Genomic DNA, 230,686 nt, shown 5'->3' with positions numbered 1-230,686 from the left:
CGAGAGCCCGCTGGATGTCGACGAGGTCCATCTGGTCGGTTCGCGGCAGCACGGCAGCGCTCACCGAGGCGACTCCCCTGATCTCCTTGTCGAAAAGCACCTTGCAGTCGATGGTTTCGTACGCATGGACCTTCGGGACCCAGGTACGGCGAACGGCCACGTTCGCCTCCGGGTACTTTCGAATCGCCAGCGCCGCCGCCTTGGCGATGAAGGAGGTCGTGCTGATGTGGTGACCGCGTTCCCGGTAGGTCCGCTGTGCCTCCCTGACCCGGGCCATGTCGACCCGGGCGAGGCAACTGCAGGGCGCCAGCTGCCTGGACTGCCGCACGAAGTAGTAGATGTGGCTCCGCCCCTTCGGAAAGCCACGCGAGGGTGCGGCGGGAGATGTCTTCTCCGAATGGCTCATCACGCTGATGTCACGTCGGGTACCCAATAGATGTCCTGCGGCCCGCCCCGGGCGCCCCGCCCTCATCAGGCGGCGGCCCGGTATCGCAGGACGGACTGGTTCTGGCGATACAGCACGGACTTCGGCACCCAGCGGAAGTAGGCGTCGCGCAGCGCGCGCGGCAGGGGGCGCTCGAACTGCTCGATCAGACTCAGGGTGCGCGACTTCTGCACCAGCTGCCGGGTGCGCTCGCGGCGCCTGCTCTCGTAGCGGCGGAGCGCGGACGGCACGTCCGCCACGGTGGCGAGGCTCTCCGCCAGGACGACGGCGTCCTCCACCGCCATGCCCGCCCCTTGCCCGAGGCTGGTCAGCATCGGATGTGCCGCGTCCCCCAGGAGCGTCACCCGTCCCTGGCCCCACCGGTCGAGGAACCGCCGATCCTGTGCCGGTACGCTGATGATCGCCTGTTGGGGTGTGGCCCGGATCGCTGCCTGCACCTCGTCCGCCCAGTCCACGAAGGCCAGGGCGATATCCCGCCTGTCCCCCTGCCAACCGCGTGCCGCGGCAGGCGACATGTTCTTCGTCCCCCACCAGTAGGTACGGCCATGGCCGATGTCGATGAGGCCGAAACGCTGCCCCGGCCCCCAGTAGTGACGGACAGAGCCGCCGGGCTCTTGCGGACAGGCAGCGGTCGCCAGCCAGCAGATGTACCCCGCTTCGCGCGCCTTCTCCGGCCCCGCCACCTGCCGTCGGATCACCGAATGGAAACCGTCGGCGCCCAGCAGCACATCGCCCCTGGCTTCGCGGCCGTCCGCGAAGTGGACCCGGACACCGTCCGCGGTGGTCTCGAAACCGGAGGCGGCAGCGCCCAGTGTGATCGGGCGGTCCCCGAGCGCGTCGAGCAACGCGTGCTGGAGGTCGGCGCGGTGGATGTTGACGCTGGGCGCCCCGAGACGGTCACCGATCTGTTTGAGCGGGAGCGTTCTGATCGGACGGCCGTCACTGGTCAGCAACTGGAAGGACTCGATGGCCCGGCCGCGCCGGTCGAGCCCGAGGTCGATCCCCAGGGTGCCCAGGGCGGAGAGCGCGTTGCTCATGATCGACAGTCCGGTCCCGGCGGTGCGAAGGGCCCGCGCACGCTCGTAGACCTCGACGTGGATCCCGATTCGGCGCAGCGCGACGGCGGCGGTCAACCCACCGATGCCGGCACCGATAATGATCACTTTGGGGGTACGGTTCGGAGCCATGTCACTCTCCCGGCATCGGAACAGGTCGGGGCCTGCGGAAACCTCAACGGGCCGTGGTGGCCGGGTCATGTGGTCAGCTCGGCGATGCGCTGGGCGACGGCTGCTATGTGCGGCTCCGCCATGATCTGGAGGTGGTCGCCCGGTACGCCGACGGTCTCGATGCGTCCGGTCGTCCAGGCGCGCCAGCCGTTCGCCGGGTCCAGGTGCGAGCTGCCGACCGCACGGTGTGCCGACTCCAGCACCTCCGGCAGCGGCGCTGTCGCGCGCAGCAGGGTGAGGTCCTGGTCGATCGCCTCCGGGTGGTAGTCCAGCAGCGCTTGCCAGTTCGCCTCGAACACGCGGAACAGGCGGCGCACACAGGTGCTCGGAGAGCCGGGCGGGAGGACGCCCGCGTCCACCGCTCGCTGGAGGATCAGATCGAAGGCCGCGTCCTCGTCCAGCCCCTGGGGAAGGGCCTCGGCCGGGGCGTCCGCGCCACGATTCAGCCAGAGCAGCTCCCACATGAACCAGGTCAGCAGGGAGTCCGGTGCGGTATCCCGGCCCGCCCCCGCCGTCGGGGTGATGGCATCGAGCAGGACGAGGTGGTCCACCTCCGCTCCGGACTGCCTCAGCTGCCGTGCCATCTCGAAGGCCACGATGCCGCCGAAGGACCAGCCACCGACGCTGTAGGGACCGTGTGGCTGAACCCGCCGGATGGCTTGCACATAGCTTCGCGCGAGTTCGGGAACGCTGCGCAGCGGCTGGGTTCCCAGCTCGCTCCCGGCTGCCTGCAACGCGTAGAACGGCCTGTCGCGGGGGAGGTGTTTGGCCAGCTGTACGTAGCACAGCACGTTGCCGCCGATGGGATGGACGAAGAACAGCGGCGGGCGCGAGCCGGTGGCACGGATCGGCACCATGGGGTCGAAGACGGTCTCGGCGCTCTCCGCGCGCAGGCACCGCGCGAGCTTGGCGACCGTGGGCGCCTTGACGAAGGTCGCGAGCGGCATGCTCACCGAAAAGCGCTTTTCGATCATCACCACGAGCCGCATCGCGCTGAGCGAGGTGCCGCCGAGATCGAAGAAGTCGTCGTGCACGGCGGGTGTGGGGATCTCCAGCAGCTCGGAGACCATGTCGGCCAGGTCCCGCTCGTAGTCGTCGCGCGGCGGCGTACCGTGGACCCGGGCGGGCCTCGGGGCCAGCGGTATCTCGCGCAGCGCCGCGTCGTCCCGCTTGCCGCTCGGTGTCAGCGGGAGGCTCGGAAGCCAGAGGTAGTGCGACGGCACCAGATGCTCCGGCAAGGACGAGCGCAGGCCCGACCTGACCTCCTCCAGATCGGTCGACGACGCGTCACCGACCAGGAACGCGGCCAGGACCGCCTCGCCGTTCTCGCGTTGCCGGGGCACCACGGCGACCTGGCGGATACCCGGATGCCGCCCGCCCAGGAGGGCCAGTTCCACCTCGCCGGGCTCCACTCGGAATCCACGGATCTTCACCTGCGTGTCCGCGCGGTCCAGGCACACGATGTCCCCGCTGGGAAGCGCCCGGCCCAGGTCGCCCGTGCGGTACAGGCGCGCCTTGAGCGGACGGCGCGGATGGGGGACGAAGCGTTCCCGGGTCAGTGCGGGCAGGCCCTCATAGCCGTGCGCCAGACAGGCGCCGCCGAGGTAGATCTCCCCCTTCGCGCCGTCGGGCACCGGACGCATCCGGGAGTCCAGCACCTGGATCTCCACACCGTCGATCGGGGTGCCGATGGGGGGCAGCGTCGGGAATCCGCTGGGATCCCCGCTCATCGAGTAGCTCGTCACCACATGCGTCTCGGTGGGCCCGTACTGGTTCTCCAGGAGCACACCGGGCAGCGCGTGGCACAGCCGGCGGATGTCCTCGGTCACCCGGAGCTGCTCCCCGGAGGAGATCAGGACCCGGAGTCGGCGCGGATGAATCCCCAGCGATCCCGCGGTTTCGGCGAGCTGCTGCAGTGCGACATAGGGGAGGAAGACCCGCTCGACGTCCTCCCTGTCGAGCATGCGCAGCAGTGAGGGCATATCGCGTCGCTCCGCTTCGGATATCAGACGCAACGTTCCGCCGCCGCACAGAGTGGAGAAGATCTCCTGGAAGGAAACGTCGAAGCTGAGCGGGGCGAACTGCAGCGTCGTCCCACCGACGGCTCCGCTTGGCACGCGGTTCTGCCAGGCCACGAGGTTGGCCAGCGCGCGGTGCGGCATGGCCACGCCCTTGGGCCGGCCCGTGGAGCCGGAGGTGAACAGCAGATAGGCGGTGCTCTCCGGAGAGATGGCCGGCAGCGGTGGTGCGTCGCCGGGGGCATCGTGGTCCGCGAGGGCCGCTTCGGCCGACAGCAGGAGTGAGGTGTCCGCCACGAGGTGGGCGTGGGGCGGGTGCGCGATGACACGGAAGGGCCGGGCCTGTTCGAGCATCGCGGCCAGCCGCTCGCGCGGGTAGCTGATGTCGAGCGGTACGCAGACCGCGCCCGCCTTGGCGATGCCCACGACCGCGGCGATCATCTCCGGCGAGCGGTCCATGGCGATGCCGACACGGGCACCGGGCCGTGCGCCGAGGCCCAGCAGCCGCCGGGCGACCCGGTCGGCCGCCCGGTCGAGCTGTTCGTACGTCCACGGCCGGCCGGAGGAGGCGACCGCGGCCGCCCGCGGCCTGAGCAGCGCCTGGCGCTCGATCAGGCGTACCACGTCGCCCGGGTCGTCGGCGAGAAAGGCGAAGTCGATCGGGTCCAGCGGACGCTGGACCATCCTGTGCAGGATCTCGGCATAGCGGCGCCCGAACAGATCGGCCTGCGAGGCGCCGAACACGCGGCTGTCGCAGTCGATCCGCAGCTCCACGCTCCCGTTGCGGGGATCGGTGACCGCGTTGACCAGGAGCGGGAAGTTGGTCCTCTCCCACACCTGGAAGCCGGACAGTCCCACATCCGCTGTATTGGTCAATGGCGCGAACACATGGAAGTTGACGTAGTTGAACGCGGTCTCCACCAGGGGGGTGCCCCCGCGATCCTCCTGCATGGCGCCGAGCGGGTAATGCCGGTGCGGGTGGCTGTCCTGTTCCTCCTGGAACACCGCGCGGACGGCGTCGAGCCAGGTCGCCGAAGCGGTCCCGGGCCGTATCGGAAGTGTGTTGAGGAACAGGCCCGCGACCTGTTCCGTCTCGGCCTGCTCGGGGCGGCCGTGGGTGACCAGGCCCGTGGTGATGTCGTCCGTGCCCAGCATCAGCCGGAGGGTCAGCCAGTGCGCCGCGAAGAGCACGGACTTCAGCGGAAGCCGGTGGGTGTAGACGAACTGGTGAACCGCCTCGGTCAGCCGCTGGGGCAGGGCCACCGTGCGGACGATGAACGCGTCCTCGGCCGGAGGCTCATGTGGCCGGAAGGACTCGATCGGGGCGGGCGCGGCATCGCGGAGCTTGTCCCGCCAGTAGGTTCGCGTGGCCTCACTGGACAGGGCGCGCCGCTCCTCGCGTACGTAGTGCGCGAAGGACGGCAGCACGGTGGCCGGTACCGGTGCGCTGTCCGCACCCAGGTGGTGGAGATAGCTCTGGAGCAGTTCCGCTATGAGGTTTGCCACGCTCCATCCGTCCAACAGCGCGTGGTGGAAGCTGAAGACCAGATCGACCGTGGAAGCGCGCACATGCGCGCGGAAGAAATGGAGCGGCGGTTGGCCGAACGCGTAACGGTGGTGGCTCCGCTCGGCCACGTGCGCACGCACCTCGGCCTCGGCCTCCTGGGCGGACACCGAGCGCAGATCGACGATGTCGAGGTAGTCCGTGGCCTGTGGGTGAACGATCTGGAGGGGCTGTGAGAAGCCCGCCAGGTCGAACGACGAGCGCAGCACCGGATGACGGGCGACAAGGTCCGCCGCGGCACGGCGGAACGCCGACTCCTGCCAGCGCAGCGTGAGCGTGTAGCGGAAGACGTCGCGATAGACGGCCGACTCCTCGTGCTCATGGCTGTGGTACAGCATGCCCAGCTGGAGGCGCGTGAGCGGGTAGGCGTCCTCGGCCGTGGCCAGACCCATCCGGTCCACGCCCGACACCAGCGCGAAGGGCTCAAGGGCGGGCGGGTCGCCGGCCGGCGGGCCGGCGGAGACACAGGTGCCCAGCTCCGCGATGGTGGGGTGGCTGACCAGGTCCGTGAGCGAGAAGTGCAGCCCGCGGTCCGCGGCCCGCGCGCGGATCGTGAGCATCAGGATCGAGTCGCCGCCCAGCGCGAAGTAGTTGTCGTGGATGCCGACCGGTGTCACCTCCAGCACGTCGCTCCAGATCGCCGCGAGCGTCGCTTCGGTCCGGGTGCGGGGTGCGGTCTTCGCGGGGGTGCCGGATCCGCGGGACCCAAAGGACGGTGCGGGCAGGGCCTTCCGATCGGTTTTTCCGTTCGGTGTCAGCGGAATGTGGTCGATGCGCAGGAAGTGCGCGGGGATCATGAACTCCGGCAGGGTGGCGCCGAGGTGTGCGCGCAGACGCGCGGGATCGATGGGGTCGTCGGCGACGTAGTACCCGACCAGGTGCACTCCGCGAGCGGCCGAGGTGCGGTCGATCACGACGGCGCCGCGCACACCGGGGAACGCGGACAGGCAGTTCTGCACCTCTCCCGGCTCGACGCGGTTGCCCCGGATCTTCACCTGCTGGTCGATGCGCCCGAGGTATTCGAGGGTGCCGTCGGCGAGCCACCGGGCGAGATCGCCCGTGCGGTACATGCGCTCGCCCATACAGAACGGATCGTCCACGAACTTCTCGCGGGTCAGCTGGGGACGGTCGAGGTATCCGCGGGCGAGGCCGGCACCCGTCACGCACAGCTCACCCGGAAGGCCGACGGGCTGGAGCTCCCCGTGCGGGCCGAGCACATAGAGCCGGTGGTTGTCGATGGGCCGGCCGATCGGGACGCGCTGGACGGGCCGCGCCGGATCGGCGGGGCACTCGAAGTACGTCACATCGACGGTGGCCTCGGTCGGGCCGTAGAGGTTGACCAGCCGGGGCGCTGAGGCGCCGCGCGAGGAGAAGAGGCGGTTGAACCGGTCGACGAGACCGGGTGGCAGTGCCTCACCGCTGCAGAAGACCAGCCGCAGGGAGGCGGCGTGACCGAGCGCGTCGGGTGAGCTCTCCAGCAGGTCCAGGAACGGGCCGAACATCGAGGGCACGAAGTGCAGGACGCTCACGCCCTGTTCGGCCACCGTACGCAGGATCTCCCGGGGCTCCTTTTCGCCGCCCGCCGGCAGGAGCGCCACGCGCGCGCCCGCGATGGCCCACCAAAAGAGCTCCCACACCGAGACATCGAACGAACTGGGTGTCTTGTGGAGCACCACATCCGTGTCGCCCAGAGGGTAGCGCTTGTCCATCCACACCAAGCGATTGATCACTGAATGGTGTTCGACCATCACACCCTTGGGCTGTCCGGTCGAGCCGGAGGTGTAGATGACATAGGCAAGGTGGCGCGCGGTGGCCTCCTCGCCGCTGTGCTCCGGCGGTGCGGCCGACTGGTGCTGTACGGCCTCGGAGTCCACGCGGAGCACGTGGGTGGCGGCGTCACAGGACGGCTGCTGTGCTCCGCTGCCGGTCAGGACGGCCTTGGCGCCGCTGTCCTGGAGCAGGAACCGGATGCGGTCCGCCGGGTAGGAGGGGGCGATGGGCACATACGCGCCGCCGGCCTTGAGCACCCCGAAGAGCGCGATGAGCATCTCTGGGCTGCGCTCGATCAGGACGGCCACGCGGTCATCTGGCCCTACCCCCAGATCACGCAGCGCCCGGGCGACCTGGTTGGCACGCGCGTCGAGCGCGGCGTAGGTGAGCGGCTGGTCCGTTCCGTCCGCCATGACGGCGACCCGGCCGGGCGTCCTCGCAACCTGCTGGGCGAACAAGCCGTGCAGCGTCTGGTCCTCGGGGTAGTCCGACGCTGTCGCGTTCCGGCCTCGGACCATCTCCTCGTACTCGTCGGGGGTAAGAACCGGAAGGTCGGCCACCGGCTCATGGGTACGATCGATGCCCGCCTTCAACAGGGCCTGGAGATGACGGGCCGCCGACTCGATCGGAAAGTCCTCGTCGAACACGTCGAGGGCGTAGTCGAGATCGACCCGGACATCACCGAAGTCGTCGTACTCGCGGATGTAGACGGTCAGTGCGTCCTGGTCATGGCCGTGCGGAAGCGCGACCTTCTCGACGAGGACTCCGGGAACACTCTCCTCGTTCGGCAGGCGCAGATAGGAAACGGTCACATCGAACAGGCGACGCGGGCCGTCCGTGCGCGACGGCAGCGCACGGAGCACGTCACCGAGCGACAGACGCTCATGGCGCTTTGCCGCGATGGTCGCCTTCTCGAGTTGGCGTGTGATGTCGTGCAGTGACCTCTTGCCGTGCGCCGTCGCACGCAGTGGAAGCATATTGACGAAGTGTCCGACCGTCCGCTTCTCCGTAAGCCCCCGCCGGTTGAGGAAAGGGGCGCCGAGCACGACATCGTCGGCGCGGTGAACGCGGGACAGATAGGCCGCTAACGCAGCCGTAACGAACGCAAACACGGAGTACTCGCGCTCGCGGATCCTCCGGATGAGCTTTCGGTCGAGCATGAAGGTGTGGCGGGCACTCCGCCGTCCCTCATCCGTGGCACCACGTACCGCCTTCGCGGGGAAGAGCGGTGGGGAGATGTTCCCGAATTCCTGGCGGTAGAACTCCCGGTCCTGCTCCCAGCGGGACGAGCCGTGATAGCGGCCCTCTTGCTCCGCACACGCGAGGTACGAAGGCGCGTTGATCTCCAGGGGGGCGCCCGCCCGAATGACGTGTGCGTAGTCGGAGAGCACCTGCCGCAGAAACTGGTCCGCCCCCCACCCGTCCACGATGATGTGATGCATCGTCCCGTAGAGGTATGTGACGGAATCACTTTCCCGAAGCATGGCGATATCAAACAACCGACCGCCCGTGAGGGGGAAGGGCCGGCGTGCGGAACGCTGCATCCAAGACAGGCAGGCCGCTCGAGGGTCGGCTGACTCCCGGAAATCGAGAACCTCGATGACAGGTGGCTCGAGTTCTGCCCACTGGCATGGGGTACCGTCCCGCTCGGCGAAACGCAGATGGAGGGCGTCGTTGCGCTGGACGGCTCGGGAGCAGCAATCCTTCAGAACATTGAGATCGACATCCCCGGAGAGCTGGACCGAGGCGCCGATGTTGAATTTGGGACTGTTCGGCATTTGAGCACTCGCGGTCCAGATATCCCGCTGGCAGGCGGTCAGTGAAGTCGGCGAGCTGGTCATGTACATCCTTCCAGGTGGCACGGCTGCAAGAGGGGGATTACCGGACCCGGCGGTCCATTCGACAGCCGCGGTGTTTCTGCCATCAACTAATCGCTCCGTGGCTTCCGTTGGGCTTGCGAGAAAAGAAAATCACGCCCGGAATGGCAGGTGCAAATCTCAAAGGAAAATGTGTGGTCGGTACGAGACTTCTGTTCGGTGCCCGTAACGACCAGGCCCGAAGGGACTGCGACCATTCGGTGACAGCGGTCACACCGCCATGCGCCATGAGCCGACCGATCAGGAGGCTGTGCGCGCCGAAGCCTGTCGCGAGAAGCCGCGGCAAGCGTGCGTCACCTGGGTTTCAGCACCTCGGCCAGTGCGCTGCGTCCGTTGACACCGAGCTTGCGGTAGACACTCGTCAGATGGCGCTCCACCGCCCGGGCGGTGACATGCAATTCCGCCGCGATCTCCCGGTTGCGCGCGCCGGCGGCGGCCAGCCGGGCCACCCGGAGCTCCCCGGGGGTGAGGGAGGACAACCTGTCACTTCCCGAACGGCGCGGACGGGCCCCGGTCTTGGACAGCTCGGTCGAGGCCTGCTCGACCAGCTTGGACGCACCGCACAGGCGCGCCAGGTCCACCGCGCGGCGCAGGTTCATCCGCGCATGGCGCAACTGACCCGCCCGGGACTCGGCCACGCCGTAGTCGATCAGCGTCCGGGTCAGCTCCAGCCTCGCGCCGGCCTGCTCCTGGTGCGTGACCGCGGCCGCCAGCAGACGACGACCCTCGTCACCGCCCCTGGCGATACCCTCGGTCCACAGCGCACGTCCGATCACCCGCGGTGTGCCCCACCGCTCAGCGAGGCGCATCTCCTCCTCGGCCAGGCGGCGGGCACGCTCCCGCTCCCCCAGCCGGGTGTGCAGGATCACCGCGTCGGGCCGCCATGACAGCAGTCCCGGATTCTCCGACCCGTAGCTGTGCAGTCGGCGCCCGCAGTCCAGGAACTGAGCGAGCGCACCGTCGACATCATCGGTCGCCGCGCGCAGCCGGCCGCGGACCAGGCTGAGCATCGCGCTCTCCCAGCCGTCACCGTGGGATCCGTTCATCCGGCATCCGAGGGCGTGTGCCTCCTCCAGCCGGCCGTCGTCGAGCAGCAGCGTGACCATATGGGCGACCGCGCTGCCCCGAAAGCAGCTGGGTGGTAACGCGAAGAGTTCGTCCACCACGCTCTCGCCCAAGCCCAACGCCTCGCGCAGTTCCCCACGACGGCGATGCACCATCGAACGGCCGAGCCCGGCCGCCGCCTGTAAAATGCGGGCCCCCGAACGTTTCGAGCCGGTCCAGATCTCGCCGAGGGCCCGTTCCGCCTCATCCAGTCCGTCGGTGCAGATCAGGCTGAACGCCACAAAGAGCGAAAGCTCGGCAGAGCCTTCGTGCGTCTGCAGGCCGGAGCGGAACGCCTCGGTGGCCGCCTCGCGCGTCTGCGCCGCCGAGCCACCGGTGAGCATGGTCTCCAGTGCCTGGACGCCCAGTCGCCACGCCGCATCGCTGCGTGTCCTGGCCGCCGCGGCACGGTCGGCGGTGGGCCGCTCCGCCGTCGTCGGTTCCCGGCCCCATGGCCCGATCACCCTGGCCAGCGTCCGCTGGACGTTCAGATGCAGCTCGATCTCGTGGCGCGCCTGGACGGCGATGTCCTCATCGCTGGACCCCAAAGCCGCCGCGGCGTTGACGAGCACACTGATGGCAGCGTCCGGCCGTCCGCTCAGCCGATGGGCGGTGGACAGCCGGATCGCCGCCTGTGCGCGCCGGCCGAGCCCGTCGGCTGTGGCCATGACCTCGCTGAGGTGCCGGCAAGCGGCGGCCGGATTGCGGTAGAGCAGGGCGGAACCGAGTTCCATGAGCAACTGCTCACGGATTGGGCCGGACAGCGGCTGGCGCAGCGCACGACGAAGGTAGGCGGCGGCGTCCTCGGGGGCACGGCGCCGGAGAGCGTCGTGGGCCGCTGCGTGCAACGCGTGCGTCACCCATTCCTGAGCAATCGGTTCGGCGGTCTGCAGCAGGTACTGGGCCACTTGCTCGTTGCCGGCGCCGGCATCGTGGCTGATCCGGGCAGCCCGGGCCAGGAGCACGGTCCGCTCCTCCGCGGTGATGTCGCTCCCCAGCGCCTCGCGCAGACGGGGGTCGGCGAAGACGACGCCCGGCCCGCCGCGCCGCAGCACACCCATGTCTCGCAGGACCTGGACCGCCAGCACGGCGGTGCGCTCGTCCAGACCGGCCACGACGGCGGTCAGTTGCAGGTCGGCTCCCTCCGCGAGGACCGCCGCGATCCGTGCCAGCGTGGCGACCTCGGTCGCCTCCCGCTGTACTCGGGCGTGGATGGTGCGTACGCGAAGCCTGCGCACCAGATCGGTGATGTCGTCGGCCGAACGGGACCGCACGCCCGGCCGCGGGCCGCGTAACGCAGTCAGGACTTCCTGCAGCAGCTGTGGATTGCCCCCGGTGGCCGACCAGCAGGCCTGGGTCACAGCGGGCTGGGGGGTGTGTCCCAGACCCTGTTGCAGGAACTGGCCGACACCCTCCGCGGTCAAGGCAGGCAGCCCCACCCGCCGACAGCGAGGATGATCGACGATCTCGGGGACGACCCGCCGCCCGAGCGTCGGCGTGGCAGGGGTGGTCATGGGAGAGGTGGCGGCGAGCAGGACGGGCAGCCCGCTCAGCCGCCGGACGAGATAGCCCAGCCACTGGGCGGACTGCGCGTCGCACCAGTGGAGATCATCCACGGTGAGCAGCACCGCCTGCTCCGTGCACAGCGCTCGGACCGCCTGGTGCAGGGCGTCGAAGATCTCGAACAGCGCCGAACCGGACGGCTGTGAACGAGGCGCCGGGACATGGACGGCACCGGGTGTCCCGTCGAAGAGCTGACGCACCGCACCGAAGGGCAGGTCGGACTCGGCGGCGGAGCACCACCCCTCCACGATCTTCATTCCCCGGCCGCGCTCCCGCGCGGCCCACGTGGCCAAAAGGGCCGTCTTGCCCGAACCAACGGCCCCCTCGATGAGGACGACCCCGCTCACGCCCCCTCGGGCGCGGGACGCCATGAACTCAAGTTCTGCCAGCTGATCGACACGCTCGACCAGTTTCACCGAGGACATCTTCTTCCTTCCCAGGGGACCCACAGCCACAATTCCCCCATAGAGAAGACGATGACGATGGAACTTTGTTCACTGCTCGGGCGGGATTATCCACTTGCGCGTCTTCTGCCCCGCGCCGAGTTGTCTTTTGTGTGGCCGGTGTCCAGTCTCCGGCGCCGGAGGAAATGTGGAACGATCTTCGGTCGCCGACCGCCTAGGGCTGAACTTCACCAGGCGATTTCTCGGCGAGCGCGATGGCTCGGGGGATGGCGTCGCGGCGGAGGGCGAACCGCTCGGTGACATAGCGGAGTACGCCCGGTGCCATCGCCTGCTGTGGGGATCTTCGGGACCACGAGCATGTCCGCACGGCGTTCGACGCCCCAGCTGGGCGGCTTTCCTCCGCGCCGCCTCCGCTCAAGGTCGGGGAGAGCGAGTCCGGCCCCCTTGCCGCGCAGCGCCGCAGCGAGCGTCGAGCCCAGCCCGCCGAGCCCGTGATCAAAACGACGCGTCCATGCACCGCAGTGCCGGACATGACAGTTCCTTCGCTGACTTGACGATGAACGGCGCGACACGACGAAGGGCCTGGCGGCGCCCTTCGGACGGACACCGGCTAGACGGACACCGACAGCACGTCCAGGCCCCGGAGGTTCATCCGGCCGTTCTGCCGCGCCTCCTCCAGGGCGAGGCCCGGGAAGCGCCTCACGACAGCGGAGATCGCCACCCGTCCCTCCAGCCGGGCCAGCGCAGCCCCGAGGCAGTGGTGCATCCCCACGCTGAAGCCCACGTGCTGCTGGGCGTTGGCTCGGTCCAGACGCAGTTCGTGGGCATCGGCCCCCCAGAAGGACTCGTCCCGGTTGGCGGAGGCCAGGCTCAAGATCACCATGGCCCCTCGCGGGATCACCTTGTCGCCCACGCACACGGGCTCAAGGGTGATGCGCTTGGCCATATGACTCGGACCGTCGTACCGGAGAAACTCCTCGACCGCGTTGGCGATGAGGTCCGGCCGCTTCCGCAGCACGGCCAGCTGGCCGGGATGGTTCAGCAGCGCGAGGAGTCCGTTGGAGATGAGGCCCACCGTCGTCTCATGGCCGGCCATGTAGAGCAGCATCACCTGCGCGGCCAGCTCCGCGTCGCTGAGGACGTCGCCGTCCTCCTCCGCGGCGATGAGTGCGGTGAGCAGGTCCTCGCCGGGCCGGTTCCGCTTCCAGGCGATCGCTTCGTGCGCCATGGCGAGCAGTTCGTCTTCGGCTGCGGCGACCTCGGCCAGGAGCTGGGGATCGACGGTGAGCTCTACCGCCCGCATCATGACGCTGGTGAGCTCTCGCAGCCGGATCTGGTCGATCGGCGGCATGCCCAGTAATTCGGAAATGACCAAAGACGGCAGGGGGAAGGCCAGCTCGGCGACGAGATCGGCTCGCCCCGCCTCGGCGACCCGGTCCAGTGCCTCCCCCACACGTGCCGCCACCCGGGGTTCCAGCGCGCTGACCGAGCGCGCGGTGAACGCCTTGGAGACCAGGCGGCGGAGCCGTGTGTGGTGGGGCGGGTCCTGGTCCAGCATGGACAGGCCGTTCATGCGCGGGGCCTTGTCCCCGTATACCGACTGGATGATGTCGGCCATCGGGCCCGGTGCCAGGTGCCGGTCATCCACGGAGAGCTTGGACCGCAGCAGCCCGCATACATCCTGATACCTGGACACGACCCAGAAGCCGATCGGATGCTCGTGGACGGGGTCCTTGGCACGAAGCTCCGCATATTGAGGGTAGGGGTCCTCACTGAAGCCATCAGCAAACGGATTGAAAACGTATTCAGAAGCCGCGCTCACCTTGCCAGATGCCATTTCCATGGATACCTCTATTCCCTCGGTGTGGGGCTCGAATGGTGCGGCCGGCCCCGATATGGGGGGTGTCTATTTCACGCTCCGACCGGTACCGTATTGTTGTCGAGATCGAGGAAACACGTTCGAAAACTGAAAATCAAATCGAGGGGGAAAGTGTGTGGTTCGGAAAACCACAGTGTTCGGTACCGCGAATCAGGCACGCCGGTACGCCGAACAACCACGCGCGTCCGCACAGGCACAAGAGGTACGGTGACCGGCCCCGCCGGCCAGTCATCGGCACAACAAACGAGCCCCCGCCCCCCGCTACCGCACACACGCGCGCGGGCGCGCACGCGCAACTGCGCGCACACGCCCGCGGAACCTAGCGGAACCTACTGGTCGGAAGAGAACCGGACCGCCCCCGGCGGGATGTCCACACCGCACCAGACCCGTACGCCGTCGCGCAGTTCGTTGTCCGCGCCCACCAGCGCGCCGTCGCCGACCACGGCGCCCTGCAACACCGTGCGCGCCCCGATCCGGGCGCCCGCGCCGACGAGGGAGTCGCGCACCTGCGCGCCCTCCTCGACGATCGCGCCCTCCAGCACCGCGCTGCCCTCGATCCGCGCCCCCGCGCCCACCCGGGCCCGGGGGCCGATCACCGTGCCGCCGGACAGCTTGGCGTCGACCGCCACCGACGCGCTCTCCAGGACCAGCCGGTCGCCGCAGCGTCCCGGCACGGCCGGGGAGGGGGCGCGGCCGAGGACCAGGTCGGCCGAACCGCGGACGAACGCCTGCGGGGTGCCGAGGTCGAGCCAGTACGTGGAGTCGACCATGCCCTGGAGGTGGGCCCCCGCTTCGAGCAGTCCGGGGAAGGTCTCGCGTTCGACGGAGACCGGGCGGTCGGCGGGGATGGCATCGATGACCGAGCGGTTGAAGACGTACGCGCCCGCGTTGATCTGGTCGGTGACGATCTCCTCGGGGGTCTGCGGCTTCTCGAGGAAGGCGGTGACCCGGCCGTCGGCGTCGGTCGGCACCAGTCCGTACGCACGCGGGTCGGTGACCCGGGTGAGGTGGAGGGAGACATCGGCGCCCGCGGTGCGGTGGGTGTCGATGAGGGCGCGGATGTCGAGGCCGGTGAGGATGTCGCCGTTGAAGATGAGCACGGGGTCGTCGGGGCCGGAGTGCAGCCGGGAGGCCACGTTGCGGATGGCCCCGCCGGTGCCGAGCGGCTCCTCCTCGGTGACGTACTCCAGGTGCAGCCCGAGTGAGGACCCGTCACCGAAGTACGGCTCGAAGACCTCGGCGAGGTAGGAGGTGGCGAGCACGATGTGCTCGACCCCGGCGGCACGGGCGCGGGCGAGTTGATGGGTGAGGAACGGCACGCCCGCCGCTGGGACCATCGGTTTGGGGGTGTGCACCGTCATGGGTCGCAACCGGGTCCCCTTGCCGCCGACCAGGAGGATCGCTTCTGGCGTTGATGGCGCTGTGGTCACGTATCGTCTCTGCTTCCTACTGGGGCTCCGGGCCGGGCAAGTGTAGGCAGATCCACGGACCGCGCCTGGTCAGCGCCCCTGGAGCCGGGCCGCTGCCCGGCGCACCGAGCCGAGCTCGTCGTAGAGCCGCTGCCCGGGGCAGTCGGTGGCGAAGCCGTCGCGGTGGCCCGAGATCACGTTGAGCCTCACACTGGTGCCCTCTGTGTACTTGTTCCCGCCACCGGACACCAGGTGGACCACGGCCTTCGGGTTCCTGTTGAAGAGGCCCAGTTTCCACGCGGTGAGCTCGGCGATCGCGTTCACCGCCTTCTTGGACGGCTTCCTGGCGTCGAAGGTTCCGAGAACACCGACGCCCATGCTCTTGGTGTTGAATCCGCGGGTGTGCGCGCCCATGACGGCCCTGGCCACCCCGCCGGAGCGGCCCTCGTAGATGTTTCCGCACTTGTCGACGGTGAAGTTGTAGCCGTAGTCGCGCCATCCCATGCTCTTGACGTGGTAGCGGTAGATACCGCGCAAAAGGGAGGGGACTTGTGAGCACCGGTAGGCGTTGCCCGTCACGGTGTGGTGGATGAAGGCGACCTTGACGGTCTTGCTGTAGACGTGGCCCTTCTCACGGATCGTCTCGTCGGCGCCCCAGGCGGCACGGGTGATGATGCGGGGCTTGGGGGCGGTGTGCGACGTGGCGGTGGCCGTGGGGAGTTGGCGCGTGGGGACCGCGGGCTGCCGGGGTTTCGCGGGCCTCACGGGTTTCAGGGGTTGGGCGGGCTTGGCGAGTTTCGGCTTGACGGACGGGGTGGGGGCGACGGCCGGTCCGCGGGTCGGACGCACGGGGAGGGCCCGGGGGGTGGTGACCGCGGGGGTGCTGGGGGCGGCGCTCGCCGCCTCGCCCGGGTCCACCAGTTGCAGCCGCGTCCCCACCGGCAGCGCCGCAGCGGCCGCTCGCATCGTCGCGGGCCGGACACGTGCCTGCACCCCGTCGGCGTCGCCGACCCACAGCGGTGCCGTGCCGCCGTGCGCGCGGGCGCCGGTGCGGTCGGGCGAGACGGGGTCGGGAGCCTCGTCCCCGTACGGTTCGAGGTCCCGCCAGGGGGACCACAGACCGGTGGCGGTCGCGCGCGTACGGACCTGCACCCGGGCACCGAGTTCCGCGTCGGCGTCGTCCCAGACCACGCCGACCAGCGAGAACGGCCGTACACCCTGGGCGACCACGCCGGGGGCGCCGCCGGGGGCGACCGCGCTCCGCGCGAGTCCGACGCCCGGCGGGCGCAGGGGCAGCGACTGGGTACCGCCCGGCAGGACGCCGCGGGGGTGGGCGGAGGCGGTGTGGAGGGTGAGCGGGAGGGCGAGGGCGACGGTACCTACGACGCCGATCGAGGATGCAAGAAGTGCGCGCATGTGGAAAATCGTGGACATAGCATGACAAAGCTGTCCATTCGGGAGCTCGCCCGGCGCCCGCCCGGTCCGGTGGCCGAACCTTCGCGACCCCGCCCGGGGCCAGGGGCGGCCGCGTACGCTTGCGCGGGTGAATGCCACCGATCGCACCCCTGCCGACCTGCTGCGATCCGCGCTCGCCGCGGATCCGGCCCGCCCGCTTGTGACCTTCTACGACGACGCGACGGGTGAACGCGTCGAACTCTCCGTGGCCACTTTCGCCAATTGGGTGGCGAAGACGGCCAATCTGCTCCAGGACGATCTGTCCGCCGCGCCCGGCGACCGGCTGGCGCTGCTGCTGCCCGCCCACTGGCAGACCGCGGTGTGGCTGCTGGCCTGCTCGTCGGTGGGTGTGGTCGCGGAGGTCGGGGGCGACCCGGGCGCGGCCGATGTGGTCGTCAGCGGCCCGGACACCCTGGAGGAGGCGCGGGCGTGTTCCGGGGAGCGGATGGCGCTGGCGCTGCGCCCGATGGGCGGGCGGTTCCCGCAGCCGCCGCCGGGGTTCGCGGACTACGCGGTGGAGGTGCCGAGCCAGGGCGACCGCTTCACACCGTACGCCCCGGTGGACCCGGACGCGCCCGCGCTGGCCGTCGGCGGGCTGGAGCTGACCGGGGCCGAGCTGGTGGCGCGGGCGCGGGCGGACGCGGACGCGCGGGGGCTGGGGCCCGGCTCCCGGGTGCTGTCCGGGCTGGCGTACGACGGCTGGGAGGGGCTGTCGTACGGACTGTTCGCCCCGTTGGCCTCAGGCGGCTCGGTGGTGCTCTGCCGCCATCTGGACCAGCTCGACGAGCGGGCGCTGGCCGAGCGGCGGGAGAGCGAGCGCGTCACCGAGAGCTTCTAGCTGCGGTCCGGGCGGTCCTCCGCGGCCGCCCGGACCCCCTCTGACCCGTCCGGCGGACTGCGGGCCGAGCCCACGAGCCCCGCCGCCCACCCCGCGCGATGATCGACGGATACGTACAACCATGTGCGGGGTTCGCATGTCTGTCCCAATAATTCGGGACCCCAGCACGCGACGGCAGTCCGCCCGCCGGGGTGGACCACGGGTGGGAGGACGCGGACGTGACGACAGACAGCCCGGACACGGCGCCCAGCGGCGGGCGTCGCTGGCTGCGTGTGCTCGCCCTGGGCGTGGCCGTCCTGGTGCTGTCGATCGCCGGTACGGGCTGGTGGTTCTACGAACGTCTCAACGGCAATATCCGCACCGACACCCGCACCGCGGACGAGCTGCGGAAGTACGAGGCGGAGCGGCCGGTGTCCATGGTGCGGGACGCGCAGAACATCCTGCTGATCGGCTCGGACAACCGCGGCGGGAAGGGCAACGGCAAGTACGGCCGGGACACCGGCACCCAGCGCTCGGACACCACGATCCTGCTGCATCTTCAGGCGAACGGCAGGGGCGCGACGGCCGTGTCGATCCCGCGCGATCTGATGGTGGACACCCCCGGCTGCGACCGGGCGAACGGAAAGCGGATGGCGCCCCGGTTCGTCCAGTTCAACTGGGCGTTCGAATACGGCGGGGCCGCCTGCACGATCCGCACGGTGGAGAAGCTGACCGGTATCCGCGTGGACCACCACATGATCGTGGACTTCGCCGGCTTCAAGAAGCTGGTGAACGCGGTCGGGGGCGTCGAGGTCTGTCTGAAGGAGTCCGTCGACGACCCGGACGCGCATCTGCGGCTGCCCGCGGGTCGTCGCGTCCTCCACGGCGAGCAGGCACTCGGTTACGTACGGGCCCGGTACAGCATCGGTAGCGGAAGCGATACCGAGCGTATCGAGCGCCAGCAGGAGTTCCTCGGCTCGCTTGTGAAGAAAGTGCAGAGCAATGGTGTGCTGCTGAACCCGCGAAAGCTGTATCCCGTACTGAGTGCGGCGACCTCCTCGCTGACCACGGATCCGGGTCTTGATTCGCTCAAGGACCTGTACGACCTGGTCCGGGGCGTCCGGAACATCCCCCGGGAGAAAATCCGTTTCCTTACGATTCCGCGACAGCCCTATACGTACAACAAGAACCGTGATGAGCTCGTCCAGCCCGACGCCGACCGCTTGTTCCGGCAGTTGCGGCTCGACCAGCCGGTCTCGGTGACCCGTTCCGTCACGTCCACGGCGGGGGACGACCCGAAGGCCGTGGACCGCGACCCCTACCGGGGAACGACGGCGGCGCGTGACATCTGCGACTAACCGCACGAAGTGTGGGGGCACGGACTCGTGAAGGACGGCGAAAGGATTGGGCAGAATGCCCAGTTGTAGGGAAGTGGAATTTGTCACCGGCGTCGCTTGGCGCTGAACTGGGCGGATAGTGTGAGCGATCCGGTGCGCTCTACGAGGTGGCCGCGCACTGCAAGGAAGACGGATGGGAGCGCCTTGAGGGGGAGGCGCCGCGTGGCACCAACGGAGGACACAAGCGACCGTGGACGCGCAAGGCCATGGTGCGGGCGATTTCGACCCCGCCGATCAGTGGGTGTTCGACCCGAACACCGGGAGCTACGAGCTGCGGCTGAACCACGCCGGGACACCGGCTGACGCCGCCGAGCCTCCGCAGGCCCCCAGATCCGCGAGCCGTCGTCGCGCACCCGAGTCCGAGCCGCGGGGGCGTCGTCGGGCGGGAGGCAAGCGGGAGCCGGAGGGCCCGTCGGGCCCGGTGAGCCGGCGCAAGCCGAAGCCGAAGAAGTCCAAGGGGAAGAAGATCCTCTACTGGACCAGCGGCACACTGGCGTTTCTGCTGGTCGGCGGGGCGGCGGCGGCGTACTTCGTCTATCAGCACCTGAACAACAACATCAAGAAGGTCGATGTCGGCGAGAACAACGCCGCGGTCTCCGACGGCCCGATGAACATCCTGCTCATCGGCACCGACCGGCGGGACGGCAAGGGGAACGAGGGCTACGGCGACGCGGGCAGCGTCGGCCACGCCGACACCACGCTGCTGTTCCATGTCTCCAAGGACCGGTCGAACGCGACGGTGCTGAGCTTCCCCCGCGACATGATCACCGACATCCCGGACTGCAAGACGAAGCAGGACAACGGCACGTTCAAGAAGATCCCGGGCGAGAAGGAAGTCCGCTTCAACACCAGCCTGGGGCAGGAGGAGCGGGACGCCGGCTGCACCTGGCAGACGGTGGAGAAGATCACCGGCCTGAACATCAACCACTTCATGATGGCCGACTTCAACGCGGTCAAGGAGCTGTCCTCGGCGGTGGGCGGAGTGGATGTCTGCCTCGGCAAGGACATCAACGACCCCAAGTCGCATCTGAATCTGAAGAAGGGCCGGCACACCGTCGAGGGCGAGGAGGCCCTGGCGTTCGTCCGGACCCGGCACGCCGTCGGTTACGGCGGCGATCTGGACCGGATCAAGTTGCAGCAGCAGTTCCTCAGTTCGCTGATGCGCAAGATGAAGTCGAGCGGCTCGCTCAGCAACCCGGGCAAGACCTGGAAACTGGCCCAGTCGGCCACCAAGGCGCTGACGGTGGACACCGGCATCGGAACGGTCAGCAAGCTGGCCGAGCTGGGGAAGAACCTGAGCAAGGTCGATCTGAAGAACATCACCTTCGCGACGGTCCCGGTGGTCGACAACACCGACGGCGCCACGGTGCTGCTCGACAAGACCAAGGCCGAGCCGCTGTTCTCGATGGTCCGGCAGGACGTCTCGCTGACCGAGGTCAAGAAGAAGGAGAAGGCGGCCAAGGACCGGCAGGCGGCCCGGCTCAAGGGCCCCAAGGCCGAGCCCGCCGACGTCCGGGCCAAGGTGCTCAACGGCAGCGGGAAGTTCGGCGCCGCCCAGGAGACCGTCGACTGGATGCAGAACACCGAGGGGATGCTCCGCACCAGCAACGGCGGCAACGCTCCGTCGGAGTTGAAGAAGACCACCCTGGAGTACGCGCCGAACCAGGCCGACCAGGCCCGGCGGCTGGCCGACAGCATGGGACTGCCCGCCTCCGCGATGAAGGAGGGCACCAAGGACGCCGAGCCGATGGCGGAGATGACGCTGACCCTGGGGGCTGACTTCAAGGGGGCCGGTACACCGATCGCCGCCCCGGCGAAGGCGCCGAAGGACATCCAGCGGGTCGAGGCCGACGACAAGAACATCTGCGCCAAGTGACCGTCGCCGGCCGGCGGAGCAGGCTCGCCCCTCGGACCGGCCCACAACTGAAGCAGGAACCGGGGAGGCCCGATGCGGCAGAGCAACGTGCGGGGGGAGAGAGAGCGGCACGCCGCCGTGCCCGAACCCCGCGAACCGGGTGAGGATGACAGCCAGCCGGAAGGGGAGGGCCCCGCGTCGCGTGGCGCGGGGCACCGACGGGGCGGCCCGCGCCGTCCCAAGCGCAGCCGGGGTGTGCGCATACTGCGCTGGACCGCACTGACGCTCGCCGTACTGGTGCTGGGCGCGGCCGGGGCCGGATATCTCTACTACCAGCACCTCAACGGCAATCTGCGGAAGGAGGAGCTGGACCTCGGCGACAGCAAGATCGGCAAGCCCGAGCCCAACGCCGCGGGCCAGACCCCGCTGAACATCCTCCTCATAGGCTCCGACAGCCGTAACAGCGCGGAGAACGTCAAGCTGGGCGGCGCCAAGCAGGACGCCGACCGCAAGCCGCTGGCCGATGTGCAGATGCTGGTGCACGTCTCGGCCGACCGCAGCAACATGTCGGTGGTCAGCATCCCGCGCGACACCCGGGTCACCATCCCCAAGTGCACGGACCCCAAGAGCAAGAAGGTCTACCCGAAGACCGAGGCGGCCATCAACCAGTCGCTCCAGCACGGCGGTCCGGGCTGTACGGTCGCCGCCTGGAAGGAGCTGACCGGGGTCTACATCGATCACTTCATGATGATCGACTTCTCCGGGGTGGTGTCCATGGCGGACGCCGTCGGCGGGGTCCCGGTGTGCGTCCGGAAGAACGTCTACTCCCATGACAGCAAGGGCCATGGCTCGGGTCTGCGGCTGACCAGGGGCACCCACAGCGTCAAGGGCGTCCAGGCCCTCCAGTGGCTGCGCACCCGCTACGGATTCGAGGACAACACCGACATCGGCCGGGCCAAGGCCCAGCACATGTACATGTCCTCGATGATCCGGCAATTGAAGCAGGGCACCAAGCTCACCGACCCGGGCAAGCTGATGGACCTGGCGGAGGCCGCGACTGACGCGCTGACCGTCGACCACGGTCTCGGCACCGTCAAGAAGCTCTACGACCTGGGCAATGACCTCAAGCAGGTGCCGACCAAGCGGACCACCATGGTCACCATGCCCTGGGAGTACGGCGGCGGCGGTGAGTATGTGAAGCCCAAGCCGGACGAGGCGGAGCAGACCTTCTCCCTGCTGCGCAACGACATCGCGATGGACGGCAGGGACAAGAAGAAGCCCGATCACACCCCGGCGCCCACCGCCCCCAAGGGCGAGCTCCCGGTGGTGGTGCAGAACGGTACGTCCAGCACGGTCCTGGGGCCGGTCTCCGGCCGGGCCCGTGTCATCACCTCCGAGCTGATGCGGCTGGGCTACGCCAAGGCCACCGCGAACACCGTCCTCACCTCGCAGGCCGACACCACCGTGCTGTACCCCGGCGAGGCCCGGCAGGGTGACGCGCTGGCCGTGGCCAAGGCGCTGAAGCTGCCGAAGTCCGCGGTGAAGTCGTCGAAGTCGGTACGGGAGGTGACGCTCGTGGTCGGCAACGACTGGCGCGAGGGCACCGTGTATCCGAAGCCGGCGACGCAGGACGACGGCAAGACGCCCGAGAGCGCCGACGCCCTCAACGGCGAGGACAAGAAGGCGTGCATGAAGGTGAACCCGCAGTACACGTTCTGATGCCGCGCGAACAGAAGCGAACAGAAGCGGACAGAAAAGGAAGGGGCTGGACCCAGTCGCTGGGTCCGGCCCCCTCGTTTGCGGTTCGGTCGCGCCCCGAAGGGGCACGGGGCTGTGTCGATGCGCGGCTCCGCCGCGTGGGCGCGACCAGCGCGACGCGGCCGCGGACGAACGACGGCACCCCGCGGCACTTCCCGCGGAGCCGCTCAGCCCTGAGCCATGACCGCCGGGCGGCGGCTGGCGATGACCTTCTTGGCGAGCGACCGCGGGCTGGTCAGAAAGCCCCAGCCCCACGACATGTGCATGGTGGCCAGCGCGACCGGGATCCGCAGCCGGGCCGCGAGCGGCAGCCCCTTGCCCGCGGGGACCGAGCCCGCTGCGATGGCCGCCAGATAGCCGCCGGGGATCACCAGACCCCACGGGGTGACGGCCGCGCCCACGACCAGGCCCGCCGCGATGGCGACAACGGCGATCGGCGGGGCGAGATAGCGCAGATTGATCGAGCCCTGGTGGAAGCGGGCCACGACATGGCGCCAGCGGCCGTAGTCCTTGTACTGCTTGGCCAGCGCCCGCACGCTGGGCCGCGGCCGGTAGGAGACCTTCAGCTCGGGCGAGAACCAGATCAGCCCGCCCGCCTCACGGATCCGGAAGTTCAGCTCCCAGTCCTGGGCGCGGATGAACTCCTCGTTGTAGCCGCCCTGTTGCTCCAGCGCCTCGCGGCGGAAGACGCCCAGATAGACGGTCTCGGCCGGGGCGGCCTCGCCGCCGGTGTGGAACGCGGCGTTGCCGACCCCGATCTTGGAGGTCATGGCCGCGGCGACGGCGTGCTCCCAGTCGTTCTCGCCCTCGGCGTGCATGATGCCGCCGACGTTCTGCGCGCCGGTCTCCTCCAGGAGCCGCACGGCCGTCGCGATGTAGTCCGGGGACAGCATGCCGTGGCCGTCGACCCGGACCACCACCGGATGGCGCGACGCCTTGATCGCGGCGTTGAGCGCGGCGGGGGTACGGCCCGTGGGGTTGGGCACGGTGTGCACCCGGGGGTCCTCGGCGACCAGCTCGGCAGCGATCTGGTCGGTGCGGTCGGTGGACGGGCCGAGGGCGATCACCACCTCCATCTCACCGGCGTACTCCTGCTCCAGGATGTGCCGCACGGAGTTGCGCAGATGGCGTTCCTCATTGAGCACCGGCATGATCACGGAGACGGCCGGGAGCTGATGCGGGGGCATGGCACCTCGGGATACGTGGGGGTCGGCCCCCCAGGAGACTGCGGGTATCGGGCCCACGGTACCGCGTATGGGGGACACCGGAGCGCGCCGCCCGGGTGGCAGCGTGCGGCACCGGCGGCGTGGGGCCGCCGGGGCGCTCATCGTATGGGCCTACGGTGGGGCGATTTCGCCCCCCGCCCGTCCGTCACGGAGGTCTTACGTCAGTGAGAGCACCGGCCCGTCTCCCCCACCCGCCGCGCCCCCGCTCCGGCCGCCGTCCCCGCTGGGGGCTGCGGATCGCCGCCGGGGCCTCCGGTCTGGTGCTGGCCGTCAGCGGTATCGGACATCTGCTGGTCCGGGAGCTGGAATCCGGTATCCACCGGGTCGATGTCTTCGACGACCTGGACAACCGGCCGCAGGGCGGCGGCGGGGGCGTCAACTTCCTGGTGGTCGGCACGGACGGCCGGGACCGGATCACCCCGCAGGAGAAGGCGCTGTACCGGCTGGGCGGCGCGCCCTGCCACTGCACCGACACGATCATGCTGGTGCATCTGTCGGGCGACCGCCACCGCGCCAGCGTGGTCAGTCTGCCCCGGGACTCCTACGCCGAGATCCCCGCGTACACCGACGCCGCCGGCAGACGGCACCCCATGCATCCGCAGAAGCTCAACGCCGCCTACGCCGAGGGCGGCCCCGGTCTGACGGTGCGCACCGTCGAGCAGCTGACCGGTGTCCACGTCGACCACTACCTCGAGGTGGACTTCACCAGCTTCATGAAGACGGTGGACGTGGTGGGCGGAGTGAAGGTCTGTACGGCACGGCCGCTGAAGGACGACCACACCGGTCTTGACCTGCCGGCCGGCAGCCATGTGCTGAACGGCGGCCAGGCGCTGCAATACGTGCGCTCCCGGCATATCGACGGCACCTCCGACCTGGGCCGGATCCAGCGCCAGCAGCGGTTCATGGCGTCGGTGATCCACCAGACCACCGCCGGGGGCATCCTCTTCAACCCGGTGAAGTTCAACAAGGTGGCCTCCACGCTGCTGGGCTCGGTCCGGGCCGACCACGGTTTCGGGGCGGAGGACCTGGTGGAGCTGGGCCGGGCGATGCACGGCTTCACCCCGGCGTCCTCGGAGTTCGCCTCGGTCCCGGTGGATCTGCCCGGCACCCCGGTCAGGGGGGTCGGCTCCACCCTCCGCTGGAACGAGGAGAAGGCCGGCCGGCTGTTCACGGCCATCCGCGAGGACCGGCCGCTGACCGTGCACCGGCCCAGGAAAGCGGGCGGTGTCCCGGTCGATGTGGCTCCCGCCCGGATCAAGGTCCATGTGCTCAACGGCACCACCGAGTCGGGACTCGCCCGGCGCGCGGACCGTGCCCTGCACGCCTCCGGGTTCGCCACCACCGGTTCCCCGGCCGACGCGGCGGTCTCGGACGTCAAGCGCACGGTGATCACCTACGACCCGGTCTGGAACCGTTCGGTGCGCTCACTGGCGGCCGCGCTGCCCGGTGCGGAGCTGCGGCCGGTCGCCAAGCAGGGCGCGGTGATGCAGGTCACGGTGGGCAGGGACTACAAGGGCGTGCGGAAGGTGCGGACCGAGGAGCCGCGTCCGGACAAGAACGGCATCGAGGCGGTCACCGGCGACGAGGTCGCCTGCTCCTAGGCGGCCGGTTGGCCCCCACGACCCGGGCCTGCCGCCCGGACCGGCCGCCGCGGTCGGCGGGCTGGGGCTGGGTCTGGGGCTGGGCCTGGCCGCCGCGGCCCGCGGAGGCCAGCCCGATCAGCGCCGTGGCCAGCCCGATGAGCTGGGTGATCACCCCGATCCAGGTGGTCAGCAGGGCCGGGGCGTTGCCCGTCAGCTGTTCCTGGGCGATGTCCCGCCCGGCCGGGCGGCGCGGTCCGGGCATCCCGGTCGGGCTCTCGCCCGGGGGCGGCGGGCCGGAGGTGACCGGCGAGGTCGGCGGGCTGGTGGGCGGGGACGGGGGTGTGGTGGGCGGGGAGGTGGTCGGCGGGGACGGTGAGGTGGTCCCGGTGTCGGTGACATCGGGCTTGGGGGTGACCGTGCGCACCGGTTTCACCGTCAGTACGGTCAGCCCGCCGGTGGAGAGGAGGGTGCCGGCGATCAGCAGCCCGATGGCTGTCAGCAGCACGGTGGCCTGGATCCTGAGGACGGCGACGGTACCGGGTCGCGGGGGGCGCCACATGGGCCCCACTGTAGGAACGCGGAGCGCCCGGACGATAACCCTCCGTTACGCGTGTCGGGGCACAACGAGCGGCTACAGCTCCTCGCCGCCGTCGGCGGAGCGGCGGGCGCGCAGCTCCCGGATGGCCCGGCGGCGGGCGAGCCGGTGGGTGCGCCGGATCTCGGCCTCCTGGTAGCGCCGCCTGTCGCGTTCGGTCTCGGGTGTCACCGGGGGGACGGGCCGGGGCTTGCCGTCGGCGTCGACCGCGGCGAAGACCAGATAGGCGCTGCCGACCTGGGTGGCGGGGGTGGATTCGTTCCACCGCTCGGCCAGCACCCGCACCCCGACCTCCATGGAGGACCGTCCGGTCCAGTTGACCTGAGCCTTCACATGGACGAGGTCGCCGACCCGGACCGGCTCCAGAAAGGCCATCTCGTCCATCGACGCCGTGACCGCGGGGCCCTCGGAGTGGCGTCCGGCGACCGCTCCCGCCGCGTCGTCCACCAATTTCATGATCACGCCGCCATGTACGGTACCGAGGAGATTGGTGTCACCGTGGGTCATGATGTGTGACAGCGTGGTACGGGATGCGGAAGTCGGCTTGCCCGGAAGCTCCGGTTCCGCGTCCTGGGCCTGAATGGTCATGCCGTCCACCTTATGCGGACCGGGATTCTTATCAGCTCTGCAACAGCCGTGCCCCGATCCCGCACCCTCCCTGTATGGGGACCCGTCCGACCAGGCACACTGCCTTGCATGAGCGATTGGCCCCAGGGATGGACCGGCGACCGGTACGGACGTGGCAGCGGAGGCTCCGAGCCGGAGGGGGCCCGTGCGATGCCGCAGGTCAGGCGTGCGGCGCCGGGTGCGGGCGGCCCGCCGCCGCACAATGAGCCGCCGCTGCCGCCGAGCATGTCTCCGCGCGGCACGGTGCCGCAGCAGTCCCAGGGCCATGACGACTACGACGATGGTTACAACACCGGTCAGGTCTACGGCCGCGGCAGCGGCGGACCGGGGAACGGCGGCCCCGGTGGCGCCCCCCGTCCGGCCAGGCCCAAGAACTGGAAGCGCCGGATAACCATCGGCCTGGTGACCTTTCTCGTCCTGCTGCTGGCCGTCGGGATCGGCACCTACTTCTGGGCCGACTCCAAGCTGCGCCGCGAGGTCGACCTGAGCAAGGTCGAGGACCGGCCCGAAGGCGGCAAGGGCACCAACTACCTGATCGTCGGCTCCGACAGCCGTGAGGGGCTGTCCGCCGAGCAGAAGAAGAAGCTGCACACCGGCTCCGCCGAGGGCCGCCGCACCGACTCCATGATCCTTCTCCATGTCGGTGAGAACGGGAACACCATGATCAGCCTCCCGCGTGACTCCTATGTCACCATCCCGGCCTTCACCGGTTCGGAGAGCGGCAACCGGATCCCGCAGAGCCAGAACAAGCTGAACGCGTCGTACTCCTCCGAGGGCCCCTCGCTGCTGGTCCGCACGATCGAGTACAACACCGGCCTGAAGATCGACCACTACGCGGAGATCGGCTTCGACGGCTTCGCCAAGCTCGTGGACGGGGTCGGCGGTGTGGAGATCGACATCCCGCAGGACATGAAGGAGAAGAACTCCGGGACCGATCTGAAGAAGGGCAAGCAGACGCTGAACGGCAACCAGGCGCTCGCCTTCGTCCGGCAGCGCTACGGCCTGGCGGGCGGCGACCTGGACCGCACCAAGAACCAGCAGAAGTTCCTGTCGGCGCTCGCCAACAAGGCGGCCGCGCCGAGCACGCTGATGAACCCCTTCACGCTCTACCCGACGATGGGCGCCGGGCTGGACAACCTGGTCGTCGACAAGGACATGAGCCTGTGGGACGTGAAGGACATGTTCTTCGCGATGAAGTCCGTCTCCGGCGGTGACGGCAAGCAGATGAACATGCCCATCTCCAACCCGGGCCTCTCCACCCCCAAGGGCAGCGCGGTCCAGTGGGACATGCCCAAGGTCAAGGAGCTGGTGGGGCAGCTGAAGAACGACGAGAAGGTCACCGTCTCCGGCAACTGAGCCACATGACGAAGGCGGGGCATCGCATGCGATGCCCCGCCTTCGTCGTCCTCCCCGCCGGGCGCCCTACGGCAGGTTCCTGGCCATCACGATCCGCTGGACCTGGTTGGTGCCCTCATAGATCTGGGTGCTTTACAGGTCACATGGCGTTGACCTGCACGAACATACCCCTCAGGAGGTACTCCCCCAGCATTTCCCCATGATCACTACCGAGGGGTGCACCGACATCGCTTGTCACGTGAGGGAGGCCACCGCATCCGCTATCAGGGAACGTGCTGCTGCTCCCCTCGCGGCCCCTTGCGACAACCGCTCAAACGCTCGGGCGTACAGCTCGACCTGGCTTGGCTGCGTGAGGGTGGCAGCAGCATCCAGCGTGTCCGCGTGCACCCTGCTGTCGTCGAAGATCGTGAAGGTGGGCATCGGCCACATCGTCCGCTGCGGCGAGAACGGGACGATCCCCACGGCAACGTTCTGGAGATCCATGACCCCGAGCAGATGACCAAGCTGCGCTGCCATCGTCTCTGCGCTGCACAGCCGGTACCGCAACACCGACTCCTCCACTACAAACGAGAACCGGCGTGTGCCATTGCTCAGCACCCCGTTACGCCTCATGCGGGCCGCCACAGCGTCACTCACGTCATCCGGGGTTCCTCGGAAGTCTGCGATGGCTGACAGCAGCGCGGTGGCGTATCCGGGCGTCTGGAGGAATCCGGGAATCACGTCGGAGACGTAGATCCGGAATAGCTTGGTTTGTTGGTACAGATCGCCGGTCGACTCTTGCAGGCGACGTAGGCCGCTCCGCTGGAGCCCTTTCCACTGCACATGAGCATCGGCGGACTGTCTGTTAGCCGCGATCAAGTCGGGGACCTGGTCATCAGCGGCGCAGGCCCGGCACCACGCTCCGATGTCTCTATCGGATGGAGGGGTCTTCGCGTTCTCGATCCGGGATGACTTCGACTCTGACCAACCGCACCTGACGGCCAGCTCCCGCCCGCTGATTCCCGCGTCCTTCCGGATCTCGCGCAGACGGCCGGCCAGCTCTTCGCGGGCCTTCTGAACGCGTGAGGAGGGGTGTGGGGGCACGGAGCTGGCTTTCGTCAGATCTTGTACAGGTGGTGCGGGATCGCTCGCTCCCAGACCGCTTCGAAGGCGGCGGAGCACAGCTTCACGGCTTCGGGGTCCGTCGTAATCTCGTCCTCCACCACCACGCCGTCACCTGAGAAGTGGTGCACCCGGAGCAGCGCACCATCGAACAGCCAGAAGTCATTCCCCGGCAGGGCGATACTCGTGGCCCGTCGCCGTGGCAACCACCGCACTTCCTCACCCGCCGTGATGTTGGCGCGGGTGACGTAGTGCTCCCACCGGATGTAGTCCGATACCGGCTCGGAAACCACCCGGGCCCGACGGATCACCACACCCCGGGCCACAGTGTCCGTGATCAACTGGTCATAGGGGTGCCACCAGGATTCGCGGTCCTCCCACTTGATCCGCTCGCCCCGCTTCCATGCCTCGAACCGATCCGTTGGCGCGTAGGAGTCACGCAGCTCCAGGTGGACGGCGGACCGCTCGCACTGGCCAAGCAGCTCAGCGAAGCTGGGCACGCTCGACGGCATCACACGCCTCCCTGATCATCGGGATCATCCGGGCCGGAATCCTCACGATGGCTTCGCTCTCGGGCACCGGACCGTTCGCGGGGCTGCTTGCCTCGCACTCCGCCTGAGTCTCGGTGCTCGGTTTCCACCCCTGCAACAAGATCTCCTGAGCTTCGGCATCGGCCCACACGGTGGGGCAGTGGTCCCGGTCCGTGTCGGGGTCAATTCCCATGAACTCTACGGCCATGGCTGGCTCCCTGGTCTAGGTGCTTGCTCGGGCTTGCATCAGCTTCGTTGAACTGCGGAGACAGCGTCAATACCGCTACCAGTCATGCCAATTGGCGTGCAAGCTCGTGCAAGTTTGTGGAGCCTGACAGTCGCCACTTCCTACGGTCGGCACATCGACGCGGAATCGATCGGGAGGGCGCGGTGTGATGGGCGACAGCAGAGCGTTGGGCACCGAACCGGCTGATCATCTCGGCAGCAGTGAGGCCCGACAGTTCCTCTCCCGTCTCTCCGGAGCATTCGGCGTAGGGGGCGTGCTCATGGTGCAGAAGAGCGACCCTGGCCCCGGAGGCGCCGACATGGCGCCCAGTTCGGCCTTGCGCTGGCCCCGGTGCGAGTGTGGGAGCCCGAAGTGTCCTGACTACAAGGCCCCACCGAATGGGCCGATAGAGGGACTGAGCAGCAGAGTTGCCGAGGCCAACGCGCGGAGCCGTAGGGGCGGCCTGTGAGCATCAGAACGGCGATGCGGTACGTGATGCACAGGATCACCGAGCACCCGGATACGGACGTGACCTTTGAGGCTGAGTGCCTGCACTGCAAGTGGAAGGCGACACCTTCCACCGAGTCGGCGTCCATCGATGTGGAGTGCATGAGCCACACGGGCCGCTCCGGTCACGCCGGTTTCCGACGCATCAAGACCTCGTTCGCCATGGTCGTTCGCGCCGAGTAGAGCCCCGCCGCAGGTTGTGTGGGGGAACTGGACTCCCGCCCGGTACGGGCGGCGGCGGTCAGTCATGGCCGCGATTAGTTGAGCAGGAAGGTGCAGTGATGCAGAACGGAACCGACCTGTACGCGCTCGACATCAGCGGGGCCTCGTTCGTCCAGGCGTGCGGCGGCCCCTGTACCGAGGGATGCGTGACCCTGGCCCAGATCGGTGATGGCCTCTGGGCGCTCGGTGACAGCAAGCGGCCGGACGCGCAGCCGCTGCGGTTCACCACGGAGGAGCTGGACGCGGCCGGTATCGACCCGGCGCGCTTCGGCCTGAACGTCTGATCCTCCCCCTCCCGCCAGTTGGGCCGGGTCCATCCCCCGTCCCTGGGTCCGGCCCGGCTGGCACTCCTCTGAACGGAACGACTGGTGCACCAGCACAGCTATCTATGGACTGGCCCGAAAGAGCGTTTCGACAATGAGGCCCTACGGCGGCCCCCTCATCCAGATCCGCCCCCGGCAGAGAGCAGGTCGGAACTGATCCTTCGTTACCGCGAGGTGGCCGCAGAGTTCCCTACGTCGGATCTCCCTCCGCTGGAAACGGCGTACTGGCTCGTCAAGCCCCGTTCACTGGTTCGGGGCACGTGGGATGAGGCGAAGGAAGCGGCGGCCTGGCTCGGTGAGCGTCTGTCCGAGTACACCCCCCGTTTCGCATCGGAGAGGGACCGAGACACCACACGCCTGGCCCGACTGGTGAACGCCGCTGCCGAACAACTGCACTCGGGTGCTGATGTGTCGTACGGCTTCTACCTCGAACGTCCCTCGTATCTGTCCCTGGCAGTGGTGACGTGCTCCCCGAATCGTTCGCACCCTGAACTGGCCTGCCCAGTCGCGTAGTCCAAGCAACGAGAGAGAATCGAGTAGGAGGGACGGGTCGCCCGTCCCTCCTCTCACACCACCGGACATGCGGGCCACGCATCCGGCGGTTCATCCAGCTGATCTCAACCGTTGCCAGGTCGGCTTGAGCGTGCGCAGACCAAGATCGTCCCAGTAGGCATTGGGCAGTGCCCGCGCAAGGACGGGAGACCCCGCGACCCGCCAGTAGCCCTTGCTGGTGCCTCCCCATTCACGGGAGAGCCGCTCGCTGATGCCGAGCTTTCGCAGCATGGCCTGGCGCGTCCTGGGACGCTTCCATTCCTTCCAGCGGATCTGCCGCATCCTGCGGCGGAACCACTCGTCCAGGTCCCGGAACGCCCTGGAGGCATCCGAGATCCGGAAGTAGCCCATCCACCCGGTCATGAACCGGTCGATCTTCGCGATCCGTTCGTCCATCGCGATGCTCCACCGGCGTGAGGTCAGCTCCCGGATCTTCGCCTTCCAGCGCGCCAGCGCCTTCGGGTCAATCCGGATCCTGACCCCGTTCCGGGTGAAGTAGAAGCCGAACCCCAGCAGCATGGCGGCGGACGCTCGGACAACTCTTGACTTCTCCCGGTTGACCTTCAGTTTCAACCGCTGCTCGACCACGGCCGTGACCGAGGCAAGCACCCTGTGGGCGGCCCGTTCGCTCCGCACGAAGACGCGCACATCGTCGGCGTAACGCACGAACCGGTGACCGCGCCTGAACAGCTCCCGGTCCAGGTCGTCGAGCATGACGTTCGACAAGACGGGCGAAAGCGGCGACCCCTGCGGGGTTCCCTCCGCACTCGGCATCTTCACGCCGTCCACCATGATCCCGGCTTCCAGGTACCTGCGGATCAACTTCAAGACCCTGCGGTCACTGACTTTCCGCGCGACCCGCGCCATCAGGACATCGTGCTGAACCCGGTCGAAGAACCGGTCCAGATCAAGGTCCACGACCCACCGGTGGCCGTCCTCGATCGCCCGCCTCGCGACCCTGACCGCCTGATGAGCGGACCGGCCGGGACGGAACCCGAAGGACGACCCCGAAAACTGCGGGTCGAAAACGGGCACGAGCACTTGCGCGATAGCCTGCTGGATCAAGCGGTCCAGCACCCGCGGCACCCCCAGCATCCGCTCACCGCCGCCAGGCTTCGGGATGATCACCTGACGGACCGGCGCCGGCCGGTAAGTGCCCGCATCGAGCTCAGCCCGGACAACGGGCCAGTGCACCAGCAACCACGGACGAAGCTCCGCCGTGGTCATCCCGTCCACCCCGGGAGCCCCCCGGTTCGCTTCGACGCGGTTGAGCGCCGCGAGCAGGTTCTCCTTCGAGAGCATCAACTCCCACAAGGCGGGTTCCTGTTCGCGGTGAACGTCTTCCGTGAGACGCGCCGACCGGACACTACGCTCCGCCAGGACATCGCCGGAATGCACCGGTCCCTCCCCGGACGGCACCACTGACGCGGACTTGCTGCGGTCATCGTGCCCGGCACGAGCAGACATCACATCACCCGTTCCACTCGATGTTCGGCCCTTCCCAGCCCGCCGCACTCACGGCCACCCCGGCTGGTACTACGACCTCTGCTGACTTCTGCCCGGTCAGCCCGCACCTTCCAGTGCGGACCGTCGGCGCGGCGGCACCTCAGCACAACCGACACCCGGACAGACCTCCCCGGATAAGAACGATCACTGTCCCTGGACCGCTGCCGCGTTTACGCACTGGCCTTCTTGGCAGTGACGGGCTTCACCCTCGTCGGCGGGCTCACCCGACCAGCACGCCTCATACACGGTTCGTGTTCCTCAGTGCCCAGGTCTCGCCTCGGGCTTCCTCCCGACCCCACCTCACGATGACGCCGTTGCCTCCGGCTCGGGGTTAGCACCACCTCTTCCCCCAGGGGACTTCCACCCCCAAGCAATCGCCCATGCCGGGCATACCGACAAAGGCGCCCCCGGCGTCGCGCCGGGGGCTGTGTTGTTTGTGCAGGTCAGTGGCTGTTTTCAGTCCGGTGTCGGCCCAGCATTCCCCCAGCATGACGCCCAGGAACGGCCCTGATCGGGCCGCAACGAGCAGAAAGCCGAAGGTGTCCCTGCGGACCCTCGAAACAGCTCCTGACCTGCAAAAACCCTGCTAGGGAAGGTTCCTTGCCATCACGATCCGCTGAACTTGGTTCGTGCCCTCATAAATCTGGGTGATCTTGGCGTCGCGCATCATCCGCTCGACCGGGTAGTCACGGGTGTAGCCGTAGCCGCCGAGCAGCTGGACGGCGTCGGTCGTGACCTCCATCGCGACGTCCGAGGCGTAGCACTTGGCGGCGGCGCCGAAGAAGGTGAGATCGCCATCGACGCGCTCGGACTTGGCGGCGGCCGCGTAGGTGAGCTGGCGCGCGGCCTCCAGCTTCATCGCCATGTCGGCCAGCATGAACTGGATCCCCTGGAAGTCGGCGATGGCCTTGCCGAACTGCTTGCGCTCCTGGACGTACCCCTTGGCGTAGTCCAGCGCGCCCTGGGCGATACCGATCGCCTGGGCGGCGATGGTCACGCGGGTGTGGTCCAGGGTCTTCATCGCGGTGGCGAAGCCGGTGCCCTCGGCGCCGATCATGCGGTCGGCGGGGATCCGGACGTTGTCGAGGTAGACCTCGCGGGTCGGGGAGCCCTTGATACCGAGCTTCTTCTCCGGGGCGCCGAAGGAGACACCCTCGTCGGACTTCTCCACGACGAAGGCGGAGATGCCCTTGGAGCGCTTCTCGGGGTCGGTGACGGCCATCACCGTGTAGTACTCGGAGACCCCGGCGTTGGTGATCCAGCGCTTCACACCGTTGAGCACGTAGAAGTCGCCGTCGCGGACGGCCTTGGTCTTCATGCTCGCCGCATCCGAGCCCGCGTCCGGCTCGGAGAGGCAGTACGAGAACATCCCGTCGCCCTTGGCGAGCGGGCCCAGGTACTTCTTCTTCAGCTCCTCGGAGCCGGAGAGGACGACCGGCAGCGAGCCCAGCTTGTTGACCGCGGGGATCAGCGAGGAGGAGGCGCAGACCCGGGCGACCTCCTCGATGACGATCACGGTGGCCAGGGCGTCCGCGCCCGCGCCGCCGTAGGACTCGGGGACATGCACCGCGTGCAGGTCATTGGCGACGAGGGCCTCCAGCGCCTCCTGCGGGAAGCGGCCCTCCTCGTCGATCTCCGTGGCAAAGGGCGCTATTTTCGCCTCGGCGAGGGAGCGGACCGAATCGCGGAGCATGTCGTGCTCCTCGGACGGCCGGTACAGGTCGAAGTCGTTCACCGAGGACGCCAAGGTCTTCCACTCCCCTGAGTGCGCTAACTACCGTTAAGTAACTGAATTCTAGGGGCGCCACCGCGAGAGGTATACGTGAGGTAGCCGACAGACGTGACTCGGACCTGGTCCGCTGCCCGACTATGCTCAGTCACCGCATCTGCGACCGACCGCTCTGGAGCTTCCCAATGCCCCCCAAGATCACAGTGATCGGCACCGGCTATCTCGGCGCCACGCACGCCGCGGCCATGGCCGAGCTGGGGTTCGAGGTGCTGGGTCTTGACATCGTCCCCGAGAAGATCGCGATGCTCTCGGCGGGCACGGTGCCGATGTACGAACCGGGCCTGGAGGAGCTGCTGCGGCGCCATGTCGCGGGCATCGGGGGCGCGACCGGGCGGCTGCGCTTCACCAGCTCCTACGAGGAGGCGGGTGAGTTCGGTGATGTCCACTTCATCTGTGTGAACACCCCGCAGAAGCACGGTGAGTACGCCTGTGACATGAGTTACGTCGACTCCGCGGTGGAGTCGCTCGCCCCGCATCTGCACCGTCCGGCGCTGGTCGTCGGCAAGTCCACGGTGCCGGTGGGCAGCGCGGACCGGCTGGCGGCCCGGCTGGCGGAGCTGGCCCCGGTCGGCGGCGACGCCGAGCTGGCCTGGAACCCGGAGTTCCTGCGCGAGGGCTTCGCCGTCCAGGACACCCTGCACCCGGACCGGATCGTGGTCGGCGTCACCAGCGAACGGGCCGAGAAGCAGCTGCGCGAGGTGTACGCCACACCCATCGCCGAGGGCTCGCCGTTCGTGGTCACCGACTACCCGACCGCCGAGCTGGTGAAGACCTCGGCGAACTCCTTCCTCGCCACCAAGATCTCCTTCATCAACGCCATGGCCGAGGTCTGCGAGGCCGCGGGCGGCGATGTGGTGAAGCTGGCCGAGGCCATCGGCCATGACGAGCGCATCGGAAAGAAGTTCCTGCGTGCCGGGATCGGCTTCGGCGGCGGCTGTCTGCCCAAGGACATCCGGGCGTTCATGGCCCGCGCCGGTGAGCTGGGCGCGGACCAGGCGCTCACCTTCCTGCGCGAGGTGGACTCGATCAACATGCGGCGCCGCGGCCATATGGTCGAGCTGGCCCGCGAGGCCATCGGCGGCAGCTTCCTGGGCAAGCGGGTGGCGGTGCTGGGCGCGACCTTCAAGCCGGACTCGGACGACGTACGGGACTCCCCCGCACTCAACGTCGCCGGGCAGATACAGCTCCAGGGCGCCCAGGTCACCGTCTTCGACCCCAAGGGCATGGACAACGCCCGCGCCCTCTTCCCGACCCTGGCCTACGCGCCCAGCGCGCTGGAGGCGGCGCGCGGCGCCCATGCGGTGCTGCACCTCACCGAGTGGCGCGAGTTCCGTGAGCTGGACCCGGCCGGGCTCGGCGAGGTGGTCGCCGAGCGCCGCGTCCTGGACGGGCGCAACGCCCTGGACCCGGACCGCTGGCGCGAGGCGGGCTGGCACTACCGGGCACTCGGCCGCCCCCTGGCCTGACCTGCTGAACGCGCGGACGGCGCCGCCGGGTTCGATCCCGGCGGCGCCGTCCGGCTATCGGGCCGCGACGCCGTCCAGCTGCTCGATCGTGGCCACCGACGGGCCCCGGGACTCCCGCAGCCCGCGCGCCACGTCCTCCGCCGAGCGCAGCGTACGGACCGCGTTCTGCCAGGTCAGCTTGGCGAGGTCGGCCGGTGACCAGCGGCGGTCCAGCAGTTCGGCGATGAGGTTCGGATAGCCCGCGACATCCGCGAGGTCGTCGGGGGTGAAGGCGGTGCCGTCGAAGTCGCCGCCGATGCCGATGTGGTCGATGCCCGCCAGCTCGCGCATATGGTCCAGATGGTCGGCGACGGTGGCCGCGGTGGCCCTCGGGCGCGGATTGGCCTCCTCGAAGGCGCGGTGGACCGCTATTCCGGCCTCCGACATCTCCAGCGGATGCAGTCCGTGGGCGCGCATGTTCTCGTCCGCCGCCTGGGTCCAGGCGACCGCCTCCGGCAGCACGAACTTGGGCACGAAGGTGACCATCGCCACCCCGCCGTTGCCGGGCAGCAGCTCCAGCACGTCGTCGGGGATGTTGCGCGGATGGTCGCAGACTGCGCGGGCGGAGGAGTGCGAGAAGACCACGGGGGCCTCGGTGACCCGGAGCGCGTCGCGCATGGTGTCGGCCGAGACATGGGAGAGGTCGACGAGCATGCCGAGCCGGTTCATCTCCCGGACGACCTCCTCGCCGAAGCGGGTGAGGCCGTTGGCGCGCGGCTCGTCGGTGGCCGAGTCCGCCCAGGGGACGTTGTCGTTGTGGGTGAGCGTCAGGTAGCGCACCCCGAGGTCGTACAGGGCGCGCAGGGTGGCCAGGGAGCAGTTGATGCTGTGGCCGCCCTCGGCTCCCATGAGGGAGGCGATCCGGCCCTCGGCCCGTGCGGCTTCCACGTCGTCGGCGGTGAGCGCCGGGCGCAGCTGGTCAGGGTGGGCCGCGGTGAAGCGGCGGACCACATCGATCTGTTCGAGGGTGGCGCTGACGGCGGTGTCCCCGCTGAAGTCGGAGCGGACGTAGACCGACCAGAACTGGGCGCCGACGCCTCCCGCGCGCAGCCGCGGGAGGTCGGTGTGGGTGTGGGCGCTCAGATCGGCGGCGATGTCGCGCCGGTCGAGGTCGTAGCGGACCTGCTCACGCAGGGCCCACGGAAGGTCGTTGTGGCCGTCGACCACGGGGTGGGTGGTCAGCAGTTCACGGGCTTGCGCGAGACGATCGGTCATCGTCACATCTTGCAATGTTGAATGACCGAAGTCACGCCCCATCAGATTGATTGCCGTATGGCTCCTGATCGGCCGCTGAGCGGTGTTTGATCAGCGGCCGATCAGCGGCTCATCGGCGGATGCTCACTTGCCGAAGCCGAAGGCGCCCGCCCCGTTCACCTTGGCCCGCAGCCGCTTGCCCTTCTCCGTGGCCTGCTTGTTCAGCTCCTCCTGGAACTCCCGCATCCGGGCCTGGAGCTCGGCGTCGTGGGCGGCCAGGATCCGGACGGCCAGCAGCCCGGCGTTACGGGCGCCGCCGACCGAGACCGTGGCCACCGGCACCCCGGCCGGCATCTGCACGATCGAGAGCAGCGAGTCCATCCCGTCCAGGTACTTCAGCGGCACCGGGACACCGATCACCGGAAGCGGGGTGACCGAGGCGAGCATGCCCGGCAGATGGGCGGCGCCGCCCGCGCCCGCGATGATCGCCTTGAGGCCGCGGGGTGCCGCGTTCTCCCCGTAGGAGACCATCTCGTGCGGCATCCGGTGGGCGGAGACCACATCCACCTCGTAGGGGATCTCGAACTCGTCGAGGGCCTTGGCCGCCTCTTCCATGACGGGCCAGTCGGAGTCCGACCCCATGACGATGCCGATCGCAGGAGCGCTCATTCGGTGATGGTCCCTCTGAGGTAGTCGGCGGCGTGGCGGCCGCGTTCACGCACATCGGCCAGATCGTCGCCATAGGTGTTGACGTGACCGACCTTGCGTCCGGGCTTCACGTCCTTGCCGTACATATGGATCTTCAGCCCTGGATCGCGCGCCATGCAATGGAGGTACGCCCCGTACATGTCGGGGAAGTCACCGCCGAGGACATTGGTCATCACGGTCCATGTCGCGCGCGGGCGCGGATCGCCCAGCGGCAGATCGAGCACGGCGCGCACATGGTTGGCGAACTGCGAGGTGACGGCGCCGTCCTGGGTCCAGTGGCCGGAGTTGTGCGGGCGCATCGCCAGCTCGTTGACCAGCAGCCGCCCGTCCCGGGTCTCGAAGAGCTCCACCGCCAGATGCCCGACGACACCCAGCTCGGACGCGATCCGCAGGGCCAGCTCCTGGGCCTGGGCGGACAGCTCCCCGGACAGCCCGGGGGCGGGGGCGATCACCGTGTCGCACACCCCGTCGACCTGGATGGACTCCACCACGGGGTAGGCCACGGCCTGGCCGTGCGGGGAGCGCACCACATTGGCCGCCAGCTCACGGCTGAAGTCGACCATCTCCTCGGCGAGGACGGGCACCCCGGCGCGGAACGGATCGGCCGCCTGCTCCGCGTCGCGGACCACCCACACGCCCTTGCCGTCGTAGCCGCCGCGCACCGTCTTGAGGACGACGGGGAAGCCGTCGCCCTCCTCGGCGAACCGCGCCACGTCCGTGGGATCCGTCACGATGCGATGGCGGGGGCAGGGCACCCCGGCCGCGCGCAGCCGCTCCCGCATCACGCCCTTGTCCTGGGCGTGCAGCAGGGCCTCGACCCCGGGGCGGATGATCACGCCGTCCGCCTCGAGGGCCCGCAGATGCTCCGCGGGGACATGCTCGTGATCGAAGGTGACCACATCACAGCCTTGTGCGAACGCACGAAGGGTCGCGAGGTCGCGGTAGTCACCGATGACCACATCGCTGACCACCTGGGCCGCCGAGTCCTGGGGGGTGTCACTGAGCAGCTTGAACCTGATACCGAGGGGGATGCCCGCCTCATGGGTCATACGGGCGAGCTGGCCGCCGCCGACCATGCCGACTACCGGGAATGTCACCCTCACAGGGTAACTTCCTCCGTCGGCCACCTCCGACCCTCATTGGAGGATCATCCAGAATTCCGGGTTTGCGCCAAGACTGCGCCTTGCGGGCGGGCGGGCGGGCCGCTGGTTAGCATGGGCCCGATGATGAATGCCGACGGACGGGGCTGAACGATCACCATGAGTGAACGGCGCACACTCGGCGGGCTGCGTGCCCAGGTGGGGCAACTCGCCCGCGAGATCGCGAAGTTCGGGGTGGTCGGCGGTGCCGGCGTCTTCGTCAATCTCGCGGTCTTCAACGTGGTCCGGGAGTTCACCGAGCTGCCGGTGGTGCGGGCGTCCATCGTGGCCACGGTGGTCGCGACCTGCTTCAACTACCTGGGCTACCGGTACTTCACCTACCGGGACCGGGACAAGCAGGGACGTACCAAGGAGCTCAGCCTCTTTCTGCTGTTCAGCGCGATCGGCCTGATCATCGAGAACGGTGTGCTCTACACGGCCACGTACGGCTTCGGCTGGGACAGCCAGCTCCAGAGCAATGCGTTCAAGTTCCTCGGCATCGGAGTGGCCACCCTCTTCCGCTTCTGGTCCTACCGGACCTGGGTGTTCCGGACACTGCCCGCCCGGGAGGCCGTGGTGCGGGCGGAATCCTTTCTCTCCGACGCACCGCCCGCCCAGCCCACCCGTAAGCAGCCGATCCGGAAGTAGCGCGCCCGGGAGCAGCCGGTCCGGGGGCAGCCGGTCCGCACGCGGCCCGGAGCGGCGCTGACCGGCCGGTCAGGAGCCGCCCTGCCCCTCGGCCTCGCGGCTGAGGAAGAGCGCGAAGACCGGCGGATGCTGTTGCAGCAGCTCCAGCCGTCCGCCGTCGGCCTCCGCCAGATCGCGGGCGACCGCGAGCCCGAGCCCGGTGGAGTTGCGTCCGCTGACGGTCCGCTCGAAGACCCGCGCGCCGAGGTCGGGCGAGACGCCCGGACCCTCGTCGGAGACCTCGACCACCGCCTGGTTGCCGGTGACCCGGGTGCGCAGCGCGACCGTGCCGTCCCCGTGCATCAGTGAGTTCTCGATCAGGGTGGCCAGCACCTGGGCGACCGCGCCCGGGGTGCCGACCGCCCGCAGCCCCTTCTTGCCCGAACGCACGATGGCGCGCCCCTCACTGCGGGAGGCCGGGCGCCACTCCTCGATCTGCTGCTTGACCACCTCGTCGAGGTCGAAGGCGACCGCGGAGCCGCTGCGCGGATCACGGGAGTTGGTCAGCAGCCGCTGCACCACATCGGTGAGCCGCTCGACCTGGCCCAGCGCGATGGTGGCCTCCTCCTTGACCGTCTCCGGGTCGTCGGTGAGCGTGATCTCCTCCAGCCGCATGGACAGCGCGGTCAGCGGGGTCCGCAGCTGGTGCGAGGCGTCGGCGGCCAGCCGCCGCTCGGCGGTGAGCATCCGGGCGATGCGCTCGGCGCTGGAGTCCAGCACATCGGCGACCCGGTCCAGCTCCGGCACCCCGTAGCGGCGGTGGCGCGGCCGCGGGTCGCCCGAGCCCAGCCGCTCGGCGGTCTCGGCGAGATCGGTGAGCGGGGCGGAGAGCCGTCGCGCCTGCCGTACGGCGAGGAGGACGGCGGCGAGCACCGCGAGCAGCGCCACCGCCAGGATGATCAGCATGGTGCGGCCGATCTCCCGGCTCACCGTGGAGCGGGACGCCTCGACCCGCACCACTTCGCCCTGCTCACCCTTCTCCTCGGAGGAGATCACACTGCCGCCGGGCCGCTTGCCGATCTCCACCGTGGGGTGGTCGGGGATCCTGATGACGGCGTAGCGGCCGGGCTCGATCTGTTCGCGCAGCACCCTGGCGGTGACACCCTCACCGCCCAGCAGCCTGCTGTCGACGATGCTCACCAGCCGCACCGCGTCGGATCTCACGCTCTCCTGGGCGCTGTTCTCGATGGTCCGCGTCTCCACGACGACCAGCGACAGCCCGAAGACCGCGATGACCACGAGCACCACGGCGAGTGTGGAGTTGATCAGGCGACGGCGCACGGTCCTACCGTCTCAGCCACCGTCAGCTCTTCTCGAAACGGAATCCGACACCCCGGACGGTGGCGATATAGCGGGGGTTGCCGGCGTCGTCCCCGAGCTTCTTGCGCAGCCAGGAGATGTGCATGTCGAGGGTCTTGGTCGAGGACCACCATGTGGTGTCCCACACCTCGCGCATCAGCTGGTCGCGGGTGACGACCCGGCCCGCGTCCCGGACCAGGACGCGCAGCAGGTCGAACTCCTTGGCCGTGAGCTGGAGCTCCTCGTCGCCCATCCAGGCGCGGTGCGACTCCACGTCGATCCGCACCCCGTGGGTGGAGGGCTGCTGGGCCTGGGTCTCGACCGCGCCGCGCCGCAGCAGCGCCCGCACCCGGGCGAGCAGCTCGGCGAGACGGAAGGGCTTGGTCACATAGTCGTCGGCGCCCGCGTCCAGCCCGACCACCGTGTCCACCTCGTCCGCGCGGGCGGTGAGCACCAGTACCGGGAAGCCATGGCCCTCGGTGCGCAGACGGCGGCAGACCTCGAGACCGTCCATCCCCGGCAGGCCGAGATCGAGGACGATCAGGTCGACGCCCCCTTGCAGCCCGGCGTCGAGCGCGGTGGGTCCGTCCTCCCGCACCTCGACCTCGTACCCCTCACGGCGCAGGGCGCGAGCGAGCGGCTCCGAGATGGATGCGTCATCCTCGGCGAGCAGTACTCGGGTCATGGGGTGATGGTAGTCCGCCGAGGTCGGAGCACGGGGCGCGCACGGGACCACGGCCGGGGCTCATATGGTTGTGCGCTTGTGCGCTCCCTCCGTGAGCTATATCTCATCGCCTCCGGAGGGCGGGACAGGCGTGTGTAAAGTGAACATTTGTCTGTAGCTCCTCTCGGGACCTTTGGCCACTACACGCCGCCGAAGGTCTCTGTCGTGTCCGGAGCCGGACAAGGCGACCGAACCAACCACACGAGCGCCACCTGACCACACAAGGAAACCCCCCATGGCGTCCAGCCTCACGAAGGGCGCCACCGCGCAGGCAACCCCTGCGAGCGGTGACGATAGGGCGGCTCCACGATGTCCGCCTTCGCCGAGACCAAGACCGCCGACAACATCTTCGGCGCGCACTTCCCGTCCTCGTGGTTCCAGTCGGTGAACCCGCTGTGGGTGATGGCGCTCGCCCCGGTCTTCGCGTGGCTGTGGCTGTGGCTGGCCCGGCGCGAACGGGAGCCCAACACCACGGTGAAGTTCTCGATGGCCCTGGTCCTGATAGGCGCGTCCTTCTTCGTCTTCGTGGTGCCGATGGCGATGGCGTCGGACGGCAGCACGGTCAGCCCGATGTGGCTGGTGTCGATCTACATGATCCAGACGATGGGTGAGCTGTGTCTGTCCCCGGTCGGTCTGTCGGTGACCACCAAGATGGCTCCGGCGAAGTACGCGAGTCAGATGATGGGCGTGTGGTTCCTCGCCGTGACCGCCGGTGACTGCACCACGGGCCTGCTGTCCATCGCGGGGGTCGACCTGAGCGGTACGGGTGTCATCGCGCTGGAGGCGAGCCTCGCGGCGCTGGCCGGATTCGCGGTCTCCATGTACCGCAGGAAGATCGTGGCTCTCATGGCCGACGTGCGCTGAGGCCGTACACGGCCCCTCATCCGTTCCCGTGGTCGGTTCCCGTGGTCCGTTCCCGGGATCCGGTCAGCCGATCCGGTCAGCGGGTGCCGCGCAGCTTGCGCCACGGGGTGAGGGTGAAGACCGCACCGCCGAGCAGGACCGAGGTACCGGCGATCAGGGCGAGCGCCTTCAGCCCGCCGTGGTCGCTCGCGCCGGTCTCGGCCAGTCCGCCGCCGGTGCCGCCGGACGAACTGCCGCCGGTGCCGCCGGAGGTGCCGCCCGAAGTGCCGCCGGAACCGCCGGAGGTGCCACCGGACGTGCCGCCGGGCTGGGCGGTGGTGTCCAGCTCCAGCGAGGCGCCGGGGTCCTTGGCCGGGGTGCAGGTGGTGGTCGTACCGAGCGCCTTGACCGTCAGCACACCGGGAGTGAGCGTCGCCTTGCCGCTCGCGCCCGGTGTGTAGGTGCCGGTGAGGTCCGGGATCTCGATCGGTTCACCGGACTTGATGGGCCCCTTGTTGGTCGGGCCGGCCACGGCGACCGTGCCCTTGTCGGCGCCGCCGACCTTCACGGCCATGGAGGGCTTGACGGAGTCGGCGGGGATGTCGGCCGGGCTGTCCATCACGGACTTCCCGAACTTCACGGTGAGATCGAAATCGCCGCCCTTCCTGGTCGCGTTGATCTGGACCGGGGAGGTGGCTTCCTTGTCGCCGATGGGGGTCTTGCAGCGGTAGTCGACGTTCACCTGCTGACCGGTCCGGGTGTCACCGCCCCCGCCACCGCCGCCGGTCGTCGAACCACCGGTCGTGGAGCCGCCGGTGGTGGTCCCGCCCGTCGTCGTACCGCCGGTGGTCGTACCCCCCGTGGTCGTACCGCCGGTGGTCGTACCCCCCGTGGTCGTACCGCCGGTGGTCGTACCGCCGGTGGTCGTACCGCCCGTCGTGGTGCCGCCGCCGTCGGTCACCTTGATGGTGGCGGCGGCCTTGACCGTCTCCTTCGCCGAGCACTTGGTGTCCGTGGAGATCGGCTTGCTGACGTTGATGTTGTACGCGCCGGGCGTCAGCGTCACCTCCCCCGCCTTGGTCAGTTTCAGCTTGGCCTTCATGTCGGACAGCTTCATCGGGCTGTCCTTCGGGATCGGCGGGTTCTCCCGCGCCCCCTCCATCACCAGGTCTCCGGTCTGCGCCCCACCCACCGTGATGGTGCCGGTGGGCTTCACGGTGTCCTTCTCCAGATCGAGGATGGGCGGGTTCTTGGAGGCGGCCCGCACCGTCTTCCACACCACCTCGACCTCGTCGCCCACCTTGGCCGTGGCCGGGGCCTGTACGTCCACCGTCGTGGTGCCCTGCACCGGCGGCATTCCGGAGATCGGCGGCGGCAGACACTCGGTCTTGTACGAGACCTCGGCGCCCTGTGCGGTGCCCGCGCCGATCAGCACGCCCGCACCGCCGAGCACCAGCGCGACGGCTGCCGCACCCACTCTTCGTTGCGTACTCACGTCGATCCTTTCGGGGTCGGTCGGTTGTTCTCGGACGGTGCGGAAGGGTGTTGCGTCTGTGGCCCCGGCAGTGTGTCCGGGGTGAACCAGGGCAGGGGCGTAGCGTCGCGGGCGCGGCGGCGGGTAGGGGCGGTACGGGCGGGGGCGGCCGAGACCGCCGGGCGCGGCCGCACCTTGTCCACCACGGCCATGCCGATCCGGAAGACCGCCGCGGGGATCACCACGCACAGCAGGATCCAGAAGAACGTGACCCCCCAGGGCCGGCCGACCGTCCACGGCTGCTCGACCAGCAGCGTGCGGCCGTACTTCAGCGAGACGACATAGTCGCCATGGGCCCCGGCCGACAGCTCGACCGCCAGCTTCACCTGGGCCTTCTTCCCCGGTTCGAGGGTCCCTCGCCACTGCCGCTCCTCCCACGAGGGCGCGAAGACACCGTGCGAGGCGCCCACCCGGAAGACCGGGTCACGGGCCGGGGTCGAGCCGAGATTGGCGACCGTGACCACGAGCGTCCGGCGCGGGGGCGCGCCGAACCAGGTGAGCGGCCCGCTCGAACCGTCGAGCCGTGCCGAGAGCACGCTGAGCCGCTCACCGCCGGTGCGCTCCGTGGGCAGGGGCTTCACCGGATGTCCGGCGACGCGGAACGCCACGTCGGCCGCGGCGGCGTCACCGGTGACGGTCGCGACATGGACGACGCAGGGACAGGGCTTGGGCGGATCGACGACCGGCAGTTTCCGGCGGAACGTTCCGTCAGCTCCGGTGGTGACCGCCCTGCCGTCGGAATTGGCACAGGAGTCGGTGCCGCCGATCATGTTCTGTCCGCAGATGAGCAGGGTGAGCAGCGCCCGCGGCCGCCAGCCGCGGCCGGTCACGGTGGTCGAACCGCCGGTGCCCGCCTCCCGCGGGGAGACCGCGACGGTCGGGCCGTCGGCCGCGGCGGCGCGGCCGGTGAACGGTACGGCGAGGGTGCCCAGGAGCAGGGCGAGGACGAAGAGCGCGGCGGGTGCGGCGGACGGGTGCGCGCTGTGTCGTTTCATTCGTCCGCTCCCGCCTCCGCGACGGCTGTTCGCGGCTCCGGCCCGTCCGCTTCCGGCCCCGCGACGGCCGCTTGCGGTGCGCGGCGCCGCCGCCGCAGCAGCCACGCGCCCGCGCCGGTGCCCGCGCCCAGCACCGCGACCGCCGCCGGGACGAGCGGCCACAGGGGGACGGCGGTGTAGGTGGTGGACGCCGCGTCATGCGCTCCCCCGCCCGCGGTCACCGTGAGCTTCACCGCCACCGTGTCGAGGGCGGGCGGATCGGGCCAGGTCTCGGTGAGCCGCACCCGGCGACCGGGGGCCAGTTCGACCGGCAGGGTGCGGGCGGCGCGGCGCAGCACCGCGCCGTAAGAGCCCGTCGGCGTGTACCGCCAGCCGTGGAGTGAGCACGGTGGTGCCGCGGTTGACGAGGGCGTAGCGGATGGCCGCCCCGTCGCCGTGCCGTTCGACGTGGACGTCCTCGACCGAGAGCGCGGCCAGCACGGGCCCGTTGACCCGCAGATGCGTCCGGACCGCGATCTCGCGCCCGCCGCCGGAGACCCTGACCGCGCCGGAGCGGTCGCCGGGTGGCGCGTCGGCGGGGACGGTGACGGTGAGCGGGACATCGGCGCGGGTGCGGGGCGGCACGGTCACGCTGCGCTCGACGAGCGCGAGCCAGGTGCCGCCGGTGCCGCGCAGCCGGACGGTGCGGGGCCGGGTGCCCTCGTTGGTGACCGCGAGGGTGTCGTGGAGGACGGCACCGGGGGCGCCCTCCAGATAGAAGTACGCCCGGTCGCCCGCGCCCGGCGCGTTTCCGCCACCGGGCGCGGGCTCCGCCGACCAGCTGTGTCCCCCGGGCCCGGCGGGGGCCGCGGTGGCCGCCGCCGTGGGGAAGAGCACGAGGGTCAGCACAGGGGCGGTCAGCAGCGCGACGGCGCGGGCGCGGACGGCGGTGTGGGTACGAGACGGCATCGGCGGCTCCTTGGGGGCTCGTCCTCGTGCGGCCCGGCCGGGGCGGAGGCGGCGCTGGTTGCCGCGTCAGCCAAGGTGTGCCCGGTGGCGAGGCGCCTTGGTGCGTGCGATCGCAAGGCGGCGGGGAAGCACTCGTAGTGGGCGTGCCCGGGCTTTCGGCCAACGCGGCGAGAGGGGGCACCTCCCAGCGGTAGCCGGGGGAGCGTGCCAGGGCGGCGAGCGGGGCGAACCTCGGCTGACGCGGCACTAGGCGGGCTGACCGCGGCGCCGGGTCAGCCAGAGGGCTCCGGCCACTCCGGAGAGGAGCACGGTGCCGCCGAGGGTGCCGAGCGCGAGGGCGGAGTCGGCCGGTCCGGTCTGCGGAAGCTGGGAGCCGCCGCCCTGGGAACCGCCCGTGCCGCTCGTACCGCCCGTGCCCCCGCCGCCTCCCGTACCACCGCCGGAACTGCCGCTTCCGCCGGAGGATCCGCTTCCGCCGCCGGACCCGGAGCCGCCCGCCCCCTTGACGTCCAGCGTCAGCGAGGGCTTCGGGTGGTTACCGGGGGTGCAGGTGGTGGTCGTCCCCAGGGCCTTGATGGTGAGGGTGGAGGCGGTGAAGGTGACCTTGCCGCTCTTCTTCGGCGTGTAGGTGCCCGTCAGATCACGGATCCTGATCGGGGCGTTGGCGGGGATCGCCTTGCCGTTGGCGGGCCCGGAGACCGACACCGTCCCGGTCTCCGCACCGCCCAGCTTGATGAGCGCGCTGGGGTGCATGGCGCCCTTGCCGAGTTCGACCGGACTGGAGGAGACGCCCTTCTCGAAGGACATGGTGAGCCGGTAGCCGCCGCCGCTCTTCACGCTCTTGATGTCGATGGGCGAGACGGCGCTCTTGTCGCCGATCGGCGTCTTGCACCGGTAGTCGACATCGACGGTGATGGCGTGGGCGGACGGGGCGGCGAGGAAGACCGCGGAACCGGCCACGGCCGCGGCGAGCGTGAGGGCGCCGCCACGGCCGGCCGTACGGCGTTGTGCGTGGGACACCACGAGATCCCCTCTCGTCGAGCGCCGCAGCCGGAGAACTGACGGCACATCAGATCGGGCGCCGACAGTACGCCCGGGACCGTGGAGAGGGAAGACAGAAAACACGCCCGATCGGCGTGAAGAAGGTGGAGCTTCCGGGTGAAGCGGATGGTGCGGACGCGGGCGGCGGCGGGCTCGGCGGACCGCGGAGGCGGCTTGCGGAAGCAGGTGACCGCGGGGGCGGCGGGCGGGGGGTGCCGCGGCGGGTCAGCCGGACCCGAGGGCGCGGAGCGCACGGGGGGTGCCGGGCCGGGGCCGTGCTCTTCAGGCCGGAGCGGCGAGATCCGCCCAGACCGTCTTGCCGCTTCCTTCCACGTTCCGCACGACGCCCCAGTCGAGGCACAGCCGCTGCACGATGAACATGCCGTGGCCGCCGGGGCGTCCGGCGCGGTGCGGAGTGCGCGGCGCGGGCGTACCGGTGCCGAGGTCGACCACCTCGAGGCGGAGCACCTTGGCGTTGCGGCTGACGCGCAGTTCCTCGGGACCGTCGGCGTGCAGGCAGGCGTTGGTGACCAGTTCGGAGACGACGAGCAGCACGTCTTCCGCGGCAGCCCGCTGGTCGGCGGTCGCGGCCGGCAGCCAGCCCCAGTCGCGCAGCGCCTCGCGCGTGAAGTCACGGGCCCGGGGGACGGCTCCGCTGGCTCCGATCAGATGGAGCCTGCGGACCTGGCGGCTCCGCCCGGCGGATGGAGCGCCCGGTGGGGTGGCCGGAGCGGCGGGGCCGTCCGAGTCCGGGCTGCGGTCGCCCGGCGGGTACGGCCGGGTGGTGCTCATCAGCGCTTCACCTCACCGATTCGCCGATTCAGGGAGAAGGGTTACCTGATCTCTTCAACAGTTTCAGCCTGTCTCCTGCCCGGCCAAAGCGTGAGAACACCCACTTCTTCGACACCACTGGTGTGACGCGGGCAACGCATGGACGGCCCACTCGGGCCACAGCGGAAACAGGGGTGACGCAGATCACTCGACGAGCGCTGCATCGAGCGAGTCATGCAGCGTGAAGACGGCTTCCGCTCCGGTGATCTCGAACACGCGGGCAACGATGGGCTGCATCCCGGCCAGGTGGACTCCACCACCCTCGGCCTCGGCCTTGAGGCGGGCACCCAGGAGGACATTCAGCCCCGTCGAGTCACAGAACTCCAGCTTGGAGCAGTCCACGACCAGCCGTACGCGCCCCCCTTCCACACACCTCTCCAGCGGCTCGCGCAGCACTTCGGCGGTGTGGTGATCCAACTCACCCGCCGGTGTGACGACCGCACTCGCCCCGTGGTGCCGAACCTCGACCTGGAGCCGGCCCTTGCTGGCGCTGCCGACCATCCCGCGGTCCATGTGCGCACCTCTTCTGGCGTCTCGTTGCTTTCGATTGCGCGCGTCGAAGCCTACGCCTTTTACCCGGTCCTCCGGTAGCCGAACATTTCGCATACTTCGGCAAATATGGACAACGTGGACTTGCCACGCGGTGGCCAATACGGGTAGGCGTAGTAGTGACCCGCTCGAACACGACCCGGCTTTGGAGGCGCCGCTTCCCGGAGCAGCACGTTATGGCACCGGCAGCCATATGCCGAGAACGACGGAGGAGACTATGTCACCCCAGCTCGACGAATCGCGTACCGACGCTTCTTCGCGTACCGACCCTTCTTGGAGTACCGGCGCCTCGTCGACCACCGTGCCCCAGCAGTTCACCCCTGACACGGACGTCCAGGCTCTTGTCGAGACGTCCTTCGAGGAACTGCCGGAATTGTCCGATCTGCCGGAGATACCCCCGTATGAAACGGTTGGCCCGGTAGACGCAAGGGCTCTCTCGAAGACCCTCTTCGAACGCCTCGAGGTGCTGGACGAAGGCACCCATGAGTACGCGTACGTCCGCAACACGCTCGTCGAGCTGAACCTGGCACTGGTCAAGTTCGCCGCCTCGCGCTTCCGCTCCCGCAGTGAGCCGATGGAGGACATCGTCCAGGTCGGCACCATCGGACTGATCAAGGCGATCGACCGCTTCGAACTCGGCCGCGGCGTCGAGTTCCCCACGTTCGCGATGCCGACCATCGTCGGCGAGATCAAGCGCTTCTTCCGGGACACCAGTTGGTCGGTGCGCGTCCCCAGGCGGCTCCAGGAGCTGCGGCTGGACCTGGCCAAGGCCGGTGACGAACTGGCGCAGCGGCTCGACCGCGCCCCCACCGTCGAGGAGTTGGCCGACCGGCTGGACATATCCACCGCCGAGGTCGTCGAGGGCATGGCCGCGAGCAACGCGTACACCGCCAGCTCGCTGGACGCCCAGCCCGAGGAGGACGACACCGAGGGCACCCTGGCGGACCGGATCGGCTACGAGGACCACGGCCTCGAGGGCATCGAGTACGTGGAGTCCCTGAAGCCGCTGATCGCCGAACTGCCCCCGCGCGATCGGAAGATCCTTTCGCTGCGCTTCGTGGCGAACATGACGCAATCGGAGATCGGTGAGGAGCTGGGCATCTCTCAGATGCATGTCTCCCGGCTGCTGTCGCGCACCCTCCGTCGGCTCCGCAAGGGACTGATGGTCGAGGAGTGAACGCCGCCGCAGACGGATAAGGGCCCGCCCCCGCTCAGCCGGGACGGGTCCTTATTCGCGTCCGCCCCCCGGCCGGGGGCGTCAGCGGCTCGGCGGACGTCAGACGAGGGTGCCGCCCCGCCAGACGGCCGACACCAGCGGAACCCCGGGCCGATAGGCGAGGTGGACATGGGACGGGGCGTCCAGCAGCGCCAGATCGGCGCGGGCGCCCGGCGCGATACGGCCCACATCGGTACGGCGCAGGGCCCGCGCCCCGCCCGCCGTGGCCGCCCAGACCGCCTCGTCCGGGGTCATCCCCATGTCGCGTACGGCCAGCGCGATGCAGAACGGCATCGAACTGGTGAAGGACGAGCCCGGGTTGCAGTCCGGGGAGAGCGCCACGGTGACGCCCGCGTCCAGCAGCCGGCGCGCGTCGGGGTACGGCGAGCGGGTGGAGAACTCGCAGCCCGGCAGCAGGGTGGCCACGGTGTCGCCGTGCGCCAGCGCGTCGATGTCCCCGTCCGTCAGATGGGTGCAGTGGTCGGCGGAGGCGGCGCCCAGCTCGACGGCAAGCTGCACGCCGGGGCCGTGGGAGAGCTGGTTGGCGTGGACCCGCGGGATGAGCCCCGCCCGCTGGCCGGCGGTGAGCACGGCCCGCGCCTGGTCGCCGTCGAAGGCGCCCTTCTCGCAGAAGACGTCCACCCAGCGGGCGTACGGGGCGCACATGTCGAGCATCGGGCCGGTGACCAGGTCCACGTACGCGGCCGGGTCGTCGGCGAACTCGGGGGCGACGACATGCGCGCCCAGGAAGGTCACCTCGTCGGTGTGGGCGGCCGCGATGGACAGGGCGCGCGCCTCGTCCTCGGAGGTCAGCCCGTAGCCGGACTTGATCTCCAGGGTGGTGGTGCCCTGGTGCAGAGCCTCCATCACATAGCGGGCGACATTGGCGTTGAGCACGTTGTTGGAGGCGGCGCGGGTGGCGGCCACGGTGGTGCGGATCCCGCCCGCACTGTAGGGCCGCCCGGACATCCGGGCGTTGAACTCCTCGGTGCGGTCGCCCGCGAAGACCACATGGGAGTGGGAGTCCACGAAGCCGGGGAGAGCGGCCCGCCCGGCCGCGTCGACCCGGTTGTCGGTGGCGGGTGCTTTGCTGGACTCACCGACCCAGGCGATCCGGTCGCCGTCGATGACGACGGCCGCGTCCTGGATCAGACCGAGGGGGCCTTCACCGAGGGAGGGGTCGTTGGTGACAAGTCCGGCGATATGGGTGATGGCGGTCGTCGTGGGCGTGGCGGCCGCGTCCGTCGCGGTGGTCATCGTGGGGGTGTTCTCCTTCGTGGGCCACCGGAGCGGCCCGTTGTCGCTCAGCCGTGCAGGGCTGCGATGGACGCGGCCAGCGCCTCGGGGACGCGCGGGACGAGCTGATGGGCGCCGTCCCGTACGACATGGCGGCCGCCGACCACGGTGTGCCGGACATCGGCGCTGGTCGCCGCGAATACGGCCGTCTCGGCGCCCAGCCGGGGCGGCGGTCCCGCGGTGCGCACCGAGTCCAGCGCGATCGTGGTGAGGTCGGCCAGCGCCCCCACCTCGATGCGGCCCGCGTCCTCGCCCCAGCCGAGCGCCGCATGACCGTCGGCGGTGGCCGCGCGCAGCAGTTGGGGCGCGGTCCAGTGGCCGCGGGCGCGGGTGTGCAGCCGCTCGTCGAGCTCCATGCCGCGGGCCTCTTCGAGGATGTCGATCACGGCGTGGCTGTCGCTGCCCAGCGACAGCGGTGAGCCCGCGCGCTGGAGTTCGGCGGCCGGGCCGATGCCATCGGCCAGGTCCCGTTCGGTGGTCGGGCACATGCACACCCCGGTGGCCGAGTGGCCCAGCAGCCGGATGTCTCCGGGGGTGAGATGGGTGGCGTGCACGGCGGTGGTGCGCGGCCCCAGCACCCCGTGGTCGGAGAGCAGCCGGGCCGGGGTGAAGCCGTGCGCCTCCACACAGGCGTCGTTCTCCGCGGTCTGCTCGGAGAGGTGCACATGGAGCGGGGCCGACCGCTCCTCGGCCCAGCCGGCGACGGTGCCCAGCTGGTCGACGGGGACGGCGCGCACCGAGTGGACGGCCGCGCCGATCCGGGTGTTGCCGTTGCCCTTGAGCGCGGAGACCCGCTCGGCCCAGGCGTCGGCGGTGCCGTCGGAGAAGCGCAGCTGGTGCTCGTCGGGCTCGGCGCCGAAACCGGAGGAGAGATAGCAGGTGTCGAGGAGGGTGATCCGGATCCCGGCCTCGGCCGCGGCCGCGATCAGGGCCTCCCCCATCGCGTTGGGGTCGCCGTAGCGGATGCCGCCGGGTGCGTGGTGGAGGTAGTGGAACTCCCCTACGCAGGTGATGCCCGCCATGGCCATCTCGGCGTAGACGGCGCGGGCGAGTTCGAAGTAGCTCTCCGGGGTGAGCCGGTCGGCCACCTCGTACATCACCTTGCGCCAGGTCCAGAAGGAGTCCGGGGCGCCCTGCCCGTGGTGGTCCGGGTCCGCCGCGCTCCCGGCCTGGACGAAGCCGCGCAGCGCCCGGTGGAAGGCATGGCTGTGCGCGTTGGCCAGACCGGGGACGGTGAGGCCGCGCAGGGTGACCGAACCCGCGGGCGGTACCGGACAGCCGGGCCGCACCGTGGTGATCCTGCCGTCCGTCGCGGCCACGATCACCACGTCCGACCGCACGCTTCCGTCCAGCCAGGCGTACTCCGCCCAGTAGGTCTGCGCCGTCAGCGACACGCCAACCCCTCCAGTACCTGCGCGAGCGCGGCCACACCGGCGAGGCAGTCATCCTCGCCCGCCGTCTCCGCGGGTGAGTGCGAGACGCCGGTGGGGTTCCTTACAAACAGCATGGCGGTCGGAACCGACGCGGACAAAATGCCCGCGTCGTGCCCGGCGCCGGTGGGCAGCACCGGAACCCCGCCGAGCAGGCCCGACAGCCGGTCCCGCAGATCGTGGGCGAATTCCACGACCGGTGTGAAGGACTCCCGGGTGACCCGGACCTCCACCCCGTCGCGCCGCCCCCGCTCCACGGCGGCCCGCTCGATCTCCTCGACGACGGCGGCGAGGGTCTTCTCGTCGGGGGCCCGTGAGTCCAGCCAGCCGCGCACCAGGGAGGCGATGGCGTTGACCCCGTTGGGCTCCACGCCGACCTTGCCGAACGTGGCCAGGGCCCCGGCCAGCCGGGCCTTCTTGCGGGCCGCGAGGACGGTGTTGGCGTAGGTGAGCATCGGATCGCGGCGGTCCTCGATCCGGGTCGTCCCGGCGTGGTTGGCCTCGCCGTGGAAATCGAAGCGCCAGCGGCCGTGCGGCCAGATCGCGGAGGCGACGCCCACCGGGGTGTCGCCCGCGGCGGAGCCGCTGTCGGACAGCGCGGCCAGGGCGCGGCCCTGCTCGACGTGGAGCTCGACGAAGGCGCCGATCCGGGCCAGCCGCTCGGGGTCCGGGCCGATGGCGTCCGGGTCGTACCCGGCACGCTCCATGGCCTGCGGCAGCGAGATCCCGTCGGCGTCACGCAGCGTATGCGCCTGGTCGACGCCGAGCTGTCCGGCGGTGAGCCGGGAGCCGACACAGGCCAGCCCGAACCGGGCGCCCTCCTCGTCGCCGAAGTTCACGATCGCGAGCGGTTTGGCGGGGTGCGCACCGCGGGCGCGGAGCTCGTCGAGGGCGGCGAAGGAGGACACCACGCCCAGCGGGCCGTCGAAGGCGCCGCCGTCGGGCACGGAGTCGAGGTGCGAGCCGGTGACCACGGCGTCCCCGGCGGCCGGGTCGCCGAGCCAGGCCCACTGGTTGCCGTTGCGGTCCACCTCGTAGACGAGGCCGCGGGTCTCCGCCTGGGCCCGGAACCAGGCGCGGCAGTCGGTGTCCGCTCCCGTCCAGGCGTAGCGGCGGTAGCCGTTGGTCGTGGCGTCACGGCCGATGGGGGCCAGGTCGCGCCACATCTCCAGGAACGACGGGGGCCGGTTGGCGGCCGCGGTCACGCCGTCCCTTCCTCGCGCATCGGGACGCGCACATCGCGCTCCTGTGCCACCTCGTCGGCACGGTCGTAGCCCGCGTCGACGTGGCGGATCACGCCCATGCCCGGGTCGTTGGTCAGCACCCGGCGGATCTTCTCGTCCGCCAGCGCGGTGCCGTCGGCCACGGTGACCTGGCCCGCGTGGATCGAGCGGCCCATGCCGACGCCGCCGCCGTGGTGGATGGAGACCCAGGAGGCGCCCGAGGCGACATTGACCATGGCGTTGAGCAGCGGCCAGTCGGCGATGGCGTCCGAGCCGTCGAGCATGGCCTCGGTCTCGCGGTACGGGGAGGCCACCGAGCCGCAGTCGAGGTGGTCACGGCCGATGGCCAGCGGGGCGGCGAGGGTGCCGTCGGCCACCATCTCGTTGAACCGCTCGCCCGCCTTGTCGCGCTCGCCGTAGCCGAGCCAGCAGATACGGGCGGGCAGCCCCTGGAAGTGCACCCGCTCCCCCGCCATCTTGATCCAGCGGGCCAGTGACCCGTTCTCCGGGAACAGCTCCAGGATCGCCTTGTCGGTGGCGGCGATGTCCTTGGGGTCGCCGGACAGCGCAGCCCACCGGAACGGGCCCTTGCCCTCGCAGAACAGCGGGCGGATGTAGGCGGGGACGAAGCCGGGGAAGGCGAAGGCGCGCTCGAAGCCCGCCAGCTTGGCCTCGCCGCGGATGGAGTTGCCGTAGTCGAAGACCTCGGCGCCCGCGTCCATGAAGCCCACCATGGCCTCGACATGCCGGGCCATGGACTCCCGCGCCCGCCGGGTGAAGTCGGCGGGCTTCTCGGCGGCGTACGACGCCATCTCGTCGAAGTCCACGCCGAGCGGCAGATACGCCAGCGGGTCGTGGGCGCTGGTCTGGTCGGTGACGATGTCGATGGGGGCGTTCATCGCGAGGAGCCGCGGGACCAGCTCGGCCGCGTTCCCCAGCACACCGATCGACAGCGGGCGGCGGGCGTCCCGCGCCTCGGTGGCCAGCTGGACGGCGTGGTCCAGGCTGTCGGCCCGGACGTCCAGATAGCGGTGCTCGATCCGGCGCTCGATGGCGCGCGGATCGCAGTCGACGCAGATCGCCACACCGTCGTTCATGGTGACGGCGAGCGGCTGGGCGCCGCCCATGCCGCCCAGGCCCGCGGTGAGCGTGATGGTCCCGGCCAGGGTGCCGTTGAACTTCCTGGCCGCCACGGCCGCGAAGGTCTCGTAGGTGCCCTGGAGGATGCCCTGGGTGCCGATGTAGATCCACGAACCCGCGGTCATCTGGCCGTACATGGTCAGGCCCAGCGCCTCCAGGCGGCGGAACTCCTCCCAGGTGGCCCAGTCGCCGACCAGGTTGGAGTTGGCGATCAGCACCCGCGGCGCCCACTCGTGGGTCTGCATCACCCCGACCGGACGGCCCGACTGGACGAGCATCGTCTCGTCCTGCTTGAGCGTCCGCAGGGTGCGGACCATGGCGTCGAACGAACGCCAGTCGCGGGCCGCCTTGCCGGTGCCGCCGTAGACGACCAGCTTGTCGGGGTGCTCGGCCACCTCCGGGTCGAGGTTGTTCTGGAGCATCCGGAGGGCGGCTTCCTGCTGCCACCCCCGGGCACTGAGCTCCGTACCGCGCGGTGCCCGTACGGGTCGCGGACCTGACATGGGCCGTGCCTCCCTGCCGTCGACTGGATCGAGATATTCACATCTTGGCTTCGATGAATAGAGCTAGTCAATAGCGCCGCGTGCGGTGGCCCGCCGCATGCACCCGGGTGGTTCACCGCGGCTCCGGGCGCGGACGCGTGGCGGCCTCACGTCCGGGGTCCGCGCCGGGGCTTAGCGTCACGGAGTCCCCGCCCGACGGGGTCCCCTCCCGACGGGTCCCCCACGACGGGGTAGCCGCCCGCACCGGGCCTCGTGCCCCGGACCATGCCGAGGAGCCCCCGTGCCGCCATCCGCCGCCGGACCGGTCCCGCCGCCCGCCACCCACCGCGAGGTCCGGCTGGCCGCCCGGTTGTCCGACGGGGCGCTCACCACCGCCCACTTCGAAGTGGTGACCGCCCCGCTGCCCGTCCCCGGCCCCGGCCGGCTGCTGGTGCGCAACCGGCTGATGAGCGTCACCGCCGCGATGCGCCCGCTCCCCCGGACCGGCCTGGCCGCCCTCGGCCTGCCTCGGCCGCTACCGGTGGCCGAACCCGGTGCGCCGATGCGCGGCCCCGCGGTCGGCGAGGTGATCAGCGCGCCGGACGGCGGCCCCGCCCCCGGCACGCTGGTGCGGCACTCCCTCGGCTGGCGCGAGTACGCCGTCGTGGACGCGGCCGACGCCCGGCCGCTCGACGGCGACGGGCTGCCCGACCCCGCCGCCCAGCTCTCCCAGGGCTTCCCCGCCTGGCTGGGGGTGGTGCGCGGGGCGGGCGTACGGCGCGGGGACACCGTCTTCGTCACCGGCGCCGCGGGCGGGGTGGGCTCGCTGGCCGGGCAGTTCGCCCGGCTGCACGGCGCGGTGCGGGTCATCGGCTCCACCGGCTCCCGGGAGAAGGCCGCCCGGCTGGTCGGGGAGCTGGGCTACGACGCGGTGGTGCTGCGCGGCGCCGGGCCGATCGAGGAGCAACTGCGGGCGGCGGCTCCCGACGGCATCGACGTCCTCTTCGACACCGTCGGCGGTGAACAGCTCCAGGCCGCGCTGGCGCTGGCCCGCCGCAAGGCCCGGTTCGCGATCGTCGGCGCGCTGGCCGCCCAGCTGTCCGACGACATCCTGGCCCGCACCGGCATCAGCACCCTGGCCCTGGTCGCCCGCGGGGTCACACTGCGCGGCATCAGCGGCTACGACCACCAGGACGCCCTGCCCGAGTACGCGCGCGAATTCGGCCGCGCGCTGCGCGAGGGCACGGTCGTCTATCCGCACACCCGGCTGACCGGGATCAGCCAAGCGCCGCGCGCGCTGGCCGAGTTGATCGAGGGACGGTACTTCGGTGCGGTGCTGGTGGAGTTGTAGGCGGCTGGCCACGACCATGGCGCTCACCCCGGAAAAGAACCGGAAAAGAACGGAAGGAACGGGACCCATGCGGATCGGGGACGCGGACGCCGCCGGGCCGACGGGGCCCGGACCGACGGGGAGCCCGGCCCGCGCACCCTCCCCAACATGATCGTCCGGCGCCGGCCGGCGTATCCCGACGAGCGCATCGAGCGGCTGACGGAGCTGCGAGACGGGCTCGCACAGCGGATCGGCGGCCCGCTGCACGGCCTCGGCCGCGACCTGGTCGCCGCACACACTCCGACGGCAGACCCGCTGAGAGCCCCGCTCAACGCCTGCCAAAACATTGAACGGGGCCTTGGGGGTGCGGCGACAGGGCCTGGAACCTCTCTTCGAGGTCAGCGATGCGCTCGGCCCGTCGGCCCATCAGGTAGACCCGGTTGTTCGTGCGCTGCACTTCGTGCACCAGGCTGAAGCCCTGGGTCTCGTTGTACCTCACCAATCCGGGGAAGTTGCAGCCACGACGGACCCATGCCTTCCCCTCCCGGGCGGCCCGGTCCACCGCCCACAGTCCCATGACGGCTCCCGGCTTCTTCTCGCAGTGTGCCGGGTCGGTGACCGTGGAGTAGAGGTAGTGGGCCGACTCGTTCAGCTCGTCATGCGTCCAGCCCCAGGGTGGGGTCTGTTCCCGCACGGTGGTGAAGCCGATGATCTGTCCGCCCTCCTCGGCGAGGACCCACACATCACCGTCAGAGTTCTCTGCCTGCTGTGCGAGTTCCGTAGCGTTCTTCCGCCAGCTCGGATGCCCTCGCTCCTCCAGCCACACAGAGCGGGCGAGGATCATGTTCTCTACGGCAGGGATGTCGTCGGCGGTGGCCGGGCGCATGGCGAACACGTTGTCTCCTGGGGTCGGCCGGCGACAAACCGGTGTGGATACCCGCATGGTTCACAGGAAGGCTTGGGCGGCGAAGTGCAGATCCAGCACTTCGAGGAGCTGCGCGTCACCGTCTTCGCGGTAGGGCTCTTCGGCCAGTCGTCGCACGGCCAGGCGCAGGCCGTCACGATCGACCAGCTGTTCATCGAAGAGCGGCGAGCCGTCGATGAGCATCCGGGCGAACAACTGCCTAGCGTGCGTGGTCAATGAGTGTTGGACGACCTCCGCGAAAGACTCCCGCACGCGGGACTCGGTGACGTCCGGGCCCAGCCCAAGTGAAGCGAGGCGTCGCCGCTGAAGTTGCTTCAGCTCGCGCCAGTGCATGGGAAGCCACTCGCCGAGTTGCACCATGCCGGGGTCGGCGAAGGGGTGCAGGGGCCAGATGCCGGCTCGCATCAGCACGGGGGCCGTGGTCTCCAGAGACAGCAAGGTCATGCTGTTGACTGCGGCCGGCGGTGCGATGCCGTCGTCCGCGTAGGCGAGCGCCTCCCGTGCTCGTTGGCCGACCCAGGGAAGGGCGTCGCTGATCTCGCCCATGGACTTGTGTGGGTACTCGTCCTGCGAGAGGGCCACCATTTCATCCCCGCCGAGTCCCGTCACGACCACCCGGGCCCCGTGCTCGGCCAGCACTTCGGTCAGTCGGGTGAACGGGCGGTGCAAGGGTTCCTCGTACGGGCTGATTCGCTCGCCCCGGACACGGGCGCAGTCGGCCGTCAGCGGAGCGTACTCGATGGCGTCGATCAGGTGATCCGGCTCGGCGAACGGGAGGGTCTTGAGGATTTCGGTACGCCGCCGGATCTGGTGAGCACGCCCGGGGCCGCCGATGAGGAGCGCGGCCGTGGGGAACCGGTTCGGGTAGCGCTCCGCGAGACGGGTCCCCACAGTGCCGGAGTCGAACCCGCCCGTCAGATGAAGCGCTGTCTCCACAGAGTCGAGCGGCCGGAGGTCAAGGGCGTCGTCCATTGCGTTGACGAAGGCGCCGAGCACATCGGCATCAGGCCTCAGTTCACGTGGGCCACTGTGCAAGGCGGGTTCGGGGTAGTGCAGGTACAGGTGACCGCCGAAGACCGCCGTCGTGCGCTCGTCACTCGGTGAATGCCTCGGAAAACGGTTTCGGCGCTGTACCGGGGCCGGTAGATCAGCAGCCGCGCGACTTCGCGAGGGCTCAGCCCGACAGCGTATTCGGCGAGGTCGGCCATGTCCCACGACCCGTGCAGGCTCGTACGGTCGTGCGCGACGTAGAGCGGTGCGATGCCTCCGGGGCCTGCGGTGACACGGCAGGGGTCACCGGGGGCGGTCTCCACGAGCACGTAGTCCGTAGGCCACTGTTCGGCCAGCGTGCGGGCCTTGTCGAAGTCTCCCGGGGGGAGGTTGCGGGGGCTCGGATCGGTGGTATCCCGGCCTGCGACGCGGCGCATCGGCGAACTCGGCTTCTCTCAGGCAGAATTAGCGCGTCAGATCAATGCTGAGATCGAACTCCTGACAGGCAAGCCAGGCAACGTCACCGATGCCGACATCCGGCGATGGCTGCGCGGCGAGACCAAGTGGCCGCAGGACCGCATCAGGCTGTGCCTGGAGAAGGTTCTTGGAGCCAGCGCCGAAGACCTGGGGTTCGCGCCCCGCAAGAAGCGCATCGTGCCACCGGAGGAGGATCCCGTGCACCGACGTGCGTTCCTGACCGCCACAAGCGGTACGGCCCTGGCCGTTGCCGCTCCCTACGCACCCGCCCAGGGGCGCCTTGGCGTCAACGACGTCCGACGATTCCATGAGGAATACGTGGCCATCCTCCAACGGGACCAAGCGGTAGGAGGATCACGGAAGGTGGAAAACCTTGCCGTAGCACTGGCTTCGCGAATTCAGTCCACCCTTGCCGTCTCATCACCCTCAACTCGTGTGCGAAATATGCTGCATAGGCTTGCCGCAGATGTCATCAGCTCTGCGGCTTTCGCGGCCATCGACGCAAGCTCTCCGCAGCGTGCACGCGCTCATCTCGACAAGGCTCTGACCCTCGCCGGCCTGTCCCGCGACAGCGAGACGATGTATCACGTCTGGAACCATCTGACTCTTACTTCCAGCCAGGGCGAGAACCACGCCGAGGCCGTCGCCGGGGCAGAGGTGATGAAGCGCTCCTCCATCGCCCGGAGAGACCCGTTGTACGCCTCTCTCGGGCACATCCGGAACGCCAACGGACTTGTGCGCATTCGGCATCGCTCGGAGGCTCTGCGAGCCCTCGCTGACGCGGAGCGTGCCTTCGCCCGTTGCGCCGACGAGCAGCGGCCAGAGTGGATCAAGTTCTTCGACACCAGCGAGATGGACGCTCTGTCCTCGTTCATCTGGTCGGCCCTGGGCGATCATGGCCGGGCAGATTACTGGCTGCATCGCACGCTCGCCGCCATCCCGGACGGCATGGCCCGCAACAAGGCTCTATATACAGCCCATCTGGCGCTGGCTCAGGCCAGGCAGGGAGACCTGGAGCTGGCCTGTGCGACAGGCAGGCAGACTCATGCATTGCTGCCGCCCTCTTCCGGATCGCGGAGAACCGCTCACACTCTGGCCGCCACCCGAAAGCTGATCGTAGCCTCGGGCTCAAAGAGTCCCGAAATCGTCGAGTGGATCGAGGAGTCCAGCCAATGGATCTGAAGTGCTACACGCATGCTGATGCTCGGGATGTCAGGTCCCTGCTGCTTGACATCCACGACGAGGCGTACGCGAATGAACCGAACCCGTTTTATTCGCGTGACCGCTTCTCGTACTTCCTCGACCTGTGGTCCTCACGTGAGAACTGGCAATGTATATCAGGGTGGGAGGACGACGTGCCTGTCGGGTACGCATACGGCTCCATACTCAAGCCGGGTGGATGGTGGAAGGGGCATCGGCGGCCTGCCACTACCAGGGGATCAGTCTTCGCGCTGTCAGAATTGATGGTGGTCCCCCAATGGCGTGGGACCGGCCGGGCAAAGCAGATCCATGACGCACTGCTCGAACCGGTCGAAGCCGATGTCGTAACGCTCCAGGTTGACTCCGCTCACCACAAAGTCAAAGCCTTGTATGAGAGTTGGGGATACAACGAGGCGGGTGAAGCGAAGCCGTCAGACGACTCGCCTCTGTTCGCCGTCATGGCCAAAGATCTGAAGCGCGGCTGAGTAGCTGGACGCGCAGTGGACACGGCGCCCCCTGGGCGGCAGATCAGGGCCATGTCCGTCACGGTTCCCCCAGGCGGCAGGGACGGACAGGGCAGGAACCGCCCCCGCACCGTGAGTATCGTGGGCCCCGCAGCGAGCGTCTGCGGAGCGGGGGAAACATTGCCACAGCCATTACAGGCGGACGACCCTGCGGCGATCGGCCCGTACCGGCTGATCGGCCGCCTCGGCAGGGGCGGGATGGGCCAGGTCTTCCTGGGCGAGTCGGGCGCCGGGCGGCGGGTCGCGGTCAAGCTCGTACGGCCGGAGATCGCCAACGATCCGGGTTTCAGACAGCGCTTCTGAAGCCCTCCAACGTGTTGCTGCTCGACGACGGCCCACGCGTGATCGACTTCGGGATCTCCAAGGCGCTCGACGGCGGCGGAGGCACGGCCCTCACGGCGACCGGAACCGTGATGGGCACGCCCGGCTTCATGTCGCCCGAGCAGGCGACCGGGCGGGAGGCCGGGCCGCCGACGGATATCTTCTCCCTCGGCGGCGTGCTGTACTTCGCCGCGACCGGGCGCGGCCCGTTCGGCGAGGGCTCGACGCACGCCCTGCTGTTCCGCGTCGTGCACGAGCCGCCGCACCTGGGCGGACTGCCGCCGAGCCTGCGGTCGCTGGTCGAGGCGTGCCTGACGAAGTCACCCGAGTCCCGGCCGCGGGCGGCGGAGGTGGCGGCGGCGCTGACGGACGGGGTGCCCACGGTGCTCGACCCCGCCGCGGCCCGCACCCCACGGCCCTCGACCCGCGGACGCCCACCCCGCCGCACGCCCAGCCGACCCACCACGCTCCGTCCGCACCGTCCGACCCGCGGGCCCCGTCCCACGACCGGCAGGTCCCGCCCCCGGGCCGGGAGGCCCCGTCCCACGAGCCGCCCGGTCGGCCCACCCAGCCTCGCCCGGGCACCACTCCCACACCGGCCACGGACGCGTTCGTCGTCGACGACGGCGGCCGGGCCGCCTTCTGGCGGCGTATGCGTCGGCCGACGCTGCTGGCGGCGCTCGCCCTGGTGGTGGTGGCCTCGGCCGGATCCTCGGGCGAGCTGCCGATCGGACTGGCCCTCGGCGGCGTCCTCGCGGCCGCCTGCCTGCTGACCGGCCTGTCCCACGCGCTGCCGTACCTGCACCGCAGCGCCATTCGGGTGAACAGCGACCGGCTGACGCTGCAACTGCGCCAGACCGTCTGGGACGTCCCGTGGCAGGACCTGTCGTACGTGACCTACGCGCCCACCCGCACCGGCTGCACCCTCACCGTGCGGGCCCTCCTCAGGCCCGACGTACCGAGGTCGGTGCCGGCTCCGATGCTGCCCTCCGGCTCAGGGGACCCGCGAGAGGTCGAGTACCACCTCGTCTCGGAGAACAAATCCGTACGCGACGCTCGCGCGCTCCGGCTGCACATCGCCCTGGAATCCTGTGCGAGCACCGTGTACAGGCCGACGTCCGGCACGTTCCGATGTCTCTCACCGCCGGTCTGTGAGCCGGGCGGGCTGGGCGGGCTGGGCGGCGTGGTGGTTGGCTGAAGGCATGACATCGAATCCGGTCGCAGCGGGGGCAGGGGCGGGGGCCGCTTCGGCCGCCCGGCGGGAGAGCGCCGTACGGGCCGCGGTGGAGCAGGGGCTGATCGAGGCCGATCAGCCCGTGGTGGGGCTGCTGGACGTGGCCGGAATCCGCTCCGCCGCGGCGGAGCTGCGCACGGCCTTCGACGAGGTCGTCGCCCCCGGCACCCCCGTACTGCACGCCTTCGCGGTGAAGGCCGCCGCGCTCGTCCCCGTACTGCGGCTGCTGGCCGACGAGGGGCTGGGCTGCGAGGTGGCCAGCCCCGGTGAACTGGCGCTGGCCCGCGCCGCGGGCGTACCGCCCGAGCGGATCGTCCTGGACTCCCCCGCCAAGACCACCGCCGAGCTGCACGAGGCGCTGCGGCTGCGGATCGCCCTCAACGCCGACAATCCGCAGGAGCTGGACCGGCTCGGCGCGCTGATCGAGCCCCGGGGCGAGGCCGCGTCCCGGGCCCCGCACGGCCAGGTGGGGCTGCGGGTCAATCCGCAGCTGGGCGGAGGCAGCATCGACGCGCTCAGCACGGCCACCGCGACCTCCAAGTTCGGCGTCGCCCTCCAGGACCCGGGCGCGTGGAACCGCGTCGTCCGCGCCTTCACGGAGCGGCCGTGGCTGACCCGGCTGCACGCCCACGTCGGCTCCCAGGGCATCCCGCTGGAGCTGATGGCGGCGGGCGTCCGGGCGACGTACGAGCTGGCCGAGGAGATCAACGCGGCGGTCGGCCGGCGGCAGGTCGACACCCTCGACATCGGCGGCGGGCTGCCGGTGAACTTCGGCTCCGAGGAGTTCACCCCCGGCTACCGCGAGTACGCCCAAGCGCTGCTGACCACCGTCCCCGGGCTCTTCGACGGCCGGTACGCGCTGGTCACCGAGTTCGGGCGGTCGCTGCTCGCCAAGTCCGGCACGGTGCTGGCCCGGGTCGAGTACGCCAAGTCCGCGGGCGGCCGTCCGATCGCGGTCACCCACGCGGGCGCCCAGCTCGCCACCCGCACGGTCTTCGCGCCGGAGTCCTGGCCGCTGCGGATCGCCGCGTACGACGCCGCGGGCCGCCCCAAGCCGACCGCCCCGGGCGGTCTGCTCGCCCAGGACATCGCCGGACCGTGCTGCTTCGCGGGCGACCTGGTCGCCCGCGACCGCCCCCTCCCGCAGCTCGCGGCGGGCGATCTGGTCGGCCTGCTGGACACCGGGGCCTACTACTTCTCCAACCACTTCGCCTACAACAGCCTGCCGCGACCGGGGATCTACGGCTTCACGACGGACGGCGAGGAGGTGCGCTTCGCGACGGTGCGCTCGCCGCAGACGATCGAGGAGATCGTCACGGAGAGCGGCGGCGACTACGCCGGGGGGCTGCTGGACCTGTAACCCGGGCCCGGACGGCCGGGACGGGCGTCCGGACGGCGCACGCCGGGGCCGCCCCGCGGGTCATCCGGAAGCCCGCGGGCGGGGATCCGACTCGTCGGGGGGCTAGGCCCTGTCCGGTGGTTCTCATCGGGCCCGCGACGCCTGGCACCGCGCCCCCGGCTACCGCTGGGAGGTGCCCCCGGCTGCGTTGTCGGAGTCGCCCAAGTACGCCCAGCACGAGGGCGATCCTCCGCCTTGCGATGCTCCCCCGGCTACCGCCGGGAGGTGCCCCCGCACCAGACGCCGCGGGCTGACCCTCAAAGATCCACCGGACAGGACCTACTAGTCGACGAACAGGCCGCGCGCCGCCGCCTTCGTGTCGAACTCCTCCAGCCGCGCCTGCGCGTCCGGCAGGGCGTCGCACATCGCCTCCAGCAGCACCCGCCCCAGCAGCATCGGTGCGCAGGCGGTGTCGAAGGCCAGACCGGTGCCCACCGCGGCGGGGAGCAGCAGATCGCTGTGACGGGCCACCGGGGCGAAGGCGCTGTCGGCGACGGTGACCACGGTCAGGCCGGACCCCCGGGCGTACTCCAGACCCTCCACGACCTCGCGCGGATGGCGCGGCAGCGCGAAGCACAGCAGGGCGGTCGCGCCCGCGCGCTGGGCGGCGTCGATGCGGTCGGCGAGCATCGTGCCGCCCTCGTCGAGCAGCCGGACGTCCGGGTGGACCTTGCGCGCGAAGTAGGTGAAGCCGCCCGCCTGGGCGGAGGCGGCGCGCAGCCCGAGGACCGGCAGCGGACGGGACGCGGCGAGCAGCCGGCCGGCGCGTTCGACCGGGGCGGGGTCGGCCAGCAGGGTGGCGAGATGGCGCAGATTGTCGATCTCGGACTGCACCGCCTGCTGGTACTCGTTGTACGCGCCCTCGGCCACCGGCGGTTCGGCGGGCGCGACATCGCGCAGATGCTTGCGCAGCGCGGGGTAGCCGTCGAAGCCGAGCGCAACCGCGAAGCGGGTCACGGACGGCTGGCTGACGCCGGCCAGCTCGGCGAGTTCGACGCTGGAGAGGAACGGGGCGTCCGCCGCCCGCCGCACCATGCAGTGGGCGATCCGCCGCTGGGTCGGGGTGAGCCGGTGGCCCTCGAAGAGCGCCTGGAGCCGGGCGGCGCCGCCCCCGGCGTCCGTCCCCGCGGCGTCCGGCGCCGCGCCGTTGTCGGTCCTCATCGCGTCCGTCCTCCTGGCCTCACACTGTCCGGCATAGGGGACGTCCTCCAGGGTGCTCAGGCCCCAAACCGCCCTCCGCGGGCGGCAGCCCGGCGTTCCGTCCCATAGTGCGAACAGAAGATACCGCCGATCAACGCAGACCTCTTGACTTCTATTCACTCACCTATGACTGTGCATGACTATATGCAGGCAGGGCAAGGGGAAGCGAATGTTCGGCTTCGCTTCACGCGCCGCGCCGGCGCCCGCGCCCCTGCCCGAAGCACCAGCCGCAGGAGCACCGTATGCCCGACTCCCTGGTCGAAAGACGCTCCATCGACGTCGTTCCCGACGCGGAGCGCCACGGCACCGCCTTCAGCCAGTTCACGCTGTGGGTCGGTGCGAACCTCCAGATCACCGCCGTCGTCACAGGCGCCCTCGCCGTCGTCTTCGGATCCAACGCCTTCTGGGCGCTTGTCGCCCTGCTGCTCGGCAACGTCCTGGGCGGAGCCGTCATGGCCCTGCACTCCGCCCAGGGGCCGCGGCTCGGGCTGCCCCAGATGATCTCCTCCCGGGCCCAGTTCGGGGTGCGCGGCGCGATCGTCCCGCTGCTGCTGGTCATCGTGATGTACGTGGGCTTCTTCGCCAGCGGCAGCGTCCTGGCGGGGCAGGCGGTCGGTGAGCTGACCCATCTCGGCGACACCACCGGCATCGTGCTGTTCGCGCTGGTCACCGCCGTCACCGCGACCGTCGGCTACCGCCTGATCCATGCGCTCGGCCGGATCGCCGGAGTGGTCTGCGCGCTGGCCTTCGTCTACCTCGGCATCCGGCTGCTGGACCGCGCCGACCTCGCCACCCTGCTGCACGACCGGACCTTCGACATCCCGCTCTTCCTCCTCGCGATGTCGCTGTCCGCCTCCTGGCAGCTCGCCTTCGGCCCGTACGTCGCCGACTACTCCCGCTATCTGCCCCGCTCCACCTCCGCCCGGGCCACCTTCTCCTGGACGCTCGCGGGCACCGTGCTCGGCTCCCAGTGGTCCATGGCCTTCGGGGCGCTGGCCGCCGCCGCGGCCGGTGACGCCTTCATCGGCCACGAGGTCTCCTACGTCGTCGGCCTGGGCGGCGGCGCGGCCGTCGTCACCTCGCTCCTGTACTTCGTCATCGCCCTCGGCAAGCTGACGGTCAACGTCCTGAACACCTACGGCGGTTTTATGTCGATGGTGACCAGCGTCAGCGGTTTCCGGGGCCGCACCACCCTCTCCCCGCGCGGCCGCGCCGCCTACATCGCGGTGATCATGGTCGCCGGTACGGCCGTCGCCCTGCTGGGCAAGGACAGCTTCCTGTCGTCCTTCAAGGACTTCCTGCTGTTCCTGCTGACCTTCTTCACGCCGTGGAGCGCGATCAACCTCGTCGACTACTACGCCATCGCCAAGGAGCGCTACGACATCCCGGCGCTCAGCGATCCGGGCGGCCGCTACGGCGCCTGGCGCTGGAAGGCCCTCCTCACCTACGCCGTGGGGGTCCTCGCCCAACTGCCCTTCCTCGCGACCCACTTCTACACCGGCCCGCTCGTCGAACCGCTGGGCGGCGCGGACATCTCCTGGATCGTCGGCCTCGTCGTCCCCGCCGCCCTCTACTGGCTGCTGGCCCGCAACGACACCGACCGCATCCCGGACCGCATGATCCTCGCCCCGGAGCGGGCCGGGTCCTGCCCCTCCCCCGTCGGATGAGGCGGACCGGGGGCGGGCCGGCCGGGGGCGGCGCTCAGGCCGGCGGCAGCAGCTTCTTCTGGGGCTTGCCCATGGCGTTGCGCGGCAAGGCCTCCAGGAAGCGCACCACGCGGGGCCGTTTGTGGACGGAGAGCTGGGCGGCGACGAAGTCGATCAGGGCCTGTCCGGTGACGCCGTCGGCGACGACATAGGCGACGATCTGCTGGCCGAGGTCGTCGTGGGGGGCGCCGACGACGGCCGCCTCCCGGACGGCGGGGTGGTCCAGCAGGGCGTTCTCGATCTCGCCCGCGCCGATGCGGTACCCACCGGACTTGATCATGTCGGTGGAGGCGCGGCCCACGATGCGGTGGAAGCCGTCCGGCTCGACGGTGGCGATGTCACCGGTGCGGAACCAGCCGTCCTCGGTGTAGGAGCCGGAGGTGGCCTCGGGACGGCCCAGATAGCCGTCGAAGAGGGTGGGGCCGGTGAGCTGGAGCTCACCGATCCCGGCGCCCTCCTCGGCGGCGATCCGGGTACGGATACCCGGCAGCGGGGTGCCGACGGAGCCCGGACGGCGCTCGCCGTCGGCGCGGGTGCTGACGGTGATCAGGGTTTCGGTCATGCCGTAGCGCTCGACCGGCCGCTGACCGGTGAGCCGCTCGAGCTCCCGGAAGACCGGGGCGGGGAGCGGGGCGCTGCCGGAGACCAGCAGCCGGGCGCCGGACAGGGCGCGGGCCGAGTCCGGGTCCTGGACCACGCGGTTCCAGACGGTGGGCACACCGAAGTAGAGGCTGCCCCCGGCCGCCGCGTACGCCGCCGCGGTCGGCCTGCCGGTGTGCACCAGGCGGCTGCCGGTCCGCAGCGCGCCCAGCACGCCCAGCACCAGGCCGTGCACATGGAACAGCGGCAGCCCGTGCACGAGGGTGTCCCCGGCCGTCCAGGCCCAGGCGTCGGCGAGCGCGTCCAGATCGGCGGCGACGGCCCGGCGGGAGATCAGTACGCCCTTGGGCGCACCCGTGGTGCCGGAGGTGTAGAGGATGAACGCGGTGGACTCCGGGGCGGGTTCGGACTTGGTCCACTCCGCGCGTTCGGACGGATCCACGCGTACGGTCTCCACCGGCACCTCCGCGGCCTCGGCCGCCGCTCCCGCCCCCGCCCCCGCTCCGGCGAGGAGCAGCGCGGCGCCCGAGTCCCGCAGGATGTGGTCGCGTTCGGCGGGGCCGGAGTCCGGCGGTACCGGGACCACAGGCACCCCGGCGAGCAGCGCGCCGACCACCGCGACCACCGTCTCCGCCGTCGCGGTCGCGTGGACCGCGACGGCCGGGGCACCGGCGATACGGGCGGCGACCGCGCCCGCGGCGCCGAGGAGTTCCTCGCGCGAGAGGCGGTGCCCGGCGACGGTGAGCGCGTCGGGGCGGTCTCCGCCGGACGCGGCGAGGGACGTGAGGAGAGGTGCGGTCACGGATGGGACTCCTTCCACGGCGGGCCGGGGCACCTGTCGCCCCTCCCCGGTTGGGGGGCCAGCCCTACCGACACAGCCTCCCCGCGACCGTACCGTCATCAAGCATGGACCCCCATGGCCCCGAGCTGAAGAAGGAACTCGACGCGACGCTCCAGACCCGCGAGGAGCAGGGCGCGGAGTACGAATCGGAGCCGGTCGACTCCTTCATGGAGAAGGTCGGGCAGCGGTTCGACAACGCCGCCGACCGCCATCAGCGGCGACAGACGGCCGAGCGGCAGATGGCGGCGGCGCGCGGCACCCGCGGTTACGGGATCGACGCCCGGGGGCCGGCCGGCGGGCTGGGCATGGACGGCTTCGGAGAGCGGTTCGCCTTCGTCGGCGTCTCCCTGGTGCTGGCCATCCCGCTGTCGGCGATCGGCGCGGCCAACGAGGGGCTGGCCGGGCTGCTGGTCACCTGGGCGGGGATCGTCGGGGTCAACGCGGTGCACGCGATGGGCGGTTTCTCCCGGCTGCGCCGCGGAAGCCGGGGAGACCGCGAGGCGGCGGCGAGCCAACCCCATAACGCGGGGGACGAGGAAGGCGCGGGAGACGCAGAAGAGGCGGGACCGTGAACCTGCCACGGGACCGCGAAGGGGATGCACGCGGGGACCGCCGCACCCCGGTGTGAGCACCGAGGGCGGGACGACGGCGGTCCCCGCGGGGACGCGGGCCGAAGTCAGGACGGCCGCCGCGCCCGGGCGACCGTGGAGTCCGGGAGCCGCTCCGGAAGTCCTGTCGCCGCTGTGGGGTGTCGGGGTCGTCCGTTCCCGACACCCCTCAATCTGCCGGAGCCGTGTTAACCCTGTGCTGCGAGCGCGTGACACATGCGTACCAGTTGCTGAAAACCCCATCCGGCCCGTGCCATGCGCCAGTTGGAGCCCTCGCGGACCGCGCTACTTCGGGGTGCGGGCCAGGTACGCCAGCAGGTCCTGACGGCTCACCACACCCGTGGGCTTGCCCTCCACCAGCACGATCGCCGCGTCCGCCCGGCCCAGCACCGCCATCAGGTCCGCGACCGGCTCACCGGAGCCGACGTGCGGCAGCGGCGGGCTCATGTGCTTCTCCAGCGGGTCGCTGAGCTCGGCGCGGTGCGCGAACAGCGCGTCCAGCAGCTCGCGTTCCACCACCGAGCCGATGACCTCGGCGGCCATCACGTCCGGGTGTCCGGCACCGGGCTTGACGATCGGCATCTGCGAGACGCCGTACTCCCGCAGCACCTCGATGGCCTCGCCGACCGTCTCCTCGGGGTGCATATGGACCAGCGAGGGCAGCCCGCCCTCCTTGCCCTGGAGGACGTCGCCGACGCGCACGGCCGAACCGTTCTCCTCGAGGAAGCCGTAGTCGGCCATCCACTCATCGTTGAAGATCTTGGAGAGATAGCCGCGGCCGCTGTCGGGCAGCAGGACGACCACCACGTCGTCCGGGCCCAGGTCCTTCGCCACGCGCAGCGCGGCGACGACCGCCATCCCGCAGGAACCGCCGACCAGCAGCCCCTCCTCCTTGGCCAGCCGCCGGGTCATCTGGAAGGCGTCCTTGTCGGAGACCGCGACGATCTCGTCCGCGACATCCTGGTCGTAGGCGGTCGGCCAGAAGTCCTCACCGACGCCCTCGATCAGATACGGGCGGCCGGAGCCGCCGGAGTAGACGGAGCCCTCGGGGTCGGCGCCGATGACCTTGACCCGGCCCTCGCTGACGTCCTTCAGATAGCGGCCGGTGCCGCTGATGGTGCCGCCGGTGCCGACACCCGCCACAAAGTGGGTGATCTTGCCTTCGGTCTGCTCCCACAGCTCGGGACCGGTGGTCTCGTAGTGCGAGCGGGGGTTGTTGGGGTTGCTGTACTGGTCGGGCTTCCAGGCCCCGGGCGTCTCGCGCACCAGGCGGTCCGAGACGTTGTAGTACGAGTCGGGGTGCTCGGGGTCCACGGCGGTCGGGCAGACCACGACCTCGGCGCCGTAGGCCCGCAGCACGTTGATCTTGTCCGTGGACACCTTGTCCGGGCAGACGAAGATGCACTTGTAGCCCTTGCGCTGGGCGACCATCGCCAGACCGACACCGGTGTTGCCGGAGGTCGGCTCCACGATCGTGCCGCCGGGCTTGAGCTCCCCGGACGCCTCGGCCGCCTCGATCATCCGTACCGCGATGCGGTCCTTCACCGAACCGCCGGGGTTGAAGTATTCGACCTTGGCCAGGACGGTCGCCCGGATGCCTTCGGTCACGGTGTTGAGCTTCACCAGCGGGGTATTGCCGACCAGCTCAATCATCGATTCGTAGTACTGCACACCTGCTCCTGGTCCGGTTCCGCGGGATCTCCGCGTCGGGGCGGCCGCCGTCGCGGGCCCGTGCAATCAGCTTATTGCGCCCCCGGACCCTCCGACCGGCGCGTTGCGAGGGAGCCTCCACCGGGAAACAAGGTGTTAGCAGGCCGTACCGACGGGCCTGCGGCGCGTGTGGACGGAGGTGGGCTGGACCCATGTCGATGTCGAGGGCGAGGGTGGCGCGGCGGATCGCGGCCGCGGCGGCGTACGGGGGCGGCGGGATCGGGCTGCTGGGCGGGGTGACCGCCGTGCTGGTGCTCACCGAGGTGTCACTCGCGAAGCGGGTGGTGGGCGGCTCCGAGGCCGCCCCACCGCGGGCGGACGGCCGCTACGGCTTCGCCTTCGCCCGCAGAACCGGCCAGCCCCCTTTGCGGCTGGCCTTTCTCGGCGACTCCACGGCCGCCGGGCAGGGCGTCCACCGCCCTAGTCAGACGCCGGGCGCGCTGCTGGCCTCCGGGCTCGCGGCGGTGGCGGAGCGCCCGGTGGACCTGCGGAACGTGGCGCTTCCCGGCGCCCAGTCCACCGATCTGGAGCGCCAGGTCACGCTGGTGCTGGACGATCCCGAGCAGCTCCCGGACGTCTGCGTGATCATGATCGGCGCCAATGACGTCACCCGGCGGATGCCGCCCGCCCAGTCGGTGCGGCTGCTGTCGGAGGCGGTGCGGAGGCTGCGCGAGAGCGACTGCGAGGTGGTGGTGGGCACCTGCCCCGACCTCGGCACCATCGAGCCCGTCTACCAGCCGCTGCGGTGGATCGCGCGACGGCTCAGCCGCCAGCTGGCCGCCGCGCAGACCATCGGGGTGGTCGAGCAGGGCGGGCGTACGGTCTCGCTGGGCGATCTGCTGGGCCCGGAGTTCGCGGCGAACCCGCGGGAGCTGTTCGGCCCGGACAACTACCACCCCTCGGCCGAGGGCTATGCCACGGCCGCCATGGCCGTCCTGCCCACGCTGTGCGCCTCGCTGGGCCTGTGGCCCGAGGAGACGCCGGAGACCCGCGACGAGGGCATCCTGCCGGTCGCCACGGCCGCCGCGGAGGCCGCGGCGGAGGGCGGCACCGAGGTCACGGCGGCCCGCGGCCCCTGGGCCCGGCTGCTGCGCCGCGACCGCCCCGCCGGCGCCGACACCGCCGAGGGCCCCGTCCCGGCCCCCTCACCCCCGCCGGTGACCCACTGAGGGGGGCGCGGCCCGCCGGGACCGGGGGGCGCCCGGTCCCGGCGGGCCGCGAAGGAAGCGCGCCGGAGGACCGAGGACGGCCCCCGAGTACCGCGCCGAGCCGCGATACCGCCGGACGGCGACCGCGTCACGCCGGGCGTACCCGGGGCCCGGGCACGCCCAGCCGCGCGCCCGCCCGCGGTACGCCGGACGCCAGCGCCAGTCCCGGGGGGCGACGCCCGCCCCCCTTGTGGGCGGCCCAGGGACTTCACCCGGGATCGGGTCCGAGCCAGGTCCGAGCCACTGAGCGTACGCTTGGAAAAAAGAGTTCCGCGTCACAGGCCGGATCCCGTGACCGCCGAGGTACGTGCAGGTAACTTCCCACACAGTCCAGCCACCTTCCGCCCCATGGAGCCGTGATGCCCGAAGCTGTGATCGTCTCTGCCGCCCGTTCACCCATCGGCCGAGCCTTCAAGGGGTCGCTCAAGGATCTGCGGCCGGACGACCTGACCGCCGAGATCATCAAGACCGCGCTCGCCAAGGTGCCGCAGCTCGACCCGCGCGAGATCGACGACCTGATGCTGGGCTGTGGTCTGCCGGGCGGTGAGCAGGGGCACAACCTGGGCCGGATCGTGGCCGTGCAGATGGGGATGGACCACCTCCCCGGCTGCACCGTCACCCGCTACTGCTCCTCCTCGCTCCAGACGTCGCGGATGGCCCTGCACGCCATCAAGGCGGGCGAGGGCGACGTCTTCATCTCGGCGGGCGTCGAGATGGTGTCCCGTTCGGTGAAGGGCACCTCGGACGGGTTGCCGGACACCCACAACCCGCTGTTCGCGGACAGCGAGGCCCGTACCGCCGCGCGCGCCGAGCAGGAGGGCACCGACTGGCACGACCCGCGCGAGGACGATCTGCTGCCCGACCCGTACATCGCGATGGGCCAGACCGCCGAGAACCTCGCCCGGCTCAAGGGGATCACCCGCCAGGAGATGGACGAGTTCGGCGTGCGGTCCCAGAACCTCGCCGAGGAGGCCATCAAGAAGGGCTTCTGGGAGCGTGAGATCACCCCGGTGACCACCCCCGACGGCACCGTGGTGGCCACCGACGACGGCCCGCGCGCGGGCACCACGCTGGAGGGCGTCCAGGGCCTGAAGCCGGTCTTCCGCCCCGACGGCCTGGTCACCGCGGGCAACTGCTGTCCGCTCAACGACGGCGCCGCGGCGCTGGTGATCATGTCCGACACCAAGGCGCGCGAGCTGGGCATCACCCCGCTGGCCCGGATCGTGTCCACCGGCGTCTCCGGACTCTCCCCCGAGATCATGGGCTACGGACCGGTCGAGGCGTCCAAGCAGGCGCTGAGCCGCGCCGGGCTCTCCATCGGCGACATCGACCTTGTGGAGATCAACGAGGCGTTTGCCGCGCAGGTCATCCCCTCCTACCGCGATCTGGGCATCGACCTGGACCGGCTGAACGTCAACGGCGGGGCCATCGCCGTCGGCCACCCCTTCGGCATGACCGGCGCCCGGATCACCGGCACGCTGATCAACTCGCTCCAGTTCCACGACAAGCAGTTCGGTCTGGAGACCATGTGCGTCGGCGGCGGCCAGGGCATGGCCATGGTCATCGAGCGGCTGAGCTGAGCCGCGCACCGCGTCCGGCCGCACCCGGTGTCGCGGCGGCGCCGCGCCGGGCCGCGGCTGGGCCGTGACCGAATCTCCCCCAGGATGTGACAAAAGTCCTGGGGGAGGGGTGTCTCCCCAGCTCAGCCACGGTCATCCTGGCCCTTCCGGCCCCGGATTCCGTCCCTTTAGTGATGTTATGCACTGACGCCAAGAGGCGCCGCGCGTCAAGCTGAGGTAGGAATTCGGGGGATCCATAGCAACCGGGAGTTAAGTCAGTGAGCCCCATGACCCTTGCCGTCCTCCTGGCCGCGGTCACCGCCACGGCCGTGGGCGCCGCAGCCCTGCACACCGCGCGCGGTGTGCGCCGGCAGATCACCGAGTTGCGCGCCGACCTCGCCGCGACGGGCGCCGCCGCCGGTCAGGCTGCCCGGGACGGCCGGGGCGACGCCGCCGCGGTGCCCACTGCCCGCACCACCCCCGCCGCCGAGATACGCGCCGCCGTGGCGGACGCGCTCGCGGAGGAGCGGGAGCGGGAGCTGGCCGAGGCACGGGCGTTCTGGGCCGCTCAGGAGGCCAGGGACTCCGCCGGGCCGTCCGACGCCCACTCGCTGCTCGGCGGGGTCTCCGGCCCCGGCGACGACTCCGCGCAGGACAGCCAGCTCTTCGTACCCCGCCAGGCCGATCTGGCCGGGCTGGAGCCGCTGCTCGGCCTGGACGCGCTGGGCCACGACCCGCTCGACCCGGCCGGGGACCCGGAGCCCGAGGCGGAGGTGGAGCTCGAGGTGGCCGCCGAGGTACGTACCGAGGTGGAGCTGGAGGCCGAGTCCGTGGAGTCCGCCGAGCTCGCGGCCGCCCGCCGCCGACACCCCTCGCACCCCGACTTCACCCCCTCGTCGCCGGTGGCCGACCACGACCGGACGGTGAACCGGCTCACCGAGCTGGCCGACGACCGCGTTCCGCTGGCCGATGTGCGCCCCGGCCCGCTCGGCACCCTCGATGTGTACGTCTTCGCCGACGGCACCACGATCTGTATGACGCCGGGCCACCGCGAGACCGCGGAGCGGCTGGCGGACGCGCTGCGCGAGGGCACCGCACCGGTGCTGCTCGGCGGCTCGGGCGTCTCCGGCGCCTATGCGCTCACCTTCGGCTGCGGCACCGAGAAGGTGTACGTCCTCGCCGACCGCGTCATCGCCTCGCTGTGACCGCGGCCTCTCGGTAACCGCCGCATCCCGGCCCGGCGCACCCCCGCATCCCCCAGCGCACTCCCGGACCCTCCGGCCTCGCCGCAACGCCGTATCCCCGGGTCCCCCCGGCCGCGTATCCCGGCCGCTGTCCGGACCCGCCCGACGGCCCCGTCAGGCCCCGCAGCGCTCGGCCGTCTCCGTCACCAGCGTGACCGCCTCGGCGAGCTCCCCCGCGCCGTTGTCCGGCGCGCGCTCCAGCGCGTGCACCAAGTCATGGCCTGCCACCGCCAGCTGGTCCGCGACCGCGAACATCCCCACGTCCGGCATGATCCTCGGCGGTGCACCCGGCTTCTCCAGCCGCTGGGCACGCAGTGACAATTCCCTTGCCAGCGCCAGTCCTTCCGCCGCCGCCCCCTGCCGCAACCGGGACTGGGGCAGGGTGCGCAGCCGGTCGGCGAGCCGGTCGACGGCCGTGAGCAAGGGGGTCACATCATCCACGGCCGAAGCGTATGCGCCACCGACGGCCTGTTGCCAACAGCCGAACACTCAGGCACGGTGAGCTGAAGGACCCCACCCGGGTGATGAACCCGGGTCCGGCATGGACGCGTCCGGAGGCGCCGATGTCCCAAATCTTCTCCGACGAGACTCACCGGAACCTACTCTCCCGCATTCCCCAGTGCACAGGCCGCGAAGTCGCCGACTGGCTCCGCACCGTCGACGAAGGCCCCGCGTTCTTCCGCTTCGAGGAGAAGGTCAGCTGGCTGCGCGGTGAGCACAAGCTCGCCTACGGCCATGCCAAAGCGATCATCCATGAGCACGACTTGAGGCGCGCGGCACGCAAGCTGCTGTAGCCGCGCCCCCTGCCGGGAGGCACAGGCGTGTATCCCAGACCGACCGCACGGACCAGACGGACCCAACGGGGTGGCTTACGCCGCAGAAGAAGGGCCCGCGGAGGCGATCGCCTCCGCGGGCCCTTCGCCGCTCACCACCGGCCGTGTGACCGGTGATGACGGCACTAGTCCCGGAAGATGGAGATCAGCCGCAGCAGCTCCAGGTAGATCCAGACCAGCGACAGCGTCAGACCGAACGCGGCCAGCCAGGACTCCTCGCGCGGAGCGCCGTAGGCGACGCCGTCCTCGATCTGCTTGAAGTCCATGGCCAGGAAGGCCGCGCCGAGCACCACGCCGATGAGGCCGAAAACGATGCCGAGGCCACCGCTGCGGAAGCCCAGACCGTCACCGCCGCCGAAGGCGGCGAAGAGCAGATTGACCGCCATCAGCAGGACGAACCCGATGGCCGCCGCGAGCACAAAGCGCTGGAAGCGTGCGTTCACCCGGATGAGCCGGGTCTTGTACGCCACGAGCACACCGACGAAGACGGCCATCGTGCCGAGCACGGCCTGCATCGGGATGCCGGACCAGCGCTCGTTGTAGACCTGGCTGATGACACCGAGGAAAAGTCCCTCGAAGAGGGCGTAGCCCATGATCAGCGCGGGCGAGGCGGTGCGCTTGAACGCCTGGACGAGGCCGAGGACCATCGCCACCAGCGCGGCGCCGAAGCCGACGCCCACCGGGAGCTCGGCGATCCAGGCGGCCGCGGCGGCGACGATGACGGTGCCCAGCGTCATACCGGTGCGCATGACGACGTCGTCCATCGTCATACCGCCGGTCCGCGGACCGGCGGCCGGAGGCGCCCCGTACATCTGCTGGAGCTGCTCGGGCGTCAGATTCTGCTGGCCACCGGCCGCGTAGGGATTCGTCGGCGCCTGACCTTGCGCGTACGGGTTACCACCGGCGTACGGGTTGCCCTGACCTGCGGCGGGGCTCCCGGCCTGCGGCGCCCCGCCGAAGCCGGCGTAGCCGCCGCTGCGGCTGAATCCCCGTCGCGAGAAGACCGGGTTGCTGCTCCTCATCTCACTCCTCCATGGCCGCCCTGCGCGGCCTTGACTCGAGGGTAATGGGTAAGCAAAGACTGCACCCTAGTGCCCAAGGAGGATCTTTTCATGCATGGCGGGCGCGCGCGAGGCCCCTGCGGGCCCGGCGCGGGAGCAGCGGGCAACCGTCCGCGCACGCTGAGTGCCGTCCCGCGATCTGGAGGTGCCCGGAACCGGACTTGAACCGGTACGCCCGCGAGGGGCAGCGAGGTTTAAGCTCGCCGTGTCTGCATTCCACCATCCGGGCAGCGGCTCCCTGGGCCGTACCATCCGCACACGGCCCTCCCCATAGGAGAGCAGCACGAGCCTATCCGGGGACAAGCCCCCGAACAGCGAATCCCCGGACCGAGGTTGTCTTATTTTATTGGCAACTGAGTGTCCATCAGCGGCGGGGCGGGGTACCCGTGGATGCCGTTGGCGACTGGACCTGGCCATATGCCGGGCACCGCCGTGATGAGCGGAATGACGCAATCTCGATGCCCCCGTATGGGGGCCCTCTCCTACCCAGGGAGGACACGGGCCGCGGCGCCTACGACCCGAGTCGCGCGCGGAAACCGGAGCACGGGTTGATCCCCTGCGCCCGGGCGGCAAGGACCATGGAGGGACACCCCGCCCGGTCCCGCAGCACGGGACCAGTCCGCCCGTGGCGCGGGGACCGTCCCGTACCGCATGACAGGAGCCCTCCACCGTGACCACCACCACCCCCGGCGTCGAGACCGCCACCCGCCCCACCACGGCGGCTGCCCGGGCCACGGACCTCTCCAAGGTCTACGGACAAGGCGAGACCCAGGTGATCGCCCTGGACGCCGTCTCCGTGGAGTTCCGGCAGGCCGAGTTCACCGCGATCATGGGGCCTTCCGGATCGGGCAAGTCGACGCTGATGCACTGCATGGCGGGTCTGGACACGGTCTCCAGCGGCTCCACCCGGATCGGTGAGGTCGAACTGACCGCGCTGAAGGACAAGAAGCTCACCCAGCTGCGCCGCGACAAGATCGGCTTCATCTTCCAGGCGTTCAACCTGCTGCCGACGCTGAACGCGCTGGAGAACATCACCCTCCCGATGGACATCGCGGGCCGCAAGGCCGACCGGGCGTGGCTGGACCGGGTGGTGGAGACCGTCGGGCTGTCCGGGCGGCTCAAGCACCGGCCCAACCAGCTCTCCGGCGGTCAGCAGCAGCGGGTGGCGGTGGCCCGGGCCCTGGCCGGCCAGCCCGACATCATCTTCGCGGACGAGCCCACCGGCAACCTGGACTCCCGGTCCGGTGCCGAGGTCCTGGGCTTCCTGCGCAACTCGGTCCGGGAGCTGGGCCAGACGGTGGTGATGGTCACTCACGACCCGGTCGCCGCCTCCTACGCCGACCGGGTGGTCTTCCTCGCCGACGGCCGGATCGTCGACGAGCTGCGCGACCCCTCCGCCGAGGCGGTCCTGGACCGGATGAAGCGCTTCGACGCCAAGGGCCGCACCAGCTGACGCGGGACGGGCACCCGCCCCCCGGCCGCCGCCCCGTAAGCCTCCCGAACCCCTCTCAGGACTGACACCCCATGTTCCGTACCGCCTTGCGCAATGTGCTCGCGCACAAGGCCCGGCTGCTGATGACAACGCTCGCCGTGCTGCTCGGCGTGGCCTTCGTCTCCGGCACCCTGGTCTTCACCAACACCATCTCCGACGCCTACCAGAAGAGTTCCGAGAAGGGTTTCTCCGGCGTCGACGTGGCCATCACGCCCGACAGCGGCGCCGACGACGACACCGGCAAGCCCGGCGAGGCGCCGCGGCTCGGCCAGCGGGTGCTGGACCGGGCGGCCGAGGTGCCCGGCGCCGCCTCCGCGACCGGCACCGTCTCCGGCTACACCGCCCTGTCCAAGAAGAACGGCGACCTCCTCGGCAGCGGCTTCTCCAACCTCGGCGGCAACTACTACCCGGGCAAGGACGGCAAGGACCCGCGGTACACGATGACCGACGGACGCGCGCCCAAGGCCGCGGGCGAGGTGGCGCTCGACGCCAAGTCCGCCGAGCGCGGCCACTACGCGGTCGGCGACACCATCCGGGTGTCGGTGGACGGCCCGGTCCGCAAGGAGAAGGTCGTCGGCGTCTTCACCACCGACGACGGCAATGTGGCGGCGGGCGGCAGCCTCGCGCTGTTCGACACCCCCACCGCGCAGCGGCTGTTCGCCAAGCCCGGCCAGTTCGACGAGATCGATGTGAAGGCCGCGGCGGGCACCTCGCAGACCGCGCTGAAGTCCGCGCTCGACAAGGTCCTCCCCGAGGAGGCCGAGGCCGAGACCGGGCGGAAGCTGGCCGACGAGCAGGCCGAGAGCATCAAGTCGAGCATGAGCGGGATGCAGACCGGCATGCTGGTCTTCGCCGGTATCGCGCTCTTCGTCGGCATCTTCATCATCGCCAACACCTTCACCATGCTGGTCGCCCAGCGCACCCGGGAACTCGCCCTGATGCGCGCGGTCGGCGCGACCCGCCGTCAGGTCACCCGCTCGGTGCTGATCGAGGCCACCGTCGTGGGCGCGGTCGCCGCCGTCACCGGTCTCGTGGCCGGTGTGGGCATCGGCGCCGGGCTGCGCTCGCTGCTCAACTCCACCGGAGCCACCGTCCCGGACGGCCCGATCATCGTGGACGCCACCACCGTGCTGGTCTCGCTGGCCGTCGGCATCGTGGTGACCGTGCTGGCCGCCTGGCTGCCCGGCCGCCGCGCCGCGAAGATCCCGCCGGTCGCCGCGATGAACAGCGTGCACGCCCCGCCGACCACCCGCGGTCTGGTGGTCCGCAACACCATCGGCGCGATCCTGGCCGCGGCCGGTATCGCACTGGTGCTGGCCGGTGCCGGTATGGGCACCGACGGCAAGAGCTACATGGGCCTGGGCGCCGCTGTGCTGGTGATCGGGGTGTTCGTCCTCACCCCGCTGCTGTCCCGGCCGCTGATCGCCGCCGCCGCGCCGGTGCTGCGGGTGTTCGGCATGCCCGGCAAGCTGGCCCGGCAGAACGCGGTGCGCAACCCGCGCCGTACCGCCGCCACCGCCTCGGCCCTGATGGTCGGCCTCACCCTGATCACCGGTATGACGGTGATCGCGGGCAGCGTCCAGAAGGGCATCGACAAGATGGCCACCGACGCGCTGAAGTCCGACTACGTCGTCAGCATGGGCGGCTTCGACGGCCAGCGTCCGCTGTCGCCGGACGTGGCCCGCACCATCGGCGAGCTGCCCGAGGTCACCGCGTACAGCCCGCTGCGCCAGTCCGCCTCCCGGATCGACGGCGACATCGAGTACCTGACCGGGGTCAACGGGAAGTCCATCACCGACCTGGTGGGCCTGGACTTCTCCGCGGGCTCCTTCTCCGGGCTCTCCGGAACCAAGGCGGTCGTCGACGACAAGACGGCCGAGGACCGCGGCTGGAAGCTGGGCTCGAAGATCCCGGTGACCTACGAGGACGGCCGCCGTGGCACGCTGACCGTCCACGGCGTCTACACGGGCAACGAGATGATCCACGGCATCATGCTGGACTCCGCGACACTCACCCCGCACATGACCACCGTCACCGACATGCAGGTGATGGTGAAGACCAAGGGCGGCGCCTCGGAGGAGACCAAGGACGCCCTGAAGAAGGCGCTCGGTGAGAACCCGGCCATCCAGGTGCAGAACAAGAAGGACATCTCCGACGGGATCGCCCAGTTCTTCACCCTGATGCTGAACATGCTCTACGGACTGCTGGCCATGGCCGTGCTCGTCGCCGTGCTGGGTGTCATCAACACCCTGGCGATGTCGGTCTTCGAGCGGTCCCAGGAGATCGGGATGCTGCGGGCGATCGGCCTGGACCGGCGCGGCATCAAGCGGATGGTCCGGCTGGAGTCGCTGGTCATCTCGCTCTTCGGCGGAGTGCTCGGCCTCGGCCTCGGAGTGTTCTTCGGCTGGGCGGCCGGGGAGATGATCTCCAACGGGATGCCGACGTACGAGCTGGTGCTGCCCTGGGGCCGGATGGCGGTCTTCCTGGCGCTGGCCGCCTTCGTGGGCGTGCTGGCGGCGCTGTGGCCCGCCCGCCGGGCGGCGAAGCTCAACATGCTGGCGGCCATCAAGGCCGAGTAGCGCGGCGCAGAAGCCGACGTCCCCGTCCGCCCCTCACCGGGGCGGGCGGGGACGTCCCGTTTTCACTCCCGCCAGTCGCGGGCGCGCAGCGGCAGCCCGGACGCCCCGTCGTCGGGGGTGCGCACGGCCAGGACCTGGTTGACGCCGATCCGGTTGCGCTCGAAGGAGAGGGCGCACGCGGCCATGTAGAGCCGCCAGACCCGGGCCCGGCCCGGGGAGATGAGCCGTACCGCCTCCGTCCAGTGCCGCTCCAGGTTGGCCACCCAGGCGCGCAGGGTGAGCGCGTAGTGCTCGCGGATGGCCTCCACGTCGCGCACCTCGAAGCCCGCCTCCTCCAGCTGGCTGACGGTCCGGCCGAGCGGGGCCAGCTCGCCGTCGGGGAAGACGTAGCGGTCGATGAACTCGTCCACCCGGTACGCCTCTTCGTCCGGCTCCGGGCGCCGGGCGATCTGGTGGTTGAGCAGCCGCCCGCCGGGCTTCAGCAGCCGGTGCAGGATGGCGGTGTACTCGCCGTAGCGCACGGCGCCGACGTGCTCGGCCATGCCGATGGAGGAGATCGCGTCGAAGGGCCCGTCGGTGACCTTGCGGTAGTCCTGGACGCGGATCTCGATCCGGTCGGTGAGCCCGGCGTCCGCGATGCGCTTGCGGGCGTACGCCGCCTGCTCCTCGGAGAGGGTGATGCCGACGGCGCTCACCCCGTACTCGCGCACCGCGTGCAGCACCATCGAGCCCCAGCCGCAGCCCACGTCCAGCAGCCGCTGCCCGGGCCGGAGGGCCAGCTTGCGGCAGATGAGGTCCAGTTTGGCGTGCTGGGCGTCCTCGAGCGTGCCGCCGGATCTGTCCCAGTAGGCGCACGAGTAGACCATCGAGGGGCCGAGCACCCGCTCGTAGAAGTCGTTGCCGACGTCGTAGTGGTGGCTGATGGCCGCCTTGTCGCGGCGCAGGGTGTGCAGCGGTCCGCGGCCGGGGACGCGGGCCTCCTCACGGGGCGGGGGCGGCGGCAGCCCCGGTCCGGCGAGCGCGATCAGACCGCGTGCGGCGGAGCGCAGGGCGGGGTCGCGCAGCGCCTGGAGGGCGGCGGCGGTCCGGGACTGCCGGGAGCCGGGGCCGCGCTCCCACAGCAGCCCGGCCAGCGCTTCCAGGGCCTGGTACAGATCGCCCTCGATATCGAGGTCACCGGCCACCCAGGCACGGGCCAGGCCCAGTTCGCCGGGCTTCCACAGCAGCCGGCGCAGCGCCCGGCGGCGCCGTACGACGAGGGTGGGGGTGCCGGGCGGTCCGGCCTCGCTGTGGTCCCAGGCGCGGATCCGGAGCGGGAGCGGGGCTCCCTGCGCCTTCTCGGCCAGGGCGGCCAGTCGCCCAGCTGCTTCGGTCATGTCGCACACCTCCGTGATGGCGAGTCAGCGAAGATTCACTCACCACGTAAACACCATGGAACCATCCGTACAGTCCCGGCGACACGTCTGGAATCGGCAAAAGTCATCCCGCGATGGCGGACGACGGGGTGTGCGCATGACGAAGGGCGTCCGCCCCACGGATGGCGGACGCCCTTGGCGTCAGTTGTGCGTACCGGACCCTGGGGTCAGGACGCCTTGGCCTTCTCGGCCGGGGCCGGTCGTGCGGCCGCCGCCGCGGAGACCGGAGCGGCCGCCTCGTAGAACTCCTCGCGGGGGTTCTCGATGGCGCCCAGCGAGACGACCTCGCGCTTGAGGAACATCCCGAGCGTCCAGTCGGCGAGCACACGGATCTTGCGGTTGAAGGTCGGCATCGCCATGCCGTGGTAACCACGGTGCATGTACCAGGCGAGACGGCCCTTCAGCTTGATCTTCATCTTGCCGAAGACGATCATCGCGACGCCCTTGTGAAGGCCGAGGCCCGCCACGGCGCCCTTGTTGGCGTGCTTGTACTCCCCCTGCGGGAAGCCGCGCATACCCGAGATCACGTTGTCGCCGAGGACCTTGGACTGGCGCAGCGCGTGCTGGGCGTTGGGCGGGCACCAGGCGCCCTCACCGGCGGCGAGGTCCGGCACCTGGGCGTTGTCACCGGCGGCCCAGATGTAGTCGGTGCCCTTGACCTGGAGGGTCGGCTCGGTGTCCACGTGGCCGCGGGGGCCGAGCGGGAGACCGAAGCGGGCGAGGGCCGGGTTCGGCTTGACGCCGGCGGTCCACACGATGGTGTTGGAGTCGACCTCGAGGCCGTTCTTGAGCACGACGTGGCCGTCGACGCAGGAGTTCATCGAGGTGTTGAGGTAGACCTCGATACCGCGCTTCTGGAGGTGCTCCAGACCCCACTGGCCGAGCTTCGGGCCGACCTCGGGGAGGATCTTGTCGGCGGCGTCGACGAGCACGAAGCGCATGTCCTCGCGCGTGACGTTGGGGTAGTACCTGGCCGCGTCGCGGGCCATGTCCTCGACCTCGCCGATGGTCTCCGCACCCGCGAAGCCGCCGCCGACGAAGACGAAGGTGAGCGCCTTGCGGCGGATCTCCTCGTCGGTCGTGGAGTCCGCCTTGTCCAGCTGCTCGAGGACGTGGTTGCGCAGCCCGATGGCCTCCTCTATCCCCTTCATACCGATGCCGTTCTCGGCGAGACCGGGGATCGGGAAGGTACGGGAGACCGCGCCGAGGGCGACGACCAGGTAGTCGAAGGGCAGCTCGTACGCCTCGCCGACGAGCGGCTGGACGACGGCGACCTTGCGGTCCTGGTCGATGGTCGACACCCGGCCGGTGAGGACCTCCGCCTTGGGGAGCACGCGCCGCAGCGGAACCACGACGTGGCGCGGGGAGATGCTGCCGGCCGCAGCTTCGGGGAGGAAGGGCTGGTACGTCATGTACGAGCGGGGGTCGACGACCGTGACGGTCGCCTCGCCGTATCGCATCTTCTTGAGGATGCGGCGTGCCGCGTACAGGCCTACGTACCCACCGCCTACAACGAGGATCCTGGGACGCTCCGTGGTGCTCATGTTTCGAGTATCCAGCACCCCCCAGGGGGGAGCTCGTGAGCCCCTTCACAAGCATTCCGGGGGTGTCTGCTACACTCCGCGGCCCCCGTGACGGACGCCATAGTCCGGGCGGCGAACCGCCCGTCGTTTCAGGCCGCTCACACCCCGCTGAACAGGGCTTGTGAGTGAACGCGGGAGTAGACCAGAGTCGCGGGACGGGGGCGGGCACTACGACCCGAACCCGCCATGATGCGGTCAGCGGCCGGGCGCGGCCGCCGAAACCGCCCCGGACCGCCGCCGTAGGCGGCGACCAGGGCCCTTTTTCATGTGAAGGATTTCACGAACTTTCTTCCGGACGGCTCGCGGAGGCCTCCCGGACGGGCCTCCGCGCCCGCTCATACGTTGTTCCCGCCGCTCAAGCGATGCTCCAGGCAATGCCGTCGAGGATGTCGTGTTCACTCACCACAACCTCCTGGGCGCCGGTCCGTTCCGTGATCGAAAGCAGCACGAGCGCCCCCGCGGCGATCACGTCGACCCGCCCCGGATGCATCACCGGAATCGCCGCCCGCTCGGCGTGGGTGGAGGCCAGCAGCTTCGTGGTGATCTCCCGGACCCGGTCGACCGGGATCCGCGCGTGGTGGATCGCGGTGGAGTCGTACGCCGGCAGGTCCAGCGCGATCCCGGCGACGGTGGTGACCGATCCGGCGAGACCCACCAGCGTATGGCCGTCCGCGCCCGGCCGGCAGACACCGCTGAGCGGCACGGTCCGCTCGGCCTCGTCCAGCGCCCGGGCGAGGTCGGCCCGTATGGCGCTGATCTGATCCGGTGTCGGCGGGTCGCCGATGGTGCCGCCGGAGACCAGATGGCGCTCGGTCATCCGGACACAGCCGATGTCGACGCTGCGGGCCGCGCGGACCGCGGTGTCCCCGGAGACGAACTCCGTGGAGCCGCCGCCGATGTCCACCACCAGATACGGACCGCTCAGCCGCTCGTGTCCGGACAGCTCCTTGGTGGCGCCGGTGAAGGAGAACTCCGCCTCCTGGTCGCCGGTGATCACCTCGGGCTCGACACCCAGGACGGCCACGACGCCGTCCACGAACTCCTGGCGGTTCTCGGCGTCGCGGGAGGCGGAGGTGGCGACGAAGCGCACCCGCTCGGCGCGCAGTTCGCGGATCACCTCGGCGTACTCCCGGCAGGCCGCGAAGGTGCGCTCCAGCGCCTCGGGGGCCAGCCGGCCGGTGCGGTCCACGCCCTGGCCCAGCCGGACGATCGTCATCCGGCGGTCCAGCTCGGTCAGCTCACCGGTGGCCGGGTCGGCGTCGGCCACCAGCAGCCGGATGGAGTTGGTGCCGCAGTCCACGGCCGCGACGCGGGTCATACGCCGTCCTCCCGCTCACCGGACGCGCCGGACTCGCCCGGCTGCTCCGATCCGCAGGGCGCGACGCACGGGCCCTTGCGCCACCACTCGGGCAGCATCCCGATGGCCTCGTCGCCGAGCGGATTGACCCCGGGACCGACCGCGAGCGCATGGCCGACCAGGACGTGCAGACACTTCACCCGGTCCGGCATCCCGCCCGCGCTGGGGAAGCCCTCCAGCACCTCGACGGCGTCCCGCCGGGCGATGTAGTCCTCGTGGGCGGCACGGTAGGCGGCGGCCAGCTCCGGATCGGCGGCCAGCCGGGCCGTCATCTCCTTCATCACGCCCTCGGCCTCCAGCGTGCCGGTCGCGGAGGCGGCGCGCGGGCAGGTCAGGTAATAGAGGGTCGGGAACGGCGTACCGTCCTCGAGCCGCGGCGCGGTCTCGACGACATCGGGGTTGCCGCAGGGGCAGCGGTGGGCGATCGCGCGCAGCCCGCGCGGCACCCGGCCCAGCTGGCTCTTGACGGCGGCGATGTCCGCGTCGGTGGGCGCGGTGGGCTCCGTCTGCGGAGGGGGCGTATCCATGAGTGGGAGTGTTCTCTATCGATCGGTTCGGACCAGGTGCGACCGGAGCGCGGACGGTGCCGACATCAGCGGTCCGCGTGGGCCGCCTTCGGCGCGTCCGCCGTGTCCACGGCGTCCCAGAGGTTGATGTACCAGGGGCGTCCGGCCACGCCCCGGTCGGTGGTGGGCTCGCTGTAGCCGCTGCCGTCCACCACGCTGAAGCCGGTCTCCCCCGGCATCAGGAAGTGCAGCCGCTCCCGGGCCTGCTGCTCGGTGTAGGCGGGATCCTGGAGCCGGGCCTTCTTCTCGCGCAGCTTCTTCACGTCCTCGCGCGCCTGCTGGGCCTCGCGCCGCTGGTCGGCGATCTGCGAACGCTGGGAGATGTACTGCCGCATCGGATACGCCAGCGCCACCACCAGCGAGCAGACGACCAGCGCGAGCAGGGCGGCACGGCCGGTGAGCCGGCCGCGGCGGCGGCGGGCGCGCACACGGTAGACCCGGGCGGCGGCGTGCTCGCCGAGCGCCTTGAGTCTGCTCGCGGTGGAGAACCGGTCCCGATCCGCCGGCACATCGCCTCCCCGGTGATGGCTTCGCTTGAGTGACGCCGTCCCCGGCCACGGTACGGGACCGCGGCCGGGGACGTGTGTCAGACGTGTCTGCTACTCAGGTCGAGCGCGTCGGTGCGTCCTCGGGCGGACGCACGGCGGCGGTTCAGCCCTTGAAGCGCGGGAAGGCGGAGCGGCCCGCGTACACCGCGGCGTCGTCCAGGATCTCCTCGATGCGCAGCAGCTGGTTGTACTTGGCGACGCGCTCGGAGCGGGCCGGGGCACCGGTCTTGATCTGACCGCAGTTGGTGGCGACGGCCAGGTCGGCGATGGTGACGTCCTCGGTCTCGCCGGAGCGGTGGGACATCATGCACTTGAAGCCGTTGCGCTGGGCCAGCTCGACGGCGTCGAGGGTCTCGGTCAGCGAGCCGATCTGGTTGACCTTGACCAGCAGCGCGTTGGCGGTGTCGTTCTCGATGCCGCGGGCGAGACGCTCGGGGTTGGTGACGAACAGGTCGTCGCCGACCAGCTGGACCTTGTCACCGAGCTGGTCGGTGATGGTCTTCCAGCCGTCCCAGTCCTCCTCGTTCAGCGGGTCCTCGATGGAGACCAGCGGGTACGCGGCGACCAGGTCGGCGTAGTAGGAGGTCATCTCGGCCGCGGTGCGGGCCTTGCCCTCGAACTCGTAGGACCCGTCCTTGTAGAACTCGGACGCGGCCACGTCCAGGGCGAGCGCGATGTCCTGGCCCGGCTGGTAGCCGGCCTTCTTGATGGCCTCGACGATCAGGTCCAGGGCCTCGCGGTTGGAGTCGAGGTTCGGCGCGAAGCCGCCCTCGTCGCCGAGCCCGGTGGACAGGCCCCGCTCCTTCAGCACGGACTTCAGGGTGTGGTAGACCTCGGTGCCCCAGCGCAGGGCCTCGGAGAAGGACTCCGCGCCCACCGGAGCGATCATGAACTCCTGGATGTCCACGTTGGAGTCGGCGTGCGAGCCGCCGTTGAGGATGTTCATCATCGGGACCGGCAGCAGATGGGCGTTGGGGCCGCCCAGGTACCGGAAGAGGGGGAGGTCGGACGCCTCGGAGGCGGCGTGCGCGACGGCGAGGGAGACGCCGAGGATGGCGTTGGCGCCGAGCGAGGACTTGTCCGGGGTGGCGTCCAGGTCGAACATCGCCTGGTCGATCAGCCGCTGCTCGGTGGCGTCGTAGCCGACCAGCTCGGGGCCGATCTGCTCGATCACGGCGAGGACGGCCTTCTCCACGCCCTTGCCGTTGTAGCGGTTCTTGTCGCCGTCACGGAGCTCGAGGGCCTCGAAGGCGCCGGTGGAGGCGCCGGACGGAACGGCGGCACGGCCGGTGCTGCCGTCGTCGAGGCCGACCTCGACCTCGACCGTGGGGTTGCCTCGCGAGTCGAGGATCTCGCGAGCTACGACGACGTCGATGGACGGCACGAGGTTCTCCTTCGTATGTGTCTGCGGTAGCAGCACGAGCCTAACCGGACCGGAGGGCTGCACCCGCCGTTCGCCCGCCCCGCGAGACAGTACGTGGCATAAAAAGCCAGATTTGGGTGCCCATATCTACATTTTCCGCGAACCAACGGGCCCCGGCCGGGACACGCCGCGGGGGCGGCGCGCCCGGCCGGGGCTCGCGGTCGGGAGGTGACCCGGATCCGGCCGGTTCAGCCGGACCGCGCTCAGCTCAGGTGGAGCTGCTGGCCCGGGTAGATCAGGTCGGCCTGCTCGACGATGTCCTTGTTCAGCTCGAAGAGCTTCTTCCAGCCGCCCTCGACCTTCTCGGCCTTGGCGATCCCGCCCAGCGTGTCACCGGCCTTGACCTTGTACTCGCCGTCGCCCTTCTTCACCGGGCCACGGGCCTCGTGGCGCGCGGCGCGGTCGGGCTCGGAGCGGGTCTCGGCCTTCGGCTGCGCGGGCTTGGCCGCGGGCGCCGGGGCCTGGGACTCCTGCTGGCCGGAGTCGGACGGGGTGGAGCTGGAGGGGGTGCCACCGGTGGTCAGGCCCGTGCCGCAGACCGGCCAGGCACCCTTGCCCTGGCTGGCGAGAACCTTCTCGGCGACCTGTATCTGCTGGCCCTTGCTGGCCTTGTCGGCCGTGGGGGCGAACGAGGTGCCGCCGTAGGCGGCCCAGGTGGAGCTCGAGAACTGCAGTCCGCCGTAGTAGCCGTTACCGGTGTTGATGGACCAGTTGCCGCCGGACTCGCACTGCGCGACCTTGTCCCACTGGGCGGTGGTGGCGGCGGAGGCGGAGGTGGCCCCGATGAGCGGGGCGGCCACGGCGGCGCCCGCGAGACCGGCGAACGCGGCGATACGGGTGGCCTTGGACGGGCGGCGGTGCTTGCCGTTGGACTTGAGCATCGTTGGTTCGTTTCCTCACCGACGCCTACGAGGTGAGCTGTCGGGTTCGGACGTGAGTTGCCCGGCCGGTCATGAACGATCGGCGATCGATCACACCCGGCTTCACCCCAAGCCGACGAGCCCGCATCCACAGGCCATTCGGCACCTACCTTGGGTCCCCCGCTCCTGCCTTCGGCGCTGACGCGTCGGTTCCCCCCGACCGCCGGCAGGATTCGGCGTGCGATCGACGGTGCCCGCGGTGGCGAGCGGGAAGACCGTAAACACACCCCCCGAGAAGGTTCAAACGCCCCATTCGCAGCGAGAGGTGCTGTATTTGATCTCACCCGGCCCACATCTACGCAGGTAGGGCCGGGTGAGGAGAGATCGGGCAGGGGGTGCGCACCGGAAAATGTGACGAGATGTATGTCTCACCGGAGCCAGATCGGGCAATTCACCCCGGACTACCGTCCCTTGGCGCCGAGGTCCAGACGCTGACCAGGGAGGATCAAATCCGGATTGTCCCCGATGAGGCTTTCGTTGCTTTCGTAGAGGCCGTGCCAGCCGCTCGTGAGGTCCTGGCTGTCGGCGATGCCTGAAAGGCTGTCACCGGGCTGCACCGTGTAGCCGTCCTCCGAGGGCTTCTCGGCGCGGTCCGCGCCGTCCCGCGAGGCATGCCGTCCGGAGGGCCGCCGGGGCTCCTCGTCGCCCTTCGCCTCGGCCGGGTGCTCGGCACCGCGGTGCCGTCCGGTGGGCGCGTCGGCGCTCTCGTCCGGGGCGTCCGGGGACGCCGGGGCGTCGTCGGACTTCGTGGTCGAGGGGGAGGGCGACGGGGAGTCCTCGCCCTCTCCGCCGGGGGAGGCGGACGGGGAAGGCGTTCCGCTCTCCTCGTCGTCGCCGGGCGTCCGGCGCTCGTTTGACGCGTCCGACGAGCCGGAGGAGTCCGATGCGCCGTCGCGCTCCTCGGCCGAGGAGCCGTCGTGCTCACGATCCTCCCCGTCGTCCCCGCGCTGACCCGTGGGCGGCGCCAGGGTGAAACCGGGGTCCACCTCGGGGGCGTCACCGCCGTCGGTGAGTCCCGCGTTCACCGCGCAGCTGGGCCAGGCGTCCGGGCCACGGTCGTCAAGGATCGACTGGGCCACGGATATCTGCTGGGAGCGGCTGGCCAGATCGGGACGCGGCGCGTAGGCGGTGCCCCCGTACTCCTTCCACATGCCCAGGGTGAGCTGGAGGCCGCCGTAGAAGCCGTTGCCCTCGTTGGCGCTCCACATCCCACCGCTCTCGCACTCGGCGACCTTGTCCCAGTGGGCGGTGGAGGCGGCCTGGGCGCCGCTGGCGCCGAAGAGCGGGATGGCGAGCCCGGCACCTGTGATGCCCGCCGCGACGACGATGGCCGGAGCCTGACGGGGGCGGCGGTGTCGACCGTTCCCGGAACGCATGTGGTGGCCTCTCGTGTGGGCGTCGAGTTGTCGGTTGAACATAGCGACGGCACTCGATCATCACAAGCCGGTGTATCCCAGGTCACGCCCCGGTCACATCGCTGAACATTCGTCACCTATGTCGCCCGCCACGGGGCTTCGGCGATTCAGCGGCCGGGGGAATTCCAGGTCACGGGGAGGGTGCGCAGCCCGCGCATGATCAGCCCGCCGCGCCAGCGCAGATCGTCCGAATCCACCGCAAGCCGGAGATCGGGCAGCCGCCGCAGCAGGGTACCGATGGCGGTCTGCGCCTCCAGCCGGGCGAGCGGGGCGCCCAGACAGTAGTGGATGCCGTGTCCGTAGCCCAGGTGCTGGTTGTCGGTACGGCGGAGGTCGAGCACATCGGGGTCGGGGAACCGCTCGGGGTCGCGATCGGCGGCGGCGAGCACCACCAGCACCGGTTCGCCCTCGGCGATCCGCTGCCCGCCGATGGTCAGCGGCTCGGTGGCGAACCGCCAGGTGGCGATCTCCACCGGGCCGTCGTAGCGCAGCAGTTCCTCGATACCCGCGGCGAGGAACCGCTCGTCCCCTTCTTCCAGGGCCCGCTGGAGCCGGGCGCGCTGAACCGGATGGCGCAGCAGTGCGTACATCCCGTTGCCGATCAGATTGACCGTGGTCTCGAACCCGGCGAACAAGAGGATGAAGGCCATCGCCGCGGCCTCGTTCTCGGTGAGGTGCTCCCCGTGGTCGCTGGCCCGGATCAGCCCGGAGATGAGGTCCTCGTCCTCCCCTTCCGCGCCGAGCGTCTCCCGTTTGCGGTGGATCAGTTCGGCGAGGTAGGCGCGGATGTGTTTCACGGCGCGGGCCACTCCGCCGCGCGGACCGCCGCCGTGCCGGATCATGGAACCCGCCCAGTCCCGGAAGTCGTCCTGATCTTCGCGGGGCACCCCGAGCAGATCGCAGATCGCGTAGATGGGGAGGGGGAAGGCGAACTCGTGGATCAGATCCGCCTCTCTCCTTTCCCCCTCCCCCAAGGTTTTTTCGGAGTTCTCCTCAAAGGCGTCGATGAGCCCGTCGGTCAGCTCCCGTACCCGCGGGGCGAACGCGGCGACCCGGCGCGGGGTGAATGCCTTTGACACCAGCCGCCGGAGCCGGGTGTGGTCCGGCGGATCGATATTGAGCAGATGTGTCATCAGATCGGCACGTTGCTCACCGGGGATGCCCACCTTGCCGCGGACATGGGCTGACTCGCGGTGGGCTTGCGGGTTCTTCGACAGCCGGGGATCGGCCAATGCCTGCCGGGCGTCGGCGTAGCGGGTCACCAGCCATGCCTCGACACCGCTGGGGAGTGTGGTCCTGCGGACCGGGGCATGATCGCGCAGCCAGGCGTACGCGGGGTAGGGATCGGCGGCGAACTCCCAGGTGAAGAGGGTGGGAGCGGGAATGTCACGGGGCTGCTCGGGCACCCCTCCGACGATACCGGCCGACTGCTCCTGCCTCTCCGATACGCCCCTTACCGGCTATACCGGATGAATGGGCATCAATAGCAATGAATGGAGATAAGCACCGAGAGCAATCCTCGGGATATCTCCACATTCCCTCCACGAGTCACCCGTGGCCGGGGTTGATTGCCCGGATATGAGGCGGCTACGGACGGCGCCTCTCGGATGTTGCACCGAACGGCGTATGACATGGCGTTACACCCGCTGACGTCGGTCAACGCGCGTAAATAGCGGCATGGCTGAAATGCCGTCAGATGGCGAATGGGACTGAGGCACATGCACGGGGCCACCCCTTGCTGGTGATACGATCACCGCGCTTGCCAGGCGAGCCAAGGGCGCGTAAGACACACGGCGATCCGGTAAATCAGCCGGGAAGGTCCCCACTCTGAGGAGCATTATGCCGCCAGTCGGGCATACGGAGCCGTTTAGGCGCACCGACGCCTACGCGCTGCCGTCGGCAACACGGCTGCGATGTCCCCGGACCTTGCGGGCGCCGTACGGGCGCTGAATCACCGCCGCGCGGGCGGCTATTCACTGCCGCCCCACCGCCCATCCGGAACCACCAGACGCGCAACACCTCCTTTCAGTCCCTGGCGGTCTAGTCGTTAAAGAGAGTCTCATGACGCAATACATACAGGATCCAGCATTCTGGGCCCTGATCGCAGGCACGCCTCTCGCTGCAACTGCCATATTCCGCGGGCGAAAGGCGCAAGCGAAACTGCGCTCCGAAAAGGCGGAAGTCGAAAACCGCTGCACGGACCTTGAGAACCATTACTCCTCGGCGGTCCAGGAAGCCCAGGTCCGCGCGGAAGAGGCCACCAAGAGCGCGCTCAAGTCGGCCATGCGAACGCTTCAGGGTCTCGCCAACGAACAGCAGCTGGCGATTTCCAAGCTCCAGGACAGATACGGCGAGCACCATATTCTCCAGGATCTGCTGGAAATCGACCACATGAACTCGCAGTTCGGTCGGCGTGCCCAGTCCATCGCCGTCCTCTGCGACGGCTGGCTCGGCCGTCAGCGGGCCGTCGCCTCAGTGTACGACGTGGTGCGTTCCGCGAAGGGCCGCATCCGTCACTACACGCGTGTGGAAATCCGTTCCCAGAGCAATTTCGCGCTCACCAGCCGGGCCGTCGAGCCGGTCGCGCTGGCCCTCGCCGAGCTGCTGGACAACGCGACCAGTTACTCGGCGCCGGACTCACCGATCGACATCACCATCCGTACCGTTCCCAAGGGCGTCTGCATCATCATCGACGACGCCGGTGTCGGTATGAACGAGGAGGAGAAGAACCGGGCCGATCAGCTGCTGTCGGCCCAGCGTGCGACGGGTGTGACGGGTCTGGGCAATCCGCCGCAGTTCGGCTTCGCGGTCATCGGTGTGCTGGCCGCCCGGTACGGCTTCAACGTCTCCGTCGACTCGGCCTCTCCCTACGGTGGTGTGCGCGCGGTTGTGCTTCTTCCCGAGGACCTGCTGACCAATATGCCCGAGCCGGAAGAACCGCCGGTGTCCCGTACCCCCACCGCCGACGTGCCGGAGGAGCCCGCTTCCACCGCCGGCGGCCTGCCCAAACGTCGCCGAAAGGGATCGATCTCCATCGTGCCGAGAGAGGATTCCGCGACTGCCCCCGCCCGGTCGAGCGAGGAAACCGCCTCGATCATGGGTGCCTTCCAGCGCGGCACACAGTCCGGTCGTTCCGCAAATCCGAACAGGGAAGGGCATGATCCTCAGTGAACAACGACCTGTCCTGGATGCTTGACAGCGCCCTGGAAGTGCCGGGTGCACGTCATGCGCTCCTGGTGTCCGCCGACGGTCTGCTGATGGCCCGTTCGCAGGAGGTCCGGAAGGACGAGGCCGACACCGTGGCCGCCGCCATGAGCGGCATCCAGTCGCTGAGCCGCACCATGGGCGGCTTCTGCGGTGATCCGCAGATGAACTGGCGCCAGACCCTGGTCGAATTCGACGGCGGCTGGGTCTTCCTCATCTCCGCCGGTGAAGGCGCGTATCTGGCGGTCTCCTCCGCTCCCGATGTCGACATGGCCGACATCACCTTCCGCATGCAGCAGCTCGTCGGGCAGCTCGGCAAGGTACTGACCACTCCCCCTCGCGAAAACACGAGTATCCAGGCATGACGGCACCAGAAGAGCAGGAACCCGAGTCGGCCCGGTTAGTGCGGCCGTACGTCATCACCAACGGCCGCGGCCGGCTGGACAACGATCAGTTCAATCTGATCACTCTGGTCACCGCGTCCGACCAGGTCCGTCCGGGGCACCTCGACCCTGAGAAACGCCGCCTGCTGGACTTGTGCGGAGGAGGCTATCTCTCGGTTGCCGAGATAGCCGGACACATGGGACTCCCCATCGGCATCGTCAAGATCCTGCTGTCCGATCTGTCGGCCGACGGCTATCTCCTGACCCGTGCTCCGGCGCCTCCCGCCCAGCTTGTCGATGTTTCGCTCCTTCAGGAGGTACTGGATGGGCTCCAGGCCCGTTTCGGATGATGACGTCTATCTCGCCGACCAGGTGCAGATCGCGGCCAAAATCCTGGTCGTGGGGCATTTCGCGGTCGGCAAGACGACCTTCATCGGCACCATGTCCGAGATTCCTCCGCTGCGCACCGAGGAGCGTATGACGCAGGCAGGTGCCCATGTGGACGACCTGATGGGCACCCGGGGCAAGACGACCACCACCGTGGCCATGGACTTCGGCCGCCTCACGCTCAGCGAGAGGCTGGTCCTGTATCTCTTCGGAACACCGGGGCAGGAGCGCTTCGTCCAGGTATGGGAGGACATGACGCGGGGTGCGCTCGGGGCACTGATCCTGGTCGATCCGGAACGGCTGAAGGAATCCTTCCCCGTGATTGACCTGGTGGAACAGTACGGGCTGCCCTATGCGATTTCCGTCAACCATTTCGACGGCACTCCGGTCCGCCCCGATCACGAACTGCGTGAGGCTCTGGACCTGTTGCCCGAGACCCCGATCGTCACCTGTGACGCACGTGACGAGAAGTCATCGGCCAACGCGCTGATGGCCCTTGTCCGCTATCTACAGGAACGTACCCGCTAGGAGCAAGTATGGACACTCAATCGGACTTCACGACGCCTCCCCCCGGCTGCCCCGCCCACCACACCGGCGAGCGGGTGCCGCTGTACGGGCCGGAGTTCGCGGCCGATCCGGGTGCCTTCTACGCGCATCTGCGGTCCTACGGGCCGATCGCGCCGGTTGAGCTGTCCCCCGGCGTGGACGCCATGCTCGTCACGGACTACGCGGCGGCGCTCCGGCTGCTCCAGAACCCCGACACCTTCCGGAAGGACGCGCGCCGCTGGCGCGAGTTCAACGAGGGCCGGGTCAGCCGGGACAACCCGGTGGTGCCGCTGCTGGAGTACCGGCCGAACTGCATGTTCACCGATGGCGCGGAGCACATGCGGCTGCGCCAGGCGGTGACCGACAGCCTGGCCCGGGTGGATTCCCACCGGCTGAGCCGGCACGTCGACCGCGTCGCCACCTATCTGATCGACCAGTTCATATCCCGCGGCTCGGTCGATCTGCTCAACGACTACGCCAAGCTGCTGCCGCTCTTCGTCTTCAACGAGTTGTTCGGCTGCCCGGCGGAAATCGGCGACCGGGTTATCTTCGGCATTTCCGGAATCTTTGACGGAGTCAATGCCGAAAAGGCGAACGAAGTACTGACGCAGAGCGTTATCGAACTGGTCGCGCTCAAGCGCGCCAAGCCCGGGGAGGACGTCACCTCCTGGCTTATGCAGCACCATGCCCAATTGACCGATGAAGAGCTGGCGCATCAGCTTGTGCTGCTGCTCGGCGCCGGTGCCGAACCGCAGCGGAACCTCATCGCCAACGCACTCCTGCTGTTGCTCGCTGACGAGCGCTACGCGGGCGGCGGCATGCTGGTCGAGGACGCCATGGACGAGGTGCTGTGGAACAGCCCGCCCATCTCCAATTACGCCCCGCACTATCCCGTGTCGGACGTGGAGTTCGCCGGGACCACACTGCGCGCGGGTGACCTCGTGCTGGTGAGCATCGCGGCCGCCAATACCGATCCCAGCCTCTCCGCCTCCCGCCAGGTGCTCAGCAAGCGCGCCCATCTGGCCTGGAGTGCGGGACCGCACGCCTGCCCGGCCAAGGACCCCGCTCAACTCATCGGTCTGGTGGCCATCGAGAAACTCCTCAACCGGCTGCCCGATATCGAGCTGGCGGTGCCCGAGTCGAGCCTGACATGGCGCCCCGGGCCCTTCAACCGCGGGCTGTCCACATTGCCCGCCCGTTTCACCCCTGTAGCGCCCAAAAACCAGCAGCCCATACCTTCTGTGTCTGAAACCTCCACGACGAACGATTCCCACGGCCAACAGCGGAACAAGCCCGAAAAAGGCGGCTTGTGGAGCTCCTTCCTGGCTTGGTGGCGTGTATGACCCACGCCACGTAGCGGCACCGTTTCACGCTGCATGAATGTTCAATCGGTCGGGTATGCCATAGCGCGAAATTCACGTTGGCCTAAATTCCATAAGGAGCTGTCGTGGGGCCTGTGGCCGTCGGCAACACCATCGATCGACGTCGTTCAGCGGTTTCACTCACATCCTGGCCGAGCGCACTCAACAATCGAACTACTATTCCATCCACGGCGCACTCCATACGGGCGGAAGCACCACCCGGTACGAACGTCAGTGCGATAGGGATAGCCGGAGCGCACCCCTTTCCCGCATGGTGAGCGCGGCACATTCCGGATTCCATCCGGACAGCCACGGAGAATCGCGGACGCACACCGGACTGCTCGGCGGCCTCGCTGCCGAGCAACTCCTCCGGCTGTGCGATGCGGTGGAGATGAGCCCCACCGACGCGACGGCCTACGCGCAGGTGCTGACCGACGCTCTCGGGCCGGTGGCCGAACGGCCGTTGGCGCTTCCGCCCGCCCGGAGCTTCCTGTCCGACGACCACACCCCGGTCGAGTTCTCGCTCGCCTTCCTGCCCGGCACGACCCCGGGGCTGAGGGTGCTGCTGGAGCCGGGAAGCGGAAGCGACGACCTGGTGGCCAACGGCCGGATCGGCCTCGGCGCCATCCGGACGATGGCGGACCGCTGGGGGTTCGCCACCGGCCAACTCGACCGCCTCGAGGACCTGTTCTTCCCCGCCTCACCCGAAGGGCCGCTGGCCCTGTGGTGCGCGCTGGAGCTGCGCCCCGGCGGCGTCCCCGGCGTCAAGGTGTACCTCAACCCCGCCGCGAACGGCCGGGACCGGATCGTCGAGACGGTGCGCGAGGCACTGGGCAGGCTCGGCCACCGCCGGGCGCTCGACGCCCTGCCCCCGGCCGACGCCTATCCGTTCCTCGCCCTGGACCTCGGGGACTGGGACGCGCCGCGGGCGAAGATCTACCTCACCCACCACGGGCTGTCCGCCGCCGAGGCCGGTGTCCTCCCCCGGACGACACCCCATCCGGGCCGGGAGCGGGTCGAGGAGTTCTTCCGCACCGCCGGGGGCTTCCCCGCGGACGGCGGGGGGCGGCTGAGCGGACGTCCGGCCCTCTCCTGCCACTCCTTCACGGAGACGGCGACCGGTCTGCCCAGCGGGTACACCCTCCACGTCCCCGTCCGCGACTACGTCCGGCACGACGGACAGGCACGGGAACGGGCGACGGCCGTGCTGCGACGGCACGGCATCGACAGCACCTGGCTGGACCGGGCGCTGGCCGCCATTACCTCGCGCCGGCTGGAGGACGGCGTGGGCCTGATCGCGTATGTGGCGCTGGTCCACGAACGGGGCCGGCCGCCACGGGTGACCGTCTACGTCTCCTCGGAGGCGTACGAGGTCCGCCCGCCCCTCGGGGCGGTTCCCTCCCACGAGCGCGCGGGCGCGGCGCTGTGACACATCACCAGCACACCGAGCAAGAGAAGGACAGGAGCAACGGTCAGCGTGGAACCGTACAGGATCAAGGTCGTCGAACCCATTCCCGTCACCACACGGGAGCAGCGTGAAGCAGCGCTGAAGCGCGTCAACCACAACCTCTTCGACCTGCGCGCCGAAGAGGTCACCATCGATCTGCTCACGGACTCGGGCACCGGTGCGCTGTCCGCCGCGCAGCTCGCCGCGGGCATGGCCGGGGATGAGTCCTACTCGGGCTCCCGGTCGTTCTACCGGTTCCATGAGACGGTCACCGAACTGACCGGCTACGCCCACGTCCTGCCCGCCCATCAGGGCCGGGCAGCCGAGCGCGTGCTCTTCTCGTCGCTGCTGAAGCCGGGCTCCATCGTGCTGGCCAACACGCACTTCGACACCACGCGCGCCAACGTGGAGCTGAACAACTGCGAGGCCCGGGACCTGCCGTGTCCCGAGGCCAAGAACCTGGACAGCACCGAGCCGTTCAAGGGCAATATCGACCTGAACGAGCTCCACCGCCAGCTGACCGGGCCGGACGCCTCCCGGATCGCCGTGGTGGTCATGACCATCACCAACAACGGCGGCGGTGGTCAGCCCGTCTCCATGGACAACCTCAAGCGCACCGCGGCCCTCTGCCGCCAGTACGGCGTACCCCTGTTCCTGGACGCCGCCCGGTTCGCCGAGAACGCCTGGCTGGTGACCCGCCACGAGGAGGGCTACCGCGACCGCACCCCCCGTCAGGTCGCTGAAGAAGCGTTCCGCCTGGCGGACGGCTGCATGATGAGCGCCAAGAAGGACGGCATCGTCCACATCGGCGGCTTCATCGGGATGAACGACCCCGATCTCGCCCAGCGGTGCGAGCTGCTCCTCATCGCCACCGAGGGGTTCGCGACCTACGGCGGGCTGGCCGGGCGCGACCTCGACATGATGGCCCAAGGGCTGTCGGAGGTGACCGAGCCCGCCTATCTGGCGGAGCGCGCGGACATCGCCGCCCACCTCGCCCACCGGGTCCGCTCCGCGGGGGTCGACATCATCGAGCCGCCGGGCCTCCACGCGCTCTATCTCAACGCCGGGCGGCTGCTGCCGCACATACCGCCGCACCACTACCCCGGCCACGCCCTCGCCTGCCGGCTGTACCTGGAGGGCGGCATCCGCTCCGCCGAGCTGGGCTCCCTCTACCTCGGCGAGGAGGACGAGGACGGCAACCCGATCAAGAGCGCGCCGTACGAGCTGGTCAGGCTGGCGCTGCCGCGCCGGGTCTACACCCGCAGCCACTACGACCACGTCGGCGAAACCCTGGCGAAGATCGCCAAGGAGGCAGACACGGTGCACGGCTTCCGGATCACCGACCAGTCGCCGATCCTGCGCCACTTCCGGGCCACCCTCGAACCGGTGCCGGTGGGGCGCTGACCCTCCGTCGCGACACGGCCCCGTCGCGGCACGGCCCGGCCCCGGTGGACTCCGGGTCCGGGCCCGTCCCGTCGGATCCGGTTCAGTCGGACTCGCGGGTGCCGGATCCGCCCAGTTCGTGCGGGCGGCGGCGGGCGCCGTCGCGGGGCAGTGCGTCGGGCTCACGGTGCTCGGTCACATAGCCGACCCCGTCGTCACCGTTCTGGTGTCCCGGGCCGTGGCCCGACTCCCGGGCCGCGCGGTCGGTTTCGCCGGGCTCCTGCCAGGCGCCGGAGCGGGGTTGCGAACGGCGGGACGCCATCGGCTCACGGGCCCGGAGCCGGATACCCCACCAGACGGCCGCGACGCACAGCACGACGATCACCAGGCCGACGACCAGCGGCCCTGTCCCGATGAGCAGGTCACGGTCGGCGGCGAGTTCCACAGCGTAAGCGGACATGGCGCCCGGGTACCCTCCGGCAGCTGTCTCACGCCCGCGCGCGCCCGCCTCAGCGCGCCGCGGAGTCCTCCGCGGCGCGTATCGCGTCCCGGTAGGCGCGGGCCGCGGCCCGCAGGGCGGTCTCCGGCTCGATGCCCTCGGCCTCCGCGCGCACCGCCAGCGCCAGCAGTTCGTAGCCGATGCCCTCGCCCTCCGGGAGCGGGACACCGAGCCCGGCGGTCCGGGCGCGGGAGGCCAGCTTGGCGGTGAGCGCCAGCGCGGGCTGACCGAGCGGCACCCCTTCTGTGACCGAGGTGCGTTGCTTCTCGACCGCCTTGGTGCGCAGCCAGTGCGCCTTGACGTCCTCGGGTGTCTCGGCGGCCTCGTCGCCGAACACATGCGGATGGCGGCGGATCAGCTTGTCCACGATGCCGCCCGCCACGTCGTCGATCGAGAACGGCAGCTCCGGGTCGTCCTCGGCGATCCGGGCGTGGAAGACGACCTGGAGCAGCACATCGCCGAGCTCCTCGCGCAGCGCCTCGCGGTCGCCGTCCTCGATGGCCTCGACGAGTTCGTACGCCTCCTCGATGCCGTACTTCACCAGCTCCGCGTTGGTGCGGGTACCGCTCCACGGGCATTCGGCCCGGATCCGGTCCATGATCTGCACCAGGTCGAGCAGCCGGGCGCCGGGGAGGTCGTAGGAGCCGGGCAGCAGTTCCAGGTCCGGCATGGACTCACGGCCGGAACCGGCCAGCCGGGCCAGCCCGTCGGTCAGCTCGGACTCCCCGTCCGCCGAGGTGATCACCACGACACCGCGGCCGCCTCCGGACCGGCAGTGGTCGACCAGTTCGCGCGCGGTCGGCACCGCCCGCTCCACCGTGATGCCCGCCTCCCGCAGATAGGGCAGCTGCGGATGGCCGCCGTCGCCGCACAGCACCCGGTCGGCGGCGCGCAGCGCCTGCCACGCGGGCCAGGACAGCAGCCCCGGCGCCACCCGGTGGCTGGTGGTGAGAAGGACGATACGGCCGGTGGCGGCGGCGTCGGCCGGGACGGCTGAGTCTGGTGCGGTCACCCTTGCAACGTAACTTACGCAACCTCCGGGGAGCCGCCCGAGGTGCGCAGCCATGCCTCCTTGGCGAGGACCGCGGTGCCCTGGTTGTCGTCCCACTTCCCGTAGCGCGGGTTGACCTCGATGTCGAGCGCCTTGGAGGTGCGGGCGAAGACCGAGTTGACCTTGGTGGTGCCCAGCTTGCGCAGCAGCGCGCTGCGGGTGAGGTCCATCCGGACGGCCTCGTCGATCCGGTCCGGGGCGATGCCCTGCTCCAGGTAGAGGGCGCGCAGCGCGGCGCCGCTGCCCGCCTGCTGCTCGGCTTCGCCGCGGGCCCGCTGCACCTCGCGGCGGGTGACGGTGACGCCGTTGTCCTTGCCCGCCCGCTCGATGACGCGGAACTGGATCATGCGGATCAGGGTGTCCTGGCTCAGCCGGCCGCCGGCCGCGAGGAGCTGGTCGGCCTTGGGTGAGCCGCGCTGCGCGTCCCGTACGTCCTTCACCTGCGCCTGGAGCTGCGAGACGGTGATCCGGTCGCCGTCCACCACGGCGGCGGCACCCGGGCGCGGGGCCTCGCCGCAGGCCGTGAGGAGCGGGGCGGAGAGCAGCAGGGCGGACGCGGCGGAGACGGAGAGCGCAGTACGGCGGCGGATCATTGAGCCTCCCGGCAGAGATCGTGCGGCGCGACAGACGATCTGGCGTTGATCGATGGTATGGAGTCGGCGCGGCCCAGGCCACTGCTTGGACAACGATTCACCGGCGTCTTGGTCAGCCTCCCGCGGGATCCGCCGGGATCCGGCTACCGGACCTGACCGAGCCGGCGCAGGGTGCGGCGGATCTCGCCGGGGAGCGGATGGTGCGGCCCGCGCACCCGCTCCGCGTCGTGCGGCAGCCGGACGAGGGTGTCCTGCGCGGCCGGGCGGTCGCCGAGGGAGAGCGGCAGATGGCCGATCCGGCGGCGGATGTCCAGCGGCGGGCCCGGCTCGGTGGCGGCGCAGCGCTCGAAGCAGGGCAGCTGGGCGGCCTCGTAACCGGCCCGGAGCGACCGGTGCGTGGGCCGGACTCGGCGGCGTACTCGTCGGCCGACCGCCGCAGTCCGGGCAGGGCGCGGCGGTACTGGCCGTCGTCCATGAGGGTCGACGCGTACTGCGCGCGCAGCGAGCGTACGACGGTGGAGTGCTCACCGTGCTCGGCGGCCGCGACCGGGAGGACGGCCCCGAGCAGGTCCACGGCCTGGGTGAGCCGGCCCTGGTCGAGCTGCCGCTCGACCTCGTCGACGGCGGCGGCGACATCCGGCCGCCCGGCCGGTCCGGCGGGGCGGGGCAGCGGTACGGGGACGGGCGGGGCGGCCACCGGGCGGTCCGGGCGGTCCGGGCAGGGGGCGCCGGCTGACCTCCCCGGCCCCCCTGCCCGCGCCCGGCGTACGCCTAACGGCCGCCGCGCGCGGGCAGCTTGGCGTCCGGGCACCGGTTCAGCACCCGCGTCATCGCGTCCTTCTCGGCCCGGGTCACCCACACCCCGTACTTCTTCTTCACCGCGACCTGGTGCGCCACATAGTCACAGCGGTACGCCTTGTTGGGCGGCAACCAGGTCGCCGCGTCCCCGTCGCCCTTGCCGCGGTTGGCGGAGGCGTCCACCGCGATCAGATTCAGCGGATCGTTGGCGAACGCCACCCGCTTGTCCCGGTCCCACTGCCCCGCCCCCTTCTGCCAGGCGTCGGAGAGCGCCACCACATGGTCGATGTCGACCTTGCTGTGGCCGCGCACGAACCGCATGCTGCGGCCGGTGTACGGATCGTCGTCCAGCGTGCCGGAGGCGACCAGGCAGTGCCCGCCGCGGAACCGCACCTTCGCCAGATCCCGCTTGAGGATGTCGTCGCGCGTCCCGCAGCCGTTGTCGTCGGTGTCCACCCACGAGCTGCCGAAGGCACTGCGTTCGTAACCCGTCTTCGGCGCCCGCCCCTTGACCGTGAGCGACGCCACAGCGGAGAGCGCCGGTCCGGACGGCCGCCCGCTCCCCGGCCCGCCGCCCTCGTCCGACCTGCCCGCGTCCCCGCCCCCGCCGGGCCGGCAGCCGGCCACGGCGAGCAGCGCGGCCAGCACCACCGCGGTTCCCCGCCCCACATCCCGAAACCGTCCCTGCAACCGTCTCGCCCCCTTCGCGTATCTTTTCGCACAGACCGCCCACACGATAAGGACCCTGGATGGACACGGCCGCAGCACTCCCGCCCGGCAGCACCGCGGACGGGGCGACCGCCACCACGGGCCGTGCCCGGCTGCTCAGCCGGGCGAGGGGGCTGCGCGGACCGCGGCTGGACCCGTACTGGCTGGCCCTCGTCCTCTTCGCGCTCTACGCGGCACTGTCGGTCTGCCGCTACCGCCGCATGGCCAGCATGTCCTGGGACCTGGGCATCTTCGAACAGGCGATACGGGCGTACGCGCACTTCCAGGAGCCGGTGGCCGATCTCAAGGGCCCCGGCGCCAATATCCTCGGCGATCACTTCAGCCCCATCACGGCCCTGCTCGGCCCGGTCTACCGGGTCTTCCCCGGCCCCGTCACGCTGCTGGTGGCGCAGGCGGCGCTGTTCGCCGTCTCAGCCGTCCCCGTGACCCGCGTCGCCGCCCGGCTGCTGGGCCGCGGCCGCGGGCTGGCGATCGGCATCGCCTACGGGGCGTCCTGGGGCGTCCAGCGCGCCGTGGACTTCGACTTCCACGAGATCTGCTTCGCCGTCCCGCTGCTGGCCTTCTGTCTGGAGGCGGTGCTGCGCGAGCGCTGGTACGCGGCGATGCTGTGCGCCGCCCCGCTGGTCCTCGTCAAGGAGGACATGGGCGCCACCGTGGCCGCTATCGGCGCCGTCATCGTGATCCGCACCTGGCGGACCCACTCGGTGCGGATCACCCCGCTCGCCATCGGCCTCATGGTCTTCGGCGTGCTGGCCTCGGCCCTCGCGCTGGGCGTCATCATCCCCGGCTTCAACGGCACGGGCTCGTACGACTACTGGAACAAGGTCGGCGGCGGCGGCGACCAGACCGGCACCATCCCCTTCGGCACCGTGCTGCGCACCCTGCTGTGGATCCTGCTGCCGACGACCGGACTGCTGGCGCTGCGCTCCCCGCTGCTGCTGGTGGCCGGACCCACCCTCGGCTGGCGCTTCCTCTCCCACGACGACCACTACTGGGGCACCGACTGGCACTACAGCGCGGTGCTGATGCCGGTGGTCTTCCTGGCCCTGACGGACGCCCTGGCCCGGACCCGCGACAGCCGCCGGGCCTGGCTCGTCTCGTACTCCCGCCAGCTGCCCGCCGCGGTGTGCGGGGCCGCCCTGGCGCTGTCGTCCGCCCTGCCGCTGTACGACCTCACCAAGGAGGCCACCTACCGCAAGCCCCCGGAGGTCAGGGCGGTGGAACGGCTGCTGGGCCGGATCCCGGACGGGGCGTCGGTGGAGGCCAACGTGGGGCCGATATCCCGGCTCACCGACCGCTGCAGAGTGCTGTGGGTGGGCGCGGCCCGCGGTGTCGAACCGGACTACATAGCCCTCCAGGAGCCGGAGCGCAGCATGGACGAGGTGGTGGCCTACGCCCGTCAGCTGCACCCCGGCGCCACCTACGAGCCGTACGGCTCCACCTCGGGCTACTTCGTCGTCAAGCGGCGCTGACCGCCGCCCGCCCCTCGATCGGGAGCGCTGGTGCCGCGTCAGCCACGGTTTGCCCGGTGGCGAGGCGTCCTGGTGCGTGCGATCGCAAGGCGGCGGGGAAGCCCTCGTAGGGGGCCTGCCCGGGCTTTCGGCCAACGCAGCGAGAGGGGGCACCTCCCAGCGGTAGCCGGGGGAGCGTGCCGCGGCGGCGAGCGGGGCGGACCTTGGCTGACGCGGCACTAGCCCATCGGCTTCGGGGCGATGACGGAGAACGCGGCGCCCTGCGGGTCGCGCACCACCGACATCCGGCCCGCCACCATGTCGAACGGCGGCTGCAACACCGCCCCGCCCTCCGCGGAGAGCTTGGCCACCGTCCGGTCCACCTGCTCGACCGCGAAGTACACCATCCAGTGCGAGGGGGTGTCGGGCGGCATCCCCTCGCGCAACGGCTGGAGCCCGCCGACGGTACGGCCGTTGACGGAGAGCGAGTAGTAGTCCTCGGCGCCCTCCATGGGAGCGGTCTCCAGGCCCAGCGCCTCGGCGTAGAACGCGGACGCCGCTTCGCGGTCACGGGTGTTGAGCTCGTTCCAGATCAGCGCGCCCGGTTCGTTGACCAGCCCCGCACCGGCGAACTCCAGTGGCTGCCAGACGCCGAAGACGGCCCCGGTGGGGTCGGCCGCCACCAGCATCCGCCCGAGGTCCATCACATCCATCACCGGCAGCAGCACGGTGCCCCCGGCGCGGCTGATCGCCTCCGAGGTGGCCTGGGCGTCGGCCGAGGAGAAGTAGGTGGTCCACACCGTCGGCGGCGGGGGCTCCTCGCCCGCTGCCTGGGCCGACATGATGCCCGCCACCGGCTTGTCCTTCAGGGCGCACAGGGCGTAGCCGCCGGTCTCCGGCGGGCCGACCTCCCCGGACCAGCCGAAGAGCCCGGAGTAGAAGTCCAGGGCGGCCCGCTGGTCGGGGACCATGAGATCGATCCAGCACGGCGTTCCGGGCTGGTAGGACGTGACGTCGGGCATGGCCGCCTCCCGGGTGCGGTCCGGCCGGCCCGGCGCCGGACGGGACCACCCGCTTCACCCACCCTTCCCCCGATCCGTCCCGGCCGCCACTCGGCGCGGGCGGGCGGGACGGACCGGGGGCTGATCTGCGGCGGACCCCCTTTGACAGAATTCCTTCATGATCGCCCAACGGGGGCAGCAACCGCCCTACGGACCCATGCCGTCCAGTCCCCACCTCTCCCCGCACCCCCCGCCGGGGCCCCACCCGCCACCGGCACCGCGTCTGCCCGAACCGGCCGGTGACGAGCGCCGCATGCTGGCGGCGACGGTCGACTTCCTCCTCGCCTTCGGCGTCGGCACACCGCTCGCCCTGCGGGTGCTCCCGCAGCTCAAGGTCGAGGCGAACGCCCTGGTCCTGTTCCTGGTCTGTGTGTTCGGGCTGTCCTTCGCCAACCAGATCCTGGGGGCCTGGGTGTTCCGGGCCTCGGCCGGCAAGTGGCTGCTGCGCATGCGGGTGGTGCGCGAGCCGGACGCCGGCCGGCCGGGCTTCTGGCGGCTGGTCCACCGCTGGCTGCTGGGGATGACCTGGCTGCCGATGCAGCCGGTGCGCGGCCTGTTCTGCGCCGACGGTGACCCGTACGAGGATCACTGCAAGGTGGTGTACGTGCGGGTGAAGGATCTGCGGCGGCTGGGGTACCCCGGCTGAAACGCGCCGGGCGGCGGTCGGCCTTCGAAGGCCGACCGCCGCCCGGCGGTGGTGAGGAGAGGGGGTGTCAGGCGCCGACAGCGCTGCCGGCCACCCACTGATCCCAGTCCATGTTCCATCCGTTGAGGCCGTTCTCCGGCTGGACGGTGCGGTCCGCGGAGTTCTTCACCACCACAACATCACCGACCTGGGAGTTCTCGTAGAACCAGGCGCCGTCGGTGTTCGGGTCGCCCGCGCCCTTGGTGTCCGACAGGCCCACACAGCCGTGGCTGGTGTTGACGTTGCCGAAGATGGACTTGGCGCCCCAGTAGTTGCCGTGGATGAAGGTGCCCGAGGTGGACAGGCGCATGGCGTGCGGCACGTCCTTGATGTCGTACTCGCCCTTGCCGTCGTCGTCCTTGAAGCCGACCGTGGCACCGTTCATCCGGGTCTCCTTGAACTTCTCGGAGATCACCATCTGGCCGTTGTAGGTCGTGTTCTCGGGGCTGCCCGCCGAGATCTTGATGGTCTTGAGGGTCTTTCCGTCCCGCACGACCTTCATCGTCTTGGCCTTGGCGTCGACCGTGCTCACCTGCGAGTGGCCGACCCTGAAGGTGACGGTCTTGTCCTGGACGCCCTTGACCCCGGGCGACGCCTCGACGCCGTCCAGCTTCAGCTTGAAGGTGACGGTCGAGTTGGCCTTCCAGTACTCCTTGGGCCGCAGGTCGAGCCGGGTCGGGCTGAACCAGTGGCCGACCACCTGCTGGCCGCTGGAGGAAGTGACCTTGATGTGGGACTCGACGGCCTTCTTGTTGGACACCTGCTTGTCGAAGTTGATCGACACCGGCATGCCCACACCGACCTTCGAGCCGTCCTCCGGCGTGAAGTTGCCGATGAAGCTGTTGGAGGGCGAGACGGTGGTGAAGGACGAGTGCTCCGTGGCCTTACGGCCCTCGGAGTCCTTGGCCGACGCGGTGATCTTGTACTGGGTGGACCGCTCCAGCTGACCGTTCGGCTTCCAGGACGTCCCGTCGGACGATATGGAGCCCGCCACGGTGGAGCCGGTGGCCGGGGCCGTCATCTTCACGGAGGTGAGCTTGCCGCCGTCGACCTTGACCTTGGTGTCACTGTTGATGCCCGCGTTGGTGGCACCGGTCTTCGGGGTGATCTTGATGTGGGCGTCGGACGCGTCCTTGGCCGCCGCCTCGTCGACCTGCGACTGCGACTTGCCGTGGCCGTCGTTCTTGCCGTCGCCGCCGTCCTCCCCGCCGCCGCACGCCCCGAGCGTCAGTACACCCCCGAGCAGAGCGGCCACGGCCGCCAGCCCCCTACGGCGCTTGCCGTCCGTCATCACACGCTTCTCCATTTGACCTGGTCTTGATCTTGACCCCAGAACCCCGGACCTATCCGACAAGAACGCCTGTACCTTTTGGCCGGTTCCTCGCACAGTAAAACTGTGTGCAAGGCCACTTAGCAAAGGCGCCGGTCAAGCCTACGGCCCGCCGGTACCCATACCCGGGCGGCTCAGTCCACCCGGCGACACATCAGCGCGATCGGACGACCCACCCGCTCACAAAACCGGACAAAATGTGAACTCTCGGTACACGTCTTTTAGCGGAGCGTGCGCACCCGTCCGGACTCGCTTCCGCCCGGCCCGCCCTTGTCACTACGATCGGGCCGACGGGGGTCAAGTCACCGCAGCCTCAAGGAGGATGCCGCTGTGTCCGCACGCAGACCGCTGCTGACCGCCGCCGCTGCCGGCTCGCTGCTGTGCGCCCTGTGGTTCGTCCCGTCGGCCAACGCCACGGTCGAGCGGACACAGCCGTCGGCAGCCTCCGAAACCCAGCCACGGTCCGCGGACCGGGCCGGCCAGTCCGCGTCCACTCCTGGGGAGGACCTCGCCGACACCGGCAGTGTGGACGTCACCCCGTATCTCGTCGGCGGCTCCGCCTTTCTGGGGCTCGGGGTCGCGATGGTGACCGCATCCGTGCGCCGGGCGCGCCCGGAGGCGTACTGACCGTCCGTCGGCCCGTCCACCGGCCGCCGGTTCAGGCCAGCGGCCCGGTCACCGTCTCGACCGCGTCGGCCAGCTTCCCGGACCGTACGAAGGCGTCGGCCGCGGCCAGGTCCGGCGCCAGATAGCGGTCCCCGCCGGGCCCCTCGACCCCGGCCGCGCGCACCGCCGCCAGCACCGCGCGGGTCGCGGGCGCGGGCACCAGCCCCTCGCGCAGTTCCACCGCGCGGGTCGCCGCGACCAACTCGACGGCCAGCACCCGGGAGAGGTTGTCCACCGCCGTGCGCAGCTTGCGCGCCGCGGACCAGCCCATGGAGACGTGGTCCTCCTGCATCGCGGAGGACGGGATGGAGTCCACCGAGGCGGGCACCGCCAGCCGCTTCAACTCGCTGACCAGCGCGGCCTGTGTGTACTGGGCGATCATCAGCCCCGAGTCCACACCCGCGTCGCCCGCCAGGAACGGCGGCAGCCCGTGCGAGCGGTTCTTGTCCAGCAGCCGGTCGGTGCGGCGCTCGGCGATCGAGGCGAGGTCGGCGGCGGCCACGGCCAGGAAGTCCAGGACGTAAGCGACCGGCGCCCCGTGGAAGTTGCCGTTGGACTCCACCCGCCCGTCCGCCAGCACCACGGGGTTGTCCACGGCGGCGGCCAACTCGCGGTCGGCGACCAGCCGGGCGTGCGCCAGGGTGTCCCGCCCGGCGCCCGCGACCTGCGGGGCGCAGCGGATCGAGTACGCGTCCTGCACCCGCGGCGCGTCGTCCTGGTGATGCCCGGTGAGCCCCGAACCGGCCAGCACCCGCAGCATGTTGTCGGCACTGGCGGCCTGGCCCGGATGCGGGCGGATGGCGTGCAGCTCGGGGGCGAGCACCCGGTCGGTGCCGAGCAGCGCCTCCAGCGAGAGCGCGGCCGTCACATCGGCGACGGTGAACAGCCGGGCCAGATCGGCACAGGCCATGACGAGCATGCCGAGCATCCCGTCGGTGCCGTTGAGCAGCGCGAGCCCCTCCTTCTCCCGCAGCTCGACCGGCGCGATGCCGTGCTCGGCCAGCAGTTCGGCGGCTGGCCGCACCGCGCCGTCGGGGCCCTCGGCCTCGCCCTCCCCCATCAGCGCCAGCGCACAGTGGGACAGCGGCGCGAGATCGCCGGAGCAGCCCAGCGACCCGTATTCGTGCACCACCGGGGTGATCCCGGCGTTGAGGAGCGCGGCCATCGTCTCGACCACCAGGGGCCGGACCCCGGTGTGCCCCGAGGCGAGGGTCTTCAGCCGCAGGAACATCAGCGCGCGCACCACCTCGCGCTCCACCCGCGGTCCCATCCCGGCGGCGTGCGAGCGGACGATGTTGCGCTGGAGCTGGGCCCGCAGCCCGGGGGTGATGTGCCGGACGGCGAGCGCGCCGAAGCCGGTGGAGACCCCGTAGACGGGCTCGGGCTTGGCGGCCAGATCGTCGATCACCTGCCGGGCTCCGGACACGGCGCTCAGCGCCTCGGCCGACAGCTCCACCCGGGCGCCGCCGCGCGCCACGGCCACGACGTCCTCGGCGGTCGTTCCGGACGTCCCCACCACCACAGTGTGCATATTCATATTCAGGCACCCTAGAGACTGAATCGCGACCTGTCACCTGTCGGATCGAAGGACTTTGCGTCCGCCCGTCCCATCCGGCCCCGGGCCACCGGTTCACGGCCGGCGGCCGCGGAAGCGGCGGCGCTCCGGGGGGTGGTCGGCGGCGGAGTCGGCGAGGCGGACCACGGGGTCGTCGGGGCCGCCGTCCCGCCCGGCGACGACCGGTTTCGCGGAGCGCGCGGCCTTGGCCCGGTACTGGGCCGCGTCGGCCAGCCGGAACAGCCGGCGGGCCGACCGTACGGGGCCGATCGGATCGCCGGTGGACGCGACACCGCAGGCGACCCCCTCGCCCATCTCCAGCTCGGCCGCCCTGCGGCACAGCTCGTCCGCCACCCGCACCACCTCGTCGGCCGGGGGGCCGATCCCCAGCAGACAGAACTCGTCGCCGCCCAGCCGGGCCACCAGGGCGCCGGGCAGCATGGCGCCGCACAGCGAGAGCACCGAGCCGAAACGTTCCAGCAGACGGTCGCCCACGGCATGGCCGAGGGTGTCGTTGACCCGCTTGAGGCCGTTGACGTCGCACACCACCAGGCTGACCACCGTGCCGTGCGACCGGTGCGCCTCCAGCGCCTCGTCCAGCCGGATGTCCACCGCGCGCCGGTTGCCGAGCCCGGTCAGCGGATCGGTGAAGGCCAGTCTGCGGACCTCCTCGAGCCGCTCGGTCTGGGCGAGACCGGCGGCGGTCACCGCGGCCAGCACGGTCGCGAAGTCCGCGTCGTCCCGGCCGAACACCTCGCTCCCGGCCGGGCGCGCCACATACAGCTCGCCCCACGCCCGCCCGTGCAGCACGATCGGCGCCACCACACAGCTGCCGCGGCCGCGCCGCCGCAGGGCGGCCACCCTCCCCCGGCTACCGCCGGGAGGTGCCCCCTCGTGGCAGAACGAGGCCGAACCGGCGCGGCGGCCCTCGGCGGTCTCCACCCAGGCGTGCGGCTCACCGCCGGAGGCCCAGCGCTCGTGGAGAAACTCGGTGATCTCCGGGAACTGGTACACCGGATACGACTCGTCCTCCGGCAGCGGCTCCTCGCCGTGCATCAGCTCGCCCACGTTCACCAGGACCCGCAGCCGTCCGCGCTCCCGCTCCCACACCGAGACCGCCGCGAAGGTGCCGTCGAGCGCGCGCCGGGCGCTGTCGGCGGCGGCCCCGACCGCCTCGCGCGGGGTCTGCGCCGCCGCCATCGCCTGGGCGAGCCCCACCACGGCCCGCAGCCGCCCGTCGACACCGCCGGGACGCCCGCCACCGGCCGCGCCGCCGGATCCGCCGCCCCCGTGGACGCCGTGGACGCCATCGTCGCCGTAGTCGCCGTTGTCGCTCACGACGGCCTCGCATTCTCACCGCACCGCAGCTCTCGCTCTGTCCTCCAGCGTAAGAACGTCGGGGACAATCCGCTGCGGGCCGTTCACCGCGGGTAGACGGCGGGCTACTCCCCCGGCCAGTCGGGGGTGCGCTTCTCGTTGAACGCGGCGACGCCCTCGGCCCGGTCCCCGGAGAAGGCCACCGTGCGCCAGGCCGCGTCCTCGGCCTCCAGACCGGCCTTCAGGTCCAGGCCGTGGCCCAGCCGCAGCGCCCGCTTGGCGGCACGCAGCCCGACCGGCGAGTTGGCGGCCATCCGCCGCGCCAGCTCCCGTGCCTCGGCGCGGTCCTCGCCCTCCCCGGTCAGCCGGTCCACCAGACCCAGCTCCCGGGCCTCCTCGGCGGGCACCCGGCGGGCGGAGAAGATCAGCTCGGCGGCGCGCGCGGCACCCACCCGGCGCGGCAGCAACTGGGTGCCGCCCCCGCCCGGGATCACCCCGACCGAGACCTCGGGCAGCCCCACCACGGCGGTCAAGTCGGCGACGATCACATCACAGGACAGCGCCAGCTCGTAGCCGCCGCCCAGCGCATAGCCGTGCACGGCGGCGACGGTCGGCATCGGCAGCTCCAGCACCCCGGTGTACGCGGCGCGCGAGCCCGGCCGGTGGCGCACCAGCTCGGCGTCGGTGAGGGAGTTGCGCTCCTTGAGGTCGGCGCCGACACAGAAGGCCCGCTCATGGGTGGAGGTCAGCACCACCACCCGGGCGTCCCGGTCCTCCGACAGGGCGGCGCAGGCCGCGGCGATACAGCGCGCCATCTCGGAGGACACGGCGTTCATGGCCTTCGGCCGGTCCAGGACCAGTTCCGCCACAGGACCGTGGCGCCGGACCGCGACCCATTCGCCGTACCGCACCTCACTGAGCTGCTCGCCCATCGGAAACCCTCCCGGTTAACGACCGTGAACCTGTCGCGAGCGATCATCGCAGCTCGGCCCGTCATCCGGAACCGCCTCGGCGTACCGCCTCAGCGCGGGCGGACCGACTCCAGATAGTCCACACAGCGCCCCAGCAGCGCGACCAGCCGCTCCCGCTCCTCCTCGCCGAACTCGGCGGAGAGCCCCCGCTCCACCCGCACCGCACGGGCGTCCGCGTCGGCCAGCACCTCCTGGCCCCGTTCGGTCAGCCGGGTCTCCAGGACGTTCCTGTGCCACTCGTGCGGAGTGCGCTCGATCAGCCCGCGCTCCTGGAGGTTCTTCAGCAGCGTGTTCATCGTCGGCGGGGTCACCATGCACGCCCGCGCCAGCGCGGCGGCCGAGATGCCCGGGTTCTCCGACAGGTGCAGCAGCGCCGCGTACTGCGGAACGGTCAGACCGGCGGGCTTCAGCACGGCGTGCTTGGTCGCGTTCAGCGCTTGCTCGGCTCGCTTGAGGTGGGAGCCCAGCCGCTCGCTAGCGGGCATCGAGGTCATCTCCGCATCGTACGGCGGCATCGAAGAAAAGTATCTTGACGAGGATTAGTGTTCTAACTATCGTTCGTACACATCCAAAGCAGAGGGTTCTTTCATCTGCTGAGCCGGTACAACCGAAGTGAGACCTCCATGTCCCGCGCCCTGTCCCGCGTCCTTCCGCACCGCACGCTGGCCGTGGCCGTCACGGCCCTGGCCGCCGTCCTGCCGCTGGGCCCCGCCGCCCACGCCACCGACCGGCACGGCACCCCGTCCGTCCGCCCGGCCGCGCACCACCCCCTCCAGCCCCGGATCTCCGCCGCGTACGAACTGCCCGGCGGCCGCGTCTACCCCGAGGGCATCGCCGCCGACCCGCGCACCGGAACCCTCTACGCCGGGTCGTACGCCGACGGCACGGTCTACCGCATGACCCCCGGCCACCGGGTGGCCGAGGTGCTGCTGCCCGCGGGCACCGACGGCCGCACCACCGCCAACGGGTTGAAGGTGGACGGCGCGGGGCGGCTGTGGGTGACCGACTCCACCGCCGGTGTCTCCGTCTACGACCCGCGCACCCGCCGCCTGCTGGCCCGCTTCGACGTCCCCGGGCAGGACGCCCGGTTCGTCAACGACCTGGCCATCGCCCCGGACGGCAGCGCGTACCTCACCGACAGCGTCCGCGCCGTGGTCTACCGGGTCACCCCGGGGCAGATCGCCCGCGCCCGCGCGCACGGTGGGCACGCGGTCCTCACCCCCCGCTTCGACCTCAACGACGCGATGGAGCCGCACGATCCGGGCACCTACACCCTCAACGGCATCGTCGCCGACCCGACCGGGCGCTATCTGCTCACCGTCGACATGACCGGCGGCGACCTCTACCGGCTGGACCTGTCCTCGGGCCGGATCCGGAAGGTGGCCCTGCACGGCGGCGATCTGCGCCTCGCCGACGGCCTCGAACTGCGCCACGGCACCCTGTGGGCGGCACACAACACCAGCAACGCGATCAGCCGCTGGCGGGTCGCGGCGGACGGCCTCGCGGCCCGCCAGGAGCGCCGGTTCACCGATGAGACGCTCCAGGTCCCGACCACCCTGATACGCCGCAACGGCACGCTCTACGTGGTCCGCTCCCAGTTCGACAAGGGCGGTCCGCTCGGCGACGGCACACCGCAGACCCCGTTCACCGTCGCGGCCGTGACCGGCATCTGAGCGGGAACCGGTCCAGCGGAGGCGGCGCCCGGGCTCATCGGCGGGCGCCGCCGAAGCCTCGGCCGGGGCGGGCGGAGCCCACGGGCTGCCGCGCCCACGGGCACGGACCACCGGAGGCGAGGTCTACCGGAGGCGGCGCCACCTCTTGAGCGCGGCCAGCACGGTCGGCCTGCCCCGGGCCACGGAGGCAACCGGATCCGGCGCGTCCGCCCCCTCCGCCGTCTCCTCCGGCGTCTCCGGCTCCGCCGCGCCGGGCTGGTCGCCGGGCTCATCGGCGGGCCGGTCGAAGGGCTCGTGGCCAGGGCCACCCGCCGTTCCCGGCTCCGTGGTGGCCGGGCTCCCCGCCTCGGCCGGTCCGGCGCCGGGCGCCGTGTTCCCGGCCGGGGCCCCCAGGTCCGCCCCCGCCGGGGCCGGGTCCGCCGCGGGGGCCGCATGGTGCTCGGCGGACGTCTCCGCCGCCGGGAAGCGGGCCGGGAGGGCCACCAGACCGCGCTGGTAGATACCGGGACGCCACAGCAGCTCCTCCGGCGGGACGGCCAGGGCCAGATCCGGGAGGCGGTCCAGCAGCCGTTCGATGGCCACGGCCGCGATCAGCCGCGCCGAGCTGCGCCCGGGGCACATATGCGGACCGGCGCTGAACGCCAGATGGGCCCGGTTGCCCTGCGGGCTTCCGGCCACGCGCAGCGCGTCCTGGTTGGCCCCGGCGAAGCTGATCACGACGGGCTCGCCCTCGCGCAGCCGCACCCCGGCCAGGTCGATGTCGTGCCGGGGGAAGTGCACCGCCAGGTTGGCCAGCGGCGGATCCGTCCACAGCACCTCGTCCAGCGCGTCCTCCACGAGCATGCTGCCGCCGGAGAGCCCGCCCGCGAACCGGTCGTCGGTCAGCAGCACCCGCAGCGCGTTGCCGATCAGGTTGATCACCGGCTCACTGCCAAAGGCCATCAGCAGACCGAGCTGCTCGACCAGCTCCACGTCGGTCAGCCGCTCCGGGTGGGCGATCAGCCAGGAGGTGACATCGGCTGCCGGGCGGACACGCTTGAGATCGATCAGCTCCTGGAGCGCGTCGGCCACCATCCGGTCGGCGGAGCCGATGTCCGTGCCGTCGAGCATGTTCGCCAGCCCGGTGAAGAGCCGGTCGGCGATCCCCCGCGGACAGCCGAAGAGTTCGCCGAGGGCCAGCAGCGGCAGCAGCGCCCCGTAGTCGCCGACCAGATCGGCCTCCCCGGCGGCGCAGAACTGGTCGATCAGCGAGTCGGCGATGCGCTCGACATAGCCGCGCAGCGCGCCCGGGTCGATCCGGCTGGTGCTGTCGTCGATCGCGGCGCGGTAGCGGCGGTGCTCCTCGCCGTCCACCGCCGTGGCCATCGGCCGGTACCGGATCATCTGCCCGGCGTGGCTGGTGCCGGGCACCCGGCCCTCGTTCCTCGCCCGCCACCGCCGGGGGTCCTTGGAGAACGCGTCGGGGCGCCGCAGGATCTCCAGCGCGGTCTCGTAGCCCACGCACAGGGTGGCGGTGACGCCCGGGTCCAGCTCGACCGGGACCAGCGGGCCGTGTGCCTCCCGCAGCCGCTGGTAGACGGCGAACGGGTCCCGGCCGAACTCCGGGGTGTCCAGCGGTACCGCCCCGGTGCCGCCCTCCGCCCCCGCGGGGCAGCCGGGCGCCGGTACCGCTCCCGGCTGCGGCTGAGGGTCCGGCTCATCAGGCTCGGTCACACATGGCTCCTGGCATCCAAGGGCGGGTCGGACAGGCGGCGTACGGCACCGGGGCGGTCAGCGCACCCGGGCCCGCCCGCTCGCCGGGACCCACTCATGGATCTTGGCGCGCACACTAGCCGACCCGGCTTCCGCGCCGGGGCCAGTTGTCACATCGCACACACGTCAGCCGCGGCGGCTCAGCAGCCAGGGCTCCACGACCCCGAGACCACGCACCGGCCGCTGCCACATCGGCTGGAGCGCGAAGCGGTAGCCGGGGGGCTCCTCGCCCTCCTTCTCGGCCGCGGCGGCGGCCTCCGCGGCCTCCGCCTCCGACACCGGGGCCTCTCCGGTGCGGCTCAGCTCCTCCGCGAAGGCGCCGTCGACCAGGACCGCGTTCTTGGGCGCTATGGAGGTGAGCCTGGCCGCCAGGTTCACCGTGGTGCCGAAGACGTCGCCCATGCGGGTCGTGACGGTGCCGAAGGCGATCCCGACCCGCAGTTCGGGCATGGTCTCGTCATGGGTGAGGGTCTCGATCAGCCGCAGCCCGATCTCGGCGGCGATGCCCGCGTCGTCCGCCGCGTACAGCACCTCGTCGCCCAGGGTCTTGATCAGCCGTCCGCCGTGGGCGGCCACCAGATCGGCGGCCGTGGTCTCGAACGCCTCGACCAGCTCGCCGAGCTCCTCCTCCTCCAGGCGCCGGGTCAGCCGGGTGAAGCTCACCAGGTCGGCGAAGCCCACCGCGAGCCGCCGGTCGACCATCTCCGCGTCGTCCGCGGCCTGGACGACCCGGCCGGTCGCCGCCGCGAGCTGCCGCCGGTAGACATAGACCAGGAACTCCTCCAGCTCCGGCAGCAACAGCTCGACCAGCGGATACGCGATCTCGGTACGCGTCATCCCGGTCTCCTGCGGTTCGGTGAGCCCCTCCAGGAACGAGTCGATCTGCCAGTCCGCGAGCCGGGCGGTGGTCTGGCCGGTGGAGCGGGCCACCTGGATCGCCATCGGCTCGCTCAGCAGCCCGGCCTCCACCAGACCGGACAGCCGCCGCAGCGCCAGGACGTCGGCCTCGGTGAGCGCCTTGGCCTGCCCGATGTCGGCGAAGCCCATGGCCCGCCAGAAGCGGGTGGCCAGCTCGACCGAGACGCCCGCGCTCCGGGCGGCCTGGAAAGGGGTGTACTGCCGCTCGGCACCGAGGATCAGCTGCTCCAGCCGGAGCGCGATCGGGTCCGGAGCGTCGGCGTCGTCGGTATCGGCGGGATCTACGGGGTCGTTCGCGGCAGCGTGCTCCCGCACCCCGGGGCCCCGTACGGCCGCGTCGGCGGCGTCCCGCACACCGCCCTCCTCGGCCGTGCCGGAACCCGCGTCGTCGGCGGTCACCGCCCGCCCCCTGTCCGATCCCTGCGCAATGCCCTTCCGTTCCCTCTTCCGGTTCGGTTCCGGCTCGCCCACGGCCGCCCCGAACTGGACCGACCGCGACAACGATACGTCAGGTGTGCCGTAGCTCACTCTCCACTTGAGTGCTCATTCATCCGTCGGTGCGGAGCGGAGGTGCACGATGTCCCCGGCGGAGACCGGCTCCTGCACCCCGCCCTCGGTCGCCAGCACCAGCCGTCCGTCGCCGTCGATCGCGACCGCCTCGCCGACCCGCTCCCCGCCGCCCGGCAGCTCCGCCCGGACCCGGCGGCCCAGGGTCGCGCAGCCCCCCGCGTACGCCTCCTGGAGCCCGCAGGGGCCGGGGTCGCCCTCGAACCGGCGCCATTCGCCGTACCACTGCTCGATGGAGCGCAGCACCACCCGCAGCAGCGGGTCGCGGTCGGTGGTGACGGCGTTCGCCAGGGCCAGCGACCCGGCGGTGGGCACGGGCAGCTCCTCGGCGCGCAGCGTGACGTTCAGGCCGACCCCGATCACCACCGCGTCCCCGGCCCGCTCGGCCAGGATCCCGCCGCATTTCCGCTCCTCGCCGCCGATCTTCACCAGCAGGTCGTTCGGCCACTTCAGGGCGGTGTCCACACCCGCCGTACGGCTCAGCGCCCCGGCGGTGGCGACCCCGGCGAGCAGCGGCAGCCACCCCCAGCGCGCGGTGGTCACCCCGGCGGCGCCGGGCCGCAGCAGCACCGAGAAGAACAGCCCGGAGCGGGACGGCGCGGTCCAGGTGCGGTCCAGCCGGCCGCGTCCGGCGGTCTGCTCCTCGGCGACCAGTACGGTGCCCTCGGGAGCCCCGGCCGCGGCCTCGGCGACCAGGTCGGTGTTGGTCGAACCCGTCGCCCGCACCACGTCGAGAGCGGTCCACAGGCCGCCGGGGCGCACCAGCGCCCGGCGCAGCGCGGCGGCGCTCAGCGGCGGCCGTTCCAGATCGGACCAGCGGCCGTGTGGATCTTCCGGGCTCCCCGGGGTGTCAGAAGGCGTCATACGGGCCAGCCTAGGGTCAGGAGGTGTGGCCAACGACGCAGTGCCACCACGCAGTCCCGCCGATACGCTACGAGCCGGTAGCCCAGCCAGCTCAACAGCCACCGAACCGGTCCGAAACCCCTATCGACCCCCCGTCTGTTCGCTGAATCCCCTGAATCAACCCCCAGGACGAGCAGGAGCCGCATCCCGATGTCCGAGCCGGAGATCGCCCCCGAGATTCCAGACCGTCACACCACCGCGGGGAAGCTCGCGGACCTGCAACGCCGCATCGAAGAAGCGACCCACGCGGGCTCGGCGCGGGCGGTGGAGAAGCAGCACGCCAAGGGCAAGCTGACCGCGCGCGAGCGGATCGACCTCCTCCTCGACGAGGGGTCCTTCACCGAGCTCGACGAGTTCGCCCGGCACCGCTCGACCAACTTCGGGATCGAGAAGAACCGCCCCTACGGCGACGGCGTGGTCACCGGTTACGGCACGGTCGACGGCCGCCCGGTCTGCGTCTACTCCCAGGACTTCACGATCTTCGGCGGCTCCCTGGGCGAGGTCTACGGCGAGAAGATCGTGAAGGTGATGGACTTCGCGCTGAAGACCGGCTGCCCCATCGTCGGGATCAACGACGGCGGTGGCGCCCGGATCCAGGAGGGTGTGGTCGCGCTCGGCCTGTTCGCCGAGATCTTCCGCCGCAATGTGCACGCCTCCGGGGTGATCCCGCAGATCAGCCTGATCGTCGGCCCGTGCGCCGGCGGTGCGGTCTACTCCCCCGCGATCACCGACTTCACGGTGATGGTGGACCAGACCTCGCACATGTTCATCACCGGACCGGACGTGATCAAGACGGTCACCGGTGAGGACGTGGGCTTCGAGGACCTGGGTGGCGCCCGCACCCACAACACCACCTCCGGGGTGGCGCACTACATGGGCGGTGACGAGAAGGACGCCATCGAGTACGTCAAGACGCTGCTGTCGTACCTGCCGTCCAACAACCTCTCCGAGCCCCCGGCCTTCCCCGACGAGGCCGACCTCGAGGTCAGCGACGAGGACCGGGAGCTGGACACGCTCATCCCGGACTCGGCGAACCAGCCGTACGACATGCACAGGGCGATCGAGCACGTCCTCGACGACAACGAGTTCCTGGAGACGCAGCCGCTCTTCGCGCCGAACATCATCACCGGCTTCGGCCGGGTCGAGGGCCACCCGGTGGGCATCGTGGCCAACCAGCCGATGCAGTTCGCCGGGTGTCTGGACATCGACGCCTCGGAGAAGGCCGCGCGCTTCGTGCGCACCTGCGACGCGTTCAACGTGCCGGTGCTGACCTTCGTGGACGTGCCGGGCTTCCTGCCGGGTGTCGAGCAGGAGTACAACGGCATCATCCGGCGCGGCGCCAAGCTGATCTACGCCTACGCCGAGGCCACCGTCCCGCTGATCACCGTGATCACCCGCAAGGCCTTCGGCGGCGCCTACGACGTGATGGGCTCCAAGCACCTGGGCGCGGACCTCAATCTGGCCTGGCCGACCGCGCAGATCGCGGTCATGGGCGCCCAGGGCGCGGTCAACATCCTGCACCGGCGCACCATCGCCGCCGCGGACGACCCGGAGGCCACCCGCACCGAGCTGATCGCCGACTACGAGGACACCCTCCTCAACCCGTACATCGCGGCCGAGCGCGGCTATGTCGACGCGGTCATCATCCCGTCGGAGACCCGCCGCCACATCGTCCGGGGCCTGCGCACCCTGCGGAACAAGCGCGAGTCGCTGCCCCCGAAGAAGCACGGCAACATCCCCCTGTAGGAAGGGCTGTTTCCATGATCCGAATCGTCCGGGGCAATCCCACCCCAGAGGAGTTGGCCGCCGCACTCGCGGTGGTCCAAGCGCGCGCGGCGGCCGCCGCGGCTGTCGCGCAGGGCGAAGGCGCACCGGAGGAGTGGTCCGATCCGGCCCGCACCATCCCCAGCCGCCGGATGCCGCACCCCGGCCCCAAGGCATGGCGCACGACGTACTGGCCGGCCTGACCGAGCCGCCGGGCCACCGGACATAGTGTCCGCGTGCCGCCGCGCCTGAGTACGCGTACTCAGGCGCGGCGGCGTTCCGCGCTCCAGTATCGAGAGCATGCTGTGGTCCGATCCGCCCGAGGAGCCGCCCGAGGAGCTGCGGCGGGCGCAGGCCATGCTCCGGCGCGCCCGTGCCGTTCTGGCGATCGCCGTGATGATCGCGATGTGTGTCCTGGCGCTGCGGCCCTGACCGGTCCCCGGCGGCCCCCGGCGGCCCGGTGGCGGGACGGCCTACTCTGGTGCGCATGACCGCACAGCGCACCCTCGTTCTCGCGTCCGCCTCCCCCGCCCGGCTCGGGCTGCTGCGCCAGGCCGGGTTGGCGCCGAAGGTGATCGTCAGCGGGGTGGACGAGGACGCGCTGAGCGCGGGCACCCCCGCCGAACTGGCCCGGGTGCTGGCGGAGGCCAAGGCGGACGCGGTGGCGGCCCTTCCGGAGGCGGCCGGGGCGCTGGTGGTCGGCTGTGACTCGGTGCTGGAGCTGGACGGTCAGGCGCTGGGCAAGCCCGCGGACGCCGAGGAGGCCACTGCCCGCTGGAAGGCGATGCGCGGCCGGGCGGGGGTGCTGCGGACCGGCCACTGTGTGATCGACACGGCGAGCGGACAGCGCACCGCGGCCACCGCCGCCACCACCGTCCGGTTCGGCGAGCCGAGCGACGCCGAGGTCGCGGCGTACGTCGCCAGCGGTGAACCCCTGCATGTGGCGGGCGCGTTCACGCTCGACGGCCGTTCTGCGCCGTTCATCGACTCCATCGAGGGCGACGCGGGCAATGTGATCGGGCTGTCCCTGCCGCTGCTGCGGCGGCTGCTGGCCGAGGTCGGCGTGGGCATCACCGACCTCTGGACCGGCTGACCGGCCGGTGTGGTGCGGTCGCGCCCCGACGGGGCGCGGGACCGTGCCGATGTGCGGCTCCGCCGCGTGGGCGCGACCAGCCACGGCGCGGGCGCGGACGGAGACGGAACCTCGCGGCTCTTCCGCGGAGCGCTAGGCGGGGCTGGGGGCGTCCTGGCCGTTGCCCGCGGACTCGGCGGGCGCGGCGTCCTCCTCCGGCCCGTACGCCAGCAGCGTGAGCACGATCAGCCCCAGCACCACCATCATGAAGCCGAACGCGGGCCAGCCGACCAGACCGACCGAGAAGGCGCCCAACAGCCCGTGCACCACGGCACAGGTGATGAGCAGAATGCGACCGAAGCGGCCGGGCGCGCGGTCGCGCACCGCGACCCGCAGCAGCACCACACCGCAGAGCAGCAGATAGAGGCCGAAGACACCGCCCGCGACCCAGGTGCCCACGGACATCGCGTCCGTGTCGAGCCCGCCCATGGACATCTGCTGCCGGTCCACGACCAGGCCCAGGATCCAGTTCAGCAGCGCTATTCCGGCCGCTTCCAGCATCAGCGTCACAGCCGCTATCGCGGCCACTGGTCTGCGTGCCACCCCGCCCACCCTCTTCCGTTCGATGGCGTGAACGCTACTAACGGGTAAGCACGGCCGACAAGGGGTGTGCAGCAGGCGGCGTCCACGGCGCGGACGAGCGCGACGACGCGGCAAAGTTTCCGCCGCTCGTTCGTAGGGATTCCACAAAGAAAGCCGAAGCGCCGCAGCACGGCGGGACAGAGATCTAGCCCACATCAGGGACCGCGCCGCGGCCCCGAAAACCGGGCGTACCGTGGATCGACGGGGGATTTGGCTTCCTGTTCGCGCCCGGGTTAACGCTCCGTGTGGTCAAGCTCACCCCCGGGGTCTTCTCGGCGCGAGGTGTGGTCAGTACCTAAACTCGGCTTGTTTCAAGGAGGGAGTCATCGTGCGCAAGGTGCTCATCGCCAATCGTGGCGAGATCGCTGTCCGTGTTGCCCGTGCCTGTCGGGATGCCGGGATCGCGAGCGTGGCCGTCTACGCCGATCCGGACCGGGACGCTGTGCATGTGCGCGCGGCCGACGAAGCCTACGCGCTGGGCGGTGACACCCCGGCGGCCAGCTATCTGGACCAGGCCAAAGTCCTGGCCGCCGCGGCCGAGTCCGGCGCGGACGCCATCCATCCCGGCTACGGATTCCTCTCCGAGAACGCCGACTTCGCCCAGGCCGTCCTGGACGCCGGGCTGACCTGGATCGGCCCGCCCCCGCAGGCCATCCGCGACCTGGGCGACAAGGTCGCCGCCCGCCACATCGCCCAGCGCGCCGGCGCCCCCCTCGTCGCGGGCACCCCCGACCCCGTGAGCGGCGCCGAAGAGGTCCTGGACTTCGCCCGCGAACACGGCCTGCCCATCGCGATCAAGGCGGCCTTCGGCGGCGGCGGACGCGGTCTGAAGGTCGCCCGCACCCTGGAAGAGGTCCCCGAACTCTACGACTCCGCCGTCCGCGAGGCCGTGGCCGCCTTCGGCCGGGGCGAGTGCTTCGTCGAGCGCTACCTCGACAAGCCCCGCCATGTGGAGACCCAGTGCCTGGCCGACACCCACGGCAACGTGGTGGTGGTCTCCACCCGTGACTGCTCCCTCCAGCGCCGCCACCAGAAGCTGGTCGAGGAGGCCCCGGCGCCGTTCCTGAGCCAGGAACAGAACGCCGAGCTGTACGCCGCGTCGAAGGCCATCCTGAAGGAAGCCGGGTACGTGGGCGCGGGAACGGTGGAGTTCCTGGTCGGCAACGACGGCACGATCTCCTTCCTGGAGGTCAACACCCGGCTCCAGGTCGAACACCCGGTCACCGAGGAGGTCACCGGGATCGACCTGGTCCGCGAGATGTTCCGGATCGCCGACGGCGAAGCCATCGGCTACGACGACCCGGCGGTGCGCGGCCACTCCTTCGAGTTCCGCATCAACGGCGAGGACCCGGGCCGCAACTTCCTGCCCGCCCCCGGCACCGTCACCACCTTCACCCCGCCCACCGGCCCCGGCGTACGCCTGGACGCGGGCGTGGAGTCCGGCAGTGTGATCGGCCCGGCGTGGGACTCGCTGCTGGCCAAGCTGATCGTCACCGGCGCCACCCGCACCCAGGCCCTCCAGCGGGCCGCCCGTGCGCTGGCCGAGTTCCAGGTCGAGGGCATGGCCACCGCCATCCCCTTCCACCAGGCCGCCGTCACGGACCCGGCCTTCACCAGTGACCCGTTCACGGTCCACACCCGCTGGATCGAGACCGAGTTCCACAACACCATCGCCCCGTACACCCCCACCGGCGCCGACGAGGCCGAGGAGACCGGCGCCCGCGAGACCGTCGTCGTCGAGGTCGGCGGCAAGCGGCTGGAGGTGTCGCTGCCCGCGTCCCTGGGCGTGGCGTCGGCTCCGGCGGCCGCCGGTGCGAAGAAGCCGAAGCGCAAGGCGTCGAAGAAGTCGGGCTCGGCGGCGTCCGGCGACGCGCTGGCCTCTCCGATGCAGGGCACGATCGTCAAGGTCGCCGTCGCCGAGGGCGACACGGTGGCCGAGGGCGACCTCGTGGTGGTCCTGGAGGCCATGAAGATGGAGCAGCCCCTCAACGCCCACCGGGCGGGCACCATCAAGGGCCTCAGCGCCGAGGTCGGCGCCTCCCTCACCTCGGGCGCGGTCATCTGCGAGATCAAGGACTGACGCCGCGCCAACAGCGTCGCGGGCCCTGGCCGGTGTTCCGGCTGGGGCCCGCGACGCTATGTGTCAGCGGCCGTCAGTGACGCGGGATGGGCCTGCTGCTCGTCCGCGTCATGGTCGGGACGAGACGGCCCGCCTCGCGGCTGTGGTGTTCACCGCGAGGGGGGCCGTCCGGTGTCCTACTCATCCACTCCGTCGCCGGGAACGACATCCGTGTCAGTGGTGTGCCAGTTGGTGACGATCGGCTCGTCGACGGTGGTGGCGGAGATCGACAGCTGGGCCGGGTTCGGGTCGTCGTCGCCGATGGCGAGGATCATGCTGTCGAATTCCGTGCCACCGTTGCCGTCGGTGGTCTTCGGGTTCACCCCGGCGTAGACGGTCTTCCCCGCCTCCATCTCGATCGGCTCGCCTACGGCCTGCTCCGCGCTCTCCGCCTCGATGCCGTTGGACCCGAAGGCCACCCCGGGGAGATCGCCGGGCAGCGTGCAGGCGGTGCCTTCCTTGGCCGTCGCGCTGATGAGGAAGTACCCGCCGGCCTGCGACTCCTCCCTGACGTTCCAGGAAAGGTCGTCGGCGACGCAGGTGTTCTCCTGGACCGGCTCCCGCACGCCGTCGCCGTCCGTGTCAAAGCCGGAGCCCTGGCCGTTCTCGGTCCCCGTGCCCGCTGAGCCGGAGGCCTTGGCGGTGCCGTTGCCCGCTGAGCCGGAGGCCTTGGCGGTGCCGTTGCCCGCGGCGGGCGAACCGGATGTGGTGTCCTTGTCGGACGCGGCCGGGGCGGAGGACGAGGAGTCACCAGCACTTACCGCGTCCTCGGGCTGGCAGGCGGTGGCCAGAAGAGCGGCGGTCACCAGCAGCCCCGCACTGGCGATGGTACGGACTCGGGTGCGGAGAGTGCGCATGTCGAGAACCTTCTTCGTGAAGTGGAACGGTCTTGGCCCGGCGTGGTTTTCGCTCGGCGTGTGCCTCATAGCGTGCCGACGACGGCTGTCGTTCCGCTAACACGTTGCTAACGCACCGCTGTCGCCCGCGCCACCGCCCCAGTGAACGCCGCGCACGGCGCTTGCGCCCTGTCGGACGGGCCACGCGTGAACCGCGCTGCCCGGCAGGGGCGTTGTCTTCCCTTCGGGCTCCGACCAGGCGACCCGGACCGCCACCTCATCACGTGATGGCATGCTTGACCTACAGGCAGGTACGGCCGGGCACGGCAGGGAGGACCGCGATGGCGATCGAGACAGCCACGGCGCAGACGCCACCGCGCCCCATGCGCGCCGACGCGCGCCGCAACTACCAGCGGCTGCTGGCGGAGGCCCGTACGGCCTTCACCCAGCACGGCACGGACGCCTCGCTGGAGGACATCGCGCGCCGCGCGGGCGTCGGCATCGGCACCCTCTACCGCCACTTCCCCCATCGCACGGCGCTGATGGGCGCCGTCTTCCAGGGCGAGATGTGCGCCCTGCTGGCGCACTCCCGGGAGCTGGCCAAGGCCCCGCAGCCGTGCCGTGCGCTGGTCGACTGGCTGCGTGCGCTGGTCCACCACGCAAGCACCTACCGCGGGCTCGCCCAGGCCCTGATGGCGTGCTCGGCGGACGAGAGCTCGGAGCTGTCCCGGGGGTGTGGTCTGCCGCTGCGCGAGGCGGGCAGCGAGCTGCTCGCCCGCGCACAGCAGGCCGGGGCCGTGCGGTCCGATGTGGTGATCGCCGACCTGATGCAGCTGACCAATGCGATCGCCCTGGCCGTGGAGCAGTCGCCGGACGACCCGGAGCTGGCCGACCGGCTGCTGGCCCTGACCCTCACCGGTCTCAAGGCCCGCTGAACGGGCCCCACGACACGGTCCACCGACCGCACGGCCCCACCGGCCCGACGGCCGCTTCCCGCGACCGCACGCCCTGTCAGCGGCGGCGCGGCGCCAGGTCCGCCACCCGGCCCGGCTGCTGCTCCGACAGCGGCACCGCGCTGCGCAGCTGGGGGCTGGGCGGATGCGGGTGGTTGCGGCGCGGACCGGGCAGCGGCAGCCCGTCCTCACCGGCTCTGGGTGGATGGCCCAGCCGCCCCTGGCGCCCCGGGCCACCGCCCTCACCGCCCGAGCCCGCGCCCGCGCCCGGCCCGGCCACGGAGATCTGCACCCCCTGGTCGGCCAGGGCCTGGAGCTCGGTCAGCGCCCGGTCGTCATGGGCGGGCGGCTCATCGGTGACCAGTCGCGTGATCACATCGGTGGGCACCGTCTGGAACATGGTGTCGGTGCCCAGCTTGGTGTGGTCGGCGAGCACCACCACCTCCGCCGCGGCCTGGACCAGGGCCCGGTCCACGCTGGCCGAGAGCATGTTGGAGGTGGACAGCCCGCGCTCGGCCGTCAGCCCACTGCCGGAGAGAAAGGCGCGCGAGACCCGCAGTCCTTGCAGGGACTGCTCGGCACCGCTGCCGACCAGGGCGTAGTTGGAGCCGCGCAGGGTGCCGCCGGTCATCACGACCTCGACCCGGTTGGCATGCGCCAACGCCTGTGCGACCAGCAGGGAATTGGTGACCACGGTCAGCCCCGGGACCCGCGCGAGCCGGCGGGCCAGCTCCTGCGTGGTCGTACCGGCGCCGACCACGACGGCCTCGCCCTCGTCGACGAAACCGGCCGCGAGATCGGCGATCGCCGTCTTCTCCGCGGTCGCTAGATGGGATTTCTGCGGGAAGCCGGACTCCCTGGTGAAACCGCCCGGCAGCACCGCACCGCCGTGCCGGCGGTCGAGCAGTCCTTCTGCCTCCAGCGCCCGCACATCACGCCGGACGGTCACTTCGGAGGTCTGGACGACGCGGGCGAGCTCCCGGAGCGACACCGCTCCGTTCGCACGCACCATTTCAAGGATCAATTGGCGACGTTCTGCAGCGAACACGAAACTGACAGTAATGCCAACGACCGTCTGTTTTCAGCAGCTTGCACCAATTAGCAGAAGTTGTTCATCTGCGTGGCCAAGAGCTGCTATAAGGGGCCAACTACGCCTCGCCCTGCGTCTTCCGGGTGTGCAACTGCCGCGCCACCTCGGCGATCGATCCGGACAGTGACGGATAGACGGTGAAGGCGTTCGCGATCTGCTCGACCGTCAGATTGTTGTCCACCGCCAGCGACATCGGGTGGATCAGCTCGCTCGCCCGCGGCGAGACCACCACACCACCCACCACGATGCCGGTGCCCGGACGGCAGAAGATCTTCACAAAGCCGTCCCGGATGCCCTGCATCTTCGCCCGCGGGTTCCGCAGCAGCGGCAGCTTGACCACCCGGGCGTCGATCTTCCCGCAGTCCACGTCCGCCTGGGAGTAGCCCACCGTGGCGATCTCGGGGTCGGTGAAGACGTTGGCCGAGACCGTCTTCAGATTCAGCGGGGTGACCGCGTCCCCGAGGAAGTGATACATCGCGATCCGGCCCTGCATGGCCGCCACCGACGCCAGCGCGAACACCCCGGTGCAGTCACCGGCCGCGTAGACGCCCGGAGCGCTCGTCCGCGACACCTTGTCGGTCTTGATGTGGCCGGACTCCCTCAGCCGGACCCCGGCCTCCTCCAGGCCCATGTCGGCCGTGTTCGGGATCGACCCGACCGCCATCAGACAGTGGCTGCCGGTGATGACCCGCCCGTCCGCGAGCGTGACCTCCACCCGGTCCCCCACCCGCTTGGCGGCCTGCGCCCGCGAGCGGGACATCACGTTCATCCCCCGGCGCCGGAAGACGTCCTCCAGCACAGCGGCCGCGTCCGGGTCCTCACCCGGCAGCACCCGGTCCCGGCTGGAGACCAGCGTGACCTTCGAGCCCAGCGCCTGGTACGCGCCGGCGAACTCGGCACCGGTGACACCGGAGCCGACCACGATCAGCTCCTCGGGGAGCTCGTCCAGGTCGTACACCTGCGTCCAGTTCAGGATCCGCTCACCGTCCGGCTGCGCGTCCGGGATCTCCCGCGGATGGGCACCGGTCGAGATCAGCACCGCGTCCGCGACCAGCGTCTCCTCGGAGCCGTCCGCGGCCCGGACGACCACCCGCCGCGACCCGTCGAGCGACTGCGCCGGCTCCAGCCGCCCGCGCCCGCGCATGACGCGCGCGCCGGCCCGCGTCACCGACGCCGTGATGTCATGCGACTGCGCCAGCGCGAGCCGCTTGACCCGGCGGTTGACCTTGCCCAGGTCCACCCCGACCACCCGGGCCGCCCGCTCCAGCGGCGGGGTGTCATCGGCCACGATGATCCCCAACTCCTCGTACGAAGAGTCGAACGTGGTCATCACCTCTGCGGTGGCGATGAGCGTCTTCGACGGTACGCAGTCGGTGAGCACCGACGCCCCGCCCAGGCCGTCGCAGTCGACGACCGTCACCTCCGCGCCGAGCTGCGCGGCGACCAGCGCCGCCTCATAGCCGCCGGGTCCGCCACCGATGATCACGATCCGAGTCACATGCCCCATTGTCCCGCACGCGCTCGCCCGGCCGCCCCGGGGGTACTCCCCCCCTCTCCCGTACCCTCTGAGCCATGTCGCTCTACGCCGCGTACGCCGGCAACCTCGACGCGCGGCTGATGTCCCGCCGCGCACCGCACTCGCCGCTGCGCGGTACCGGCTGGATCACCGGCTGGCGTCTCACCTTCGGCGGCGAGCAGATGGGCTGGGAGGGCGCTCTCGCGACCATCGTGGAGGCCCCGCGCTCGCAGGTCTTCGTGGCCCTGTACGACATCGCCCCCATGGACGAGGACTCCATGGACCGCTGGGAGGGCGTCGGACTCGACATCTACCGGCGGATGCGGATCCGTGTCCACACTCTGGACGGCGACGAACCCGCCTGGCTCTACGTCCTCAACGGCTACGAGGGCGGCCTCCCCTCGGCCCGCTACCTCGGCGAAATCGCCGACGCCGCCGAGTCCGCCGGGGCACCCCACGACTACGTCATGGAGCTGCGCAAGCGCCCCTGCTGAGCGCTCCGCGGGAAGTGCCGCGAGGTGCCGTCGTTCGTCCGCGCCCGCGCCGTGGCTGGTCGCGCAGGCGCATGCGCGAATCACAATCCGAACACCGCGCCCGAATACGTCTACGCGCGTAGGCAGTAAGCGGCTACTCTCGACCGCGTGAACGCATCAGTTACTTGGGACAGCCAGGGCGACCCCCACGCCGCCGCCGACGCCGCCGCCGCGCGCCTGCGCGAGCTGACCGGCGCGGAGACCCACGACGTCGCCCTGGTCCTGGGCTCCGGCTGGGTCCCCGCCACCGACGCACTCGGAACGCCGGACCACGAGTTCCCCGTCACCGAGCTGCCCGCCTTTCCGCCGCCCGCCGTCGAGGGCCATGCGGGCACGATCCGCTCGTACAAGATCAACAACAAGCGGGTTCTGGTCTTCCTCGGCCGCACGCACTTCTACGAGGGCCGCGGTGTCGCCGCCGTCGCACACGGCGTCCGCACCGCCGTCGCCGCCGGCTGCAAGACCATCGTCCTCACCAACGGCTGCGGCGGCCTCCGCGACGGTATGCGCCCCGGCCAGCCGGTACTGATCAGCGACCACATCAACCTCACCGCCAGCTCCCCGATCATCGGCGCCAACTTCGTCGACCTCACGGACCTGTACTCACCCCGGCTGCGCGCGCTCTGCCAGCAGATCGACCCCACCCTCGAGGAGGGCGTCTACGCGCAGTTCCCCGGCCCGCACTACGAGACCCCGGCCGAGATCCGTATGGCCCGCACCATCGGCGCGGACCTCGTCGGCATGTCCACCACCCTCGAGGCGATCGCCGCCCGTGAGGCGGGCGCGGAGGTCCTGGGCATCTCCCTGGTCACCAACCTCGCCGCGGGCATGACGGGCGAACCCCTGAACCACGAGGAGGTCCTCCAGGCGGGCCGCGACTCCGCCGCCCGTATGGGCAGCCTCCTGGCCAAGGTCCTCGACCGCGTGTGACCTCGCCGGTCGGGCGACCGGGCGGCGGGCGGGCCCCACCCCGGGGACCCGCCGCCCGGCGTCAGCTCGCCTCCGGCGGGTACCCAGAGCTCAACCGAGGGGCACGGCCCCTCCGGGGACAAGCACCCCGGACGGACGACCCACCGCGGCACAGTCGCCCGGCCCCGCCACCGGGGGCAGCGCCAAAGCCAAGACCAGCATCCCGAACCAGCCACCGCAGGAGCGCCCACCGACAACCCACCGCGGCACAGTCGCCCGGCCCCGCCACCGAGGGCAGCGCCAAAGCCAAGACCAGCATCCCGAACCGGCCACCGGAGGCGCGGCCGCCGACGAGACGGGAGGGGACGGGGGCGCAGGGGTGGGGTCCTGGACACTACGTGTATTTGTGGCGCCAATCTCCGGGTGACCAGACCTCCCCGGGCACCGGCGCCTAAATAGACGGTCCAGGACCCCACACCGGAGCCCCCGGCCCCGCACCCGCCCACACACCCCCGCACCCACCCCCCACCACCCACGCACCCACCCACCCAGCCAGCCAGCCAGCCAGCCCCAGGAGACCCCATGGAGCCCGTCCTCATCACCCAGGCCCGCACCTGGCTCGCCGAGGACCCCGACCCCGACACCCGCGCCGAACTCAGCGAACTGCTGCGCACCGAGGCGCTCGACGAGATCGCGGACCGCTTCTCCGGCACCCTCCAGTTCGGCACCGCCGGTCTCCGCGGTGAGCTCGGCGCCGGCCCCATGCGCATGAACCGCGCCGTCGTCATCCGCGCCGCCGCGGGCCTCGCGGCCTACCTCGCCCAGCAGGACACCACCCGGGGCGGCCTCGTCGTCATCGGCTACGACGCCCGCTACAAGAGCGCCGACTTCGCCCGCGACACCGCCGCCGTCATGACCGGCGCCGGCTTCCGCGCCGCCCTGCTCCCCCGCCCCCTCCCCACCCCCGTCCTGGCCTTCGCCATCCGCCACCTCGGCGCCGTCGCGGGCATCGAGGTCACCGCGAGCCACAACCCGCCCCGCGACAACGGCTACAAGGTCTACCTCGGCGACGGCTCCCAGATCGTCCCGCCCGCCGACACCGACATCGCCACCGCAATCGCCGCGATCGGCAGCCTCAACGACGTCCCCCGCCCGGACAGTGGCTGGGAGACGCTGGGCGACGACGTCCTGGACGCGTACCTCGCCCGCACCGACGCCGTCCTCACCCCCGGCTCCCCCCGCACCGCCCGCGTCGTCTACACCCCGATGCACGGGGTCGGCCGCGACACCCTCACCGCCGCCTTCGCCCGCGCGGGCTTCCCGGCCCCGACCGTGGTCGCCGCACAGGCCGACCCCGACCCGGCGTTCCCGACCGTCGCGTTCCCGAACCCGGAGGAGCCGGGCGCGATGGACCTGGCGTTCGCCACCGCCAGAGACCTGGGTGCCACCACCGACCCCACCGCCGGCCCCGACGCCGTGGACGTCGTCATCGCCAACGACCCGGACGCCGACCGCTGCGCGGTAGCCGTACCGACCCCCGCCGGAGCGCCCCCGGCCCACGGCTGGCGCATGCTGCGCGGCGACGAGGTCGGCGCGCTGCTCGCCACGCACCTGGTGCACAAGCGGGCCCACGGCACCGTCGCGACGACGATCGTCTCGTCCTCGCTCCTCTCCCGGATCGCGGCCGCCGCCGGCCTGGCGTACGCCGAGACGCTGACCGGCTTCAAGTGGCTCGCGCGGGTGGACGGCCTGCGCTACGCCTTCGAGGAGGCGCTCGGCTACTGCGTGGACCCGGACGGCGTGCGCGACAAGGACGGCATCACGGCCGCGCTGCTGATCGCGGAGCTGACGTCGGAGCTGAAGGAACAGGGCCGCACCCTCTCCGACCTCCTGGACGACATCGCGCTCGCGCACGGTCTGCACGCGACCGACCAGTTGTCCGTACGCGTGGAGGACCTCTCCGTGATCGCCACGGCGATGAAGCGGCTGCGCGAACAGCCGCCGACCGTACTGGCGGGCCTGGCCGTGAGGTCGACGGACGATCTGGCCCGGGGCACCGAGACCCTCCCCCCGACGGACGGTCTGCGCTACCACCTCTCCGGCGACGGAACGATCCGCTCGGCCCGGGTGATCGTCCGCCCGAGCGGCACCGAGCCGAAGCTGAAGTGCTACCTGGAGGTGGTGGTGGACGTCCCCGGGGCGGACGCGCTGGCCACGGCCCGTACGACGGCGGAGACGGCGCTGGCGTCGCTCAGGACGGACCTCGCGACGGCGGCGGGCATCTGAACAACCAAAGAACCGGGGCGGCCGCACCAGCGGCCGCCCCGGTCCGACGTCACCGGCCCTAAATGGCCAGCATGATCACCAGCAGCACGGCCCCCGCCACCGTCGGCGCGATGACCTCGACCGCCCAGCGGACCTCCGGCGTCCCCTGCGCGCCGTCCCGCCCCGCGTTGAGCTCGGCCATCTCGCGCAGATCGCCGACGGCCGCGTCGGAGGGGGCGCGCCGGTCCTCATCGGTGTCGACGGCGACATGGGCGGAGGTACGGCTGTAGGGGTCCTCGGCGGCGGACCGGGCCTGTCGCCGCGCGGCCCGCTTGCGCTGCCGCAGCGAGACCGGGATCGCCCACAGCTGGTACTTGGCACCGGCGGCCAGCACTTCGCTGGTGTAGCCCGCGCGCACTCCGTCGACCGAGGCCCACGGCAGCGTGATGGTACGGAAGGGGTTGCGTACCAACAGCCGGTCCGCTCCCGCGTACACCGCGGGGCGGACCGTGAAGGCGATGACGACCGGAACCGCGAACAGCAGCCCGGCCAGGGCCAGCCACGGTGTCCGCCCCTCACCCCGGATCATCGCGTCGATACCGAGCCAGGCGCCGAGTCCGAGCAGCAGCACACCCCCCGCGATACCGGCGGGGGACCGGTAGACACGGTCGGCGAAGGTGCTCTCCTGGCCGTCGTCCGAGGACTGCGGGGCCGAGGAGTCGGGGGCTGAGTCGTCCGGGCTCGTCATGGGGCCGATTCTGCACCACGCCTCGGCGACAATGGATGCCGGAGCCGAGGCCCACCGAACCCGGTTCCCCGGCCCAACAGATCCCCACCCCGGGGGTGACATCTGCTACGCGCGTAGATATGCTCGTCTGGTGACCATGCCCACCACAGTTCCCGCATACGGCAAAGAGGCCGCGGAGCGACTCGCGTCCATGGCGGACGTGACCGCCTCGGACGGCGCGCTGCGCCGCTTCCTGCACGGCCTGCCGGGCGTCGACGCGGTCGGCCTCCAGGCCCGTGCCGCGACCCTCGGCACCCGCTCGATCAAGACCACGGCGAAGGCCTACGCCATCGACCTGGCGATCTCGATGATCGATCTGACGACCCTGGAGGGCGCGGACACCCCGGGCAAGGTCCGGGCGCTGTGCGCGAAGGGGGTCAGCCCCGACCCCACGGACCGTACGGTCCCCAAGGTCGCGGCGATCTGCGTCTATGGCGACATGGTGGCGACCGCCAAGGAGGCGCTGGCCGCCGCCGGCGGGAGCGGCATCCACGTCGCCGCCGTCGCCACCGCCTTCCCCTCCGGCCGCGCCGCGATGCCGGTGAAGCTGGCCGACACCCGGGACGCGGTGGCCGCCGGGGCGGACGAGATCGACATGGTGATCGACCGCGGCGCCTTCCTGTCCGGCCGCTACCTGGACGTCTTCGAGGAGATCAAGCAGGTGAAGGAGGCGTGCGCCCGCCCGGACGGCAGCGCCGCCCACCTGAAGGTCATCTTCGAGACCGGTGAGCTCCAGACGTACGACAACGTGCGCCGGGCGTCCTGGCTGGCGATGCTGGCCGGGGCCGACTTCATCAAGACCTCCACCGGCAAGGTGACGGTGAACGCGACCCCGCCGGTCACCCTCCTCATGCTCGAGGCCGTGCGCGACTTCCGCGACACCACCGGCGTCCAGGTCGGGGTCAAGCCCGCGGGCGGTATCCGCACCTCCAAGGACGCGATCAAGTACCTGGTGATGGTCAACGAGACGCTGGGCAACGAGTGGCTGACGGCCGACTGGTTCCGCTTCGGCGCCTCCAGCCTGCTCAACGACCTGCTGATGCAGCGCCAGAAGCTGCGCACCGGCCACTACTCCGGCCCCGACTACGTGACGGTGGACTGAGACACCCATGGCACCCACGACACCCATGACCCCCGCCCCCGGGCCCTTCGACTACGCACCGGCGCCCGAGTCCCGCGCCGTCGTCGACATCGCCCCCGCCTACGGGCTGTTCATCAACGGCGAGTTCACCGAGGCCGCCGACGGCAAGGTCTTCAAGACCATCTCGCCCTCCTCCGAGGAGGTGCTCTCCGAGGTCGCCCAGGCCACCGCCGAGGACGTCGACCGCGCCGTCAAGGCCGCCCGCGCCGCCTTCACGGCCTGGTCCGCCCTCCCGGGCTCCGAGCGCGCCAAGTACCTGTTCCGGATCGCCCGCATCATCCAGGAGCGCTCCCGCGAGCTGGCCGTCCTGGAGTCGCTGGACAACGGCAAGCCGATCCGCGAGTCGCGGGACGCCGACCTCCCCCTGGTCGCGGCGCACTTCTTCTACTACGCGGGCTGGGCCGACAAGCTGGCCCACGCCGTCCGCGGGCGGAGCCCGCTGAGCGGCACGAGCGGTCCCGACCCCAAGCCCCTGGGCGTGGCGGGTCAGGTCATCCCGTGGAACTTCCCGCTGCTGATGCTGGCGTGGAAGATCGCCCCGGCCCTCGCCGCGGGCAACACGGTGGTGCTCAAGCCCGCCGAGACCACCCCCCTCTCCGCCCTGTTCTTCGCGGACATCTGCCGCCAGGCCGGGCTGCCCGAGGGCGTGGTCAACATCATCACCGGTGACGGCAGCACCGGCGCCGAACTGGTCGGTCACCCCGGGATCGACAAGGTGGCCTTCACCGGCTCCACCGAGGTCGGCAAGGCCATCGCCCGCACCGTCGCCGGTACGTCGAAGAAGGTCACGCTCGAACTGGGCGGCAAGGCGGCCAACATCGTCTTCGACGACGCTCCGATCGACCAGGCGGTCGAGGGGATCGTCAACGGGATCTTCTTCAACCAGGGCCATGTCTGCTGCGCGGGCTCCCGCCTGCTGGTCCAGGAGTCCGTCCAGGATGAACTCCTCACCGCCCTCAAGCGCCGTATGCGGACCCTGCGGGTGGGCGATCCGCTGGACAAGAACACCGACGTCGGCGCGATCAACTCCGCCGAGCAGCTTGCCCGTATCCGCTCCCTCGCCCAGGCGGGCGAGGCCGAGGGCGCCGAGCGCTGGGCACCGGCCTGCGAACTGCCCAGCTCCGGCTTCTGGTTCGCGCCCACGCTGTTCACCGGGGTCACCCAGGCCCACCGGATCGCCCGCGAGGAGATCTTCGGCCCGGTGCTGTCCGTGCTGACCTTCCGTACCCCGGAAGAGGCCGTCGCCAAGGCCAACAACACCCCCTACGGGCTCTCCGCCGGGATCTGGACGGAGAAGGGCTCGCGGATCCTGTGGATGGCGAACAAGCTCCGCGCCGGGGTGGTGTGGTCCAACACGTTCAACAAGTTCGACCCCACCTCGCCGTTCGGCGGCTACAAGGAGTCGGGCTACGGCCGCGAGGGCGGTCGCCACGGCCTGGAGGCATACCTCGATGTCTGACCGCAACGACCGACTCTCCGTGCTCAAGACCTACAAGCTGTTCGTCGGGGGCACGTTCCCCCGGTCCGAGAGCGGGCGGGTGTACGAGGTGACCGACGCAAAGGACCGCTGGCTGGCCAACGCCCCGCAGGCGTCCCGCAAGGACGCCCGTGACGCCGTTGTCGCCGCCCGCAAGGCATTCGGCGGCTGGTCGGGGGCCACGGCCTACAACCGCGGCCAGATCCTCTACCGCGTGGCCGAGATGCTCGAGGGACGCCGCGACCAGTTCGTCCGCGAGGTCGCCGACGCCGAAGGGCTGTCCAAGTCCAAGGCGGGCGCCCAGGTCGACGCGGCGATCGACCGCTGGGTCTGGTACGCGGGCTGGTCCGACAAGATCGCCCAGATCGCCGGGTCCGCCAACCCGGTCGCGGGGCCGTACTTCAACCTGTCCAGCCCCGAACCCACCGGCGTCACCGCGGTCCTGGCCCCGCAGGACTCCTCGTTCCTCGGTCTGGTCTCGGTCATCGCGCCCGCGATCGTCACCGGTAACACGGTGGTCGTCGTAGCGAGCGAGACCCGCCCGCTCCCGGCGCTCTCCCTCGCCGAGGTCCTGGCCACCTCGGACCTCCCCGGTGGCGTGGTGAACCTGCTCTCCGGCAGGACGGCGGAGATCGCCACCCCGCTCGCCGCCCACCAGGACGTCAACGCGATCGACCTCGCGGGCGCGGACGCGGAGTTGGCGGTCGAACTGGAGAAGGCCGCGGCGGAGAACCTGAAGCGGGTCGTCCGTCCACAGCCTGTGGACTGGTCCGCCGACCCCGGCACCCGCCGGATGCTCGCCTTCCTGGAGACCAAGACGGTCTGGCACCCCATGGGTGTCTGAACGGGTCCCTGAACGGGGATCTGACCCCGACGGCCACCGGCCCCCGCCCCCTCCCGTCCGAGGGGCGGGGGCTGGTACGCATCCGGTGCGCACCGTCTTCGGCCGCCGCGCGTCCGCGGACCGCATCGGCACCGCCCCGGGAGGTCACCGGGATTCCCGGAGAGCGGTGGGAGCGGCCTCCAGGAGGTGAAGCATCTCGGAGTTGAGGAACCGGCGGTCCGCAGCGGCTTGCTTCGGTCACCCGTTCGGGTAAGTCTGCCGGAATGCGGCGTGGATAACGAACGAGGACGCTACGTTGATGGCATGACGGGGCCAAGTGAAGCCGACAAGGCTGGGCATGCCCGGTACACCTACCGGCTTCGCGTGTCGTCGACCGTGCGTACGGCGCTGCTGGCCGAGTGGGACCGGTGCCGTTGGATCTGGAACGAATGTGTCGCCAAGTCCAAGGCCACCCACCTGCACAACAAGGCCACGGGTGAGAAGCGGACGTGTGGACCGGCGCAGCTGGACAAGATGCTGACCCGGGCGCGGGAGTGTACGCCGTGGCTGCGTGAGGGTTCCAGTGTTCCCCAACAACAGGTGATCCGGGACTTCGGCGCATCCCGTGCCAAGGCGCACAAGGACATCCGGGAACGCTTGCCTGGGCGGCAGCGGGCCGGTATGCCGAAGTGGAAGAAGAAGCACGAGGCCTTGCCGACGCTGAACTACACCCGGCGCGGGTTCCGGCTGAGGGACGGCCGCCTGTACCTGGCGGGTGGGATCGTGCTGACGGTGGTGTGGTCGCGGGATCTGCCCGCCGAACCTTCTTCGGTGCGGGTGTACCAGGACAGTATCGGGCACTGGTATTGCTCGTTCGTGGTCCCCGCAAAGGTGCGGCCGCTGCCGGAAACCGGCCGGGTGCTCGGTGTGGACTGGGGCGTGAAGCAGACCGCGACCACCACCTCCAACGCCCACGACCTTCCGCACGCCCAGCACGGCCGCAGGGCCCAGGCCAAGCTGACCCGGTACGACCGGATGATGGCCCGCCGCAGACCGAAGAAGGGACAGGCCGCCTCGAAGGGCTACCGCGAGGCGAAGAAGTGGCGGGCGAAGACCTACGCGAAGATCGCCCGGCAGCGGCAGGACACCGGGCGCAAGTGGGCGAAGAAGGTCGTGACCGACTACGACGCCATAGCCGTCGAGGACTCCCAGCCGAAGTTCCTCGCCAAGTCCTCCATGGCGCGCAAGGCGGCGGACGCCGCGATCGGCGCCACGAAGAAGGCCCTGGTCGAGATGGGCCGCAAACACCGGCGGGACATCCGTTTCGTGCACCCCGCGCACACCACCATGGACTGCGCATCGTGCGGAGCGAGAACCAAGCACGCACTGCCGCTGTCCGAGCGCATCTACACCTGCACCGCGTGCGGAGCCGTCTCCCCCAGAGACGAGAACTCCGCCCGTGTGATGCTCCACCGGGCAGGTCTGAACCCGGCTGGCGCCGAGGGCGTAAGACCTCCGGGAGCGCTGCTCCCGGAGGCAGCCTGAGCCAGGAATCCCCACACAGCCCTGAAGGGAAGGAATCCCTTCCCTTCAGGGAGGGGAGCAGTCAAACTGGTGTTCCGTGACCTTCCATCCCTCACCCGCCCGCGTCATCCTGCTCTCCGGCCCTTCCGGTTCCGGAAAGTCATCGCTCGCGGCCCGTAGCGGGCTGCCCGTGCTGAACCTCGACGACTTCTACAAGGAGGGCGACGACCCGACCCTCCCGAAGCTGGCGGAGGACGGAAGCACCGACTGGGACTCCCCGCTCTCCTGGGACGCGGACGCGGCGGTGGCGGCCGTGGCGGCGCTGTGCCGGACGTCACGTACGACGGTGCCGGTGTACGACATCCCGACCAGCGCCCGCGTCGGCGAAGAGCTGCTGGACCTCGGCCGTACCCCGCTGTTCATCGCCGAGGGGGTCTTCGCCGCCGACATCATCGGACGGTGCGCCGAGCTGGGTGTGCTCGCGGACGCGATCTGTCTGCGGGGCCGCCCCTCCACCACCTTCCGGCGGCGGCTGCTGCGGGATCTGCGCGAGGGCCGGAAGTCGGCGCTCTATCTGGTGCGGCGCGGCTGGCGGCTGATGCGCGCCGAGCGCGGGATCGTGGCCCGGCAGACGGCGCTGGGCGCGTACGCCTGCGGCCGGGACACCGCCATGGGGCGCGTCGCCGCGGCGGCGGCCGCGGGGCGCAGCGGTACGGCCGCGCGACCGGCGGCCACCGTCACCGCGGGCTGACCCACCGCACTGCCGCGTACCCATATCCCGGCCCGCTCCCGGCACGCACAACAGCGCGGGACCGGACAGACCCCCCGGCCGTCCGGTCCCGCGCCGTGTTCCCCCGTTCCCCCGTTATCTCCCGTGGATCCCCCGATCCCCGGTTTTTTTCCCCGTTCCCCCGATGCCCCCGTATCCCCCGCCCCCGTGTTTCCCCCGCCTTCGGTCTCCCGGCCGCCGTCAGGCGACCAGTTCGCCGAAGGACTCCTCTTCGTCACGGCCGAAGCTGAGGGTCTCGTCCTCGCGCAGCCGCCGCAGTGAGCGCCAGATGCTGCTCTTGACCGTTCCGACACTTATGTTCAGTATGTCCGCGATCTCCGGGTCCGTACGGCCCTCGTAGTACCGCAGGACGAGCATCGTGCGCTGGAGCTCGGGGAGCCGGGCCAGGGCCTGCCACAGCACGGCGCGCAGCTCGGTGCCGCGCATCGCGTCGTGGTCGCCCGCCGTCTCCGGCAGCTCCTCCGTCGGGTACTCGTTGAGCTTGCGGCGGCGCCAGGCGCTGATGTGAAGATTGGTCATGGTGCGCCGCAGATAGCCGCCGACCGCCGCCTTGTCGCTGATCCGGTCCCAGGCCCGGTAGGTCGAGAACAGCGCGCTCTGGAGCAGGTCCTCGGCCTCGAACCGGTCACCGGTCAGGTGGTAGGCGGTGGCGTACAGGGAGGCGCGGCGCTCTTGCACGTAGGCGGTGAACTCCACCTCCGACGCAGTGCGCCGCTCCCCCTTTGCCTCCCCGTACGAGCCGCCCCCGTTTCCCCCGTTTTCCCCCGGTCCCCCGTACTTTCCCCCGTGCCCCCCGAGGCCGCCGGTGCCGCCCTCGGCCCCTGTGTGTGCGTCAATGGCCACCATGTAAGGAGGCCTCTGACGCCCGGCGCCGCGAGCGCACCCCCGCCCGCTCACGGCACCGGACTTCTCGTTGTTCCGGCCGGCGTCGTGAAGGCGCGTGCGAACTGCGCTGGTGTTGGTGAAGTGCAGTGTGCTCATCTCGCGCCCCCCGTCGGTGGAGCCGGTCCGTCCGGTCTGGTTCTGGCTGCCCCGGCCGCCGTTCCGCCCGGTGCACAGAAGACTTTGCCGGGCCAGTTTCATCGCGCTGTCTGTCGACTGTCACAGGCTCGTCACAGGGGATCGAGCTGATAAACCCCCGGCGGTCGAACTACAGGCCCCTTGTAGGCCAGAATGACCAACGTGCCTTTCCTGTTGCTGATCGAGGACGACGACGCCATCCGCACGGCCCTCGAACTCTCACTGTCCCGCCAGGGCCACCGTGTGGCGACGGCGGCGACAGGCGAGGACGGCCTGAAACTGCTGCGCGAGCAGCGGCCGGATCTGATCGTGCTGGATGTGATGCTGCCCGGGATCGACGGCTTCGAGGTGTGCCGCCGGATCCGGCGCACCGACCAGCTGCCGATCATCCTGCTGACCGCACGTAGTGACGACATCGACGTTGTGGTGGGTCTGGAGTCGGGAGCCGACGACTATGTGGTCAAGCCCGTGCAGGGCCGGGTGCTCGACGCCCGGATCCGCGCGGTGCTGCGCCGGGGCGAACGGGAGGCGAACGATGCCGCGTCCTTCGGCAGCCTGGTGATCGACCGTGCCGCCATGACGGTGACCAAGAATGGGGAGGACCTTCAGCTCACCCCCACTGAGCTGCGGCTTCTGCTGGAGCTGAGCCGTCGGCCGGGCCAGGCGCTGTCCCGCCAGCAGCTGCTGCGGCTGGTCTGGGAGCACGACTACCTCGGCGATTCCCGGTTGGTCGACGCCTGTGTGCAGCGGCTGCGCGCCAAGGTGGAGGACGTCCCGTCGTCGCCGACGCTGATCCGTACCGTGCGCGGGGTGGGTTACCGGCTGGACGCTCCGCAGTGAGCGCACGCGGGGCCCGGGGCGGGGACGTGCGGACCCGGGGCGGAGACGTAAGGAATTGAGCGCGGTGAGCGAGGAGCCCGGTCGTGCGCGGGGCTGGGCCGCGGGGCTGCTGCGGTGGCTGAGTCTGAGACTGCGGCTGATGCTGGTCTTCGGTCTGGTGGCACTGGCCGCCGCCGTGTCCGCGTCGGCCATCGCGTACTGGCTGAACCGTGACGCGGTGCTGACCCGCACCCAGGACGCGGCGCTGGACGAGTTCCGCAAGGCGCTGAAGGAGGACACCGACCCGCTGCCCGCAACACCGACATGTCCCGAATTGCAGGACGCGTCGGACCGTATGGCGGACAACACCCAGAAATACGAGGTGCTGCTGATCGCCCGGACACGCGGCGGCGGGACCTGCGCAGTGGCGTCGGACGAGGAGCTGTTCACGCTGAAGGTGGTGCCCCGGTCGCTGCGCCACGCGGTGGACGAGAAGCGCGCGGTGAACGGCTCCAACGAGGCCCCGTACCACCTCTACTGGCAGCGGATCACACTGGACGGCACGCCGTATCTGGTCGGCGGGGCGAAGGTGAACGGGGGCGGCCCGACCGGCTACATGCTCAAGTCGCTGGACACCGAGCGCCAGGACCTCAACTCGCTGGCCTGGTCGCTGGGGATCGCCACCGCCCTGGCGCTGATCGGTTCCGCGCTGCTGGCGCAGGCCGCCGCGGCCACGGTGCTGCGGCCGGTGCAGCGGCTCGGCGAGGCGGCGCACCGGCTGGGTGAGGGGCATCTGGACACCCGGCTCCAGGTGTCGGGCTCCGATGAGCTGGCCAATCTCTCCCGCACCTTCAACCGGACCGCGGAGCGGCTGGAGAAGCGGGTGGCGGAGCTGAGCGCCCGGGAGGCGTCCAGCCGCCGCTTCGTGGCGGACATGTCGCATGAGCTGCGGACCCCGCTCACCGCGATCACGGCCGTCACCGAGGTGCTGGAGGAGGAGGCCGACTCGCTCGACCCGATGATCGCCCCCGCGGTGCAGCTGGTGGTGAGCGAGACCCGGCGGCTGAACGACCTGGTGGAGAACCTGATGGAGGTGACCCGCTTCGACGCGGGCACGGCCCGTCTGGTGCTGGACGACGTGGATGTGGCGGACCAGGTGACGGCGTGCGTCGACGCCCGGGCCTGGCTGGACGCGGTGGAGCTGGACGCGGAGCGCGGGATCATGGCCCGGCTCGATCCGCGCCGGCTCGATGTGATCCTGGCGAACCTCATCGGGAACGCGCTCAAGCACGGCGGTTCGCCGGTGCGGGTGTCGGTGCGCACGGACGGCGATGAGGGGGGCGAGCTGCTGATCCGGGTGCGGGACCACGGTCCGGGTATCCCCGAGGACGTCCTGCCGCATGTCTTCGACCGCTTCTACAAGGCGAGCGCCTCCCGGCCCCGGTCGGAGGGGAGCGGACTCGGTCTGTCGATCGCCATGGAGAACGCCCATATCCACGGCGGTGACATCAGCGCGGCCAACTCCGAGGAGGGCGGCGCGGTCTTCACGCTCCGGCTGCCGATGGACGCCTCGCGGCTCGCCGCGGGCGAGGAGGAGCGCAAGAACGAAGGGGGCGCCCGATGAAGCGGGCGGTGAACCGGCGCCGGATCCGTCCGGCCGTCGCCCTGCTGACCGCGGCGGTCGCGCTGCTGGCCACCGGATGCGGTATCCGCGGGACGTCGGTGCCGGTGGACGCGGGAGCCGCGCCCTCGCGCGCGTCGTGCGAGGCGCCGGAGCCGGACCGGTCGGCCGAGGGGACGGGCCGGGTCTCGGTGCGGATCTATCTGCTGTGCGGTTCCCGGGTCCTGTCGTTGAGCCGCAGCGCGCGGCTGCCCGACGAGAAGCCGCCACCGGAGCCGGTGCAGATCGCCCGTGCGCTGCTGGAGCAGTTGCGGCAGCCGCCCTCGGCGGCCGAGACGTCGGCCGGGTTCTCCACCGCGGTGGAGGACTGGGTGCAGGTGTCCGGTCCGGCCCAGGACGATCCGGACCGGGCGCTGCGGCTGAACCGGCCGCCGGAGGAGCTCCAGTCGATGGCGCTGGCCCAGATCGTGTGCACCCTCGGGGAGTCCACGGCGGCGGACGAACACCACCGGGTGCTGCTGGGCGGGCCGGACAGCGACCGCGATCCGCTCAAGCGCTACAGCTGCACCGAGGAGATGCGCCGCCACCCCGAAATCGCGGTCAACTCCGGGGTCCTGGTGTCCCCCTGATCACGGCCGATCGCCCGCCGAGCGCCCCTGAATGCCCCTGAACGCCCCTGATCACGTAGTGATTCGTTACGTTTCAGCGCTCGGTCATCCCTGGTGGGCGAGGTCTCGGTAACAAGCTGCTGACCAGCGGGGAGCAGGCGGAACCAGTACCCCCGCACAGCGCGTCCTGCAAGGCGTGCAGGGTCGTTCCGGCCGCAGGGCCGCCTTCCGCTACCGCGCCGCGGGCGTTGTACTCCTTGTCGCACACCTGTCGTTCGTGTGCTGGCTGACCCTGCGCCCGCTCACCGTGCCGTGGGTGTCCGCCGAAACCCTCGAGCCGCTGGCCACCATCCGCGCCGATCTGGCGCTCAGCTCCTGGGCGGCGATCCGCTCGATCGGGGGCGGGCTGCTGCTGCTCGCGCCGCTGGGGGTGCTGCTGCCGCTGGCCGGGGGCAGGGTGGAGGCGTATCCGCTGGCCTCACTGGCGCGGACGGCCTTCACCGGGGCGATGGCGGCCCTGGCGGTCGCGCTGCTGCGCAGCGAGGTGACCGGGCAGATCATGAACGTGGACTCGGTGCTGCTGAACACCGCCGGTGTGGCGCTCGCGCATGTGCTGGTGGTTCCGGCCGTCAGGGCCGGGCTCCGCCGCCGGGCGGACCGGGCACGGGCCGCCGCCCTCCCCCGGGAGGAGGAGGTCCAGACGGTGACCCCGACGATTCACAGGGTCGGGATCGCACCGTGGAGCGACGCCTCGACGGGCTCGCGACCCTAGCGTTGGGGGTATCGGGAAGAACTTCCCGGGTACCTCGGCATTCGGTCCGCGACGGGCGGACCGCACAGGTCCGAGAGTCCGACGAGACGACGAGGAGTCCTCATGGCCGCCCCACTGGTCCGCCCCCGCCACCAGAAGATGATCGCCGGAGTCTGCGCGGGGCTGGCCCGCCGCTTCGGCACCACCCCGGCCACGATGCGGGTGATCTTCCTGGTCTCCTGTCTGCTGCCGGGGCCGCAGTTCCTGCTCTATATCGCGCTGTGGATACTGCTCCCGGCCGAGGACGGCTATCGCGAGGCGTGGTGAGGCGCGCCCCGGAGGAGTCCTCGCCTACAGGCCCGCCTTCCTCAGCTTCTCCAGCTGCTTGTCGACGATCGCCCGCGGCACGGGGAACTCGGCCAGCCCCTTGAAGTCCACGCCCAGGAAGAGGGCGATGGTCGAACCGGAGCGCACCGCGACAAAGCTCATCGGGATCTTCGTCCCCTGCGCGGAGGCGGTCGTCCGGTAGCCGACGATGTCGTCACCGGCCGCCTTGGTGGGCTGGGTCCGCACCTGGCGGTAGCTCACGGTCCGCCCGCTGAGGGTGGTGGAGAACCCGCCGGAGCAGGCGGAGAGCGCGGACTTGAGCTCGCGCATGAACGATCTGGCACCCGCGCCGCTGTAACGGCTGATCCCGGCCGTGATGCCCTTGTACGGCGCCTTGTGACTGTTCAGCCCGCGCCGAACGGTCTCCTTGGCCTTTGCGCTCGGCTTGTCACCGGTGATGTCGGCGAGCGGCTGGCAGGCGCTCTTGCCGGCCTTCGGCTGTCCGCTGGCCCAGTTCTCGGCCTTGCGGCTGGTGACCCGATACCCCTTGAGGTCGCCCTGCGCCAGGGCGGCCTTCTCCAGCCGGGTCGCGGCCGGGGTCGCGGACCGGCCGCGGTCGGCGGACGGGGTGGCCTTGGCGTCGCCGTCATCCGAACCGCCGCTGCACGCGGTGGTGAGTACGAGGAGGGGGCAGGCCAGGAGGGCCGTCAGGTGGGCCGCCCGTATCCGCCCGGGGCGCCCCGCCGGTCCGCTCGTCTTTGTCCGCACGGGAGACTCCCCACAGTCGGCTGCCGGTCTGCCGCAGCATGTCGGCCAGATCCTGGCATATGACGCGGCCGGGCCGCACACCCCTGTCGGGATGCGCGGCCCGGCCGTGTGCAGAAGACGGAGGATCAGCCCAGCCGCAGGCCGTTGCCCAGCGCGCCGATCGGGAGACGGCTGAACAGCCCCTGGTCGGGCTTGGCCTTGCCGGGGGGCGGCGAGGGCTTGGCGGTGCCCTGGCCGGGGACCTGGCCGCCCTGCCCGGGGACCTGCGGAGTGGCCGCACCGCCACCGGGCACGGGAGCGTGACCGGCCGCGGACGCGGTGCTGCCTCCGGCAATGATGGCGACAGTACCGAGGGCAACAACGCCGAGGGTCTTGAGGGTTCCCTGCTTCATCAGAAATCTGTCCTTGAGACGGGGGGCTTGTCCGATACGAGAACGTAGTCATGGATTTCACCGGCCCGCAAACACCGGAAATCCGCTTCCAGACGTGCGGCCGCATCGGAAAGGCCCTTGCCCCCGCCCGTAGAATCAGCTGTCCTCGCCAGCAGAATCCCTGGTCACAGCGGACGTCGAAGCCACCTGGCGGAACAGCCATTCGGACTTCAATTCATGGTACCCGGGCTTGATCACGTCGTTGATCATCGCAAGACGTTCACCAAAAGGAATGAAGGCCGATTTCATGGCATTGACCGTGAACCACTGCATGTCGTCCAGCGTGTAGTGAAATGTTGATACGAGATGCTGGAATTCAGCGCTCATACTCGTCCCACCCATGAGACGATTATCCGTGTTGACGGTGGCACGGAAATGCAGTCGGCGCAGCAGCCCGATGGGGTGCTCGGCGTACGAAGTGGCCGCGCCCGTCTGGAGGTTGGAGGTCGGGCACAGCTCCAGCGGGATGCGCTTGTCCCGGACGTAGGAGGCGAGCCGGCCGAGGGTGGTGCTGCCGTCGTCCGCCACCTCGATGTCGTCGATGATGCGGACGCCGTGGCCGAGCCGGTCGGCACCGCACCACTGGAGCGCCTGCCAGATGGACGGCAGGCCGAACGCCTCGCCCGCGTGGATGGTGAAGTGGTTGTTCTCCCGCTTCAGATACTCGAAGGCATCCAGGTGGCGGGTGGGCGGGAAGCCCGCCTCGGCGCCCGCGATGTCGAAGCCGACGACGCCGAGGTCGCGGTAGCGGTTGGCGAGTTCGGCGATCTCCAGGGCGCGGGCCGCGTGGCGCATCGCGGTGAGCAGCGCGCCGACGCGAATGCGGTGGCCTTCCTCGCGGGCCCGCCGCTCGCCCTCGCGGAAGCCCTCGTTGACCGCCTCGACGACCTCCTCCAGGCTCAGCCCCTGCTCGAGGTGCTGCTCCGGGGCGTAGCGCACCTCGGCGTAGACGACACCGTCGGCGGCGAGGTCCTCGGCACACTCGGCGGCGACCCGGACCAGCGCGTCCCGGGTCTGCATGACGGCGCAGGTGTGCGAGAAGGTCTCGAGGTAGCGCTCCAGCGAACCGGAGTCGGCGGCCTCGCGGAACCAGACGCCCAGTTTGTCCGGCTCGGTCTCCGGCAGCGCGTCGTACCCCGTCTCGCGGGCGAGGTCGACGATGGTGCCGGGCCGCAGCCCGCCGTCGAGGTGGTCGTGCAGCAGCACCTTGGGGGCGCGGCGGATCTGTTCGGGGGTGGGTTGGTGGGTGTGCTCGCTCGTCATCTGCGAAGCCTAGCCCCTACGCGCGTAGAACGGGTGGGATAGATACGGAACAGTGACCCGCACGGGTAGTGGAGTACACCAGTCCTTCTGCGATCGTGTCGGAATGGCTCAGCAAGCGTTGCCCGAACGGGGCGCACGGCTGGGGCGGCCGATGGGCGCGGCCGCCGCGCGGAGGACCGTACACGGTGTGGTGCTGCTGCTCCCGGGAGGGGAGGCCGTCGGTACCCGGCGCCCCACCCGGATGTCGGCGGCGGCAGTGCTGCCACTGGCCCGAAGACTGGTGCGCGCCGGTCAGGACGAGGGCCTGGCCGCCCATGTCGTCCACTACCGGCACCGCGGATGGAACGGCTCCGACGCGGATCCCGCCGCGGACGCCGAGTGGGCCGCGGACGAGGTGGGGCGGCTCTACGGCGATGTGCCGGTCTGCCTCACCGGCCACGGCATGGGCGGCCGCGCCGCCCTCCGCGCCGCCGGGCACCCGGCCGTCAGCTCGGTGGTCGCCCTCGCCCCCTGGCTCCCGGAACCCGACGCGGCCCTGGCACCCGATCCGGTGAAACAGCTCGTGGGACGGCAGGTGCTGATCGCCCACGGGACCAACGACGAGCGCACCGACCCCGATCTGTCCTACCGGCTGGCGGAGCGGGCCAAGAAGGTCAACCGGAACGTCTGCCGCTTCGAGGTGCACACCGACGGCCACGGCCTGCACCAGCACCGCTCCGAAGTCCAGGCCCTGACCGTGGACTTCCTCCTCGGCTCGCTCTTCGCCACGGGCTACTCCCGCCCCGTGGCCGACGCCCTGGCGGCCCCTCCCCCGCTGGGCCTGCGGATGCCACTGGCAGCGGGCTTCGGCTCGACCCTCCACCGCTAGGGCGGCCCGGAGACGGGCCCCAGGGCCGCCGGCCCGGGGCGCATGCGGCCCCCTTGCGAGGGGGGACCGTATGCGCCCCGGGCGCGGACGAACACGCGCTGCCCGCCGAAGCCCGGGGCCCGGGGCGGGCGCCGCGCGGGCACCCCGCCACAGGCGGCACGCCGCGCCGCACCGCGGATGCCGCGCCCCCGGGGTGCTACCGCCGTGCGGGCCGGGGCCAGGGGCGTGCGTCCCATGCGGGGGCGGGCGGACCACCGCCGCAGGCGGGTCCGCGTGCGCGGCGGGGCGGCGTGCGCGGCGGGGCGGCGTCAGGAGGCGTGCGCGGCGGGGCGGCGTCCGGCGTCAAGAGGCGTGGAGCGGGCGGAGGTTGTGGACCACCCGGGGGCGTGCTGGCCCCGAGGCCGCACGGGGTCCGACGGCAAGACCCCGGAGCGGGCGGGGGCGTGAGCCCCGAGCGCGGGTGGGCACGCGGCTGTACGCACCGGGAAGTCAGGCGCCCCCGTCTCCTGCCGCTCCGGACGGAGGCACAGGCGGCGGGCATGGGGCGGCCCCCGGGGCGCGGATCGCGCGCCCCGGGGGCCGGGGCGGAGGGGGCGCCGTCGCTGGACAGGGGCGGGGCGGCCCCTCCGGGCTGGAGGGGTGGGGTCAGGCGGGGAGGCCGCGGAGGGCCCGGCGGGCGACCTCCGCCCGGCGTTCGACCTGGGCCTTGCGGGTCGCGTAGAGCGTGATCGCCGCCGCGGCCACCACGGCCACCAGGCCCAGCAGGACCGTTCCCGCCCATCCGGCCGCGTGGAAGGCGAGCGCGCCCAGCGCGCCGCCCGCGCTGCTGCCGATGTAGTACGACGCCTGGTAGAGCGCCGCGGCCTGGGCGCGGCCGGTCTTGGCGGTCCGGCTGACCGCCGAGGAGGCCGCCGCGTGGCCCGCGAAGAAGCCCGCGGTGATCAGCACCAGGCCGAGCAGCACCGCGCCGATCGAGTTCAGCAGGGACAGCAGCAGTCCGGCCGCCGTGGTGGTCACGGCCACGTACAGGGCGCCGCGCCGGCCGAGCCGGCCGACCAGCTTGCCGGTCGCGGCCGAGGAGACCGTGCCCACCAGGTAGATCAGGAAGATCGAGCCGATCAGGGACTGCGAGAGGCCGAACGGTTCGGCCACCAGCCGGTAGCCGATGACCGTGTAGACCGCGCCGAAGACCGTCATGAACAGCGCGCCGATCGCGTACAGACGGCACAGCAGCGGGTCGGCGAGGTGTCCGGCGACGGTACGGGCCAGGGCACGCGGGCTCACCGCGGCCGGGGTGAAGTGCCGGGCCGGGGGCAGCAGCAGCCGGAAGGCGACCGCGCACAGCAGCGCCATGACGCCGACCGCGGCCAGCGCGGTCCGCCAGCCGTAGCCGTCGGCCACCCAGCCGGTGAGGATCCGGCCGCTCATACCGCCGACGCTGTTGCCCGCCACGAACAGCCCGATCGCGCCGACCAGCGCCTTGGGCTGCACCTCCTCCGAGAGGTACGCCATCGCCGAGGCCGGGATCCCGGCCAGGGCGGCGCCCTGGACCGCGCGCAGTCCGATCAGCCAGCCCAGGTCCGGGGCGTACGGCACCAGCAGGGCGAGCGCCACCGCGACCGTGAGCGAGCCGGTCATCATGGCGCGGCGGCCGAACCGCTCGGACAGGGCGCTCAGCGGCAGCACCGCGAGGGCCAGGGCCGCGGTGGCCGCGGAGACGGTCCAGCTGGCCTGGTCGGCCTGCACATGGAGGTCGTCGGAGATCGCGGGCAGCAGCGCCTGGGTCGAGTAGAGCAGGGCGAAGGTCGCGAGCCCGGCGGTGAAGAGGGCGAACCGCATCCGGACGTAGCCGGGGCGGCCCGGGCTCATCCGCTCGGGAGCGGGCACGGCCCCGGCCGCGGAACGGGTGGAGACGGGTGCGGAGGACAGCGCGGGGGAGGCGTCCACACGGTGGTTCCCGGTGGACGCCCCGGTATCAGCGGGAGGCATGATTCGACCGTACGTACCCACGGTTGATGCGTCCAATGCACGGAATGGAGATAATCGTTCCATCACAGCATGAGCCGAGGTCAGGGGCGCGCGTGTCACACATCAGTTACGAACACGACATTCCGGTGACAGCGGGAATGGAGGAGGAGTCCTGGGCGGAGGCCCTCACCCCGCGGCTCGCCCAGTTCGCCGCCGTCGCCCGCCACGAACACGTCACCCGGGCCGCCCAGGAGCTCGGGGTGCCGCAGTCGACGCTCAGCCGGGCGATGGTCCGGCTGGAGGAGGACCTCGGCGTCGCGCTGTTCGCCCGGCGCGGCCGTACGGTGGCGCTCACCCCGGCGGGCCGGACGTTTCTGCGCTCGGTCGAACGGGCCCTCGCCGAGGTGGACCGCGCCGCCGAGTCGGTGCGGGCGGACGCCGATCCCGCCGCCGGACGCGTCTCGTTCGGCTTTCTGCACACCCTCGGCTCGGAGACGGTGCCCGGACTGCTCCGCGCCTTCCGGGTGGACCATCCGCGGGTCCGCTTCCAGCTGGTCCAGAACTACGGCGAAGCGATGATCGAGCGGATGCGGGCGGGCGGTCTCGACCTCTGTCTGACCTCACCCATGCCCGACGCCCCCGACCTCGTCGCGCGTCGGCTGGACGAGCAGCGGCTGCGGCTGGTGGTGCCGGACGACCACCGGCTGGCGGGCCGCCGCCGGATCCGTCTGGCCGAGGCCGCCTCCGAGGTCTTCGTCACCCTTGAACCGGGCTACGGGCTGCGCCGTATCACCGACGCGCTGTGCGCCGAGGCGGGATTCACCCCGAAGATCGCGTTCGAGGGCGAGGAGGCCGAGACCATCCGGGGTCTGGTGGCCGCCGGACTCGGGGTGGCCCTGCTGCCGCCCCCGGCGGTGCCGCGCCCCGGGGTGGCGGAGCTGACGGTCACCGCGCCGCGCGCGGTGCGGGAGATCGGCGTCGCCTGGCTGGACGGCCATCCGGACACTCCGCCGGTGGCGGCCTTCAAACGCTTCCTGCTGAGCAGAAGGGGTCAGTTGCTCGACTAACATCTGATCAACTCGGGCTTCCGGCAGGTGAAGACCCGCAATCGGCAAGAGTTCTTTCCATGAAAGGGCAACGGGGACTTGCGATCCAACAGAAAGCGGCGCATGAGCAGGAAGCGCCGGATATCCGTCGTCGCGGTGTGTGCCGCGGCGGCGATCACCGGCGGAGTGCTCTCGTCCAGCGCGTTCGGCACCGACGACGAGGAACAGCCCAAGGCCGCACGGCCGTCCACGGCTTCGGCGCCGGTGACGGACAACGCCGGGACCGCCACCGACAACGCCACCTTCGACAACGGTGTGATGGCGCTGAAGGCGCCCGCCACACCGCTCAAGACCGCGGCCGCCGCGCCCCACGGTGAGGGCTGGAAGCTGGCCGGTCCGGGCACATCGCTGTCGACCGGCTACACGATCAGGTTCTACGACCAGAAGTCCGCGGACTGGCTGTCCCGTTACGCGAAGGCGTCGGCGACGGACCTCCGGCGGGTCACCCACCTTCCGATCACCGTCGACACCAAGCCGGTCGGCTGGGACTACCAGCGGCCCAAGGGCGAGATCGTCATGGGCGTGCTCAAGCGTCCCTGCGTACCGCCCGCGGACGGCGACAGCCACGGATGGAAGGTGGTCCACGACGGCTCCGGCACCAAGAACCTCAGCTGCGGCTTCTTCTCCTCGTCCGTGGCGGACACGGTGACCAGCGGCCACGCCTACATCGACAGCTCGTTCTTCACCTCGGACGGCAAACCGCTGCCGTCCTGGGGTGAAACCTTCATGCGCAATCACATCAGCCATGAGATCGGGCACACGCTGGGCATGACCCACGCCAACCGCAGCGCCACCCGCGGCGACTGCGTCAAGGGCAGCGACTCCGGCGAGAAGCCGGTCATGTGCACCCCGGCCGATGCCTACCCGGACAAGCGCGCGGGCACCTACGTCCAGCAGTTCGACGTCCAGGGGCTGCGCCACCTCGCCAAGGGCGCCGGGGCCACCCTCTCGCCCCAGGGCAAGGTGACCGGCCTCGGCGGCAAGTGCCTGGACGTCAAGGGCGGCAAGGCCGCCAACGGCACCCAGATCCAGCTCTACCACTGCACCGGCGGCGTCGCCCAGTCCTGGCTGCTGGAGCGGGACGGCACCTTCCGCGCGCTCGGCAAGTGCCTGGACAACGCGGGCAACGCGGCCACCAACGGCAACAAGATCCAGCTCTCCGACTGCACCGGCAAGGCGTCGCAGAAGTGGTCGGTCAACGCCAAGGGCCAGATCGTGCACATCGCCTCGGGCAAGGTCCTCGATGTGACGGGCGGTTCCACCGCCGACAGCACCAAGGTCCAACTCCACTCGGCCAACAGCTACAAACGGCAGGTCTGGGTCACCCCGAAGTAACGCGTACACACCGAGAGGGCCGGACGGGCAGCTGCCCGTCCGGCCCTTCCCTGTCGGTGCGCCGCGTTACGCGATGCGCTCCAGCACGATCGGGGGCGCGCTGAACGCCGTGTCCGCCGGGGCGTAGTCCACCGCGCCGTCCAGGGCCCGGAGGGCGTAGTCGAACCTCGAAGGTGTGTCGGTGTGCAGGGTCAGCAGCGGCTGACCGGCGGTGACGCGCTCGCCCGGCTTGGCGTGGAGCTCGATCCCGGCGCCCGCCTGGACCGGGTCCTCCTTGCGGGCGCGGCCCGCGCCGAGCCGCCAGGCGGCGACACCGACCGCGTAGGCGTCGAGACGGGTGAGCACGCCGTCGGCGGCGGCCGGGACCACATGCCGCTCGCGGGCGACCGGCAGCGCCGCGTCGGGGTCGCCGCCCTGGGCGGCGATCATGCGGCGCCAGTGGTCCATCGCGGAGCCGTCCGCGAGGGCCTTGGCCGGATCGGCGTCCGGCAGACCCGCCGCGTCGAGCATCTCGCGGGCCAGGGCGAGGGTGAGTTCGACAACATCGGCGGGGCCGCCGCCCGCCAGCACCTCGACGGATTCACGGACTTCGAGCGCGTTGCCCGCCGTCAGACCGAGCGGGGTGGACATGTCGGTGAGCAGGGCGACGGTGCGCACCCCGTGGTCGGTGCCCAGGCCCACCATCGTGGTGGCCAGCTCCCGGGCGGCGTCGATGTCCTTCATGAAGGCGCCGGAGCCGACCTTCACATCCAGCACCAGCGAGCCGGTGCCCTCGGCGATCTTCTTGGACATGATCGACGAAGCGATGAGCGGGATGGACTCGACCGTCCCGGTCACATCGCGCAGCGCGTAGAGCTTCTTGTCGGCGGGGGCGAGGCCGTCGCCCGCCGCGCAGATGACCGAGCCGACCTCCCGCAGCACGGCCAACATCTCGTCGTTGGACAGCAGCGCCCGCCAGCCGGGGATCGCCTCCAGCTTGTCGAGGGTGCCGCCGGTGTGGCCGAGACCGCGGCCGGAGAGCTGCGGTACGGCGGCGCCGCAGGCGGCCACCAGGGGCGCCAGCGGCAGGGTGATCTTGTCGCCGACACCACCGGTGGAGTGCTTGTCGGCGGTGGGGCGCGGGAGGGAGGAGAAGTCCATCCGTTCACCGGACGCGATCATGGCGGCGGTCCAGCGGGCGATCTCCGCACGGTCCATCCCGTTGAGGAAGATCGCCATCGCGAGCGCGGACATCTGCTCGGGGTCGACCTCGCCGCGGGTGTAGGCGTCGATGATCCAGTCGATCTGGCCGTCGCTGAGGCGGCCGCCGTCGCGCTTGGCGCGGATGACGGAGATGGCGTCCATGGTGAGGTGCGGGCCCTTTCTCGCGTGGTGCGGGCGCCGGATGTCGGGGCGCCGGGGAATGAGGGGGTGCGGCCCGGTGGCGGCCGGGCCGCACTCCTGGGACGGGGGCGGGCCTAGCCCGGAGCGCCGAGGCGTTCGAGGTCGGCGGGGCCGAAGGCGTCCGGCAGCAGCTCGGCCAGCGGGCGGATTCCGGAGGCCGTGTCGATCCGGAGGCCGGGGCCACCGTGCTCCCACAGCAGCTGGCGGCAGCGGCCGCACGGCATCAGCACGGCGCCCTCGGCATCGCAGCAGGTGAAGGCGGTCAGCCGGCCGCCGCCGGAGGCGAAGAGCGCCGAGACCAGTCCGCATTCGGCGCACAGGGCGACGCCGTAGGCCGCGTTCTCCACATTGCACCCGGTGACCGTGCGGCCGTCGTCGACGAGCGCCGCGGCGCCCACCGGGAAGCGGGAGTACGGGGCGTAGGCCCGGGACATCGCGTCCCGGGCCGCCGCGCGCAGCGACTCCCAGTCGGGAGCCGCCGCAGCGGGTGTGCTCATGTGCCCTGTCCCTTCCGGTAGGGCCTGTTGTTGGCCTTGGGCATCCGCAGCCGTTGTGAGGCCATGCCCATCACCAGCAGGGTGACGATGTACGGGGTACCGGCGACCAGGTCGTTGGAGACGGTCTCCGACAGCAGGTACCAGACGATCAGCAGGACCGCACCGGCACCGGCCACCGCGCCTCCGACATAACTCTTGCGGAAGAGCCGCCAGCCCGCCAGCACAGCGAGGCCGAGTGCCACCAGCAGGAGCAGCGCGTGCACGGTCACGCCGCCGTTGCGCAGCTGGAGGGCGTCGGAGTAGCCGAACAGGCCCGCGCCCATCGCCAGCCCGCCGGGCCGCCAGTTGCCGAAGAGCATCGCCGCGAGGCCGATGTAGCCGCGGCCGCCGGTCTGGCCCTCGTTGTAGATGTGCGAGCGGACCAGGGCGAGGAAGACACCGCCGAGCCCGGCCAGGGCGCCGGAGGCGATCACGGCCAGGTACTTGTACAGGTAGACGTTGACGCCCAGGGACTCGGCCGCCGTCGGGTTCTCACCGCAGGACCGCAGGCGCAGTCCGAACGAGGTCTTCCACAGGACGAAGAAGCTGCCGATGATCAGCACCACGGTCAGCACGGTCAGCGCCGAGATGTCGGTGACCAGACCGCCGAGGATGCCGGCGACGTCCGAGACCAGGAACCAGTGGTGGTTCTCCAGGGTGGACAGCCAGTCGGACAGACCGGGCACGGTGAACGACGGGAGGTCGTCGACCTGCGGGGACTGCTTGGGCGAACCACCGATGTCGCTCAGCGGTTCGAACCAGCGCTTGGCCAGGTAGGTGGTGGCGCCGAGGGCGAGGATGTTGATCGCCACACCGGAGATGATGTGGTCCACCCCGAAGGTGACGGTGGCGACGGCATGGACCACCCCGCCCAGGGCACCGCCGAGGACGCCCGCGAGCACCCCCATCCAGGGGTTGGTCTGGTAACCGGCCCAGGCACCGAAGAAGGTGCCGAGGATCATCATGCCCTCGAGGCCGATGTTGACCACGCCGGCCCGCTCGGCCCACAGACCACCGAGGCCCGCGAGACCGATCGGAACGGCCATGGACAGCGCGGCGGCGATCTGGCCGGAGGAGGTGACGCGGTCGAAGTCCGCCTGCTGGGCGGCGTCGACGAAGGTCCGCAGCACCGACAGCGCGATCAGGCCGCCCGCGACGATCAGCAGCACCTTGGCCAGGGACATCCGGGGGGCGGATCCCGTGGCCTTGCCCGGCGTGGTCGTGCTCTTGGTGGTGGTCACCGTGGCACTCATGCCGGCACCTCCTGCTTGTCACTCTTGGCGGCCTTGGCCTGGGCGGCGAGCTCCGCACCGACCTTCTGCTGCTGGCGCTTGAGGCCGTAGCGGCGCACCAGTTCGTATGCGACGACGACGCACAGGACGATCACGCCCTGCATCACGCCGACGATCTCCTTGTCGTAGCCCTCGAACTCCAGGCGGTTGGCACCGCGCTCGAGGAAGCCCCACAGCACGGCGGCCAGTCCGATACCCACCGGGTTGTTGCGGCCGAGCAGGGCGATGGCGATACCGGTGAAGCCGACGCCCACGGGGAAGTCGGCGGTGAACTGGTGGGTGTCGTTCAGCACGGTGGGCATGCCGATCAGACCGGCCATCGCGCCGGAGAGCAGCATGCTGGTGAGGACCATGCGCTTGACGTTGACACCGCTGGCCTCGGCGGCGGACTCGGAGCGGCCCACCGCGCGCAGGTCGAACCCGAACCGGGTGCGGCCCAGCAGGAACCAGAAGCCGACCCCGGCGAGGACGGCGACGACGATGAAGCCCCAGATCGGGTCCAGGTCGCCACCGGCCGGGATGGTGAAGAAGTGGCTGGACTCCGGCAGTGCTTTGGTGGCCACGATGTTGGTCTGCTTGTCCAGCACACCCAGCCGGCCGTCCACCAGCAGATAGCTGATGAGAATGCCCCCGAGGGAGTTCAGCATGATGGTGCTGATCACCTCGCTGACGCCGCGGTAGACCTTGAGCAGACCGGCGATGGACGCCCACATCGCGCCCACGAGCATGGCGACCAGGATGATCAGCGGGATCTGCACCAGACCCGGCAGCCCCATCGCGCCGCCGGCGGCGGCGCCGAAGAAGGCGCCCAGCCGGTACTGGCCGTCGACGCCGATGTTGAACAGGTTCATCCGGAAGCCGATGGCCACCGCGAGACCCGCCAGGTAGTACGTCGTCGCCTTGTTGAGGATGTAGACCTGGCTGTCGGACTTGATGCCGTAGTCGAACATCACGCCGAAGGCGTCGAACGGCGCCTTGCCGGTCGCGGCCAGCACCAGTGCGGTCAGCAGGAACGCGCTGACGATCGCGAGCAGCGGGGCCGCGACCGCGAGGAGCACCCGCTCCTTGTCGAACTTCTTCATCGGTCCTCTCCCCCAGCCGGGGCGGCGTCGGCCGGTGCCGCGTCCGCCGGGACGTCGTCGGCCGGGACGTCGGCGTCGGCCGTGCCCTCGAGATGGCCGGAGGCCGCGCCGGTCATGGCCGAGCCCAGCTCCTCCGGGGTGATCGTGGCGGGGTCGGCGTCGGCGACCAGCCGGCCGCGGTACATCACCCGCAGGGTGTCGGACAGGCCGATCAGCTCGTCCAGGTCGGCGGAGATCAGCAGTACCGCCAGGCCCTCGCGCCGGGCGGCGCGGATCTGGTCCCAGATCTGCGCCTGGGCACCGACGTCCACCCCACGCGTCGGGTGCGCGGCGATGAGCAGCTTGGGCCGGTGGCTCATCTCCCGGCCGATGATCAGCTTCTGCTGATTGCCGCCGGACAGGGAGGCCGCGGTGACCTCGATACCGGGGGTGCGCACGTCGTACTGGGTGACGATCCGCTCGGTGTCGCGGCGGGCGGCGCCCGGGTTGAGCAGCCCGCCCTTGCTGTTGGGCGCCTCGGTGACATGGCCGAGGATGCGGTTCTCCCACAGCGGGGCCTCCAGCAGCAGGCCGTGCCGGTGGCGGTCCTCGGGGATGTAGCCGATACCGCCCTCCCGCCGCTTGCGGGTGGGGGCGTGCGAGATGTCGGCACCGTCGAGGGTGATGGCGCCCGCGTCGGGGTCGCGGATGCCCATGACGGCCTCGACCAGTTCGGCCTGGCCGTTGCCCTCCACACCGGCGATGCCCAGGACTTCGCCCTTGTGGATGGTGAGGTCGACGCCGTCGAGCACCGCGCGCTCCACACCGTCCACATCGGTGGCGGTCAGCCGCAGTCCGTCGACGGTCAGCATCTTCTGGTCGGTGACGGTGGACTCGCGCGTCTCCGGGGAGGGCAGTTCACTGCCGACCATCAGCTCGGCGAGCTGGCGGGGGCTGGTCTCGGACGGGACCACGGAGGCCACGGTGGTGCCGCGCCGGATGACGGTGATGTCATCGGCCACGGAGAGGACCTCGCCCAGCTTGTGGGAGATGAAGATGACGGTGAGGCCCTCGGACTTGAGCTCGCGGAGGTTGTCGAAGAGCGCGTCGACCTCCTGCGGGACGAGGACCGCGGTGGGCTCGTCGAGGATCAGCGTGCGGGCGCCGCGGTAGAGGACCTTGAGGATCTCCACCCGCTGGCGGTCGGCGACGCCGAGGTCCTCCACGAGGACGTCGGGGCGGGCCCCCAGGCCGTAGGCGTCGGAGATCTCCTTGATCCTGGCGCGCGCCTTGGCGCCGATGCCGTGCAGCTTCTCCGCGCCGAGAACCACGTTCTCCAGCACGGTGAAGTTGTCGGCCAGCATGAAGTGCTGGTGCACCATGCCCACGCCACGGGATATCGCGTCCGCCGGGGAGTACAGTTCGGCCCTTTTGCCGTTGATCGCGATGATGCCCTCGTCCGGGCGCTGCATCCCGTAGAGGATCTTCATCAGGGTCGACTTGCCCGCACCGTTCTCGCCGACGAGGGCGTGGACGGTACCGCGGCGCACGGTGATGTCGATGTCGTGGTTGGCGACGACTCCGGGGAACCGCTTGGTGATTCCGCGGAGTTCTACGGCGATGTCCTCCTGGACGTCGCCGGCGGGGGCGCCCTTGGGTGGGCTGGCGGCTTTGATGGCGCACTCCTGAGGGGCGAGAGCGGTGGGGCCGGCCGCGAGCGTGCCCGGGGGCGCGCTCGCGTCGGAAGTGCCACGGACCCGGGCGGACGGCTGGTCCCCCCGGGTCCGTGGGCGGACGGTGATCAGTCCTTGTAGGTGTCAGCCACCTTGATCTTGCCGTCGATGATCTTCTTCTTGGCTTCCTCGATCTTCGGCTTGATGTCGTTGATGAATCCGCCGGAGTACGAGAGGGAGACGCCGCCGCGCTTCAGGTCGTAGGTCTGGACGCCGCTCTCGGCCTTCTTGTCCTTGACCACGCTCTTGATGAAGTCGTAGACCGAGTTGTCCACGGTCTTGATCATGGAGGTCATGATCGTGTGCTTGTACTGGGCCAGGCCCTTGTCGTAGTACTGGTCGCCGTCGACACCGATCGACCAGGTGCCCTTCTTCTTGGCGGTGGCCTCGATGGCGCCCGCGCCGGAGCCGCCGGCCGCCGAGAAGATCACGTCAACCTTGTTGGAGAGCATGCCCTCCGCGATGTCCTTGCCGCGGTCGGGCATGCCGAAGCCCTTGGCCGAGCCGACCTGGACCCACTGGACGTCCAGCGACGCCTTGGGGTTGGTGTCCTTCAGGCCCTGCTGGAAGCCGCCCGCGAACTTCTTGATCAGCGCGCTGTCGGTGCCGCCAATGAAGCCGACCTTGTTGGACTTGGTCTTCAGGCCCGCGGCCACACCGGCGAGGTAGGAGCCCTCGTGCTCGGCGGAGACCAGGCTGGCGACGTTCTTGAGGTCGACGACCGAGTCGACGATCGCGAAGTCGGTGTCCTTGTACTTCTTGGCGGCCTTGGTGAGCGAGGGGGTCCACGCGTAGCCGACGCCGACGACCGGGTTGTAGCCCTCCTCGGCGAGGCTGGCCAGCTTGTCGTAGCGGTCGGCGTCGGTGTCGCCGTCCTTCGCCGTCAGCTCGGTGCCACCGACCTTGAAGTCCTTCTTGGCCTTGTCGAAACCCTTGGCGGCGGAGTCGTTGAAGGAGTGGTCGCCGCGGCCGCCCACGTCATAGGCCAGGCCGACGCCCTTGTCCTTGCTTTCCGATTCCGAACTGCTGCCACAGGCAGTGGCGGAGAATGCGAGGGCCGCGGTGGCAAGCCCCGCGACAACTATCTTGGATACCCGGCGCACGAGGGTCCCCTCTGACTCGAAGCGCCTCCTTTGGCGCTGGCTCCGCCGCATCGTAACGCGCGTAGATGTCAGATAAAGCCCCCCTCGGAAGCCGTTATCGGATCGTCGCGAACGTGCCTTGACCGAGGGGGTACCGAGGGGCGCCGAGGGGGCTACAGAAGGTTTCGGTCGAGCAGCGCGGCCGCGGTGAACAGCTCCACGCCGACCTGGATGGCGCCCTCGTCCACGTCGAAGTCGCCGCAGTGCAGATCGCGCCGGGTGCTGTCGCCGACGCGGCGGACGCCCAGCCGGGCCATCGCGCCCGGCACCCGCTCCAGGTACCAGGAGTAGTCCTCGCCGCCGAGGCTCTGTTCGGTGCTCTCGACCGCGGTGGCGCCGCGGCGGGCGACCATGGCGTCGCGCAGCAGCTCGGTGGAGCTCGCCTCGTTGACCACCGGCGGGACGCCGCGGATGTAGTTGATCTCCGACTTGGCCCGGTGCAGGGTGGCGATCTCGTCGACCGCGGCGTGCACCAGGTCCGGGGCCTCGCGCCAGGCGGGCAGATCCAGACAGCGGATGGTGCCGGACAGCTCGGCGTGCTGCGGGATGACGTTGCAGGCGTGACCGGACTCCACCCGCCCCCAGGTCAGGGCGAGACCGGAGCGGGCGTCGACTCGGCGGGCCAGCAGCGCGGGCACCTCGGTGACCACCTTGGCGGCGGCGGTCACCAGGTCGGTGGTCAGATGCGGACGCGCGGTGTGGCCGCCCGGTCCGTCGAGGGAGATCTCCAGCCGGTCGCAGGCCGAGGTGATCGGCCCGGTGCGCAGCCCGATCCGGCCGACCTCCACCTTGGGGTCGCAGTGCAGGGCCAGGATCCGGCCGACGCCGTCCAGGACGCCCGCGTCGATCGCGTCGGCGGCGCCGCCGGGCAGCACCTCCTCGGCGGGCTGGAACAGCAGCCGCACCGGGCGGTGCAGCCGCCCCTCGCGGGCCAGCTCGGCCAGGACCAGACCGGCGCCGAGGACGACGGTGGTGTGCACATCGTGGCCGCAGGCGTGGGCGCGGTCGGCGAAGGTCGAGCGGTAGGGGACGGTCTTGGTGTCCGGGATGGGCAGCCCGTCGATGTCGGCGCGCAGCGCCAGCAGCGGCGCGACCCCATCGCGGGGGCCGATGTCACAGATGAGACCGGTGCCGGAGGGGAGCACCCGCGGTACGAGGCCCGCCTGCTCCAGCCGCGCCTTGATCGCGGCGGTGGTGCGGAACTCACAGTTGCCGAGCTCCGGGTGCATATGCAAATCCCGCCGGAAGGAGATCAGTTCGGCGCGCAGCGCATCGGGGAGCGCACCGGGCAGTGCCGCGTCGGCGGTGGGTGTGGCATCGGTCTCATCGAGGGACATCAATTGCTTCACCTGAAGAAGCGTAGAACGGCAACCCGGTCGTCCGAATGTCGATCAACAAAACTTCAACCGGATCGGGGAGGGGAAAGTACCCCTCCCGGCGCATGATCTCCCTAGTCAGGGGGTATAACAGCGCGCTTTGTCGTGAGAAGCGCCACACGGCCGTCCGAGCGACGGTGTCAGGAAGCTGCCACCGCGGTCCCGGGAGCCGCGGGTCTCCCAGGAGGCACGGGCCTCCCAGGAGGCGGCGCGGGCGGCGTCCGCGGCTCCGGGGCCGGCGGCACCGAGCTCACCCGCCGTACGTCCCGGGCGGTGCCGGTGACCCCCGACAGGAACCCCTGGGCGCGCGGCGAGGCGTCGCTCGTCAGCCAGGCCGGGTCCACATCGCAGACGGCTACCTGCACCCCTGTGCCCACCAGCGCCAGCGGCAGGGTGTGCACCACGGTCGAGGGGAAGCTCACGATGGTGTGGCCGATGGGGCCGCGGCGAGCTATCAGCTCCAGCGGCAGATCGGGCCGTACGATCTCCAGCCCCACCTCGGCCGAGACCCGGTGCAGCTTCTCGGCGCTCTCCCGGCGGTGGGCGAAGTAGCGGGTGGCGCCGTGGGTACGGGCCAGGGCGGCGACCGCCTCCAGATAGCGCTCCAGATCCACCACCCCGGTCTCCACCAGGGAGGTGCCCACCAGATCGGTGCCGCGGGTGAGCCGGGGCGGGCCGAAGCGGGCCCGGGTCCAGGCGAAGTCGTTGGCGGTGACGGTCACTCCGGGGGGCGGCTCGACCGGCATGGAGCTGAAGACCTCGACCCGGCGCTTGTCGCCCGGGGTGAGCCGGCGGCGTGCGGTGGCCGACACCGGCGCGAAGACCATGTCGCGCGCCCCTCGGCTGCTGCCGCGCCGGTGCCAGCGCACCAGCCGCTCCCCGTTGGCGAGCTGGGAGATGAACTCCATGGTGGCCGTGCCGTCGTCCACCACGACCAGGTCCCGGGCACGGGTGAGGGTGAGCAGCAGCTGCACATAGCGCGAGAAGGGATCGCCTATGACGATCCGCCCGGCGCGGCGCAGCGGCCCGCGCAGCCCGCCGATGGTCTTCAGCGGGGCGCCCGCCCCGCCGCGCGCGTCCTCCCAGCGCACCGTGAGGCCCTCGTCCCGGGCGAGCTCGGCCATCCGGCGCAGCTGGCCGCGGGTCATCGGATCGTGCGGGGAGAGCACCACCACGGTGAGGTCCAGGGCCGCGCCCAGCGGCGGCAGCCGGTCCGGCGCCACGCCGGACGCGCCGGAGCCGTCGGCCGCTTCGGAGCCACCGGAGGTCCCGGAGTCACCGGCCGCGGCCGCTCCCGTATCGCGCAGCGCGTCCGTGTACGCCCACTCCAGCACGTTCAGCAGCTGGACCGGGCTCTCCACGAAGGCGAGGGTGCTCAGGGGTGACGAGGGGGCGGAAGGCATCGCACCGTCCACGGAGGGCATCGCACCGTCCAAGGGCAGGGCCCGGAACCGGCGGGCAGCCCCCGAGTGCTCGGGGGCGCCCGCCGTCTCCGGGCGCGGGCCGGTCTCACCGGCCGGTGGGTTCACGTCGAGGTGCCTCAGACCGCGACCGGCTCGCGCTCGGCGGCCTCGCCCTCGGCGACGACGCCCGCGACCCGGCGCAGCTTCTTCATCGGGCCGAGCTCGCTCTCGTAGACCTTCTTGACGCCGTCGCCGAGCGACTCCTCGACCACGCGGATGTCGCGGACCAGGCGCTGGAGGCCCTGCGGCTCCACCGAGGCGGCCTGGTCCGAGCCCCACATGGCGCGGTCCAGGGTGATGTGACGCTCGATGAAGGTCGCGCCGAGCGCGACGGCGGCCAGGGTGGTCTGGAGACCGGTCTCGTGGCCGGAGTAGCCGATCGGCACGTTGGGGTACTCGGCCTGGAGCGTGTTGATCACGCGCAGGTTGAGCTCTTCGGCCTTGGCCGGGTAGGTGGAAGTGGCGTGGCAGAGCAGGATGTTGTCGCTGCCCAGCACCTCGACCGCGTGGCGGATCTGCTTGGGGGTGGACATACCCGTGGACAGGATGATCGTGCGGCCGGTCGCCCGCAGGGCGCGCAGCAGCTCGTCGTCGGTCAGCGAGGCGGAGGCCACCTTGTGCGCCGGGACGTCGAACTTCTCCAGGAAGGCGACGGCCTCGGTGTCCCACGGGGAGGCGAACCAGGAGATGCCGCGCTTCTTGCAGTGCTCGTCGATGGCGCGGTACTCGTCCTCACCGAACTCCACGCGGTGGCGGTAGTCGATGTAGGTCATCCGGCCCCAGGGGGTGTCGCGCTCGATGTCCCACTGGTCGCGCGGGGTGCAGATCTCCGGGGTTCGCTTCTGGAACTTGACCGCGTCACAGCCCGCGTCGGCGGCGGCGTCGATCAGCCGGCACGCGTTCTCCAGGTCGCCGTTGTGGTTGATGCCGATCTCACCGGTGACGTAAACCGGCTGGCCGGGCCCGGCGGTCTTGTCACCGAGGGTGCGGAGGCGAGAGATGGAGCTCACTTAAGACAGTTCCTTTCCGAGAATCCACGAGGCGATCTCGCGGATCGCGCCGTCACCACCGGGGGTGGAGGTGACCGCACGTGCGGCGCCGCGCACGACGTCGTGCGCACCTGCGACCGCCACGGGCCAGCCGACGAGGCCGAAGCACGGGAGGTCGTTGACGTCGTTGCCGACGTAGAGCACGCGCTCCGGCGCGATGCCCTGCTCCTCGCACCACTGCTTCAGTGCGAGATCTTTTCGGTCGATGCCGTGGAGCACGGGGACCTGGAGTTTGCGGGCCCGTGCGGCGACGACCGGGTTTTTTTCCGTGGACAGGATCAGCAGCGCCAGCTCCGCCCGGCGCAGGGCGGCGATCCCGAGCCCGTCGCCGCGGTGCACGGCGACGAGTTCGCGTCCTTCGGAGTCGATCAGCACCCTGTCGTCGGTCTGGGTGCCGTCGAAGTCGAGTACCACCGCGTCGATGTCGTCGCGGGTGGGGAGGGAGCCGGGCCGGTCCGCGTCCAGCAGCGGCGACAGCGCGCGGGCGCGTGCCAGGTCGTGCGGGTCGTCGACCTCCAGCACCCGGGCGGCGTCGGTGCGTACCAGGTCGGTGCGGCCGAAGAAGCGGTGCCCGGCCTCGCGGAAGCCGTGCGCGTCCATCGCGTAGGCGGCGCCGGTCTCCAGGAAGTCCTGGGGGCGGTCCTGCCGGCGCGGGCGGTACGCCTTGTCGTGGTTGACCCCGTCGCCGCCGTCGGCCTCCGGCAGCTCGCCCTCGCGCCAGACGAAGCCGTGGAAGGGCGCGACCGTCAGGGCGCTGTCGGCGCCCTTCTCGACCACCGCCGCGGCGACCCCGTCGATGTCCTCGCGGACCAGGAACGGGCTGGTGCACTGCACCAGCAGCACCACGTCCACGGCGGTGCCGCTGAGCGCCTCGTAGGCGTCCATGGCGTGGATCACCGCGGCCTCGCTGGTGGCGGTGTCGCCCGCGATGGCCGGGGGCCGCTGGATGACCTCGGCGCCCGCGCCGCGGGCCGCCGCGGCGATCCCGGAGTCGTCGGTGGAGACGACCACGTCCGTCACCAGGCGGCTGGCCCGGCACTCCCGGACGGCGCGCGCCACCAGCGGTACGCCCCCCACGGAGGCGAGATTCTTGGCGGGGACGCCCTTCGACCCGCCGCGGGCGGGGATCACGGCGAGTACACGCCGGTCGGAGGAGGGGGGCATCGCGGCTCCTTCGGTACTTTCGGAGGTGGTCACAGCGGTGGTCACAGCTCCCCCATCCGGCGGATGACGGGAGCCACGCGCTGTACGCCGTGGCGGTAGGCGCCGCGGGCCGCCTCGCGCATCGTGTTGCGCACCACCCGGCGCAGGCCCCCGGTCCGGGCCCCGTCCTCGGGGGCGGCGCCGGGGCGCGGCCGTCCGTCGGGCTCGAAGCCGTAGCGGGCGAGCCGTCCCGGCAGATAGCCGGGGGCGGTGGCGCGGGTGTAGTAGGGGTCGAGCGGCGGCAGGCTGTCCGCGGCGGCCAGTTCGGCGACCCGCTCCCGAGCGGCGTCGAACCAGGTCTCGTAGGGCCCGTCGGCGGCGACGCCCTGGCGGGCGAGCCACGCGGGGTCGGCCTCGGGCCGGTCTCCGGCGTCCAGCTGGTCCCAGGAGGCCAGACAGCCGGAGCCGAGGAAGTGGTGGTTGCCCAGCGTCTCGCGGATCCCCAGGTCCGTGAGGACGGCGGTGGGGATGCCCCGGTGCAGGGACTCCAGGGCGGCTGTGGAGCTGACCGTGACCAGCAGATCCGCGGTGTCCAGGACCTCCCCCATGTTCCCGTACGCCAGACGGAAGTTGGCGGGGAGTCCGTCGCCGAGCCGGTCGATCAGCTTCTGGTAGGGAAGCTCCTCGATATGGGTGGTGTGCTCGCCCGGCTTGCTGCGCAGCTTGACCACGACCTCGCGGTCGGGGTGGCGGCGGGCGTGCTCCACCGCGCGGCGCAGCAGATAGGTGCGGTCGGCGCGGTTGTCGGGGACGGACGGCTGGACGGCGAAGACCACGGTGCCGCCGGGGTGGGCGCGGTCGAGCCGGGCCTTCTCGTCGTAGCGGGCGCCGCCGAGGAAGGGCAGCGCGCACTCCACGACGCTGTCCGCCGGGGCGCCGACGCCCCGGTAGACCTCGCGGAACCGCTCCGCGTCATGGCGGGAGTTGGCGAGGACCACATCGGCGCCGTGGCGCAGCAGCAGACCGTCGGCCAGCTTCTCGTAGACCACGCCGACATAGCCGGTGACGACCACGGGGCGGCGGGCGGCGCCGCGCCAGGCGTGGGCCAGACCGTGCACCATGGCCTGGACGGCCCCGCCGACCAGGGAGAGCACGATCACGTCGTAGTGTTCACGGTCCATCGCGCGGACGAATTCGGTGCCGGTCACCTCGCGCAGCGCGTCGGCGCGCACCCCCACCTCGGCGAGTTGCCGGACGGTCGGCGTCGCCCGGCCGCGCAGCAGAAAGCCGTCCAGGCGGCGACCCGTTTCCGAGTCATCCGGGACGAGGCGCTGTGCGGTGAGCGCGCCCCATTTCCACCGGGTGTCGGAGTCGGCCAGCACGGCCACTCGCGGGGATGTTGGGATAGGTGAGGACACGTCGAAGACGCTAGGAAGCGATTTCGATTGACGGCCCAACGGCGGAGCAACAAAGGGTTAACAGCGCGTCGACGATTGGCGAATCGCCAGCCCGGAAGAGCTGGTTAACCGTTCCGACGTTCTTCGTTCACCTTTAGGTACCCCTCTGGTCAAGACGAATGCCGGACGGCAACCTAGCGTCACCGGCGTGGTTAAGCTCTCCGTCATCGTGCCGTTCTACAACGTGCAGACCTATGCCCCCGACACGCTCAGAAGCCTGCGTGCGAACGCGCGCGAGGACTTCGAATTCATTCTCGTCGACGACTGTGCCACCGACGGGACGCCGGAGATCCTGGAGCGCGCCGAGCGCGAGCTGCCGGGGGCCGTCTACGTACGGCACGAGAAGAACGGCGGGCTCGCCACCGCGCGCAACACCGGGCTCGACGCGGCCCGGGGCGAGTATCTGGCCTTCCTCGACGGCGACGACTGGCTGGCGCCCGGGTACTACGCCCAACTCCTCGCCGCCATGGAGGACTTGGGGTGCGACTTCGTCCGCACCGACCATGTCCAGTGCACCGCCCGGGCGCGCTCGATCCACCGGGTGCCGCACGGCCGGCGCGGAGTGATGATGAACCCGCGGGACGCGATCCTGCCCGCCGACCGCTCCACCTCGGTGGACTACGCGTTCGCCTGGGCGGGCATGTACCACCGGCGGCTGCTGGACGAGGGACTGCTGCACTTCACCCACGGGCTGCGCACCGCCGAGGACCGGCCCTGGATCTGGCGGCTGCACCGTGAGGCACACACGTTCGCCGTGCTCGGACTGCACGGGGTGTTCTACCGGCGCGGGGTCTCCTCCTCGCTCACCCAGATCGGCGATGTGCGACAGCTGGACTTCATTCGCGCATTCGATCAGGTCATCGAGGAAACGGCCCGGGACCGGGATGCCGACATCCTGCTGCCGAAAGCCGTGCGCACCTATTGCGCGATCATTTCCCATCACCTCGGAAACATCGAGCGATTCGAACCCCAAGTGGCCAGGAAACTCCGTTCCCTGTCGGCGGCCGCGATGAAACGCATGCCCCAGGACGTACTGAAGGACGCGCTGGAATCCATGGACTACGAGCGCGCCGCACGGCTGCGGCGAGTCAAGCGCCGCCCGGCGCCGGAGGTGGCCGCCTGATGTCCGGCTACACCCCCCGCGCCGCGCGCAAGCGCACCCAGATCTTCCTCGCCTCGACCCTCTACGGGGCGGCGACCCTCGCGGCCGCCATCGACGCGGGAAGCGTCGAACCGGCCGACCGCCGGCTGCTGCTCATCAGCAACAACGCGGCGACCCCGGAGACCACCCCGGCCGTGGACGAGATGCCCGGCTTCGAACGGCTGCGCGGCCGCTTCGACCGGGTGCTGTCCTGGAACGAGACGATCAGCCCGTTCCACCCCGGCGGCTGGTCCCCGCGCTCCGACGACGCCCCGCTGTGGGAGCGCCATCTGCGGCTGCTGTGGAACCTCGGCGACGACGACATCACGCTGGTGCTGGAGTCCATCCAGGTCAACCCGGCGTTGGCGGTGGCCCATGTCTTCCAGGGCGCGCCCATCGACGTCTACGCCGACGGTCTGATGAGCTACGGCCCGACCCGCAACAAGCTGGATCCCCTGATCGGCACCCGGATCCAGCGGCTGCTCCACCTGGACCTGGTGCCGGGGCTGCGGCCGCTGCTGCTCACCGAGTTCGGTGTGGAGCCGGAGATCCTGCCGACCGAGGTGTTCACCACGGTGCTCGCCGAGGTCGCCGAGGCCGCCCCGCGCAGTGTGGCCTCCGCCAGTGAGCGGATCGCCACCGGCGCCGGACCGGCGCTGATGCTCGGCCAGTATCTGTCCGCGCTGGACATCCTCACTCCGCAGGAGGAGGAAGAGCTGCATGTGCGGATGTTGCGCGGTGCCGTGGCGCTGGGCCACCGCACGGTCGTCTTCAAACCGCACCCCACCGCCCCGGCCCGCTGGTCGCGGCTGCTGGAGAAGAAGGCGGCGGAGCTGGGCGCGGAGCTGACCGTGCTGGACACCCCGGTCCTCGCCGAGGTGCTGTACCAGCGGATGCGCCCGGCCCTGGTGGTCGGCTGCTTCTCCACCGCGCTGCTCACCGCGAGCGTCTTCTACCGACTGCCCGTCGCGCGGATCGGCACCGATGTGCTGCTGGAGCGGCTGACGCCCTACCAGAACAGCAACCGGATGCCGGTGACCATCGTGGACGCGCTGCTGCCCGACCTGGAGGACCACCGGGCGGTGACCGCGGACACCCAGCCGGTCGACGAGCGCGCCGGACGGCGGCTGACCGGGCTGGTCTCGGCGGTGGGCTTCGCGATGCAGGCCAAGATCTACCCCGGGCTGCGCCCGGCCGCCGAGCGCTATCTGTCGGCCCATCTGGACGCCCACACCTGGCGCTACTTCAAGCGCCGGCGGCTGACCGCGCTCGCCCTCCCCGGTTCGGTCCCGTCCCAGCTCGCGTTCATCCCGCGCAACGAGGCGGTGCGCCGGGTCGCCCGCCGCGCCCGCGCCCTGAAGCGGGCCGCGCTGAAGCGGACGGCCACGGGATGAGCCGGATGCCCCACCGGACACCTGCGCGCGGCCCCCATGAAGGAGTGACGGCGTGACGGCCGATGACCGAGCGCCCTCCATATCGTGCCCGCGTCCGGAGGCGAGCGCATGACCGCGACCACCGCCCCCGACGCGGGCCCCATATCCCTCGCCCCCTCCCCCGCGGCCGGACCGGGGCCGCGCCCCGCGCGCACCGCCCATCCGCCGCGGCTGCGCGCGCTGGACGGGCTGCGGCTGCTCGCCGCGCTCATGGTCGCCGCGTACCACTACGGCGGCCGCACCGGAGAGATCGGCAAGGCGTGGGGCACCTCGCCCCGTGAGCAGTTCCCCACCGCCTCGTCCTCCTTCGCCTACGGCTGCCTCGGCGTCCAGATCTTCTTCGTCATCAGCGGCTTTGTCATCTGCATGAGCGGATGGGGGCGGCCGCTGCGCTCGTTCTTCGCCTCCCGCGTCTCCCGGCTCTTCCCTGCCTACTGGGCCGCGATCATCCTGGTGACCGCCGTGTTCGCGCTGCCCTGGGTGGCCTACGAGGCGGTCTCGCCCAGTGACGCCCTGGTCAACCTGACGATGCTGCAACAGCCGCTCGGCGTGGACCGGGTGCTGGGTGTGTGCTGGACGCTCTGGGCGGAGCTGCGCTTCTACGCCCTCTTCGCGCTGTTCGTCGTCCTGCCCGGGGCCAACCGCCGCCGTGTGGTGCTGTTCTGTGCCGTCTGGACCCTGGGCGCGGCCGTCGCCCAGGCGGCGAACCTGCCGCTGCTGGACGTGGTGCTGATGCCCGAGTACGCCTCGTACTTCATCGGCGGCATCGGCCTGTACCTGGTCCACCGCTACGGCCATGACGCCCTGGCCTGGGGCATCGTCGCGATCAGCTTTCTGATCGGCCAGCACTACGCGATCGCCGGACTCTGGCACCCGGCGCGGATGGAGAACGCCTTCTCCTACCGCTCGTCCACGGGCATCATCGCCGTGGTGGCCTTCGGCTACGCGGCGGTGGCGCTGATCGCCCTCGGCAAGCTGCACTGGGCGAACTGGCGCTGGCTGACCGTGGCCGGGGCGCTGACCTATCCGTTCTATCTCATCCATGAGCATCTGGGCTGGGTGGTGGTCGGGGTGCTGCACCAGAGGCTGGGCCTCCCCTCGTATGCCACCCTCGTCCTGACCGTCGCGCTGATGCTGACCCTGGCCTGGCTGCTGTACCGCTTTGTCGAACAGCGGCTGACCCCGCTGCTCAAGCGGTCGCTGTCCGCCGTCCGGATGCCGTAGCCGCGCCGCCGTCGCCCCGCGAGCGCCCCTCCCGGGCAGAGGTCCGGGAGGGGCGCTCATGGCATTCGGCGGCCGGCCGCCAAGCGGCCTCGCTGACGTCCGGTGCGCTTCGGGTGCGCCCCTAAGGGGCGCGGGGAACTGCGCGACCGGCCACGACGCGGCCGCAGACACACAACGGCGTCTCTCGGCACTTCCCGCGGAGCGCTCAGCCGCAGTGCTGGGCCTTCTCCTCCTCCGTCATCGGACGGGTGTGCTGGGTCCTGGTGCTGGACGCGTCCTTCTTGGGCGCGGTCGACTCGAACGGCACGTACCAGATGTAGTGGCCGTAGAACTTGTCCTCGAAGTGCAGCTCGTAGGTGCCCTTGACCTTCTCCAGGGTGGGTTCGCGGGTCACCCAGCCCACCTCACCGGGGCGGACGTCCACATTGGTGGTGTCGGTCTCGGTGTGCGAGGTCTCCCAGGTGTGCCCGTAGCTGGTCTCGATGCTCACCTTGAAGACCTCGGAGAAGCCGTACTCGGCGCTGAGCGAGACCCCGAGGCTGTTGCTCTCCCCGGTGGTGTCGGCCCAGGCGATGCTCGAACGCTGGAGGTTCTGGGTGCAGTTGTAGGCCGAGTCTCCGACCTGGTGAGCCTCCCCCATGACGTCCGTGGGCGCGCCCTCGGGGTGGAAGACGCAGGAGTCGGTGCCGTTGTCGCACTTGTCGAGCAGCTCACGCATGGTCGGCGTCTCCTCGGCCTGCGCGGAAGGAGCCATGGCGGCGCCGCCCAGGACGGCCACCGCGGACAGCAGGACGGCGGCGCGGGTACGGCGGAACCGGCGGGGCCCGCCACCGGTGCGTATGCGGTTGATCATGTGAAGTTCTCCCGTGGGGGGTGTTGCGACGAGAAGGGAAACCGGAGATCGGATCAGCCCGGTGCCGTTCAGCTGAAACCGATCGACTGGGTGCGGTCGTTCATCATCTGGCCGATGTCGGCGGTGTTCTCGTCGAACGGGCCGTCGCGGTCACCGCCGAGGCCCGGCTCCGGGTAGAGCCAGACCGCGCAGTTGCCCCAGGGCTGCACCGAGGAGATGCGGTTCTTCCAGTCGTCGGCCAGGTCGTGCTGGTAGTTGACCCAGCCGTCCTTCTCGCACAGGCCCGGCCCGGTGATGGTGAGCGAGGAGCCGGTGAAGTTCTTCCCGTCGAAGAACGTCCCCTGGATGACGTCCCCCTCCGCCTTCGTCCTCGCCTTCGACGCGGCTCGGGATGCCGCCGTGGCCCGGAGACCGGACAGCTCCGCCCGGAACGACGGGGACGCCGCGGCCTCCCGCGGCGTGGCGGGGGCGTCGGTCACCCGGCCGTCGGTCGCTCTGTCGACGGCCGCGGTGAAGGTCGCGAAGCAGCTCTGCTGTCCCGAGCGGGCATCCACCACGCAGTGACGCGGGGCGGGTTCGGCGGCGGTGGCGGTCTGCGTCCACGGAATGCAGACGCTGCCGGTGACGACGGCGATGGCCACCCCGGCGAACCGGGCACGGGTGGTCTGTATCGCCATACGAACACCTCCTAGCTGAGTGTCATGGGCACTTCTCACCACCGCGCCTGCTCGCCCTGGTACGGACCAAAACCGCGAAGATCCCTAGGAGGTTTAGGGATTCCCGGGTTGCGTTACCGGCAGCAGCCGGATCGTCCGAGGTCAGCGCCAACGGGGTGTGTCGGCTCCCCAACGGCCGGGCGGGCGACTCCAGTTGAAGCCTCCGCCGCCGGGCCGGACGAGTGGCGAACGGGCGTACCGCAGCGCCCCGTACGGCGATTCCGTCTCCGCCAGCCACGGCGCCGGGTCGTACTCCGGCCCGCCCTCCGGGGCCGGGGTGACACCGTGCATCAGCCAGGACGCGGTGCCCGCGAGCGAGAAGCGCAGCCGCCGTCCGGCGCCGGTGTCCTGGCGTGCGGTCAGCGCGCGCAGCACCGCCGCGGCGATCAGATAGCCGGTGCCGTGGTCCAGCGCCTGGGCGGGCAGCACCCCGGGGCGGCCGTCCGGTCCGGCTTCCAGCGCGGCGATCCCGGTCGCCACCTGGACCAGGCTGTCGAAACCGCGGCGGCCGGTCCACGGCCCGGACCAGCCCCAGGCGCACAGCTCGGCGACGATCAGCCCGGGGTGCCGCTCGGTCAATGTGTCCGCTGCGAGTCCGAGGCCATCCAGCGCGCCGGGGCGGTAGCCGCTGACCACCACATCGGCGCGGGCGAGGAGTGCGTCGAAGGTCCGGCGGTCCGCCGGGTCGCCGAGGTCCAGCCGGGCGGACCGTTTGCCGAAGCCGGTGTCGGCGTGCGCGTCCGGGTCCTCGGGCAACCGCGGCGCGTCGATGCGCAGCACGTCGGCGCCGAGTACGGCGAGGGTGCGGGTGGCCACGGGACCGGCGATGACCCGGGTCAGATCGAGCACCCGTACGCCCTCGGCGGGCAGGGCCGCGGCGGGCAGCGGACGCGGTCCGGCATCCGGCCCCGGCCCCGGAACCGGCCGCGACTCGACCAGCGGAAGTGCGTCCAGCGGCATAGCGGTGGCGCCGGGCTCCGCCAGGGCCACGGCCAGGGCCCCCGCCGCGTACGCCGTCTCCTGCGCCTCGTGCGCCGGGCGGGCCGCCAGCTCCGCGCGCAGCCGCTCCACCTGCTCCTCCGGTGTACCGCGTGCGGGGATGCCGAGGGTGGCCAGCAGCCGGGCGCGGTGGTGCGGATAGTTGGCGTGGGTGCGGACCCAGCCGTCGGCCGCGCGCCAGAAGCCGGACAGCGGCGCGAACGACACCGGCCGCCGTTCCTCGATCCGCAGCTGCCGCTCGCTGACGAAGGCCGTGGCCACCGCGGCCTCGGCCACCCGGAGCTCCGCGAGCCCCGCCGCCGGGTGGCCGGAGCGCCGGGCGTCGAGTTCGGCGGCGGCCAGCGAGCACACCCCCACGGTGGCGCGCGCCAGCTCCCGCACCGGCAGCCGGGCGGGCAGCACTCCGGCCGACGGCGCGTACATCACCTTCGCGGCCAGAGCCGGTGCGCCGCCGAGGGCGGCCCAGGCGTCCGCGGTCGTGGTGTCGATCTGCCCGTGGTCCATGGGCTGATTCTGTGCCGGGAAGATCGCGTGTATGCGGCACCCGGGTGTGACAAGAGCCCGGGGCCCGATGCGCGCAAGGACTACTTCTTGAAGCCGTAGTCCATCAGCTTCTTGGCGTCGGAGGTGCGGGCGTCCACCGAGGTGGAGGCGAGCACCGTGCCGATGACCGTCTTGCCGTTCCGGGTGGCGGCGAAGACCAGGCAGTACTTGGCCTCCGGGCCGGAGCCGGTCTTCACGCCGATCGTGCCCGAGTAGCCGCTGAGCAGGTTGTTGGTGTTGCTCCACGACATGTAGCGGTAGCCACCGCTCTTCGTGGTCACCTTCTGCTTGGTCGACTTGGTCTTCACGACCGACCGGAACGTCGAGTACTTCATCGCGTTGCCGGCGAGCTTCGTCAGATCGCGCGGGGTGGAGTAGTTCGCCCCGTGCCCGATGCCGTCGAACGAGTCGAAGTGGGTGTTCGACAGACCCAGGTTCCTGGCGGTGGCGTTCATCTTGCCGATGAACGACTTCACCCGGGCGGCCCGCGTGGAACCGCTGCCGAACTTGTCCGCCAGCGCGTACGCGGCGTCGCAGCCGGACGGCAGCATCAGCCCGTACAGCAGCTGCCGGACGGTGACCTTGTCACCGACGATCAGCCGCGCCGAGGAGGCGTAGTTGTTGTCGACGATGTAGTCGCTGTACGCCTTCTGGACCGTCACCTTGGCGTCAAGGTTCAGGTTCGGCTGGGCGAGCACCACCCGCGCCGTCATGATCTTGGTGGTGGAGCCGGTGGAACGACGGGTGTCCGCGGCCTTGGTGTACAGGCTCTTCCCCGTGCTGTTGTTCATCACATAGCCGCCCTTGGCGGCGATCGAGGGCGTGGCGACCGCGGCGGCCTGCGCGGTGGCGGAGAACGCCCCCGCCGCCAGCACGGCCCCCGCGGTGACGACCGCCGCGGAGACGCGACGTACGCTCTTCATGCCGTTTTTCAAGATAGATACTCCAAATGCCCCTGCCGTACGGCGGCATGACCATGCCGCTCCCCTTGATGACGCGCGACAGGGGTCATTGGATGTGGTCCGTGCGGATGTTTTTTCAGAACTCTTGCGAACTGTTCAGCGCGTCAGAGCAGGAGTGAGAGCAGCAGGACAAAGCCGAGCCCGGTCACGGAGATGATCGTCTCCATCACCGACCAGGTCCTGACGGTCTGTCCCACGCTCATCCCGAAGTACTCCTTGACCAGCCAGAACCCCGCGTCGTTCACATGGCTGAAGAACAGCGAACCGGCGCCGATGGCCAGCACGAGCAGGGCCGTGTGGGCGGTGGACATATCGGCGGCCAGCGGTGCCACCAGACCCGCGGCGGAGATGGTGGCCACGGTCGCCGAGCCGGTCGCCAGCCGGATGGCGACCGCGATCAGCCAGGCCAGCAGCAGCGCGGAGATGTTCCAGTCCTTGGAGAAGTCCAGGATCATCTGGCCGACGCCGATGTCGATGAGCGTCTGCTTGAAACCGCCACCCGCGCCGACGATCAGCAGGATCCCGGCGATGGGAGCGAGCGAGGTCTCCACGGTGGAGGTGATCCGGCCCCGGGTGAAGCCCGCGGCCCGGCCGAGCGTGAACATCCCGACGATCACCGCCGCCAGCAGCGCGATCAGGGGCGAGCCGATCACGTCCATGGCCCGCTGGACCCCGGCCTCCGGGTCGTCCACCACGATGTCGGTGAGCGCCTTGCCCAGCATCAGCACCACCGGCAGCAGCACGGTGGCCACGGTGGCGGCGAAGCCCGGCCGCCGCTCCAGATCCTCCGAGGGGCGCTGCGGGATCATCCGGTCCGGCGGGGTGATGTCCACCCAGCGGGCGGCGTACCGGGCGAACAGCGGTCCGGCGATGACCACGGTGGGCAGCGCGACCAGCACCCCGAGCGCCAGGGTGACGCCCAGGTTGGCGTGGACGGCGTCGATCGCGGCCAGCGGACCGGGGTGCGGCGGCACCAGACCGTGCATCACGGACAGACCCGCGAGCGCCGGGATGCCGATGCGCATCAGCGAGTAGTTGCCGCGCTTGGCGACCAGCAGCACCACGGGGATCAGCAGCACGATGCCGACCTCGAAGAACAGCGGCAGTCCGATCAGTCCCGCGATCAGCGCCATCGCCCACGGCATGGTGCGGCCGCTCGCCTTCGCCAGGATGGTGTCGACGATCTGGTCGGCGCCACCGGAGTCGGCGAGCAGCCGCCCCAGTATCGCGCCCAACGCGATCAGCACCCCGACGCCCGCGACCGTGGTGCCGAGCCCGGCCGTGAAGCTGGCGATCGCCTTGTCCAGCGGCGCCCCGGCGGCGGCGCCCAGCACCAGCGAACCGATGGTCAGCGACAGAAAGGCGTGCAGCTTGAACGTGGTGATGAGCAGGACGATGACGGCGATGCCGAGGAGTACGGCGATCCCCAGCTGTGCGTGACCTGCCGACGTGATCGGGTCGACGGTCTCCGCAGCCAGCATCTCAACGCTGAGTCTGGTCACGGCGGTTCCTTACGTAGCGGTGCCTGGCGGTGTCAGTTCTGCGCGGTACGCCGCCGCAGTTCGGCGGCGGCCCGTTCGGCGATGGCCTCGGGCTCGGGGGAGATGTCCACGGCCACGCCGTTCTCGTCGGGCTCGAGCGGTTCGAGCGTGGCGAGCTGGGACGCGAGCATCCGGTCGGAGAAGAAGTGGCCCTTGCGGGCCTTCATCCGCTCGGCGATCCGTGCGCGATCGCCGGTCAGATGAAGAAAGACGGCATCGGGGTTGGCCGCGCGCAGCCGGTCCCGGTAGTCCCGCTTGAGGGCCGAGCAGCTGACCACCCCACCGCGCGCGGCGTGGTCGTGCGCCCAGGCGCCGATGGCGTCGAGCCAGGGCCTGCGGTCCTCGTCGTCGAGCGGGATACCGGCCGACATCTTGGCGATGTTGGCCGGCGGGTGGAAGTCGTCGGCCTCGGCGTACGGCACGCCGAGCCGGTCGGCCAGCAGCGGCCCGACCGTGGTCTTGCCCGTTCCGGACACTCCCATGACGACAACTACCGGAGGGGTGTGCATTGCGGTGAACCTCGCTGTCTTCGTCGACCTCGGCGCCGCGGCACACTCAACCTCACGGGTACGACGTATTCAAGAGTTCGTGACTCAAAAGTCATACTTATTTGCCCTGGGCGTGGCACGTAGGCTGACTCCATGGACAACCAGGGGCCCAAGGGGCGGGGGGCGCATGCCCGGGTGCTACAGACCCTCGGGCCCGCGATCACCGCGGGTGACTATCCACCGGGGACGGTGCTGCGCACCGATGAGCTGGAGCAGCGGTTCGAGGTGTCACGCACGGTCGTCCGGGAGGCGGTGCGGGTCCTGGAGTCCATGCATCTGGTGGAGTCCCGCCGCCGGGTCGGGGTGACGGTGCGCCCCGCCGAGGAGTGGGACGTCTTCGATCCGCAGGTCATCCGCTGGCGGCTGGCCGGTCCCGACCGCCCCCGCCAGCTCCGCTCGCTGACCGCGCTGCGCTCGGCGATCGAACCGGCCGCGGCCGCGCTGGCCGCCGAGCGCGCCACCCCCGAGCAGTGCGCCGAGCTGACCGAGCACGCCCTCGGCATGGTGTCCACCTCACGGGGACAGCAGCTCCCCGGGTATCTGGTGCACGACATCGCGTTCCACCGGGTGATCCTGCGTGCCTCCGGCAATGAGATGTTCGCCCGGCTCGGCGATGTGGTCGCCGAGGTGCTGACCGGCCGCACCGAGCACCAGGTGATGTTCACCGATCCCGACCCCGAGGCGGTCACCCTGCATGTCCGGGTCGCGGAGGCGGTCCGGGCGCGGGACGCGGTGCGCGCCGAGGAGTACACCCGCGAGATCACCGTGGGCGCGCTGCGCGAGCTGGACATCCTGGCGCCGTAGCCGGGCGCGCGGCGCCTTCCCCGGACCGACGACCGGACGTACGACCGGACCTATGACATCGCCTGGGTGCCGATGACGCCGAGCAGACCGAGCTTGTCGGCGGCCTCGGTGCCCGGGGCGGCGGTGTAGATCGTCACATGCAGATCGCTGCCGGGCACGGTGAGGACGTCGCAGTCGAGGGCCAGCGTCCCCACCTCGGGGTGTCGCACCGTCTTGGTGTGCATCATGTGGGTGCCCACCGTGTGGGAGTCCCACAGCCCGGCGAACCGTTCGCTGACTCTCCTGAGCTCCCTGACGAGGCTCCGCGGGCCCGGGTCACCGGGATAGCGGACGGTCGCGGCCCGCAGATCGGCGACCGTGGCCGCCTCGAACCGCGCCTCCTGCTCAGGGGTGTGCGCCACCCGGCCGGGCATGCCGGTGAAGTGACGCCACACGCAATTGCGCTCGCGTCCCGCCAGGGCGGACGGGTCGCCGTGCAGCGCGGCGTACATCCTGTTCCATGCGATGAGGGTCCACACCGCGTCGTACACCCCGACCGGGGTCGCGCTCATCTGGTCCAGCAACCGCTGCACACCCGGAGTGAGATGGGTGGGCATCCGGGCGCTCGTGGGCGGCGTCCGGCCCGCGAGGACGAACAGATGCCGCAGCTCGGCCTCGGACAGCCGCAGTGCCCGGGCCAGCGCGGTGAGGATCTGCGGGGACGGGGAGGTGGCCCGCCCCTGCTCGAGGCGGATGACGTAGTCGGCCGACATACCCGCGAGCATGGCCAGCTCCTCGCGGCGCAGCCCGGCCGTCCGGCGGTTGCGTCCGGCGGGCAGCCCGACCGTGGCCGGGTCGAGCCGCTCCCGCCAGTGGCGCAGCGCCCCACCCAGGTCACCGCCCCGGCCGCCGTTCCCTTCTCCGCTCACCCTCCCAGTATCCGGCCGGGCGGCCGGTGGCCCAGGGGCTCATCCTGGTACCGCGTTTCCTATGAAGAAGTGGGCACTCCCTGTTCCCTCCCGGGGCGCCGAGGCTGGGCGCATGACCACCACACTCATCACCGGAGCCAACAAGGGGCTGGGCCTTGAGACCGCCCGTCAGCTGGTCGCCGCCGGACACACCGTCTACGTCGGGGCACGGGACGCCCGGCGCGGCGAAGAGGCCGCGCACCTGATCGGTGCCCGGCCGTTGCTGATCGACGTCACCAGCGACGAGTCGGTACAGGCGGCCGCGAAGTCCATCGAGCGGGAGACGGGCCGACTGGACGTCCTGGTCAACAACGCCGGGATCAACGGCCGGGCCCATACGGCCGAGGAGACCACCGGGGCCGATCTGCTGACGGTCTTCGACACCAACGTCTTCGGCGCCGTACGGACCGTGCACGCCTTCCTCCCACTGCTGCGGGCGAGCGGGGCCCCCGTGGTGGTGAACGTCAGCAGCGGCCTGGGCTCGCTGACGGTCTCCTCCGACCCGGAAGGCCACGCCACGGCCGTGCCGGTCTGGATCCCGGCCCTGGCGTACGCCTCCTCGAAGGCCGCGCTGAACATGGTCACCGTGCAGTACGCCCACGCCTTCCCGGGGATCCGCTTCAACGCCGTCGACCCCGGCTACACCGCGACCGACCTCAACGGGCACACCGGCGACCAGACCATCGAGGAAGGCGCCGAGATCATCGTCCGGATGGCCACGATCGGTTCCGACGGACCGACCGGCGGCTACTTCTCGCTCACCGGACCGGTGCCGTGGTGAGGCGGGAAACCACCATGAACTCCTCCGCGCCCCGACGCGTCGAACTCGTCCTGGACCTGGTGTGCGTCCACTGCTACCTCGGCTTCACTCGGTTCCGCCGGGCGGCCCGGCACCACCGGGCGGAGGGCGGCACGGTCGAGACCGTCATCCGCCCCTACCGGCTCCGGCCCGATGCCCCGGCCACCGGAGAGCCGCTGTTCGAGGTGCACAAGCGGGAACGCGGCGAGGCGGCCGCGCGGGCGATCCGTGCGGACACCTCCTTCGGCGCGGACGACGGGCTGGAACTGAACCTCGGGCGCGCGGTGTTCACCAACACCTTCGACGCCCATCTGTTGATGGGCCGTGCCGCCCGCCAGGGCCGGGCCGAGGAGATGACGGAGCGGTTGTTCCGGGCCTACTTCACGGACGGACTGCATATCTCCGACCGGTCCGTTCTGTCCCGGCTGGCGGCCGAGACGGGGGTGACGGAGGAGGGCTACGGCGCCGAGGAGTTGCGCGCCGAGCTGGACCGTACGCGGGAACTTGTCGGCGCTCGGGCGGTCCCGCTGTTCCGCTTCGATGGCGAACCGGTTCTGGAGGCGGGAAACGGAAGTGTCGGTTCGAGTGATTTGTTGACTCTCCTCACTCAGCGTGGTCGCGCGTGTCTAGGCTCACAGGAGCGGGGGTTCTAGCTCGGGAGGTGGGCCGGTATGGAAGACGAGGGGAGCGCTGCCGTATTGAGGGCCGTCGGCCGTCAGATCAAGCTCTGGCGGGAGGCGGCGGGGCTGAAACAGGCGGAGTTGGGCGCGGCGATCGGCTACGGGGAGGAACAGGTCTCGGCGGTGGAGCGGGCGCGGCGGATTCCGAGTGTCGAGTTCCTGGACAAGGCGGATGACGTGCTGGGGGCGGGCGGCAAGATCGCCGCGATGAAGACGGATGTCGCGGAGGCCAGGTATCCCAAAAAGGTCCGGGACGTAAAGAAGTTGGAGGGTGAGGCCGTCGAGCTCGGCTCCTACAACCAATCGGTCGTCGACGGTCTGCTACAGACCGAGGACTACGCTCGGGCGGTGTTCCGCGAGCGTCGTCCGGCGTTCACCGAGGAAGAAGTCGAGCAGCGGGTGGCCGCGCGAATGGCCCGACAGGAGATCATCGACACCACCACGGCACGCCCCCTGTTCAACTTCGTGCAGTGCGAGGCGACGTTGCGCCGCCCCATCGGAGGGAAGATGGTGTTGCGGCGACAACTCGAACACCTATTGGAAATGAGTCAGTTGCGGAACGTGGACCTCCAAGTCCTGCCCCTGAGCCGTGAGGAGAACTCCGGTCTCGGCGGTTCGTTTCGGCTGCTGCGGCTCAAGGACGGGGCGACGGTCGGGCTGAGCGAAGTCCAGCTGATCAGCCGTGTGCTCGCCGAGCCCAAAGAGGCCCAGATCCTTGACATTCGTTATGGGACCATCCGAGCGCAGGCTCTCACACCACGAGAGTCACATGCCTTCATCGAGAAAGTGCTGGGAGAGACATGACCCTCAGGCCCTCTGATTCCGCACCAGAGTGGATAAAGAGCAGCTACAGCACCGACGACGGCCCATCGTGCGTGGAAGTCGCGTGGACGAAGAGCAGCTACAGCACCGCTGACGGCCCATCGTGCGTCGAGGTCGGCTGGGCCAAGAGCAGCTACAGCACGGCTGACGGACCCGACTGCCTGGAGGTCGCTACTGACCCCTGCGGCACCATCCACATCCGCGACTCCAAGAACCCCGGCGGCCCCCAACTCGCCGTCGCCCCGGCCGCCTGGACCGCCTTCGTCTCGTACGCCTCGACCGCCGTCTGACCGGTCCGGCACACGGCCGGTGGGCGGGCTAGCCCACCGGCCGGTCGTTCCTCAGCTGCTCGAAGAGCTTCTTCGCCCGCTTCTCGTCCCATTTCACCGCGCTGCCCTTGCGCGTTGTGAAGCCGAGGCTCGCCACGGGGACGTTCAGCTGCTTGCCGCTCCCGCCCGCTACGCCCTTCATCGCCTCGAACATGGACGCCAGCGTCCGCAGGTCCATGTCCTTGTCCACGATGAGGGTGTCCAGACCGGCGCCCACGGTCGGGAAGACCTCCCACGGGACCAGAGCGTGGTCCGGCTCCGTGGCCTTCTTCGCCAGCGCCGACAGGAACTTCTGCTGGTTCTGGCTACGGCCGAGGTCCCCCTTGGCCTCCTGGTGACGCTGCCGGACGAAGGCCAGCGCCTGGGCGCCGTTCAGGGTCTGGCAGCCCTTCTTCAGGTCGGCGCCCGACTTCTCGTCCTTGATGGGCCTGGGGAGACACATCCGCACCCCGCCGACCGAGTCGACGACGTTCACGAAACCGGCGAAGCCGATCTCCGCGTAGTGGTCGATCCGCAGCCCGGTGTTGTGCTCCACGGTCCGCACCAGCAGTTCCGGACCGCCCAGTGAGAACGCGGCGTTGAGCTTGTTCTTCGACGCCCCCGGGCGCTTGCCGGTCATGGGGAAGGTGTACGGCGGGAGGGTCACCCACGAGTCGCGCGGCAGGCTCATCAGCGTGGTGCCGTGGGCGCCGGTGTGCAGCACCATCATCGAGTCGGTGCGGCGGCCCTCGGCCGAGCCGGTGTGCAGGTCCTTCTTGTCCTTGCCGGAGAGACCGTCACGGCTGTCGGAGCCCACGATGAGGTAGTTGGTGCCCTTGCCCTTGGGGGGACGGTGCTCGACCCTGCCCAGGTCGACCTCGTTCTTGAGCTTGGACGTCGCCCAGACGTAGGCGGTACCGGCGCCGACCAGGGCCAGCGAGAGCACCACGGCCACCGTCCGCCACAGCCGCCGGGGCCACCGGCGGCGGGGAGCGGCCTCGTCGTCCTCACGCGGCTGGTACGGGTCCGGCGGTATCCGCCGCAGCGGCTCCGGCCGCTGTTGCTGCTGCGGAAGGACGATGCCGTCATGCGGCGCACGCCCGGTGTCGGTCCAGTCGTCCGGCCAGTGGTTCGGCATGGTTCTCCTCGCCCCGCTCATCGGGATGGCAGGCGCTCGTGGCGCCCGGCCGGGTCGACGGTCAGCTGGTCGGCCGCCGTGCCGGAGCGCTGCATGCGGTGCCAGCGCAGCCGGGTGCCGAACAGGGCGCTGACCACGGACTGGATGATCACCAGATACATCAGCTGCCGGTAGACGAAGAGCTGGAGGGGCATCGCCCACAGCGCCCTCAGCCGTTCCTTGTCCAGCCGCAGCGCGTATCCGGCGCCGAGCATCTGGACCACGAGGAAGGCGGCCCACACCCCGATCGACTGGAGCGGATCGGCGAACAGCACGCCGTACAGCGCGAAGACGTCCACGATGGGCGCGATCAGCGGCAGCGCGACCTGGAAGAGGAAGAGATAGGGCAGCGCTCGGCGGGCGAAGCGTCCGGCAGGGCCGACCTCGGTGAGGGCGCGCCGGTGCTTCCACATGGACTGGAGGGTGCCGTAGCACCAGCGGTAGCGCTGCCGCCACAGCTGGCGCAGCGAGGTGGGGACCTCGGTCCAGGCGATGGCGGACTCCTCGTAGACCACCCGCCAACCGGCCCGCCACAGGGCCATGGTGAGGTCGGTGTCCTCGGCGAGGGTGTCCTCGCTGACGCCGCCGACACCCATCAGCGCGTCCCGGCGGAAGGCGCCGATGGCGCCGGGAATGGTCGGCATGCACTCCAGCACCTCGTACATCCGGCGGTCGAGGTTGAATCCGAAGACGTACTCCAGGTGCTGCCAACGGCCGAGCAGCCGACGGCGGTTGCCGACCTTGGTGTTGCCGCTGACGGCGCCGATGGCGGGGTGGGCGAGCGGCTGGATGAGCTGGTGGATGGCCTCCGGTTCGAAGACGGTGTCGGCGTCGACCATGACCACGATGTCGTGGTGCGCGTGGATCAGGCCGGTGTTGAGGGCGGCCGCCTTGCCCGCGTTGGGCTGGCGGATCACCATCACCCGGGGATCGTCGATCCAGGTGGCGAGGTCCGCGGTGCTGTCCGTCGATCCGTCGTCGATCACGATGATCTGGAGCTGACGGTGGGTGGAGGCCAGCAGCGACCGCACGGTGGACTCGATGCCCGCCTCCTCGTTGTACGCGGGGACCAGGACCGTCACCGGTTCGTCGACCTCGCGCAGCCAGGGCGAACCGGGCCGGAAGCGGTGCAGGCGCCGGACGTGGGCGCGCGCGAAGGCGACGAGCATCAGCAGCCGCAGGAGGGCCAGGGCCCCGGCGACAACGAGCACCCAGGTCATTGCGGAGACGAAGGTGTGCCCGAGGCCCTGGACCTGGATCAGCGCGTGGCCCTGCCAGCGGCCGACGGTGGACGCCGGACCGTTGACGGAGGTCTGGCCGAGCCCCTCGGACACCGTGGCGAACTTCTCGATCTTCCGGTTCTTGAGGAGCTTCTTCACCTCGCCGTAGGCGGTGTCCGTCTGGCTGTACTGCCGGACGACACCCCGCTCCGGCTTCCGCAGCGGCCGGTCGGCCGCGACCAGGAGATACCCCTGGGCGGCGGCGCGCTGTGCGGCCGTCCACTCACCGCCGCACAGGGTGTCCGCCTGGGTGGTCAGCGGCAGCCGCAGGAGTTTGGTGGTGACACCGGTGGTGCCCGCCAGCGCGGTCTGGGTCAGTGAGAGCTCCAGCCGGGTGCGCGGCGCGGAGGCCGAGCTCAGGTCGGATTCGGTGTAGGTGAGCGAACCGAGCTCATGTCCCTCGGCGCGGATCCGCCGGACCAGCTCCGGGTGCCGGACCGCCTGGGCGCCGGAGACGAAGAAGGTGGCGTGTGCGCGGTGCTCGCGCAGCAGGTCCAGCAGGCGCGGGGTCCACACGGGATCGGGGCCCCCGTCGAAGGTGAGGGCGACGGTGCGGGCCGGCATACCGGCCGTCTTCACCGTGCCGTCGGCGATGCGTATCACCGGCTGCCCGGTGTCGGCCGCCTTCGGTACGGGGTGGGTACAGGGCTTTCGGGTCTGCGCGGACGCGACCTCGTGGGTGGTCCAGCCTTCGAAGACCAGCGCGGCGGCGACCGCGGAGACGACGATGATCAGCAGCAGCCAGTGGCCGCGCGGCTCGGGGCGGAGTGCGTGCCGGGGGCTCACCAGGGGCTGCCTCCAGTGGGTGAGGCCGTGGCAAGGGGCGCGGATCCCGCGAAGCCCTCGGAGTCGGCGCCGGACCAGGATCCGGTGGCCGGGGCACTGCCGGTGGTGGACCGCTCGGCGGTCCTGGGGGGCTCCTGCTCGTCCTGCCAGACCACCCCGGACAGGGCCGCGACCAGCAGCAGCAGATAACCGAGGCAGACACAGCCGACGGCCAGCGCCGCGAGCTTCAGCAGCTGCCTCCGGCCCCCGGAGGCGTTGACAAATATTGGCCCGCTCTTCTTTCTGCGTCGCCGCTTCTCGCTCACCGTCTTCACCATGTGGCGGAAGTGTAGTGATGATCTTTCGCACTCGTGACCACAGCGGAGGAAGCCCCTCCGCTACCTCAGGGGGCCGCCGGGTCCGTCTGTCCGGCCGATGGCCCCGCAATCCGGGGCCAGTGCTCGAACCAGCGCATATCGGCCTCGAGCTGAGCGGCCAGCGAAATGAGACGGGGCTCACTTTCGGCCGGGCCGAGCAGCTGGGCACCCAGCGGCAGGGTGTGGTCGGCGTCGGCGAACCCGGCCGGAACGTTCACCCCGGGCCAGCCCAGCACGTTCCACGGCCAGGCGTACGGGCAGGCCGCGATCATCGCGCGGTCGGTGCGCCACCCGGAGAGACCGGACATCGCCCCGATCCTCAGCGGCGGGGTGGCGGTCGTCGGGGCCAGCACCACATCGAACCCCCGCTGGTGGAAGATCGCCCCGACCCGGCGGTGCAGCCGCTGCTCGGCGGCGCGCGCCCAGCGCAGCGGGCCGCCGCCCAGCAGCCGTCCGTGGCGGGCGGCGGCCCGGGTGCGTACGTCCAGCAGCGTCTGGTCCGGGACCCGCCCGGCCCATTCGTGGAGCCCGGCGGTGGCGCGCGGCAGGAAGGCGAGCCCCACCATCCCGTAGCGCGGTTCGGCCTCCACCACCTCGTGCCCCAGGGCGGCCAGCCGCTCCGCGAGCCGCAGCACCGCGGCCCTGACCACCGGGTCCAGCTCCTTGGGCGTGCCCGTGAACGCGGGCTTGAACGAGAGCGCGATCCGCAGCCGCCCCGGGTCGCGGTCCACCGCGGCCAGCAGGTCCACCGGCTCCGGCCGGTGCAGATCGCCCTCGTGGTTGCCGCTGGCGGCGTGCAGCAGCAGCGCGGCGTCCGCGACCGTACGGGCCAGCGGGCCGTTGCAGGTGATGCCGTTGAACGCCTCGGCGTCCGGCCAGGTGGAGATCCGGCCGCGCTGCGGCTTGATGCCCACCAGATGGGTCCACGCGGCGGGGATACGCACCGAGCCCGCGCCGTCCGAGCCCAGCGCGCCGGGGACCAGACCGGCGGCGACGGCGGCCGCGGCCCCGCCGGAGGAGCCGCCGGGGGTGTGCGCGGGGTTCCAGGGGTTGCGGGTCTCGCCGAAGGCCGGGCCCTCGGTGAACGGCCACTGGCCCAGCTCGGGGGTGTTGGTCTTGCCGACGATCACCGCACCGGCGGCCCGCAGCCGCCGTACGACCTCGCCGTCCTCGGTCTTGGCCGGGAACTCCCCGGGGCAGCCGAACGCGGTCGGCTCCCCCGCCAGATCCGTGTCGTCCTTGATCGCGATCGGCACCCCGAGCAGCGGCAGCCGCTCCCCCGCCGCCAGCCGCCGGTCGGCCTCCTCGGCCTCCAGCAGCGCGGCCTCGGCCCGGATCCGGCGGAAGGCGTTGAGGGTGCCCTGTGTCGCGGCGATGCGCTCCAGCGACTGTTCGACCAGGACGCGGGAGGACACCTCACCGCCGGCCAGCGCACGGACCTGTTCCCCCAGACCCTTGGGAATGACGCTGGTCACCCTGGACCTCCTCGATTCGCACGGTGAACGGCGTGACGGTACACGGCCTACTGGTGAGTTCGGCCACTCCCTCTTTACCCCGGGTGGGTCGTCACGCACCCTTGGGATGGCGTGGGGGGACCGATTCATCCTGTTCGTCACGATCATCTCCGAGCACCGAGGACACCCGCATGACCGACATCGCGGCGCGCCGCATCGGCCTCCGCCCCCGCACCGGCGGCCCCACCGACGACGACCAGCTGAAGGAGCACATCGTCGGCTGGACCCTCGTCATCGTGATCGCGATGCTCACCGCCCAGCTCGGGCTGTTCTAGGGCCCGTCTTCAAAGGGGGCGTCCGGCCGCGAGCGGCGTCTGGTGCGGTACATCGCAAGGCGAAGGATCGCCCTCGTACTGGGCGTACTCGGGCGACTCCGACAACGCGGCCGGGGGCACCTCCCAGCGGTAGCTGGGGGCGCCGTGCCAGGCGTCGGGAGCAGGGCGGCCCCTTTGAAGACGGGCCCTCGGACGGAGACGGGGCGGGACGGGCGCGGCCGGGACGGGCACGGCGCTCCGCGACCGGCGTCAGCGCACCAACCGCACCTCCGGGTGGCGGGCCGACAGACCGGCCGGCAGTCCCCCGATGTCGCGGCCCCGCAGCGAGGCGTCGAAGAACGCCCGGACGCAGGCCCGCTGGGCGGCCACCGCCCGATCCGGCGCGACCGTACCGATCACCTTCGTGACGGTCTTCTCCGGCAGACCGAGCCGCCGCACGATCTGCGGCAGCATCGCGACGACATCGGTATAGGCCGCGTGGCGCGAGCCGCGCAGCGTCAGGTCGAGGCGCGGGCCGGTGCTGTGCTCCCACAGCGCACCCCACGAGGGCACCGTGCGGTGGTCGTTGCCGTCCATGCCCATCAGCAGCACGGGCCGGTCCACACCGTCCTCGGCGGCCGTCGAGAGATTCCCCGGCTCGTGGTCCTTCCTGACGTAGGCCAGCACCCCGTCCAGATTCGCGGCCGCCGCGATCCGCCGGTCGTCGTGGAGGCCCTGGACGGCCGCGAAGCCGCCCGCGGACTGCCCGAACATCCCAACGGCCGACGGCTCCGCCCCTGCCGGAACCAGCGCCTCCAACCGGTCGAGGACAAAGCGGGTGTCGGCCACCCGCACCCCGCAGGTCTTCCTCAGCAGTTCGACGAACGTCCCCTCGCGCTCGGCCCGCTCGTACTCCTCCGGCAGTCGGCTGGCCTCAACCCGGCCGTCCGGGAACTCGACCGCCGACGCGTCGAAGGTGTGGTCGACGCAGACCACGACATATCCGTGCGAGGCCAGCTCGTCGGTGAGGGTGGTGCCCATGGAGCGCGGATCACCGACGCCGGGCGAGTAGAGCACCACGGGGCGCCGGGCGCCGCCGGACCGCGTGGGCGGGGCGTCCTGATGCGCGAAGGTCCGGGTCGCCGCCCAGTCGACACGCCCCTTCGGCACGCCCTCGAAGGAGTTCAGCCGGTCGAACCCGGCCGCCGCGCCCGGCAGCATCTGCGGTGCGCGCGGATGCCCCTCGACGTCCCGGGCGGGATAGCGGACGCTGACCATCAGTTCGCGCGACGGGCGGGACGCCACCCAGGGATCGGGCCGGTCGTGATCGACGAGATGGTGGGAGACGGTGCCGACGGGGTACGGCCCGGTCGGGGCGGGCAGCGTCAGCCCGGCCCGCCCGCGAGAGGCGCGCGGCAAGGCCCGCGCGGCGGGCGCGGCCACCGCCGCTCCCAGGGCGGCGAACGCCGCGGCGGCCAGTACTCCCCGACGGTCCGGCCCGCGGCCGAAGATGTGTGGATCCATACCGCAGAGCCTTCCGCCCGGGACGGAGGCGTCGCCATCAGGCTGCCCGCCGTCCCGGGGTGGGGCTTGCCCCCGGTACCTCCCTTCGGTCCAGCACGCTGCACCGTGCCGTATGCCATAGTGGACCAGCCGACCATGCGCGACTCAGCACCACCGCAGGGAGAGATCATGATCACCGACGTAGCGGGCTGGCTGGAGTCCGCCGCCATCGACCCGGCCGTCCACGCACTCCGCCCCGACTACCGCGCCCTGCTCATCACCGCGGAGGGGCTGCGCCCCGGGCCGAGCGACGCGATCAGCGAACGTCCGCTGGCGGATGCCGAGTCGGCCGCCCGTGAGCGGTTCGGGGACGGGCCGGTGGAGGAGCATCCGCATCTCGCCGCCTGGCGGGAGGCGTTCCGCGGCTTCGGGGCCAAGCCGCAGCGCACCCGGCCCAGCGCGGAGGCCCTGCTGCGGCGGGTGGGCGCCGGGCTGCCCCGGGTGGACCGGCTGACCGACCTCTACAACGCGGTCTCGGTCGCCCATGTGCTGCCGCTGGGCGGTGAGGACCTCGACCACTACAGCGGGCCCGCCCGGCTGGTCCGGGCCACCGGCGAGGAGACCTTCGAGACCACGGCCGGGGGCGAGGCCGCCGTGGAACACCCCGCGTCCGGTGAGGTGGTGTGGCGGGACGACGCGGGCGTCACCTGCCGCCGCTGGAACTGGCGCCAGTGCGTCCGCACCCGGCTCACCCACACCACCACCCGCGCCTTCTTCGTCCTGGACGCGCTCGGTCCGCTGGACGACATCGCGCTGAAGGCCGCGGGCGATCAGCTGGCGGAGGCCCTGACCGAGAGCAGCCCCGGGGTGCGGATCGCCTCCCGGCTGGTCACGGGCGGCTGAACGACGGCGGGGACTGGAAGACGGCGGGGCGGCGGGCCGGAACGCTGATCAGAACAGCGCCTGCTGTCCCGGCGACGGCGGCTCGTCCTCGCCGAACAGTTTCGGCGGGGTGCCGAGCAGCGGCGCGGTCCGGCGCGACCCGGGGCAGGAGACCAGTTCGTAGTCCGTGCGGCGGCCCGGCGGATCGTGACGGGCGAACCGCCCGCCCACGACCGCGATCTCTCGGGTGCAGACCGGACAGGCGCGGCGGGGAGCAGACATGACCCCAGTGTCGCTCACCCGCCGCCGAGGTCGCGGGCGAGCTGCCGCGCGGACTCACGGGTGAAGCTCCCCGAGATGACCACCGTGCCCCCGGTGATGGAGGTGGCCACCGACGGCGCGGACAGCACCCGGCCGTCGCGCACGATCGCGAGCTGGTTCTCCGGGGGCTGCCGGGTGGCCAGCTCCTGGGTGAGCCGGGCGAAGCGGGCGGCGTCACGGCTGTTGAAGCGGACGGTGACGGTGTGGCCCGCGCCGTTCTCGCGGTCGTAACCGGCCTTGGCGGAACGGGGCTCGACGACGTTCATCCCGTCGTTCCGCCGGACGACGTAGCAGACCCCCTCCCGGTCCTTGTACGTCGCGTAGGCGTCCGGGCCCCCGGCGGGCCGCTCGGCCGGGCAGTTCCCGGGGGCCGACGCCGCGACGGGCAGCAGCCGCAGCGGCTCCGCGAGCGGCGTGGTGGTGCGGGGCGCGTCGGTGCCCTCCGGGGCGCTCGCCGTGGCGCTCGCGCTGGGTACTGAGCCGCCGCGCGGGTTCTTGCCGCCGCCGAATCCCCCGCCGCCGCCGTCACCGCCGTCACCGTCGCCGCCGCATCCCGCGAGCGCCGCCATCACCAGTGCCAGCCCCACGGCCGCCGCGCCTCGTACCCGTCCGGCCCCCATCGGCCCGCCCCCCCTTGTTGTCACCCGGATACCCGGGACGTTGAAAACCCCGGAAGCCCGAAAGCCCGGAAGCCCGGAAGCCACGAAGCCCGGAGCCCCGGAAACTCCCGGAGCGCTCAGAATGCATCAGCGGGGACATACGTACCCCACACTTCGCGCAACGCGTCACACACCTCGCCCACCGTGGCCCGCGCCGCCAGCGCGTCCTTCATCGGATAGAGCACATTGGCCGTGCCCTGTTCGCTCTCCGCCGCCTTCTTCAGCGCCGCCAGCGCCGTGCGGACCGCCTCCCCGTCGCGCCCGGCACGCAGCGCGGCCAGCCGCTCCCGCTGCCGGTCCTCGATCGCCGGATCCACCCGCAGCGGCTGGTAGGGCTCTTCCTCCTCCAGCCGGAAGCGGTTGACGCCGACGACCACCCGCTCACCCGCGTCCTGTTCCTGGGCGATGCGATAGGCGTTGCGCTCGATCTCCTCCTTCTGGAAGCCCTGTTCGATGGCGGCCTCGGCGCCGCCCCGGTCCTCCACCCGCCGCATCAGGTCCAGGGCCGCGGCCTCGACGGCGTCGGTCAGCGACTCGACGGCGTAGGAGCCCGCGAACGGGTCGACGGTGGCCGTCACATCCGTCTCGTACGCCAGCACCTGCTGGGTGCGCAGCGCCAACCGGGCGGATTTGTCGGTGGGCAGCGCGATGGCCTCGTCGAAGGCGTTGGTGTGCAGCGACTGGGTGCCGCCGAGGACGGCCGCGAGCGCCTGGACCGCGACCCGCACCAGATTCACCTCGGGCTGCTGGGCGGTGAGTTGGACGCCCGCGGTCTGGGTGTGGAAGCGCAGCATCTGCGACTTGGGGTCACGGGCGCCGAACTCCTCGCGCATCACCCGGGCCCAGATCCGGCGTGCGGCACGGAACTTGGCGACCTCCTCCAGCAGGGTGGTGCGGGAGACGAAGAAGAACGACAGCCGTGGCGCAAAATCGTCGATGTTCATGCCCGCCGCGACCGCCGTCCGCACATACGCGATGCCGTCGGCAAGGGTGAAGGCGATCTCCTGCGCGGGCGAGGCCCCGGCCTCCGCCATGTGGTAGCCGGAGATCGAGATCGTGTTCCACTTCGGCAGTTCGGCCGTGCAGTACTTGAAGGTGTCGGCGACCAGTCGCAGGGAGGGGCCGGGCGGGAAGATGTAGGTTCCGCGGGCGATGTACTCCTTGAGCACGTCGTTCTGGATGGTGCCGGTCAGCCGGTCGCCCGTCACCCCCTGCTCCTCGGCGACGAGTTGGTAGAGGAGCAGCAGCAGTGCGGCGGGCGCGTTGATGGTCATCGAGGTCGAGACCCGGTCCAGCGGAATGCCGCCGAACAGCACCCGCATGTCCTCGATCGAGTCGATGGCCACACCCACCTTGCCGACCTCGCCGTGGGCCAGGTCGGCGTCGGAGTCGTAGCCCATCTGGGTCGGCAGGTCGAAGGCGACCGAAAGCCCGGTGGTGCCGTGGTCGATCAGCTGCCGGTAGCGGGCGTTGGACTCGGCGGCGGTGCCGAACCCCGCGTACTGGCGCATCGTCCAGGGGCGGCCGGTGTACATCGTCGGATAGACCCCGCGGGTGAAGGGGTACACCCCGGGCTCGCCCAGCAGCGCGTCCGGGTCCCGGCCGGTGCGCGCACCGGGTCCGTACACCGGCTCGACGGGGAATCCCGACTCCGACTCGCGCGCCATGGGTCCACGCCTCCTGGTGGCCGATACCCGCTCTTGTCCCGGTACGGGGCCTTGTTCACAGCATGCGTCGATGTTCACCGAACGGCAGCGCCGGGAAACATTCAGGGCGATAAATCAGTGGACCGGGTGGACTGGGGGGATGAGATGCACCGGATGCCGGTGGTCCGCACCGCGCTGGCCACGGCCACGGCCGCGGCGCTCCTCGCGGGGTGCAGGGCGGGGTCGGTGACCGCGGACGGCCGGAGCCAGGACGGACCGCAGGCGCGGACGAGTACCAGCGCGCCCGCGCGGGACGTCCCGCGGCCGCACCGCACCTTCACCCACAAGCCCCGGCACCGGGCCGGGCACCCCCCGGTCCGGGCGCGCCCGGCGCGGCCGACGGCCCAGGTGCCGCGGCGCGGCACCACGCCCCGGGTCGCCCCGGCGGTGATCGCGGTGGGCAGCAGCGGTGAGCGGGTGCGCGAGCTACAGGCGCGGCTGCGCCAGCTGGGTCTGTTCGGCCGCAATCCGACCGGGTACTACGGCTCGGTCACCCGGGCGTCGGTGCTCGCCTACCAGCGCGGCCACGGGCTGGTGGCCACCGGCTCGGTGGACCGGCGCACCTGGGGCTCGCTGCGCTCCCGGAGCCGTCCGCCCGCGCGTGACGAGCTGTATCCGCCGACCAGCCTTCCGCTCGCCGAGCCCGATCGGCGCTGTCTGACCGGGCGGGTGCTGTGCATCAGCAAGAGCAGCCGCACCCTCGCCTGGATGATCAACGGGCGGGTGGTCTCGGCGATGGACGTGCGGTTCGGCTCGCAGTACACCCCGACCCGTGAGGGCCTGTTCCAGGTCAACTTCAAGAGCCGGGACCATGTCTCGACGATCTACCACACCCCGATGCCGTACGCGATGTTCTTCAGCGGCGGCCAGGCGGTGCACTACTCGGCCGACTTCGCCGCCCGCGGCTATGCCGGTGCCTCGCACGGCTGTGTCAACGTCCGGGACAAGAAGAAGATCGCGTCGGTGTTCGGCCAGGTGAAGGCCGGAGACAAGGTGGTGGTTTTCACCTGATGAGGGGGAGGAGTGGTCTTCAGTCGAGGAAGAGCGGCGCGGGCAGGACCGGGGGAACGTGCCCCGCCCGCGCCGGATGCGCGGAGCCGTCGGTACGGGGGGAACCTCGGCTCTCGCGCGGCCGATGACCAGTCGGCCCGTTTCTTACAGCGCCACCGCCGAAAAAAACGTCACACCTAAGACCTTGAGCGCTCAACCTGCGGTCGCGCCGGTGGCCGCCGCGGTCCCGTCCTGGGCCGTGGAGCCGGTCGTCGCCGTGCCGTCGGCCGGGGTCTCGGCCGGTGCGGACGGCGTCGGGGGCGGCGGCTCGGGGTTGGGATCGCCGGATCTGCCGCCATCGCCCGAACCACCGGACCCGTCCTCACCGGATCCGCCGGAGCCACCGTCGTCCGAGCCGCCGCTGCCGCCGGACCCGCCGCTGTCGTCCCCGCCGCCGTCCGTACCGCCGTCGCCCTTGCCGTCGGAGCCGGTGCTCGGCAGCTGTGCGCCGTTGTTCGACAGGATCTGGACGCAGTAGCCGTGGAGGGTGGACCGGCCCGCGGACTTCTTCAGCTGGTGCAGCGCCTTGCGGTCCAGCCCGCTGCCCTCGCCGGACTCCGCGGCCAGATAGCGGCGGCAGGCGTCGAGCGCCCACGTTCCGCCGTGCCGCCCGCTGCCCGGGGAACCCGCGGAGTGGTCCTTCTCACCCTTGCCGCCGCCCTTCCCGTGGCCCTTGTCCTTGGCGTTCGGCGCGGTCGGCCCCGAGCCGCCGTTCGAGGACGGATCGCTGGCATCGTTGTCGCCGGAGCCGCTGGGGCCGGGCGTCGCGGTGGTGGGGTCCCGGGAGATTTCCGGATGAACCGAATCGGTGGCCGGGTCACCCGGCATGCTCACCGAGGGGCTGGGGCTGCCACCGCGCTCGCCGAACGGCGTGGGCAGCACCCCCGCCCCGGCCGCGACCGCGAAACCGCTGAGCGCGCAGCCCGCCAGCGCGGCCACCATGCCCGCGCGCAACTGCCGCCGGGCGCCGAAGCGGCCGCCGCGCAGAGCGCGCACGACCCGTCCGCCGCCACCGGACGCCTCGGAGCCGGGCATCGGGTCATCGGCGGCCGCCGCGGCGAACTCCTCGCGGGCCGACACGAAGGCGGACACGGCCGCCTCCTCGCCTGGAAGCGGAGGTGCGCCATCCGTGGGTCCGGCCGCGGGGCGGGTCGCCTCGGCAACGGCGGAGAGCACGGCGGCCAACCGTTCCGCTTCGGCGCATGACTGGTCGTGCCGGTCGCTGGGGACACCGTGCTGCCCCTCGACCGGTTCGCCACGAAGCAACCGCTCCGCGGCACTGTCATCCAGCCAGCTGTAGCGGCGGTCTTCGGCCATCACATGTCCTTCTGCGTTGGCGTGCACGAATCCGTCACACCCGCAGACTTCGCCGCCCCCGAGTTGGTTGCCTTCCCAGGCGACTCACGTTGCACGGGAATCCCGTCGAGGACTCCCGGATCACCCCCTGCCCGGGGATCGATCAGATCGGCGAGCTTCCGCAGTCCGCGGTGGGCGGCGGTGCGCACCGCTCCCGGCCGCTTGCCGAGCACCGTGGCCGCGCTCTTCGCGTCGAGGCCGAGGACCACCCGCAGCACCACGGCCTCGGCCTGGTCCTGCGGGAGCTGGGCGATCAGCCCGAGCGCGCGGCCGGTGCCCAGGGCCTCCATCGCCTCGCCCGCGGTGTCCGCCTCCGAGGCCCGGGTCTCCAGCTCCGTCTCGTCGCCGCCGATGGCCGGGCGGCGGCCGCGCATCCGTATGTGGTCGAGCGCGCGATTGCGGGCTATCCGCGCCGCCCAGCCACGGAACCGGTCCGCGTCCCCACTGAAACGTTGCAGGTCACGCGCTATCTGAAGCCATGCCTCCGACGTGATGTCCTCCGCGTCGCCATCGCCGACCAGGGTGCGCACGTAGCCGAGGAGACGAGGGTGCACGGACCGGTACACGGTCCGGAAGGCGGTCTCGTCCCCGTCCTGTGCCGCACGCACCGCGGCGGTCAGTTCCGCGTCGTCCCCCTGCACGCTCTCTTCCTGCCCTCGGAGGTTCTGAGGTCCGCGATCGCCCGCGATGGATCAGCCGTGGCCGTAGGGCGGGTACTGCTGGCCGGGCTGACCGGGCGGGGCCGGCGGCATCTGCGGGGCGCCGTACGGCGACTGCCCCTGCGGCGGGACACCATACGGCGGAGGGGCGCCCGGCCCGTAACCCTGACCGCCCATCGGCCCCGCCTGCGGGGGCAGCGCCGCGCGCTGCTCCTGCATGGCGGTGATCTGGCGGACCAGCAGCAGCGCCAGGATCGCCGCGGCCATCAGGATCACGGTCGCGAACATATCGAAGGCGAGGATGCTGTGCAGACTCTCGATGTCGTCCTTCGCCTCCGACAAGGAAGGGGAGTAAGTGGAACTCTCCACCTTGTTACGGAGCATGCTGTAGCGCAGGTTGCCGATGAAGTTCGCAACCATGGCGACGATCCAGGTGACCCACCAGCCATTGAGCAAACCGCGGTTGACCGCGTGGGGACCCAGAGGAGAGCTGGCGCGCCAGATGTCATTGGCGATCTGCTTGGGGAACCACAGGCTCACCACCGGGGTGAACCAGGCACCCGCCGCCCAGCCGGTGCTGAAGCGGTGCCCGCCGGGCGCGAAGACCTCGGCGTTCAGCCGCAGCTTCCGGAACCAGACCGCCCAGACCACCGCGATCGCGAGGGTGAGCAGCACAAAGATGACCCAGGCGCCGAGGAAGAAGTCGTCCGCGTCGTCCAGGTCCTTCTGCGTAACCGACGTGGGGTCGTCGAGCATGTCGCCGATGACGCCGTACTGGCCGCCGCGGCCCACCAGCACCAGGATCAGCGCGGGCAGCGCCACCGCGAACAGCACGGTGAGCGTGGTCGCGAGCCCACGGCGCAGATCGACACCTCCGGTCGGCATCCCGACCGACGGTGCGGCGGGATAGCCCCCGGGCGCCGGCGGCTGCTGGTACTGCTGCTGGAAGGTTCCGCATGCGGCACAGCGCCCGTCGGGCCCGACGGCGACAGCGCGGCAGTTCCCGCACGGATACATTTTGAGTCCCCCTGGGGACGTGGCCCGCACCAGGCCACGCGCGAAGATAAGCAATTGACCGCGCCCACAGCGCGGACCTGCACGTTACGGGCATCCGCCCGGTCCCGTCCAGAGCCGAAGGGGCCCCCGGACGCGCTCCCGGGCCCCGAGGTTTCATCCCGACGACAGGTGTGACGCATTCGAGGCATGCGACGCTGTAGGGAGTAAGGGCTCCATGCGGGCCCACGCTGGACGGCGGCCGGGGCCTCTCCTGTGGGGGGTGGCGGCCCCGGCCGTCCTTCCTTCTCAGGCGTCTCTCCGGCGTCTTCAGACGCCCAGCCGATCGGCGAGCTTGGTGAAGTCACCCCAGCTCAGCGGCGGCTTTCCGGGATCCCACAGCCGTTGGGCGAGCGCCGCGAGCGGCAGCCGGACGCCCTTGGCGACCTGTGCCTGGGTCTGCGCCCCGGGCTGGTCGGACCAGATCGCGAAGCGCGCGCCGAGCACCCGGTCGGGTCCGGTCAGCTTCTTGTCGGCGACCGGCTTGGTGCCGCGCAGGGTCCCGGGCGTCCACTGTTCGTAGATACGTTCGCCCGTGGGGTAGAGGAAGCCGTTGGGCTCGCCGAGGACGTAGTAGAGGTACTCGGAGTTGAGATTGACCAGCTTCCGGCCCTCGTGCAGATACTCCTCCGGCTGCCGGGCGGGCCACTTCAGCCGCCCGGTCCAGTACTCGGCCTGGATGTTCCGGTCGGGGGTGACCACGCCCCCGGCGAAGAAGCCGTCGTTCCACGCCTTGGGCTGCTTGCCCAGCTCACGGGCGACCGCCGCCCGGTCGTTCAGCCAGCCGGTGGCCAGGTCCTGGACCTTCGCCCGGGATCCGTACTCGCGCTCGGCGGCGGCGGCCAGCTGCGGGAACGACGCCTGGGGATCCTTGACGGTGAGCGCAAGGTACTCATCGGCGCCCAGATGCCAGTAGCGGCCGGGGAACAGCGGTGCGTACTCGCGCATCAGCTCGTCCACGATCTGCGCGGCGGCCGGCTTGGAGATGTCCACGGAGCCCTGGAACCGGGTCCCGGAGGCGTTGCGCAGCTGGAGCTGCGGGTGGGCGTCGATCACCGCGCCGAGGTGGCCGGGCGAGTCGATCTCGGGGACGACGGTGATGTGCAGCCGCTGGGCGAGGGCGATGATCCGCCGGACCTCGGCCTTGGTGAGGTGCTGCTGGGAGACGATCTCGGGGTGGCTGCTGCTCTGGATGCGGAACCCCTGGTCGTCCGAGAAGTGCAGACCGAGCTGGTTGAGCTTGAGGTCGGCCATCTCGCGCAGCCGGGCCTCGATCCACGAGGCCGTGTAGAACTTGCGCGCGATGTCGAGGTTGAGACCGCGCTGGGCGCGGGCGGGCCGGTCGTGGATCACGCCCGCGGGGACGCGGTCGCCTGAGCGCAGCGCCTGTTTCACGGTGCGGGTGCCGTAGAAGACGCCGGTGTCGGCGGCGGCGGTGATCCGGGCGCTGCCGTTCTTGACGGTCAGGGTGTAGCCCTCGCGCCCGCCGGACTGCCCGGGGTTCAGTGCCAGCGACAGATCGCCGCGGTGGGCCTTGCCGGAGACGGCGTGGATGTCCAGTTCGTCGGCGATCATCCGGGCCTCGTCGGCGAGCGGGCCGTTGAGGTCGGCCACCACCCGGCTGTGGTGGCCGGGCCGCCAGCCGGATCCGGTCCCGGGGTCGAACTCACGGACCGAGGGGATGGTGCGGGGCGGAGCGGACGGCGCCTTGCCGGGCGCCGAGGCCGAGGGGGACGCGGGGGACGCGGGGGACGCGGGGGGAGACGCGGAGGGGGACGCCGACGGGGAACCGGTCGGGGAGGACCCCGTGGGCTGCTGGCAGCCGAGCGCTATGAGGACGAAGGTCGCGGCGGCACCGGCGAGGGTGCCGCGGGCCCAGGCGGCCCGGGTCGCTCTCCTGGGCATTCCCATGGCGCAAACCTCCTGTTTCAGGCGTAAAACGCCCTGCGCCTCGACATGCCGTCCACCTCTTCCAGCAAAACGTCCCCGTACGGGTGAATTTACGCCGTCTGCGGCACACCGGCCTGTTCACCTCGTTAGCGTGTACTGCTCACGCCCCGAGCACAGGTCCCTCATGTACCCGTTTCATGCCCTTCACGTCACGCCGCCACCTTGAACCGCTCGCCTCACGTGCCCCAGCCACGCGCGTCCAAGGAGCCCACGCTGTCCAGGTCCAGGTCCAGGTCCCGTGACCCAGTCCACAGCCTCGACCGGCTCAACGCCGCCACCGCCGAGGCGGCCGAGGAGGTGCTGCTCGCCTGCTGCGGCAGCCGCCGCTGGGCACGGCTGATCGCGTCCCACCGCCCGTACCCCGATGTGGAGGCGCTGCTCGCCGCCGGGGACGAGGCCAGCTACGACCTCACCGCCGCTGATCTGGACGAGGCGCTGGCCGACGAGAAGATGGTCGGCCACCCCCTCCCGGCCGCGGACAGCCTGGGCACCCTCGCCGCTCACACAGCATTACGCGCTGCTCACTCCGAGTACGAGCGGCAGTTCGGCCACTCCTTTGTGATCTGCCTGGACGGCCTCGGCCCCGACGAGATGCTGGACCGGCTGCTCACCGGAATCCGCACCCGGCTCGGCAACGAGCGCGAGGAGGAGCGGACGAACACCGCGGAGGAGCTGCGGCGGATCGCCCGCGGGCGCCTCGCCCGGCTGACCCGGGAACACCCTGTTTGCCGTTCATCATGAGGTTCCGGGCCTCCTGATCGGCCGTACGTCCCCTTTGATCACACCTCCGTGCCTCTTTGATCACACCTGAGCACCCCCGGGCAGAGGAACCGACAACACGTCGCTACGATGGCCAGGGCCGGTGGACCGTACCCGGCCGGGCCAGACCGACAGTGAAGCCGGCAGGCCCCAATCCCCGCTTCCGGAGGGTTTTCCGTGCCGGCTGGAACGCTGTATCGCGGCCGGGAAGGTATGTGGTCCTGGGTGGCTCATCGAGTCACCGGCGTCCTCATCTTCTTCTTCCTGTTCGTACACGTCCTGGACACCTCGCTCGTCCGTGTCTCCCCCGAGGCGTACGACGACGTCGTCGCGACGTACAAGAATCCCATCGTGAACCTGATGGAGTACGGCCTCGTCGCCGCCATCCTGTTCCACGCCCTCAACGGTCTGCGCGTCATCGCCGTGGACTTCTGGTCGAAGGGCCCGAAGTACCAGCGTCAGATGCTGTGGTCCGTTGTCGGTATCTGGGTCGTGCTGATGGCCGGGGCCTTCTACCCGATCCTCCAGCACACGCTGCGCGAACTGTTCGGGAGCTGACGCATGTCCGCCGAGACCAACACCCCCGCGACGGACACGGTCGGCACGTACGACGTGGACCACCCCGCCCCGCTCATCGAGCCGCCGCGGGCCCGTACCCGTAAGACGCCCAAGGCGACCCGCACCAACTTCGAGATGTACGGCTGGCTCTTCATGCGCCTGTCCGGCATCGTGCTGGTCGTCCTGGTCCTGGGCCACCTGCTGATCCAGCTGGTCCTCGACGGCGGCGTCTCCAAGATCGGCTTCGCCTTCGTGGCGGGCCGCTGGGCCTCGCCGTTCTGGCAGGCATGGGACCTGATCATGCTCTGGCTCGCCACACTGCACGGCGCGAACGGTCTGCGCACGGTCATCAACGACTACGCGGAGCGGGACAACACCCGCCTGTGGCTGAAGGGGCTGCTCTACACGGCGGCAGGTTTCACCATCGTGCTCGGCACTCTGGTGATCTTCACCTTCGACCCGAACATCCGCTAGGCCCCGGGGCTGAGGTATCCACTCATGAAGATCCACAAGTACGACACCGTCATCGTGGGCGCCGGCGGCGCCGGTATGCGCGCGGCCATCGAGTCGACCAAGCGCAGCCGCACGGCGGTGCTCACCAAGCTCTACCCGACCCGCTCCCACACCGGCGCCGCCCAGGGCGGCATGGCCGCCGCCCTCGCGAACGTCGAGGAGGACAACTGGGAGTGGCACACCTTCGACACGATCAAGGGTGGCGACTACCTGGTCGACCAGGACGCCGCCGAGATCCTGGCGAAGGAGGCCATCGACTCGGTCCTGGACCTGGAGAAGATGGGCCTGCCGTTCAACCGGACCCCGGACGGCACCATCGACCAGCGCCGCTTCGGCGGCCACAGCCGCAACCACGGCGAGGCCCCGGTCCGCCGGTCCTGCTACGCCTCGGACCGCACCGGCCACATGATCCTCCAGACGCTGTACCAGAACTGCGTCAAGGAGGGCGTGGAGTTCTTCAACGAGTTCTACGTCCTGGACCTGCTGCTCACCGAGGTCGACGGGGTCAAGCGCACCGCGGGTGTGGTCGCCTACGAGCTGGCCACCGGCGAGCTGCACGTCTTCCAGGCCAAGGCCGTGGTCTTCGCCTCCGGCGGCTGCGGCAAGTTCTTCAAGGTGACCTCCAACGCGCACACCCTCACCGGTGACGGCCAGGCGGTCGCCTACCGGCGCGGGCTGCCGCTGGAGGACATGGAGTTCTTCCAGTTCCACCCGACGGGCATCTGGCGGATGGGCATCCTGCTGACGGAGGGCGCCCGTGGTGAGGGCGGCATCCTCCGCAACAAGGACGGCGAGCGCTTCATGGAGAAGTACGCGCCGGTCATGAAGGACCTCGCCTCGCGTGACGTGGTCTCGCGCTCCATCTACACCGAGATCCGCGAGGGCCGCGGCTGCGGTCCCGAGGGCGACCACGTCTATCTGGACCTCACCCACCTGCCGCCGGAGCAGCTGGACGCCAAGCTGCCGGACATCACCGAGTTCGCGCGCACCTACCTGGGCATCGAGCCGTACACCGACCCGATCCCGATCCAGCCGACCGCGCACTACACGATGGGTGGCATCCCCACCAACGTCGAGGGCGAGGTGCTGTCGGACAACGACACCGTCGTCCCCGGTCTGTACGCCGCGGGCGAGGTGGCCTGCGTCTCGGTGCACGGTGCCAACCGGCTGGGCACCAACTCGCTGCTCGACATCAACGTCTTCGGCCGCCGCGCGGGCATCGCCGCCGCGGAGTACGCCGCCAAGGCCGACTTCGTCGAGCTGCCGGAGGACCCGGCCGCCTTCGTCCGTGACCAGGTGGAGAACCTGCGCGACGCCACCGGCACCGAGCGGATCACCGAGGTCCGCAAGGCGCTCCAGGAGACCATGGACAAGAACGTCATGGTCTTCCGCACCGAGCAGACGCTCAAGGAGGCCGTCGAGGAGATCGGCCACCTCCGCGAGCGCTACAAGAACTGCAGCGTCCAGGACAAGGGCAAGCGGTTCAACACCGACCTGCTGGAGGCCATCGAGCTGGGCAACCTGCTCGACCTGGCCGAGGTCATGGCGATCTCCGCACTGGCCCGCAAGGAGTCGCGCGGCGGTCACTACCGCGAGGACTACCCGAACCGCGACGACGTCAACTTCATGCGTCACACCATGGCGTACCGCGAGGTGGGCGCGGACGGCGCGGAGTCCATCCGCCTCGACTACAAGCCGGTCGTGCAGACCCGCTACCAGCCGATGGAGCGTAAGTACTGATGAGCACCCCCACGCTTGAGAAGACCTCGGAGGCTCCGGAGGCGGGCGGCGCCGACGCCTCGCACCTGATCACGGTCACCTTCCGGATCCGGCGCTTCAACCCGGAGATCTCGGACCAGGCGGTCTGGGAGGACTTCCAGCTCGACATCGATCCCAAGGAGCGCGTCCTCGACGGCCTCCACAAGATCAAGTGGGACCTGGACGGCACACTGACCTTCCGCCGTTCCTGCGCCCACGGCATCTGCGGCTCCGACGCCATGCGGATCAACGGCCGCAACCGGCTGGCCTGCAAGACGCTGATCAAGGACATCAACCCGGAGAAGCCCATCACGGTCGAGGCCATCAAGGGCCTGACGGTCCTCAAGGACCTGGTCGTGGACATGGAGCCGTTCTTCCAGGCGTACCGCGATGTGATGCCCTTCCTGATCACGACGGGCAACGAGCCGACGCGCGAGCGCCGGCAGTCCGCCGAGGACCGCGAGCGCTTCGACGACACCACCAAGTGCATCCTGTGCGCCGCGTGCACCTCCTCGTGCCCGGTGTTCTGGAACGACGGGCAGTACTTCGGCCCGGCGGCAATCGTCAACGCGCACCGCTTCATCTTCGACTCGCGTGACGAGGCGGGTGAGCAGCGGCTGGAGATCCTGAACGACAAGGACGGTGTCTGGCGCTGCCGCACCACCTTCAACTGCACGGAGGCCTGCCCGCGTGGTATCGAGGTCACCAAGGCCATCCAGGAGGTGAAGCGCGCGCTGATCACGCGTCGCTTCTGACCTCCTCGGTCTCGCGATATCGCTACGGCGAGGGCCCCGCACTCCACGAAGCACGAAGGAGCGCGGGGTCCTCGCCGTCTTCGGGGCTGTCTCCCGGGGTCACCCCTGGTCCCCCTGGTCCCCCTGGAGGCCGTCCCACTCCCAGCGCCGGGTCGGACCGGGGTCGCCCGGATCCGTATCGGCGGGCTGCCCGGACACGCTCCGCGCGATCGCCGCACCCCACGTGGCGCTCACGACCGCACCGGCCCCGGGGCATCGCCCCATCGCTCGCACCCCAGTTCTACTGGGGCGTTCGTGTTCTCTTCCGGCCGGGGACGAGTGCCCAGTTTTCGGGCACGGGCCCCATTCGCCCCGCCTCCCGTTGAGCACATGCCGATCTCCGGGCGTACCTCCCGAGGGAAAGCTGTTGGGCGTGTGGAGCAAGGGGTGAGACCATGATCGGCGCGGACCAGCCCGTCCACGGGACGCAGACCGTACGGCCCGATACCGACCGCTGTCCTCTGAGTGAACTCCTCGACCGAAAGGGCCGCCTGGAGCCCGCTCGGGCGGCCGGGATCGGCCTGCGGTTGCTCGACGTCCTCAGCGCCGCCCACACCAAGGGCATCACCCACGGCGATCTCACTCCGGCGCGAGTGCTGCTCCTGCCCGACGATGAGATCGTTCTCAGCGGGTTCGGCCCCACCGGCACGGATCCCTCCCGCCCGGTCACCGACCCCGCGTTCGCCTCCCCCGAACAGGTACGGGGAGACCGCGGAACCCCCGAGTCCGATCTGTGGTCCCTGGGCGCGATCCTCTTCGTCATGGTCGAGGGCCATCCGCCGCACCCCGACTGGAGCGGGCTCGACGTGACCAGGGCCGGACCGCTCACCCAGGTCATCCAGGGGCTGCTGCGCCCCGACCCCCCGTCGCGGCTGACCGAACCGCTGGTCCGGCAGGCGCTGACGCGGGCCCTGAACCAGGATCGACCAGCCGATACGCGGACAGCGCCGCGGCTCCCCTGGCTGCACGGCACCTATGAGGCACTGTGGCCGTGTGGGCACCGGCGCGACGTGCGGAAGGTCCGGCCCGCGGTGGCCCTGGCCGCCGGGCTCGCCCTGGTGTCGGTCGTCTCGGTGGTGGCGCTCGCCTCGACCGGCACCCTGACCGGGGGCGACAACCGCGCTTCCGGCCCCACCCGTTCCGCGTCACCGCCGAACGGGGCTCCGCCGAGCCTGCCCCGCGAGCCCACTCCCCCGAAGACATCGCCCCCCTCCCCGTCACCTCCATCCGGGCCATCCGATCCCTCCGCTCCGGCCGCCCCCTCCGCTCCGGCCACCCCTTCCGATCCGCCCGGCAAAGGCGGTGGCGGGGGTGGTGGCGACGAGCCCGCGGGCTTCGTCCGCTACACCGCCGAGGCCGAAGGGTTCTCCATCGATCTGCCCAAGGGCTGGAAGCGGGTGGAGAGCGGCTCGCGCTTCCATGTGAAGTTCGCCTCGCCGGACGAGGACGACAACCGGGACCTGGTCGTCACCTTCGGCAAGGACTCCGAGGACGAGGACCCCGTCGAGGTCTGGAAGAGCCTGGTCCCGTCGCTGGAGAAGTTCTCCCCGGGCTTCCAGCGGATCGACGACATCCGCAGAGTCGACTACCGCGACTGGGATGCGGCGGATATGACCTGGTCCTCGGCCATCGGCGGCGATCCGTTCCGCACCTTCGGCCGCGGCTTCCTCGTCGGCGGCGGCCGCGGCTTCTCCATCCGGTGGACGACCCCGGCGGACGAGGCGGACTCGACGGAGAACGAGAAGGCGCTCGACATCTTCCTGAAGTCCTTCGAGGAGACCAAGGACTGAGCCCCGCACACCACCTTCTTGTGGCATCACAGGGCGCCACATGACACCGGGTGGCACCAGGTGGCACCAGATGGCGTCACCGGGCGCCACCCGGCACCATTTCGACCCCCGGAGCTCCTGCGCAGCGCCACCATGACCCGGTCATCCTCCTTCCGCTTCCGCAGGCAGAACCGGCCTCCCTTACCTCCGTGGCGGGCGCGGCGCCATCCGGACTTGCGGATGGCGCCATAGTGGTGCCATGATGGCGTCATGGACCTCACCCCGTATGTCGACACCCTCCGCCGCGAACTCGCGGTGGCCGCCGAAGCCGGCGGGGACGATGCCCGCGAGCTGGCCGAGCGGCTCACCGCTCCTCTGGAGTCGGCGACCCGGCTGACCATGCTCAATGTGCTCTCCGCCGCGATGGACGAGATCACCCGCGAACTCGCCCCCGGCTCGGTCGACGTACGGCTGCGCGGGCTCGACCCGGACTTCGTGGTGACACCGCCGCCCACCGCCGGCGGCGCCCCCGCGGAGCCGGCCGCGCCCACCGAATCACTCAGGGCCCCGGCCCCCGGCGACAGCGACGAGGGCGGCACCGCCCGCGTCAACCTGCGTCTGCCGGCCCACCTCAAGGCCCGCGCCGAGGAGGCCGCGAGCCGCGAGAGCCTGTCGGTCAACGCGTGGCTGGTGCGCGCCGTGTCGGCCGCGGTCGACGGCGGCACCCGGCCGCGTACGGCGGAGAAGACCCGCAGCGTCGGACAGAGCTTCACGGGCTGGGTGCGCTAGCCGCGCGCCCGCCCGCGCCCCAAGAGAACGGCACTTCACCCACACCACGTCCCACCAGCGGGGACGCCCCAAGGACCCATGAGGACGGTACAGCCATGCCTTCTTTCGACACTCCCGAACCGATTTCGATCACCGCGCACATCGGCGCAGGTTCCCTCCGGATCACCGCGAGCGACCGCCTCGACACCGTCGTCGAGGTACGGCCCGGCGACCCGAAACGGGACAAGGACGTGCGGGCCGCCGAGCAGACCGAGGTCACGTACGCGAGCGGCGTCCTGACCGTCAGGACGAAGGAACGCCGCCTCATCGGCCCCTCCGGCGCCGTCGACGTGGCGGTCGACCTGCCCACGGGCTCGCGCGTCGACGTGACCGGCTCCTGGATCAACATGCTCGGCGAGGGCCGGCTCGGCGAGGCCCGGGTCAAGACCTCGGTCGGCGACGTCCGCCTGGACACCACCGGGCCGCTCCAACTGACCGTCTCCCACGGCTCGATCACCGTCGACCGGGTCGAGGGCACGGCCGGTATCACCACCAGCTCCGGCAGCCTACGCGTCGGCACCGTCGACGGTCCCGCCGTCCTGAAGAACTCGCACGGTGCCACGGCCGTCGCCGCCGTGACCGGCGATCTGCAAGTGAGCGGCGCCCACGGCGACATCGACATCGCGCGTGCCGAGAGCTCGGTCACCGCCACCACCGCCTACGGCGCGCTGCGCGTCAGTGAAGTCGCCTCCGGCACCGTCCAGTTGGAGACGTCCTCCGGCGCCATCGAGGTCGGCGTCCGCGAGGGCACCGCCACCTGGCTCGACGCCAGCTCCGAGCGCGGGCAGGTGCGCAACGCGCTCGCCGACTCCGAACCCCCGGAGGAGACCGAGGGCACCGTCGAGGTCCGCGCCCGGACCCGCTGGGGCAACATCGACGTCCGCCGCGCCAAGGTCTGAGCGCCAGATCCTCAACCGGCCCCGTCCCCCACCCACTTCAGCCTTCGAACGGGAGGGCTCCGTGCCTTCATCTGTCATGCTCACGTCCAGGCGCGCCGACGGTCACCCGTCACCGGCCGCCGTCTTTACCGCCGATCTGCGCAAGTCCTACGGCGACAAGACCGTCCTCGACGGCATCGACCTGCATATCCCGGGCGGGTCCGTGTTCGCGCTGCTCGGGCCGAACGGTGCCGGCAAGACCACCACCGTGCAGATCCTGTCCACGCTCATCACCGCCGACGGCGGGCAGGCCCAGGTCGCGGGCCACGACCTCGCCACGTCACCGGACGGGGTGCGCGCCGCGATCGGCGTCACCGGGCAGTTCTCCGCCGTCGACGGGCTGATCACCGGCGAGGAGAACATGCTCCTCATGGCGGACCTGCACCACCTCCCCCGCCGCGAGGGGCGGCGGGTCGCCGCCGAGCTGCTGGAGCGCTTCGACCTGGTGGCGGCGGCGAAGAAGCCCGCGTCCACCTACTCCGGCGGCATGAAGCGCCGCCTCGACATCGCCATGACGCTGGTCGGCAACCCGCGGATCATCTTCCTCGACGAGCCGACGACCGGCCTCGATCCGCGTTCCCGGCACAATATGTGGGGCATCATCCGTGAGTTGGTCTCCGACGGTGTCACCGTCTTCCTCACCACCCAGTACCTGGACGAGGCCGACGAGCTCGCCGACCGTATCGCCGTGCTCAACGACGGAAAGATCGCCGCCCAGGGCACCGCCGAGGAGCTGAAGCGGCTGATCCCCGGCGGGCATGTCCGACTGCGCTTCTCCGACCCGTCCGCGTACCAGAGCGCCGCCCTCGCGCTGCGCGAGGTCACCCGGGACGACGAGGCGCTGTCGCTGCAGATCCCCAGTGACGGCAGCCAGCGGGAGCTGCGCTCCATCCTCGACTGGCTGGACTCGCTCGGCATCGAGGCCGACGAACTGACCGTGCACACACCCGACCTCGACGACGTGTTCTTCGCCCTGACCGGCAGCGCCGACAAGCCCAAGGAGACTGTCCGATGAGCGCCCCCCTGGCCGCCACCCGCCCGCCCCGGATCTCCCTCGCCGTGCGCGACTCGTCCACGATGCTGCGCCGCAACCTCCTGCACGCACGGCGCTACCCCTCCCTCACCCTGAACGTCCTGCTCACACCGATCATGCTGCTGCTGCTCTTCGTCTACGTCTTCGGCGACGTGATGAGCGCGGGCATCGGCGGCGGCGCCGACCGCTCCGCGTACATCGCCTACCTCGTGCCGGGCCTGCTGCTGATGACCATCGGGAGCACCACGATCGGCACCGCGGTGTCCGTCTCCAACGACATGACCGAGGGCATCATCGCCCGCTTCCGCACGATGGCGATCCACCGCGGTTCCGTGCTGGTCGGGCATGTCGTCGGCAGCGTGTTGCAGTCGGTCATGAGCGTGGTTCTCGTCGGTGCCGTCGGCGTGGCCATCGGCTTTCGCTCGACGGACGCCACGGCCCTGGAGTGGATCGCGGCGATCGGGCTGCTCACGCTGTTCGCCCTGGCGCTCACCTGGATCGCGGTCGGGATGGGCATGGTCAGCCCGAACGCCGAGGCGGCCAGCAACAACGCGATGCCGCTGATCTTCCTCCCGCTCATCTCCAGCGCCTTCGTCCCGGTCGAGGCGATGCCGGGCTGGTTCCAGCCGATCGCCGAGTACCAGCCGTTCACCCCGGCCATCGAGACCCTGCGCGGGCTGCTGCTCGGCAGCGAGATCGGGCACAACAGATGGCTCGCGGTCGCCTGGTGCCTGGCGCTCTCCACGCTCGGCTGCTTCTGGTCGAAGGCGGTTTTCAACCGCGATCCGCAGTAGCCGGGACGACCGCGCGGGCCGCTTCCCTCGGCTCGTCCCGCCCCAGGGCGGCGTACTCCGACACCACGTCGGCGTACGCCGCCCTGTCGGCGTTCTCGGCCGCCGCCGGGCCCGGTGTCGTTCCGGTCCTCCCCAATGGCCGGCCGGCCGAGGACTATACATTCCGTGTATACACCTCGCGTATAGTGCCGCGCATGCCTCACGCACACCTCATGCCGATCAAGACAGCGGCCGCCGTCTTCCCGCTGCTCGCCCTGGTGTTACTGCTGCCGACCGCCGTTGTCCTCTACCGGCGCCACGGCGTCATGTCACAGGGCCGGACGCTGTCGCTGTACGCCTTCCTCTACTACGCGCTGACCGCCGTCTGCCTGACGGTCGTTCCGCTGCCGCGCCGGACGGCGGACATGTGCACCCGGTTCAGCGCGTTCGCCCGGCCCCAGTGGACGCCGGGCAACACCGTCGCCGACATCTGGAAGGAGGCCCACCACAAGGTCACGCCCGGGGCGCTGGTCCTCCAGAACCCCGCCGTCGCCGGAGCCCTGCTCAATCTGCTGCTCCTGGTGCCGCTCGGCGTCTTCCTGCGCTACCACGTCCGCTGCGGACCGCGGGCCACCGTCGCCGTCGGCCTGGCGTCCTCGCTCTTCTTCGAGCTGACCCAGTGGTCCGGGGTGTGGGGGCTCTACGACTGCCCGTACCGGCTCTTCGACGTGGACGACCTGCTCACCAACACGGCGGGCGCGGCGGCCGGTTGGCTGCTGGCCGGGCCGCTCACCCGCGTACTGCCCGCCCTGGAGACGCTGGACGGCCGGGCGCTGGCGATACGCCCGGTGCCGTTCGGGCGGCGGCTGGTGGCGCTGATCGTCGATCTGGCCGGGTTCCTGGTGGTGTCGGGCGTGGCGGGCGAGATGCTCGCGTACGGGGATCCGGGCGGCGAACCGTGGGTGCCGGCCGGGGTGTTCGTGCTGTGGTTCGTCGTCCTCCCGCTGAGGACGGGCGCGACACCGGGGAAGCGGCTGTTGCTGCTGCGGCTGGAAGCCGCCGACGGCGGCCCGCTCACCCCCGGAGCGCTGGCCGTCCGCGCGGCCCTCCTCGGGACGGCGGCGCTGCCGCTGCTGGCGGGGATGGCGGTGGCCTCGGCGGTGCTGATGGCCGCGTCCTCACTGCCCGGTCCGACCCAGCTGACCGACCTGCTGGGCGCCGTCCACCAGTCGGTCGGCACCGAGGCGGTGACCCTGGCGGCCGTCGCCATCGCCCCGAGCGAGGTCCTGATCGCCCTGGCCGCGTTCTTCCTGGCCCTGCGCTACGGCCTGCGCACCCTGCGGCACCCGGCGGGACTGGCCCCGCACGAGCGGGTGTCCGGCGTCCGCACCACGGCGCTGCCGCATACGCGCGCGGTGGGGGCGGTGGGCACGGCCGGGACACGGTCGTCCCGTCTCACGGCAGACGCGACCGGGGTACCGTCATCCCGCCCCGCGGCGGGCGCGGCCGGTGCGCCGTCGCCCCACCCGGTCCGTCAGGCGCGAAGCGACGCCAGTTCCACGACCGTGACGTCCGGCGGGGCCCCGACCCGTACCGGCGGCCCCCAGGCCCCGGCGCCACGGGTCACGTAGAGCTGGGTGTCGCCGTAGCGCTCGAGCCCGGCGACGGTCGGGTTGGCGAGCGCCGCGACGAGATTGCCGGGCCACATCTGCCCGCCGTGCGTATGGCCGGAGAGCTGGAGGTCCACACCGTGGTCCACCGCGTCGTGGATCACCACGGGCTGATGTGCCAGCAGCACCGAGGCCCGCGACCGGTCGCGGTCGCCGAGCGCCCTGTCGAAGTCCGGCCCCTGGCCCTCGTCCTCGCCCGCCACGTCGTTCACTCCGGCGAGATCGAAGCCGGGCAGTTCGGTCCGCTCGTTCTCCAGCGGGCGCAGCCCCAGCTCACGTACGTGATCGACCCATGGGCGGGCACCGGAGAAGTACTCGTGGTTCCCGGTGACGAAGAACGAGCCGTGACGGGCTCGCAGCCCCCGCAACGGCTCGGCGGCAGGCCCCAGATCGGCCACACTGCCGTCCACGAGGTCGCCGACGACGGCGATGAGGTCGGGGTTGGTGCGGTTGATCGTGTCGACGACCCGCCGGGTGTGGGCGCGGCCCAGGATCGGCCCGAGGTGGATATCGCTGACGACGGCGATCCGGAATCCGTGCGCCCGGCGCGGCAGCTTGGCCAGCGGCACGGTGACCCGCTTGACGCGCGGCCCCCGCAACACGGTCGCCATCCCATACCCCACGGTCCCCGCCGCCACCGCGGTGGCCCCGGCCGCAATCGCCCGCGCGACAAACAGCCGCCGCGAAGCGGAAGCGGACGTTTGCGTGACCCCGGGGCCCGCCGGAGCCCCGGACGCCCCCGGTCCGCCCGGGGCATCGACGGCGTCGGAGCTCTCGGGGAGACCGGGCGCGCCGGACGTTCCCAGGGCTGCCGGGGCGTCGGGCGTGCCCGGAACGGCGGGGGTGCCAGGGGTGCCGGGCCCGTCCGGTACGGCGGAGGCGCCGCGCCCGACCGGAGCACCGCGCGCTCCGGGTGCGTCAGCAGCTGCGGAGCCACCCGAAGCTGCGGGCGCACCGGGCACCTCCCCCGGACCGGAGACACCGGATGTGCCAGGACCTCCGGGTCCACCGGAACCCTCCGGAAGGCCCGGCGCAACCGACGCCCCCGGGCCACCCGGAGCGTTGAGGGCGCCGGAGGCAACCGACCCGTCCGGGACGGCGGTAACGCCGCACCCGACCGGACCACCGAGCCTTCCCGACGCGCCAGCGTCAACGGAGCCACCGGAAGATCCGGATCCACCGGAACCCTCCGGAAGGCCCGGCGCAACCGACGCCCCCGGTCCACCCGAAGCGTTGAGGGCGCCGGAGGCAACCGACCCGTCCGGGACGGCGGAAACGCCGCACCCGACCGGACCACCGAGCCTTCCCGACGCGCCAGCGTCATCGGCTGCGCCAGGCGCCACCGGGGCTCCCGACGCCGCCGGGCGGCCGGGGGCCCCGGGGCTGCCGGGGGCCCCGGAAACGTCCGGGGCGGCCGAGGCGCCCGACGTGCCGGGGCCTCCGGGCCCGCCCGGCCCGTTGGCCGCCGGACCCGCGTCCGTAGCCGTGCCGTCGGGTGCCTCCGGCCCCTCCCCCTCGCCCCCGCCGGACGGCGCAATCCGCACGAGGAGCGGGCGCAGACCCTCGCCCACCAGGAGGGCGAGGGTCAGGTACAGGACCAGCGCAAGCCACAGATAGCCGGGCCAGGCCAGCGTGCGCTGGAGCGCGAAGGGCGCTCCGGCGCGCCCCGCGACCAGCGCCCCGACCGTGGTCAGCGGCAGGACGAACGCCGCCACCGTGCCCGCCCGGCGGGCGAGCCCGCCGGGCGCCGTCGTATCGCGGACCAGCCGCCGCCACAGATACCAGTGCACCCCGGCCAGCAGTCCGACGACGGCCAGTGCGATCAGGACGAAGAGCACGACCATCCCCGGTTTCTCCCCTTTTTCCGCTTTGTCCGCCCGGAACGACTACTCGGAGGTGTCCTTCCTGCGCAGAGCGCGCAGACCACGCAACCCGATCACGCCGATTGCCGTCCCCAAGAGAAACGAGGTGATCGCGAGCAGCAGATGCACCCAAAAGTACGCGGTGGGATCGCCGGAGTCGTCGAAGGCGAGTCCGCTGCTGTCCTTCCACAGGTTTTTGACAAAGGTGAACCAGATGACCCAGCTCCAGACCCCGAAGGCGAGCAGGAACCAGGACACGGGGCGGCTGAGCTTCATGGTCTCCAGTATGGGCGCAACTCCCGATACCTCCACGCGGGGGTCTGACGCCCGGACGACGGCGGTCCTGTCGCCGACCACAGCCACGGCAGGTACGTTCGCCAACGTGCTGACATGTTCATATGCCTCCACTGCCCCCGCGCGCCCCAGGGCTGCCGCACGCCGCCGTGCGGCGCCGCTGACCGCCGCCGCCGTCCTCCTGCTGTCCAGCCTGCTGCCCGCCACCCCGGCCTTCGCCGACGACGAATCCGGGCCCGCCGATGGCCCCGACACCGTGAAGCCCCCGGCCCAGATGTCCACGATCGGCGGAAAGCGGCTCGGCCGCCCCGGCACCCAGGTGGACCCGAAGGCGGGCGCGCCTCGGCTGCCGAAGGAGCTCAGTGGGCGGTCCTGGCTGGTGGCCGACGCCGAGTCGGGCGATGTGCTGGCCTCGCACAACGCCCACTGGCAGCTGCCGCCCGCGAGCACTCTGAAGATGCTGTTCGCCGACACCGTGCTGCCCAAGCTGCCCAAGGACCAGACCCACAAGGTGCTGCCGTCGGACTTGGCGGGGATGGGCGCGGGCAGCAGCCTGGTCGGGGTTCAGGAGAACTACACCTACACCGTGCACGACCTCTGGCTCGGGGTGTTCCTGCGCTCCGGCAACGACGCGGTGCACGTGCTGTCCGCGATGAACGGCGGCAAACCGAAGACCGTGCAGGAGATGCAGGCGCACGCCCACCGGCTGAACGCCCGCGACACCCATGTCGTCACCCCGGACGGCTACGACGAGAAGGGCCAGGTCAGCAGCGCGTACGACCTCACGCTCTTCGCCCGCTCCGGGCTCCAGAAGGCGGACTTCCGGGAGTACGCCTCGACGGCGAACGCCAAGTTCCCCGGGAAGTTCAAGAAGGGCAAGGACGGCAAGAAGACCCGCGAGAGCTTCGAGATCCAGAACACCAACCGGCTGCTGACCGGCTTCGGCATCCCGACCTACAAGGGCATCGCCGGGGTCAAGAACGGCTACACGACGAACGCGGGCTCCACGTTCACCGGGGTCGCCCAGCGCGGCAAGCGGGTGCTGCTGGTCACCGTGATGAACCCGCAGATTTCCGCGCCCAGTGAGGTCTACAAGGAGACCGCCAGGCTCTTCGACTGGGGCTTCAAGGCGTCCGACTCGGTGAATCCGGTGGGCACCCTCGTCCGGCCGGGCGCGGCGGGCGCCAACCAGAACCGGACGTCCGCGCACGGGAACGGCTCGGACGAGCACACCCAGGCGTCGGTCTCACCGGGTGACGGCGGTTCGGGCGGCAAGTGGACGGCGATCGGCATCACGGGCGGCACGCTCGCGCTGCTGGCCGGGGTGGCCTACGCGGTGCACCGCCGCTGGCCGCTGCCGGAGCTGGTGCGGCGGCGCGGCCGCGGCTGAGTCCGGTCCGCCGGCCTCGGCCCCGGTACGGCGGACGGGGCCTAGTCCAGAGGATTGGCGGGACCGGCGGGCGCGGACTTCGGCTTGGGCGCGTCGGCCCCACCGGACTGACCGGAGCCACCTGTCCCGCCCGTCCCGCCCTCCTCGGCGTCCTCGGCGCTCTCCTCGGCCGACCCGGTGGCGGTCCAGGACGCGCAGTACAGCGTCAGTTTGGCGGTGAAGTTGATCCACAGCAGCAGCGCGATGGGCACGCCGAACGCGCCGTACATGCTTTTGGCCGCCACGTCCCGCAGATAGCTGCTCAGCAGCAGCTTGAGCAGTTCGAAGCCGATCGCGCCGATGAGCGCGGCAACAACGACGCGACGGCGCGACGGCTCGACCCCGGGCAGCCAGGTCAGTACGTAGCACAGCAGCAGGAAGTCGGCGACGACGGCGACGACGAAGGCGGCGATCCGCAGCAGCCAGCCGCCGATGCCGTCCTCGGGGATGCCGAGCAGTTGGGCGACCCGGCCGACCGCGGTGCCCGCGAGCGTCGAGACGGCGAACGAGACCAGGGCGACGCCGCCGAGGCCGACCAGGACGACCGCGTCCTTGAGCTTGCGGGCCACCGGATTACCGGGGTCCTCCTCCAGCTCCCAGACGGCGCGCAGGCACTCGCGCAGCGAGCTCACCCAGCCGATACCGGTGAACAGCAGCAGGGCGCCCGCGACGACCCCGATCGTGCCCGCGTTGTCGACCAGACCGCCCAGGTCGAGCTGACCGGAGATGCCGGGGATCTGCTGGGCCAGCTTCTTCTGGAACTGGTGCATCTGGGACTCGCTGAGCGTCGCGGCGCCGATCGCCGCCCCGACCGCGACGAGCGGGAAGAACGCGAGGAAGCTGATGAAGGTGATCGCGGCGGCGAGCCGGGTCCAGTGGACGCGGTCCAGCCGCTCGTAGGAGCGCCAGGCGTGGGTGTGCATCAGCCGGGCGATCGCGGGGCCGACAACTGGCAGCCGGGTCAACCATTCCATGATCAGCAACTACCCTTCTGCGCGGTTCCTCCTCCTCGGCGCACGCTGAGCTGCGCGGAAGGCCAGAGTCCGGGTTCCCCGGAACGCGCACCCCTAGCGCGGTGCGGGGCTCCATCCGGTCATGACTCTGGCCGCCGACGGGGCGTCAGTCGGCACACAGCCACCCAACACACCGTCCATCACTCGTTCCGGTGAACGTGTACATGTGCTGACGTGCTGATGTGCTGACGTGGTGTCGAGCCGGGGGCGCGCGGACGCGGGCAACCGGCTAGCGCGAGGTCGGGGCCGGGCGGGAGAGATCGGCCTGACGGGGCACCACGGGCGTACCGCCCTCCCGCGGCTCACCCGCCCTGAAGGGGTACTCGCGCTCCAGCCGCCACACCCCGTCGGCGCCCTGCTCGTAGAGGGCGAAGCCGGTGATCGTCCAAGCCGCCTCGTAGTCCTTCAGCTCCGCGAACGCCCGGTCCATGGCCTCCTCGTCGATGCCGTGGGCGACCGTGACATGCGGGTGGTACGGGAACTGGAGCTCACGGGCGCACGGTCCGGACGCCGCCCGGATCCGCTCCTGGAGCGCGGCGCACTCCTCCACGCCCTCCACGATCTTGACGAAGACGACCGGCGAGAGCGGCCGGAAGGTGCCGGTCCCCTCCAGCCGCATCGGAAACGGCCGCCCCTCGGCGGCCACCCGGGCCAGATGGTCCTCGATGGCCGGCAGTGCCGAGGCGTCCACCTCGGTCGGCGGCAGCAGGGTGACATGGGTGGGGATGCCATGGGCGGCTGGGTCCCCGAAGCCCGCGCGCCGCCCCTGGAGGAAGCTGCCGTACGGCTCCGGGACCGCGATCGAAACGCCGAGCGTTACGGTCCCCACTGCGTTCTCCCTCCTGGCCCTCCCGGGCTGCTGGGCTCGATGCCGCTGCACCGGTGTCAGTGTGGCGGCTGTGCCGCCTTCACGGCTAGGTGCCTCGGTCCTTCACCACACGGGTCCCAGGCCCCCTCTGGTCGGGGGCCCGGACCCGGGTGTACTGCTGTCTACGGGCGCTCACCCGCCGCGCGTTCACCCGCCGCGCATTCACCTTCCGCGCGGCCGGTGCGCGGCCGGCGGTCGGCCGGTCCTCGGCCAGGCACTGACCCCCGGTGCCCGGCCGTCAGTGCCTGGCGGGCAGGAAGCCCACCCGCTCGTAGGCGAGTGCCAGCGTCTCGGCGGCGACGGCCCGGGCCTTGTCCGCCCCCTTGGCGAGGATCTTGTCCAACGTCCCGGGGTCCGCCAGGTATTCCTGTGTCCGCTCGCGGAACGGTGTGACCCACTCGACCAGGACCTCGGCCAGATCGGTCTTGAGCGCGCCGTAGCCCTTGCCCTCGTACCGGCGCTCCAACTCCGGGACGGCGGCGCCGGTCAGGGTGGAGTAGATGGTCAGCAGATTGCTGACGCCGGGCTTCTTCTCCTCGTCGAAGCGGATCTCGGTCTCGAGGTCGGTGACCGCGCTCTTGATCTTCTTCGCCGAGACCTTGGGCTCGTCGAGGAGGTTGACGATGCCCTTGGGGGTGGACGCCGACTTGCTCATCTTGATCGTCGGGTCCTGGAGATCGTAGATCTTCCCGGTCTCCTTGACGATGTACGGGGCCGGGACGGTGAAGGTCTCGCCGAAGCGGCCGTTGAACCGGTCGGCGAGGTCGCGGGTGAGCTCGATGTGCTGGCGCTGGTCCTCACCGACGGGGACGTGGTTGGCCTGGTAGAGCAGGATGTCCGCGACCTGGAGGATCGGGTAGGTGAACAGGCCGACGGTCGCCCGGTCGGCGCCCTGCTTGGCCGACTTGTCCTTGAACTGCGTCATCCGCGACGCCTCGCCGAAGCCGGTGAGACAGTTCATCACCCATCCGAGCTGCGCGTGCTCGGGCACATGGCTCTGGACGAAGAGGGTGCAGCGGTCCGGGTCGAGACCGGAGGCGAGCAGCTGGGCGGCGGCGAGGCGCGAGTTGGCGCGCAGCTCGGCCGGATCCTGCGGGACGGTGATCGCGTGCAGGTCGACCACGGTGTAGAACGCGTCGTGGGTCTCCTGGAGCGCGACGTACTGCCGGATCGCACCGAGGTAGTTCCCGAGGTGGAAGGAGCCTGCGGTGGGCTGGATACCGGAGAGCGCACGGGGACGATCGAGGGCCATGGCACCCATTCTCTCAGGTGTGGAACCCGACTCCGTCCGCCGGTGTATGAAAGGTGTGAGGACGACACAGAGGGCGCGGGAGGGGGACCTCGTCGCGCGGGACGAAGCGGGGATCATCGCGCGGGTGCGCGCCGGGGAGACCGAGGCGTACGCGGAGCTGATGCGGGCGTACGCACCGATGGCGCACCGCACGGCGGTGCTGCTCGGGGCCGGTGCCGACGCCGAGGACGTGGTGCAGGACGCCTTTGTGAAGGCGTATCTCGCGCTGGGGAGCTTCCGCGGCGGGGCGGCGTTCCGGCCGTGGCTGCTGCGCATCGTGGCGCGGGAGACCAGCAATGCGCTCCGTTCGGCGCGGCGGCGGCGGGCGGCGGTCGACCGGGAAGGGACGCTGGGCGGGGCCACGACGGCCATACCGGAATCGGCTGATCCGGCCGCGGTGGCGATGGCGGGCGAGCGGCGGGCACGGCTGATGGCCGCCCTGGACCAGCTGAGCGCCCCGCAGCGGCGGGTGGTGATCTACCGCTATCTGCTGGATCTGGACGAGGCGGAGACCGCGGAGGCGCTCGGCTGGCCGCGGGGCACGGTGAAGTCCCGGCTGAGCCGTGCGCTGAGACGGCTGGAGCTGCTGCTCGGCCGGGACGAGGCGGAGCGGCCCGGGGGAAGGGACCGAGAGGTGCGCGAGGTGCGTGACGTACGCGAGGTACACAGTGCGCGGGGCATGCGAAGTGCACGGGCCGCGCGGGGAGGCGGAGCATATGGCCGGAATGCGGGAGGCGGGGCCGGGCGGCGGCCCGGCCGGGCTGCCGGAGGAGCTGCGGGCGCTGGGGCGCGCCCTGGACGGACCACCGGGCGTGTCGCCCCGGGGCGGGCCGGATGAGGGCGAGACGGTGGTGGAGCGGGTGATGGCCCGGATCGTGGGCCTGCCGGTGCCGGTGCCGCCGGACCGCGGCCGGATCCGGGAGGAGCAGTGGTGGCGGGCCATACCCGGCCTGTCGGCCGGGCAGGGCACCGTCAGCACTCTCCGCTCTGTCACCTCTGTGAGCTCTGTGAGCTCTGTGAGCTCTGTGAGCTCCGTGAGCGGCTCCGCGGACGCCGTCAGCCGGTCGGCAGACCCGGAGCCGGGTAGGCCGCCATCAGCTCGGCGACCTCGTTCCTGATCTTGGCGATTCCGGCCGGGTCACCGCTCTTCGCGGCGGTCACCCCGCGGTCGATCCATTCGGCCACGGTGGGCATGTGCTCGGTGCCCAGCCCGCGCGAGGTCAGGGAGGGGGTGCCGATACGAATGCCGGACGGGTCGAAGGGCTTGCGCGGGTCGAAGGGCACGGTGTTGTAGTTCACCACGATCCCGGCCTCGTCCAGCGCCTTGGCCGCGACCTTGCCCGGCACCTCCTTGGGGGTGAGGTCCATCAGGATCAGATGGTTGTCGGTGCCGCCGGAGACCAGGTCGAAGCCACGGGCGAGCAGCGCTTCGGCCAGGGCCTTGGCGTTGGCGACCACGGCGTGGGCGTAGTCCCGGAAGGCGGGCTGGGCGGCCTCGTGGAGGGCCACGGCGATGGCGGCGGTGGTCTGGTTGTGCGGGCCGCCCTGGAGCCCGGGGAAGACGGCCTTGTCGATGGCCTTGGCGTGGGCCTCGCGGGCCATCAGCATCGCGCCGCGCGGGCCGCGCAGGGTCTTGTGGGTGGTGGTGGAGACGACGTCGACATGCGGCACCGGGGAGGGGTGGGCCCCGCCCGCGACCAGTCCGGCGATATGCGCGATATCGGCCACCAGCACCGCGTCCACCTCGCGGGCGATCTCCGCGAAGGCGGCGAAGTCGATCGTGCGGGGCACGGCGGTGCCACCGCAGAAGATCAGCTTGGGCCGCTCCTTGCGGGCCAGGTCGCGGACCTCATCGAAGTCGATCATGCCGGTGTCCTGGCGCACCCCGTACTGGACACCGCGGAACCAGGAGCCGGTGGCGGAGACGCCCCAGCCATGGGTGAGATGGCCGCCCATCGGCAGGGACATCCCCATCACGGTGTCGCCGGGCTCGGCGAAGGCGAGATAGACGGCGAGGTTGGCGGGTGAGCCGGAGTAGGGCTGGACATTGGCGTGGTCGGCGCCGAAGACGGCCTTGGCCCGGTTGACCGCCAGGGTCTCGACCTGGTCGATGACCTGCTGGCCCTCGTAGTAGCGGCGGCCCGGGTAGCCCTCGCTGTACTTGTTCTGGAGCACCGTCCCCGAGGCTTCGAGGACGGCCCCGGAGACATAGTTCTCGCTGGGGATCAGCCGCAGGGTCTCGGACTGGAGCAGTTCCTCGGCGCCGACGAGGGCGGCGAGTTCGGGGTCGGACGCCGACAGGGCGGGATGGGAAAGGGGCAGGCTCATGGCATTCCTCCGGGGCGATCGGTGGTGATCCGGTCGTGATCCCTTCGGTGCCCAGGCGGGCGGCACCTCGTGGCGCTGGGGCCGCGCACCGCTTCCTCGTGGTCGGTTCCACGCTCGGCTCGCCAGTCACGGTGCGCACCCCCACTCTAGTAGGCAGCGGCTCCCTCGCGGACAGCCCACCGTGCCCACCCGCCATCCCGAGGAACATCAGCGGACGAGACAGCGTCCGGCAGGCCCGGCACCGAAGGGAGTACGCGTTGTCCACCCCGGATTCCCGCTCACAGCACGCCCTGGCCGCCGCCGAGGCCCACAGCGCGCACAACTACCACCCGCTGCCGGTTGTGATCGCGTCCGCGGAGGGCGCCTGGATGACCGATGTCGAGGGCCGCCGCTATCTCGATCTTCTCGCCGGATACTCCGCGCTCAACTTCGGGCACGGCAACCACCGGCTGATCGAGGCCGCCAAGGCCCAGCTGGAGCGGGTCACGCTGACCTCGCGCGCCTTCCACCACGACCGCTTCGGGGCCTTCTGCACGGAGCTGGCCGCGCTGTGCGGTATGGAAATGGTGCTGCCGATGAACACCGGGGCGGAGGCGGTCGAGACGGCGGTCAAGACCGCCCGGAAGTGGGGCTACCGGATCAAGGGCGTCCAGGAGGGCCGGGCCAGGATCATCGTCGCGGAGAACAACTTCCACGGCCGGACGACCACCCTCATCAGCTTCTCCACCGATCCGGAGGCCCGTGCCGACCACGGCCCCTACACCCCCGGCTTTGTGATCGTCCCGTACGGCGATCTCACGGCGATGGAGACCGCGCTCGACGAGGCCGCTGCGGACACCGTGGCCGTGCTGCTGGAGCCCATTCAGGGCGAGGCCGGGGTGCTGGTGCCGCCGCCCGGCTATCTGGCCGGCGTCCGTGAGCTGACCCGGTCACGGAAGGTGCTGTTCATCGCGGACGAGATCCAGTCCGGGCTGGGGCGCACCGGCGCGACCTTCGCCTGTGATCAGGAGGGGGTGGTCCCGGATGTCTATGTGCTGGGCAAGGCGCTCGGCGGCGGGGTGGTCCCGGTGTCGGCGGTGGTGTCCTCCGCCGAGGTGCTCGGGGTCCACCGGCCCGGGGAGCACGGTTCGACCTTCGGCGGCAATCCGCTGGCCTGCGCGGTCGCCCTGGAGGTGATCGCCCTGCTGCGGACCGGGGAGTTCCAGCGGCGGTCGGCGGAGCTGGGCGAGCGGCTCCATCATGAGCTGCGGCTGCTGCGGGAGGCGGGGCGGGTGGACGAGGTGCGCGGCCGAGGCCTGTGGGCGGGGGTGGACATTCCCGTGGACCTGGGCACCGGGCGGCAGATCGCCGAGCGGCTGATGGACCGCGGGGTGCTGGTCAAGGACACCCGTGGCGCCACGGTCCGGATCGCCCCGCCGCTGGTGATCGGCGAGGAGGATCTGCTCTGGGGTCTGGAGCAGCTCACGGCGGTGCTGTCGCCGTGAGAGGACACGGCGACAGCTCAGAGGATCACATGCGGCGGAAAGCGGGCGTACTCATCGGTGATCAGCCCCGCCGACTCCCGGATACCGAGCCCCGCCGACTCGTCCTCCACCACCCACGCCCCGAGCACCACCCGGTTGCCGTCGAAGTCGGGCAGTGGCGCCAGTTCCTGGTAGCAGCGCGGCTCGCCGCGGACCGCGGGATCATCGCCCGGCCGGTGCACGGTGACCCCCGCGCCCTCCCGGCCGAGCAGCGGCTTGGCCACGTAACCGGTGGTCCGGGCCAGTTCCCGGGGGCCGTCGAGATGGGCGGGAAGCAGATGCGGATGACCGGGGTAGAGCTCCCAGACCACGGCGAGCAGCGCCTTGTTGGACAGCAGCATCTTCCAGGCGGGTTCGATCCACAGGGTGGATCCGGTGCCGCCGCCGTTGTCGAGCGTGTCCAGCACATGCGGACCGAAGCGGTCGGTGGCCGGCCACTCCCAGGGGGAGAGCTTGAAACAGGCGCGGATGAAGCCGAGTTCGCGGTCCACGAAGCGCCATGCCGGCGTGGAGTTCTGCGCTCCATCGAATTGCCTCCCCCGTGTGTGGACCGCTCACCCTAGTGCCGCGTGATCGCACATCCGTACGCCGGGGTCGCTCACGGCAGTACGCGGCACAGTGCCTCGACCGCGCCCGAAAAGGCATGGTCAGGCGGCGTCCCGTAGGCGAACACCAGCGCGTCCCGTCGCTCCGGGCCCGACTCCGGATGCCGGAAGCGGGCCAGCCCTTGCAGAGCCAGCCCCTGCCAGGCCGCACCCTGGACGACCGACCGCTCGGTGCCCGGCGGCAGGTCGAGCACCGCGTGCAGCCCCGCCGCGATCCCGGTGACCCGCACCCCCGGGGCCCGCTCGGCCAGCGCGGCCACCAACTGGTCTCGGCGGCGCCGGTAGCGCAGCCGCATCCCGCGCACATGGCGGTCGTAGGCACCGGAGTCGATGAACTCCGCGAGCGTCAGCTGATCCAGCACACCCGACTGCCACTCCCCCGCCCCCTTCAGCGCCAGCAGCGCGTCCATGAGATGGTCCGGCACCACCATCCAGGCGATCCGCAGCGCGGGCGCCAGACTCTTGCTCGCCGTCCCCAGATAGACCACCCGTTCCGGGTCGAGCCCCTGGAGCGCCCCGACCGGCTGGCGGTCGTAGCGGAACTCCCCGTCGTAGTCGTCCTCCAGCACCAGTCCACCGGTCCGCGCGGCCCAGTCCACCACCTCGGCCCGCCGGTCGGGGTCCAGCGAGACCCCGGTGGGGAACTGGTGCGCCGGGGTCAGCAGCACGGCCCGCACCCCGCCCAGCTCCGCCACCTGGGCACCGCGGCCGTCCACCGGCAGCGGCACGGTGTCCAGCCCGGCCCGGCCCATCACGTTCCAGTGGATGTCCAGCCCGTACGACTCGACGGCCACCTCCCGGTGCCCGGCCTGCCGCAGCGCCCGGCTGAGCACCGCGAGCCCCTGGGTGAACCCCGCGCAGACCACGATCCGTTCGGGCGCGGCCCGCACCCCGCGAGCACGCGCCAGATAGTCGGCCAGCACCCGGCGCAGCTCCGGCCGACCACGCGGCTGCCCATAGCCGAACGCCTCGTTCGGGGCGGCGGTCAGCGCCCGCCGGGCCGCGGAGAGCCAGGCCGACCGGGGGAAGGACGCGACATCGGGCGAACCGGGCGTCAGATCGAACAGGGGCCGGGCGGCGCCCTGGGGCGTCCGCGGCGGAGCGGGCGCCGGCGTCACCACCCGCCGGGCCACCCGGGTGCCCGAGCCCTGGCGTGCGGTGAGCCAGCCCTCGGCCACCAGCTCCCCGTACGCGTCGGCCACCGTATTGCGGGCGATACCGAGGTCCACGGCGAGCGAGCGGGAGGAGGGCAGCCGGGTGCCGGGCGCGAGCCGCCCCTCGCGTACGGCATCGCGCAGCGAGCAAATCAGCGCCGCCCGCACCCCCGCACCCCTCGGCAGATCCAGATGCAGATCCGCCCCCACCGAATTGGCCCAGGAATCCTCCATGGAAGTGGACCATACCCCTGGGCTACTGGAGTTCTAGCGTGAAGGACATGACGACGCACAAGAGCAGGATCCGCTTCGCCCAGTCGGCGCCCGAGGTCTACAAGGCCATGGTGCAGCTCGACGCGGCCGCCAGGAAGGGACTGGACCCGGAGCTGACCGAACTGGTCAAGATCCGCGCCTCGCAGATCAACCACTGCGCGTTCTGCATCGATATGCACAGCAAGGACGCCCGCGCCGCGGGCGAGTCCGAGAAACGCATCTATCTGCTCAACGCCTGGGAAGACGCCGGGGACATCTACACCGCCAAGGAACGGGCGGCGCTCGCCCTGACCGAGGCGGTCACCGTCCTGACCGACGGCTTCGTCCCGGACGAGGTCTACGACCACGCCGCCGCGCACTTCGAGGACCAGGAGCTGGCCCAGCTGATCGCGCTGATCCTCACCATCAACGCATGGAACCGCATCGGTGTGACCACCCGGCTGGCCCCCGGCGCCTACAAGCCACAGTAAGCCCATGGATTTCCGCGCACTGCACCACCACGCGACCACCGACGCGCCCCTGATCCTCCCGGGCCCGTGGGACGCCGCGTCGGCCCGTCTCTTCGCCGACGCGGGTTTTCCCGCCCTGGCGACGCCCAGCGCGGGGGTCTCGGCTTCGCTGGGGTACGACGACGGCCACACCCCACCGCACGAGATGTTCGCCGCGGTGGCCCGTATCGTCCGCGCCGTGGACATCCCGGTGTCGGCGGACGTCGAGAGCGGCTACGGCCTGGCCCCACGCGAATTGGTCGAACGCCTCCTGGATACGGGCGCCGTGGGCTGCAACCTGGAGGACTCCGACGCCCGCCAACTCCTCGAACCGGCTCGCCAGGCCGACCGTCTGGCAGCGGTACGCGCCGAAGCGGGCCCGACGCTGTTCATCAACGCCCGCGTCGACACCTTCGTACGCGGCGGACAGGACATCGACGACGCCATCACCCGCGCTCGGCTCTACGTCGAGGCAGGCGCGGACTGCGTCTACCCGATCATGGCGCCACCGGAGCTGCTGCCGCGGTTGTCCGCCGCCGTCAACACCCCGCTCAACGCGTCGGCGTTCCGCCCGGACGGCCCCTCCCCGCAGGAGCTGGGCCGACTCGGCGCCACCCGGGTCACCTTCGGGCCCCGCCTCTTCCGCGAGACGATGGCCCACACCCGACACATAGCCGAAGCCCTCAAGCGCTGAGTACGGAGAGGCGCCGACGCGACGGGAGGGGCCGGGGGCGCAGGGGCGGGGTCCTGGACACTCGGGGTCCCCCATGCCGAAGGCCAGGGGCGTATGTGTGGCGCCCATCTCCGGCCCATCCCGCTTCTCCGGGCACCGGCGCCTGAAGAGACGGTCCAGGACCCCGCCCCGGAGGCCCCGGACCCGCACCCACACACACCGGCGCCCCACCGACACACATCGGCGGGGCGCACAGTGTCAAAGGGTCACAGCGACAGCATTACGGCAGCCACTTCTTCCAGACCGACTTGTTCTCCTCGACCCACTTCTTCGCGGCCGCGTCCGCGGACATCTTGTCCCCGGCGATCATTCCCGCGACCTCGTTCTGCTGCTCGGTGGTCCACTTGAAGTTCTTCAGGAACTTCGCCGCCTTGCCGCCGTTCTTGGCGAAGTCGGCGTTGAAGTACTTCTGGAGCGGAGTCTTGGGGTACGCGCAGGTGATCTTCTTCGGGTCCGCGTCACACCCCGTCTTGTACTCCGGCAGCTTCACCTCGACCATGTCCACCTGGTTGTTCAGCCACTGCGGCGTCCACCAGTAGGTGAGGAACGGCGTCTTGTTCTTCACGTTCTGCTTGATCTGGGTGATCTGCGAGGACTCATTGCCCGCGTAGACCGTCTTCAGGTTCAGCTTCAGGTTCTTGATGAGGGCGTCGTCATTGGTGACGTAGTCAGGCGAACCCTCGAGCAGCTGGCCCTTGCTCCCGCTTTCGGAAGTCTTGAAGTCCTTCGCGTACTTGTTGAGGTTCTTCCAGTCGGTGACGTCGGGGTGCTTGTCCGCGAAGTATTTCGGCACGTACCACCCGATGTGGCCGGTGACGCCGAGGTCGCCGCCCTTCACCACGGTCTTCTGGCCCTTGAGGTACTGCTTCTCCTGCTTGGGGTGGCCCCAGTCCTCAAGGATTCCGTCGATGTCTCCCTTGCTCAGCGCGTCCCAGGCCAGAACCTCGCCCATCTGCTTGGTATGGACCTTGTAGCCGAGCTCCTTCTCCAGGATGTACTTGGCCACGGACACGTTCGCCTCCGCGCCGACCCAGGACGGAACCGTCAGCGTCACGGTCTTGTCGCCGCCCACGTCGTCCTTCTTGCCCGTGTCGGCCGCACCGCACGCGGTCAGCGCGACCAGGCCGACGGCTCCGGTGGTGGCAACGAGAGTTCTGCGAACCCGCTTGCTGTTCATCATGGCGAATATGTTCCTTTTCTTCGGGGATGTGGCACGGGGGGTGATGGCATCGGCCGTAATGTTCACGGGACCTCAGCCCTCCTTGCGGGTAGCGGCGGTGGGCTGTGTGACCCGGTCGAGTACCAGGCCGAGACAGACGATGGCCGTACCGGCCACCAGACCCACTCCGAGTTCTCCGCGCGCGAGGCCGAAGACCACGTCGTATCCGAGAGCCCCACCGCCGACCAGACCACCGACGACGACCACGGCGAGGACCAGCACCACGCCCTGGTTGACGGCGACAAGAAGCGCGGGCCGGGCCAGTGGCAGCTGCACCTGACGCAGTTGCTGGGCTCCGCTGGCTCCCATGGAGCGGGCGGCCTCCAGGGCCGCCGGATCGACCTCCTTGATCCCCTGGGTGGTGATACGGACGACGGCGGGCAGCGCGTAGGCCACCGCCGCGGTGATCGCCGCGACACGGCCGACGCCCATCAGCGCCACGACCGGGATGAGATAGACGAACTGCGGCAGTGTTTGCAGCACATCGAGCACCAGCCGCAGCCGGCGTTCCACCCATCCCACACGGGCCGCGAGAACGCCGATCGCGAAGCCCAGCACGAGGGTCAGCGCGAGGCCCACGAGCACCTGCGACAGCGTGTCCAGCGTCTTCGGCCAGACGCCCAGCACGCCGACCGCCGACATGGACAGGACGGCGGTGAGCGCGGTGCCCCAGGTGCCGACCAGCAGTGCGAGAACAGCGACCAGCAGCAGCAACAGCCACCACGGGGCGTTCAGCAGCCCGTCGCGGAGCGGGTTGAGCATCCACTCGGTGATGTGGTCCGCCCAGACCTTGGTGCCGCCCAGGACGGGCACGTCCTGGTAGAGGTTGTCGGTGATCCACTCCTGGACCTTGTTGACGGGCGTGGAGACCTCGTAGACCCAGGCTTCCGGCCACAGCGTCGCCCCGGCCAGCCGGCCGGCCACGGTCGCCACCACCGCGCCGGCCGTCACCAGCGTCCAGGCCCGCCAGCCGTGCAGCAGCCGCCGGGCCCCGGTCGCTTCGGCCGCCGAGGTCGCGCCGAAGCGTTCACCCGCGGCCCCGGTCGTACGGTCCAGCCAGACGGCGATCAGGACGATCGGCAGGCCCGCGGCGAGTGCCTTGCCGACATCCGTCGTCGACAGCGCGGTGAACACCTCCTCGCCCAGACCGCCCGCACCGACGATGGACGCGATGACCACCATCGACAGCGCCATCATGATCGTCTGGTTGAGCCCGAGGAGCATCTGTTTACGGGCCAGCGGCACTCGAGCGGTCCGCAGCCGCTGCCAGAAGCTCGCCCCCAGCGAGGACGACGCCTCCAGGACGGCCGGGTCGGCGCCGCGCAGGCCGAGCGCCGTGAGCCGGGTCATCGGCGGCACGGCGTAGATGATCGTCGAGAACAGCGCGGCCGGTGTGCCGGGGCCGAAGATCAGCGCCATGGGCAGCAGGTAGGAGAAGGCCGGCATCACCTGCATGGTGTCGAGCACGGGCCGCAGCATCCGGTTGAAGCGCTCGGACAGACCGGCGGCGAGCCCGAGCAGCGCGCCGATGACAGCGGAGACGGCGACCGCCACCACCATCAGCGCGAGGGTGATCATGGTGGGGTCCCACATCCCGAGCAGCCCGCAGACCACGAACGCTCCGAGCGTGATGCCCGCGACCTTCAGACCGGCCCGGCCGAGGCCCCCGGCCCGCCAGGCGAAGAGAACGGCGGTGGCGGTGACCCCGATCCAGCCCAGCGCGTCCAGCACGTTGTAGACGGCGTTGATCGCGTCCGTGGCCGTGTTGCTGAAGTGCAGCAGGAAGTACAGGAACAGCGGGTGGGTATCACGATTGTCGATGATCCACTGGTTCAAGGAGTCCAGCGGCTCCTTGACATCGTGGGTGAGCGCGCCGGGCCAGGCGCCGCTGCCCCACAGCCCCGCGGCGATGGGTACCAGTACCGCGGCGAGGACGGTGAGGGGCACGAGCTTGCGCCCGAGAGGGTGGGTCAGCAGTGCCTTGAGCCGTCCGGCTCGCTCGGGCGCGCCGTCCGGCCCTCTCTTCTCCAGGGACGTCTGGTCGGGGGCGGTGGCGGTCACGCTCATGCCGGGACCCCCGTCTCCACCCCCGCGACCACGGCGAGCAGCCGCTGGTGGTCGACGACGCCGATGCACCGGCCGCCCTCGACCACCCGGACCGGGCCACCGCTGCGGGCGGCCACCTCGATCGCCTCGGCCACGGTGACACCGGGGGCCACGGAGTCACCGTCGGTGGCCTCGTCACCGTCCGCGGGACGCATCGCGCGGCGCACGGTCAGCACCTGCTCACGCGGCACATCGCGGACGAAGTCCCGTACGTAGTCGTCGGCCGGGGAGTCGACGATCTCCTCGGGGGTGCCGAGCTGCACGATCCCACCGTCGCGCATCAGCGCGATCCGGTCCCCGAGCCGCAGCGCCTCGCTGAGGTCGTGGGTGATGAAGACCATCGTCCGGCCCTCGTCGCGGTGCAGCCGGATGACCTCTTCCTGCATATCGCGCCGGATGAGCGGGTCCAGCGCGCTGAACGGCTCGTCGAACAGCAGCACCTCCGGGTCGACCGCGAGGGCGCGGGCGAGTCCGACACGCTGCTGCTGCCCGCCGGAGAGCTGGCCGGGGCGGCGCCGTTCCAGACCGGTGAGGCCGACCTTCTCCACCACCTCGGCGGCCTTGGCGCGGCGTTCGGCCTTGCCCATGCCCTGGATCTCCAGGCCGTAGGCGACGTTGTCCAGGACGGAACGGTGCGGCAGCAGCCCGAAGTGCTGGAAGACCATGGCGGCGCGGTGGCGGCGCAGATCGCGCAGCCGGTTCTTGTCCATGCCGAGCACGTCCTCGCCGTCGATGCTCAGCTCACCGGCGGTGGGCTCGATCAGCCGGGTCAGACAGCGCACCAGGGTGGACTTGCCGGAGCCGGACAGCCCCATGACCACGAACACCTCGCCCGGCTGGACGTCGAAGGAGACGTCGCGGACGGCGGCGGTGCACCCGGTGCGGGCGCGCAGTTCCTCCGCCGAGAGCTCGGCCTCGGCGGAGCCGGGTATGCGGTCGGCCTTCGGTCCGAAGACCTTCCACAGGCCACGGACGGAGAACACGGGTGCCGTGCCGTTGTTCTCGGACTTCTCAGGGGATTCAGGGGACTTGGAGACCGTAGTCGCGGACATCAGGCGTCACCTCCGGGAGCGGGTTGCGGGGCTCGGTCCCGGGATCGGCGATGGTCCTGGGTGAGCAGTTCGGCGCACTTCTCGCCCACCATCAGAACGCCGATCATCGGGTTCACCGCGGGCATGGTGGGGAACACGGACGCGTCGGCGATACGCACGCCGTCGAGTCCGCGGATCCTCAGGTCGGGGCCGACCACGGCGAGCTCGTCCGTGGTGGCACCCATCCGGCAGGTGCCCGCCGGGTGGTACACGGTGTGCGCGACCTTACGGGCGTACTCGCTGATCTCCTCGTCCGAGGTGATCTCCGGCCCGGGGCACACTTCGCGCTTCAGCCAGCCCGCCAGCGGCTCGGTCTTGGCTATCTCGCGGGCGAGCCGGATGCCGTCGACCAGGGTGCGGCCGTCGTAGTCCTCCTCGTCCGTGAAGTAGCGGAAGTCCAGGGCGGGCTTGACGGCCGGATCGGCGCTGGTGAGGTAGAGCCGGCCGCGGCTGCGCGGCTTGGGGATGTTGGGGGTCATCGACACCCCGTGCTCGGGCTTTTCGTAGCCCAGCCGCTCGGGGTTGTCGGTGAACGGGATCTGGTAGAAGTGGAACATCAGGTCCGGGCCCCGGGATTCGGGGTCGCGCCGGATGAACAGACCCGCGTCGGAGTCCATCGCGGAGTTGTCCGGGATCGGGCCGTCCGTCTCCCACACGATCACCGACTCGGGGTGGTCGAGCAGGTTCTCGCCGACGCCCGGAAGGTCGTGGACCACGGGGATGCCCAGCGCCTCCAGATCGGCCTTGGGGCCGATACCGGAGTGCATCAGCAGCCGCGGGGTGTCCACCGCGCCGGCGCAGACCAGCACCTCGCGCGACGCCTCGACCAGAAGCTCCTCGCCGTCCTTGGTGCGCACCCGCACCCCGGTGGCGCGGCCGTTGTCGTCGAGCTCCAGCCGGTACGCCCAGGTCTCCAGCATCAGGTGGAGGTTGGGCCGGTCCAGGAAGGGGTGGAGGTAGGCGACCGACGCCGAGGAGCGCTTGTTGTTCTCCGGGTGGTAGGCGAGGTCGAAGAAGCCGACGCCCTCGTGGAACGGCTTCTTGTTGAAGCCCTCCACCCGCGGCACCCCGGCGGCGGCCTGGGCGGCCTCGACGAAGTCACGCGCGATGGCGTTCCGGTCCTTCTCGTCGACCGCCACGATGTTGTTGCGCAGCCGCGCGAAGTACGGGTCCATGGACGCGGCGTCCCAGCCCTCGGCGCCGGCCTCGGCCCACTCGTCCCAGTCGCCCGGCAGCGGCTTGAAGGAGATCAGGGTGTTGTGCGAGGAGCAGCCGCCGAGCACGCGCGCCCGGCTGTGCCGGATGTGGGAGTTGCCGCGCGGCTGCTCGGTGGTGGGGTAGTCGTAGTCGAGGTCGCCGCCGAGCAGACCGAGCCAGCGGCGCAGGGTGAGGACATCGGGCCGGTCGATGTCGGTGGGGCCCCCCTCGATGACGGCGACGCGGACGTCCGGGTCCTCCGTGAGCCGGGACGCGATCACCGAACCGGCGGTGCCGCCGCCGATGACGACGTAGTCATAGCCTTCAGGTACGGACATGGTGGGGGTTACTCCTCGCGGTCTTGCTCAGGGGCCCGCGACAGCGCGGGCCATGGGGCTGACGCCCCTTGGGGGTGGTGTTTCTCGATGTGGAACCGCCGGGCGCCCTCATCGGGCGCGGCCGGGTCCTGGCCCGGGCGGTGGGCCGGGCCCGGCGGTGCCCGGAAGGGGCGCCGGCGGTGGGGTGTCAGCCGCCGAACCAGCGCACCGGGCCGGGCCGCAGGTTCTCGTAGACATGCTTGGACTCCCGGTATTCGGCCAGCCCGGACGGACCGAGCTCACGCCCGACCCCGGACTTGCCGAACCCACCCCATTCGGCCTGCGGGAGGTAGGGGTGGTAGTCGTTGATCCACACAGTGCCGTGCCGCAGCCGTGCGGCGATGCGGCGGGCCCGTGCGGTGTCGGCGGACCAGACGGCGCCGGCGAGTCCGTACTCCGTGTCATTGGCGAGTGTGACGGCCTCGTCCTCGGTCTGGAAAGACTCGACCGTCAAAATAGGCCCAAACGTTTCCTCACGCACCACGCGCATCTCGCGGTGGCACTGGTCGAGGATGGTCGGCAGATAGAAATAGCCGGTGGCGGGACGGACCGCGTTCGCTTCGGGCTGCTTGCCGCCGCAGCGCAGCAGCGCGCCCTCCTCCAGGGCGGAGGCGACATACGCCTCGGTCTTGTCCAGCTGCTGGGCGGAGACCAGGGGGCCGCACTCGACGCCCTCCTCGGTGCCGCGGCCCAGCTTGATCTTCTCCGCGCGACGGGCCAGCTCGGCCACGAAGCGCTCCCGCACCGACTCCTCGATGATCAGCCGGGCACCGGCGGAGCAGACCTGGCCGCTGTGGATGAACGCGGCGTTCAGCGCCTGGTCGACGGCGGTGTCAAAGCCCTCGGCGGTGGAGCAGGCATCGGCGAAGACCACGTTGGGGTTCTTGCCGCCGAGCTCGAGGGCGACCTTCTTCACCGTCGGCGCGGCGGCCTGGGCCACCTTGGTACCGCTGACCAGGCCACCGGTGAAGGACACCAGGTCCACGTCCGGGTGCTCGGACATCCGGGCGCCCACGGGGTCACCGGCGCCGGTCACCAGATTGGCCACACCGGCCGGAAGCCCGGCCTCGGCCAGCAGCTTCACCAGGTGGACGGTGGACATCGGGGTCACTTCGCTCGGCTTGATCACGAAGGTGTTGCCCGCCGCCAGCGCCGGGGCGACCTTCCAGCTGGCCTGGAGCAGCGGATAGTTCCAGGGGGTGATCATCGCGCACACGCCGACCGGCTCATGGACGACCACGCTGTGCACATCGGGGGTACCGGCATCCACCACACGCCCCGCGGACTCGCCCACGACCAGCTCGGCGAAGTAGCGGAAGGCGTTGGTCACGTCGTCGACGTCGACCCGGCCCTCCTCGAGGGTCTTGCCGGTGTCCCGGCTCTCGATGAGCGCGATGGTCTCCCGGTCGCGCTGGAGCAGATCGGCCACGCGTCGCAGCAGCGCGGCCCGCTCGGCCACCGGGGTACCGGGCCAGGGGCCCTTGTCGAAGGCACGCCGCGCGGCGGCGATGGCCGCGTCGATGTCTTCGGCGCCGCCCTCGGCCACCACGGCGAGGGTTTTGGCGTCCGCGGGGTCGAGGACCTCCCGCTGCGCGCCGGATGCGGCCGCCCGCCACACCCCGTCCACATGAATGGTCTCGACTGCCGACACGTCGTTCTGCCTTCCGGTTCTGCGTTCTTTCCCGCTGGCCACGCCAGCAACAAGGACCCCTAACCCGACGGGGCGAACGTATGCGCACTTCATCACGGAAAGTGGCCGGGCTCACGTCACACGGGGTTGCGGTCCGGTCACGACGTCGTGCAGTAGGCCGTGGGACAGAAGGTGTCCAGGGCTGTTTCGTGGACCTCCTGCTCGCTCGCCCGGTCCCCGGAAGGTCCGATGACCAGCACCGCGTACATCGTGCCGCTGGGTGCGGCGAAGCGGCGGTCCATGATCCGGCGGTGGCCGTCGCTCTTGCTGTCGTAGGTGTACTCCAGCTGCGCCGGGTCCATGGCGGCCGTACCGAGCGGGGCCAGCGTGACCTGCTCGTAGCCACGGTGGTGGGAGGCCAGCCGCTCGGCCTCCCGCGCCGACTCGTACGGGGTCGCCTCGGGACCGTGCAGCTCGAAGACCTGGATCGTGGTGCTGTCGTCGGGCGAGGTGTAGTAGACGCTGGGGCCCTCGGCGGTGCGCCGCCAGCCGTCCGGGACGGCGAGGTGAAACCCGGCCGGATCGCTCTGGGTGCTGTAGCCCGCGGGCGGATCACCGCCGGTCAGCGACGGGGACGACGGGGTCCCGAAGGGGGTGGCCGACGGTGACGGCACCCCCGGCAGGTCCGTCGGCGAATCCGTGGGCACCGCGGTGGGCACACCGGTCTCGGGGCCGGGTGTGGGCAGGCCGTCGGGCGACGGCACGTCCGGGGCCGGTGTCGGCGAAGGGCTCTCGTTCACCCCCGGGAGCGGACCGGCCCGGTATCCGGTGTCCCCGTCCCCGCCGAACGCCACCCAGCCGGAGAACGCGACCCCGACCGTCAGGAAGATCGCTACGGCCATCGCCTGGAGGACCCGACGGGTCTCGCCGCCCGGCACCGGCGCGGGTGGTGGCGGTGGCGGCGCCCACTGCGGCGCACCGGCCGGAGGGGTGTCCTCCCACTGCCATGCGGCGTCCTGCCTCTGTCCCTCGCCCTCGCCCTCGGGCCACTGCTGCCGGTCCCCCGGCCCCCCGTACTCCATGAACGCCCCCCCATAGCGGAACCCTTATGCCGATAAGGCGAGTTAGCCGACATACGGAGAACCCAGTATGCGCGACATCGCCCCGTCTGCCACCGTCTCGATGCCGGATACTTCGCCGGATGGCGCGGCGGATCCCACGCCCCGTGGTCCTACCGGCCGGACTACGGGTCCGACCCCGCCGGGCAGTACGCGGTGGGGCAGAAGGCGTCGAGCACGATGCCCTGCCGCTTCCGCTGTTCCGGCCAGTCCGCGGCCGGACCCGCCACCAGCACCGCGTACTGCACTCCGTTCGGCTCGGAGAAGGCGCGGTCGAGAATGCGGCGCGGGCCGTACTTCTCGCTGCGGTAGCCGTATTCGAGCTCCGCGTCCGCCCCGTCGCCGGGGCCGAGCTTCTCCAGCCGGTACCGCTGGTAGCCGGGGTTCTTCCGCAGCCCCGTCTCCGCCTCCCGCAGCGCCTCGTACGGGGTGACCTCCGGCTCGGTCATCACGAAGACCTGGATCAGACTGCCCGCGTCGGCCGACTCGTAGAACACGCCCGTATCGCGCTTGACCCGCTGCCAGCCCACCGGCACATCGAGGGTGAACCCCTCCGGATCCCGGGTCCGTACATATCCCGTCGGTGCTCCGCCGTCCCCATCCGAGGACACCGACGGCGGTGCGGACGACGGCGCCGGCGGCAGCGCGGACGATGAGGATGCCGACGGAGACGGCGTCCCGTCCCCACCGGGCCATCCCGCGCTCGAAGTGGAACTGCTCCGGGCCCGGTCGTCGCCACCGTCCCCTTCCAGCAACTTCCAGGCGCCGACGCCGATACCGCCGACCAGCAGCACCGCGAGCGCCGACAGCAGTACCGCGCCCTGAAACAGCCAGGGCGGTCTGCGGCCCGGAGGCGACGGCTCCGCGCCCTCCCCCACCCAGCGCTGCGTCTCCTCGTCCCAGCGGGGGCCGTGCCCGCCGCCCGGAGTAGTCATCTCAGCCGCCCAGCAGCGCGCCGACCGCCTGCCCCACGGCAACGCCCGACGCCAGCATGCCGATGCTGGTCCCGGCGTCCTGGAGCAGCGCGCGCACCCGGGCCAGCCGCCCCACCCCGGCCCGGCCGGTGCGCAGGATCTCGTCCTGGGTGGTGGCCAGTTCATTGGACAGCGCCTGGACCTCCGGCCCGGGAACCATCCGCTCCAGGTCGGCGGTGAGCTGCCGGACCGCCTCGAGCAGCTCCTCGTACGCCGGGTCGCACGGCGCCTCGCTCCGCGGTGCGTTCACGATGTGGTTGTGGTCGCCGAAGCCGACCGCGCTTCCGCGCACACTGCCGATACGGATGTCCCCGAACTTCCGCCCACCGCCACCGGTGTCCGTGGCACTGTCCGCGGTGCCGCCGGTGCCCGTGGCTCCACCGTCCGCCCCGTGCTCGCCGTCCGTGTCAGCCGTTGTCATGGCTGCCTCCCGCTCCATTGCGTGGGGTGTTGCTGATCGTGTTGTGGTCGCCGAAGCCGAAGGCGCTGTTCTCGGCGGACTCGATGAAGATGCCGCCGCCGCTCACATTGATGACCTTCTGCTCGAACTCACCGGTCTCCCAGCCGGCTTCGGCCAGCGCCTGCCGGACACCATTGGCCACCCGGTCCTCGACGCTCTTCAGATAGCGGCTGACATCCATCTCCTGGAACAGCGAGGCGCCGCCGTCACTGCCCAGTTCACGCACCGACGCCCAGGGGCCGTCGGGGATCGCGGCGTCATAACCGCCCGCGTACATCCGCCAGAGGAAGGCGGCCGACCGGAAGAGCTGGATCAGCGCCCGGCCCGCCGCCGTGGGGGTGCGGGCCAGCGCCCACACCGCCTTGCCCGGCAGCCCGCCCCGGCGGTGGGAGTCGGAGATCCGGTCGACCGCCCGGAAGGCCGGGCGGATCGGACGCAGCACATGCGGCGCGAACTCCAGCATCAGCATGCCGCCTTGGGTGTGGACCCGCACAAAGACCGTGACCACCACCTCTTCCCGCCATGCCCCGACACGGATCCGCAGGAAGTGGCGCCGGATCTCGCCGCCCTCCTCGACGGCCTCGGCCCGCTCCCGGGCGAAGTCCGCCTCGCCGTACGGCACGAAGGACCGGCTGCGCAATCCGGTGGCCTTGAGGAACACACACTCGTCCAGCTCCAGACCGCGCAGCCGGTCACGGACCCGGTCA

202 protein-coding genes, 1 tRNA gene, 5 pseudogenes and 2 riboswitches (2 of these 210 running past the window's edge) are annotated in these 230,686 nt (G+C 70.9%); of the genes and pseudogenes, 88 read left to right on the top strand and 120 right to left on the bottom strand.

Features of this window, described 5'->3' with window-relative positions; all coding sequences use genetic code 11:
• From HUT19_RS24960 to HUT19_RS24930, 7 genes are all read right to left on the bottom strand, one after another.
• Positions 1–406, bottom strand: the 5' portion of a protein-coding gene (locus HUT19_RS24960; protein WP_176182596.1) for a 2-oxo acid dehydrogenase subunit E2. The gene continues 383 nt to the left of window position 1, outside the view; the window shows 406 of its 789 coding nt (coding positions 1–406); its start codon is at positions 404–406; the stop codon falls past the left edge of the window.
• 65 nt (positions 407–471) lie between these two features.
• Positions 472–1,632, bottom strand: a complete 1,161-nt coding sequence (locus HUT19_RS24955) for an FAD-dependent monooxygenase (protein ID WP_176182595.1) — start codon at positions 1,630–1,632, stop codon at positions 472–474.
• A 65-nt stretch (positions 1,633–1,697) separates the two neighbouring features.
• Positions 1,698–8,864: a non-ribosomal peptide synthetase gene (locus HUT19_RS24950; RefSeq protein WP_176182594.1), complete on the bottom strand. Its 7,167-nt coding sequence runs from the start codon at positions 8,862–8,864 to the stop codon at positions 1,698–1,700.
• A gap of 329 nt (positions 8,865–9,193) precedes the next feature.
• Positions 9,194–11,992 (bottom strand): AAA family ATPase, encoded by a 2,799-nt coding sequence (locus tag HUT19_RS24945; RefSeq protein WP_176182593.1) that lies wholly within the window; start codon positions 11,990–11,992, stop codon positions 9,194–9,196.
• A 589-nt stretch (positions 11,993–12,581) separates the two neighbouring features.
• Positions 12,582–13,667: a cytochrome P450 gene (locus HUT19_RS24940; RefSeq protein ID WP_254885768.1), complete on the bottom strand. Its 1,086-nt coding sequence runs from the start codon at positions 13,665–13,667 to the stop codon at positions 12,582–12,584.
• A 512-nt stretch (positions 13,668–14,179) separates the two neighbouring features.
• On the bottom strand, positions 14,180–15,280 hold the full coding sequence (locus HUT19_RS24935; protein ID WP_176182592.1) for a sugar phosphate nucleotidyltransferase: 1,101 nt from the start codon (positions 15,278–15,280) through the stop codon (positions 14,180–14,182).
• Positions 15,281–15,349: 69 nt separating this feature from the next.
• Positions 15,350–16,675: an N-acetylmuramoyl-L-alanine amidase gene (locus tag HUT19_RS24930; RefSeq protein WP_176182591.1), complete on the bottom strand. Its 1,326-nt coding sequence runs from the start codon at positions 16,673–16,675 to the stop codon at positions 15,350–15,352.
• A gap of 127 nt (positions 16,676–16,802) precedes the next feature.
• On the opposite strand from HUT19_RS24930, the gene HUT19_RS24925 reads away from it, so the two are divergent.
• The 4 genes from HUT19_RS24925 to HUT19_RS24910 all read left to right on the top strand — a co-directional run bounded on the left by HUT19_RS24925 (position 16,803) and on the right by HUT19_RS24910 (position 22,502).
• Entirely contained in the window at positions 16,803–17,552 is a 750-nt protein-coding gene (locus tag HUT19_RS24925; RefSeq protein WP_176182590.1) for a TIGR03089 family protein, read from the top strand.
• Between the two features lie 218 nt (positions 17,553–17,770).
• On the top strand, positions 17,771–18,889 hold the full coding sequence (locus HUT19_RS24920) for an LCP family protein (RefSeq protein WP_176182589.1): 1,119 nt from the start codon (positions 17,771–17,773) through the stop codon (positions 18,887–18,889).
• A gap of 229 nt (positions 18,890–19,118) precedes the next feature.
• The gene (locus HUT19_RS24915; RefSeq protein ID WP_176182588.1) at positions 19,119–20,804 is read left to right on the top strand and encodes an LCP family protein; all 1,686 of its coding nucleotides are present in this window, start codon (positions 19,119–19,121) and stop codon (positions 20,802–20,804) included.
• 72 nt (positions 20,805–20,876) lie between these two features.
• Positions 20,877–22,502, top strand: a complete 1,626-nt coding sequence (locus HUT19_RS24910) for an LCP family protein (RefSeq protein WP_176182587.1) — start codon at positions 20,877–20,879, stop codon at positions 22,500–22,502.
• Positions 22,503–22,708: 206 nt separating this feature from the next.
• Here the strand turns inward: HUT19_RS24910 and HUT19_RS24905 are convergent, their stop codons facing one another.
• Positions 22,709–23,728: a glycosyltransferase family 2 protein gene (locus HUT19_RS24905; RefSeq protein ID WP_176182586.1), complete on the bottom strand. Its 1,020-nt coding sequence runs from the start codon at positions 23,726–23,728 to the stop codon at positions 22,709–22,711.
• 203 nt (positions 23,729–23,931) lie between these two features.
• On the opposite strand from HUT19_RS24905, the gene HUT19_RS24900 reads away from it, so the two are divergent.
• Entirely contained in the window at positions 23,932–25,368 is a 1,437-nt protein-coding gene (locus HUT19_RS24900) for an LCP family protein (RefSeq protein ID WP_176182585.1), read from the top strand.
• On the opposite strand, the gene HUT19_RS24895 is transcribed toward HUT19_RS24900, so the two are convergent.
• Together HUT19_RS24895 and HUT19_RS24890 are read right to left on the bottom strand one after the other, a co-directional pair.
• Complete coding sequence (locus HUT19_RS24895; RefSeq protein WP_176182584.1) at positions 25,340–25,909, bottom strand: hypothetical protein; 570 nt, start codon at positions 25,907–25,909, stop codon at positions 25,340–25,342. The genes HUT19_RS24900 and HUT19_RS24895 overlap by 29 nt on opposite strands.
• A 72-nt stretch (positions 25,910–25,981) precedes the next feature.
• Positions 25,982–26,533 carry an acyl-CoA thioesterase gene (locus tag HUT19_RS24890; RefSeq protein ID WP_176182583.1) on the bottom strand — a complete coding sequence of 184 codons (552 nt, stop codon included), beginning with the start codon at positions 26,531–26,533 and terminating at the stop codon, positions 25,982–25,984.
• Positions 26,534–26,641: 108 nt separating this feature from the next.
• Here HUT19_RS24890 and HUT19_RS24885 point away from each other — a divergent pair, with 108 nt between their 5' ends.
• A complete protein-coding gene (locus HUT19_RS24885) occupies positions 26,642–27,928 on the top strand; it encodes an LCP family protein (protein WP_176182582.1) in 1,287 nt (428 codons plus the stop codon).
• Positions 27,929–28,162: 234 nt separating this feature from the next.
• Here HUT19_RS24885 and HUT19_RS24880 read toward each other — a convergent pair whose 3' ends face one another.
• From HUT19_RS24880 to HUT19_RS24870, 3 genes are read right to left on the bottom strand one after another with little or no spacing between them, the layout of a single operon-like run.
• Positions 28,163–29,011, bottom strand: coding sequence for a helix-turn-helix transcriptional regulator (locus tag HUT19_RS24880; RefSeq protein ID WP_176182581.1), 849 nt, complete (start codon positions 29,009–29,011; stop codon positions 28,163–28,165).
• 14 nt (positions 29,012–29,025) lie between these two features.
• The gene (locus HUT19_RS24875; protein WP_176182580.1) at positions 29,026–29,541 is read right to left on the bottom strand and encodes a DUF6879 family protein; all 516 of its coding nucleotides are present in this window, start codon (positions 29,539–29,541) and stop codon (positions 29,026–29,028) included.
• Positions 29,513–29,767: a hypothetical protein gene (locus HUT19_RS24870; RefSeq protein ID WP_176182579.1), complete on the bottom strand. Its 255-nt coding sequence runs from the start codon at positions 29,765–29,767 to the stop codon at positions 29,513–29,515. The genes HUT19_RS24875 and HUT19_RS24870 overlap by 29 nt, the downstream gene beginning before the upstream one ends.
• Positions 29,768–30,250: 483 nt before the next feature.
• Between HUT19_RS24870 and HUT19_RS24865 the strand changes: the two genes are divergently transcribed.
• The 3 genes from HUT19_RS24865 to HUT19_RS43210 all read left to right on the top strand — a co-directional run bounded on the left by HUT19_RS24865 (position 30,251) and on the right by HUT19_RS43210 (position 31,350).
• The gene (locus HUT19_RS24865) at positions 30,251–30,475 is read left to right on the top strand and encodes a hypothetical protein (protein ID WP_254885767.1); all 225 of its coding nucleotides are present in this window, start codon (positions 30,251–30,253) and stop codon (positions 30,473–30,475) included.
• Between the two features lie 98 nt (positions 30,476–30,573).
• Positions 30,574–30,798, top strand: coding sequence for a DUF397 domain-containing protein (locus tag HUT19_RS24860; RefSeq protein ID WP_176182578.1), 225 nt, complete (start codon positions 30,574–30,576; stop codon positions 30,796–30,798).
• Positions 30,799–30,882: 84 nt separating this feature from the next.
• Entirely contained in the window at positions 30,883–31,350 is a 468-nt protein-coding gene (locus HUT19_RS43210; RefSeq protein ID WP_254885765.1) for a hypothetical protein, read from the top strand.
• A gap of 90 nt (positions 31,351–31,440) precedes the next feature.
• On the opposite strand, the gene ltrA is transcribed toward HUT19_RS43210, so the two are convergent.
• On the bottom strand, positions 31,441–32,691 hold the full coding sequence (ltrA, locus tag HUT19_RS24855; RefSeq protein ID WP_217712253.1) for a group II intron reverse transcriptase/maturase: 1,251 nt from the start codon (positions 32,689–32,691) through the stop codon (positions 31,441–31,443).
• Positions 32,692–33,481: 790 nt separating this feature from the next.
• Positions 33,482–34,642 (bottom strand): acyl-CoA dehydrogenase family protein, encoded by a 1,161-nt coding sequence (locus tag HUT19_RS24850; RefSeq protein ID WP_303332075.1) that lies wholly within the window; start codon positions 34,640–34,642, stop codon positions 33,482–33,484.
• Positions 34,643–34,809: 167 nt separating this feature from the next.
• Between HUT19_RS24850 and HUT19_RS24845 the strand changes: the two genes are divergently transcribed.
• The gene (locus tag HUT19_RS24845) at positions 34,810–36,150 is read left to right on the top strand and encodes a UDP-glucose/GDP-mannose dehydrogenase family protein (protein ID WP_176182577.1); all 1,341 of its coding nucleotides are present in this window, start codon (positions 34,810–34,812) and stop codon (positions 36,148–36,150) included.
• A gap of 54 nt (positions 36,151–36,204) precedes the next feature.
• On the opposite strand, the gene HUT19_RS24840 is transcribed toward HUT19_RS24845, so the two are convergent.
• The 3 genes from HUT19_RS24840 to HUT19_RS24830 form a co-directional block, all read right to left on the bottom strand.
• Positions 36,205–37,404, bottom strand: a complete 1,200-nt coding sequence (locus tag HUT19_RS24840) for a dipeptidase (protein WP_176182576.1) — start codon at positions 37,402–37,404, stop codon at positions 36,205–36,207.
• 123 nt (positions 37,405–37,527) lie between these two features.
• Positions 37,528–38,052: a 5-(carboxyamino)imidazole ribonucleotide mutase gene (gene purE, locus HUT19_RS24835; protein ID WP_176182575.1), complete on the bottom strand. Its 525-nt coding sequence runs from the start codon at positions 38,050–38,052 to the stop codon at positions 37,528–37,530.
• Positions 38,049–39,188: a 5-(carboxyamino)imidazole ribonucleotide synthase gene (locus HUT19_RS24830; protein WP_368661709.1), complete on the bottom strand. Its 1,140-nt coding sequence runs from the start codon at positions 39,186–39,188 to the stop codon at positions 38,049–38,051. Before HUT19_RS24830 ends, purE begins: the two co-directional genes overlap by 4 nt.
• A gap of 162 nt (positions 39,189–39,350) precedes the next feature.
• Here HUT19_RS24830 and HUT19_RS24825 point away from each other — a divergent pair, with 162 nt between their 5' ends.
• Entirely contained in the window at positions 39,351–39,878 is a 528-nt protein-coding gene (locus tag HUT19_RS24825; protein WP_176182573.1) for a GtrA family protein, read from the top strand.
• 69 nt (positions 39,879–39,947) lie between these two features.
• Here HUT19_RS24825 and HUT19_RS24820 read toward each other — a convergent pair whose 3' ends face one another.
• Together HUT19_RS24820 and HUT19_RS24815 are read right to left on the bottom strand one after the other, a co-directional pair.
• Positions 39,948–41,198 (bottom strand): HAMP domain-containing histidine kinase, encoded by a 1,251-nt coding sequence (locus tag HUT19_RS24820; RefSeq protein WP_176182572.1) that lies wholly within the window; start codon positions 41,196–41,198, stop codon positions 39,948–39,950.
• A 22-nt stretch (positions 41,199–41,220) separates the two neighbouring features.
• Positions 41,221–41,901, bottom strand: a complete 681-nt coding sequence (locus HUT19_RS24815) for a response regulator transcription factor (RefSeq protein ID WP_176182571.1) — start codon at positions 41,899–41,901, stop codon at positions 41,221–41,223.
• 336 nt (positions 41,902–42,237) lie between these two features.
• Here HUT19_RS24815 and HUT19_RS24810 point away from each other — a divergent pair.
• Positions 42,238–42,804 (top strand): annotated as a pseudogene (locus HUT19_RS24810) (oligopeptide:H+ symporter); the annotation flags it as partial.
• A gap of 76 nt (positions 42,805–42,880) precedes the next feature.
• Here HUT19_RS24810 and HUT19_RS24805 read toward each other — a convergent pair.
• From HUT19_RS24805 to HUT19_RS24780, 7 genes are all read right to left on the bottom strand, one after another.
• The gene (locus HUT19_RS24805) at positions 42,881–44,260 is read right to left on the bottom strand and encodes a hypothetical protein (protein ID WP_176187266.1); all 1,380 of its coding nucleotides are present in this window, start codon (positions 44,258–44,260) and stop codon (positions 42,881–42,883) included.
• Between the two features lie 14 nt (positions 44,261–44,274).
• Entirely contained in the window at positions 44,275–45,312 is a 1,038-nt protein-coding gene (locus tag HUT19_RS24800; protein ID WP_176182570.1) for a hypothetical protein, read from the bottom strand.
• Complete coding sequence (locus HUT19_RS44350; protein WP_368661708.1) at positions 45,309–45,545, bottom strand: hypothetical protein; 237 nt, start codon at positions 45,543–45,545, stop codon at positions 45,309–45,311. The genes HUT19_RS24800 and HUT19_RS44350 overlap by 4 nt, the downstream gene beginning before the upstream one ends.
• Entirely contained in the window at positions 45,508–46,260 is a 753-nt protein-coding gene (locus HUT19_RS24795; protein WP_368661707.1) for a hypothetical protein, read from the bottom strand. Before HUT19_RS24795 ends, HUT19_RS44350 begins: the two co-directional genes overlap by 38 nt.
• A 246-nt stretch (positions 46,261–46,506) precedes the next feature.
• Positions 46,507–47,283, bottom strand: coding sequence for an LPXTG cell wall anchor domain-containing protein (locus HUT19_RS24790; protein WP_176182569.1), 777 nt, complete (start codon positions 47,281–47,283; stop codon positions 46,507–46,509).
• 300 nt (positions 47,284–47,583) lie between these two features.
• A complete protein-coding gene (locus HUT19_RS24785) occupies positions 47,584–48,093 on the bottom strand; it encodes an ATP-binding protein (RefSeq protein WP_176182568.1) in 510 nt (169 codons plus the stop codon).
• 183 nt (positions 48,094–48,276) lie between these two features.
• Positions 48,277–48,645: an STAS domain-containing protein gene (locus tag HUT19_RS24780; protein ID WP_176182567.1), complete on the bottom strand. Its 369-nt coding sequence runs from the start codon at positions 48,643–48,645 to the stop codon at positions 48,277–48,279.
• Between the two features lie 253 nt (positions 48,646–48,898).
• Here HUT19_RS24780 and HUT19_RS24775 point away from each other — a divergent pair, with 253 nt between their 5' ends.
• Complete coding sequence (locus HUT19_RS24775; protein ID WP_176182566.1) at positions 48,899–49,858, top strand: RNA polymerase sigma factor SigF; 960 nt, start codon at positions 48,899–48,901, stop codon at positions 49,856–49,858.
• Between the two features lie 99 nt (positions 49,859–49,957).
• Here HUT19_RS24775 and hutI read toward each other — a convergent pair whose 3' ends face one another.
• From hutI to hutU, 4 genes are read right to left on the bottom strand one after another with little or no spacing between them, the layout of a single operon-like run.
• The gene (gene hutI, locus HUT19_RS24770; RefSeq protein ID WP_176182565.1) at positions 49,958–51,154 is read right to left on the bottom strand and encodes an imidazolonepropionase; all 1,197 of its coding nucleotides are present in this window, start codon (positions 51,152–51,154) and stop codon (positions 49,958–49,960) included.
• A 47-nt stretch (positions 51,155–51,201) separates the two neighbouring features.
• Positions 51,202–52,581, bottom strand: coding sequence for a formimidoylglutamate deiminase (locus tag HUT19_RS24765; protein ID WP_176187262.1), 1,380 nt, complete (start codon positions 52,579–52,581; stop codon positions 51,202–51,204).
• Positions 52,578–53,789: an allantoate amidohydrolase gene (locus HUT19_RS24760; protein WP_176187264.1), complete on the bottom strand. Its 1,212-nt coding sequence runs from the start codon at positions 53,787–53,789 to the stop codon at positions 52,578–52,580. Before HUT19_RS24760 ends, HUT19_RS24765 begins: the two co-directional genes overlap by 4 nt.
• A gap of 35 nt (positions 53,790–53,824) precedes the next feature.
• The gene (gene hutU, locus HUT19_RS24755; RefSeq protein ID WP_176182564.1) at positions 53,825–55,489 is read right to left on the bottom strand and encodes a urocanate hydratase; all 1,665 of its coding nucleotides are present in this window, start codon (positions 55,487–55,489) and stop codon (positions 53,825–53,827) included.
• Between the two features lie 280 nt (positions 55,490–55,769).
• On the opposite strand from hutU, the gene HUT19_RS24750 reads away from it, so the two are divergent.
• Entirely contained in the window at positions 55,770–56,819 is a 1,050-nt protein-coding gene (locus tag HUT19_RS24750; RefSeq protein ID WP_176182563.1) for an NADP-dependent oxidoreductase, read from the top strand.
• A gap of 307 nt (positions 56,820–57,126) precedes the next feature.
• Here the strand turns inward: HUT19_RS24750 and HUT19_RS24745 are convergent, their stop codons facing one another.
• On the bottom strand, positions 57,127–57,684 hold the full coding sequence (locus HUT19_RS24745) for a GNAT family N-acetyltransferase (RefSeq protein ID WP_176187260.1): 558 nt from the start codon (positions 57,682–57,684) through the stop codon (positions 57,127–57,129).
• 60 nt (positions 57,685–57,744) lie between these two features.
• Complete coding sequence (locus tag HUT19_RS24740; protein ID WP_254885764.1) at positions 57,745–58,719, bottom strand: asparagine synthase-related protein; 975 nt, start codon at positions 58,717–58,719, stop codon at positions 57,745–57,747.
• A 360-nt stretch (positions 58,720–59,079) separates the two neighbouring features.
• Between HUT19_RS24740 and HUT19_RS43205 the strand changes: the two genes are divergently transcribed.
• The 6 genes and pseudogenes from HUT19_RS43205 to HUT19_RS24720 all read left to right on the top strand — a co-directional run bounded on the left by HUT19_RS43205 (position 59,080) and on the right by HUT19_RS24720 (position 63,829).
• Entirely contained in the window at positions 59,080–60,372 is a 1,293-nt protein-coding gene (locus tag HUT19_RS43205; protein WP_254885763.1) for an XRE family transcriptional regulator, read from the top strand.
• Positions 60,363–60,875 carry a GNAT family N-acetyltransferase gene (locus HUT19_RS24730; RefSeq protein ID WP_176182562.1) on the top strand — a complete coding sequence of 171 codons (513 nt, stop codon included), beginning with the start codon at positions 60,363–60,365 and terminating at the stop codon, positions 60,873–60,875. The genes HUT19_RS43205 and HUT19_RS24730 overlap by 10 nt, the downstream gene beginning before the upstream one ends.
• Positions 60,876–61,034: 159 nt before the next feature.
• Positions 61,035–61,217, top strand: a complete 183-nt coding sequence (locus HUT19_RS43200; RefSeq protein ID WP_254885762.1) for a hypothetical protein — start codon at positions 61,035–61,037, stop codon at positions 61,215–61,217.
• Positions 61,218–61,228: 11 nt separating this feature from the next.
• Positions 61,229–61,537, top strand: a pseudogene (locus HUT19_RS43195) (serine/threonine protein kinase); the annotation flags it as partial.
• Between the two features lie 5 nt (positions 61,538–61,542).
• On the top strand, positions 61,543–62,433 hold the full coding sequence (locus HUT19_RS43190; RefSeq protein ID WP_254886300.1) for a hypothetical protein: 891 nt from the start codon (positions 61,543–61,545) through the stop codon (positions 62,431–62,433).
• Between the two features lie 4 nt (positions 62,434–62,437).
• Entirely contained in the window at positions 62,438–63,829 is a 1,392-nt protein-coding gene (locus HUT19_RS24720) for a diaminopimelate decarboxylase (RefSeq protein WP_176182561.1), read from the top strand.
• 321 nt (positions 63,830–64,150) lie between these two features.
• Here the strand turns inward: HUT19_RS24720 and HUT19_RS24715 are convergent, their stop codons facing one another.
• Positions 64,151–65,029, bottom strand: a complete 879-nt coding sequence (locus tag HUT19_RS24715; RefSeq protein WP_176182560.1) for a MurR/RpiR family transcriptional regulator — start codon at positions 65,027–65,029, stop codon at positions 64,151–64,153.
• Between the two features lie 281 nt (positions 65,030–65,310).
• On the opposite strand from HUT19_RS24715, the gene HUT19_RS24710 reads away from it, so the two are divergent.
• On the top strand, positions 65,311–66,735 hold the full coding sequence (locus HUT19_RS24710; RefSeq protein WP_176182559.1) for a cytosine permease: 1,425 nt from the start codon (positions 65,311–65,313) through the stop codon (positions 66,733–66,735).
• Positions 66,736–66,769: 34 nt separating this feature from the next.
• On the opposite strand, the gene HUT19_RS24705 is transcribed toward HUT19_RS24710, so the two are convergent.
• Positions 66,770–68,176: an AMP-binding protein gene (locus HUT19_RS24705; protein ID WP_254885761.1), complete on the bottom strand. Its 1,407-nt coding sequence runs from the start codon at positions 68,174–68,176 to the stop codon at positions 66,770–66,772.
• A 104-nt stretch (positions 68,177–68,280) separates the two neighbouring features.
• On the opposite strand from HUT19_RS24705, the gene HUT19_RS24700 reads away from it, so the two are divergent.
• A complete protein-coding gene (locus tag HUT19_RS24700; protein ID WP_254885760.1) occupies positions 68,281–68,787 on the top strand; it encodes a hypothetical protein in 507 nt (168 codons plus the stop codon).
• Between the two features lie 321 nt (positions 68,788–69,108).
• On the opposite strand, the gene HUT19_RS24695 is transcribed toward HUT19_RS24700, so the two are convergent.
• Positions 69,109–70,494: a cystathionine beta-synthase gene (locus HUT19_RS24695; protein WP_176182557.1), complete on the bottom strand. Its 1,386-nt coding sequence runs from the start codon at positions 70,492–70,494 to the stop codon at positions 69,109–69,111.
• A gap of 191 nt (positions 70,495–70,685) precedes the next feature.
• Here HUT19_RS24695 and HUT19_RS24690 point away from each other — a divergent pair, with 191 nt between their 5' ends.
• The 3 genes from HUT19_RS24690 (at position 70,686) to HUT19_RS24680 (ending at position 74,505) form a co-directional block, all read left to right on the top strand.
• Positions 70,686–71,702 (top strand): SGNH/GDSL hydrolase family protein, encoded by a 1,017-nt coding sequence (locus HUT19_RS24690; protein ID WP_176182556.1) that lies wholly within the window; start codon positions 70,686–70,688, stop codon positions 71,700–71,702.
• 398 nt (positions 71,703–72,100) lie between these two features.
• Positions 72,101–73,321: an acetyl-CoA C-acetyltransferase gene (locus tag HUT19_RS24685; RefSeq protein ID WP_176182555.1), complete on the top strand. Its 1,221-nt coding sequence runs from the start codon at positions 72,101–72,103 to the stop codon at positions 73,319–73,321.
• A gap of 257 nt (positions 73,322–73,578) precedes the next feature.
• Positions 73,579–74,505 (top strand): hypothetical protein, encoded by a 927-nt coding sequence (locus HUT19_RS24680; protein ID WP_176182554.1) that lies wholly within the window; start codon positions 73,579–73,581, stop codon positions 74,503–74,505.
• A 153-nt stretch (positions 74,506–74,658) separates the two neighbouring features.
• Here the strand turns inward: HUT19_RS24680 and HUT19_RS24675 are convergent, their stop codons facing one another.
• Positions 74,659–74,985: a hypothetical protein gene (locus HUT19_RS24675; protein WP_176182553.1), complete on the bottom strand. Its 327-nt coding sequence runs from the start codon at positions 74,983–74,985 to the stop codon at positions 74,659–74,661.
• A 122-nt stretch (positions 74,986–75,107) separates the two neighbouring features.
• Here HUT19_RS24675 and HUT19_RS24670 point away from each other — a divergent pair, with 122 nt between their 5' ends.
• On the top strand, positions 75,108–75,338 hold the full coding sequence (locus tag HUT19_RS24670) for a DUF4287 domain-containing protein (protein WP_176182552.1): 231 nt from the start codon (positions 75,108–75,110) through the stop codon (positions 75,336–75,338).
• A gap of 164 nt (positions 75,339–75,502) precedes the next feature.
• Here HUT19_RS24670 and HUT19_RS24665 read toward each other — a convergent pair whose 3' ends face one another.
• On the bottom strand, positions 75,503–76,399 hold the full coding sequence (locus tag HUT19_RS24665; RefSeq protein WP_176182551.1) for a Bax inhibitor-1/YccA family protein: 897 nt from the start codon (positions 76,397–76,399) through the stop codon (positions 75,503–75,505).
• 185 nt (positions 76,400–76,584) lie between these two features.
• Positions 76,585–76,667 (bottom strand) — tRNA-Leu (locus HUT19_RS24660).
• 441 nt (positions 76,668–77,108) lie between these two features.
• Between HUT19_RS24660 and HUT19_RS24655 the strand changes: the two genes are divergently transcribed.
• Complete coding sequence (locus HUT19_RS24655) at positions 77,109–77,891, top strand: ABC transporter ATP-binding protein (protein WP_176182550.1); 783 nt, start codon at positions 77,109–77,111, stop codon at positions 77,889–77,891.
• A 71-nt stretch (positions 77,892–77,962) separates the two neighbouring features.
• On the top strand, positions 77,963–80,509 hold the full coding sequence (locus tag HUT19_RS24650; RefSeq protein ID WP_176182549.1) for an ABC transporter permease: 2,547 nt from the start codon (positions 77,963–77,965) through the stop codon (positions 80,507–80,509).
• Positions 80,510–80,571: 62 nt separating this feature from the next.
• Here HUT19_RS24650 and HUT19_RS24645 read toward each other — a convergent pair whose 3' ends face one another.
• The 9 genes from HUT19_RS24645 to HUT19_RS24605 all read right to left on the bottom strand — a co-directional run bounded on the left by HUT19_RS24645 (position 80,572) and on the right by HUT19_RS24605 (position 91,142).
• Positions 80,572–81,885, bottom strand: a complete 1,314-nt coding sequence (locus HUT19_RS24645; protein WP_176182548.1) for a cyclopropane-fatty-acyl-phospholipid synthase family protein — start codon at positions 81,883–81,885, stop codon at positions 80,572–80,574.
• Between the two features lie 206 nt (positions 81,886–82,091).
• Positions 82,092–83,468: an NAD(P)/FAD-dependent oxidoreductase gene (locus HUT19_RS24640; protein WP_176182547.1), complete on the bottom strand. Its 1,377-nt coding sequence runs from the start codon at positions 83,466–83,468 to the stop codon at positions 82,092–82,094.
• Between the two features lie 394 nt (positions 83,469–83,862).
• A complete protein-coding gene (locus HUT19_RS24635) occupies positions 83,863–84,825 on the bottom strand; it encodes a Ppx/GppA phosphatase family protein (protein WP_176182546.1) in 963 nt (320 codons plus the stop codon).
• A complete protein-coding gene (locus HUT19_RS24630) occupies positions 84,822–85,391 on the bottom strand; it encodes a DUF501 domain-containing protein (RefSeq protein ID WP_176182545.1) in 570 nt (189 codons plus the stop codon). Before HUT19_RS24630 ends, HUT19_RS24635 begins: the two co-directional genes overlap by 4 nt.
• A 65-nt stretch (positions 85,392–85,456) precedes the next feature.
• Positions 85,457–85,939, bottom strand: coding sequence for a septum formation initiator family protein (locus tag HUT19_RS24625; protein ID WP_176182544.1), 483 nt, complete (start codon positions 85,937–85,939; stop codon positions 85,457–85,459).
• Between the two features lie 142 nt (positions 85,940–86,081).
• The gene (gene eno, locus HUT19_RS24620) at positions 86,082–87,362 is read right to left on the bottom strand and encodes a phosphopyruvate hydratase (RefSeq protein ID WP_176182543.1); all 1,281 of its coding nucleotides are present in this window, start codon (positions 87,360–87,362) and stop codon (positions 86,082–86,084) included.
• Positions 87,363–87,604: 242 nt separating this feature from the next.
• Positions 87,605–88,282, bottom strand: coding sequence for a transglycosylase family protein (locus HUT19_RS24615; protein ID WP_176182542.1), 678 nt, complete (start codon positions 88,280–88,282; stop codon positions 87,605–87,607).
• Positions 88,283–88,289: 7 nt separating this feature from the next.
• Positions 88,290–88,469, bottom strand: a riboswitch (cyclic di-AMP (ydaO/yuaA leader).
• Positions 88,470–88,722: 253 nt separating this feature from the next.
• Entirely contained in the window at positions 88,723–89,697 is a 975-nt protein-coding gene (locus HUT19_RS44045; protein WP_176182541.1) for a transglycosylase family protein, read from the bottom strand.
• Between the two features lie 146 nt (positions 89,698–89,843).
• A complete protein-coding gene (locus HUT19_RS24605) occupies positions 89,844–91,142 on the bottom strand; it encodes a cytochrome P450 (RefSeq protein ID WP_176182540.1) in 1,299 nt (432 codons plus the stop codon).
• 655 nt (positions 91,143–91,797) lie between these two features.
• Between HUT19_RS24605 and HUT19_RS24600 the strand changes: the two genes are divergently transcribed.
• The 7 genes from HUT19_RS24600 (at position 91,798) to HUT19_RS43170 (ending at position 98,468) form a co-directional block, all read left to right on the top strand.
• Positions 91,798–92,907, top strand: coding sequence for a sensor histidine kinase (locus HUT19_RS24600; RefSeq protein WP_176182539.1), 1,110 nt, complete (start codon positions 91,798–91,800; stop codon positions 92,905–92,907).
• On the top strand, positions 92,904–93,305 hold the full coding sequence (locus tag HUT19_RS24595) for a roadblock/LC7 domain-containing protein (protein WP_176182538.1): 402 nt from the start codon (positions 92,904–92,906) through the stop codon (positions 93,303–93,305). Before HUT19_RS24600 ends, HUT19_RS24595 begins: the two co-directional genes overlap by 4 nt.
• Complete coding sequence (locus tag HUT19_RS24590; RefSeq protein ID WP_176182537.1) at positions 93,302–93,673, top strand: DUF742 domain-containing protein; 372 nt, start codon at positions 93,302–93,304, stop codon at positions 93,671–93,673. Before HUT19_RS24595 ends, HUT19_RS24590 begins: the two co-directional genes overlap by 4 nt.
• Positions 93,648–94,238, top strand: coding sequence for an ATP/GTP-binding protein (locus HUT19_RS24585; RefSeq protein ID WP_176182536.1), 591 nt, complete (start codon positions 93,648–93,650; stop codon positions 94,236–94,238). Before HUT19_RS24590 ends, HUT19_RS24585 begins: the two co-directional genes overlap by 26 nt.
• 8 nt (positions 94,239–94,246) lie before the next feature.
• Entirely contained in the window at positions 94,247–95,599 is a 1,353-nt protein-coding gene (locus tag HUT19_RS24580; RefSeq protein ID WP_176182535.1) for a cytochrome P450, read from the top strand.
• A 289-nt stretch (positions 95,600–95,888) separates the two neighbouring features.
• Positions 95,889–97,046: a tryptophan dimethylallyltransferase family protein gene (locus tag HUT19_RS43175; RefSeq protein WP_303332070.1), complete on the top strand. Its 1,158-nt coding sequence runs from the start codon at positions 95,889–95,891 to the stop codon at positions 97,044–97,046.
• 48 nt (positions 97,047–97,094) lie between these two features.
• On the top strand, positions 97,095–98,468 hold the full coding sequence (locus tag HUT19_RS43170; protein WP_254885759.1) for a tryptophanase: 1,374 nt from the start codon (positions 97,095–97,097) through the stop codon (positions 98,466–98,468).
• Positions 98,469–98,550: 82 nt separating this feature from the next.
• Here HUT19_RS43170 and HUT19_RS24570 read toward each other — a convergent pair whose 3' ends face one another.
• The 5 genes and pseudogenes from HUT19_RS24570 to HUT19_RS24550 all read right to left on the bottom strand — a co-directional run bounded on the left by HUT19_RS24570 (position 98,551) and on the right by HUT19_RS24550 (position 102,057).
• Complete coding sequence (locus HUT19_RS24570) at positions 98,551–98,907, bottom strand: DUF6479 family protein (RefSeq protein ID WP_176182534.1); 357 nt, start codon at positions 98,905–98,907, stop codon at positions 98,551–98,553.
• A 49-nt stretch (positions 98,908–98,956) separates the two neighbouring features.
• Positions 98,957–100,012: a nucleoside triphosphate pyrophosphohydrolase gene (locus tag HUT19_RS24565; RefSeq protein ID WP_176182533.1), complete on the bottom strand. Its 1,056-nt coding sequence runs from the start codon at positions 100,010–100,012 to the stop codon at positions 98,957–98,959.
• The gene (locus HUT19_RS24560; RefSeq protein WP_176182532.1) at positions 99,973–100,590 is read right to left on the bottom strand and encodes a SurA N-terminal domain-containing protein; all 618 of its coding nucleotides are present in this window, start codon (positions 100,588–100,590) and stop codon (positions 99,973–99,975) included. The genes HUT19_RS24565 and HUT19_RS24560 overlap by 40 nt, the downstream gene beginning before the upstream one ends.
• A gap of 143 nt (positions 100,591–100,733) precedes the next feature.
• Positions 100,734–101,239 (bottom strand): annotated as a pseudogene (locus tag HUT19_RS43165) (serine/threonine protein kinase); the annotation flags it as partial.
• Between the two features lie 122 nt (positions 101,240–101,361).
• Positions 101,362–102,057 carry an HNH endonuclease family protein gene (locus HUT19_RS24550; protein ID WP_254885757.1) on the bottom strand — a complete coding sequence of 232 codons (696 nt, stop codon included), beginning with the start codon at positions 102,055–102,057 and terminating at the stop codon, positions 101,362–101,364.
• A gap of 80 nt (positions 102,058–102,137) precedes the next feature.
• On the opposite strand from HUT19_RS24550, the gene HUT19_RS24545 reads away from it, so the two are divergent.
• On the top strand, positions 102,138–103,589 hold the full coding sequence (locus HUT19_RS24545; RefSeq protein WP_176182530.1) for a DUF2079 domain-containing protein: 1,452 nt from the start codon (positions 102,138–102,140) through the stop codon (positions 103,587–103,589).
• Between the two features lie 218 nt (positions 103,590–103,807).
• On the opposite strand, the gene HUT19_RS24540 is transcribed toward HUT19_RS24545, so the two are convergent.
• Entirely contained in the window at positions 103,808–104,590 is a 783-nt protein-coding gene (locus HUT19_RS24540) for a VOC family protein (protein WP_176182529.1), read from the bottom strand.
• A gap of 157 nt (positions 104,591–104,747) precedes the next feature.
• On the opposite strand from HUT19_RS24540, the gene HUT19_RS24535 reads away from it, so the two are divergent.
• On the top strand, positions 104,748–105,275 hold the full coding sequence (locus tag HUT19_RS24535) for an RDD family protein (protein WP_176182528.1): 528 nt from the start codon (positions 104,748–104,750) through the stop codon (positions 105,273–105,275).
• A gap of 67 nt (positions 105,276–105,342) precedes the next feature.
• Here the strand turns inward: HUT19_RS24535 and HUT19_RS24530 are convergent, their stop codons facing one another.
• Positions 105,343–106,605: an Ig-like domain-containing protein gene (locus HUT19_RS24530; RefSeq protein ID WP_176187255.1), complete on the bottom strand. Its 1,263-nt coding sequence runs from the start codon at positions 106,603–106,605 to the stop codon at positions 105,343–105,345.
• Between the two features lie 369 nt (positions 106,606–106,974).
• On the opposite strand from HUT19_RS24530, the gene HUT19_RS24525 reads away from it, so the two are divergent.
• Positions 106,975–107,271 (top strand): hypothetical protein, encoded by a 297-nt coding sequence (locus HUT19_RS24525; protein ID WP_176182527.1) that lies wholly within the window; start codon positions 106,975–106,977, stop codon positions 107,269–107,271.
• Positions 107,272–107,302: 31 nt separating this feature from the next.
• On the opposite strand, the gene hutH is transcribed toward HUT19_RS24525, so the two are convergent.
• The 4 genes from hutH to HUT19_RS24505 all read right to left on the bottom strand — a co-directional run bounded on the left by hutH (position 107,303) and on the right by HUT19_RS24505 (position 111,647).
• Complete coding sequence (hutH, locus tag HUT19_RS24520; RefSeq protein ID WP_176187253.1) at positions 107,303–108,841, bottom strand: histidine ammonia-lyase; 1,539 nt, start codon at positions 108,839–108,841, stop codon at positions 107,303–107,305.
• A gap of 99 nt (positions 108,842–108,940) precedes the next feature.
• Positions 108,941–110,065: a GGDEF domain-containing protein gene (locus tag HUT19_RS24515; protein ID WP_176187251.1), complete on the bottom strand. Its 1,125-nt coding sequence runs from the start codon at positions 110,063–110,065 to the stop codon at positions 108,941–108,943.
• A gap of 242 nt (positions 110,066–110,307) precedes the next feature.
• Entirely contained in the window at positions 110,308–111,114 is an 807-nt protein-coding gene (locus HUT19_RS24510; RefSeq protein WP_176182526.1) for an enoyl-CoA hydratase/isomerase family protein, read from the bottom strand.
• Positions 111,115–111,203: 89 nt separating this feature from the next.
• Positions 111,204–111,647: a MarR family winged helix-turn-helix transcriptional regulator gene (locus HUT19_RS24505; protein ID WP_254885756.1), complete on the bottom strand. Its 444-nt coding sequence runs from the start codon at positions 111,645–111,647 to the stop codon at positions 111,204–111,206.
• Between the two features lie 129 nt (positions 111,648–111,776).
• Here HUT19_RS24505 and HUT19_RS24500 point away from each other — a divergent pair, with 129 nt between their 5' ends.
• On the top strand, positions 111,777–112,826 hold the full coding sequence (locus HUT19_RS24500) for an SMP-30/gluconolactonase/LRE family protein (protein ID WP_176182525.1): 1,050 nt from the start codon (positions 111,777–111,779) through the stop codon (positions 112,824–112,826).
• A 123-nt stretch (positions 112,827–112,949) separates the two neighbouring features.
• On the opposite strand, the gene HUT19_RS24495 is transcribed toward HUT19_RS24500, so the two are convergent.
• The 3 genes from HUT19_RS24495 to HUT19_RS24485 all read right to left on the bottom strand — a co-directional run bounded on the left by HUT19_RS24495 (position 112,950) and on the right by HUT19_RS24485 (position 116,927).
• A complete protein-coding gene (locus HUT19_RS24495; RefSeq protein WP_176182524.1) occupies positions 112,950–114,539 on the bottom strand; it encodes a cytochrome P450 in 1,590 nt (529 codons plus the stop codon).
• A gap of 165 nt (positions 114,540–114,704) precedes the next feature.
• Entirely contained in the window at positions 114,705–115,895 is a 1,191-nt protein-coding gene (locus HUT19_RS24490; protein WP_176182523.1) for an adenylate/guanylate cyclase domain-containing protein, read from the bottom strand.
• A 144-nt stretch (positions 115,896–116,039) separates the two neighbouring features.
• The gene (locus HUT19_RS24485; RefSeq protein ID WP_176182522.1) at positions 116,040–116,927 is read right to left on the bottom strand and encodes a biotin--[acetyl-CoA-carboxylase] ligase; all 888 of its coding nucleotides are present in this window, start codon (positions 116,925–116,927) and stop codon (positions 116,040–116,042) included.
• 189 nt (positions 116,928–117,116) lie between these two features.
• On the opposite strand from HUT19_RS24485, the gene HUT19_RS24480 reads away from it, so the two are divergent.
• The 4 genes from HUT19_RS24480 to HUT19_RS24470 all read left to right on the top strand — a co-directional run bounded on the left by HUT19_RS24480 (position 117,117) and on the right by HUT19_RS24470 (position 119,823).
• Complete coding sequence (locus tag HUT19_RS24480) at positions 117,117–118,712, top strand: acyl-CoA carboxylase subunit beta (protein WP_176182521.1); 1,596 nt, start codon at positions 117,117–117,119, stop codon at positions 118,710–118,712.
• 14 nt (positions 118,713–118,726) lie between these two features.
• On the top strand, positions 118,727–118,933 hold the full coding sequence (locus HUT19_RS24475) for an acyl-CoA carboxylase subunit epsilon (RefSeq protein ID WP_176182520.1): 207 nt from the start codon (positions 118,727–118,729) through the stop codon (positions 118,931–118,933).
• 97 nt (positions 118,934–119,030) lie between these two features.
• A complete protein-coding gene (mmpB, locus tag HUT19_RS44040) occupies positions 119,031–119,162 on the top strand; it encodes a morphogenic membrane protein MmpB (RefSeq protein ID WP_303332067.1) in 132 nt (43 codons plus the stop codon).
• Positions 119,163–119,217: 55 nt separating this feature from the next.
• On the top strand, positions 119,218–119,823 hold the full coding sequence (locus tag HUT19_RS24470) for a nucleoside triphosphate pyrophosphatase (protein ID WP_176182519.1): 606 nt from the start codon (positions 119,218–119,220) through the stop codon (positions 119,821–119,823).
• 132 nt (positions 119,824–119,955) lie between these two features.
• On the opposite strand, the gene HUT19_RS24465 is transcribed toward HUT19_RS24470, so the two are convergent.
• Complete coding sequence (locus HUT19_RS24465; RefSeq protein ID WP_254885755.1) at positions 119,956–120,405, bottom strand: hypothetical protein; 450 nt, start codon at positions 120,403–120,405, stop codon at positions 119,956–119,958.
• A 367-nt stretch (positions 120,406–120,772) separates the two neighbouring features.
• On the opposite strand from HUT19_RS24465, the gene HUT19_RS24460 reads away from it, so the two are divergent.
• Positions 120,773–122,524 (top strand): biotin carboxylase N-terminal domain-containing protein, encoded by a 1,752-nt coding sequence (locus HUT19_RS24460; protein WP_176182518.1) that lies wholly within the window; start codon positions 120,773–120,775, stop codon positions 122,522–122,524.
• A 176-nt stretch (positions 122,525–122,700) separates the two neighbouring features.
• Here the strand turns inward: HUT19_RS24460 and HUT19_RS24455 are convergent, their stop codons facing one another.
• Positions 122,701–123,420 (bottom strand): DUF4232 domain-containing protein, encoded by a 720-nt coding sequence (locus HUT19_RS24455; protein ID WP_176182517.1) that lies wholly within the window; start codon positions 123,418–123,420, stop codon positions 122,701–122,703.
• 320 nt (positions 123,421–123,740) lie between these two features.
• Between HUT19_RS24455 and HUT19_RS24450 the strand changes: the two genes are divergently transcribed.
• Positions 123,741–124,334 (top strand): TetR/AcrR family transcriptional regulator, encoded by a 594-nt coding sequence (locus tag HUT19_RS24450; protein ID WP_254885754.1) that lies wholly within the window; start codon positions 123,741–123,743, stop codon positions 124,332–124,334.
• 76 nt (positions 124,335–124,410) lie between these two features.
• Here HUT19_RS24450 and HUT19_RS24445 read toward each other — a convergent pair whose 3' ends face one another.
• Together HUT19_RS24445 and HUT19_RS24440 are read right to left on the bottom strand one after the other, a co-directional pair.
• Entirely contained in the window at positions 124,411–125,400 is a 990-nt protein-coding gene (locus tag HUT19_RS24445; protein ID WP_176182516.1) for a DeoR/GlpR family DNA-binding transcription regulator, read from the bottom strand.
• A gap of 100 nt (positions 125,401–125,500) precedes the next feature.
• Complete coding sequence (locus tag HUT19_RS24440; protein WP_303332066.1) at positions 125,501–127,075, bottom strand: NAD(P)H-quinone dehydrogenase; 1,575 nt, start codon at positions 127,073–127,075, stop codon at positions 125,501–125,503.
• Here HUT19_RS24440 and HUT19_RS24435 point away from each other — a divergent pair.
• The 3 genes from HUT19_RS24435 to HUT19_RS24425 all read left to right on the top strand — a co-directional run bounded on the left by HUT19_RS24435 (position 127,015) and on the right by HUT19_RS24425 (position 130,686).
• Positions 127,015–127,452 (top strand): gamma-glutamylcyclotransferase, encoded by a 438-nt coding sequence (locus HUT19_RS24435; protein ID WP_176182514.1) that lies wholly within the window; start codon positions 127,015–127,017, stop codon positions 127,450–127,452. The two genes, HUT19_RS24440 and HUT19_RS24435, sit on opposite strands and share 61 nt — an antisense overlap.
• A gap of 147 nt (positions 127,453–127,599) precedes the next feature.
• Entirely contained in the window at positions 127,600–128,421 is an 822-nt protein-coding gene (locus HUT19_RS24430) for a purine-nucleoside phosphorylase (RefSeq protein ID WP_176182513.1), read from the top strand.
• 561 nt (positions 128,422–128,982) lie between these two features.
• Complete coding sequence (locus HUT19_RS24425) at positions 128,983–130,686, top strand: phospho-sugar mutase (RefSeq protein ID WP_176182512.1); 1,704 nt, start codon at positions 128,983–128,985, stop codon at positions 130,684–130,686.
• A gap of 58 nt (positions 130,687–130,744) precedes the next feature.
• Here HUT19_RS24425 and HUT19_RS24420 read toward each other — a convergent pair whose 3' ends face one another.
• On the bottom strand, positions 130,745–131,413 hold the full coding sequence (locus HUT19_RS24420) for a PH domain-containing protein (protein WP_176182511.1): 669 nt from the start codon (positions 131,411–131,413) through the stop codon (positions 130,745–130,747).
• Between the two features lie 136 nt (positions 131,414–131,549).
• On the opposite strand from HUT19_RS24420, the gene deoC reads away from it, so the two are divergent.
• From deoC to HUT19_RS24395, 5 genes are all read left to right on the top strand, one after another.
• On the top strand, positions 131,550–132,554 hold the full coding sequence (gene deoC, locus HUT19_RS24415; protein ID WP_176182510.1) for a deoxyribose-phosphate aldolase: 1,005 nt from the start codon (positions 131,550–131,552) through the stop codon (positions 132,552–132,554).
• Positions 132,555–132,561: 7 nt separating this feature from the next.
• Entirely contained in the window at positions 132,562–134,052 is a 1,491-nt protein-coding gene (locus HUT19_RS24410) for an aldehyde dehydrogenase family protein (RefSeq protein ID WP_254885753.1), read from the top strand.
• Positions 134,045–134,914, top strand: coding sequence for an aldehyde dehydrogenase (locus HUT19_RS24405; protein WP_176182509.1), 870 nt, complete (start codon positions 134,045–134,047; stop codon positions 134,912–134,914). The genes HUT19_RS24410 and HUT19_RS24405 overlap by 8 nt, the downstream gene beginning before the upstream one ends.
• Before the next feature lie 303 nt (positions 134,915–135,217).
• Positions 135,218–136,438: an RNA-guided endonuclease TnpB family protein gene (locus HUT19_RS24400; RefSeq protein WP_176182508.1), complete on the top strand. Its 1,221-nt coding sequence runs from the start codon at positions 135,218–135,220 to the stop codon at positions 136,436–136,438.
• A 76-nt stretch (positions 136,439–136,514) separates the two neighbouring features.
• Positions 136,515–137,168 (top strand): ATP-binding protein, encoded by a 654-nt coding sequence (locus HUT19_RS24395; RefSeq protein ID WP_176182507.1) that lies wholly within the window; start codon positions 136,515–136,517, stop codon positions 137,166–137,168.
• A 219-nt stretch (positions 137,169–137,387) separates the two neighbouring features.
• Here HUT19_RS24395 and HUT19_RS24390 read toward each other — a convergent pair whose 3' ends face one another.
• Positions 137,388–138,188, bottom strand: a complete 801-nt coding sequence (locus tag HUT19_RS24390; RefSeq protein ID WP_176182506.1) for a SigE family RNA polymerase sigma factor — start codon at positions 138,186–138,188, stop codon at positions 137,388–137,390.
• Between the two features lie 201 nt (positions 138,189–138,389).
• Here HUT19_RS24390 and afsQ1 point away from each other — a divergent pair, with 201 nt between their 5' ends.
• The 5 genes from afsQ1 (at position 138,390) to HUT19_RS24365 (ending at position 142,353) form a co-directional block, all read left to right on the top strand.
• On the top strand, positions 138,390–139,067 hold the full coding sequence (afsQ1, locus tag HUT19_RS24385) for a two-component system response regulator AfsQ1 (protein ID WP_176182505.1): 678 nt from the start codon (positions 138,390–138,392) through the stop codon (positions 139,065–139,067).
• Positions 139,068–139,206: 139 nt separating this feature from the next.
• Positions 139,207–140,670, top strand: a complete 1,464-nt coding sequence (locus HUT19_RS24380; RefSeq protein ID WP_254886216.1) for a HAMP domain-containing sensor histidine kinase — start codon at positions 139,207–139,209, stop codon at positions 140,668–140,670.
• The gene (locus tag HUT19_RS24375) at positions 140,667–141,296 is read left to right on the top strand and encodes a hypothetical protein (RefSeq protein ID WP_176182503.1); all 630 of its coding nucleotides are present in this window, start codon (positions 140,667–140,669) and stop codon (positions 141,294–141,296) included. Before HUT19_RS24380 ends, HUT19_RS24375 begins: the two co-directional genes overlap by 4 nt.
• 175 nt (positions 141,297–141,471) lie before the next feature.
• The gene (locus HUT19_RS24370) at positions 141,472–142,047 is read left to right on the top strand and encodes a VanZ family protein (RefSeq protein ID WP_176182502.1); all 576 of its coding nucleotides are present in this window, start codon (positions 141,472–141,474) and stop codon (positions 142,045–142,047) included.
• Positions 142,048–142,149: 102 nt separating this feature from the next.
• Entirely contained in the window at positions 142,150–142,353 is a 204-nt protein-coding gene (locus tag HUT19_RS24365) for a PspC domain-containing protein (protein ID WP_176182501.1), read from the top strand.
• A 24-nt stretch (positions 142,354–142,377) separates the two neighbouring features.
• Here HUT19_RS24365 and HUT19_RS24360 read toward each other — a convergent pair whose 3' ends face one another.
• The 3 genes from HUT19_RS24360 to HUT19_RS24350 form a co-directional block, all read right to left on the bottom strand.
• Entirely contained in the window at positions 142,378–143,121 is a 744-nt protein-coding gene (locus tag HUT19_RS24360; protein WP_176182500.1) for a hypothetical protein, read from the bottom strand.
• A gap of 125 nt (positions 143,122–143,246) precedes the next feature.
• The gene (locus tag HUT19_RS24355; RefSeq protein WP_176182499.1) at positions 143,247–143,513 is read right to left on the bottom strand and encodes a hypothetical protein; all 267 of its coding nucleotides are present in this window, start codon (positions 143,511–143,513) and stop codon (positions 143,247–143,249) included.
• Between the two features lie 135 nt (positions 143,514–143,648).
• On the bottom strand, positions 143,649–144,815 hold the full coding sequence (locus HUT19_RS24350) for an adenosine deaminase (RefSeq protein ID WP_176182498.1): 1,167 nt from the start codon (positions 144,813–144,815) through the stop codon (positions 143,649–143,651).
• A 103-nt stretch (positions 144,816–144,918) separates the two neighbouring features.
• Here HUT19_RS24350 and HUT19_RS24345 point away from each other — a divergent pair, with 103 nt between their 5' ends.
• Positions 144,919–145,683, top strand: a complete 765-nt coding sequence (locus HUT19_RS24345) for a S9 family peptidase (protein WP_176182497.1) — start codon at positions 144,919–144,921, stop codon at positions 145,681–145,683.
• Positions 145,684–146,328: 645 nt separating this feature from the next.
• Here HUT19_RS24345 and HUT19_RS24340 read toward each other — a convergent pair.
• Positions 146,329–147,672 (bottom strand): MFS transporter, encoded by a 1,344-nt coding sequence (locus HUT19_RS24340; RefSeq protein WP_176182496.1) that lies wholly within the window; start codon positions 147,670–147,672, stop codon positions 146,329–146,331.
• A gap of 44 nt (positions 147,673–147,716) precedes the next feature.
• Here HUT19_RS24340 and HUT19_RS24335 point away from each other — a divergent pair, with 44 nt between their 5' ends.
• Positions 147,717–148,718 carry a LysR family transcriptional regulator gene (locus tag HUT19_RS24335; protein ID WP_217712282.1) on the top strand — a complete coding sequence of 334 codons (1,002 nt, stop codon included), beginning with the start codon at positions 147,717–147,719 and terminating at the stop codon, positions 148,716–148,718.
• Positions 148,719–148,820: 102 nt separating this feature from the next.
• Entirely contained in the window at positions 148,821–150,092 is a 1,272-nt protein-coding gene (locus HUT19_RS24330; protein WP_176182495.1) for an RICIN domain-containing protein, read from the top strand.
• 66 nt (positions 150,093–150,158) lie between these two features.
• On the opposite strand, the gene HUT19_RS24325 is transcribed toward HUT19_RS24330, so the two are convergent.
• The 11 genes from HUT19_RS24325 to HUT19_RS24275 all read right to left on the bottom strand — a co-directional run bounded on the left by HUT19_RS24325 (position 150,159) and on the right by HUT19_RS24275 (position 163,652).
• On the bottom strand, positions 150,159–151,436 hold the full coding sequence (locus HUT19_RS24325) for a thymidine phosphorylase (protein WP_176182494.1): 1,278 nt from the start codon (positions 151,434–151,436) through the stop codon (positions 150,159–150,161).
• A 113-nt stretch (positions 151,437–151,549) separates the two neighbouring features.
• Positions 151,550–151,972, bottom strand: a complete 423-nt coding sequence (locus HUT19_RS24320) for a cytidine deaminase (RefSeq protein WP_176182493.1) — start codon at positions 151,970–151,972, stop codon at positions 151,550–151,552.
• Positions 151,969–153,264 carry an ABC transporter permease gene (locus HUT19_RS24315; protein ID WP_176182492.1) on the bottom strand — a complete coding sequence of 432 codons (1,296 nt, stop codon included), beginning with the start codon at positions 153,262–153,264 and terminating at the stop codon, positions 151,969–151,971. Before HUT19_RS24315 ends, HUT19_RS24320 begins: the two co-directional genes overlap by 4 nt.
• Entirely contained in the window at positions 153,261–154,385 is a 1,125-nt protein-coding gene (locus HUT19_RS24310; RefSeq protein ID WP_176182491.1) for an ABC transporter permease, read from the bottom strand. Before HUT19_RS24310 ends, HUT19_RS24315 begins: the two co-directional genes overlap by 4 nt.
• The gene (locus tag HUT19_RS24305; protein ID WP_176187239.1) at positions 154,382–156,040 is read right to left on the bottom strand and encodes an ABC transporter ATP-binding protein; all 1,659 of its coding nucleotides are present in this window, start codon (positions 156,038–156,040) and stop codon (positions 154,382–154,384) included. The genes HUT19_RS24310 and HUT19_RS24305 overlap by 4 nt, the downstream gene beginning before the upstream one ends.
• A gap of 125 nt (positions 156,041–156,165) precedes the next feature.
• A complete protein-coding gene (locus tag HUT19_RS24300; RefSeq protein ID WP_176182490.1) occupies positions 156,166–157,200 on the bottom strand; it encodes a BMP family protein in 1,035 nt (344 codons plus the stop codon).
• A gap of 152 nt (positions 157,201–157,352) precedes the next feature.
• The gene (locus HUT19_RS24295; protein ID WP_176187237.1) at positions 157,353–158,576 is read right to left on the bottom strand and encodes an amidohydrolase; all 1,224 of its coding nucleotides are present in this window, start codon (positions 158,574–158,576) and stop codon (positions 157,353–157,355) included.
• A gap of 179 nt (positions 158,577–158,755) precedes the next feature.
• A complete protein-coding gene (locus HUT19_RS24290) occupies positions 158,756–160,018 on the bottom strand; it encodes a hypothetical protein (protein WP_176187235.1) in 1,263 nt (420 codons plus the stop codon).
• Between the two features lie 137 nt (positions 160,019–160,155).
• Entirely contained in the window at positions 160,156–161,088 is a 933-nt protein-coding gene (locus tag HUT19_RS24285; protein ID WP_176182489.1) for an N-acetylneuraminate synthase family protein, read from the bottom strand.
• Positions 161,089–162,291, bottom strand: a complete 1,203-nt coding sequence (locus HUT19_RS24280; RefSeq protein ID WP_176182488.1) for an acylneuraminate cytidylyltransferase — start codon at positions 162,289–162,291, stop codon at positions 161,089–161,091. It abuts the gene before it with no gap.
• Between the two features lie 41 nt (positions 162,292–162,332).
• Entirely contained in the window at positions 162,333–163,652 is a 1,320-nt protein-coding gene (locus HUT19_RS24275; protein ID WP_176187233.1) for a DUF6716 putative glycosyltransferase, read from the bottom strand.
• A 223-nt stretch (positions 163,653–163,875) separates the two neighbouring features.
• On the opposite strand from HUT19_RS24275, the gene HUT19_RS24270 reads away from it, so the two are divergent.
• From HUT19_RS24270 to HUT19_RS24260, 3 genes are all read left to right on the top strand, one after another.
• Positions 163,876–164,850, top strand: a complete 975-nt coding sequence (locus tag HUT19_RS24270; RefSeq protein WP_176182487.1) for a glycosyltransferase family 2 protein — start codon at positions 163,876–163,878, stop codon at positions 164,848–164,850.
• Entirely contained in the window at positions 164,850–166,262 is a 1,413-nt protein-coding gene (locus HUT19_RS24265; protein WP_176182486.1) for a polysialyltransferase family glycosyltransferase, read from the top strand. The genes HUT19_RS24270 and HUT19_RS24265 overlap by 1 nt, the downstream gene beginning before the upstream one ends.
• Positions 166,263–166,370: 108 nt before the next feature.
• Complete coding sequence (locus HUT19_RS24260) at positions 166,371–167,525, top strand: acyltransferase (RefSeq protein WP_176182485.1); 1,155 nt, start codon at positions 166,371–166,373, stop codon at positions 167,523–167,525.
• Between the two features lie 205 nt (positions 167,526–167,730).
• Here HUT19_RS24260 and HUT19_RS24255 read toward each other — a convergent pair whose 3' ends face one another.
• The 6 genes from HUT19_RS24255 to HUT19_RS24230 form a co-directional block, all read right to left on the bottom strand.
• The gene (locus HUT19_RS24255) at positions 167,731–168,378 is read right to left on the bottom strand and encodes a hypothetical protein (protein WP_176182484.1); all 648 of its coding nucleotides are present in this window, start codon (positions 168,376–168,378) and stop codon (positions 167,731–167,733) included.
• Positions 168,379–168,446: 68 nt separating this feature from the next.
• On the bottom strand, positions 168,447–169,055 hold the full coding sequence (locus HUT19_RS24250; RefSeq protein ID WP_176182483.1) for a hypothetical protein: 609 nt from the start codon (positions 169,053–169,055) through the stop codon (positions 168,447–168,449).
• A 141-nt stretch (positions 169,056–169,196) separates the two neighbouring features.
• Positions 169,197–170,597, bottom strand: coding sequence for a CoA transferase (locus HUT19_RS24245; protein WP_176182482.1), 1,401 nt, complete (start codon positions 170,595–170,597; stop codon positions 169,197–169,199).
• A gap of 80 nt (positions 170,598–170,677) precedes the next feature.
• Positions 170,678–171,559, bottom strand: coding sequence for a D-alanyl-D-alanine carboxypeptidase family protein (locus HUT19_RS24240; RefSeq protein ID WP_176182481.1), 882 nt, complete (start codon positions 171,557–171,559; stop codon positions 170,678–170,680).
• Positions 171,560–171,702: 143 nt separating this feature from the next.
• Positions 171,703–173,100 (bottom strand): gluconate:H+ symporter, encoded by a 1,398-nt coding sequence (locus tag HUT19_RS24235; RefSeq protein ID WP_176182480.1) that lies wholly within the window; start codon positions 173,098–173,100, stop codon positions 171,703–171,705.
• Positions 173,101–173,132: 32 nt separating this feature from the next.
• Complete coding sequence (locus HUT19_RS24230) at positions 173,133–173,648, bottom strand: gluconokinase (RefSeq protein WP_176182479.1); 516 nt, start codon at positions 173,646–173,648, stop codon at positions 173,133–173,135.
• Positions 173,649–173,780: 132 nt separating this feature from the next.
• On the opposite strand from HUT19_RS24230, the gene HUT19_RS24225 reads away from it, so the two are divergent.
• Complete coding sequence (locus tag HUT19_RS24225; RefSeq protein ID WP_176182478.1) at positions 173,781–174,491, top strand: FadR/GntR family transcriptional regulator; 711 nt, start codon at positions 173,781–173,783, stop codon at positions 174,489–174,491.
• Between the two features lie 50 nt (positions 174,492–174,541).
• On the opposite strand, the gene HUT19_RS24220 is transcribed toward HUT19_RS24225, so the two are convergent.
• Complete coding sequence (locus HUT19_RS24220) at positions 174,542–175,399, bottom strand: helix-turn-helix transcriptional regulator (RefSeq protein ID WP_176182477.1); 858 nt, start codon at positions 175,397–175,399, stop codon at positions 174,542–174,544.
• 112 nt (positions 175,400–175,511) lie between these two features.
• Here HUT19_RS24220 and HUT19_RS24215 point away from each other — a divergent pair, with 112 nt between their 5' ends.
• The 4 genes from HUT19_RS24215 (at position 175,512) to HUT19_RS24200 (ending at position 178,029) form a co-directional block, all read left to right on the top strand.
• A complete protein-coding gene (locus HUT19_RS24215; protein ID WP_176182476.1) occupies positions 175,512–176,219 on the top strand; it encodes an SDR family oxidoreductase in 708 nt (235 codons plus the stop codon).
• Between the two features lie 14 nt (positions 176,220–176,233).
• Positions 176,234–176,890 (top strand): DsbA family protein, encoded by a 657-nt coding sequence (locus tag HUT19_RS24210; protein ID WP_254885752.1) that lies wholly within the window; start codon positions 176,234–176,236, stop codon positions 176,888–176,890.
• A gap of 18 nt (positions 176,891–176,908) precedes the next feature.
• Positions 176,909–177,721 carry a helix-turn-helix transcriptional regulator gene (locus HUT19_RS24205; RefSeq protein ID WP_176182475.1) on the top strand — a complete coding sequence of 271 codons (813 nt, stop codon included), beginning with the start codon at positions 176,909–176,911 and terminating at the stop codon, positions 177,719–177,721.
• A 71-nt stretch (positions 177,722–177,792) separates the two neighbouring features.
• Positions 177,793–178,029, top strand: coding sequence for a DUF397 domain-containing protein (locus tag HUT19_RS24200; protein ID WP_368661706.1), 237 nt, complete (start codon positions 177,793–177,795; stop codon positions 178,027–178,029).
• A 28-nt stretch (positions 178,030–178,057) separates the two neighbouring features.
• Here the strand turns inward: HUT19_RS24200 and HUT19_RS24195 are convergent, their stop codons facing one another.
• The 4 genes from HUT19_RS24195 to HUT19_RS24180 form a co-directional block, all read right to left on the bottom strand.
• Complete coding sequence (locus tag HUT19_RS24195; protein ID WP_176182473.1) at positions 178,058–179,185, bottom strand: LCP family protein; 1,128 nt, start codon at positions 179,183–179,185, stop codon at positions 178,058–178,060.
• Positions 179,186–179,202: 17 nt separating this feature from the next.
• A complete protein-coding gene (locus tag HUT19_RS24190; protein WP_176182472.1) occupies positions 179,203–181,290 on the bottom strand; it encodes a bifunctional polysaccharide deacetylase/glycosyltransferase family 2 protein in 2,088 nt (695 codons plus the stop codon).
• A complete protein-coding gene (locus HUT19_RS24185; RefSeq protein WP_176182471.1) occupies positions 181,287–181,607 on the bottom strand; it encodes a hypothetical protein in 321 nt (106 codons plus the stop codon). The genes HUT19_RS24190 and HUT19_RS24185 overlap by 4 nt, the downstream gene beginning before the upstream one ends.
• A 65-nt stretch (positions 181,608–181,672) precedes the next feature.
• On the bottom strand, positions 181,673–183,121 hold the full coding sequence (locus HUT19_RS24180) for an amidase (protein ID WP_254885751.1): 1,449 nt from the start codon (positions 183,119–183,121) through the stop codon (positions 181,673–181,675).
• Between the two features lie 170 nt (positions 183,122–183,291).
• Here HUT19_RS24180 and HUT19_RS24175 point away from each other — a divergent pair, with 170 nt between their 5' ends.
• Positions 183,292–183,435, top strand: coding sequence for an SCO1431 family membrane protein (locus tag HUT19_RS24175; protein WP_176182469.1), 144 nt, complete (start codon positions 183,292–183,294; stop codon positions 183,433–183,435).
• A gap of 249 nt (positions 183,436–183,684) precedes the next feature.
• On the opposite strand, the gene HUT19_RS24170 is transcribed toward HUT19_RS24175, so the two are convergent.
• On the bottom strand, positions 183,685–184,938 hold the full coding sequence (locus tag HUT19_RS24170; protein ID WP_176182468.1) for a hydrolase: 1,254 nt from the start codon (positions 184,936–184,938) through the stop codon (positions 183,685–183,687).
• 168 nt (positions 184,939–185,106) lie between these two features.
• Here HUT19_RS24170 and HUT19_RS24165 point away from each other — a divergent pair, with 168 nt between their 5' ends.
• Positions 185,107–185,820, top strand: a complete 714-nt coding sequence (locus HUT19_RS24165; RefSeq protein WP_176182467.1) for a B3/4 domain-containing protein — start codon at positions 185,107–185,109, stop codon at positions 185,818–185,820.
• 48 nt (positions 185,821–185,868) lie between these two features.
• On the opposite strand, the gene HUT19_RS24160 is transcribed toward HUT19_RS24165, so the two are convergent.
• The 3 genes from HUT19_RS24160 to HUT19_RS24150 form a co-directional block, all read right to left on the bottom strand.
• Positions 185,869–186,081 (bottom strand): hypothetical protein, encoded by a 213-nt coding sequence (locus tag HUT19_RS24160; RefSeq protein ID WP_176182466.1) that lies wholly within the window; start codon positions 186,079–186,081, stop codon positions 185,869–185,871.
• A gap of 14 nt (positions 186,082–186,095) precedes the next feature.
• Positions 186,096–186,740 carry a hypothetical protein gene (locus tag HUT19_RS24155; protein ID WP_176182465.1) on the bottom strand — a complete coding sequence of 215 codons (645 nt, stop codon included), beginning with the start codon at positions 186,738–186,740 and terminating at the stop codon, positions 186,096–186,098.
• Between the two features lie 116 nt (positions 186,741–186,856).
• Complete coding sequence (locus HUT19_RS24150) at positions 186,857–188,446, bottom strand: methylmalonyl-CoA mutase (RefSeq protein WP_176182464.1); 1,590 nt, start codon at positions 188,444–188,446, stop codon at positions 186,857–186,859.
• A gap of 144 nt (positions 188,447–188,590) precedes the next feature.
• Between HUT19_RS24150 and HUT19_RS24145 the strand changes: the two genes are divergently transcribed.
• Positions 188,591–189,496, top strand: coding sequence for a L,D-transpeptidase family protein (locus HUT19_RS24145; protein ID WP_254885750.1), 906 nt, complete (start codon positions 188,591–188,593; stop codon positions 189,494–189,496).
• A gap of 192 nt (positions 189,497–189,688) precedes the next feature.
• Here the strand turns inward: HUT19_RS24145 and HUT19_RS24140 are convergent, their stop codons facing one another.
• The 4 genes from HUT19_RS24140 to HUT19_RS24125 form a co-directional block, all read right to left on the bottom strand.
• The gene (locus HUT19_RS24140) at positions 189,689–190,852 is read right to left on the bottom strand and encodes a hypothetical protein (protein WP_176182463.1); all 1,164 of its coding nucleotides are present in this window, start codon (positions 190,850–190,852) and stop codon (positions 189,689–189,691) included.
• Entirely contained in the window at positions 190,852–191,532 is a 681-nt protein-coding gene (locus tag HUT19_RS24135; protein WP_176182462.1) for an RNA polymerase sigma factor, read from the bottom strand. Before HUT19_RS24135 ends, HUT19_RS24140 begins: the two co-directional genes overlap by 1 nt.
• 51 nt (positions 191,533–191,583) lie before the next feature.
• On the bottom strand, positions 191,584–192,435 hold the full coding sequence (locus HUT19_RS24130) for a DUF4328 domain-containing protein (protein WP_254885749.1): 852 nt from the start codon (positions 192,433–192,435) through the stop codon (positions 191,584–191,586).
• Between the two features lie 438 nt (positions 192,436–192,873).
• On the bottom strand, positions 192,874–194,514 hold the full coding sequence (locus HUT19_RS24125) for a glycoside hydrolase family 20 protein (RefSeq protein WP_176182460.1): 1,641 nt from the start codon (positions 194,512–194,514) through the stop codon (positions 192,874–192,876).
• A 336-nt stretch (positions 194,515–194,850) separates the two neighbouring features.
• On the opposite strand from HUT19_RS24125, the gene HUT19_RS24120 reads away from it, so the two are divergent.
• The 5 genes from HUT19_RS24120 to HUT19_RS24100 all read left to right on the top strand — a co-directional run bounded on the left by HUT19_RS24120 (position 194,851) and on the right by HUT19_RS24100 (position 198,896).
• On the top strand, positions 194,851–195,294 hold the full coding sequence (locus tag HUT19_RS24120) for a 2-oxo-4-hydroxy-4-carboxy-5-ureidoimidazoline decarboxylase (protein WP_254886215.1): 444 nt from the start codon (positions 194,851–194,853) through the stop codon (positions 195,292–195,294).
• A gap of 195 nt (positions 195,295–195,489) precedes the next feature.
• The gene (sdhC, locus tag HUT19_RS24115) at positions 195,490–195,870 is read left to right on the top strand and encodes a succinate dehydrogenase, cytochrome b556 subunit (RefSeq protein WP_176182458.1); all 381 of its coding nucleotides are present in this window, start codon (positions 195,490–195,492) and stop codon (positions 195,868–195,870) included.
• A 3-nt stretch (positions 195,871–195,873) separates the two neighbouring features.
• Positions 195,874–196,344 (top strand): succinate dehydrogenase hydrophobic membrane anchor subunit, encoded by a 471-nt coding sequence (locus HUT19_RS24110; protein WP_176182457.1) that lies wholly within the window; start codon positions 195,874–195,876, stop codon positions 196,342–196,344.
• A gap of 24 nt (positions 196,345–196,368) precedes the next feature.
• Positions 196,369–198,123, top strand: a complete 1,755-nt coding sequence (gene sdhA / locus HUT19_RS24105) for a succinate dehydrogenase flavoprotein subunit (RefSeq protein ID WP_176182456.1) — start codon at positions 196,369–196,371, stop codon at positions 198,121–198,123.
• The gene (locus HUT19_RS24100) at positions 198,123–198,896 is read left to right on the top strand and encodes a succinate dehydrogenase iron-sulfur subunit (protein WP_176182455.1); all 774 of its coding nucleotides are present in this window, start codon (positions 198,123–198,125) and stop codon (positions 198,894–198,896) included. Before sdhA ends, HUT19_RS24100 begins: the two co-directional genes overlap by 1 nt.
• A 99-nt stretch (positions 198,897–198,995) precedes the next feature.
• Here the strand turns inward: HUT19_RS24100 and HUT19_RS44035 are convergent, their stop codons facing one another.
• Positions 198,996–199,130: a hypothetical protein gene (locus tag HUT19_RS44035; protein ID WP_303332058.1), complete on the bottom strand. Its 135-nt coding sequence runs from the start codon at positions 199,128–199,130 to the stop codon at positions 198,996–198,998.
• Positions 199,131–199,330: 200 nt separating this feature from the next.
• Between HUT19_RS44035 and HUT19_RS24095 the strand changes: the two genes are divergently transcribed.
• The 6 genes from HUT19_RS24095 (at position 199,331) to HUT19_RS24070 (ending at position 205,907) form a co-directional block, all read left to right on the top strand.
• Complete coding sequence (locus HUT19_RS24095; RefSeq protein ID WP_176182454.1) at positions 199,331–200,725, top strand: serine/threonine-protein kinase; 1,395 nt, start codon at positions 199,331–199,333, stop codon at positions 200,723–200,725.
• Positions 200,726–200,974: 249 nt separating this feature from the next.
• The gene (locus HUT19_RS24090) at positions 200,975–201,493 is read left to right on the top strand and encodes a hypothetical protein (RefSeq protein WP_176182453.1); all 519 of its coding nucleotides are present in this window, start codon (positions 200,975–200,977) and stop codon (positions 201,491–201,493) included.
• Positions 201,494–201,588: 95 nt separating this feature from the next.
• Complete coding sequence (locus tag HUT19_RS24085; RefSeq protein WP_176182452.1) at positions 201,589–202,431, top strand: DUF4097 family beta strand repeat-containing protein; 843 nt, start codon at positions 201,589–201,591, stop codon at positions 202,429–202,431.
• A 76-nt stretch (positions 202,432–202,507) separates the two neighbouring features.
• Entirely contained in the window at positions 202,508–203,485 is a 978-nt protein-coding gene (locus HUT19_RS24080) for an ATP-binding cassette domain-containing protein (protein WP_176182451.1), read from the top strand.
• Positions 203,482–204,297 carry an ABC transporter permease gene (locus HUT19_RS24075; RefSeq protein ID WP_176182450.1) on the top strand — a complete coding sequence of 272 codons (816 nt, stop codon included), beginning with the start codon at positions 203,482–203,484 and terminating at the stop codon, positions 204,295–204,297. Before HUT19_RS24080 ends, HUT19_RS24075 begins: the two co-directional genes overlap by 4 nt.
• A 194-nt stretch (positions 204,298–204,491) precedes the next feature.
• A complete protein-coding gene (locus tag HUT19_RS24070; RefSeq protein ID WP_176182449.1) occupies positions 204,492–205,907 on the top strand; it encodes a VanZ family protein in 1,416 nt (471 codons plus the stop codon).
• On the opposite strand, the gene HUT19_RS24065 is transcribed toward HUT19_RS24070, so the two are convergent.
• Both HUT19_RS24065 and HUT19_RS24060 read right to left on the bottom strand, forming a co-directional pair.
• A complete protein-coding gene (locus tag HUT19_RS24065) occupies positions 205,811–207,736 on the bottom strand; it encodes a metallophosphoesterase (RefSeq protein ID WP_254886214.1) in 1,926 nt (641 codons plus the stop codon). The genes HUT19_RS24070 and HUT19_RS24065 overlap by 97 nt on opposite strands.
• 96 nt (positions 207,737–207,832) lie before the next feature.
• Entirely contained in the window at positions 207,833–208,084 is a 252-nt protein-coding gene (locus HUT19_RS24060; protein WP_176182447.1) for an SCO4848 family membrane protein, read from the bottom strand.
• Here HUT19_RS24060 and HUT19_RS24055 point away from each other — a divergent pair.
• Positions 208,023–209,492, top strand: a complete 1,470-nt coding sequence (locus HUT19_RS24055; RefSeq protein WP_176182446.1) for a D-alanyl-D-alanine carboxypeptidase — start codon at positions 208,023–208,025, stop codon at positions 209,490–209,492. The two genes, HUT19_RS24060 and HUT19_RS24055, sit on opposite strands and share 62 nt — an antisense overlap.
• Before the next feature lie 41 nt (positions 209,493–209,533).
• Here the strand turns inward: HUT19_RS24055 and HUT19_RS24050 are convergent, their stop codons facing one another.
• From HUT19_RS24050 to trpS, 3 genes are all read right to left on the bottom strand, one after another.
• Positions 209,534–210,505, bottom strand: a complete 972-nt coding sequence (locus HUT19_RS24050) for a YihY/virulence factor BrkB family protein (protein WP_176182445.1) — start codon at positions 210,503–210,505, stop codon at positions 209,534–209,536.
• 268 nt (positions 210,506–210,773) lie between these two features.
• Positions 210,774–211,373, bottom strand: coding sequence for a 2'-5' RNA ligase family protein (locus HUT19_RS24045; protein WP_176182444.1), 600 nt, complete (start codon positions 211,371–211,373; stop codon positions 210,774–210,776).
• A gap of 277 nt (positions 211,374–211,650) precedes the next feature.
• The gene (trpS, locus tag HUT19_RS24040; protein ID WP_176182443.1) at positions 211,651–212,664 is read right to left on the bottom strand and encodes a tryptophan--tRNA ligase; all 1,014 of its coding nucleotides are present in this window, start codon (positions 212,662–212,664) and stop codon (positions 211,651–211,653) included.
• A 46-nt stretch (positions 212,665–212,710) separates the two neighbouring features.
• Here trpS and HUT19_RS24035 point away from each other — a divergent pair.
• A pseudogene (locus HUT19_RS24035) lies at positions 212,711–213,295 on the top strand (RNA polymerase sigma factor); the annotation flags it as partial.
• Positions 213,296–213,759: 464 nt separating this feature from the next.
• Here the strand turns inward: HUT19_RS24035 and glyA are convergent.
• A complete protein-coding gene (gene glyA, locus HUT19_RS24030; RefSeq protein ID WP_176182442.1) occupies positions 213,760–215,031 on the bottom strand; it encodes a serine hydroxymethyltransferase in 1,272 nt (423 codons plus the stop codon).
• Between the two features lie 42 nt (positions 215,032–215,073).
• Positions 215,074–215,171: riboswitch (ZMP/ZTP riboswitch) on the bottom strand.
• Positions 215,172–215,288: 117 nt separating this feature from the next.
• Between glyA and rocD the strand changes: the two genes are divergently transcribed.
• Positions 215,289–216,515, top strand: a complete 1,227-nt coding sequence (gene rocD / locus HUT19_RS24025) for an ornithine--oxo-acid transaminase (protein WP_176182441.1) — start codon at positions 215,289–215,291, stop codon at positions 216,513–216,515.
• Positions 216,516–216,532: 17 nt separating this feature from the next.
• Here the strand turns inward: rocD and HUT19_RS24020 are convergent.
• Positions 216,533–217,051: pseudogene (locus HUT19_RS24020) on the bottom strand (glutathionylspermidine synthase family protein); the annotation flags it as partial.
• 101 nt (positions 217,052–217,152) lie between these two features.
• Positions 217,153–218,547 (bottom strand): PLP-dependent aminotransferase family protein, encoded by a 1,395-nt coding sequence (locus HUT19_RS24015; protein ID WP_176182440.1) that lies wholly within the window; start codon positions 218,545–218,547, stop codon positions 217,153–217,155.
• 47 nt (positions 218,548–218,594) lie between these two features.
• Here HUT19_RS24015 and HUT19_RS24010 point away from each other — a divergent pair, with 47 nt between their 5' ends.
• Entirely contained in the window at positions 218,595–219,056 is a 462-nt protein-coding gene (locus HUT19_RS24010; RefSeq protein WP_176182439.1) for a carboxymuconolactone decarboxylase family protein, read from the top strand.
• 4 nt (positions 219,057–219,060) lie between these two features.
• Positions 219,061–219,768: an isocitrate lyase/phosphoenolpyruvate mutase family protein gene (locus tag HUT19_RS24005; RefSeq protein WP_176182438.1), complete on the top strand. Its 708-nt coding sequence runs from the start codon at positions 219,061–219,063 to the stop codon at positions 219,766–219,768.
• Between the two features lie 259 nt (positions 219,769–220,027).
• Here HUT19_RS24005 and HUT19_RS24000 read toward each other — a convergent pair whose 3' ends face one another.
• From HUT19_RS24000 to HUT19_RS23960, 9 genes are all read right to left on the bottom strand, one after another.
• Positions 220,028–220,984: an ABC transporter substrate-binding protein gene (locus HUT19_RS24000; protein WP_176187227.1), complete on the bottom strand. Its 957-nt coding sequence runs from the start codon at positions 220,982–220,984 to the stop codon at positions 220,028–220,030.
• Between the two features lie 75 nt (positions 220,985–221,059).
• Positions 221,060–223,093 carry an ABC transporter permease subunit gene (locus tag HUT19_RS23995; protein ID WP_176182437.1) on the bottom strand — a complete coding sequence of 678 codons (2,034 nt, stop codon included), beginning with the start codon at positions 223,091–223,093 and terminating at the stop codon, positions 221,060–221,062.
• Entirely contained in the window at positions 223,090–224,184 is a 1,095-nt protein-coding gene (locus tag HUT19_RS23990) for a glycine betaine/L-proline ABC transporter ATP-binding protein (RefSeq protein ID WP_176182436.1), read from the bottom strand. Before HUT19_RS23990 ends, HUT19_RS23995 begins: the two co-directional genes overlap by 4 nt.
• Complete coding sequence (locus HUT19_RS23985; RefSeq protein WP_176182435.1) at positions 224,184–225,758, bottom strand: GMC family oxidoreductase; 1,575 nt, start codon at positions 225,756–225,758, stop codon at positions 224,184–224,186. Before HUT19_RS23985 ends, HUT19_RS23990 begins: the two co-directional genes overlap by 1 nt.
• 187 nt (positions 225,759–225,945) lie before the next feature.
• On the bottom strand, positions 225,946–227,448 hold the full coding sequence (locus HUT19_RS23980) for an aldehyde dehydrogenase family protein (protein WP_176182434.1): 1,503 nt from the start codon (positions 227,446–227,448) through the stop codon (positions 225,946–225,948).
• Positions 227,449–227,585: 137 nt separating this feature from the next.
• The gene (locus HUT19_RS23975; protein WP_254885748.1) at positions 227,586–228,509 is read right to left on the bottom strand and encodes a serine/arginine repetitive matrix protein 2; all 924 of its coding nucleotides are present in this window, start codon (positions 228,507–228,509) and stop codon (positions 227,586–227,588) included.
• A gap of 161 nt (positions 228,510–228,670) precedes the next feature.
• Complete coding sequence (locus HUT19_RS23970; RefSeq protein WP_254885747.1) at positions 228,671–229,480, bottom strand: hypothetical protein; 810 nt, start codon at positions 229,478–229,480, stop codon at positions 228,671–228,673.
• Between the two features lies 1 nt (position 229,481).
• Positions 229,482–229,940, bottom strand: coding sequence for a hypothetical protein (locus tag HUT19_RS23965; protein ID WP_254885746.1), 459 nt, complete (start codon positions 229,938–229,940; stop codon positions 229,482–229,484).
• Positions 229,927–230,686, bottom strand: partial view of a hypothetical protein gene (locus HUT19_RS23960; RefSeq protein ID WP_176182433.1) — the 3' portion only. The gene runs 1,040 nt beyond the window's last position; only the last 760 of its 1,800 coding nucleotides appear in the window; the start codon falls outside the window, past its right edge — the gene reads right to left on this strand; the stop codon is at positions 229,927–229,929. Before HUT19_RS23960 ends, HUT19_RS23965 begins: the two co-directional genes overlap by 14 nt.

The sequence above is a fragment of the Streptomyces sp. NA02950 genome (assembly GCF_013364155.1).
Classification (GTDB): domain Bacteria; phylum Actinomycetota; class Actinomycetes; order Streptomycetales; family Streptomycetaceae; genus Streptomyces.
The sequence above is the reverse complement of the archived record's forward strand: the minus strand, read 5'-3'. Positions and strand labels throughout refer to the sequence as shown.

Coding starts and splice junctions, on each gene's coding strand:
- HUT19_RS24955 (WP_176182595.1), bottom strand. CDS start 1,632: ATGGCTCCGAACCGTACCCCCAAAGTGATCATTATCGGTGCCGGCATC.
- HUT19_RS24950 (WP_176182594.1), bottom strand. CDS start 8,864: ATGACCAGCTCGCCGACTTCACTGACCGCCTGCCAGCGGGATATCTGG.
- HUT19_RS24945 (WP_176182593.1), bottom strand. CDS start 11,992: ATGTCCTCGGTGAAACTGGTCGAGCGTGTCGATCAGCTGGCAGAACTT.
- HUT19_RS24930 (WP_176182591.1), bottom strand. CDS start 16,675: ATGCGCGCACTTCTTGCATCCTCGATCGGCGTCGTAGGTACCGTCGCC.
- HUT19_RS24910 (WP_176182587.1), top strand. CDS start 20,877: ATGCGGCAGAGCAACGTGCGGGGGGAGAGAGAGCGGCACGCCGCCGTG.
- HUT19_RS24905 (WP_176182586.1), bottom strand. CDS start 23,728: ATGCCCCCGCATCAGCTCCCGGCCGTCTCCGTGATCATGCCGGTGCTC.
- HUT19_RS24895 (WP_176182584.1), bottom strand. CDS start 25,909: ATGTGGCGCCCCCCGCGACCCGGTACCGTCGCCGTCCTCAGGATCCAG.
- HUT19_RS24890 (WP_176182583.1), bottom strand. CDS start 26,533: ATGACCATTCAGGCCCAGGACGCGGAACCGGAGCTTCCGGGCAAGCCG.
- HUT19_RS24885 (WP_176182582.1), top strand. CDS start 26,642: ATGAGCGATTGGCCCCAGGGATGGACCGGCGACCGGTACGGACGTGGC.
- HUT19_RS24875 (WP_176182580.1), bottom strand. CDS start 29,541: ATGCCGTCGAGCGTGCCCAGCTTCGCTGAGCTGCTTGGCCAGTGCGAG.
- HUT19_RS24870 (WP_176182579.1), bottom strand. CDS start 29,767: ATGGCCGTAGAGTTCATGGGAATTGACCCCGACACGGACCGGGACCAC.
- HUT19_RS24860 (WP_176182578.1), top strand. CDS start 30,574: ATGCAGAACGGAACCGACCTGTACGCGCTCGACATCAGCGGGGCCTCG.
- ltrA (WP_217712253.1), bottom strand. CDS start 32,691: ATGCTCTCGAAGGAGAACCTGCTCGCGGCGCTCAACCGCGTCGAAGCG.
- HUT19_RS24845 (WP_176182577.1), top strand. CDS start 34,810: ATGCCCCCCAAGATCACAGTGATCGGCACCGGCTATCTCGGCGCCACG.
- HUT19_RS24840 (WP_176182576.1), bottom strand. CDS start 37,404: ATGACCGATCGTCTCGCGCAAGCCCGTGAACTGCTGACCACCCACCCC.
- purE (WP_176182575.1), bottom strand. CDS start 38,052: ATGAGCGCTCCTGCGATCGGCATCGTCATGGGGTCGGACTCCGACTGG.
- HUT19_RS24825 (WP_176182573.1), top strand. CDS start 39,351: ATGAGTGAACGGCGCACACTCGGCGGGCTGCGTGCCCAGGTGGGGCAA.
- HUT19_RS24815 (WP_176182571.1), bottom strand. CDS start 41,901: ATGACCCGAGTACTGCTCGCCGAGGATGACGCATCCATCTCGGAGCCG.
- HUT19_RS24800 (WP_176182570.1), bottom strand. CDS start 45,312: ATGAAACGACACAGCGCGCACCCGTCCGCCGCACCCGCCGCGCTCTTC.
- HUT19_RS24795 (WP_368661707.1), bottom strand. CDS start 46,260: ATGCCGTCTCGTACCCACACCGCCGTCCGCGCCCGCGCCGTCGCGCTG.
- HUT19_RS24785 (WP_176182568.1), bottom strand. CDS start 48,093: ATGAGCACCACCCGGCCGTACCCGCCGGGCGACCGCAGCCCGGACTCG.
- HUT19_RS24780 (WP_176182567.1), bottom strand. CDS start 48,645: ATGGACCGCGGGATGGTCGGCAGCGCCAGCAAGGGCCGGCTCCAGGTC.
- HUT19_RS24775 (WP_176182566.1), top strand. CDS start 48,899: ATGTCACCCCAGCTCGACGAATCGCGTACCGACGCTTCTTCGCGTACC.
- hutI (WP_176182565.1), bottom strand. CDS start 51,154: ATGACCACCGCGACGGACGCGGCCGCCACGCCCACGACGACCGCCATC.
- HUT19_RS24760 (WP_176187264.1), bottom strand. CDS start 53,789: ATGTGGCGCGACCTGGCCCCCATCGGCCGTGACGCCACGACCAACGGC.
- hutU (WP_176182564.1), bottom strand. CDS start 55,489: ATGTCAGGTCCGCGACCCGTACGGGCACCGCGCGGTACGGAGCTCAGT.
- HUT19_RS24745 (WP_176187260.1), bottom strand. CDS start 57,684: ATGCGCCCGGCCACCGCCGACGACATCCCTGCCGTAGAGAACATGATC.
- HUT19_RS24730 (WP_176182562.1), top strand. CDS start 60,363: ATGGATCTGAAGTGCTACACGCATGCTGATGCTCGGGATGTCAGGTCC.
- HUT19_RS24720 (WP_176182561.1), top strand. CDS start 62,438: ATGACATCGAATCCGGTCGCAGCGGGGGCAGGGGCGGGGGCCGCTTCG.
- HUT19_RS24715 (WP_176182560.1), bottom strand. CDS start 65,029: ATGAGGACCGACAACGGCGCGGCGCCGGACGCCGCGGGGACGGACGCC.
- HUT19_RS24710 (WP_176182559.1), top strand. CDS start 65,311: ATGCCCGACTCCCTGGTCGAAAGACGCTCCATCGACGTCGTTCCCGAC.
- HUT19_RS24700 (WP_254885760.1), top strand. CDS start 68,281: ATGGACCCCCATGGCCCCGAGCTGAAGAAGGAACTCGACGCGACGCTC.
- HUT19_RS24690 (WP_176182556.1), top strand. CDS start 70,686: ATGTCGATGTCGAGGGCGAGGGTGGCGCGGCGGATCGCGGCCGCGGCG.
- HUT19_RS24685 (WP_176182555.1), top strand. CDS start 72,101: ATGCCCGAAGCTGTGATCGTCTCTGCCGCCCGTTCACCCATCGGCCGA.
- HUT19_RS24670 (WP_176182552.1), top strand. CDS start 75,108: ATGTCCCAAATCTTCTCCGACGAGACTCACCGGAACCTACTCTCCCGC.
- HUT19_RS24665 (WP_176182551.1), bottom strand. CDS start 76,399: ATGAGGAGCAGCAACCCGGTCTTCTCGCGACGGGGATTCAGCCGCAGC.
- HUT19_RS24650 (WP_176182549.1), top strand. CDS start 77,963: ATGTTCCGTACCGCCTTGCGCAATGTGCTCGCGCACAAGGCCCGGCTG.
- HUT19_RS24645 (WP_176182548.1), bottom strand. CDS start 81,885: ATGACCGAAGCAGCTGGGCGACTGGCCGCCCTGGCCGAGAAGGCGCAG.
- HUT19_RS24640 (WP_176182547.1), bottom strand. CDS start 83,468: ATGAGCACCACGGAGCGTCCCAGGATCCTCGTTGTAGGCGGTGGGTAC.
- HUT19_RS24635 (WP_176182546.1), bottom strand. CDS start 84,825: ATGACCCGCGTCGCGGCCGTGGACTGCGGCACCAACTCCATCCGGCTG.
- HUT19_RS24630 (WP_176182545.1), bottom strand. CDS start 85,391: ATGGATACGCCCCCTCCGCAGACGGAGCCCACCGCGCCCACCGACGCG.
- HUT19_RS24615 (WP_176182542.1), bottom strand. CDS start 88,282: ATGCTCAAGTCCAACGGCAAGCACCGCCGCCCGTCCAAGGCCACCCGT.
- HUT19_RS44045 (WP_176182541.1), bottom strand. CDS start 89,697: ATGCGTTCCGGGAACGGTCGACACCGCCGCCCCCGTCAGGCTCCGGCC.
- HUT19_RS24600 (WP_176182539.1), top strand. CDS start 91,798: ATGACGCAATACATACAGGATCCAGCATTCTGGGCCCTGATCGCAGGC.
- HUT19_RS24590 (WP_176182537.1), top strand. CDS start 93,302: ATGACGGCACCAGAAGAGCAGGAACCCGAGTCGGCCCGGTTAGTGCGG.
- HUT19_RS24585 (WP_176182536.1), top strand. CDS start 93,648: ATGGGCTCCAGGCCCGTTTCGGATGATGACGTCTATCTCGCCGACCAG.
- HUT19_RS24580 (WP_176182535.1), top strand. CDS start 94,247: ATGGACACTCAATCGGACTTCACGACGCCTCCCCCCGGCTGCCCCGCC.
- HUT19_RS43175 (WP_303332070.1), top strand. CDS start 95,889: ATGGTGAGCGCGGCACATTCCGGATTCCATCCGGACAGCCACGGAGAA.
- HUT19_RS24570 (WP_176182534.1), bottom strand. CDS start 98,907: ATGTCCGCTTACGCTGTGGAACTCGCCGCCGACCGTGACCTGCTCATC.
- HUT19_RS24565 (WP_176182533.1), bottom strand. CDS start 100,012: ATGGCTGCGCACCTCGGGCGGCTCCCCGGAGGTTGCGTAAGTTACGTT.
- HUT19_RS24560 (WP_176182532.1), bottom strand. CDS start 100,590: ATGATCCGCCGCCGTACTGCGCTCTCCGTCTCCGCCGCGTCCGCCCTG.
- HUT19_RS24545 (WP_176182530.1), top strand. CDS start 102,138: ATGGACACGGCCGCAGCACTCCCGCCCGGCAGCACCGCGGACGGGGCG.
- HUT19_RS24540 (WP_176182529.1), bottom strand. CDS start 104,590: ATGCCCGACGTCACGTCCTACCAGCCCGGAACGCCGTGCTGGATCGAT.
- HUT19_RS24535 (WP_176182528.1), top strand. CDS start 104,748: ATGATCGCCCAACGGGGGCAGCAACCGCCCTACGGACCCATGCCGTCC.
- HUT19_RS24530 (WP_176187255.1), bottom strand. CDS start 106,605: ATGACGGACGGCAAGCGCCGTAGGGGGCTGGCGGCCGTGGCCGCTCTG.
- hutH (WP_176187253.1), bottom strand. CDS start 108,841: ATGCACACTGTGGTGGTGGGGACGTCCGGAACGACCGCCGAGGACGTC.
- HUT19_RS24515 (WP_176187251.1), bottom strand. CDS start 110,065: ATGGCGGCGGCGCAGACCCCGCGCGAGGCGGTCGGGGCCGCCGCCGAC.
- HUT19_RS24510 (WP_176182526.1), bottom strand. CDS start 111,114: ATGGGCGAGCAGCTCAGTGAGGTGCGGTACGGCGAATGGGTCGCGGTC.
- HUT19_RS24505 (WP_254885756.1), bottom strand. CDS start 111,647: ATGACCTCGATGCCCGCTAGCGAGCGGCTGGGCTCCCACCTCAAGCGA.
- HUT19_RS24500 (WP_176182525.1), top strand. CDS start 111,777: ATGTCCCGCGCCCTGTCCCGCGTCCTTCCGCACCGCACGCTGGCCGTG.
- HUT19_RS24485 (WP_176182522.1), bottom strand. CDS start 116,927: ATGACGCCTTCTGACACCCCGGGGAGCCCGGAAGATCCACACGGCCGC.
- HUT19_RS24480 (WP_176182521.1), top strand. CDS start 117,117: ATGTCCGAGCCGGAGATCGCCCCCGAGATTCCAGACCGTCACACCACC.
- HUT19_RS24475 (WP_176182520.1), top strand. CDS start 118,727: ATGATCCGAATCGTCCGGGGCAATCCCACCCCAGAGGAGTTGGCCGCC.
- mmpB (WP_303332067.1), top strand. CDS start 119,031: ATGCTGTGGTCCGATCCGCCCGAGGAGCCGCCCGAGGAGCTGCGGCGG.
- HUT19_RS24470 (WP_176182519.1), top strand. CDS start 119,218: ATGACCGCACAGCGCACCCTCGTTCTCGCGTCCGCCTCCCCCGCCCGG.
- HUT19_RS24455 (WP_176182517.1), bottom strand. CDS start 123,420: ATGCGCACTCTCCGCACCCGAGTCCGTACCATCGCCAGTGCGGGGCTG.
- HUT19_RS24450 (WP_254885754.1), top strand. CDS start 123,741: ATGGCGATCGAGACAGCCACGGCGCAGACGCCACCGCGCCCCATGCGC.
- HUT19_RS24435 (WP_176182514.1), top strand. CDS start 127,015: ATGTCGCTCTACGCCGCGTACGCCGGCAACCTCGACGCGCGGCTGATG.
- HUT19_RS24425 (WP_176182512.1), top strand. CDS start 128,983: ATGGAGCCCGTCCTCATCACCCAGGCCCGCACCTGGCTCGCCGAGGAC.
- HUT19_RS24420 (WP_176182511.1), bottom strand. CDS start 131,413: ATGACGAGCCCGGACGACTCAGCCCCCGACTCCTCGGCCCCGCAGTCC.
- deoC (WP_176182510.1), top strand. CDS start 131,550: ATGCCCACCACAGTTCCCGCATACGGCAAAGAGGCCGCGGAGCGACTC.
- HUT19_RS24410 (WP_254885753.1), top strand. CDS start 132,562: ATGGCACCCACGACACCCATGACCCCCGCCCCCGGGCCCTTCGACTAC.
- HUT19_RS24405 (WP_176182509.1), top strand. CDS start 134,045: ATGTCTGACCGCAACGACCGACTCTCCGTGCTCAAGACCTACAAGCTG.
- HUT19_RS24400 (WP_176182508.1), top strand. CDS start 135,218: ATGACGGGGCCAAGTGAAGCCGACAAGGCTGGGCATGCCCGGTACACC.
- HUT19_RS24390 (WP_176182506.1), bottom strand. CDS start 138,188: ATGAGCACACTGCACTTCACCAACACCAGCGCAGTTCGCACGCGCCTT.
- HUT19_RS24380 (WP_254886216.1), top strand. CDS start 139,207: ATGCTGGTCTTCGGTCTGGTGGCACTGGCCGCCGCCGTGTCCGCGTCG.
- HUT19_RS24375 (WP_176182503.1), top strand. CDS start 140,667: ATGAAGCGGGCGGTGAACCGGCGCCGGATCCGTCCGGCCGTCGCCCTG.
- HUT19_RS24365 (WP_176182501.1), top strand. CDS start 142,150: ATGGCCGCCCCACTGGTCCGCCCCCGCCACCAGAAGATGATCGCCGGA.
- HUT19_RS24355 (WP_176182499.1), bottom strand. CDS start 143,513: ATGAAGCAGGGAACCCTCAAGACCCTCGGCGTTGTTGCCCTCGGTACT.
- HUT19_RS24350 (WP_176182498.1), bottom strand. CDS start 144,815: ATGACGAGCGAGCACACCCACCAACCCACCCCCGAACAGATCCGCCGC.
- HUT19_RS24345 (WP_176182497.1), top strand. CDS start 144,919: ATGGCTCAGCAAGCGTTGCCCGAACGGGGCGCACGGCTGGGGCGGCCG.
- HUT19_RS24340 (WP_176182496.1), bottom strand. CDS start 147,672: ATGCCTCCCGCTGATACCGGGGCGTCCACCGGGAACCACCGTGTGGAC.
- HUT19_RS24335 (WP_217712282.1), top strand. CDS start 147,717: ATGGAGATAATCGTTCCATCACAGCATGAGCCGAGGTCAGGGGCGCGC.
- HUT19_RS24330 (WP_176182495.1), top strand. CDS start 148,821: ATGAGCAGGAAGCGCCGGATATCCGTCGTCGCGGTGTGTGCCGCGGCG.
- HUT19_RS24325 (WP_176182494.1), bottom strand. CDS start 151,436: ATGGACGCCATCTCCGTCATCCGCGCCAAGCGCGACGGCGGCCGCCTC.
- HUT19_RS24320 (WP_176182493.1), bottom strand. CDS start 151,972: ATGAGCACACCCGCTGCGGCGGCTCCCGACTGGGAGTCGCTGCGCGCG.
- HUT19_RS24315 (WP_176182492.1), bottom strand. CDS start 153,264: ATGAGTGCCACGGTGACCACCACCAAGAGCACGACCACGCCGGGCAAG.
- HUT19_RS24310 (WP_176182491.1), bottom strand. CDS start 154,385: ATGAAGAAGTTCGACAAGGAGCGGGTGCTCCTCGCGGTCGCGGCCCCG.
- HUT19_RS24295 (WP_176187237.1), bottom strand. CDS start 158,576: ATGTCCCTCGATGAGACCGATGCCACACCCACCGCCGACGCGGCACTG.
- HUT19_RS24290 (WP_176187235.1), bottom strand. CDS start 160,018: ATGCCTTCCGCCCCCTCGTCACCCCTGAGCACCCTCGCCTTCGTGGAG.
- HUT19_RS24280 (WP_176182488.1), bottom strand. CDS start 162,291: ATGCCCCCCTCCTCCGACCGGCGTGTACTCGCCGTGATCCCCGCCCGC.
- HUT19_RS24265 (WP_176182486.1), top strand. CDS start 164,850: ATGTCCGGCTACACCCCCCGCGCCGCGCGCAAGCGCACCCAGATCTTC.
- HUT19_RS24260 (WP_176182485.1), top strand. CDS start 166,371: ATGACCGCGACCACCGCCCCCGACGCGGGCCCCATATCCCTCGCCCCC.
- HUT19_RS24255 (WP_176182484.1), bottom strand. CDS start 168,378: ATGATCAACCGCATACGCACCGGTGGCGGGCCCCGCCGGTTCCGCCGT.
- HUT19_RS24250 (WP_176182483.1), bottom strand. CDS start 169,055: ATGGCGATACAGACCACCCGTGCCCGGTTCGCCGGGGTGGCCATCGCC.
- HUT19_RS24245 (WP_176182482.1), bottom strand. CDS start 170,597: ATGGACCACGGGCAGATCGACACCACGACCGCGGACGCCTGGGCCGCC.
- HUT19_RS24240 (WP_176182481.1), bottom strand. CDS start 171,559: ATGAAGAGCGTACGTCGCGTCTCCGCGGCGGTCGTCACCGCGGGGGCC.
- HUT19_RS24230 (WP_176182479.1), bottom strand. CDS start 173,648: ATGCACACCCCTCCGGTAGTTGTCGTCATGGGAGTGTCCGGAACGGGC.
- HUT19_RS24225 (WP_176182478.1), top strand. CDS start 173,781: ATGGACAACCAGGGGCCCAAGGGGCGGGGGGCGCATGCCCGGGTGCTA.
- HUT19_RS24215 (WP_176182476.1), top strand. CDS start 175,512: ATGACCACCACACTCATCACCGGAGCCAACAAGGGGCTGGGCCTTGAG.
- HUT19_RS24210 (WP_254885752.1), top strand. CDS start 176,234: ATGAACTCCTCCGCGCCCCGACGCGTCGAACTCGTCCTGGACCTGGTG.
- HUT19_RS24205 (WP_176182475.1), top strand. CDS start 176,909: ATGGAAGACGAGGGGAGCGCTGCCGTATTGAGGGCCGTCGGCCGTCAG.
- HUT19_RS24195 (WP_176182473.1), bottom strand. CDS start 179,185: ATGCCGAACCACTGGCCGGACGACTGGACCGACACCGGGCGTGCGCCG.
- HUT19_RS24185 (WP_176182471.1), bottom strand. CDS start 181,607: ATGGTGAAGACGGTGAGCGAGAAGCGGCGACGCAGAAAGAAGAGCGGG.
- HUT19_RS24175 (WP_176182469.1), top strand. CDS start 183,292: ATGACCGACATCGCGGCGCGCCGCATCGGCCTCCGCCCCCGCACCGGC.
- HUT19_RS24170 (WP_176182468.1), bottom strand. CDS start 184,938: ATGGATCCACACATCTTCGGCCGCGGGCCGGACCGTCGGGGAGTACTG.
- HUT19_RS24165 (WP_176182467.1), top strand. CDS start 185,107: ATGATCACCGACGTAGCGGGCTGGCTGGAGTCCGCCGCCATCGACCCG.
- HUT19_RS24160 (WP_176182466.1), bottom strand. CDS start 186,081: ATGTCTGCTCCCCGCCGCGCCTGTCCGGTCTGCACCCGAGAGATCGCG.
- HUT19_RS24155 (WP_176182465.1), bottom strand. CDS start 186,740: ATGGGGGCCGGACGGGTACGAGGCGCGGCGGCCGTGGGGCTGGCACTG.
- HUT19_RS24150 (WP_176182464.1), bottom strand. CDS start 188,446: ATGGCGCGCGAGTCGGAGTCGGGATTCCCCGTCGAGCCGGTGTACGGA.
- HUT19_RS24145 (WP_254885750.1), top strand. CDS start 188,591: ATGCACCGGATGCCGGTGGTCCGCACCGCGCTGGCCACGGCCACGGCC.
- HUT19_RS24140 (WP_176182463.1), bottom strand. CDS start 190,852: ATGGCCGAAGACCGCCGCTACAGCTGGCTGGATGACAGTGCCGCGGAG.
- HUT19_RS24130 (WP_254885749.1), bottom strand. CDS start 192,435: ATGCCGACCGGAGGTGTCGATCTGCGCCGTGGGCTCGCGACCACGCTC.
- HUT19_RS24125 (WP_176182460.1), bottom strand. CDS start 194,514: ATGGGAATGCCCAGGAGAGCGACCCGGGCCGCCTGGGCCCGCGGCACC.
- HUT19_RS24110 (WP_176182457.1), top strand. CDS start 195,874: ATGTCCGCCGAGACCAACACCCCCGCGACGGACACGGTCGGCACGTAC.
- sdhA (WP_176182456.1), top strand. CDS start 196,369: ATGAAGATCCACAAGTACGACACCGTCATCGTGGGCGCCGGCGGCGCC.
- HUT19_RS24100 (WP_176182455.1), top strand. CDS start 198,123: ATGAGCACCCCCACGCTTGAGAAGACCTCGGAGGCTCCGGAGGCGGGC.
- HUT19_RS24095 (WP_176182454.1), top strand. CDS start 199,331: ATGATCGGCGCGGACCAGCCCGTCCACGGGACGCAGACCGTACGGCCC.
- HUT19_RS24090 (WP_176182453.1), top strand. CDS start 200,975: ATGGACCTCACCCCGTATGTCGACACCCTCCGCCGCGAACTCGCGGTG.
- HUT19_RS24085 (WP_176182452.1), top strand. CDS start 201,589: ATGCCTTCTTTCGACACTCCCGAACCGATTTCGATCACCGCGCACATC.
- HUT19_RS24080 (WP_176182451.1), top strand. CDS start 202,508: ATGCTCACGTCCAGGCGCGCCGACGGTCACCCGTCACCGGCCGCCGTC.
- HUT19_RS24075 (WP_176182450.1), top strand. CDS start 203,482: ATGAGCGCCCCCCTGGCCGCCACCCGCCCGCCCCGGATCTCCCTCGCC.
- HUT19_RS24070 (WP_176182449.1), top strand. CDS start 204,492: ATGCCTCACGCACACCTCATGCCGATCAAGACAGCGGCCGCCGTCTTC.
- HUT19_RS24055 (WP_176182446.1), top strand. CDS start 208,023: ATGACCCAGCTCCAGACCCCGAAGGCGAGCAGGAACCAGGACACGGGG.
- HUT19_RS24060 (WP_176182447.1), bottom strand. CDS start 208,084: ATGAAGCTCAGCCGCCCCGTGTCCTGGTTCCTGCTCGCCTTCGGGGTC.
- HUT19_RS24050 (WP_176182445.1), bottom strand. CDS start 210,505: ATGGAATGGTTGACCCGGCTGCCAGTTGTCGGCCCCGCGATCGCCCGG.
- trpS (WP_176182443.1), bottom strand. CDS start 212,664: ATGGCCCTCGATCGTCCCCGTGCGCTCTCCGGTATCCAGCCCACCGCA.
- glyA (WP_176182442.1), bottom strand. CDS start 215,031: ATGAGCCTGCCCCTTTCCCATCCCGCCCTGTCGGCGTCCGACCCCGAA.
- HUT19_RS24015 (WP_176182440.1), bottom strand. CDS start 218,547: ATGGAGGATTCCTGGGCCAATTCGGTGGGGGCGGATCTGCATCTGGAT.
- HUT19_RS24010 (WP_176182439.1), top strand. CDS start 218,595: ATGACGACGCACAAGAGCAGGATCCGCTTCGCCCAGTCGGCGCCCGAG.
- HUT19_RS24005 (WP_176182438.1), top strand. CDS start 219,061: ATGGATTTCCGCGCACTGCACCACCACGCGACCACCGACGCGCCCCTG.
- HUT19_RS24000 (WP_176187227.1), bottom strand. CDS start 220,984: ATGAACAGCAAGCGGGTTCGCAGAACTCTCGTTGCCACCACCGGAGCC.
- HUT19_RS23995 (WP_176182437.1), bottom strand. CDS start 223,093: ATGAGCGTGACCGCCACCGCCCCCGACCAGACGTCCCTGGAGAAGAGA.
- HUT19_RS23990 (WP_176182436.1), bottom strand. CDS start 224,184: ATGTCCGCGACTACGGTCTCCAAGTCCCCTGAATCCCCTGAGAAGTCC.
- HUT19_RS23985 (WP_176182435.1), bottom strand. CDS start 225,758: ATGTCCGTACCTGAAGGCTATGACTACGTCGTCATCGGCGGCGGCACC.
- HUT19_RS23975 (WP_254885748.1), bottom strand. CDS start 228,509: ATGGAGTACGGGGGGCCGGGGGACCGGCAGCAGTGGCCCGAGGGCGAG.
- HUT19_RS23970 (WP_254885747.1), bottom strand. CDS start 229,480: ATGACTACTCCGGGCGGCGGGCACGGCCCCCGCTGGGACGAGGAGACG.
- HUT19_RS23965 (WP_254885746.1), bottom strand. CDS start 229,940: ATGACAACGGCTGACACGGACGGCGAGCACGGGGCGGACGGTGGAGCC.